Source organism: Streptomyces sp. TRD_SC_5 (genome assembly GCF_056836825.1).
Window position 1 is genome coordinate 6,827,801 of the sequence record NZ_JBWZZS010000001.1, and the last position, 192,274, is coordinate 7,020,074.

General features: G+C 69.6%; 189 protein-coding genes and 8 pseudogenes (1 of these 197 only partly in view). 106 read left to right on the forward strand and 91 right to left on the reverse strand.

What is annotated here, in order from left to right; translation table 11 throughout:
- From AC1P0E_RS31080 to AC1P0E_RS31090, 3 genes are all read right to left on the reverse strand, one after another.
- Positions 1-53: the 5' portion of a tannase/feruloyl esterase family alpha/beta hydrolase gene (locus tag AC1P0E_RS31080; protein WP_482745421.1), read on the reverse strand. It extends 1,318 nt beyond the left edge of the window; the window shows 53 of its 1,371 coding nt (coding positions 1-53); the start codon lies at positions 51-53; its stop codon lies off the left edge, out of view.
- 273 nt (positions 54-326) lie between these two features.
- Entirely contained in the window at positions 327-1,151 is an 825-nt protein-coding gene (locus tag AC1P0E_RS31085) for a hypothetical protein (RefSeq protein WP_482745422.1), read from the reverse strand.
- Between the two features lie 82 nt (positions 1,152-1,233).
- Positions 1,234-1,536, reverse strand: a complete 303-nt coding sequence (locus AC1P0E_RS31090) for a hypothetical protein (protein WP_482745423.1) — start codon at positions 1,534-1,536, stop codon at positions 1,234-1,236.
- A gap of 98 nt (positions 1,537-1,634) precedes the next feature.
- On the opposite strand from AC1P0E_RS31090, the gene AC1P0E_RS31095 reads away from it, so the two are divergent.
- Positions 1,635-2,537 carry an oxygenase MpaB family protein gene (locus AC1P0E_RS31095; protein WP_482745424.1) on the forward strand — a complete coding sequence of 301 codons (903 nt, stop codon included), beginning with the start codon at positions 1,635-1,637 and terminating at the stop codon, positions 2,535-2,537.
- Between the two features lie 27 nt (positions 2,538-2,564).
- On the opposite strand, the gene AC1P0E_RS31100 is transcribed toward AC1P0E_RS31095, so the two are convergent.
- Positions 2,565-3,164: a class I SAM-dependent methyltransferase gene (locus tag AC1P0E_RS31100; protein ID WP_482745425.1), complete on the reverse strand. Its 600-nt coding sequence runs from the start codon at positions 3,162-3,164 to the stop codon at positions 2,565-2,567.
- Between the two features lie 168 nt (positions 3,165-3,332).
- Here AC1P0E_RS31100 and AC1P0E_RS31105 point away from each other — a divergent pair, with 168 nt between their 5' ends.
- The 8 genes from AC1P0E_RS31105 (at position 3,333) to AC1P0E_RS31140 (ending at position 10,476) form a co-directional block, all read left to right on the forward strand.
- Positions 3,333-4,106 carry an MHYT domain-containing protein gene (locus AC1P0E_RS31105; RefSeq protein ID WP_482745426.1) on the forward strand — a complete coding sequence of 258 codons (774 nt, stop codon included), beginning with the start codon at positions 3,333-3,335 and terminating at the stop codon, positions 4,104-4,106.
- 67 nt (positions 4,107-4,173) lie between these two features.
- Positions 4,174-6,717 carry a sensor histidine kinase gene (locus tag AC1P0E_RS31110; protein ID WP_482745427.1) on the forward strand — a complete coding sequence of 848 codons (2,544 nt, stop codon included), beginning with the start codon at positions 4,174-4,176 and terminating at the stop codon, positions 6,715-6,717.
- Positions 6,714-7,154, forward strand: a complete 441-nt coding sequence (locus tag AC1P0E_RS31115) for a roadblock/LC7 domain-containing protein (protein ID WP_482745428.1) — start codon at positions 6,714-6,716, stop codon at positions 7,152-7,154. The genes AC1P0E_RS31110 and AC1P0E_RS31115 overlap by 4 nt, the downstream gene beginning before the upstream one ends.
- Positions 7,155-7,186: 32 nt before the next feature.
- Complete coding sequence (locus AC1P0E_RS31120; RefSeq protein WP_482745429.1) at positions 7,187-7,600, forward strand: DUF742 domain-containing protein; 414 nt, start codon at positions 7,187-7,189, stop codon at positions 7,598-7,600.
- Positions 7,601-7,732: 132 nt separating this feature from the next.
- Positions 7,733-8,338 (forward strand): GTP-binding protein, encoded by a 606-nt coding sequence (locus AC1P0E_RS31125; RefSeq protein ID WP_482745430.1) that lies wholly within the window; start codon positions 7,733-7,735, stop codon positions 8,336-8,338.
- A 137-nt stretch (positions 8,339-8,475) separates the two neighbouring features.
- Positions 8,476-8,889: a roadblock/LC7 domain-containing protein gene (locus tag AC1P0E_RS31130; protein WP_482745431.1), complete on the forward strand. Its 414-nt coding sequence runs from the start codon at positions 8,476-8,478 to the stop codon at positions 8,887-8,889.
- 108 nt (positions 8,890-8,997) lie between these two features.
- Positions 8,998-9,882: a DUF6397 family protein gene (locus AC1P0E_RS31135; RefSeq protein WP_482745432.1), complete on the forward strand. Its 885-nt coding sequence runs from the start codon at positions 8,998-9,000 to the stop codon at positions 9,880-9,882.
- Between the two features lie 102 nt (positions 9,883-9,984).
- Entirely contained in the window at positions 9,985-10,476 is a 492-nt protein-coding gene (locus AC1P0E_RS31140) for a hypothetical protein (RefSeq protein ID WP_482745433.1), read from the forward strand.
- 52 nt (positions 10,477-10,528) lie between these two features.
- Here the strand turns inward: AC1P0E_RS31140 and AC1P0E_RS31145 are convergent, their stop codons facing one another.
- Both AC1P0E_RS31145 and AC1P0E_RS31150 read right to left on the reverse strand, forming a co-directional pair.
- Entirely contained in the window at positions 10,529-11,290 is a 762-nt protein-coding gene (locus AC1P0E_RS31145) for a methyltransferase domain-containing protein (protein ID WP_482745434.1), read from the reverse strand.
- Positions 11,291-11,383: 93 nt separating this feature from the next.
- A complete protein-coding gene (locus AC1P0E_RS31150) occupies positions 11,384-11,971 on the reverse strand; it encodes a GNAT family N-acetyltransferase (protein ID WP_482745435.1) in 588 nt (195 codons plus the stop codon).
- A gap of 534 nt (positions 11,972-12,505) precedes the next feature.
- Here AC1P0E_RS31150 and AC1P0E_RS31155 point away from each other — a divergent pair.
- From AC1P0E_RS31155 to AC1P0E_RS31175, 5 genes are all read left to right on the forward strand, one after another.
- The gene (locus AC1P0E_RS31155) at positions 12,506-13,591 is read left to right on the forward strand and encodes a YihY/virulence factor BrkB family protein (protein ID WP_482745436.1); all 1,086 of its coding nucleotides are present in this window, start codon (positions 12,506-12,508) and stop codon (positions 13,589-13,591) included.
- Between the two features lie 105 nt (positions 13,592-13,696).
- Entirely contained in the window at positions 13,697-14,248 is a 552-nt protein-coding gene (locus AC1P0E_RS31160) for a phosphatase PAP2 family protein (protein ID WP_482745437.1), read from the forward strand.
- A 163-nt stretch (positions 14,249-14,411) separates the two neighbouring features.
- Positions 14,412-14,831 (forward strand): phage holin family protein, encoded by a 420-nt coding sequence (locus tag AC1P0E_RS31165; protein ID WP_482745438.1) that lies wholly within the window; start codon positions 14,412-14,414, stop codon positions 14,829-14,831.
- Positions 14,828-15,265 (forward strand): DUF3618 domain-containing protein, encoded by a 438-nt coding sequence (locus AC1P0E_RS31170; protein ID WP_482745439.1) that lies wholly within the window; start codon positions 14,828-14,830, stop codon positions 15,263-15,265. The genes AC1P0E_RS31165 and AC1P0E_RS31170 overlap by 4 nt, the downstream gene beginning before the upstream one ends.
- Positions 15,265-15,531 carry a DUF4235 domain-containing protein gene (locus AC1P0E_RS31175; RefSeq protein WP_482745440.1) on the forward strand — a complete coding sequence of 89 codons (267 nt, stop codon included), beginning with the start codon at positions 15,265-15,267 and terminating at the stop codon, positions 15,529-15,531. The genes AC1P0E_RS31170 and AC1P0E_RS31175 overlap by 1 nt, the downstream gene beginning before the upstream one ends.
- Positions 15,532-15,585: 54 nt before the next feature.
- Here AC1P0E_RS31175 and AC1P0E_RS31180 read toward each other — a convergent pair whose 3' ends face one another.
- Positions 15,586-16,005: a nuclear transport factor 2 family protein gene (locus tag AC1P0E_RS31180; RefSeq protein ID WP_482745441.1), complete on the reverse strand. Its 420-nt coding sequence runs from the start codon at positions 16,003-16,005 to the stop codon at positions 15,586-15,588.
- Positions 16,006-16,094: 89 nt separating this feature from the next.
- Between AC1P0E_RS31180 and AC1P0E_RS31185 the strand changes: the two genes are divergently transcribed.
- Entirely contained in the window at positions 16,095-16,664 is a 570-nt protein-coding gene (locus tag AC1P0E_RS31185) for a TetR/AcrR family transcriptional regulator (protein WP_482745442.1), read from the forward strand.
- A gap of 4 nt (positions 16,665-16,668) precedes the next feature.
- Here AC1P0E_RS31185 and AC1P0E_RS31190 read toward each other — a convergent pair whose 3' ends face one another.
- From AC1P0E_RS31190 to AC1P0E_RS31210, 5 genes are all read right to left on the reverse strand, one after another.
- The gene (locus AC1P0E_RS31190) at positions 16,669-17,730 is read right to left on the reverse strand and encodes a polyprenyl synthetase family protein (protein ID WP_482745443.1); all 1,062 of its coding nucleotides are present in this window, start codon (positions 17,728-17,730) and stop codon (positions 16,669-16,671) included.
- On the reverse strand, positions 17,727-18,791 hold the full coding sequence (locus AC1P0E_RS31195; RefSeq protein ID WP_482745444.1) for a tetratricopeptide repeat protein: 1,065 nt from the start codon (positions 18,789-18,791) through the stop codon (positions 17,727-17,729). The genes AC1P0E_RS31190 and AC1P0E_RS31195 overlap by 4 nt, the downstream gene beginning before the upstream one ends.
- A gap of 601 nt (positions 18,792-19,392) precedes the next feature.
- Positions 19,393-19,695, reverse strand: a complete 303-nt coding sequence (locus tag AC1P0E_RS31200; RefSeq protein ID WP_482745445.1) for an ANTAR domain-containing protein — start codon at positions 19,693-19,695, stop codon at positions 19,393-19,395.
- A complete protein-coding gene (locus AC1P0E_RS31205) occupies positions 19,692-20,399 on the reverse strand; it encodes a helix-turn-helix domain-containing protein (protein WP_482745446.1) in 708 nt (235 codons plus the stop codon). The genes AC1P0E_RS31200 and AC1P0E_RS31205 overlap by 4 nt, the downstream gene beginning before the upstream one ends.
- Before the next feature lie 17 nt (positions 20,400-20,416).
- A complete protein-coding gene (locus tag AC1P0E_RS31210; protein WP_482745447.1) occupies positions 20,417-20,836 on the reverse strand; it encodes a hypothetical protein in 420 nt (139 codons plus the stop codon).
- A gap of 286 nt (positions 20,837-21,122) precedes the next feature.
- Between AC1P0E_RS31210 and AC1P0E_RS31215 the strand changes: the two genes are divergently transcribed.
- Entirely contained in the window at positions 21,123-22,901 is a 1,779-nt protein-coding gene (locus tag AC1P0E_RS31215) for a PP2C family protein-serine/threonine phosphatase (protein WP_482745448.1), read from the forward strand.
- A gap of 173 nt (positions 22,902-23,074) precedes the next feature.
- Here AC1P0E_RS31215 and AC1P0E_RS31220 read toward each other — a convergent pair whose 3' ends face one another.
- Complete coding sequence (locus AC1P0E_RS31220; protein ID WP_482745449.1) at positions 23,075-23,512, reverse strand: protein-tyrosine phosphatase family protein; 438 nt, start codon at positions 23,510-23,512, stop codon at positions 23,075-23,077.
- Positions 23,513-23,740: 228 nt separating this feature from the next.
- Here AC1P0E_RS31220 and AC1P0E_RS31225 point away from each other — a divergent pair, with 228 nt between their 5' ends.
- The gene (locus tag AC1P0E_RS31225) at positions 23,741-23,980 is read left to right on the forward strand and encodes a chaplin (RefSeq protein WP_482745450.1); all 240 of its coding nucleotides are present in this window, start codon (positions 23,741-23,743) and stop codon (positions 23,978-23,980) included.
- A 232-nt stretch (positions 23,981-24,212) separates the two neighbouring features.
- On the opposite strand, the gene AC1P0E_RS31230 is transcribed toward AC1P0E_RS31225, so the two are convergent.
- Positions 24,213-25,007, reverse strand: a complete 795-nt coding sequence (locus AC1P0E_RS31230) for a VOC family protein (protein ID WP_482745451.1) — start codon at positions 25,005-25,007, stop codon at positions 24,213-24,215.
- Positions 25,008-25,308: 301 nt separating this feature from the next.
- Between AC1P0E_RS31230 and AC1P0E_RS31235 the strand changes: the two genes are divergently transcribed.
- The 6 genes from AC1P0E_RS31235 (at position 25,309) to AC1P0E_RS31260 (ending at position 29,198) form a co-directional block, all read left to right on the forward strand.
- Positions 25,309-25,815: a hypothetical protein gene (locus AC1P0E_RS31235; protein WP_482745452.1), complete on the forward strand. Its 507-nt coding sequence runs from the start codon at positions 25,309-25,311 to the stop codon at positions 25,813-25,815.
- 75 nt (positions 25,816-25,890) lie between these two features.
- The gene (locus AC1P0E_RS31240) at positions 25,891-27,144 is read left to right on the forward strand and encodes an FUSC family protein (protein WP_482745453.1); all 1,254 of its coding nucleotides are present in this window, start codon (positions 25,891-25,893) and stop codon (positions 27,142-27,144) included.
- An 85-nt stretch (positions 27,145-27,229) separates the two neighbouring features.
- Entirely contained in the window at positions 27,230-27,688 is a 459-nt protein-coding gene (locus tag AC1P0E_RS31245; RefSeq protein ID WP_482745454.1) for an SRPBCC family protein, read from the forward strand.
- A 369-nt stretch (positions 27,689-28,057) separates the two neighbouring features.
- Positions 28,058-28,459, forward strand: coding sequence for a DUF2267 domain-containing protein (locus AC1P0E_RS31250; protein WP_482745455.1), 402 nt, complete (start codon positions 28,058-28,060; stop codon positions 28,457-28,459).
- A gap of 74 nt (positions 28,460-28,533) precedes the next feature.
- Complete coding sequence (locus tag AC1P0E_RS31255; protein WP_482745456.1) at positions 28,534-28,806, forward strand: ribbon-helix-helix domain-containing protein; 273 nt, start codon at positions 28,534-28,536, stop codon at positions 28,804-28,806.
- Positions 28,803-29,198 (forward strand): hypothetical protein, encoded by a 396-nt coding sequence (locus AC1P0E_RS31260; protein WP_482745457.1) that lies wholly within the window; start codon positions 28,803-28,805, stop codon positions 29,196-29,198. Before AC1P0E_RS31255 ends, AC1P0E_RS31260 begins: the two co-directional genes overlap by 4 nt.
- A 9-nt stretch (positions 29,199-29,207) precedes the next feature.
- Here AC1P0E_RS31260 and AC1P0E_RS31265 read toward each other — a convergent pair whose 3' ends face one another.
- Positions 29,208-30,095: a hypothetical protein gene (locus AC1P0E_RS31265; protein WP_482745458.1), complete on the reverse strand. Its 888-nt coding sequence runs from the start codon at positions 30,093-30,095 to the stop codon at positions 29,208-29,210.
- Positions 30,096-30,270: 175 nt separating this feature from the next.
- Between AC1P0E_RS31265 and AC1P0E_RS31270 the strand changes: the two genes are divergently transcribed.
- Positions 30,271-30,675 carry a YidB family protein gene (locus AC1P0E_RS31270; RefSeq protein ID WP_482745459.1) on the forward strand — a complete coding sequence of 135 codons (405 nt, stop codon included), beginning with the start codon at positions 30,271-30,273 and terminating at the stop codon, positions 30,673-30,675.
- A 113-nt stretch (positions 30,676-30,788) separates the two neighbouring features.
- Here AC1P0E_RS31270 and AC1P0E_RS31275 read toward each other — a convergent pair whose 3' ends face one another.
- From AC1P0E_RS31275 to AC1P0E_RS31290, 4 genes and pseudogenes are all read right to left on the reverse strand, one after another.
- Positions 30,789-30,938, reverse strand: a complete 150-nt coding sequence (locus AC1P0E_RS31275; RefSeq protein ID WP_482745460.1) for a hypothetical protein — start codon at positions 30,936-30,938, stop codon at positions 30,789-30,791.
- A gap of 150 nt (positions 30,939-31,088) precedes the next feature.
- Positions 31,089-31,433 carry a MerR family transcriptional regulator gene (locus tag AC1P0E_RS31280; protein WP_482745461.1) on the reverse strand — a complete coding sequence of 115 codons (345 nt, stop codon included), beginning with the start codon at positions 31,431-31,433 and terminating at the stop codon, positions 31,089-31,091.
- Positions 31,434-31,603: 170 nt separating this feature from the next.
- The gene (locus AC1P0E_RS31285) at positions 31,604-32,020 is read right to left on the reverse strand and encodes an SRPBCC family protein (RefSeq protein ID WP_482745462.1); all 417 of its coding nucleotides are present in this window, start codon (positions 32,018-32,020) and stop codon (positions 31,604-31,606) included.
- Between the two features lie 114 nt (positions 32,021-32,134).
- Positions 32,135-32,825, reverse strand: a pseudogene (locus tag AC1P0E_RS31290) (NAD(P)-dependent oxidoreductase).
- Positions 32,826-33,112: 287 nt separating this feature from the next.
- On the opposite strand from AC1P0E_RS31290, the gene AC1P0E_RS31295 reads away from it, so the two are divergent.
- The 3 genes from AC1P0E_RS31295 to AC1P0E_RS31305 are packed head-to-tail and all read left to right on the forward strand — an operon-like array spanning position 33,113 to position 36,687.
- Entirely contained in the window at positions 33,113-34,519 is a 1,407-nt protein-coding gene (locus AC1P0E_RS31295) for a uracil-xanthine permease family protein (RefSeq protein WP_482745463.1), read from the forward strand.
- Positions 34,520-34,543: 24 nt separating this feature from the next.
- Positions 34,544-35,980 carry an amidohydrolase family protein gene (locus AC1P0E_RS31300; protein WP_482745464.1) on the forward strand — a complete coding sequence of 479 codons (1,437 nt, stop codon included), beginning with the start codon at positions 34,544-34,546 and terminating at the stop codon, positions 35,978-35,980.
- On the forward strand, positions 35,977-36,687 hold the full coding sequence (locus tag AC1P0E_RS31305; protein WP_482745465.1) for a sulfite exporter TauE/SafE family protein: 711 nt from the start codon (positions 35,977-35,979) through the stop codon (positions 36,685-36,687). The genes AC1P0E_RS31300 and AC1P0E_RS31305 overlap by 4 nt, the downstream gene beginning before the upstream one ends.
- Here AC1P0E_RS31305 and AC1P0E_RS31310 read toward each other — a convergent pair.
- On the reverse strand, positions 36,671-37,729 hold the full coding sequence (locus tag AC1P0E_RS31310; RefSeq protein ID WP_482745466.1) for a LacI family DNA-binding transcriptional regulator: 1,059 nt from the start codon (positions 37,727-37,729) through the stop codon (positions 36,671-36,673). The genes AC1P0E_RS31305 and AC1P0E_RS31310 overlap by 17 nt on opposite strands.
- A 228-nt stretch (positions 37,730-37,957) precedes the next feature.
- On the opposite strand from AC1P0E_RS31310, the gene AC1P0E_RS31315 reads away from it, so the two are divergent.
- Positions 37,958-39,469: a DUF6056 family protein gene (locus AC1P0E_RS31315; RefSeq protein ID WP_482745467.1), complete on the forward strand. Its 1,512-nt coding sequence runs from the start codon at positions 37,958-37,960 to the stop codon at positions 39,467-39,469.
- Here the strand turns inward: AC1P0E_RS31315 and AC1P0E_RS31320 are convergent.
- The 9 genes and pseudogenes from AC1P0E_RS31320 to AC1P0E_RS31360 form a co-directional block, all read right to left on the reverse strand.
- Complete coding sequence (locus AC1P0E_RS31320) at positions 39,444-39,896, reverse strand: GtrA family protein (protein WP_482745468.1); 453 nt, start codon at positions 39,894-39,896, stop codon at positions 39,444-39,446. The genes AC1P0E_RS31315 and AC1P0E_RS31320 overlap by 26 nt on opposite strands.
- Positions 39,893-40,876 (reverse strand): glycosyltransferase family 2 protein, encoded by a 984-nt coding sequence (locus AC1P0E_RS31325; protein WP_482745469.1) that lies wholly within the window; start codon positions 40,874-40,876, stop codon positions 39,893-39,895. The genes AC1P0E_RS31320 and AC1P0E_RS31325 overlap by 4 nt, the downstream gene beginning before the upstream one ends.
- 155 nt (positions 40,877-41,031) lie before the next feature.
- Positions 41,032-41,280, reverse strand: coding sequence for a hypothetical protein (locus AC1P0E_RS31330; RefSeq protein WP_482745470.1), 249 nt, complete (start codon positions 41,278-41,280; stop codon positions 41,032-41,034).
- 20 nt (positions 41,281-41,300) lie between these two features.
- Positions 41,301-41,570: a hypothetical protein gene (locus AC1P0E_RS31335; protein ID WP_482745471.1), complete on the reverse strand. Its 270-nt coding sequence runs from the start codon at positions 41,568-41,570 to the stop codon at positions 41,301-41,303.
- A gap of 106 nt (positions 41,571-41,676) precedes the next feature.
- Positions 41,677-43,299, reverse strand: coding sequence for an alkaline phosphatase D family protein (locus AC1P0E_RS31340; RefSeq protein ID WP_482745472.1), 1,623 nt, complete (start codon positions 43,297-43,299; stop codon positions 41,677-41,679).
- Positions 43,300-43,450: 151 nt separating this feature from the next.
- On the reverse strand, positions 43,451-44,596 hold the full coding sequence (locus AC1P0E_RS31345; protein WP_482745473.1) for a hypothetical protein: 1,146 nt from the start codon (positions 44,594-44,596) through the stop codon (positions 43,451-43,453).
- Between the two features lie 150 nt (positions 44,597-44,746).
- Positions 44,747-45,616, reverse strand: coding sequence for a DMT family transporter (locus AC1P0E_RS31350; RefSeq protein WP_482745474.1), 870 nt, complete (start codon positions 45,614-45,616; stop codon positions 44,747-44,749).
- A gap of 27 nt (positions 45,617-45,643) precedes the next feature.
- Positions 45,644-46,399: a DUF998 domain-containing protein gene (locus tag AC1P0E_RS31355; protein WP_482745475.1), complete on the reverse strand. Its 756-nt coding sequence runs from the start codon at positions 46,397-46,399 to the stop codon at positions 45,644-45,646.
- A gap of 288 nt (positions 46,400-46,687) precedes the next feature.
- A pseudogene (locus tag AC1P0E_RS31360) lies at positions 46,688-47,598 on the reverse strand (phosphatidylinositol-specific phospholipase C).
- Positions 47,599-47,740: 142 nt separating this feature from the next.
- Here AC1P0E_RS31360 and AC1P0E_RS31365 point away from each other — a divergent pair.
- Positions 47,741-48,265, forward strand: a complete 525-nt coding sequence (locus AC1P0E_RS31365; RefSeq protein WP_482745476.1) for a DUF2165 domain-containing protein — start codon at positions 47,741-47,743, stop codon at positions 48,263-48,265.
- A gap of 52 nt (positions 48,266-48,317) precedes the next feature.
- Here AC1P0E_RS31365 and AC1P0E_RS31370 read toward each other — a convergent pair whose 3' ends face one another.
- The 5 genes from AC1P0E_RS31370 to AC1P0E_RS31390 all read right to left on the reverse strand — a co-directional run bounded on the left by AC1P0E_RS31370 (position 48,318) and on the right by AC1P0E_RS31390 (position 53,106).
- A complete protein-coding gene (locus AC1P0E_RS31370; RefSeq protein ID WP_482745477.1) occupies positions 48,318-48,518 on the reverse strand; it encodes an antitoxin in 201 nt (66 codons plus the stop codon).
- Between the two features lie 161 nt (positions 48,519-48,679).
- A complete protein-coding gene (locus tag AC1P0E_RS31375; protein WP_482745478.1) occupies positions 48,680-50,149 on the reverse strand; it encodes an FGGY-family carbohydrate kinase in 1,470 nt (489 codons plus the stop codon).
- Between the two features lie 71 nt (positions 50,150-50,220).
- Positions 50,221-51,579 (reverse strand): MFS transporter, encoded by a 1,359-nt coding sequence (locus AC1P0E_RS31380; RefSeq protein ID WP_482745479.1) that lies wholly within the window; start codon positions 51,577-51,579, stop codon positions 50,221-50,223.
- Positions 51,580-51,691: 112 nt separating this feature from the next.
- A complete protein-coding gene (locus AC1P0E_RS31385; protein ID WP_482745480.1) occupies positions 51,692-52,465 on the reverse strand; it encodes a DeoR/GlpR family DNA-binding transcription regulator in 774 nt (257 codons plus the stop codon).
- Positions 52,462-53,106 (reverse strand): histidine phosphatase family protein, encoded by a 645-nt coding sequence (locus AC1P0E_RS31390; protein ID WP_482745481.1) that lies wholly within the window; start codon positions 53,104-53,106, stop codon positions 52,462-52,464. Before AC1P0E_RS31390 ends, AC1P0E_RS31385 begins: the two co-directional genes overlap by 4 nt.
- 163 nt (positions 53,107-53,269) lie before the next feature.
- Here AC1P0E_RS31390 and AC1P0E_RS31395 point away from each other — a divergent pair, with 163 nt between their 5' ends.
- The 8 genes from AC1P0E_RS31395 to AC1P0E_RS31430 all read left to right on the forward strand — a co-directional run bounded on the left by AC1P0E_RS31395 (position 53,270) and on the right by AC1P0E_RS31430 (position 66,708).
- A complete protein-coding gene (locus AC1P0E_RS31395) occupies positions 53,270-54,313 on the forward strand; it encodes a 2-hydroxyacid dehydrogenase (RefSeq protein WP_482745482.1) in 1,044 nt (347 codons plus the stop codon).
- Entirely contained in the window at positions 54,310-55,776 is a 1,467-nt protein-coding gene (locus AC1P0E_RS31400) for an FGGY family carbohydrate kinase (protein ID WP_482745483.1), read from the forward strand. Before AC1P0E_RS31395 ends, AC1P0E_RS31400 begins: the two co-directional genes overlap by 4 nt.
- A 232-nt stretch (positions 55,777-56,008) precedes the next feature.
- On the forward strand, positions 56,009-60,298 hold the full coding sequence (locus AC1P0E_RS31405) for a discoidin domain-containing protein (RefSeq protein WP_482745484.1): 4,290 nt from the start codon (positions 56,009-56,011) through the stop codon (positions 60,296-60,298).
- Between the two features lie 128 nt (positions 60,299-60,426).
- The gene (locus AC1P0E_RS31410) at positions 60,427-61,434 is read left to right on the forward strand and encodes a LacI family DNA-binding transcriptional regulator (RefSeq protein ID WP_482745485.1); all 1,008 of its coding nucleotides are present in this window, start codon (positions 60,427-60,429) and stop codon (positions 61,432-61,434) included.
- Positions 61,435-61,581: 147 nt separating this feature from the next.
- Positions 61,582-63,006: an extracellular solute-binding protein gene (locus AC1P0E_RS31415; RefSeq protein WP_482745486.1), complete on the forward strand. Its 1,425-nt coding sequence runs from the start codon at positions 61,582-61,584 to the stop codon at positions 63,004-63,006.
- A 91-nt stretch (positions 63,007-63,097) separates the two neighbouring features.
- Positions 63,098-64,072 (forward strand): carbohydrate ABC transporter permease, encoded by a 975-nt coding sequence (locus AC1P0E_RS31420; RefSeq protein WP_482745487.1) that lies wholly within the window; start codon positions 63,098-63,100, stop codon positions 64,070-64,072.
- Positions 64,073-64,083: 11 nt separating this feature from the next.
- Positions 64,084-64,965, forward strand: coding sequence for a carbohydrate ABC transporter permease (locus AC1P0E_RS31425; RefSeq protein ID WP_482745488.1), 882 nt, complete (start codon positions 64,084-64,086; stop codon positions 64,963-64,965).
- Positions 64,966-65,094: 129 nt separating this feature from the next.
- Positions 65,095-66,708, forward strand: a complete 1,614-nt coding sequence (locus tag AC1P0E_RS31430) for a glycoside hydrolase family 13 protein (protein WP_482745489.1) — start codon at positions 65,095-65,097, stop codon at positions 66,706-66,708.
- A 44-nt stretch (positions 66,709-66,752) separates the two neighbouring features.
- Here the strand turns inward: AC1P0E_RS31430 and AC1P0E_RS31435 are convergent, their stop codons facing one another.
- From AC1P0E_RS31435 to AC1P0E_RS31445, 3 genes are all read right to left on the reverse strand, one after another.
- Entirely contained in the window at positions 66,753-67,820 is a 1,068-nt protein-coding gene (locus AC1P0E_RS31435; protein ID WP_482745490.1) for a fatty acid desaturase family protein, read from the reverse strand.
- A 573-nt stretch (positions 67,821-68,393) separates the two neighbouring features.
- On the reverse strand, positions 68,394-69,809 hold the full coding sequence (locus AC1P0E_RS31440; protein WP_482745491.1) for a S41 family peptidase: 1,416 nt from the start codon (positions 69,807-69,809) through the stop codon (positions 68,394-68,396).
- Positions 69,810-69,932: 123 nt separating this feature from the next.
- Positions 69,933-70,409 carry an NUDIX hydrolase gene (locus AC1P0E_RS31445; RefSeq protein WP_482745492.1) on the reverse strand — a complete coding sequence of 159 codons (477 nt, stop codon included), beginning with the start codon at positions 70,407-70,409 and terminating at the stop codon, positions 69,933-69,935.
- A gap of 170 nt (positions 70,410-70,579) precedes the next feature.
- Between AC1P0E_RS31445 and AC1P0E_RS31450 the strand changes: the two genes are divergently transcribed.
- Complete coding sequence (locus AC1P0E_RS31450) at positions 70,580-71,335, forward strand: ZIP family metal transporter (protein ID WP_482745493.1); 756 nt, start codon at positions 70,580-70,582, stop codon at positions 71,333-71,335.
- A 27-nt stretch (positions 71,336-71,362) separates the two neighbouring features.
- Here the strand turns inward: AC1P0E_RS31450 and AC1P0E_RS31455 are convergent, their stop codons facing one another.
- Together AC1P0E_RS31455 and AC1P0E_RS31460 are read right to left on the reverse strand one after the other, a co-directional pair.
- Positions 71,363-72,598 carry a sialidase family protein gene (locus AC1P0E_RS31455; RefSeq protein ID WP_482745494.1) on the reverse strand — a complete coding sequence of 412 codons (1,236 nt, stop codon included), beginning with the start codon at positions 72,596-72,598 and terminating at the stop codon, positions 71,363-71,365.
- Positions 72,599-72,752: 154 nt separating this feature from the next.
- Positions 72,753-73,256, reverse strand: a complete 504-nt coding sequence (locus tag AC1P0E_RS31460) for a metallophosphoesterase family protein (protein ID WP_482745495.1) — start codon at positions 73,254-73,256, stop codon at positions 72,753-72,755.
- A gap of 189 nt (positions 73,257-73,445) precedes the next feature.
- Between AC1P0E_RS31460 and AC1P0E_RS31465 the strand changes: the two genes are divergently transcribed.
- From AC1P0E_RS31465 to AC1P0E_RS31475, 3 genes are all read left to right on the forward strand, one after another.
- Positions 73,446-73,637, forward strand: coding sequence for a DUF6381 family protein (locus tag AC1P0E_RS31465; RefSeq protein ID WP_482745496.1), 192 nt, complete (start codon positions 73,446-73,448; stop codon positions 73,635-73,637).
- A gap of 102 nt (positions 73,638-73,739) precedes the next feature.
- The gene (locus AC1P0E_RS31470; protein ID WP_482745497.1) at positions 73,740-73,883 is read left to right on the forward strand and encodes a hypothetical protein; all 144 of its coding nucleotides are present in this window, start codon (positions 73,740-73,742) and stop codon (positions 73,881-73,883) included.
- On the forward strand, positions 73,880-75,037 hold the full coding sequence (locus AC1P0E_RS31475; protein ID WP_482745498.1) for a carboxylate-amine ligase: 1,158 nt from the start codon (positions 73,880-73,882) through the stop codon (positions 75,035-75,037). Before AC1P0E_RS31470 ends, AC1P0E_RS31475 begins: the two co-directional genes overlap by 4 nt.
- Before the next feature lie 11 nt (positions 75,038-75,048).
- Here AC1P0E_RS31475 and AC1P0E_RS31480 read toward each other — a convergent pair whose 3' ends face one another.
- Complete coding sequence (locus AC1P0E_RS31480; RefSeq protein WP_482745499.1) at positions 75,049-75,813, reverse strand: 2OG-Fe dioxygenase family protein; 765 nt, start codon at positions 75,811-75,813, stop codon at positions 75,049-75,051.
- A gap of 154 nt (positions 75,814-75,967) precedes the next feature.
- Here AC1P0E_RS31480 and AC1P0E_RS31485 point away from each other — a divergent pair, with 154 nt between their 5' ends.
- Both AC1P0E_RS31485 and AC1P0E_RS31490 read left to right on the forward strand, forming a co-directional pair.
- The gene (locus AC1P0E_RS31485) at positions 75,968-76,171 is read left to right on the forward strand and encodes a hypothetical protein (protein WP_482745500.1); all 204 of its coding nucleotides are present in this window, start codon (positions 75,968-75,970) and stop codon (positions 76,169-76,171) included.
- 98 nt (positions 76,172-76,269) lie between these two features.
- Positions 76,270-77,097: a PhzF family phenazine biosynthesis protein gene (locus AC1P0E_RS31490; RefSeq protein ID WP_482745501.1), complete on the forward strand. Its 828-nt coding sequence runs from the start codon at positions 76,270-76,272 to the stop codon at positions 77,095-77,097.
- Here AC1P0E_RS31490 and AC1P0E_RS31495 read toward each other — a convergent pair.
- Entirely contained in the window at positions 77,094-77,684 is a 591-nt protein-coding gene (locus AC1P0E_RS31495) for a CGNR zinc finger domain-containing protein (protein ID WP_482745502.1), read from the reverse strand. The two genes, AC1P0E_RS31490 and AC1P0E_RS31495, sit on opposite strands and share 4 nt — an antisense overlap.
- Positions 77,685-77,768: 84 nt before the next feature.
- Between AC1P0E_RS31495 and AC1P0E_RS31500 the strand changes: the two genes are divergently transcribed.
- The 4 genes from AC1P0E_RS31500 (at position 77,769) to AC1P0E_RS31515 (ending at position 82,029) form a co-directional block, all read left to right on the forward strand.
- Positions 77,769-78,653 carry an alpha/beta fold hydrolase gene (locus AC1P0E_RS31500; protein WP_482745503.1) on the forward strand — a complete coding sequence of 295 codons (885 nt, stop codon included), beginning with the start codon at positions 77,769-77,771 and terminating at the stop codon, positions 78,651-78,653.
- 185 nt (positions 78,654-78,838) lie between these two features.
- Entirely contained in the window at positions 78,839-80,224 is a 1,386-nt protein-coding gene (locus AC1P0E_RS31505) for an FAD-binding oxidoreductase (protein ID WP_482745504.1), read from the forward strand.
- Positions 80,225-80,300: 76 nt separating this feature from the next.
- Positions 80,301-81,197 carry an arginase family protein gene (locus AC1P0E_RS31510; protein WP_482745505.1) on the forward strand — a complete coding sequence of 299 codons (897 nt, stop codon included), beginning with the start codon at positions 80,301-80,303 and terminating at the stop codon, positions 81,195-81,197.
- A gap of 91 nt (positions 81,198-81,288) precedes the next feature.
- The gene (locus tag AC1P0E_RS31515) at positions 81,289-82,029 is read left to right on the forward strand and encodes an SDR family NAD(P)-dependent oxidoreductase (protein ID WP_482745506.1); all 741 of its coding nucleotides are present in this window, start codon (positions 81,289-81,291) and stop codon (positions 82,027-82,029) included.
- A 42-nt stretch (positions 82,030-82,071) separates the two neighbouring features.
- On the opposite strand, the gene AC1P0E_RS31520 is transcribed toward AC1P0E_RS31515, so the two are convergent.
- Complete coding sequence (locus AC1P0E_RS31520) at positions 82,072-82,827, reverse strand: aquaporin (protein WP_482745507.1); 756 nt, start codon at positions 82,825-82,827, stop codon at positions 82,072-82,074.
- A gap of 314 nt (positions 82,828-83,141) precedes the next feature.
- Between AC1P0E_RS31520 and AC1P0E_RS31525 the strand changes: the two genes are divergently transcribed.
- Complete coding sequence (locus tag AC1P0E_RS31525) at positions 83,142-83,303, forward strand: hypothetical protein (protein ID WP_482745508.1); 162 nt, start codon at positions 83,142-83,144, stop codon at positions 83,301-83,303.
- Between the two features lie 37 nt (positions 83,304-83,340).
- Here AC1P0E_RS31525 and AC1P0E_RS31530 read toward each other — a convergent pair whose 3' ends face one another.
- Complete coding sequence (locus tag AC1P0E_RS31530) at positions 83,341-84,084, reverse strand: SIR2 family NAD-dependent protein deacylase (protein WP_482745509.1); 744 nt, start codon at positions 84,082-84,084, stop codon at positions 83,341-83,343.
- A gap of 216 nt (positions 84,085-84,300) precedes the next feature.
- Here AC1P0E_RS31530 and AC1P0E_RS31535 point away from each other — a divergent pair, with 216 nt between their 5' ends.
- The 3 genes from AC1P0E_RS31535 to AC1P0E_RS31545 all read left to right on the forward strand — a co-directional run bounded on the left by AC1P0E_RS31535 (position 84,301) and on the right by AC1P0E_RS31545 (position 85,922).
- Positions 84,301-84,543, forward strand: a complete 243-nt coding sequence (locus tag AC1P0E_RS31535; RefSeq protein WP_482745510.1) for a DUF6296 family protein — start codon at positions 84,301-84,303, stop codon at positions 84,541-84,543.
- Positions 84,544-84,604: 61 nt separating this feature from the next.
- Positions 84,605-85,462, forward strand: a complete 858-nt coding sequence (locus tag AC1P0E_RS31540) for a GNAT family N-acetyltransferase (protein WP_482745511.1) — start codon at positions 84,605-84,607, stop codon at positions 85,460-85,462.
- Positions 85,463-85,592: 130 nt separating this feature from the next.
- Positions 85,593-85,922, forward strand: coding sequence for a hypothetical protein (locus AC1P0E_RS31545; protein WP_482745512.1), 330 nt, complete (start codon positions 85,593-85,595; stop codon positions 85,920-85,922).
- A 31-nt stretch (positions 85,923-85,953) separates the two neighbouring features.
- Here the strand turns inward: AC1P0E_RS31545 and AC1P0E_RS31550 are convergent, their stop codons facing one another.
- Positions 85,954-86,607, reverse strand: coding sequence for a hypothetical protein (locus AC1P0E_RS31550; protein ID WP_482745513.1), 654 nt, complete (start codon positions 86,605-86,607; stop codon positions 85,954-85,956).
- Positions 86,608-86,798: 191 nt separating this feature from the next.
- Between AC1P0E_RS31550 and AC1P0E_RS31555 the strand changes: the two genes are divergently transcribed.
- A complete protein-coding gene (locus AC1P0E_RS31555; RefSeq protein WP_482745514.1) occupies positions 86,799-87,542 on the forward strand; it encodes a sortase domain-containing protein in 744 nt (247 codons plus the stop codon).
- A 90-nt stretch (positions 87,543-87,632) separates the two neighbouring features.
- On the forward strand, positions 87,633-87,920 hold the full coding sequence (locus AC1P0E_RS31560; protein ID WP_482745515.1) for a hypothetical protein: 288 nt from the start codon (positions 87,633-87,635) through the stop codon (positions 87,918-87,920).
- Between the two features lie 101 nt (positions 87,921-88,021).
- On the opposite strand, the gene AC1P0E_RS31565 is transcribed toward AC1P0E_RS31560, so the two are convergent.
- The 4 genes from AC1P0E_RS31565 to AC1P0E_RS31580 form a co-directional block, all read right to left on the reverse strand.
- A complete protein-coding gene (locus AC1P0E_RS31565) occupies positions 88,022-88,537 on the reverse strand; it encodes an ATP-binding protein (protein WP_482745516.1) in 516 nt (171 codons plus the stop codon).
- A gap of 47 nt (positions 88,538-88,584) precedes the next feature.
- Complete coding sequence (locus AC1P0E_RS31570; protein WP_482745969.1) at positions 88,585-90,168, reverse strand: molybdopterin-dependent oxidoreductase; 1,584 nt, start codon at positions 90,166-90,168, stop codon at positions 88,585-88,587.
- 57 nt (positions 90,169-90,225) lie between these two features.
- Positions 90,226-90,666: an Asp23/Gls24 family envelope stress response protein gene (locus AC1P0E_RS31575; protein WP_482745517.1), complete on the reverse strand. Its 441-nt coding sequence runs from the start codon at positions 90,664-90,666 to the stop codon at positions 90,226-90,228.
- A gap of 113 nt (positions 90,667-90,779) precedes the next feature.
- Complete coding sequence (locus AC1P0E_RS31580) at positions 90,780-91,538, reverse strand: DeoR/GlpR family DNA-binding transcription regulator (protein WP_482745518.1); 759 nt, start codon at positions 91,536-91,538, stop codon at positions 90,780-90,782.
- A 73-nt stretch (positions 91,539-91,611) separates the two neighbouring features.
- Here AC1P0E_RS31580 and AC1P0E_RS31585 point away from each other — a divergent pair, with 73 nt between their 5' ends.
- From AC1P0E_RS31585 to AC1P0E_RS31600, 4 genes are all read left to right on the forward strand, one after another.
- The gene (locus tag AC1P0E_RS31585; protein WP_482745519.1) at positions 91,612-92,799 is read left to right on the forward strand and encodes an MFS transporter; all 1,188 of its coding nucleotides are present in this window, start codon (positions 91,612-91,614) and stop codon (positions 92,797-92,799) included.
- Between the two features lie 230 nt (positions 92,800-93,029).
- Positions 93,030-94,916 carry a protein-arginine deiminase domain-containing protein gene (locus AC1P0E_RS31590; RefSeq protein WP_482745520.1) on the forward strand — a complete coding sequence of 629 codons (1,887 nt, stop codon included), beginning with the start codon at positions 93,030-93,032 and terminating at the stop codon, positions 94,914-94,916.
- 134 nt (positions 94,917-95,050) lie between these two features.
- Entirely contained in the window at positions 95,051-95,206 is a 156-nt protein-coding gene (locus AC1P0E_RS31595) for a DUF6131 family protein (RefSeq protein ID WP_482745521.1), read from the forward strand.
- A 193-nt stretch (positions 95,207-95,399) separates the two neighbouring features.
- Entirely contained in the window at positions 95,400-96,266 is an 867-nt protein-coding gene (locus tag AC1P0E_RS31600) for a YhjD/YihY/BrkB family envelope integrity protein (protein ID WP_482745522.1), read from the forward strand.
- Positions 96,267-96,337: 71 nt separating this feature from the next.
- Here the strand turns inward: AC1P0E_RS31600 and AC1P0E_RS31605 are convergent, their stop codons facing one another.
- Positions 96,338-97,183: an isocitrate lyase/PEP mutase family protein gene (locus AC1P0E_RS31605; protein ID WP_482745523.1), complete on the reverse strand. Its 846-nt coding sequence runs from the start codon at positions 97,181-97,183 to the stop codon at positions 96,338-96,340.
- Between the two features lie 179 nt (positions 97,184-97,362).
- Positions 97,363-97,989 (reverse strand): hypothetical protein, encoded by a 627-nt coding sequence (locus AC1P0E_RS31610; protein ID WP_482745524.1) that lies wholly within the window; start codon positions 97,987-97,989, stop codon positions 97,363-97,365.
- Between the two features lie 179 nt (positions 97,990-98,168).
- On the opposite strand from AC1P0E_RS31610, the gene AC1P0E_RS31615 reads away from it, so the two are divergent.
- Positions 98,169-99,554 (forward strand): helix-turn-helix domain-containing protein, encoded by a 1,386-nt coding sequence (locus AC1P0E_RS31615; protein WP_482745525.1) that lies wholly within the window; start codon positions 98,169-98,171, stop codon positions 99,552-99,554.
- A gap of 26 nt (positions 99,555-99,580) precedes the next feature.
- On the opposite strand, the gene AC1P0E_RS31620 is transcribed toward AC1P0E_RS31615, so the two are convergent.
- The gene (locus AC1P0E_RS31620) at positions 99,581-100,483 is read right to left on the reverse strand and encodes a LysR family transcriptional regulator ArgP (RefSeq protein WP_482745526.1); all 903 of its coding nucleotides are present in this window, start codon (positions 100,481-100,483) and stop codon (positions 99,581-99,583) included.
- A gap of 69 nt (positions 100,484-100,552) precedes the next feature.
- On the opposite strand from AC1P0E_RS31620, the gene AC1P0E_RS31625 reads away from it, so the two are divergent.
- On the forward strand, positions 100,553-101,176 hold the full coding sequence (locus AC1P0E_RS31625; RefSeq protein WP_482745527.1) for a LysE/ArgO family amino acid transporter: 624 nt from the start codon (positions 100,553-100,555) through the stop codon (positions 101,174-101,176).
- 100 nt (positions 101,177-101,276) lie between these two features.
- Positions 101,277-103,460 (forward strand): SpoIIE family protein phosphatase, encoded by a 2,184-nt coding sequence (locus AC1P0E_RS31630; protein ID WP_482745528.1) that lies wholly within the window; start codon positions 101,277-101,279, stop codon positions 103,458-103,460.
- Between the two features lie 83 nt (positions 103,461-103,543).
- Here AC1P0E_RS31630 and AC1P0E_RS31635 read toward each other — a convergent pair whose 3' ends face one another.
- The 3 genes from AC1P0E_RS31635 to AC1P0E_RS31645 all read right to left on the reverse strand — a co-directional run bounded on the left by AC1P0E_RS31635 (position 103,544) and on the right by AC1P0E_RS31645 (position 108,005).
- Positions 103,544-105,235 carry a lysyl oxidase family protein gene (locus AC1P0E_RS31635; protein ID WP_482745529.1) on the reverse strand — a complete coding sequence of 564 codons (1,692 nt, stop codon included), beginning with the start codon at positions 105,233-105,235 and terminating at the stop codon, positions 103,544-103,546.
- Positions 105,236-106,300: 1,065 nt separating this feature from the next.
- Positions 106,301-106,567: a hypothetical protein gene (locus AC1P0E_RS31640; RefSeq protein ID WP_482745530.1), complete on the reverse strand. Its 267-nt coding sequence runs from the start codon at positions 106,565-106,567 to the stop codon at positions 106,301-106,303.
- Between the two features lie 445 nt (positions 106,568-107,012).
- Positions 107,013-108,005 (reverse strand): aldo/keto reductase, encoded by a 993-nt coding sequence (locus AC1P0E_RS31645; RefSeq protein ID WP_482745531.1) that lies wholly within the window; start codon positions 108,003-108,005, stop codon positions 107,013-107,015.
- A gap of 135 nt (positions 108,006-108,140) precedes the next feature.
- Between AC1P0E_RS31645 and AC1P0E_RS31650 the strand changes: the two genes are divergently transcribed.
- Positions 108,141-109,019, forward strand: coding sequence for a LysR family transcriptional regulator (locus tag AC1P0E_RS31650; RefSeq protein WP_482745532.1), 879 nt, complete (start codon positions 108,141-108,143; stop codon positions 109,017-109,019).
- A 95-nt stretch (positions 109,020-109,114) separates the two neighbouring features.
- Positions 109,115-110,338 (forward strand): GDSL-type esterase/lipase family protein, encoded by a 1,224-nt coding sequence (locus tag AC1P0E_RS31655; protein WP_482745533.1) that lies wholly within the window; start codon positions 109,115-109,117, stop codon positions 110,336-110,338.
- A gap of 76 nt (positions 110,339-110,414) precedes the next feature.
- Here the strand turns inward: AC1P0E_RS31655 and AC1P0E_RS31660 are convergent, their stop codons facing one another.
- From AC1P0E_RS31660 to AC1P0E_RS31675, 4 genes are all read right to left on the reverse strand, one after another.
- On the reverse strand, positions 110,415-110,780 hold the full coding sequence (locus AC1P0E_RS31660) for a hypothetical protein (RefSeq protein WP_482745534.1): 366 nt from the start codon (positions 110,778-110,780) through the stop codon (positions 110,415-110,417).
- Positions 110,781-110,902: 122 nt separating this feature from the next.
- Positions 110,903-111,397: a cupin domain-containing protein gene (locus AC1P0E_RS31665; protein ID WP_482745535.1), complete on the reverse strand. Its 495-nt coding sequence runs from the start codon at positions 111,395-111,397 to the stop codon at positions 110,903-110,905.
- 184 nt (positions 111,398-111,581) lie between these two features.
- Positions 111,582-112,472, reverse strand: a complete 891-nt coding sequence (locus AC1P0E_RS31670) for a D-alanyl-D-alanine carboxypeptidase family protein (RefSeq protein WP_482745536.1) — start codon at positions 112,470-112,472, stop codon at positions 111,582-111,584.
- Positions 112,473-112,647: 175 nt separating this feature from the next.
- Positions 112,648-114,201, reverse strand: a complete 1,554-nt coding sequence (locus tag AC1P0E_RS31675) for a hypothetical protein (protein ID WP_482745537.1) — start codon at positions 114,199-114,201, stop codon at positions 112,648-112,650.
- A 197-nt stretch (positions 114,202-114,398) separates the two neighbouring features.
- Between AC1P0E_RS31675 and AC1P0E_RS31680 the strand changes: the two genes are divergently transcribed.
- Positions 114,399-115,244, forward strand: a complete 846-nt coding sequence (locus tag AC1P0E_RS31680; protein WP_482745538.1) for a class I SAM-dependent methyltransferase — start codon at positions 114,399-114,401, stop codon at positions 115,242-115,244.
- Between the two features lie 42 nt (positions 115,245-115,286).
- On the opposite strand, the gene AC1P0E_RS31685 is transcribed toward AC1P0E_RS31680, so the two are convergent.
- Together AC1P0E_RS31685 and AC1P0E_RS31690 are read right to left on the reverse strand one after the other, a co-directional pair.
- Positions 115,287-117,119 carry a serine/threonine-protein kinase gene (locus AC1P0E_RS31685; RefSeq protein ID WP_482745539.1) on the reverse strand — a complete coding sequence of 611 codons (1,833 nt, stop codon included), beginning with the start codon at positions 117,117-117,119 and terminating at the stop codon, positions 115,287-115,289.
- A gap of 118 nt (positions 117,120-117,237) precedes the next feature.
- Complete coding sequence (locus AC1P0E_RS31690) at positions 117,238-117,864, reverse strand: TetR/AcrR family transcriptional regulator (protein ID WP_482745540.1); 627 nt, start codon at positions 117,862-117,864, stop codon at positions 117,238-117,240.
- Positions 117,865-117,953: 89 nt separating this feature from the next.
- Between AC1P0E_RS31690 and AC1P0E_RS31695 the strand changes: the two genes are divergently transcribed.
- Positions 117,954-119,102, forward strand: coding sequence for an agmatine deiminase family protein (locus AC1P0E_RS31695; RefSeq protein WP_482745541.1), 1,149 nt, complete (start codon positions 117,954-117,956; stop codon positions 119,100-119,102).
- A 135-nt stretch (positions 119,103-119,237) separates the two neighbouring features.
- Here AC1P0E_RS31695 and AC1P0E_RS31700 read toward each other — a convergent pair whose 3' ends face one another.
- A complete protein-coding gene (locus AC1P0E_RS31700; RefSeq protein WP_482745542.1) occupies positions 119,238-119,984 on the reverse strand; it encodes a hypothetical protein in 747 nt (248 codons plus the stop codon).
- A 393-nt stretch (positions 119,985-120,377) separates the two neighbouring features.
- Here AC1P0E_RS31700 and AC1P0E_RS31705 point away from each other — a divergent pair, with 393 nt between their 5' ends.
- The 4 genes from AC1P0E_RS31705 (at position 120,378) to AC1P0E_RS31720 (ending at position 122,949) form a co-directional block, all read left to right on the forward strand.
- Positions 120,378-120,905: an FBP domain-containing protein gene (locus tag AC1P0E_RS31705; RefSeq protein WP_482745543.1), complete on the forward strand. Its 528-nt coding sequence runs from the start codon at positions 120,378-120,380 to the stop codon at positions 120,903-120,905.
- A 312-nt stretch (positions 120,906-121,217) separates the two neighbouring features.
- A complete protein-coding gene (locus tag AC1P0E_RS31710) occupies positions 121,218-121,811 on the forward strand; it encodes a hypothetical protein (protein WP_482745544.1) in 594 nt (197 codons plus the stop codon).
- A 203-nt stretch (positions 121,812-122,014) separates the two neighbouring features.
- Positions 122,015-122,371: a DoxX family protein gene (locus tag AC1P0E_RS31715; protein ID WP_482745545.1), complete on the forward strand. Its 357-nt coding sequence runs from the start codon at positions 122,015-122,017 to the stop codon at positions 122,369-122,371.
- 266 nt (positions 122,372-122,637) lie between these two features.
- On the forward strand, positions 122,638-122,949 hold the full coding sequence (locus AC1P0E_RS31720) for a hypothetical protein (RefSeq protein WP_482745546.1): 312 nt from the start codon (positions 122,638-122,640) through the stop codon (positions 122,947-122,949).
- Here the strand turns inward: AC1P0E_RS31720 and AC1P0E_RS31725 are convergent.
- Together AC1P0E_RS31725 and AC1P0E_RS31730 are read right to left on the reverse strand one after the other, a co-directional pair.
- On the reverse strand, positions 122,946-123,431 hold the full coding sequence (locus AC1P0E_RS31725; RefSeq protein ID WP_482745547.1) for an anthrone oxygenase family protein: 486 nt from the start codon (positions 123,429-123,431) through the stop codon (positions 122,946-122,948). The two genes, AC1P0E_RS31720 and AC1P0E_RS31725, sit on opposite strands and share 4 nt — an antisense overlap.
- Positions 123,432-123,436: 5 nt before the next feature.
- The gene (locus AC1P0E_RS31730; protein ID WP_482745548.1) at positions 123,437-123,847 is read right to left on the reverse strand and encodes a nuclear transport factor 2 family protein; all 411 of its coding nucleotides are present in this window, start codon (positions 123,845-123,847) and stop codon (positions 123,437-123,439) included.
- Positions 123,848-123,941: 94 nt separating this feature from the next.
- Between AC1P0E_RS31730 and AC1P0E_RS31735 the strand changes: the two genes are divergently transcribed.
- Positions 123,942-124,592 (forward strand): TetR/AcrR family transcriptional regulator, encoded by a 651-nt coding sequence (locus AC1P0E_RS31735; RefSeq protein ID WP_482745549.1) that lies wholly within the window; start codon positions 123,942-123,944, stop codon positions 124,590-124,592.
- Here the strand turns inward: AC1P0E_RS31735 and AC1P0E_RS31740 are convergent.
- Positions 124,570-125,883 (reverse strand): phytase, encoded by a 1,314-nt coding sequence (locus AC1P0E_RS31740; protein WP_482745550.1) that lies wholly within the window; start codon positions 125,881-125,883, stop codon positions 124,570-124,572. The genes AC1P0E_RS31735 and AC1P0E_RS31740 overlap by 23 nt on opposite strands.
- 247 nt (positions 125,884-126,130) lie before the next feature.
- Positions 126,131-126,502 (reverse strand): VOC family protein, encoded by a 372-nt coding sequence (locus AC1P0E_RS31745; protein WP_482745551.1) that lies wholly within the window; start codon positions 126,500-126,502, stop codon positions 126,131-126,133.
- A gap of 184 nt (positions 126,503-126,686) precedes the next feature.
- Here AC1P0E_RS31745 and AC1P0E_RS31750 point away from each other — a divergent pair, with 184 nt between their 5' ends.
- Entirely contained in the window at positions 126,687-127,589 is a 903-nt protein-coding gene (locus tag AC1P0E_RS31750; protein ID WP_482745552.1) for a glycoside hydrolase family 19 protein, read from the forward strand.
- A 112-nt stretch (positions 127,590-127,701) separates the two neighbouring features.
- On the opposite strand, the gene AC1P0E_RS31755 is transcribed toward AC1P0E_RS31750, so the two are convergent.
- A complete protein-coding gene (locus AC1P0E_RS31755; protein ID WP_482745553.1) occupies positions 127,702-128,583 on the reverse strand; it encodes an alpha/beta fold hydrolase in 882 nt (293 codons plus the stop codon).
- A gap of 89 nt (positions 128,584-128,672) precedes the next feature.
- Complete coding sequence (locus AC1P0E_RS31760; protein WP_482745554.1) at positions 128,673-129,764, reverse strand: carboxylate-amine ligase; 1,092 nt, start codon at positions 129,762-129,764, stop codon at positions 128,673-128,675.
- A 213-nt stretch (positions 129,765-129,977) separates the two neighbouring features.
- Between AC1P0E_RS31760 and AC1P0E_RS31765 the strand changes: the two genes are divergently transcribed.
- Together AC1P0E_RS31765 and istB are read left to right on the forward strand one after the other, a co-directional pair.
- Positions 129,978-130,562: an isochorismatase family protein gene (locus AC1P0E_RS31765; RefSeq protein ID WP_482745555.1), complete on the forward strand. Its 585-nt coding sequence runs from the start codon at positions 129,978-129,980 to the stop codon at positions 130,560-130,562.
- Positions 130,563-130,806: 244 nt separating this feature from the next.
- Complete coding sequence (istB, locus tag AC1P0E_RS31770) at positions 130,807-131,988, forward strand: IS21-like element helper ATPase IstB (RefSeq protein WP_482745970.1); 1,182 nt, start codon at positions 130,807-130,809, stop codon at positions 131,986-131,988.
- A gap of 103 nt (positions 131,989-132,091) precedes the next feature.
- Here istB and AC1P0E_RS31775 read toward each other — a convergent pair whose 3' ends face one another.
- Entirely contained in the window at positions 132,092-132,535 is a 444-nt protein-coding gene (locus AC1P0E_RS31775; protein ID WP_482745971.1) for a flavin reductase family protein, read from the reverse strand.
- Between the two features lie 800 nt (positions 132,536-133,335).
- Between AC1P0E_RS31775 and AC1P0E_RS31780 the strand changes: the two genes are divergently transcribed.
- On the forward strand, positions 133,336-134,721 hold the full coding sequence (locus AC1P0E_RS31780) for an enolase C-terminal domain-like protein (RefSeq protein ID WP_482745556.1): 1,386 nt from the start codon (positions 133,336-133,338) through the stop codon (positions 134,719-134,721).
- Here the strand turns inward: AC1P0E_RS31780 and AC1P0E_RS31785 are convergent.
- Entirely contained in the window at positions 134,718-135,080 is a 363-nt protein-coding gene (locus tag AC1P0E_RS31785; RefSeq protein ID WP_482745557.1) for a DUF952 domain-containing protein, read from the reverse strand. The genes AC1P0E_RS31780 and AC1P0E_RS31785 overlap by 4 nt on opposite strands.
- Positions 135,081-135,219: 139 nt before the next feature.
- Here AC1P0E_RS31785 and AC1P0E_RS31790 point away from each other — a divergent pair, with 139 nt between their 5' ends.
- Positions 135,220-136,626: an FAD-binding oxidoreductase gene (locus AC1P0E_RS31790; protein WP_482745558.1), complete on the forward strand. Its 1,407-nt coding sequence runs from the start codon at positions 135,220-135,222 to the stop codon at positions 136,624-136,626.
- A gap of 62 nt (positions 136,627-136,688) precedes the next feature.
- On the opposite strand, the gene AC1P0E_RS31795 is transcribed toward AC1P0E_RS31790, so the two are convergent.
- On the reverse strand, positions 136,689-137,063 hold the full coding sequence (locus AC1P0E_RS31795; protein WP_482745559.1) for an STAS domain-containing protein: 375 nt from the start codon (positions 137,061-137,063) through the stop codon (positions 136,689-136,691).
- Between the two features lie 226 nt (positions 137,064-137,289).
- Between AC1P0E_RS31795 and AC1P0E_RS31800 the strand changes: the two genes are divergently transcribed.
- The 4 genes from AC1P0E_RS31800 to AC1P0E_RS31815 all read left to right on the forward strand — a co-directional run bounded on the left by AC1P0E_RS31800 (position 137,290) and on the right by AC1P0E_RS31815 (position 139,180).
- Entirely contained in the window at positions 137,290-137,721 is a 432-nt protein-coding gene (locus tag AC1P0E_RS31800) for an ATP-binding protein (RefSeq protein WP_482745560.1), read from the forward strand.
- Between the two features lie 96 nt (positions 137,722-137,817).
- On the forward strand, positions 137,818-138,171 hold the full coding sequence (locus tag AC1P0E_RS31805) for a hypothetical protein (RefSeq protein WP_482745561.1): 354 nt from the start codon (positions 137,818-137,820) through the stop codon (positions 138,169-138,171).
- 162 nt (positions 138,172-138,333) lie between these two features.
- Positions 138,334-138,753, forward strand: a complete 420-nt coding sequence (locus AC1P0E_RS31810; protein WP_482745562.1) for a helix-turn-helix transcriptional regulator — start codon at positions 138,334-138,336, stop codon at positions 138,751-138,753.
- A gap of 10 nt (positions 138,754-138,763) precedes the next feature.
- Positions 138,764-139,180 carry a VOC family protein gene (locus AC1P0E_RS31815; protein WP_482745563.1) on the forward strand — a complete coding sequence of 139 codons (417 nt, stop codon included), beginning with the start codon at positions 138,764-138,766 and terminating at the stop codon, positions 139,178-139,180.
- A gap of 500 nt (positions 139,181-139,680) precedes the next feature.
- Here the strand turns inward: AC1P0E_RS31815 and AC1P0E_RS31820 are convergent, their stop codons facing one another.
- Positions 139,681-139,848: a hypothetical protein gene (locus AC1P0E_RS31820; protein ID WP_482745564.1), complete on the reverse strand. Its 168-nt coding sequence runs from the start codon at positions 139,846-139,848 to the stop codon at positions 139,681-139,683.
- Positions 139,849-139,958: 110 nt separating this feature from the next.
- Here AC1P0E_RS31820 and AC1P0E_RS31825 point away from each other — a divergent pair.
- Positions 139,959-140,165 (forward strand): annotated as a pseudogene (locus tag AC1P0E_RS31825) (GNAT family N-acetyltransferase); the annotation flags it as partial.
- A gap of 297 nt (positions 140,166-140,462) precedes the next feature.
- On the opposite strand, the gene AC1P0E_RS31830 reads toward AC1P0E_RS31825, so the two are convergent.
- Both AC1P0E_RS31830 and AC1P0E_RS31835 read right to left on the reverse strand, forming a co-directional pair.
- Positions 140,463-141,044: a TerD family protein gene (locus AC1P0E_RS31830; RefSeq protein ID WP_482745565.1), complete on the reverse strand. Its 582-nt coding sequence runs from the start codon at positions 141,042-141,044 to the stop codon at positions 140,463-140,465.
- A 248-nt stretch (positions 141,045-141,292) separates the two neighbouring features.
- Positions 141,293-141,376: pseudogene (locus AC1P0E_RS31835) on the reverse strand (TerD family protein); the annotation flags it as partial.
- A 256-nt stretch (positions 141,377-141,632) separates the two neighbouring features.
- On the opposite strand from AC1P0E_RS31835, the gene AC1P0E_RS31840 reads away from it, so the two are divergent.
- The 3 genes from AC1P0E_RS31840 to AC1P0E_RS31850 all read left to right on the forward strand — a co-directional run bounded on the left by AC1P0E_RS31840 (position 141,633) and on the right by AC1P0E_RS31850 (position 144,491).
- Positions 141,633-142,034 (forward strand): BlaI/MecI/CopY family transcriptional regulator, encoded by a 402-nt coding sequence (locus AC1P0E_RS31840; protein ID WP_482745566.1) that lies wholly within the window; start codon positions 141,633-141,635, stop codon positions 142,032-142,034.
- Between the two features lie 3 nt (positions 142,035-142,037).
- Entirely contained in the window at positions 142,038-142,970 is a 933-nt protein-coding gene (locus tag AC1P0E_RS31845; protein ID WP_482745567.1) for a M56 family metallopeptidase, read from the forward strand.
- Between the two features lie 174 nt (positions 142,971-143,144).
- On the forward strand, positions 143,145-144,491 hold the full coding sequence (locus AC1P0E_RS31850) for an LCP family protein (protein WP_482745568.1): 1,347 nt from the start codon (positions 143,145-143,147) through the stop codon (positions 144,489-144,491).
- A gap of 109 nt (positions 144,492-144,600) precedes the next feature.
- Here AC1P0E_RS31850 and AC1P0E_RS31855 read toward each other — a convergent pair whose 3' ends face one another.
- Entirely contained in the window at positions 144,601-145,056 is a 456-nt protein-coding gene (locus AC1P0E_RS31855) for a tellurite resistance TerB family protein (protein ID WP_138906035.1), read from the reverse strand.
- A gap of 175 nt (positions 145,057-145,231) precedes the next feature.
- Complete coding sequence (locus tag AC1P0E_RS31860; RefSeq protein ID WP_482745569.1) at positions 145,232-147,310, reverse strand: SpoIIE family protein phosphatase; 2,079 nt, start codon at positions 147,308-147,310, stop codon at positions 145,232-145,234.
- Between the two features lie 967 nt (positions 147,311-148,277).
- Here AC1P0E_RS31860 and AC1P0E_RS31865 point away from each other — a divergent pair.
- From AC1P0E_RS31865 to AC1P0E_RS31885, 5 genes and pseudogenes are all read left to right on the forward strand, one after another.
- Positions 148,278-148,403 (forward strand): annotated as a pseudogene (locus AC1P0E_RS31865) (TetR/AcrR family transcriptional regulator); the annotation flags it as partial.
- Between the two features lie 169 nt (positions 148,404-148,572).
- Entirely contained in the window at positions 148,573-148,842 is a 270-nt protein-coding gene (locus AC1P0E_RS31870) for a hypothetical protein (protein WP_482745985.1), read from the forward strand.
- An 87-nt stretch (positions 148,843-148,929) separates the two neighbouring features.
- Complete coding sequence (gene tap / locus AC1P0E_RS31875; RefSeq protein WP_482745570.1) at positions 148,930-151,014, forward strand: telomere-associated protein Tap; 2,085 nt, start codon at positions 148,930-148,932, stop codon at positions 151,012-151,014.
- A 5-nt stretch (positions 151,015-151,019) separates the two neighbouring features.
- Entirely contained in the window at positions 151,020-151,574 is a 555-nt protein-coding gene (tpg, locus tag AC1P0E_RS31880) for a telomere-protecting terminal protein Tpg (protein WP_482745571.1), read from the forward strand.
- Between the two features lie 201 nt (positions 151,575-151,775).
- Positions 151,776-152,966 (forward strand): MFS transporter, encoded by a 1,191-nt coding sequence (locus AC1P0E_RS31885; RefSeq protein WP_482745572.1) that lies wholly within the window; start codon positions 151,776-151,778, stop codon positions 152,964-152,966.
- Positions 152,967-153,408: 442 nt separating this feature from the next.
- Here the strand turns inward: AC1P0E_RS31885 and AC1P0E_RS31890 are convergent, their stop codons facing one another.
- Positions 153,409-154,002, reverse strand: a complete 594-nt coding sequence (locus tag AC1P0E_RS31890) for a TetR/AcrR family transcriptional regulator (RefSeq protein ID WP_482745573.1) — start codon at positions 154,000-154,002, stop codon at positions 153,409-153,411.
- Between the two features lie 66 nt (positions 154,003-154,068).
- Here AC1P0E_RS31890 and AC1P0E_RS31895 point away from each other — a divergent pair, with 66 nt between their 5' ends.
- Positions 154,069-155,958 (forward strand): serine/threonine-protein kinase, encoded by a 1,890-nt coding sequence (locus AC1P0E_RS31895; protein ID WP_482745574.1) that lies wholly within the window; start codon positions 154,069-154,071, stop codon positions 155,956-155,958.
- A gap of 314 nt (positions 155,959-156,272) precedes the next feature.
- On the opposite strand, the gene AC1P0E_RS31900 is transcribed toward AC1P0E_RS31895, so the two are convergent.
- The gene (locus tag AC1P0E_RS31900; RefSeq protein ID WP_482745575.1) at positions 156,273-156,728 is read right to left on the reverse strand and encodes a pyridoxamine 5'-phosphate oxidase family protein; all 456 of its coding nucleotides are present in this window, start codon (positions 156,726-156,728) and stop codon (positions 156,273-156,275) included.
- A gap of 207 nt (positions 156,729-156,935) precedes the next feature.
- Here AC1P0E_RS31900 and AC1P0E_RS31905 point away from each other — a divergent pair, with 207 nt between their 5' ends.
- From AC1P0E_RS31905 to AC1P0E_RS31925, 5 genes are all read left to right on the forward strand, one after another.
- Complete coding sequence (locus AC1P0E_RS31905; protein ID WP_482745576.1) at positions 156,936-157,397, forward strand: aldo/keto reductase; 462 nt, start codon at positions 156,936-156,938, stop codon at positions 157,395-157,397.
- 47 nt (positions 157,398-157,444) lie between these two features.
- Positions 157,445-157,621: a hypothetical protein gene (locus AC1P0E_RS31910; RefSeq protein WP_482745577.1), complete on the forward strand. Its 177-nt coding sequence runs from the start codon at positions 157,445-157,447 to the stop codon at positions 157,619-157,621.
- A complete protein-coding gene (locus AC1P0E_RS31915) occupies positions 157,618-157,902 on the forward strand; it encodes a hypothetical protein (protein ID WP_482745578.1) in 285 nt (94 codons plus the stop codon). The genes AC1P0E_RS31910 and AC1P0E_RS31915 overlap by 4 nt, the downstream gene beginning before the upstream one ends.
- Positions 157,839-158,651 carry an MFS transporter gene (locus AC1P0E_RS31920; RefSeq protein WP_482745972.1) on the forward strand — a complete coding sequence of 271 codons (813 nt, stop codon included), beginning with the start codon at positions 157,839-157,841 and terminating at the stop codon, positions 158,649-158,651. The genes AC1P0E_RS31915 and AC1P0E_RS31920 overlap by 64 nt, the downstream gene beginning before the upstream one ends.
- Positions 158,652-158,824: 173 nt before the next feature.
- Positions 158,825-158,965 (forward strand): hypothetical protein, encoded by a 141-nt coding sequence (locus AC1P0E_RS31925; RefSeq protein WP_482745579.1) that lies wholly within the window; start codon positions 158,825-158,827, stop codon positions 158,963-158,965.
- Positions 158,966-158,986: 21 nt separating this feature from the next.
- On the opposite strand, the gene AC1P0E_RS31930 is transcribed toward AC1P0E_RS31925, so the two are convergent.
- On the reverse strand, positions 158,987-159,586 hold the full coding sequence (locus AC1P0E_RS31930; RefSeq protein WP_482745580.1) for a YdcF family protein: 600 nt from the start codon (positions 159,584-159,586) through the stop codon (positions 158,987-158,989).
- Positions 159,587-159,656: 70 nt separating this feature from the next.
- Positions 159,657-159,907, reverse strand: a pseudogene (locus AC1P0E_RS31935) (IS5/IS1182 family transposase); the annotation flags it as partial.
- A 50-nt stretch (positions 159,908-159,957) separates the two neighbouring features.
- Here AC1P0E_RS31935 and AC1P0E_RS31940 point away from each other — a divergent pair.
- Entirely contained in the window at positions 159,958-160,455 is a 498-nt protein-coding gene (locus AC1P0E_RS31940) for a GNAT family N-acetyltransferase (protein ID WP_482745581.1), read from the forward strand.
- A gap of 181 nt (positions 160,456-160,636) precedes the next feature.
- On the opposite strand, the pseudogene AC1P0E_RS31945 reads toward AC1P0E_RS31940, so the two are convergent.
- Positions 160,637-161,368: pseudogene (locus AC1P0E_RS31945) on the reverse strand (IS630 family transposase); the annotation flags it as partial.
- Positions 161,369-161,757: 389 nt separating this feature from the next.
- Between AC1P0E_RS31945 and AC1P0E_RS31950 the strand changes: the two are divergent.
- Complete coding sequence (locus tag AC1P0E_RS31950; RefSeq protein WP_482745582.1) at positions 161,758-163,182, forward strand: (2,3-dihydroxybenzoyl)adenylate synthase; 1,425 nt, start codon at positions 161,758-161,760, stop codon at positions 163,180-163,182.
- Positions 163,183-163,834: 652 nt separating this feature from the next.
- On the opposite strand, the gene AC1P0E_RS31955 is transcribed toward AC1P0E_RS31950, so the two are convergent.
- Positions 163,835-164,230, reverse strand: a complete 396-nt coding sequence (locus tag AC1P0E_RS31955; protein ID WP_482745973.1) for a RidA family protein — start codon at positions 164,228-164,230, stop codon at positions 163,835-163,837.
- Between the two features lie 136 nt (positions 164,231-164,366).
- Here AC1P0E_RS31955 and AC1P0E_RS31960 point away from each other — a divergent pair, with 136 nt between their 5' ends.
- From AC1P0E_RS31960 to AC1P0E_RS31970, 3 genes are all read left to right on the forward strand, one after another.
- Positions 164,367-165,341: a helix-turn-helix transcriptional regulator gene (locus AC1P0E_RS31960; RefSeq protein ID WP_482745583.1), complete on the forward strand. Its 975-nt coding sequence runs from the start codon at positions 164,367-164,369 to the stop codon at positions 165,339-165,341.
- A 466-nt stretch (positions 165,342-165,807) separates the two neighbouring features.
- Complete coding sequence (locus tag AC1P0E_RS31965) at positions 165,808-167,322, forward strand: SpoIIE family protein phosphatase (RefSeq protein WP_482745584.1); 1,515 nt, start codon at positions 165,808-165,810, stop codon at positions 167,320-167,322.
- 119 nt (positions 167,323-167,441) lie between these two features.
- The gene (locus AC1P0E_RS31970; RefSeq protein ID WP_482745585.1) at positions 167,442-167,936 is read left to right on the forward strand and encodes a hypothetical protein; all 495 of its coding nucleotides are present in this window, start codon (positions 167,442-167,444) and stop codon (positions 167,934-167,936) included.
- On the opposite strand, the gene AC1P0E_RS31975 is transcribed toward AC1P0E_RS31970, so the two are convergent.
- Both AC1P0E_RS31975 and AC1P0E_RS31980 read right to left on the reverse strand, forming a co-directional pair.
- Positions 167,902-168,684 (reverse strand): IS5 family transposase, encoded by a 783-nt coding sequence (locus AC1P0E_RS31975; RefSeq protein WP_482745586.1) that lies wholly within the window; start codon positions 168,682-168,684, stop codon positions 167,902-167,904. The two genes, AC1P0E_RS31970 and AC1P0E_RS31975, sit on opposite strands and share 35 nt — an antisense overlap.
- 443 nt (positions 168,685-169,127) lie before the next feature.
- A pseudogene (locus tag AC1P0E_RS31980) lies at positions 169,128-169,325 on the reverse strand (ATP/GTP-binding protein); the annotation flags it as partial.
- A gap of 102 nt (positions 169,326-169,427) precedes the next feature.
- Here AC1P0E_RS31980 and AC1P0E_RS31985 point away from each other — a divergent pair.
- The 5 genes from AC1P0E_RS31985 to AC1P0E_RS32005 all read left to right on the forward strand — a co-directional run bounded on the left by AC1P0E_RS31985 (position 169,428) and on the right by AC1P0E_RS32005 (position 177,860).
- The gene (locus AC1P0E_RS31985; protein WP_482745587.1) at positions 169,428-169,898 is read left to right on the forward strand and encodes a hypothetical protein; all 471 of its coding nucleotides are present in this window, start codon (positions 169,428-169,430) and stop codon (positions 169,896-169,898) included.
- A 654-nt stretch (positions 169,899-170,552) separates the two neighbouring features.
- Positions 170,553-170,945 carry an SseB family protein gene (locus AC1P0E_RS31990; protein ID WP_482745588.1) on the forward strand — a complete coding sequence of 131 codons (393 nt, stop codon included), beginning with the start codon at positions 170,553-170,555 and terminating at the stop codon, positions 170,943-170,945.
- Positions 170,942-171,556 (forward strand): hypothetical protein, encoded by a 615-nt coding sequence (locus AC1P0E_RS31995; RefSeq protein ID WP_482745589.1) that lies wholly within the window; start codon positions 170,942-170,944, stop codon positions 171,554-171,556. The genes AC1P0E_RS31990 and AC1P0E_RS31995 overlap by 4 nt, the downstream gene beginning before the upstream one ends.
- Entirely contained in the window at positions 171,556-176,352 is a 4,797-nt protein-coding gene (locus AC1P0E_RS32000) for a putative T7SS-secreted protein (protein WP_482745590.1), read from the forward strand. Before AC1P0E_RS31995 ends, AC1P0E_RS32000 begins: the two co-directional genes overlap by 1 nt.
- A 1,352-nt stretch (positions 176,353-177,704) precedes the next feature.
- On the forward strand, positions 177,705-177,860 hold the full coding sequence (locus AC1P0E_RS32005; RefSeq protein ID WP_482745591.1) for a hypothetical protein: 156 nt from the start codon (positions 177,705-177,707) through the stop codon (positions 177,858-177,860).
- 254 nt (positions 177,861-178,114) lie between these two features.
- On the opposite strand, the gene AC1P0E_RS32010 is transcribed toward AC1P0E_RS32005, so the two are convergent.
- From AC1P0E_RS32010 to AC1P0E_RS32025, 4 genes are all read right to left on the reverse strand, one after another.
- On the reverse strand, positions 178,115-179,080 hold the full coding sequence (locus AC1P0E_RS32010; RefSeq protein ID WP_482745974.1) for a TniB family NTP-binding protein: 966 nt from the start codon (positions 179,078-179,080) through the stop codon (positions 178,115-178,117).
- 83 nt (positions 179,081-179,163) lie between these two features.
- Positions 179,164-181,278, reverse strand: a complete 2,115-nt coding sequence (locus AC1P0E_RS32015) for a Mu transposase C-terminal domain-containing protein (protein ID WP_482745592.1) — start codon at positions 181,276-181,278, stop codon at positions 179,164-179,166.
- On the reverse strand, positions 181,275-182,084 hold the full coding sequence (locus AC1P0E_RS32020) for a TnsA-like heteromeric transposase endonuclease subunit (RefSeq protein WP_482745593.1): 810 nt from the start codon (positions 182,082-182,084) through the stop codon (positions 181,275-181,277). Before AC1P0E_RS32020 ends, AC1P0E_RS32015 begins: the two co-directional genes overlap by 4 nt.
- Before the next feature lie 109 nt (positions 182,085-182,193).
- Complete coding sequence (locus tag AC1P0E_RS32025; protein WP_482745594.1) at positions 182,194-183,591, reverse strand: DNA-binding protein; 1,398 nt, start codon at positions 183,589-183,591, stop codon at positions 182,194-182,196.
- Between the two features lie 414 nt (positions 183,592-184,005).
- Between AC1P0E_RS32025 and AC1P0E_RS32030 the strand changes: the two genes are divergently transcribed.
- Both AC1P0E_RS32030 and AC1P0E_RS32035 read left to right on the forward strand, forming a co-directional pair.
- On the forward strand, positions 184,006-184,839 hold the full coding sequence (locus AC1P0E_RS32030; RefSeq protein WP_482745595.1) for a hypothetical protein: 834 nt from the start codon (positions 184,006-184,008) through the stop codon (positions 184,837-184,839).
- Between the two features lie 290 nt (positions 184,840-185,129).
- Complete coding sequence (locus AC1P0E_RS32035; protein ID WP_482745596.1) at positions 185,130-185,966, forward strand: hypothetical protein; 837 nt, start codon at positions 185,130-185,132, stop codon at positions 185,964-185,966.
- A 51-nt stretch (positions 185,967-186,017) separates the two neighbouring features.
- On the opposite strand, the gene AC1P0E_RS32040 is transcribed toward AC1P0E_RS32035, so the two are convergent.
- Positions 186,018-186,308, reverse strand: coding sequence for a hypothetical protein (locus tag AC1P0E_RS32040; RefSeq protein WP_482745597.1), 291 nt, complete (start codon positions 186,306-186,308; stop codon positions 186,018-186,020).
- Positions 186,309-186,789: 481 nt separating this feature from the next.
- Between AC1P0E_RS32040 and AC1P0E_RS32045 the strand changes: the two genes are divergently transcribed.
- Complete coding sequence (locus AC1P0E_RS32045; protein ID WP_482745598.1) at positions 186,790-187,254, forward strand: hypothetical protein; 465 nt, start codon at positions 186,790-186,792, stop codon at positions 187,252-187,254.
- A 1-nt stretch (position 187,255) separates the two neighbouring features.
- Here the strand turns inward: AC1P0E_RS32045 and AC1P0E_RS32050 are convergent, their stop codons facing one another.
- The 3 genes from AC1P0E_RS32050 to AC1P0E_RS32060 form a co-directional block, all read right to left on the reverse strand.
- Positions 187,256-188,137, reverse strand: coding sequence for a pentapeptide repeat-containing protein (locus tag AC1P0E_RS32050; RefSeq protein ID WP_482745599.1), 882 nt, complete (start codon positions 188,135-188,137; stop codon positions 187,256-187,258).
- Positions 188,138-188,417: 280 nt separating this feature from the next.
- Positions 188,418-188,894 carry a nucleoside triphosphate pyrophosphohydrolase family protein gene (locus tag AC1P0E_RS32055; protein WP_482745600.1) on the reverse strand — a complete coding sequence of 159 codons (477 nt, stop codon included), beginning with the start codon at positions 188,892-188,894 and terminating at the stop codon, positions 188,418-188,420.
- A 669-nt stretch (positions 188,895-189,563) separates the two neighbouring features.
- Positions 189,564-192,131, reverse strand: coding sequence for an NACHT domain-containing protein (locus AC1P0E_RS32060; protein WP_482745601.1), 2,568 nt, complete (start codon positions 192,129-192,131; stop codon positions 189,564-189,566).
- Positions 192,132-192,274: the final 143 nt, after the last annotated feature.

Sequence of the window (192,274 nt, forward strand, 5' to 3'; positions counted from 1 at the left end):
GTCAGCGCCATGAGAAGTGCGGCGGCGAGCGGGACGCCTCTGGACGGGCGCATGGGAAGCCTCCGGGTTCACTGCGGGAAGACGGGCGCAGCGAGCCACATGGTGCTGTCGAATCGACCGGCACGGCCATGGGCACGGCCCACACCGCGCAGGGCGCCGATATGGGTGCCGTCCACGGAGATTGCTTGCCGGTGGATCACTTCGCCGCGACCCACGACCGCATGAAGGCCGGAAAGGCCTTGCCCGGCCCCGCCCGCAGAACCGCTCTCGCCCGGTACGACCGCGCACTCAGGGCGGAAGGCCGCAGAGGACCAGGGCGGCGGCCGTCAGGCGGGCCGTACGGCGATCTTGTCGAGCGCCTCCAGCAGACCGGGCAGTTCGGGTCCCCGCCCGACCGGAAGAACCTCACCCGGCTCGTCGTCGAGCAGTACGAAAGCGATGTCGTCGGTCCTGGCGACCACGGACCAGCCAGGACCGTCGGCCCGCAGCGTGCGGGCCTCGCCGGACGCGAACGTCGAACGCACCCGCCCCGGCGGCGGAGGGGCGTCCACGTAACCTTGCAGCTCCTCAATGACACGCCGCACGCCGGAGTGCGGCTTGTCACCCGGAGCCACGAATGTCTCCTCGTCGTCGATCTGCTCGCGCCAGGCCGCCCACTGGAGCGCGATCTCGTCCGCGCCGAGCCGGCGCTGGGCGGGTCCCCAGGTGTCGGTGTCGGGCGGTGTGAGCGGAGCCGGCACATTGTCGCCGTCCGCTCCGTTCCCGGGAACGGGGTCGTGCGGGGCCGGTATGCCGGGAGCGGCCACCGCGAGCGAGAGCGGCCAGCCCGGCAGACCCGCGACGACCGTTCGTTCGTCCGGTGACAGGTCGTACTCCATGCCGCAGTCCCAGGACGCGATGGCGACCGCCACCAGCGACACGTCGTCGATCACCACGGTCCACCGCGCGCCCGTGCCGTCCTGGCCGAGCACCAGGCCGTACCCGTCGGCGTACGGCTCGAGACCGAGCGCCGCACAGGCCTGCGGATAGTCGTCACCGAGCACGCTCGGGAACTGCGCGGGCGTCAGCAGCACCGCGGTCAGCACGAACAGAGCGTCCTCGGCGTCCTCGGCGTCCTCGGCGGTGTCGGTGGCGGTGTCAGGCCCGGTCACGGCACCCTCCTCATCGGATCGGTCGTCGGCGCACCCTAACCAGTGAGTAACCCCGCCGTCGAGGTCCACGGGGAACCCGGCATCAGGCAGCCGGGAGGCCGAGGAGCGCACGGGCCACGCTCTGGGGTGACTCGTCGCGCTCCCGCGCGAGCGCGATGACCGCCCGGCAGGCCAGTTCGTTGACACCGAAGGAAAGTGCCTCCGGCGAGACCCAGCCGGCCGCCTCCTCGATGCGCGGCTCGTCGTCCTCCGCGCACGCGGAGACGTAGGCCGCGGCGGCCTCGAAGATGTTGTGCTGACGCGTTCCCGGGTGCGCCTGCGGTGTCGCACCGTCCGGACGCGGTCCGAAGAGCTTCCTGAGTCTGTTCCGTACGTTGTCGAACACGCGGACCACCTTCCCCCTGAGTGGTTGGATCACGGACCCTCCATCTGTGCTCTCCCAACGTAGAGTTGGACACCGGGCGACAGAAGGGGGACGGTGCGTTGAAGCGCTACGACCGGCTGAAGGAGATCCAGCGGCTCGACCCGGAAAAGGACTTCCTGACGATCTACCGGCTCACATCGACGTACGAGTTCCCCTGGGACTACACACGCGCACTGGAACTGGCCCTGTACCGCACATACGCGGTCCCGGGCATCGGCCGCCTTCTCGCCGAGACGGCAGAGCTGACCGACCGTTCCCAGAAGCGCTACGACGACACCGCGCTGCTCCTGGACACCGTCTTGGAGCACGGCTTCGACTCCGACGACGGCCGCACCGCCATCCGCCGGATCAACCAGATGCACCGCAGCTACGACATCAGCAACGACGACATGCGCTATGTGCTGTGCACGTTCGTCGTCATGCCGAAGCGCTGGATCGACTCCTACGGCTGGCGACGGCTGTCCGACCACGAACTCCGGGCCTCCGCGGCCTACTACGGCATGCTCGGCAAGCACATGGGCATCAAGGACATTCCGCAGTCCTTCGAGGAGTTCGAGCGCTGCCTCGACACGTACGAGGCGGAGCACTTCGGCTGGGACGAGGGGGCGCGCAACGTCTCGGACGCCACGCTCGCGCTCATGGCGTCCTGGTACCCGCGCCCCCTCGCGCCGCTCGTGCGCGGCGCCAGTCTCGCTCTCCTCGACGACGCGCTCCTGCGAGCCTTTCGCTACGACACGCCGGCGCCCGCCGCGCGAGCGGCGGTCAGGGGCGCTCTGCGGCTGCGTGCTCGCGCCGTGCGCCTGCTGCCACCGCGCAGCGCGCCGCACTACGCCCGGCAGAATCCCGAGATCAAGGGCTATCCCGGCGGCTATACGGTCGCCAAGCTGGGGACGTTCCCGACTCCCGGTACGGGCGGCTGCCCGGTCCCGCACACCGCGCGCCCGGCGGCCGCCGCTGAGTGACGCCCCGGCCCGGGCACGGTTCCTGGCTCAGTCCTGGCGGACAGCCACCGCCAGGAACCGGTCACTCTCGTCGGTGTACGACGTCATCCGCCACCCGGAACCCGCCAGCAGCAGCCGGAGGACGGGCTCGGCCCGCAGGTCGTCCGACGTGATCTGCCGGCCCTGGCGAGCCGCGAGAGCCGCACGTCCGATGGGATGGAACAACGCCAGCAGGCCGCCGGGGCGCACCGCCCTGGCCAGCTCGCGCAGATTCTCCGCGGGCCGGGGGAGATGCGCGATCAGCCCGGCCGCGAAGACAGCGTCCAGGGCTCCCGTCCGTACCGGCAGCCGGGCGACGTCGGCGATCAGCAGCTGCGCGTCGCGATGGCGTCCCGCGTGCACGGCGGACTCCAGCATCGCCGGCGTCACGTCGGCGCCCAGCACCGAACCTCCGGGGCCCACGGCGTCGCGCAGGAACGGCAGCGCGCGCCCCGTGCCGCAACCCGCGTCGAGCACGGCGTCGCCCGCCCGCAGCCCGAGGTCGGCCACCGCGGCGGCGTAGGCCGGTCCGTCGTCGGGGAAACGGGCGTCCCAGTCCGCGGCCCGGGCCGTGAAGAATTCCTGAACGTGCGTGTGGTCATCGGCCATACGCACATCGTCTCCCGGATTCTTCGAAATTCCGGCGGCTCCAACGCATGTGCGGTGCGCATGTTCGAGCGCGGCCCGGTCGTTCGGGAACGTATCTCTGTCATATTCGGGCAGCTTTCGAAATGCGCTCCCAGTGTGCGCCCCCTTCAGGACTAGCGTCCCTGGGTCATGGGACACCTGGACCACGCCACCTTCGGCTGGCTGACACCCGTGCTGTCGTACGCGATGGCAGTCATCGGCGCCGCTCTCGCCCTGCGGTGCACCGTACGAGCACTGGGGGCGAGCGGGCGCTCCCGGCGCAATTGGCTGATCACCGCCGCGTCCGCCATCGGCACCGGCATCTGGACGATGCACTTCGTCGCGATGCTCGGCTTCGGCGTCACCGGTACCGAGATCCACTACAACGTTCCCCTGACCGTGCTCAGCCTGATCGTCGCGATGCTCGTCGTCGGCGCCGGAGTCTTCGCCGTCGGTTACGGCCGCGACCGCGGCAGGATGCTGCTCCTCGGCGGCCTCACCACCGGGCTGGGCGTGGCGAGCATGCACTACCTCGGCATGGCCGCGCTGCGCCTCAACGGCTCCGTGTCCTACGACCCGCTGCTCGTCGGCCTGTCCGTGGTCATCGCGGTCGTCGCCGCGACCGCCGCCCTGTGGGCAGCCCTGAACATCAAGTCGCCGGTCGCGGTCGCCGTCGCCTCTCTCGTGATGGGAGCAGCGGTCAGCAGCATGCACTACACGGGAATGGCCGCCGTCAGCGTGCAGGTCAGCCCGTCGGGCAGGGAACTCCCCGGGGCCACCGCCATGCAGTTCGTCTTCCCCCTCGCCGTGGGCCTCGGGTCGTACCTCTTCCTCACCGCCGCCTTCGTCGCTCTCTCGCCCACAGCACGCGAGCGCGCGGCCTACGCCTCCGCGGAGCGGCTGACCGAAACGACCGTTCCCTAGAACGGCGCCGGCCTTCGCAGCACGGCACCACTCAGGCAGCACGACCCGTATCCGGAACGAGGAGGCCATGCGCAAACCCCGTAGGACCCCGGGCGCCGAAACACCGGGCCGGACTGCGCCCCCCACGCGTGGACGGCGGGCGCACGCAGGTCCCCCTGCCGACGAGAACACCCTCACGAACAGCGGCGGAACCGCCACCCGGGAACGCCCCGCGGCAGCCACCCGAGAGCGGTGGCGGCTGCGCCCGAGAACGGTACGAGCGAAGATCGTCTCGTTGCTGATGGTGCCCGTCGTCTCCCTGCTCGCGCTCTGGGCCTTCGCCACCGTAACGACGGCACAGGACGTGGCCCGACAACAGCAGCTCCAACGCGTCGACGAAGAGGTGCGCATACCCGTCGCGACCACCGTCGCCGAACTGCAGGCCGAACGCCGCGCCGCGGTCCGCTATCTCGCGTCCCCAGACGACAGCGGTGCGGACGCGCTGGAACAGCAGGCCAAACGTACCGACAGCGCGGCGGCCGCTCTCCGGCTCGACGAGGAACACACCGTCGCCGACGGCGCGGACCTGCCCGACACGGTGGCGACCAGACTCGCCACCTTCGTGTCCGGCACGCAGCGACTGAGCGCCCTGCGCGCGGGAGTGCTCGACCGCACCGCCGACTGGGACAAGACGTACGAGCAGTACACCCGGACCATCCAGGACGCGTTCGGCGTCACAGGGGCGCTCACCGGCATCCAGGACGCCCGGCTCGGAGCCGACGCGCGCGTCCTGCTCGAGTTCGCCCGGGCCGGCGAAATGCTCGCTCGCGAGGACGCGCTGCTTTCCTCCGCGCAGCTCACCCGCACTTTCGACGTGCGGCGGCAGCGCCAGTTCGCCGGAGCGGCGGAGACCCGCAGGAACCTTACCGATTCCGCCGTCGCCGACCTGCCGGACGCCGAGCGCGAAGCCTGGCGCGCACTCACAGAGGAGAGCGCGTCCGACGACGTGCTCGCCGCAGAGGACAAGGTGATCGCCGCGCCGCCAGGCCGGAAGGCCGCCCAGGCCGTCCCCGCAGCCACGTGGGAAGCCGCGCACACCACGGTGCGGAACTCCGTGCGCGCCATCGGAACGCAGGCCGACAGGAGTGTGGCCGGCCGCGCCGACCCGCTCGCCCGCGGCGTGCTCACGCCCGCGGGAGCGGCCGTCCTCCTGGGGTTCACAGCTGTGGCGGCCTCCCTCGTCATCTCCGTACGCATCGGTCGCGCACTTGTCGTCGAGCTCATCAGCCTGCGCAACGGCGCCCTGGAGATCGCCCGGCGCAAGCTGCCACACGCCATGGACAGGCTCCGCGCCGGAGAAGAAATCGACATCCACACGGAAGCTCCCCAGGGACCGTCCGCGGACGACGAGATCGGCCAGGTCGGCGAAGCCCTCGCCACCGTGCACCGCGCCGCTGTCAGCGCCGCCGTGGAACGCGCCGAACTCGCCAGCGGCGTATCGGGGATCTTCGTGAACCTCGCCAGGCGCAGCCAGGTCCTCGTCCACCGCCAGCTCAACCTGCTCGACAGCATGGAACGCCGGGCGGACGACCCGGGCGAACTCGGTGACCTCTTCCGCCTGGACCACCTCACCACCCGGATGCGCAGGCACGCGGAGAGCCTGATCATCCTGTCCGGAGCAGCTCCCGGACGCGCCTGGCGCATGCCCGTACCGCTCACCAATGTCGTACGCGCCGCCGTATCCGAAATCGAGGACTACGCGCGCGTGGAGGTACGCCACCTGCCCGAAGCGGCAGTCGCGGGAACGGCCGTGGCCGACCTCACGCATCTCCTCGCCGAACTCATCGAGAACGCCGCTCAGTTCTCTCCGCCGCACACCAAGGTGCGCGTCACCGGAGAACCGGTGGGCAACGGTTACGCCCTGGAGATCGAGGACCGCGGGCTCGGCATGGGGAAGGATTCACTGTCCGAGGCGAACCGGCGGATCGAACAGTCCGAAGCGCTCGACCTCTTCGACAGCGACAGGCTCGGCCTTTTCGTGGTCAGCCGGCTCGCCTCCCGGCATGCCATCAAGGTTCATCTGCGGACCTCGCCGTACGGCGGGACAACGGCCGTCGTCCTCCTGCCGATCGCGCTGCTCCAAAGCGCCGTCACCAAGGGAGAAGGCGCACAGCGGACCGAGGTACGTGCGGAACGTCCGAACGACGTACCGCGGAGCGAACCGCAGAGCGATGAGAGAGCCCCACTCTCCGGTCCGGCTCTCGCCCCGGGCTCACGTCTTTCCCGCACGAACGGCACTGCCTTCGCCGCGCAGGGGCCTCGCGCGGCCCTTGCGGCGCAGCCGCCGCCGCGACCGCTACACCAGCAGCCTGCCGGAGTCACCGCTCTGCGCCTGCACAGCAGCACCACCGAACCGGACGAACACGGGAACGACGAAGGCGGCCTCCCGCGAAGGGTCCGGCAGGCCAGCCTCGTCCCGCAACTGCGCGAAGCACCCGCGCCACCCGACCAGCCCTCGTCGCGCCCCGCCACCGGCGACGCCGCACAGGGGCGAACCCCGGAACAGGCAAGGGACCGAATGACGGCCTACCGCAGCGGATGGACCCGCGGCAGAGAAGGAGATCACAAATGATCCAGCACGAGAGGACTGCGGGCAGCGCGCACGGTTCCGGCGAACTCGACTGGCTGCTCGACGATCTGGTGACCAGGGTGAGCGAAGTGCGGCACGCGGTGGTGCTGTCGAACGACGGCCTGGCCGTCGGCGCGTCGAGCGCGCTGAACCGCGAGGACGCCGAACACCTGGCGGCCGTGGCATCGGGCTTCCACAGCCTCGCCAAGGGAGCGGGGCGCCACTTCCGCGTGGGAGACGTACGCCAGACGCTGGTTGAGATGGACGACAGCTTGCTGTTCGTCGCCGCCGCCGGCGACGGCTCCTGCCTCGCCGTCCTGAGCTCGGCCACGGCGGACATCGGCCTGATCGCCTACGAAATGGCCCGGCTGGTCAAGCGCGTCGGCGAGCACCTGTACACGCCGCCACGCTTCACCGCGCAGCCGCCGGCCGCGGGCTGACCGTACGAGCGCACAGAAGGCGGGCTCCGCACATGACCGAGGACAACGACACCGACCCCATCCAACAGGGCAGCCACTGGTACGACGCCGAAGCAGGCCCCCTGGTACGCCCGTACGCGATGACCGGCGGCAGGACCGAGCCGGGCCCCAGCGGGGCGCGCTTCGACTTCATCGCGCTCGTCGACCTCGCCGATGACGCACCCGGCAGTGCGGAGGAGTCGCTGCTCGGCCCCGAACACCGCGCCCTGGTGACACTGTGCCGCCTGGAGACCCAGTCCGTCGCGGAACTGTCGGCCGGCGCGGACCTGCCGGTCGGCGTGGTCCGCGTACTCCTCGGCGACCTCCTCGAATCCGGCTACGTCAAGGTCAGCCGGCCGGTGCCCCCCGCCCAGCTGCCCGACGAGCGGATCCTGAAAGAGGTGATCGAGGGTCTGAGAGCGCTGTAGCCCCCTCGCTGACGGCCTCGAATGCACCGACTGCACCGAGTGCCCCGACTCCTGCGAACTTCCTTTACAGAGCCCCTGCTTGCCGTGCCGGGGACGTACCGATGCTGACAGTTCTCCTGAGAGAAGTGATCGATGGGCTCCGAGCGCTCTGACGAAAAGGCCGATCAGACGGCCGCCCTCGCGTTGAAAATTCTGGTCGCCGGCGGCTTCGGGGTCGGCAAGACCACCCTCGTCGGCGCCGTCAGCGAGATCCGGCCGCTGCGTACCGAGGAACAGCTCAGCGAGGCCGGTCAGACGGTCGACGACACCGGAGGCGTCGACCGGAAGACCACGACGACCGTCGCCATGGACTTCGGGCGCATCACCATCCGGTCCGGACTCTCGCTGTATCTCTTCGGTACGCCGGGACAGGACCGGTTCTGGTTCCTTTGGGACGAACTGTCCCAGGGCGCTCTGGGCGCCGTCGTCCTGGCGGACACCCGCCGCCTGGAGGACTGTTTCCCGGCTGTGGACTACTTCGAGCACCGCCACATCCCCTTCGTCGTGGCGGTCAACTGCTTCGCAGGGTCACGGGCCTACGGTGCGCACGATGTCTCACGCGCACTCGACCTAGACCGGGGAACACCGGTGGTGCTGTGTGACGCGAGGGACCGCGATTCGGGAAAGGAGGTTCTGGTGCGTCTTGTCGAGTACGCGGGAAGGATGCACACCGCCCGGCTGCTCGACACCGTCAGTTGAAGCGCCCCAGCGCTCCCATCGCCCCCACCGCTCGCTTCAGCACCGGTGGGAACACGTGCTTGCCGCGAGGACCTCATTGGGGAAGGCTTGTCATCGACCAGGGCAACGGGGAACAAATTAACGGGGAGGGCCGCAGCATGGCGCTGGACAAGGGACTCGACTGGCTTCTGGACGATCTGACCAACCGGGTCGAGCACGTGCGGCACGCGCTGGTGCTGTCCAACGACGGCCTGGTGACCGCGGCGAGCACAGGGCTGGCGCGGGAGGACGCCGAACATCTCGCCGCCGTGTCGTCGGGACTGCACAGCCTCGCCAAGGGATCGGGCCGGCACTTCAGGGCCGGAAAGGTCCGCCAGACGATGGTCGAGTTCGACGACGGGGTTCTCTTCGTCACCGCGGCGGGCGACGGCAGTTGCCTGTGCGTGCTCAGCGCCGCCGAGGCCGACATCGGGCAGGTCGCGTACGAGATGACACTGCTCGTCAACCGCGTCGGCGAGCACCTCGGCGTTGCCGTGAGGCAGCCGGGAGTTGCCCCGGGAACCGAGTTCTGACCTGCGCGTACTCGCCCGGCCCTGAAGTTATCCACAGGCCGGGCGGGCGACGCGGCATCCAGGCTACGGTCGTCACCGAGAGTATTCGGATCTCACGGGGAGACGATCATGGACGTACAAGGAGCACACCTCACCGCCGTCGCGACACAGGCCGGCAAGCCGCTGTCCGCGGCCCGGGCCGTCCAGGAACTCGGTCTGAAGCGGAGCGAGTTCGACCTCGCCGTCCTGCTGGGCCACATCCGCACCACGGTTGAGGCCGAGGGCAGCAACCGCCGGGTCGCCCGAGAGGAGATCGACAGGCTGCGGGCGGCGGACCGAAGTCAGGAGACGCTGCGTGAGCGGGTACGGACCGTAGGCACGACCGAGGGCTCGCAACTGATGGGCATCAGCCCCGTCCGCTTCGGCAAGCTCGCGCGCGCCGGATACATCACGCCCGTCAAGTTCTACTTGAACCGCTACCGGGCGGTCGTCTGGCTCTATCTCGCCGAAGAACTCGAGGAGTTCGCCACTCGCCAGCCCGGTCTCCTCACCGGCAGGTCCCCACAGAAGATGCGTGCCGTACTGGATGCGGGGGAGGACCGCCGGGCCCGCAACTGGCGGAGCCGGCGCCTGGCTCTGCTGACACGGCAGACCGAAGACCCGTGGGGGCATGCGGCGATCGCCAGCTCCGTCCTCGACCCCGTGCAGCTCGCGGAGGTCGTCGACGACCCCTATGAGCGTGCGTACCTCAATAAGCTCCGGCCGGCACTGGTGGGGCGCCACGGCGAATCGCCTGCCTCGCGGGAGGCCATGGACCGGCTGCTGCTGGCCGACGACCCGGACGAGATCCTCTGGCAGCGGGTGAGCCTCGCGCTGCTCTTGGACGAGGCGCGCGAGGACCGCACAGCACCGCGCCCGGAAACCAGCATGCCTCGCGCTGCTCCTCCCCCTCTTCCGGAAACGTCCCGGGGGCTGCGCGCATGGCTGCGTCGCAGGAGTGCCTCGGTGCGGTGACGATCCCAATGCCCCAGTACGCGAACCCCCACGGGGAGTTGGTGTGTACCTGCCGCTAGAGTGCGTTGTTTGACCAACGTGTCTTACGGCGGAGGGGGATGCATGAGTGGGCAACTGAGGGACACCGCAAGCGAGTTGGCAGAAGTGCTGTGGCGGGAGCACACCGTGTACCGGGACCGGGCCGGGGGTGTGGTCATCCGGGGCGAGCATGTGCAGCGCTGGATCAGTCTCGCTCCCGCCGGTGGCCGCGGTGAGGTCCTCGTCCGCGCCGGCCGCATCCTCGACGGCGGTACTACGGCCCCGGCCCGTTCGGAGGCGATAGTGCCGCTCGCCGCCGGTACGGGCGAGCTGGCCGCGACTTGCCGACGCCTGCTCGCCGAGGCCGCGGTCGATGCGTCGCCGCGGGTGCCGGGCCCGTCGGGCACCGGCCGTTCCAAGGGCTCCGGAAAGTCCGGCAGGTCCGGCCGGTTCAGACGGTCCGGCGAGCCGCGGAGACGAGGGAGACACACGAGCTTCAGCTCGTGGGTGGTCCTGGCCTGCGTGGCAGGTCTTGTCGCTCTCTATCTCTACAGCGCCGGAGCGTTCGGCAGGTAGCGGGGGGACGCATCCGACCGGCGTCCGTGGCCCGACGAACCGCCGACGAGGTTCAGGAGGACTTGCGGGCCTCGATGAGGAAGCGGGTCGAGTGGGCCACGAACGGCCCCTCGCTCTCGATCTTGTCGTGCAGGTCGCGCAGCCGGTCGCGGTACTGGTCGACGGTGAAGCCGGGCACCATCCAGATCACCTTCCGAAGGAAGTAGATCACCGCGCCGATGTCGAAGAACTCGATCCCCAGCCGCTCGAATCGCAGATCGACCACTTCCAGGCCCGCGGCTTCGGCGTCCCGCCGTGCGTCGTCGGGGTGGCGCCCCCGGCGGACTTCCTCGGGCTGCGGCCCCAGGAAGTACTCGACGACTTCGAAGACGCTGGAGTGGCCGACGTGCTGGGAGAGATACGTGCCGCCGGGCTGGAGTACGCGGGCGATCTCCTCCCACCACACCGTCGCCGGGTGGCGGCTGGTCACCAGATCGAAGGCGCCCTGGGCGAATGGCAAGGGCGGTTCGTCCGAGTCCGCGACCACAACGACGCCGAGCGGGTGCAGCAGCCTGGTCGCCTTGGCGACATTGGGTGGCCAGGACTCCGTGGCCACCATCGTCTGCGGCAGCTTCGGCGCCCCGGCGAGGACTTCCCCGCCGCCGGTCTGGATGTCGAGGGCGGCGGACGCGCGCGCCAAGTGCTCGCTCATTGTGCGCTGATAGCCCCACGAGGGGCGTTGCTCGGTGGCCCGGCCCTCGAGCCAGGAGAAATCCCAGCCGTCCACCGAGACGGCTTCGGCCTCGGCTGCGAGTTCGTCAAAATTGCGTGACATAACCGGATCATCACGTCACAAGTGAATGAAGTCAAAGAAGATTTTTCCGCATTTCCCCTGGCAGCGGGCGCTGTGTCGTCGGTGGCCCCGTCACTATGACGTCAATGGCCTGATGCGTGCGTGGAGGTGCATGTCGTGCCATCCGTCGGCATGCAGATGCGCACTGCGTTTGATGCCTTCTGCCGCGAAACCGGACTTGAGAGCCACGCGGCAGGACGCTTGATTCACGACGGAATGAACGAGTTCGAGCCGGTGGAAACCGATCTCGTCGAATGCCCACCGCGCCAGCGCAGATACGGCGCGGGGAGCGACGCCTGAGCCGCGGGCCGCCGGGACAGTCCAGTACGCGCATTCCGCCTGGCCCGCCGGCAGGAGCATCGACCGCAGAGACGCCCGCCCGAGCAGTTCGTCGCTCTCCGCACGGACAACCGCCCACTGGGCGTCCGTCTCCGCGTGCCAGCTCTCCTGCCATCGTCTGATCCAGTCACGGGCCTCGTCCTCGGAATCGGCCCGCCGCACATGCCAGCGCTGGATTGCGGGGTCCTTGAACGCCGCGGCGATGGCGGCGGCGTCCGTACGACGCCAGGGACGCAGGAGCAATCCTCCCTCAGCCGGCATGGACGGCTGGTCGCGTCCGGACAGGCGGCCCGCAGGCACGAAGGGCGGCACCAGGGAAGGCATGCTCGACATCATTGCCTGCGGAAGCGGTCCGGTGGGTGCCTTTGGGCCGGCCGAGCGTGGTGACACCACGCCCACCGAGTCCCCGCCGCCCGAAGTGCCTTCCTACCGTCAGGACCCGTAGCCCGTACGTGGCTTGTAGGCCCGGTGCAGGGGCAAGTCGGCCGAGGAAGCGTCGGCGCGCATGGCCGCTTCTCACATTCGCCGCCATACGGAGCCGACGAGCGTACCCAGCTTGTCGGCCGGCTCGACATGATCGGGGAGACCGCCCGGCGCGCGCGTCATGCGGTCGGCATTCGCCCGACCGCACCTGAACCGCCGGGCCGGGCGGGCGCGCGGGGGATGTAGTAGGAGGGGCGACGCCCCGCCCATGGGCGTACGGGCGGAAGCGGCCGCCTGCCGCCTCGGCGCCGGGATGACCGACGGGGAAGCGAGGAAGCGAGGAAGTACCCCAATGGCGCAGAGTTCTGACGCAATTGCCGAGGTTCAGCACCGGCTCCATGTGCAGAACCCGAGCTTTGCGGTTACTCGTAGGTCATGGCATCGAAGTGGCAGGAAGAGCATGGAGACGACGAGCGCGGGCACGAGCCCGAGCGCCGGCAGGCGGATGCTGGGGCGGACGCGGAATCCGGCAGCCGTGCGGGGCCTGACCCCCAGGTGGAACGGGACGCACCCGACTCACCCACCCAGATGGGCAAGAAGTCGTGGGGGGCGGTGCTCAAGCGCACGATGGCGGAGTTCAAGGACGACGAGCTGACCGACCGCGCCGCCGCGCTGACGTACTACGGCATCCTCGCGCTGTTCCCCGCACTGCTGGTGCTGGTGTCGATCCTCGGCATCGCGGGCGAGTCGGCGACCAAGAGCGTCCTGGACAACATCACGAAGCTGACACCCGGCTCCGCCCGCGACATCATCACCGGTGCCGTGGAGCAACTGCAGGCCAGTGGCAGCGGTACGGGATCGATCCTGGCGATCGTCGGTCTCGTGGGTGCGCTGTGGTCGGCGTCCGGCTATGTGGCCGCCTTCATCCGTACCTCCAACGCCGTCTACGACATCCCCGAAGGCCGGCCGGTCTGGAAGATCACGCCGCTGCGCCTGGTCCTGACGCTGGTGCTGATGATCCTGGCGTGTGTCAGCGCGCTCATCGTGGTGTTCTCCGGCGGCCTGGCCCGGCAGCTGGGTACGACACTGGGGATCGGCGACACGGCCTTGAACGTCTGGTCGATCGCCAAATGGCCGGTGCTCGTCCTGCTGGTCACCATCATGATCGCGCTCCTGTACTGGGCGTCGCCGAACGCGCGCGGCCGCGGCTTCAAGTGGGTCACCCCCGGCAGCTTCCTGGCCCTGGTCATCTGGTTGATCGCCTCGGCGGGCTTCGCGCTGTACGTGGCCAACTTCGCTTCGTACAACAAGACCTACGGCGCCCTGGCCGGAGTGATCATTTTCCTGGTGTGGCTGTGGATCACCAACCTCGCGATCCTGCTGGGGCTGGAGTTCGACGCCGAGATGACCCGTGAGCGCGCCATCGCCGGCGGCCACCCGAGCGACGAGGAGCCGTACGTCGAACCGCGTGACACGCGCAAGTGGAGTGATCAGGACCGCAAGCAGATGGGCAGGGACTGAGTGCCGGAGCGCCTGAGCCGAGGCATCGACGGGGCCGAAGGGGCCGACGGGGCCGGTGGAACCCACGGGGCCCACGGGATCGGCATCACGCGGCCGAAAGAGGCCGTGAGGCGTCTCCTCCACGACATCCGCAGCCTCGACCGGCAACTCACCCGCCGGGCCGCTTCCTGGGACTCGCCGTGGGCCCGGCAGGTGCTGCCGGCCGTGGAGTCGGCGGCCGAGAGAACCAAACTCTGGTGGGGCGCGGCCCTGGCCATGGCTGCCGTGGGAGGCACCTCGCAACGCAGGGCGGCGGCCGGGGGAGTGGCCGGCATGCTGTCCGCGCAGGTGATCGCGAACGCGGTGTGCAAGCAGCTGTACGAGCGGCGAAGGCCCCCCGCGGACATGATCCCGCACGACGATGTCGAGGACCGGCCGGACACCTCGTCCTTCCCCTCCGGGCACACCGCCGCCGCCGTGGGATTCACCGTCGCGGTGGGCCTCACGTCGCCATGGGCGGGGGCGGCAGCCGCAGTTCCCGCTGTGATGGTGGCTCTGGAGCGCGTCCACACGGGAGCGCACTACCCCAGTGACGTCGCGGCCGGCGCCGCCATTGGTGTGGGCAGCGCCCTGCTGGTGCATCACGCGCCACGGCTGTTGCTGCGCGTGCTGTCGTAAGGCCTGGAGGAGTGGAGTGGATCAGTTCGTCCGCCGCGCGTGGGTTGTCGGCTGGCGGGCACCCGGAGTAGCGGCTACGACTTGAAATGACAGCCACCAGCGGGCAGGTCATCGCCGCGCCTGGCGCAGGCCGAGATCCAGCAAGGAAAGGCAGGTCACCACGATGAGCACGTCAGCGGGCCAACCGCCCCCCAGGGACGCCGAGGAGTCGGTGGGCGACCTGGTCAAGCACGCGTCGGAGCAGATTTCCCAGCTGATGCGGCAGGAGCTGCGCCTGGCGCAGGCCGAGATGCAGCAGAAGGGCAAACGGTTCGGGCTCGGCGGTGGTCTGCTGGGCGGAGCCGGCGTGGTCGGACTCCTCGCCCTGCAGGCCATGGTGGCCACCGCGATCGTGGCCCTGGACCTGGTCTGGCCGCTGTGGCTCGCCGCGCTGGTGGTCACCGGCGCCCTGCTCCTTCTGACGGCGGTACTCGCCCTCGTGGGCAAGAAGCAGGTCAGCCGGGCCACGCCGGCCGCCCCTGAGCAGGCCATCCACAGTGTCAAGGCCGACGTGGCCGAGATCAAGGAGAGGGCACGGCGATGACGGACAAGGCAAAGGGTGACGGTTCGTCGCCCACCCCGGACGAACTGCGGGCCCAGGTGGAGAAGACCCGCGAGGAGCTCGGCCGGACGGTCGAAGCGCTGGCCGCCAAGGCCGACGTAAAGGCCCAGGCACAGCAGAAGGCGGCGAAGGTCAAGGCAGCGGTGCAGGACAAGGCCGCCCACGCCCTCCACACGGCGCACGACAAGACTCCGGAGCCGGTACGGGAAAAGGTCGCCTCGGCAGGTGACCAACTGACGGAGACCGCGCACGGGCTGGGGCGCAAGAGGCACAACAGGGACGCGGCGTCCGGTGTGGTCGTAGGCCGCCCCGGCGCCAGGCGTCCCAACGCCGGCCGCGACCTGATGGTGTTCGCCGGTCTGGCCGCGATCGCCGCCGCGATTGTTGTGGCCGCGCGACGCAGCGGGAGGTGCTGATGAAAGCGTCCAAGGTTGCCTACAAGCCGGTCGGCCTGGTGCTGGGCGCCGTGAGCGGTGTCCTGGCCGGGGCGGTCTTCAAGCAGGTGTGGAAGGTCATCGGCCAAGACGAGGACGCCCCCGACGCCACCGACGAGGAGCGCGGCTGGCGCGAGATCGTGATCGCCGCGGCCGTGCAGGGCGCGATCTTCGCCGCGGTCAAGGCGGCGGTCGACCGCGGGGGCGCCACCGCCGTACACCGCCTGACCGGAACGTGGCCCGGATGACCGTGCGTTCGTACGCTCCGTAGGATCCGTACGCTCCCTCGCCTGCGCGCACGGTCAGAGCGCTACGCGGCGCCCGTCGGCCGGGATGGGGAGGTCGTTGATGCTCGCGTAGCGGCGTCGCATCAGGCCGTTCTCGTCGAACTCCCAGTTCTCATTGCCGTAGCTGCGGAACCACTGGCCTTCTCCGTTGTGCCACTCGTACTCGAAGCGGACGGCTATCCGGTTGTCCGTGAAGGCCCACAGCTCCTTGCGTAGGCGGTAGTCCAGCTCTCGCTGCCACTTGTCGCGCAGGAACTCCACGATCTCCTTGCGTCCGCGCAGGAACGTGTCGCGGTTGCGCCACTCCGAGTCCTCGGTATAGGCGAGGGCCACTCGCTCGGGGTCCCGGCTGTTCCAACCGTCCTCGGCCGCCTGGACCTTCTGCCGGGCGGTCTCGGCGGTGAACGGCGGGAACGGCGGCCTCTTGTCGGTCATGACTTCCCCTCCGCAGGCGGGAGAACGAGTATTCTCCCTTGCTCGCGGTAGCGTAAGAGAACAGTGATTCTCTGGCAAGGGGGAGTGGCATGGAAGCCGCGGCACAAGAGACCCGCATCCTCGACGCCGCCGAGACGCTCTTCTACGGGCGTGGCGTGCAGGCGGTGGGCATGGCCGAGATCCGCGACGCGTCCGGGGTGTCCCTCAAGCGCCTCTACCAGCTCTTCCCTTCCAAGGACCACCTGGTGGAGGCCTACCTGCGCCGGCGCGACGTGCGATGGCGTACGTCGCTGGCGAGCCACGTCGAGGACCGGCCCCCCGGCGACGACCGGATCCTGGCGGTCTTCGACTGGCTGGCGTCCTGGTTTCAGGAACCGGGCTTCCGCGGCTGCGCCTTCGTCAACTCCTTCGGGGAACTGGGCGCCACATCGGACGCGGTCGCGGACGCCGCCCGCGACCACGTCGACGCCCTGAAGGACTATCTGGCGGACCTGGTGAGCACGGCGGGCCACTGTGCCTGGGTGGCGCGGTCGCTCCTGCTGCTCGTGGAGGGTGCGATCACCACAGCGGCCGTCTCCGGAGGCAGCGCCGCGGCGGACGACGCCCGGGAGACGGCGCGCAAGCTGCTGGAACTGGACTCGGGCAGCCGCCTGCCCTGACCCGTCACATGCTGCGGTCGGCCAGGAACGGCAGGAGCGTGAGAATGTCGCCGACCGCCGCCGGAGCCAGCGGAACGCTCTCCAGGCAATCGCGGGCACTGTCCAGGTGGTGACGCGCCTCGGCCAGCGTGGCGGAGCGCCCGCCCGCCTCTTCGATGAACCCGGCGGCCCGGCGGGCGGTCGCGTCGTCGAGCGGACCGGCCGAGGTGAGGAGCGCGACGAGGTGCTGCGCGGCCGGGCCGTCCGTGGCGAGGGCCGCGAGGACGGGGTACGTCTTCTTCAGCCGGCGCAGATCGCTGTGGACCGGCTTCCCGGTGACCTGCGGATCGCCCCAGATCCCCAGCAGGTCGTCCACGGCCTGGAACGCCACCCCGAGATGGCGGCCCGCACGGACGAGGACATCGACCGTGGGGGCGGGCGCCCCGGCCAGTACGGCACCCAGGCCCGCGGCGCAGCCGAGCAGCGCGCCCGTCTTGTGGCCGGCCATGGAGCGGTACTCCTGCGGGGACACCGCCGCGGGCCCCGTCCAGGGCCGGGACTCGAAGAGCAGGTCTTCGGCCTGGCCGCGCACCAGGTCGCTCAGCGTCCCCGCCAAGTGCCGCACCGCTGCCCCGCTGTGTACGTTCCTGGAGTCGGCCAGCGTCTCCACGGCCAGCGCGAAGAGCGCGTCTCCCGCCAGCACCGCCGGCGCCGTTCCGTACGCCTTCCATACGCTCGGGCGCTGCCGGCGGGTCTCGTCGCCGTCCATGATGTCGTCGTGCAGGAGCGAGAACGTGTGGATCAGCTCCACAGCGACGGCGCCGACGACCGCGTCGTCCCCGGACCCGCCCGCGGCCTCGGCGCAGAGCACGGTGAGGGCTTGGCGTACCCCCTTGCCGTGCGAACCGGCGCCGGAACCGGGGACGAGCCTGCCGCCCACCTCGCTCCAGCCCAGCGAGAAGGCGGCCATCTCGGCCGGCCACGGATGGAGGCGCTGCACCGCCTGGACGAGGGCCGGCCGCACGAGGTCGCGGCAGCGCGCGAGGATCTGCTGCGCGGCGGCAGGGGCTGTTACCGGCAGCGTCATCGTCGGTCGTCCTCCTCGCCCGCCGCGGTGGTGAGCGGGAGTACGCCGAGTTCGGCGTGAGCCTTGTCGACCATGTCCCGGGCGTGACGCAGGCCGATCCGGTCGAGCGTACGGTGCAACTCGTGCAGCTCGGCGGCGGTCTCGGCCTGGTCCCGGCCGAGCTGGGCGCGTGCCTTGACCAGGCCGAGCCGCGCGAGGGCCTCGCCCCGCGGCTCGCTCATGGCCCGGAACTCCGCGAGAGCCTGCTCGTACACTTCGCGGGCTTCCTCGTAACGGCGGGCGCGGTAGAGCACGTTGGCGCGCATCTTGTGGTTGTAGGCGAGCGCGCTGGACAACTTCATCTCGCGGCAGGTCAGTTCCGCCTCGGCGAGCAGGGCCAGGGCGCGTTCCGGGTCGTCGTCCCGGAGGGAAACGATGTCAGCCATGCCGCGCAGGGCCCACGCCCGGCCCCGCCGGTCGTCCGCCGTCCCGGCGATCTCGGCCGCTTCCTCGAACATCGCCAATGCCGTGTCGAACGAGCCGGTGTTGCGGTGTATCTGCGCGATGCCTTCCAGCGCCCACACGGTGTGGCGGGCCTCGCCGCGAGCGCGCGCCTCGGCGAGCAGCTGCTCGTGCAGTACGGCGACGGCCTGGTAGTCGCCCTGGATGCGTCCGGTCTCCGCCAGGCCCGCCAGGGAGTAACCGCGGGCGACCACCTCCCCGCCCCGCTTGCCCAGGTCGGCGGCGAGGCCCAGCAGCCGGAACGCGAGCGCCAGCGCGCCCCGTTGCCGGGCGAGCGTCCCACCGCTCCACAACGCCCAGGCCATGGCCCCGAGGTCGCCGGCCGAACGGGCGGCCCGGTAACTGGCCTTCCAGGCCCGGTCGGCTTCCGCGATGTTGCCCAGCCTGCGGTGCGCCTCGGCGACGGCGAGACCGGACCGTGCCACCTCCTGCTGCGAACCGGACGCCTCGGCCGCCCTCAGGTTCTGGGTGCCCTTCTCCAGTACGTCGGTCAGGGAGGAGTTCACCGACAGTGCGGTCAGGGCGCCTTGGTACTCCGGCGCGAATGCCTTGCTGTGCATGGGTGCCTTTCGTGCGCGGCCAGGGCAACGGCGCGACGACTATGCACTGCGTGTATACGTGCAGTGTATAGCCACCTGGTCCGCAAGCCTGGCGATCCGGGCGATCCGGGGCCCGCCGCCATCCGCGGCGGACCGTCTGCTGTGGATCAAGACGACGGCGGCCCGCCCCGGGTTGCTCGCGCCCGATGTGTTTTATCCGGCGCAGCACGGGTGCGGCACGAGCGCGGCACCGGATCGGCGTCGGGGCGATGAGGAGGCGCCGTACACCCAGGGACGCAGCCCTCGGATCGGCCGCGATATCGCAGCGGAGACGACCGCGTCGGCCACGGCGGCGGGCCCCCACGGCGGCGGGCCCCAGGAAGCGGCGGAGCGAAGTGGGCCGAGTCACGGATCCGGCGCCGGCCGCCGGCCGCTTCTCCCATCTGGAACGTCCTCTGTGGCAGTTCCAGCGCTAGCCGGCCGGGCAGCTGACCGGACAGGCGGCGACGGAAGGCCGACGCTCGTGTTCCCGGGTCCAGACGTCTTGGACGGTCCGGTAATCGGTCACTGCGATCCCCTCCTGCTGTCCACCCGAAGCCCGCCCGCGCGGACCCCGCCCGGATCAGTCGACGCGGCGTACTCGCCCGATCGACAGCCACAGTGGCATGCGGACGGACCCGGGCAGTTCGCTGCCCTGAGAGGTGCCGACCAGGGCTGTCGCCACCTCCCGCAGCTTGATGTTCGTGCGCTGGGACACCTCCACCAGTACGTGCCAGGCCTCATCGGCGGAGCAGCCGGCGAGCGCCATCACCATCCCCTGCGCCTGGTCGATGACCGTACGGCTGGCCAACGCCTGCCTCAGCTGGGCTATCTCCGCCTCCAGGCGGTGCGCGTGGGGCGGCGCCTCGTGCAGCTCCGCCGTCATGTCCGGATCCGCCGTCCGCTCAGACGGGTCGGCCTTATGACGATCCACGTACCGCGTGTCGGATCGGGCCAGGGGAGGGAGAAGGCGCGCTCGTCGAGGACCGCCGCCTCGCCCGCGTCCGTGACCAGGCGGGCCGGCCCCACGGCGACCACGTTCCACCCGGCACTCGTGATTTCGTCGATACGGTCGGCCTCGAAGGCCACGTCCCGGCCGGCGACCGACGCGGTCACCGTTCCGGGGCTCGTGCGGTACGCGATCCGGCCGTCCGTCACGGAGTAGTTCACCGGCAGAATCAGCGGGCCCGCGGCCGGTCCGAGAGGCGGCCCGGGTACGGCTATGCGCCCGATTCCGTGCCCCGCCAGCATGGCCCAGCACTCGTCCTGTCCCACCGTTTCCATCCGGGGGAACGGGGCCGCCGCGCTCCGGCCCTCGGGCAGGTGCGTGTGGTGGCCCCGCAGGTCGCCGAGGGATACGCCGAGCACGGATGCGATCCGCGTCAGGAGCGCGGAGCTGGGCGAGAAGGCACCCTGCTCGGCATCACGCAGACAGGCGGGATCGGCGCCCACCGCATGGGCGAGCTGTACGACGCTCAGACCGGCCTCCGCGCGGCAGTGGGCGACGCGGCGGCCCACAGCGCTGTGCCGGCCGGTGTGCTGGTCGGCGGATACCGGCGGGGGAGTGGTGGCAGCGGCAGCAGTGGTCATGGCTGACTTGGTTTCCTTCACGTTGTCGTCGCGGGGAGCCGGACGGTGCCGCTGTGGGTGATGGTCAGCGGCGGGCTGCAGGCGTCGTACGGCAGCTCGGGCGAGGTGATGCGCACGCGGTACGGCCCCTCCGGCAGCTCCGGCACCACGACGGAGGCCCGGAGCGCGCGGGGGTCCACCTCCGAGGCCAGTACCGCGGCCTCGGACCACTGCCCCTGTTCGGTCCTGCGCTCCAGCAGGACGCAGCACGGGTAGCCCAGGCACCCCGTGAGCCGCCAGCTGATCTGCCGTCGTTCGACCCAGTTCCAGCACTCCCCTCCGGTGGGCGCCCGTACGAGCAACGCGTCCGAGGCCGGTTCGGGCGAGGCGGTGCGGGGCGGGGACAACCTGTCGGTTGCCCGCTTCAGTTGGGCTCTGGCCAGCGCGATCCAGCGCATTGTGTTCCTTCCGTGTCGCTCCCGCGGCGGCGGTGGACCACCGGGCGGGGGAGCGGGCCTCGTCTTCCTGATTTGGGTGTTTCCGCCCGGAAAGCGCCCAACACGGGACCAAAGTCCCGTACCGGAGGGTCTTTCGTCACCATCGCCGGCCACACCCGGCCGGGTGGCGGTGCGCGTTCGCGCGCCCGGGGGCCGGAATCTACGATCGACGTGGACGGATCTTGACGTGCGACGCCAGGGAGGTCATCACCGTGCATGTCATGTACGGCAGGGCGGTGACGATCTTGTGAGCTTCTCGCTGCCGGGCCTGCCGGACCTGCCCCAGGACGTCGAGGGCCTGAAGTCGCTCATCGAGCGTGAGGTCGGCGCGCTGCGCGCGGACGTACGCCGCAAGACGGAAGAACGCCTGCCGCTCGCGACCTCCATCAGCCACGCGTCGCCCATGAGCACTCAGTCCCTGGAGACCTTCACCTCCGTAAGGTCCGAACCGAGGGGCGATCTCCCGGCCGGGCGGGGCGGAGATTCCGGTGAAAGCTGCCCGAACGGCGTGACCGGTCACGATCCGTGGGCCTGCCTGTGCTCGAGCCTGTCGGCCATCCCGGTCTCGGCAGCTCTTCTGGACCCCGTCCAGGACGAGAGCGGTGAGATCACGGACTTCGTCATTCGCGCCGGAAACCACGTCCGCTCGGCGGAATGGCTCGAAGCGCCGGACGACCAGGTGGGACAGCGGTTCCTCGAAGCCCGCCCCGGTGCCGCGACGAGCGGCCTGCTGGCGGCGCTGACCTCGGTCTTCAAGTCCGGGCGCGCTCTCAACGGACTGACCGTGGACTACACGGAGGAGCGGCACGGCAGGCTGCGCCGCGCCCCGCTTCTCTATTACGCCGCCTCCTGCGGCAACCAGCTGCTGACCACCTGGCTGCCCGCCCGCAGCCGAGCCGAGATCCTGAGCCTCGACGCCCAGCACATCGCCTCGATGGGGTGGGGCCACTGGGACCTGCTCTCCGGCTCCGTCAACTGGTCGGAGGGGCTGCACCGCATCTTCCGCACCGACACGAGCATGCCGTGGTCCCTGACGGAACTCTGCGACGCGGTCCTGCCCGGCGAGGTGCCGGCGCTCGCCGAGCTGATCACCGCGGTCCTCGCCGGCGAGGAGCCTTCCTGGACGCGCATCCGCTTCCGCGTGTTCGGCGAAGTACGCACCCTGGATCTGCTCGGCAGGCCCGTCGCGGGAATCGACGGGCGCCCGTGGGCCGTACACCTCGTGGCGCGCGACCTGACACCCCAGATGCGCAGCCGCCGTCGCCTGGCGGAGACCCAGCGCGAGTCGGAGGCGCTGCGCCAGCAGGCCGAGGCGGAACGGCGTATCGCCTCGGTCATGCGCGAGGCCCTCCTGCCGACGCACTCCGCGGAGCTCGCCGAGCTGGGACTGACCGTGGCCGCCGCCTATCTTCCGGCCGAGCCCGACGCGGCCGTGGGCGGCGACTGGTACAAGTGCAGGCGCCTGAGGGACGGGCGCGTGCTGGTCGCCATCGGAGACGCCGTGGGCCACGGGCTCGACGCCGTGGCCCGGATGGCCCAGCAGCGCCACGCCCTCGCCGGCCTCGCCCAGACGGGCGCGCCGGCCGGTGAGATGACGACATGGCTGAACGAGCTGGTGTGCAGTGATCCCGCAGCGGAGACCGCGACCGTGATCACCGGGCATATCGACCACGACCGGGTCCTGCGTTGGGCGTGCGCCGGTCATCCGCCTCCACTGCTGCGGCGCGGGAACGACGTGTCCCCTCTCGCCTCGGACCACCTCGGCCCGCTGCTGGGCCTGATGCCCGGGTACGCGTACGAGACCGCGTCGGTTCCGCTGCGCAGCGGCGACCTGCTGCTGCTCTACACGGACGGTGTGGTCGAACGCCGGGGCGAGGACATCACCGTCGGCATCACCAACCTGGGCCGGAGCCTGTCGGGCAGCGCGGGGCTTTCGCCCGAGGCGATGCTCGACCGGATCATCGCCGACTACACGCGCACCGCCCACGACGACGACGCCTGTCTGCTCGCCATCCTGGTCGACTGAGGGACCGGGAGCGACTAACCCCCGAGTGCGGCCCTCGGCCGAGTAGGCAGCGCGGTCGGCGGCGGGAGGCTGGGGGAGCGGCCTTTGCCGTCCCCGGCATGCCGCGCACCGGACGGGCACACCGGCGGGGCTTTGTCCGTATCGCCGAAGAGCCCGCCCGCCTGCCCGCCCGACTACGCGTCGTTCCCGTAGCGCAGCACGAAGCGTTTCTGCCAGGGAGTCTCCACCGCACGCGGGTGGTAGTGCCGACGGGTGTACGCCACGGCCTCGTCCGCCGGCACCCCGTCCAGGACGGCCAGGCACGCCAGCGCCGTCCCCGTACGCCCGCGACCGCCACCGCACGCGATCTCCACACGCTCACCGGCGGCCCGCCGCAGGGCTTCCCGGAGTACGTCGCGGGCCTGCCGGCGGTCGTGCGGAAGCCGGAAGTCGGGCCAGCGCAGCCATCGGGCGTCCCACGCGGTCGGCGGCGGCTCCTGGCCCAGCAGGTAGACGGCGAAGGTCGGCGTCGGTCCGGGCGGAAGCGGACGACGCAGGCCCCGGCCGCGCACGAGCAGGCCGGAGGGCAGCCTCATGACTCCGGCGTCGGACGAGCACCACTTCTCGGTCATGTGCCCACTTTATGGACGGCCGGAGCGCGCATGGGAGCCTCGCGCACGTTGTCGTCTGCGCCTGTGGCGAACTTGTTCCGACAGCGGGACCGCTCCGCCGCCCGCTTGCGCGCATGGGTGTGAACATCCGCGTCTGTCCGGGTGGGGTCGCGGAGCTGATCATGCGTCAGGGGAAGCCTTTCCAGCGGGCGCGCACGAGCGTGCCCGGTCCTTCTCTAGGAGAGCAACATGCGTATCCGCACCGCGATCGCCGCCACTGCCCTCGCCGCCGCCGCCGCCGTACTCGGCGGGGCAGGCTCCGCCATGGCCGACGCCTACGCCGAGGGCAAGGCGAAGCACTCGCCCGGCGTGCTCTCAGGCAACCTTGTCCAGATCCCGATCCACGCCCCGATCAACATCTGCGGCAACACCGTCGACGTCATCGCCGCGCTCAACCCGGCCGGCGGCAACCACTGCTTCAACAAGTAGTCACCGCGCCGCCCGGCCGCGATCGGAGCACGGCCGGGCGGCGGCTCCGGCACCACTGCGAGCCGGTCGGGCCGGGGCGTTTGCGCGTCCCGGGCGAACTCGGTTCGCCACCTACGTCGAACTCGGGCCTCGCCGACGCCGGCTGACGGGCCGTCTCGGACCGGGTCACGCGCGCGGGCCGCAGCAGGCGTCTTCCATGCCCACTGCGGCCCGCCCGCGCGACCGGGAAGCATCAGGCAGCCGACATCTTCGGCATCTCGCCCTCGGTCGTCTTCATGTCGATCACGGCGAACGCCGCGCCCTGGGGGTCGGTCAGCGCCGCGAACCGGCCGAAGGGGCTGTCCATCGGCCCGAAGTGCAGCTCGCCGCCGCGCTCGGTCGCCTTCGACACCGCCGCGTCGCAGTCCTCGACGGTGAAGTACACCTGGATGTACGGCGGGATCTCCGGCGGGAAGTCCTCCGTCATGGTCATCCGCCCCAGGACGGTGTCGTCGCCGACGTTGAAGACCTTGAAGTCCATCGTGTCGTCCTCCATCCGCTGCACGCTGTACGGGAAGACGGCGGGGAAGAAGGCGTCCGACTTCGCGGGCTCCCGCGTGAAGACCTCGGCCCAGGCGTACGCGCCCGGCTCGCCGCGCTTTTCGAAGCCCTCGTGCGTACCGGCCTGCCAGACACCGAACGTGGCACCGCTGGGATCCTTCGCGATCAGCATGGAGCCGAAGTCGGCGACCTGCATCGGCTCCATCAGTACCTCCCCGCCGTTGTCGCTGATCTTGCGGGCGGTGGCGGCGACGTCCGGCGAGGCGAGGTACAGGCACCAGGCCGACTGGCTCTCCTGGCCGGGCATCGGCGGGACGACGGCGGCCACCGCCTTGCCGCCGGAGTACGCCTGTGTGTAGTTGCCGAACTCCGACGAGCTCTCACCGAAGGTCCAGCCCAGCACGTCGCCGTAGAACGCCTTGGCGCCCTCCACATCCGTGAACATCGCGTCGGCCCAGCACGGAACACCCTCTGGTTGTGCGGCCATCGTTTCGCTCTCTCCTGCTCGATGATTGGTCCGGTTTTTTACGGTATCCAGTCATCCGCCGACCCGCGCGCGATGCGGGCGGTGCCCGGACCGGAGCGCGGTCGAGGCGGTTGCGGAGTCCGCCTTGATGTCGCGGCCCCTCGTGAGGCTGAAGAGGTGACAGCGCACAACCAGGCGGGTGATCTCCGCTCGTGGCAATCACCAGACACCGCTTGCGCGCGTTGAAGTGGGCTCGCGCTCTCGTCCGTCGTCTTCACACGCGGCCGGGCGCCCCGACCCCACTCCCTCTCCTGGAGGTTCCATGCCCCGCTTCCGTGCCCGACAGCTGTCCGCCGCTGTGACCACCGCCGCCATGGCGATGACCGTCACGGGCGCCCTGGCCTTCACCACTCCGGCGGCAGCGGCGCCCGCGCCCAAGGCCGACAAGGTCAAGGTGCTCAACTGGCTGGCGCACAAGCACTCGGACACCATGCCGCGTTCGCTGCGCAAGGGCTCCGACTGGACCTCGTACGCGTACCTGTACGAGTTCAAGAAGGGCAAGCCCGGCAAGAAGATCGGTGACGCCACCGCCCACTGCAGCGCCGTAGAAGTGACGCCTTACAGCGTCGTCGCGCAGTGCCAGAGCGTTCTGCGTACCGACGGCGGCAGCATCACCGCGAGCGGCACCATCGACCACCCCCGCTCGGGCACGTACGGCGGCGACGCGGCGATCACCGGCGGCACCGGCAAGTACGAGGACGCCGAGGGACAGGTCGAGGCCGTCTTCCACGGCGACTACGCCAAGTTGCGCGTCACCCTCGACGACTGAGCGCGCCCCGACCGACCGGCCCCGCTCGGGGGCGAGCGCACGGGTGATTGACGGCGGATGGTGCCTGTGTGGGAGATGAGAGGGAACAAGCTAAGGGTGCCTGAAGTTACCGACCCTCTGCTGAACCTCGTCCGGCGGCACAAAGAACCCGTGGTCGTACAGACCGTCAGGTCCACTGTAGCCGCAGTGATTTCCTACGTCGTCGCCCTGATGCTGAGCAGTGAACCGGCGCCGCTGACCGCGCCGCTGACCGCACTGCTCGTCGTCCAGGTCACTCTGTACGCGACTCTCACCACCAGCATGCGCCGAGTCAACGCCGTGGTGGCGGGGGTGGTCATCGCCATCGGCTTCAGTTCCCTGGTGGGACTGACCTGGTGGAGCCTGGGACTGATCATCCTCGCCTCGCTGGTGCTCGGACGTTTCGTGCGGGCCGGTGAGTTCGTGCCCGAGGTCGCGATCAGCGCCATGCTGGTGCTCGGTGTGACGCGGGTGGCCGCGACGGCCTGGGACCGGGTGCTGGAGACACTGATCGGGGCGGTCGTCGGGCTGCTGTTCAACGTGCTGTTCGCACCCCCGGTGTGGGTGCAGCCGGCGAGCGCGGCCATCGAGGGCCTCGCACGCCGCATGCGGGATCTGCTGCTGAATCTCGGCGACGAAGTGTGCGGCCACACGTCCGTGGCGGAGGCTGCCGAGGTGCTTCACGAGGCGCGCCGGCTGGATCACGACATCGTTCAGGTGGACGCGTCCCTGCGACAGGCGGAGGACAGCCTGCGGCTGAACCCCCGGGTCAAGGAGGGGCTGCTCTTCCGGATCGTCCTGCGCACCGGCCTCGACACCCTGGAAATCAGCGCCGTGGTGCTCCGTACGGCGTGCCGGACCCTGACCGACCTCGCCAAGGCGCGTACGGACGAACCGCTCTTCCCCACGGAGATCGCCACGGCCCTGCGGGAGCTGTTCACTCACATGGCCCGCGCGGTCGAGAGCTTCGCCGTACTGATCACCACGCAGGTCAGCGTCAATGCCGAGGAGGCCGAGGAACGGCTTGTCAGGGAGCTCGCCGCCAGTCGCGCCAGCCGCGAGATCGTCGCGCACCTGCTCCTCGACGGCGTGCAGGAACATCCGCGCCAGTGGCAGCTGCACGGAGCGCTGCTGGCCGAGGTCGACCGGATCCTGGACGAGCTGGACGTGGAGAAGCGGTCCATGCGGCTGGTGGAGGAACTGGACCGGCAGTCCCGCGAGCAGCGGGAGAAGTATCCGATGGTGGACAAGCTCCGGGGCAGGCTGCGCGTCGGCCGGTCGCGGGAGCTGCCCGACGAGTCCCTCGACTAGCCACGCGTTCACTGGGTACCCGCTGCAACGTGCCAAGATCCGCACGGCAGGCACGCTGCTGTGCGTCACCCAGGAGGAGGCGCAGATGAGCACGGTCAAGGAGACGGTAGAGGTCGACGTCCCCGTCCGCACCGCCTACAACCAGTGGACGCAGTTCGAGGAGTTCCCGAACTTCATGGAGGGGGTGGAGGAGGTCAGGCAGATCGACGACCGCCACAACCACTGGACCACGAAGATCGGGGGAGTGCAGCGGGAGTTCGACACGGAGATCGTCGACCAGCTGCCCGACGAGCGGATTACGTGGCGTACCACCGGCGGTGACACGCATCAGAAGGGCATGGTCAGGTTCCAGCGCCTCGACGAGACGCACACACGGGTTGAGCTCGTGATGGACGTCGAAGCGAGCGGCGCGGCCGAGAAGGCCGCCGACATGACCGGCATGATCGACCGGCGCGTCAAGGGTGACATGCGGCGGTTCAAGGAGTTCATCGAGCATCGCGGCGGTGAGTCCGGGGCCTGGCGCGGCCGCGTCAAGCCTGGATGACGGCTGCCCGGACCGCTTCTCCGGGCACCCCGCCCCCTGGTCTGTCCTGCCCGCCCCGGCCGCGGTCCCGCGAACGGACGGCCCTGACGCCCGTCGGCGTCAGGGCCGTCGTCGCTGAGCAGTGATCACCACGAGTACGTACGAGCGCCTCGTGGGCTGTGGGGCGTTCGGCGGAGCCGGTGCGGCGGCAGGGCGGGCCTGCGCATAAGGTGCTGCCGCCCTGAAGAGGGGGCATGCTGATTCGGACACCACTCAGTCACGACGCAGTCACCCATCAGATACCGCCCGGACATGCTCCGGACAAAGTCGGACATCACTCGAATTCCGTGGGCACAGGCAAAAACAGCAGAGAGGCAGGTAGCCACAGTGATGCGGTGGAACGAACTCGTACAGCAGGTCCGCGCCTCAGGGCAGTACGCCACCGACGCCGAGGCGGAGCGCGTCCTGCGCACCGTACTGACTGTGCTGGGCACGCATACGACTGGCGAGGAACGCCGCGAACTGGTGCGTCTCCTGCCGGTGGAGGCGGCCGTCATCCTGGCCCGCCAGAAGCCGGCCGTCCGGTCGCTGACCGCCCCGGAGTTCGTCGAGACCGTCGCGGGGAGACTCGGGGGCCTCACGCCCCCTGCCGCACGCTGGGGGGTGAGTTCCGTGCTCGGCGTCGTGGCCGACTGCGCGGGCGACGACCTCACGCGACGCATCACGGCGGGCCTGCCGAGGGGTTACGCCCTTCTCTTCGGCCGCGCGGAACTGGCCCCGGCAGCCGCCTGAGCCCGGGACCGCCCGCCCGAGCCGGGTGAGCGGTCCCCCTGCCGCGTAGACGCATACGGCCGTACGCTGGTCGTATGACGGACAAGGAACGCGTGACCATCACGATCCCGGCGGAGAGTGCGGCCGCGCTGAGAAGGCTCGCCAAGGAGAAGCGCATCGAGTCCGTGTCGGCGTATGTGACCGAGGCGGTCGAAGAGCGCCTCGGTCGCGAAGAGCGCGCCCAGCGCATCATCGAGGGCTGGGCGGCCGAGGTCGAGCGGACCAGCACCGAGGAGTGGGCGAAGGCCGTGGAGTGGGCGCGGGCCTCCGACCGGCGAGGGGACGAGGCAGGGGGCGCGGCCGCGTGATCGGCGGGTACATCCTCGACGCCGGCGCGATACGGCAACTCGTCCTCGGCCGCCCTTTCATGGTGGCGCGGGTAGTCGTCTCGGTCGAGCAGATCCAGGTCCTCTACGTCCCCACCACGGCCCTCGCCGCCGGCCTGGTCGGCCACGACGTCTCGCCCCGTCGGCGGGAGCAGGTGGATCTCGCGCTGGCCGCGCCGGTTTTCGAGTTCCACGGCCTCGACCGCCCGGCCGCCCTGGCAGTCTCCGAACTCGCCACCATGGCGCAGGTCGACCTCGCCACCGCCCACGCCGGTCACCTGGCGCTGCGGCGCCCGGGCTGGCCCGTCATCACCGACCGGCCGGCCGAGCTGCACAAGATGAACCCCGGCATCGAGACGGTCGAACTGCCGTAGCCGGCCCGGTCACAGGCCGTCGGCGCGCGCGGCCGCGTCCTCGGCCCGGCGGCGAGCCTTGCGGGCTGCGTCGTCGGCTTCCGAGGCACGGTCGCGAGCCGTCACGACCGTGCCTCGGGCAGCCTTGTGCCGCTCCTTGGCCTCCTTCAACTGCTCGGCCAGGGCCGCGACCTCGTCCTCGGTCTCCTGCAGCCGGGCCTCGGCCTGTGCGAGTTCCTCCTCACAGGCCAGTGCCTGCTGTTCTGCTGCTGTGGCGTCCTTCTCGGCCCGGTCAAGCCGCGCGCGCTGCTCTTCGCGCGCTTTCTCCCTCCCCTTCTCCTTCTTCTTCTCCTTTGCGTCAGAGGTGTCGGGGGAAGCCTTGTGCGGCACGGTGTCAGGCGTGGTGGCAGCGGTGAATCCGACCGGCGGGTCGATCGGTTTGGTGAGCCGGCCCGCGGCCCACTCCCGCGCGGCCCCGGGGTCGGCCAGGACAGCGTGCAGCGTGCTCTCGACCTCGTGCTGTACGTCCTCGCTCACCGCGTGGCCGGCGTCGGCCGCCAGTTGCTTCGCCTGCCGGGCCAGCGCGCCGACCAGGTCGTGCTGCTGCCGGCCGAGTTCACGCAACTGCTCGCCGTCGAGGTCGCGGTGGGCCCGGCGCATGCCTTCGCCGAGGCTGATCAGTGGCTGGACCTGTTCCGGAAGGCGGCGTACGAGCAGATTGCTGACCCAGGCCGACAGTGTCGGCCGCCGCAGCGCCTGGATCTGCCCTGCCAACTCGCGATCGCCCGCCGTGCGGGCCGCCGCTACGTGCTGATTCCTGGCCGCGGTGAAGTCGGCGGGAGCCAGCGCGTACAGCTCATCGGTGATGCTCTCCAGGTCCACGATTCTCCAGTCCGGCATCTTCTCGGCTGCCTTCATCATCTGTCCCGCCGGGCGGGAGACGGCGCTACGGCGGTCGGCGATCGGCGTAGCGCCCGCCGGTATACGGGTGACTTTTCGGGTAGCCGAAGGCCGGGTCGGGACACGGATGGGACGATCGGCCGGGGGCCGCTGTTACGCGTCCACCGGCTTACCGACGAGGAAAGGGCTGACCGTGGCGGGAGAGGATCTGGGACGTCTGCTGGAAGGGCTGCTGGGAGGAGGCGACGGAAGAGCGATGCTCCTCGGCTCGTTGCTGGACTCGCTGGGCGGCAGCACGGCAGGGAGCGGCAACCCGTTGGACGGCCTGCTGGCGGCGCTCGGCGAGGGAGGCCTCGGCCATCAGGCCCACTCCTGGGTGGGGGCAGGCCCCAACGAGCCGATCGACGGCGCACAGCTCACGGAGGCACTGCCGCCGGACACACTCGAGGAGGTGGCCCAGCAAGCCGGGCTGCCCACGGACGAGGCCGCCGACCAGCTGGCTCAGGTCCTGCCGCAGGTGGTCGACAAACTGACACCGGGAGGCCAGCTCCCGCAGGACACGTCGCTGGAAGACCTGATCAAGTCCCAGACGCGCTGACCACGCTACGAAGTGGCGTCGGCTGATCCCGGCTGCAGCGAGCGGCTCCGGCTCCGGTCCCATGCCGTCGGACATTCCGAGCCCTCCTCGGCCGCGGCGGAAAGGCGAGGTGACTACTCAGGGCCGAGTTCCTGCGACTCCTTCTCGTCGCTGTCGTCCCGCTCCCCCTCTGCCTGGGAAGGAGTCGTCTGCCGTACGTCCTCGTGCTTCTCGCCTTCGCGCTCGCCCTCTGCCTGTGAAGGGGAAGGTGACTGCTCGGTCATCGCGGGATCCTCACTGCTCGGAGTCCTGGCTGGTAGCCGTCGAAGCGCTCGGCACCGTTCACATGCCATTTTCGGCGCTCCGCACCTTTCCTGCGATCCGAACAGGCCCGTTCTCAGTGTTGCAGCGGTGAGCGGCCGACCAGGGCGGCCTCACCCTGTGGGTTTGCGCAGTTCCTCGTTGAGACGCAGGGCTTCTTCGAGCTGGTCTTCCAGGATGACGATGCGGCAGGCGGCTTCGATCGGCGTACCACTGTCGACGAGCTCGCGTGCGCGGGCCGCGATGCGCAACTGGTAGCGGGAGTAGCGGCGGTGGCCCCCTTCGGACCGCAGGGGGGCGATGAGCCGGGCTTCGCCGATGGCCCGCAGGAAACCGGGCGTGGAGCCGATCATCTCGGCGGCACGGCCCATGGTGTACGCCGGGTAGTCGTCATCGTCGAGCCGGTCGGTGGTGGTGTGGGTGGTGGTCGTTGTGTGCGGGTGGGCTTCTTGCGTCATTTGCACCTCTTCTGGGACGCGTCGAAGGGCCCCGGCGCTGTACGGCACCGGGGCCCCGAGGGGGTTTTGGCGTATCGCTGGCTTTGCTGGCTTTGTCAGGAACCCTACTCACGCCGGACTCGGATGTCTATTGTCGCCGCGACAGGTATTCACGAATGCCGTCCAAGGGCTCAGCCGGCGCCGCCGCTGTCGACGCGCAGTCGCACCTGTTCCTCCAAGCGCTCAAGACTGTGATCGAGCGCCGCGTTCACAGACTCCTCGCCGGGGTCGTGGTCCTTGTCGAAGAAGGAGAGATGCACCGTCACCTCGGTCGCTCCGCTGCCGATACCGGCCACCTGGAGCCAGCCGGTGTAGCTGCCCTCGTCCCTGGTGCCCCACTCCAGCCGCATCTGGTCCTTCTGCGCGCGCAGGAGCGCCGAGGTGTCCTCGTCGGTACGGTCCTCGTGGACTGTGACGGCGGGCAGTTCCTCGGCGTGCACATGCAGTGCCTCCGGCAGCCACTGATCCATTTGCTCGACACTGGCCGCCTGGTCGAAGACATGCTCGGGCAGCGCGGGCATTGTGCGTGAACGCTCGTATTCGGTCATCACCACACCATTCCTCGGCTCGAAACCGTTCGACGAACGCTTGCCCGGCCTGCCGGGCATGAAGCCGTGCGGCCGCACAACCACCCGTTCGACGGAGGCCGCGCCGGCTCGGGGTCAGGGCTGGCGCGGCGCCTGTTCCGGCTTCCGAAGCAGTTCGACCAGCGCCGAGATGCTGTGGTCGCGGTGTCCTTCCTCGACGGCGCGCCGCAGCAGGTCGTTCATGGGGGCGGCCCACGAGACGTCGACGTTCGCCTCCTCGCCCATCTCGCGTTCGTCACCGATTCCCTCGTAGAAGACGCCGACGGAGGAGGCGGGGTCGGTGTAGTCGCCACTGTCTATCTCCTCCGCCAGGCTCGGCAGGACGGAGCCGAGCATCGGCCGTGTCGCCGCTGTAGTACAGGAGGGTGTCCGGTTTGCCCACGGCCGCTGGTACGTTCTTCACCGCCCCGTCGAGGAACCGGGCGCCGTACCCGGCCGCCCAGGCGCCCATCGTGCGGGCACCGGCCGGGGTTCCGCTGTTCAGGGTCACCAGAGTGCGTCCGGCCAGCGCGTCGGCTGCCGGTTCCAGGCTCTGGAGTGTGGCGTCGTAGGTGGTCAGGCAGGCGACGGCCAACGGGCTTGCCGCGATCGCCTCCCGGGCCGTCTGCGCGTGGACGACGCCCTTGGCGACGAGCGGTGCCGCCTTCTCGGGGCTGCGGTTCCACACGGTCGTCGGGTGACCGGCGTCGATGAACGCCCCGGCCAGTGCGGTGCCCATCGAGCCGAGCCCGATGACGGTCACCGGTGTGCGGTGCTCCGCGGTCATGAAGTGCTCCAGTTCACAGAGGAGTTGACGGGTGGGGCGCGCGCCGGTTCCATGCTGTGCCTTCATGGGCATTCCCTCAAGTACCTACATTTTTGTCGGGTACTTACCTTTTGGTTCGTGGGCTCGCCGTCCGGACGGTGGATTCCGAAGGGGTTGTGCGGGATCTCTTGACGCGACCTCCGGGTCCTCACATACTGACGGCCAAATCGATTTGGCCGAATCGATGTGGCCCCCGTCCCGGGCCGGATCAACGGTCGAAACCGGAGCGAGCCGAACGGAGCTCGAACGTGTCCAGTCCCCGCACCGCATCCCTCCAGCCCGAGTCGATCCACCCCGTGGACGAATCCCGGCCGATCGGCAGGATCCTGCTCTTCGGCATCCAGCACGTCCTTGTCATGGCCGCGACTCCCATCTCGGCGATCTTCCTGATGAGCGCGACGCTCCGCCTCGATCCCGGTCTGACCGTCGACCTGCTCTCGGCGGCCTTCCTGCTCTCCGGGATCGGCAGCCTGATCCAGTCGCTCGGGCCGTGGAAGTTCGGCCCCCGGCTGCCGTTCGTCATGCTCCCCGGAGGCGCCCCGCTCATCCTCTTCCTGGCGATCGCCGAACAGCACGGTCTCCCCACGGCGAGCGGCGCGGTGATCATCACCGCCGCCTTCTACTTCGTTGTGCTGCCCGTCTTCTCCCGGCTGCTCGCCTTCTTCCCCGCCCTGGTCATCGGCACGATGATCGTCATCGTCGGAATCAACCTGGTGAAGGTCGGCGCGCTGCTCGTCACCGGCCGCCCCGGACAGCCCGGCTTCGCCGACACCACCAACCTCCTGCTCGGCCTGGCGACAATCGGCTTCACCGTCGCCTTCTACTGGCTGTTCACGGGCGTACTGCGGCAACTCGCCGTCATGCTCGGCCTCATCGCGGGTACGGCCCTGGCCTTCGCACTCGGCGCGGTCGACACCGGCTCCGCGGCCGGGGGCGGACTCCTGAGCGTCCCGCAGCTCCTGCCGTTCGGCTCGCCCCAGTTCAACCTGCTCGCCGCGCTGCCGCTGATGCTGTACAGCCTCGCCTCCATGGCGGAGGCCACCGGACAGACCGTCATCAACGCGGAGGCAGTCGGCAAGGACATCGACAAGCGCAAGGACGTCCCCAAGACCATCCGCGGCGACGCGCTCACCTCCCTCTTCGGCGGCTTCTTCGGCCTGCCGCTGATGGTCACCAGCGGCGAGAACATCGGCATCGTCCGCGTCACCGGCGTACGCAGCCGGTACGTCACGGCGGCCGCCGGCGTCGTACTCATCGCCATCGGCTTCCTCGCGCCCATCACCCGCGCGATCAGCGTCGTCCCGTCAGCCGTCGTCGGCGGCACCGCCATGGTCGTCTTCGCCGTCATCACGGTGCTCGGCGTACAGATGCTGGGCCGCGCCGACCTCGACCAGCACACCAACACCTTCATCTGCGCCGTCGCCATCGCTCTGGGACTGCTGCCCATCCTCATCCCCGGTGTGTACGGCGGCTTCGCACCCGGCGTCCGGATCCTGCTCGAAAGCGGCGTCGCCGTCGGGGCGTTCGTCGCCGCTGTACTCAACATCCTGTTCCACCACGTACGGCCGCGGCTCACGCGCAAGCCGCCACCCGCCGCCGCCGACGTCCCGGCCCAGGCGGGGGCCGCTGAACCCGCCCCCGCCCAGCACTCCTGAGCCACCCGTACCGGAAAGAGCCCGATGACCGACCTGCCCGACCTGACCACCCCGGCCCGCCTGACCCCCGACCACCTGCGCGCCGACGGCGGCGCGCTGCTCCTGGCGCCCGATGTCGTACTGACGCCCGAAGGCCCGATGGACCATTACGCGGCCGTCGTCACCGGCGGCACCTTCCTCGCGGTCGGACCGGCCGAACAGCTGGAGCGGACGTACCCGCATCTCACGCCCGTACGGCTGCGCGGACACATCCTGATGCCCGGATTCGTCGACGCCCACCACCACCTCACCCAGACCTTCGGCGCGGCCCTCGCCTTCGGCGAGCCCTCGGAGATCTTCCGGCGGCTGTGGGTGCCGCTGGAAGGAGCTCTCGACGAAGAGGCGGTGTACGTCGCGGCGAAGCTCGCCGCGCTCGAGTCGCTGCGCGGCGGATTCACCACCGTCGCCGAAGCCGGCACCCGGGCCCCGGTGGACGTGGAGCTGGTGGCCGCTGCCGCGCGGGACGCCGGGATCCGGTGCGTACTCGGCCTCGTCTGCAACGACGCCGACGACGACACCGACGCTGCGACGATCCTCGCCAACGCCGAGAAGCACCTGGTCCGTTACTGCACCGAGGAGTTGATCCACCCGTCCCTCGCCGTTTCCGTCCCGGAGGCCGCGACAGCCGGCACCCTGCGTGACACCGCCCGGCTGGCCGCCGCGGCGGGAGCCGTCGTCCAGATCCACGTCAACGAGCATCTCGCCGCGGTGGAACGCTCCCTCGTCCGGCACGGGCTGCGCCCACTGGAGTACCTCCACGAAGTGGGCGCGCTCGGCCCGCAGTTGCTGGCCGCGCACGCCACCCTGCTCACCCCGCGCGAACTGACCCTGCTCGCCGACTCCGGGGCGGCGGTGAGCTACAACCCCGTCGCCAGCGCCTGGAAGGGCAACGCCGTGGCCCCGGCGACCACGATGGCCGAGCGCGGGATCCGGTTCGGGCTGGGTACGGACGGCACCCGAGGCGACGCGTTCCGGCTGACCGAGGCGGCGGAGTTCGCACAGCGCCTCGCCTACGGCCTGGCCACCGGCGACTCCTCCTGCGGCGGCGGCTGGACCTGGCTGGAGCACGCGAGCCGGGGAGGCGCCGACGCCGCCGGACTCGGCGCCCGTACCGGCCGGATAGCCGCCGGAGCCGCCGCCGACTTCCTCCTGGTGGATGTGAGCGGCCCCGAGATGCGGCTGTCCTGGGACCTGCCGTGGGAGCTCGTACGGCGCGGCAACCGCGACCAGATCACCGCGGTCTTCGTCGGCGGCGGGCTCCGTCTGTGGCGCGGATGGCCGGTCGACTGGGACGGTCCGGCGCTGGTACGGCGGGCCGCCGAACTGAGCCGGGACGTGCTGCGGCGCGCCCCCGTGACCCGCGTCCACCCGACGTCCACGGACGCCCGGCGAGCCCACGCGGAGCGGAGCACGGCCAAGTGAGTACGGAGACGATGGCGGTCCTCGCCGTGACGGTGGCCGTCGCGGCGTTCGTCCAGGGCAGCAGCGGTCTGGGCTTCGCCCTGATCGTCGCGCCGGTGGCGGGGCTCCTTGATCCGGGGCTCGTCCCGGTGTTCGTACTCGCGTCGATGATCCCGCTCAACCTGTACGTCGCGTGGCGCGAGCGGGACTCCCTGGACCTGCGGGGAGCGGGCTGGATCACCGCGGCGCGGCTGGCCGCCACACCGGGCGGGCTCATGCTGCTGTGGGTCATCCCGGACCGCAGCCTCGGCCTGTTCGTGGGGGCGGCGACCGTGCTGGCGGCGGTGGTGAGCCTCGCCGCTCCGGCGTTCACACCCGGCCGCGGCGCGTACCTCGCGGCCGGGGCGGTCACCGGACTCACCGAGACCGCGACCGGGGTCGGCGGACCGCCCCTGGCGCTGGTCTACCAGCACCGGCCGCCGGCCGAGCTGCGTTCCACGGTGGCGGTGTGTTTTCTCGTGGGTGAGGTGGCCTCGCTGGCGCTGCTGTTCGCGACCGGGCAGGGGGACCCGGCCGAACTGGGCTGGGCGGTGCTGCTGTTGCCCGCGCTCGCGGTGGGGGCCTGGCTGAGCCGCCTGGTGCACCACCGCTTCGACGCCCGCAGGATGCGCCTGTTCGTACTGGTCTTCGCCCTCGTCTCCGGGGGGGTGCTCATGCTGTCGCCGTGACGCGCACCGACGAGGCCCGGGGGACGACGCGGGGCTCGGGCACCGTCGCGAACGCCCTGGCCGTGGTCGGTTCGGGTTCCGCCGAGCCGCCCAGCCGGCCGAGCAGCAGCTCCACGGCGTCGGCGGCCGCCCGGTCGAGGTGCAGGTCGACGGCGGTCAGCGGCGGTTCGCAGGTCCGGGCCCGCAGGCCGTCGTACCGGGTGACGACCATGACGTCGTCGGGGATCCTTCGGCCGCTGTCCCGGATCGCCCGTACCGCGCCCACCGCGAAGGCGTCGACGAGCGCGCAGACGGCGTCGGTCTCCGGGTGGTCGGCCAGCAGGGCGGCGCAGCGGTCGTACCCCGCCTGCTCGCCGCCCTCCTCCGGGGCCGTTGCGACCACCGGCGGCCAGCCGTGCTCGGCGGCGGCGCGCTCGAACGCGGCGCGGGCGTCGACCGCGGAATGCCGGGCACCGCCGCCGATGATCAGAGCCGGACGGCGCGCCCCCTGTTCCCGCAGGTGCGCCAGCAGCAGTTCGACGACGAGGCCGCCGCGCAGATCGACGTACGGGGCGTCGTCCCCGGGCGCCACGGGCCGGCCGAGCGTCACGTACGGCAGGTGACGCTCCCGCAACTGCGCCACCGCCATGTCGTTCTCGTCGGGTTCGACGACGATGGCGCCGTCGATGTCCAGCGAGTACAGCGCCGAACCCGACTGCACGGGTGGTACGAGAACGAGCGCGTAGTCGTGCACGAGCGCCCGCTCGGCGGCCGCTGCCGCGACCTCCATGTAGAAGCCGAGCCGGGACGGCCCGCCTGCCACCGCGAAGGGCATCGACGAGGCGAGCGCGATGGCCTTCGCCTGCCCGCGCCGCAGCCGCTGCGCCCGCAGATTCGGCCGGTAACCCAGCTCGGCGGCGACCTGCTTGATGCGTTCGCGAGTCTTTGGGTCGACCTTGCCGAGCCCGTTCAGGGCGTGCGAGACAGTCGTCCGCGACACCGAGGCGGCCTTGGCGACATCGGCGATCGTCGGCGGCCGTGCACCGGAACCGGAAGTGGGCATCTGCGCGGACGCTCCTCGCTCGCTCTGACGGATGAGTGACGTGTGACAGCCACATCTTCGCCGACCGGCCCTGCCTCGCACACGCGTACGCCGCAATGCGGGTTGCTCCATTGGACGGCAAACGGGCTCGCGGCGGCGTGGGCTTTCGCCCGGGCGCACCCCCGCCGGACACGATGCCGAGCGGTGGACAGGTTCCGCTTCGGATTCCGGCGGTGAAGAGGAGACCTCGTGACGGCTGCACCGGGTGTCGCCATTCCGCGCGAACCGGTACCGGGCGGAGGCGGCCCGGGGCGGGGGAGCGGGAAGGGCCGAAATCTCTTCCGGTCATGGACGACGCTGTGGACGACGGGGCTCTGCCTGTTGCCGCTGGGGCTGCTCACGGCCGGAGCCTGGCTGGGCCGGCACGTGCGCCCGTCGGCGGACGAGTGGTGCTTCCTGCCCAAGGTGCGTGACGTCGGTGTCTGGGGAATGGTCGAGAAGTTCTACGCCACCGACAACGGCCGGATCGGCAACGGCCTGCTCGTCGGGATGTACGCCCAGTTCCCCGTCGCCGGCCATCAGTGGTTCGCTCTGATCAGCGGTGCTCTCATGCTGGTCGTGCTGTGGGCCCTGACCGTCCAGCTGCTGCGCAGGGCGGGTCGGACAGCGCCCCGGGGAGTCCCGCTGCTGGTCGCGTCCATGATCACGGCGGTCTTCCTCTTCGCCACGCCCAATACGTACAAGACGTTCTACTGGCCCGCCGCCTCCGTCTCGCACACCTTGGCTCCGGTGCTGGCCTGTGCGGCGGCTCTCCCCCTCCTGCTGGCACGCGGCCGCCGGGGAAGGATCGCCGCCCTGGCCGTCGTCCTCGTCGCCGGTGTCTTCATGGGCACGCTCTCCGAGGAAGCGTCGGTGGTCTGCCTGGTGGTGCTCGCGGGTGTCGTACTGCTCGGCCGCTGGATCTTCACCGAGCCGGCCCGGACCGTCGCCCGTTGGTGGGCGCTGGTCGGCATGGCCGGAATCGGCATCGGGACGATCGTCCTGATGACGTCGCCGGGAGGGCGCCGGCGGCGCGAGCGGTTCGGCCTCGAAAGTACGTCCATGCTGGCCCCGGAGTCGCTGATCGCGTCGCTGCGCGGGTACGTACACATCCTGGAGACCGTCTTCACGACCTGGCAGTACGTGGGAGCGGTCGCGGCCGGCGTACTGCTGGGCCTGCTGGCGCGCGGCCGGGAAACGACCTCACCGGTCCTCCTTCCGGTCCGGCCGCTGCTGTGGACCTCTTTCGGCGCGCTCGCCTTCCTCCTCGCGGGCTACCTCTGCACCGTCATCACCTATCCCGTCTTCGGCGCCCGCGTGATGACCGCCCAGCGGACCTGGAACGACTACCTCTTGCTGTACGTCGTGCTCCTCGTCGGCGCCGGTGCCTTCCTCGGACGCGCTCTGCGCATGCGTGAGCGGTGGACAGGTGTGGCGACGGCGGCTGCCGGGGCGGTGTGCGTCGCGGCCGTCCTGGGGCTCGCCGTCCCGCTCTACGAGCTGGGCCACGACATGCGCGTACGGGCGCAGAAGTGGGACCGTCAGGACCAGTACCTGCGCACCGAGGCGGCGAAGGGCGCGAAGGTTCTCCCGTACACACCGCTCTCGGTCGCCGGGACGCTGGAACCGTTCGGCGGCAAGGGGCGCAACGTCTGGCCGGCGGGGTGCGTCGCCGACTACTACCACCTGGACCGCGTCACTTACTCGACTCGGCTTCCGTGACCTTCGGGTCCGGGTCCGGTTGCGCCCGTGTTCCGGAGGCCCGGGTCGCGGCCGCGCCGGAGGTGATGGCCCACCGGGCGAGCAGGAACGACAGCGGTGTGACGAGGACACCGGCGACGAGCGCGGAGAGGTTCTCGGGCAGGCCCAGCCGGCTCACGGCGACGTACAGCAGGATTCCGCTGCCCACGACGTTGGCCACGGCCGACAGGGGATAGCGGACGAAGGCACGCAAGGTCGGCTTCGTACGAAGGGTGACGTACGAGTTGAGCAGGAACGATCCGACGATGCTCACCGCCCAGCCCACACCATGGGCGACCAGGTACGGCAGCCAGATGTTCAGCGAGGCGTACACCGCGTAGTAGACGGCTGTGTTGACGAAGCCGATCGCGGCGAAGAGTGCGAACTGGCGCAGGCCCCGGGCGTTCATACCTCCGGCCGCGCCTGACCGGCGGGCTCCAGCGGGAGGCCGGAGCCCAGCACCGCGGCGGACTCGTTCGTCTCGCGCACCACATAGTGCGGCCGGCGTTTCGACTCGTCGTAGATACGCCCCACGTACTCGCCGATGACGCCGAGCGTGGCGAGCTGGATCCCGCTGAGCGCGACGACTGCGGTGATCAGCGTCGCGTAACCGGGGGTCTGTACGCCGTCCAGCACGACGTTCGCGATGATCCAGAGCGCGTACAGAAGAGCGGACAGGAAGAGCCAGAGGCCGGTGTGGATCGCGAGGCGCAGCGGGCGGCTGTTGAAGGAGATGAGGCCGTCGATGCCGTAGTTCAGGAGATGCCTGCCGCTCCACTTGGACTGCCCGGCGGCCCGTTCGACGTTCTCGTACGTGAAGCTGACCGTGTCGAAGCCGATCCAGGAGAAGAGCCCCTTGGAAAAGCGGTTGTTCTCGGGAAGCGACAGAAGGGAATCGATGGCCCTGCGCGACAAGAGCCTGAAATCGCCCGCCCCGTTCACGATCTCGACGTTCATGCAGCGGCGTACGAGGCGGTAGTACGCGCGGCAGAGCGCGGTCCGCACAGCCCCTTCGTGCGTACGGTCGCGCTGGGCGATGACCTGGTCGTACCCGTGTTGGTGCAGTTCCAGCATGCGGGGGACGAACTCGGGAGGGTGCTGGAGGTCGGCGTCCATGAGGACGACCGCGGCGCCCCGGGACATGCGCATGCCGGCGAGCATCGCGGATTCCTTGCCGAAGTTGCGGCTGAAGGACGTGTAGCGCACCCGCGTATCCGTTCCGGCGAGGCTCTTGAGGATCACTATGGTCTCGTCGCTGCTGCCGTCGTCGACGTAACAGACCTCGAAGGTCGTCCCGATCGGCTCGAGAACGGTGATCAGGGCGTCATGGAAGGCCTCGATCACCTCGCTCTCGTTGAAGCACGGCACGACGATCGAAATCTGGACCATGGTCATTTCACTCCATGCACTGTTCCCCGGTACATGCGCTGCCGCCTCCAGTGGAACGCGGGGGCGGGCCGAGGGCCGTCCCAGGCACTCCACACGGGTGACGGCGGTCCGGGACGACGGTGTACGGAGCGCGAGCGAAAGCGGACCCGGACGGCTCAGCCGCCGAGTTCGGCGACCGTCGCGTCCAGTGTGCTCGCAAGTGCGGTGATGTCCTGGTCGGACGGGGGCCCGGTGCCGATGCGCCGGCCGAGATCCTCGGCCGAGAGCACCTCGACGGCACCGCGATAGTTGTCGGTGTCCAGCTCGGCCGCAGGGATCACCTGGGCGCGGCCCTCGACGACGACCAGCGTCGGCTCGGCCACGCGAGAGCCCAGGAGATCCCGGACGTGTTCCTCAGTGATCATTCCGCCCGCCCTTTCCGGGGTCACCTGTGGCGCTTGCGGCGGGCCGGGGTGTCGGTGGCGTCGCCCTTGCGGGAGCGCTGCGCGCCACGCTCCTCGCCGGAGGATTCCACACCGTCGAGGGTTTCACCGCCCGCCGTTCCGCCCTTCGCCTGATAGCCCTCGCGGGCACTCGCCGTTCCGGGTACGACCCGGTCCTGGGCCTGGCGCTCGGCGCCGGAGTGGGCGCCGGGGCCCTTCTCCGTGCGCGGCCGGGGCTCACGGTCCGGATTTCGCGATTCCTTCTCACTCATCGCGCACACCTCGTTCCTGGGTGTCGACAGCCCTGACGGCCTGCGGGTTGTCGCTGGTCAGTCGCTGGTTGGGTACCCGTGTGGCACGAGTGATAACTGGTCGGCGTCAGGCCGGTGTGAGGCCGGGCTTTCCCGCTTCGGTGACGAATGAGGCGGCCGTGCTGAGCGTCCCGCCGGGTCTCGTGACCCCCGAGACGGTCTTGAAGTCCGCACGTGCCCGGTCCGTTCCCAGGGTGATGACGGTGTATCCGCGCCGGCCGTTGTAGAACTTCAGATGCGGGTTCGCCCGGACGAGGTTGTCCCAGTTGGCGGGCTTGTCCGCGCCGTCCCTGCCGCTGGAGACCGAGGTGGTGGAGATCTCGGTGCCGACGGTGCGCGAGGCCGGGTCGTCGAAGTCCTTCTTCAGGTCGAAGCCGTAACCGACGTGGGCGTCCCCGTCCAGCACCATCAGATTCTCGACGCCCGCCGCTTGCGCTCCGTCGAGGAACCGCTTGCGCGCGGCGGGATAGCCGTCCCAGGCGTCCATGGAGAGCTTGAAGTCGGCGGTCGGTACGTCGCGTCTGCGCGCGAAGGTGACCTGCTGCGGCACGACGTTCCACGTCGCGCCGGAGCCCTTCCATCCGTCGAGCAGCCAGCGCTCCTGCGTCTCGCCGGTCATGGTGCGCGACGGGTCCTCGGATTCCGGACCGGGCTTGCTCCAGCCGCCCCCGTAGGCGCGGGTCGAGCGGTACTGGCGGGTGTCGAGGATGTCGAACTGCGCGAGCTGCCCGAACCGCAGACGCCGGTAGAGCTGCATGTCGGGGCCGCGGGGCTGCTGCGGGGCGCGCAGGGGCTGGTTCTCCCAGTACGCGCGGTAGGCGCCGGCGCGCCGCAGCAGGAACTCCTCGGGCGGGTCGTTGTTCTCGGACGTCTCGCCCGCGTAGTTGTTCTCCGTCTCGTGGTCGTCCCACGTGACGACGAACGGGTGCGCGGCGTGCGCTGCGATGAGGTCCGGGTCGGACTTGTACAGGGCGTACCGCAGCCGGTAGTCCGCGAGCGTCGTGGTCTCGCGGTTGAAGTGGGCGGGCAGCGAGCGGTCGGTGTAGTCGCGGGAGCCGCCGACGCTGTTGACGGCGTACTCGTAGAGATAGTCACCGAGGTGGACGACCAGGTCCAGGTCCTCACCGGCCAGATGCCTGTACGAGGTGTAATACCCGTGGTGGTACGCCTGACAGGCCACGGCGGCCAGCTTCAGCCGCGACTTCGCCGCGCCGGGCGCGGGTGCGGTGCGCGTGCGGCCGGTCGGGCTCGCCCAGCTCCCGGTGCGGAACCGGTAGTAGTACTGGCGGTCCGCGTCCAGGCCGTCGACCTCGATGTGCAGGGTGTGGTCGAACTCGGGATGCGCCGTGGTGGTGCCGCCTCTGACCGGGCGCAGGAACGCTTCGTCGTGGGCGAGTTCCCAGGTGACCACCACCCGCTGCTCGGGCAGGCCGCTGTCGGGTTCGAGCGGGCGGGGAGCGAGCCGCGTCCACAGCAGCACGCTGTCGGGCAGCGGGTCCCCGGAGGCGACGCCCAGCGTGAACGGGTCCTCTGTGATCTTCCTGGCATCCAGCTCGGCGACGCTCGCGGCCCCGGCGGCCGGCAGATCGGTGGCGAAGGCGAGTGCGGCCGCGGCCGCGGTGAACGTGAGGAAATGACGGCGTCCCAGGCGTCGGACGGCGGCGCGGAGCTCAGTCTGATGACTATTCATATGCCGCGTGATATGCCCGTTTTTCGGACGTCTTGATCGCTGCATACGAGTGGTACGGGAGCACCTCCCGAACCGCCACCGCGGTGGAGGGCGGCCCGGGTGCGGCCGCCCTCCACCGTGATCCAGCCGTGGCCCGGCTGGGCCCGCCCTGTCAGGCGCCGTTCGTCGCGTCGGGTTCCTTCTGGCGGCCCAACAGTGCCGAACCGGCGAGGAACGCGCCGACAGCGGCGCAGGACACCGCCGCGGCGTCCGCCCACGCGAAGGACTCACCCAGACTGCTCTCCAGCAGATCGAGCGTGCCGACGCTCGCCAGCGCGTGCAGGGCGACGATGCCGATGGCGGTCGCGGCGCCTGCCGCCCAGACGCGCACGGTGTCGCGTACGGCCAGCCATACGCCGAGCACCAGGCAGAGCACGGTCACGGCGATGGACAGCGCGTCCGCGTACCCACCGGAGCGCAGATGCGCGAAGTCCGTCGGCAGGTGGATGACGCCGCAGGCGAAGAGAAGCACGGCCGCGGGCCATCGCAGTACGGAACGAAGGGCTGGTGAGGCGGCGTCACTGCCGGATCCGGCGGTGATCGCGTCACCGACGGCCGGGATGACGCCCCGGGGGCCGACGGTGGGCCACGCCGGGCGGCCACTCGGCCGCTTGCCGGCGGCAGGCTCGCCGTCGGGGGAGCGGCCGCCGACGAGCGGTGTCGTCCCGCCGTCGAGAGTGGCCCGCTTCTTGTGGGCGGTGGCTGCCTCTGCGGCAGGGGAGCGCTGGTGGTCGCTGTCCTCGTGGCCGAGGATGCTCACCAGTTGTGCCACGTCCTCGATCGGCCTGCCCACGGCCGCTGCGCGCAGCGTCGTGTCGGCCTCGTCGATCTCGTGCGGGTGCTCGTTGAGCATGGCGACCAACTGCCGGACTTCGTCCAGGGGACGGGCCACGGCGGCGGCGCGCAGTGCCTCGTCACCGGGGCTGGGGACTTCCCCGGTCCGCTTGAGCAGGCTCACGAGTGCGGCGACTTCCTCCAGCGGGCGGCAGGTGGCCGCCGTCCAGAGCAGAGTCCGTATGGGCTCCTCGCTCGAGTCCATGGCCGGGTCCTGCGGACCGGCAGTCGCAGCGGCCGCGTTGGCGGCCATCGTCTGTGCGGACGCAGCGCTCTCGGTGGCCTCACTCGTGGATGCCGCTCTCGCGATGATCTCCTCCGTTGCGGCCGAGTAGGCGCCGGTCGCATACCCGGCGGCTGCGTCGTCGGGCGGCCTCGAGCGGTCGTCGTCGGGGGTGGGGGGCATTGTCCGGTCGGTTGTCATGGCGCGGCTCCGTTCGCCGTACTTCCGGTGGCACACACCGTTCGGTTGTCGTGCGACACCTGGACGCACGCTTTGGTCTATCAAAGGGGTATTTACTCTTATTGCGCCATCCGGGCATGGCAGAAGGGGGGCACGGGGGGCATCAGGGAGTCAGGGCGCGGGTGCGTCCTGGTTCTCCGTGTTGACCCTGGGCAGGAGCAGGACGCCCCAGGTGACCATCACCGCCCCGATGCCCTCGGGGATCAGCCACCACCCGGTGCGTACCTCGTCTCCGTACACGAGCATGCCCAGAGCCACGCTGACCAGCGCCTCTCCCAGCGTCAGAGCGGGCTGGGAGGCGACCAGGGGGCCGGATTCCATGGCGTTGGCCAGGAGGAAGAGCGAGCACGCCCCCGCCGCCACGAAGCCGTAGGTCTGCCAGCAGGCCAAGAAGGCGCCGAAACCGTGCTGTTCGAATGTGGTGGTGGAGAACTTCATCAGCGTGGCCGTCAGGGCATAGCCGATCGCGGACGCCGAGCTGAACAGGGCCGCGCGCGCCATCCCCCGTGGCCGCGGCAGGGCGGCCAGCACGCACAGCGTCATGGCGCCGCCCGTCGTCAGCAAAGTCAGTACCCACACGCCCGGCGCGACGTCGGTGTGGTGTTCGTACGGAGATGCCGCGGCCAGCGCCAGACCGAGGCCGGCGGCGATCAGCCCTGCCGCGGCCCAGCCGGCCGCGGGAAGCCGTCGCCGGGAGACCATGCAGGCGATCAGGAGGGTGAAGGGCAGTTCGCTCACGAGGATGGGCTGTACGAGCGACATCGACCCCAGGGTGAGGGCCAGGGCCTGGCATGCCGCGGCGACGAGAATGACGGCGATCCCGCCGAGCCATGCCGCGCTGTGCACCAAATGGGGGATCAGCCGGACACTGAAGGCGTCACCCGGGGGTACGCGCCGCGCGGCGATCCGCTGCAGCACTGTGCCGGTGGCGTTGCCCAGGGCCGCCAGCACGGCGAACAGCACGGGGAGTACGGATGCCACGCGGTGCTTCCTCCGGTTCGCCCGAACTCAAGGGGTACGGCCGGCCGGCCGGTCCTCCGGGCGTTGGCGCGGTCCGCCCGCTGGCAGCGGCCCGGCCGCCGCTCCGGATGCGAGGAGTTCACGGGCGAGGAGGACGAACCACAGCCCTACCAGAAGCACGTGGGCCCGCTGCGGGAGGCCGTGCCAGCCGGGGTGGCCGAGCAGCGGGCCGATGGTGATGACGGCGGACACGAGCGCGCAGGCCAGCAGCCGTGGACCCCAGCGGCGGATCAGCGGTGCGCGGGACGGTTGGGATGCCGCTGCCAGGCAGAACAGAACCATGGAGGCGAAGAGGAAGAAGTGGACCAGCCCGCTCGTCACCGTGTGCCAGGGATGCACGGCTCGGCAGGCAGGTTCCACGGAAGGGGCGCAGCCCATGGGCAGCAGGACGTCGGCCAGGGACGACGCTCCGAACCCGAAGAGCGCCCACCAGCCCGCACGGGCCGCAGCGCCGGGCAACAGATCGCGTGCCAGGACAGCACCCGCCATCAGCAGTACGGCGCAGACGAGTTCCATCCCGCCGAACAGCACCCTGAACGGCTGATCGGCTGCGAAGAGCTCGCTCACGTACGAATGCCGGTAGTCCAGGCCGGTCGGCAACGACAGCTCCAGCAGCCAGCCGTTGTACAGCAGCGCCGCCCCGGTCAGCACGACTGCCGCCGGTCTCCGCCGTCCGCCGCCCGACGGGCCGGGCCCTCCGGCCCGGCGGGGCTGCTGTACGAGCGCATCGCGGGTCAGGTTCATCGTGACGCTCCGAACCGGGCGGACAGGGCGACACGCGCCGGTGGGGCGCTCGGGTCAGTGCACGTGGCCGCGGTGTCGCCACGCGGAAGAGGCATGGTCATCGCCGCTGGTCTAGCGGGCTGAGCGCGGGTAGTCCAGGACCTGACGGCCCGTCTCACCCATGTGGCGGGTGAGTTTCTACCACGAGGCCCTGAGAGCCCCCGTGTACGAGTCGGGCCGGCGGGTCTGTGCGACGAAGGATTCCAGGCCGACGGACCGGGAGGTGCGGCAGTTGGGCGGTGAGGTTTTCTACCTCGTCGACGGACGGCCGATGCCCTGCCCGGCGTTGTGCCGGATCAAGGACTCCACCAGCCCGGGGCGGGTGTTGGGGAAGTCCATCGGGACCACGCCGAGTCCCGTCCGGCCGCCCGTCTCCGCGCCGTCGAGGAAGCTGTGCACCCGGGGGTTGAGCCGGTCGGAGTTCCAGCGGGGTGGCAGCAGCGCCGACGTACTGACGTAGTTGAGGAACAGCTTGCCCGGCTGCTGGGCGGCCTTGCGGAAGTGGGCTTCGATCTTCGGGTACTTGGCGCCCGGCTCGGCCATGTAGTCGTCCTGGATGTCGAAGAACGCCGGATCCCCGACCTGATGCCGGGCAGTCCGCCGTTGTCGGCGAGCAGTACGACTTTGCCTCTCGCCTGCCCCAGCACCGGCAGCCCCGCGTCGATCAGGAAGAGCGGGCGCCAGCCCTTCCCGTCCAGGTAGAGGTCGAAGATCCGGCGGAACTCGGCGTCGGCCGCCTGTGAGTACTCCTGCCTGACGCGCATCAGAACCGTCTCGGAGGGGCGTGCCCGCAGGAAGTCCTGGCAGACGACGAGCACATCACCGAACATCAGGTTCTGGTAGTACGCGCCGTGGTGGATGGCGAAGGAGTCGCCGATGGCCCGGCACCGTACGTCCAGGAAGCGGATGCCACCGTGCAACTGCTCGGCGACGGACGTGTTCTGACACGCCACCCACGGGCCGCCGACGCGTGCGCCCGAGTTGTGGGTGCCAGGGACGGTCAGCCGGTGTACGGGTGCCCAGTCGTCGAGGCCCGCCATCCAGTCCTGTACGGACGGGGTGCGCGGCGCCGCGGCCGCTCTTGGCGATCCGATCGGTGATCCGAGCAGAGCGGTCGCCGAGACCGCCGCCGCTCCGGTGAGAAAGCCGCGCCGGTCCATGCTCATGTGTCCGGTCCCCTCGGTCGGCCCCCAGAGTGTGACGTGGACAGGTCATAATCGGTAGGCCCGGGACGTCGCCACAGCCGTGTTCGTCCGGGACACTCGGACGCACGGCCCCCAACCGCCCCACGCGGAGGTGCACATGTCAGTCAGGAACGCACGCTCAGGCGCCGCACAGCCTCTCGCCGCGGCGGCCACTGTGCTCGTCGGCACGGTCGCGCTCTACATGTCGCTCGTCGCCTTCGGCAACATCACCGACTTTGGCACGAACCAGGAGTTCGTACGGCACGTCCTGGCGATGGACACCACCTTCAAGGACGAGGACCTCATGTGGCGGTCCATCGATTCGACCGCGGTGCAGAACGTCGCGTACATCGCCATCATCGTGTGGGAAATCGTGGCCGCTCTCGTACTGATCGTGGCGACCGCCCAGTGGGCGATCGCGCTTCGAAGCGGTGAATTCGACCGGGCGAGGCGCCTGGCGACCCACGGTCTGCTGATGGTTCTGCTGCTCTTCGGCGCCGGGTTCATCGCTGTCGGAGGCGAGTGGTTCGCGATGTGGCAGTCCGCCGACTGGAACGGCCTGGAGGCCGCCACCAGAAACTTCCTCGTCGCAGGCCTGACCCTCGTGGTCGTCCACCTGCCGGCCGGCGACAGGACGCGGTGAGGGCGGGACACAGATGTCCCGCCCTCACCGCACAGCTGATCGGGTGACCGGGTCAGGGCTGGGGCGGCCGGTCCTGGCCCGGGCCCTGGTCCCTGCCGAACTGGTCCCTCATCCTGTCCTGGCCAGTGTCGACGTGGCCGCTGTACTTGCCCTGGGTCCGGTCGTCGACGGCGTCGCCCGCCTTGTCGATGCCCTTGTCGGTCTGGGCCTCGTGGCCCTTCAGCATGCTCTTGAGCTTGTCCATCATGGACATGGGCTAGCCTCCTAGCTGGTCGCCCCCACCCCTACAGGGTCCCCGCACCCCGCCCCGTCCGCATCTGCGAGCCCTGCCGACCTCGGCGAGGACCGGGCCGATGGCCGAGTTCGCCCGTATCTGGCGGGACATGCCGAAGACCGTGTTCTGAGAGTGGTCCTTCAGCCGGCGACCAGCCAGCCCCGTGCACGCAGTTCCGCGACGAATCGCTCGTACGACTCGTCCAGCGCCGCCCGCTCCCGCTCCACCGGCTCGACCAGGCGCCCCGCCGCCGTCATCGCCGCCGCGCTCGCGGCGAGGTCCGGATGGAGCGTGCCGGCGGCGGCGAGCAGGGCCGCTCCGAACGCCGTCTGGGCCCGTTCGGCGACGCGCAGCGGCCTGCCCAGGACCGTGGCGCGGATGCGGGTCCACAGGTCGCTGCGGCTGCCGCCGCCCGCCGCGTACAGGGGGCCGCTGACCTCGACGCCCAGAGCCTGTACGCGCTCCAGGGCGAGGCGCTCGAGGAACGCCACGCCCTCCAGTGCGGCCCGGTGCCGGTCGGCCTCGTCCTCGGGCGTACCGGCCAGGAAACCGCGCGCCTCGGCGGAGACGAACGGGAACCGCTCGCCCTCGCGGCGCAGCGGATAGTTCAGGCACGAGGCCGGGCCACGGGTGTCCGCCGCCGCGTCCAGTCGGGGGAGGTCGGCCGGGGCCACCGCGGCCAGGGCCTCGCCGCCGGTGTTCGAGGCGCCGCCCGGCAGCCACCAGCCGTCGGGGTGGCGGTGGCTGTAGAGGGCTCCGGCCGGGTCGGTCACCAGCTCCCGGCTGACGCCCTTGAGTACGTACGTCGTCCCCAGGACGCCGACGAACTGGCCCGGCTCCACGGCGCCCGTGGCGATCTGGCCCGCGCATCCGTCCGTCATGCCGAGGCGGACCCGGCAGCCGACGGGCAGACCGGTCTCGGCCGTCGCCCCGGACGAGACCGTACCGACCTCCGTGCCGGGCGCCTGCACGGCGGGGAGGAGGGCGGCGGGCACACCGAAGGCGTCGAAGACCTCGGTGGCCCACTCGCCCGCGCGCGGGTCGTAACCGGTCTTGAGCGCATGGCTCCAGTCGGTCGCGACCGGGTGGCCGGTCAGTTTGCGGCCGAGCAAGTCCGGCGTATGCAGCACGACTTGACCGGCGCGGGCCCGGTTCGCATACCAGACCAGCTTCCCGAGCGCCGCCGTCGGGCCGACGGTCAGGCCCAGCGCCCGCCACCGCCGTGCGCCCAGCTCCTGCGCCTTGGCGTTGAGGTCGGCGGCCCGCCGGTCGTCGTACATCAGGGCCGGACCGGCGGGCTCGCCGTCCGGGCTCGCGAGGACCAGCGTCCCGGAGGTGGCGGAGACGGCGACCGCCACCACCTCACGGCCGCCGCCGGGCAGCGCGGCCGTGGCTTCCCGCAGGGCGGCGGCCGCGGCGGGCCACCAGGCGCGGGCATCCTGCTCGCTGTGGCCGCCCGCGCCGCGCACCGGCTGGGGGAGCGGCGCCCGTCCCTCGGCGAGGACCTGGCCGTGGGCGTCGGCGCACACCACTCTCACCGCGGCGGTGGCCACATCGATGCCGGCCACGACGGGGGCGGGGGAGCGGGGTGCGTCGGCGGTGCTGCTCATGTGCGGAACGGGTCCTTTCGATTACGCGATTAACGCGATTACGCGTGTACGCGCGTACAGAGGTGCACGGATCAGGTGGTGACGCGGGCGGCGACCGGTACGGCGGCCTCCTGGAGGGACTTGCCCTGCTCGATGGCCTCCTCCGACGCCCTCGGCAGCTTCAGGAAGAGCGTGAGCACCGCGGCGACGACGTACAGGCCGGCGAAGATCAGTACGACACCGTCCCGGCCCAGCGGCCCGAGGAAGAGGGAGACGATCGCGGGCCCCACGAAGGCGGCGCCGCCCGCGCCGAGGTTCAGCAGCGCCATCGCGCCGCCCTTGTTCTCGGGCGCCAGCGACGGCATCAGCGCGGAGATCGGGACGAAACCGGCGAGCGTGGCGCCGTAGATCATGCCGACGCCGACCGCGACCCAGTAGTTGTCGGTCATCAGCTTCGGTACGAAGTACAGGGCGAGGACGCTCACCGCGCAGCCCACCGCTCCGAACCAGCCGATGGTGGTGCGCCAGCCGATCCGGTCGCTGACGACCCCGAAGAGCAGGTTGAAGAAGATGTTGGTGGCGAACATGATCGACAGCAGCCGCAGCCAGTCGCCGTCGCTGAAGCCCATCTCGTCGGTGAAGAAGGCCGGGAGGATCACCCAGAGGCCGAACTGCGGGGCGGTGTTGATGATGCGCACCACGCAGCCGACGGCGACCTTGGGGTTGGTCCAGGCGATGGACATGCTGCGGGTCAGCGACTGGACCGGCTTGACCCCGGGTGGCGCGAGCCGCGAGTACCCGGTCCTTTCGCGTACGCCGAGGAGGCAGAAGGCGCCGCCGATCGCGATCAGGGCCAGCGCTACCCAGAGCGTGCCGAACTTCCCGAAGAGCGGGTTGGTGACGGACGCGGTGAGCGAGCCGAGCGTGGGCAGGCCGCCGGTGAAGGCGAAGTAGAACCAGCCGACGGCCGCGCCGAGGCGGGCCACCGGGGCGGTGGCGGTGACCCACACGAGGAAGGAGAAAGCGAAGAGCGGGTAACCGAAGCCGCGCAGACCGTAGAAGAGCAGCATCAGCGTGTAGTTGTCCTGGGCGGCGCCGAGCGTCAGGAAGAGGATGTCGAACACGATCCAGATTGCGAGGCCGAGCTGCATCACCCGCCGTGGGCCCCACAGTTCGGACAGGGCGCCCGAGAGCCACGAGGCGAGCATGACCGTGACGCCGTACGCCGTGATCACATAGCTCGCCCGAACCTCGCTGCCGGCGCCGTTGCCCTCGATGAACGGCGCGATGAAGCCGGATTCGACCCCGTCGCCGATCATGAAGATGAGGACGCCGATGAAGCCGAAGAGGAGCGGCCTGGGGATCCCGATGCGATCCCAGACGGTTCCTCCCGTTCCGCCCGTGCGCGCGGCGGGCGCGTTGCTTCCGGCGGGTGCGGCGGTGCTGCTCATTGCTCGTGCCTCCACATTGAGGTGCCATGGGCCCGCGGACGTAACAGCCGCGACCGGGAATGCATCATGACCTCTGTGAAATTAACACGCAAGAGTTTAAGAAATCTTGTTGTCAGCGCGTGACCGCGACTCGGACATCCGTGCGCTCCCTGAGCGCGGTGAGCAATTCGCCGCCCACCCCGCCGTCCACCACCAGGTGGTCGAAGTCCTCGACGGGAGCCAGTCGGTGCAGCGCGGTCCTGGCCAGCTTCGTGCGGTCCATGAGCAGTACCTTGCGCGTGCCGGAGGCCAGCATCGCCCGCTTGACCAGCACCACGTCCTGCTCCTGGTGGTACGTCATCCGGGCGTCCATCGCCGAGGTGGAGACCAGCACCATGTCCACCGAGAGAGCCTCGATGGCCTCCAGGCAGGGAACGCCCAGGAAGGAGTCGTGGGTGTGCGAGTACTCCCCGCCGAGCGAAATGAGGCGTATGTCCTCATGGCCGACGAACAGGTCGATGACCCGCCGGGCATTGGTCACCACCGTCAGCGGGGCCTGGTCCACCAGCAGCCGGGCCAGCGCGAGCGCGGTCGTCGAGTCGTCCAGCATCACCGACATGCCCGGCTCGACCAGGTCGGCCGCGGTCTTCGCGACAGCTTCCTTCTCGGCCGTGTTGACGCCGAGCCGGTAGTCGAGATTCGACTCGAAAACCGTCGAGGGCAGCGCGGAGACGCCGCCGCGGAACCGGCGCAGTACCCCGCGCCTGGCCAGCTCGTCCAGGTCGCGGTGAACCGTCATCAGGCTCACGCGGGTGAGCTCCGCGAGCTCCGCCCCGCTCGCCGTCCCGTGCCGCAGGACGTGCTCGGTGATGATCTGCCTGCGGGCTTCCGCGCCGGTCGTCGTCATGCGCCCAAGTTTCGCGTACCGCCATGGAGAGGTGTCCAGGTGTGGACGTTGAGCGAGCGCAGAGCGGTGCCTGCGTCCGTCACCTCGATCTCGGTCACGGCCGCGTTGTCGAGCCGGGGGAACACCAGGCGGTAGCGGCCGACCGGGATGGACAGCATCGCGCACAGCGCCATGCGCAGCAGCGTGTTGTGCGCCACCACCAGGACCGTGCCGCCCGGGTGCTTGCGCGCGAGGCCGCGCAGCGCGGTGGAGGCCCGGGCCGCGGCCTCGGACGGCGGCTCCGATCCGGCAAATGCGCCGAGCTCGGCGTCCTCCAGGAAGCGCCGTACGGCCTCGGGGTCCTCGGCCGACATCTCGGCGATGGTGCGGCCCTCCCCCCAGCCGAAGTCCACTTCGCGCAGCCCCTCGACGATCTCCGGTTCGACGCCGAGAGCCTCGGCGGCGGGCTGGGCCGTCAGCCGGGCGCGGCTGACCGGCGAGCAGGCCACGGCGTCGACGCCGCGGTGCTTCGCCCAGTTCCCGAGCTCCTCCGCCTGCCGCAGCCCCTTCGCGGTCAGCGCGACGTCGGAGATGCCGGCGTACCGGTTCTCCGCGTGCCACTCGGTCTCTCCGTGCCGTACGAGCAACAGGCGTGACGCCATCGGTGATCTCTCCCCTGCGAGGCGGCGACGCGGGCCGGGGGCGGCCGCGCCGGTGCATTGATTCTTCAAAACAATGATGTTAAATCTATCAGCGCCAGTGTTAGTGGCGCTGCGGCAACGCTGAGGCGCATCGCCACCGTGACCCCGAGAAGGGCCCCGCTCCATGCGCATCCTCGCCGCCGGCGATCATTTCGTACGCCCCGACCTCCTCCGCACCGCCCTGTGCGAGGAACTCGGCAATGCCCAGGAGATCACCGAACTCACCCTGCCCTGGCCCCACGAGCCCTTCGGCCCGGTCGGCGACGTCCACGAGGCGAGCGGTACGGAGGGTCGGATCATCGAGGCGCTCGACGGCGCCGAGATCTGCGTGACCCAGATGGCGCCCTTCACCGAGAAGGTCTTCACGGCCTGCCCGGACCTGCGCATGGTCGCCGTCTCCCGGGGCGGCCCGGTCAACGTCGACCTCGCAGCCGCCACCCGCCACGGCGTCGCCGTCTCCTTCGCGCCCGGCCGCAACGCCCCCGCCGCCGCCGAGTTCGCCATCGGCCTGATGCTCACCGCCATGCGCCGCATCACCACCGCCGACGCCGAACTCAAGCGCGGCAAGTGGCGCGGCGACTTCTACGCGTACGACGAGGGCGGCATCGAACTCGACGGCGCCACCGTCGGACTGGTCGGATACGGCGCCATCGGCCGCATCGTCGCCCGCGTCCTGCGCGCCTTCGGCTCGCACGTCCTGGTCGCCGACCCCTACACCGACCCGGCGGCCGCCCGCGCCGACGGGGTGGAACCGGTCGGCCTCGACGAACTCCTGCGCCGCAGCAGCGTGGTGAGCCTGCACGCCCGCCTCACACCCGAGACCCACCACCTCATCGACGCCGCCAGACTGGAACTTCTCCCCGAGGGCGCGGTCCTCGTCAACTCCGCCCGTGGCGGCCTCCTCGACTACGCCCCGCTCCCCGGTCTGCTGAAGAGCGGCCGCCTCGGCGCCCTCGCCCTCGACGTCTACGACATCGAACCGCCGCCCGCGGACTGGCCGTTGCACGACGCCCCGAACGTCGTCACCGTCCCCCACCTGGCCGGCGCCACCCAGCAGACCGCACACCGCGCCGCCGCCATCACCGCCGCCGAGGCAGGCCGTTTCGTACGCGGAGAAAAGCTCGCGCACCCGGCCAACCCCGAGGTCCAGGAGGCCGCGCGCCCATGAGCGTCATCATCGGCGTCGACATCGGCACCTCCGTCACCAAAGCCGTCGCCTTCGACAGCGAAGGAACCCCGCAGGCCTCGGCCGCCCGGCGCAGCAGCGTGGTGCGGCTGCCCGGCGGCCGCGTCGAACAGGACCTCGACGACGTCGTCCGTACGGTCGCCGAAGTCGTACGGGAAACCACCGCCGCCCTGGCCGAGCCGCCCGCCGCGCTCGCCCTCACCGGCCAGGGCGACGGCCTGTGGCTGCGCGACGCGGACGGCCGCGCGGTCCGCCCGGCCATCTCCTGGATGGACGGCCGCGCCTCGGACCGTGTCGCGCGCTGGCTGGCGGACGGCACGGTCCAGAAGGTGTACGAACACACCGGATCCGGCATGTTCCCCGGCTGCCACGCCCCGCTCCTCGCCCATCTCCAGGAGCACGAGCCGCAGACCCTGCGACGCGCGGCCACCGCCGGTTACTGTGTCGACGCCGTCGCCCAGCGCCTCACCGGGCAGGTCGGCGTCGACGCCTCCGACGCCACTCTGCCCTTCCTTGATCCGGTCAGCCGCACCTACTCGACCGAGGCGCTCGCCGCCTGCGGAATCGAGAGCCAGGCACATCTGCTGCCCGCTCCGGCCGCGCCCGGAACCGTCCTGGCCCTCGACGGCCACGGCGCCGAACTGCTGGGGCTGCCCGAGGGACTTCCGCTCACGGCGGGGCCGTACGACCTGCCGGCCGGTGCGATTGGCAGCGGCGTACGCGACGTGGGTGACGGACTGCTGATCGTCGGCACCACCCTCGCCTGTCAGGTACTGACCGACAGGGCCCGGACCGGCGGGTCCACCGAACCGGCCGGCATGTGGCTGTGCACCCCGGACCCCGACCGCTGGCTGCGCGCGATGCCCGCGATGGTCGGCACCGCCGCCCTCGAATGGTTCCTGGCCCTCATCGGTGCGACCACGGCCGACCTCGACGGGCTGCTCGCCGACAGCCCGCCCGGAGCGAACGGCGTCACCGCGCTGCCCTTCCTCTCCGACGCGGGGGAGCGCGCCCCCTTCGTGGACCCGGCCGCCCGTGGCCGCCTCGACGGGCTCACGCTCGCCCACACCCGCGCCGACGCGGTACGCGCCATGTGCGAGGCCATCGGTTACGCCGCCCGGCACTGCCTGGAGGCCGCCGGCCTCACCGGCACCCTCGCGGCGTGCGGCGGCGGCACCCGCTCCGGCCCGTGGGCGCAGCTCTTCGCCGACATTCTGGGGCGCCCGGTCCGTATCCCGCGGGAGAACGAGGTGGGCGCGCTCGGTGCGGTGCGGGTCGCGCGGCGCTTCCTCGGCGAAGGCCCGGAGAAGAAGCCGCAGTTGTTCCACGTGGTCGAGCCGGATCAGGGATCACGCGAGGTGTACGAGGACGGCTACGCCGCCTACCGCTCCGCACTCGACGGGGCCCGTGCGCAGTGGGGCCGGCCGGCTTCGTACGCACGCTAGTCCGGGGGACCGGGCGGCAACGCAAGCTGCTTGCGCATTTTGCGACCCGTTTGCATTGCCGCCCGCAAGCCTTGTAGATGGCGCAGCTCCTGGCGCCGCGCTGGACGGAAGCGCCCCTTCCCCGCGCTCCGGCGCACCGCCGAACCTGTAGACGCGTTGGCACATCTCTGCAACTCTCCTACCGCCCAGCGCAAAATACTCCGTTCCGCGATGCAGGAGAGATCGGGGATCCATGAGAACTCAACGCTGGAGAAGCCGCGTACTGGCGGCCCTCCTCACCACAAGCCTCTTACTGATCGGCTGGCCGTCGCTGTCCGCCACGGCGGCCGGCGGCCCCAACCTCGCCGCGGGCAAGCCCGCGGCGGCAAGCAGCGCCAATGCCGGTTACGGTGCCGGCAACATCACCGACGGGAACCAGGGAACGTACTGGGAGAGCTCCGGAAGCGGCTTTCCGCAGTGGGCCCAGGCCGACCTCGGCGCCACCACCCGCGTCGACGAAGTCGTCCTGAAACTGCCGGCCGCGTGGGAGAGCCGCCGCCAGACCCTGTCCGTCCAGGGCAGCGCCGACGGCACCAGCTTCACGACGCTCGTCAGCTCCGCCGCGTACACCTTCAGTCCGGGCGAGGGCAATGCCGTGGCCATCGCGTTCCCGGCGGCCCAGGCCCGCTTCGTCCGCGTGAACATCACGGCCAACACCGGCTGGGCGGCAGCCCAGTTGTCCGAGCTGGAAGTACGCGCGCCGGGAGAGACCTCCGGCAACCTCGCCCAGGGCAAGAAGCTGACGGCCAGCAGTCACACCGACGTCTACGACGCCGCGCGGGCCAACGACGGCAATCCGTCCAGCTACTGGGAGAGCAGGAACAACGCACTGCCCCAGTGGATCCAGGCAGATCTCGGCGCCTCGGTGCGCGTCGACCGCGTGGTGCTCAGACTGCCCGAGGCCTGGAGCACCAGGACACAGACGCTCAAACTCCAGGGGAGCGCCACCGGCTCCGACTTCACGGACCTGACAGCGTCCAAGGGGTACGAGTTCGGCGCGGCCAACAGCCGGGCCGTGACGCTCACCTTCGACCCGGCCACGACCCGCTATGTGCGCGTGCTGATCACGGCCAACACCGGACAGCCCGCCGGCCAGCTCTCCGAACTGGAGATCTACGGCCCGGCGACCGGTGACACCCAGGCCCCCACCGTCCCCCAGGACCTGACCTTCACCGAGCCGGCCTCCGGCCAGATCAAGCTGACCTGGAAAGCGTCGTCCGACAACACCGCCGTGACCGGCTATGACGTGTACGCCAACAACACACTGCGGACGAGTGTGGCGGGTGACGCGACGACGTTCACGGACACCCAGCCCCCGGGCTCCACGGTGTCGTACTTCGTACGGGCCAAGGACGCGGCGGGCAACCAGTCGGGCAACAGCAACACTGTCATCCGCAGGGCGGACACAGGTGACACCCAGGCCCCCACGCCCCCCGGGAACCTGGCCTTCACCGAGCCGGCCTCCGGCCAGATCAAGCTGACCTGGCAGGCGTCGTCCGACGACACGGCCGTAACCGGCTATGACGTGTACGCCAACAACACGCTGCGCAAGAGCGTCGCGGGTGACGCGACGACGTTCACGGACACGCAGCCCGCGGGCAACACGGTGTCGTACTTCGTACGGGCCAAGGACGCGGCGGGCAACCAGTCCGGCAACAGCAACACCGTCACCCGCGACGGGACGGGAGGCGAGGGCTCGAACCTCGCTGTGGGCAAGCCGATCAGTGCGTCGTCCGTCATCCACACGTACGTCGCTGAGAACGCCAACGACAACAAGCTGACCACGTACTGGGAAGGCGCTGCCGGCAGCTACCCGAACACCCTCACCCTCAAGCTCGGCGCCAACGCCGACGTCAACGCTCTGGTGCTGAAAATCAACCCGGACGCAGGCTGGTCCACCAGGACCCAGAACATCCAGGTGCTCGGCCGCGAGCAGAGCGCGTCCGCCTTCACCGGCCTTGCGGCGGCGAAGGACTACACCTTCAACCCGGCGAGCGGGAATTCCGTCACCGTCCCGGTCACCGCGCGGGTCGCCGACGTACAGCTGAAGTTCACCTCCAACTCCGGTGCCACCGCAGGTCAGATAGCCGAGTTCCAGGTCCTGGGTGTCCCCGCGCCCAACCCGGACCTGGAGATCACCGGCCTGACGCCGTCGCCCGCCTCGCCGGTCGAGTCGGACGACATCAAGCTCTCGGCGACCGTACGCAACAGCGGCCCGGCCGCAGCGCCGGCGACCGCCGTCACCTTCAAGCTCGGCGGCTCGAAGGTCGCCACGGCCTCCGTCCCCGCCCTGGCCGCCGGGGCCACGACGACCGTCGCCGCCGACCTCGGGCCGCGCGAATCGGGTACGTACCCGCTCAGCGCGGTCGTCGACGAGGCGAACACCGTCATCGAGCAGAACGACACCAACAACACCTACACGAGCGGCAGCCCGCTGGTCGTGAAGCCTGTCGCCAGTTCCGATCTGGTCGCGTCCGCGGTGAGCTGGTCGCCGAGCGCGCCCGGCGACGGAGACAACGTCAACTTCTCGGTGGCGATCAGGAACCAGGGCACACAGGCGTCCGCGAGCGGCAGCCACGGCATCACGCTCACGCTCGTCGACTCCAAGGGCGCGACCGTACGGACGCTCACCGGCGCCCACAGCGCAACCATCGCGGCCGGCGCCACCACGGCCCCGGTCGGCCTCGGCACCTGGACGGCGGCCAACGGCACGTACACCGTCAAGGTCGTGATCGCGGCCGACGCCAACGAAGCGCCGGTCAAACGGGAGAACAACACCAGCACCCGGCCGCTCTTCATCGGCCGAGGCGCCGGCATGCCGTTCGACATGTACGAGGCCGAGGAGGGCAACGCCGGCGGCGGCGCCCAGGTCGTCGGCCCGAACCGGACCGTGGGCGACATCGCGGGTGAGGCGTCCGGCCGCAAGGCCGTCACCCTCAACGAGACCGGACACTATGTGGAGTTCACCACCAAGGCGAGCACGAACACCCTGGTGACCCGCTTCTCCATCCCGGACGCCCCGGGCGGCGGAGGCATCGACGCCACCCTGAACGTCTACGTCAACGGCACCTTCCGCAAGGCGCTCGACCTCACCTCCAAGTACGCCTGGCTGTACGGCGCCGAGGCGAGCCCCGGCAACTCGCCGGGCGCCGGACCACCGCGCCACATCTACGACGAGGCCAACATCACGCTGGGCGAAACCGTCCCGGCGGGCAGCAGGATCCGGCTGCAGAAGGACACGGCGAACACGTCGAAGTACGCGATCGACTTCGTGAACCTGGAGCAGGTCGCGCAGGTGCCCAACCCGGACCCGGCGACGTACACCGTGCCGGCCGGCTTCACCCACCAGGACGTGCAGAACGCCCTCGACAAGGTGCGGATGGACACCACGGGCAAGCTCGTCGGCGTATATCTGCCGGCCGGCGCCTACCAGACCGCGAGCAAGTTCCAGGTCTACGGCAAGGCCGTGAAGGTCGTGGGCGCCGGGCCCTGGTACACCCGCTTCCAGGCGCCCGCGTCCCAGGACAACACCGATGTCGGTTTCCGGGCCGACAACACGGCGAAGGGTTCCTCGTTCGCGAACTTCGCCTACTTCGGCAACTACACCTCGCGCATCGACGGCCCGGGCAAGGTGTTCGACTTCTCGAATGTCTCCGACATCGTGATCGACAACATCTGGAACGAGCACATGGTGTGCCTCTACTGGGGCGCCAACACCGACAACGTCACCATCAAGAACTCCCGCATCCGCAACATGTTCGCCGACGGCATCAACATGACCAACGGCAGTACGGACAACCTCGTCAGCAACAACGAGGCGCGGGCGACCGGCGACGACAGTTTCGCGCTGTTCTCGGCGATCGACGCCGGCGGCGCGGACATGAAGAACAACGTCTACGAGAACCTCACCTCGATCCTGACCTGGCGCGCGGCCGGTGTCGCCGTCTACGGCGGCTACAACAACACCTTCCGCAACATCCACATCGCCGACACGCTCGTGTACTCCGGGATCACCATCAGCTCGCTGGACTTCGGCTATCCGATGAACGGCTTCGGCACCGACCCGACCAAGTTCGAGAACATCTCGATCGTGCGGGCCGGCGGGCACTTCTGGGGAGCGCAGACGTTCCCCGGTATCTGGGTGTTCTCCGCGTCGAAGGTGTTCCAGGGCATCCGGGTCACCGACGTCGACATCGTCGATCCGACGTACAGCGGCGTCATGTTCCAGACGAACTACGTGGGCGGACAGCCGCAGTTCCCCGTCAAGGACACCGTCTTCACGGACGTCTCGATCTCGGGAGCCCGCAAGAGCGGAGACAGCCATGACGCCAAGTCCGGCTTCGGCGTCTGGGCGAACGAGATGCCGGAGGCGGGCCAGGGGCCCGCGGTCGGGGAGGTGACCTTCAACAACCTGAGACTCAGCGGCAACGCCCAGGACATCAGGAACACCACGTCCACCTTCAAGATCAACATCAATCCGTAGGGAGACCGGAGACCGGAGACCGGCGGCAGGCGGTGTTGTCCGGGGCGCGCGCCCGGGACGGCACCGCCTGCGAGCTGGCTTGCGTCGATCAGTAAGTATCTTGCGTGATTTGCGTTAGCCTTGCGTTCATGACGCGACGACTTGCTCAGGTTGCCAAAAAGGTGGGGGTCAGCGAGGCCACGGTCAGCCGGGTGCTGAACGGCAAGCCCGGAGTCTCGGACGCCACCCGCCAGTCCGTACTGACAGCACTTGACGTGCTCGGTTACGAGCGGCCGACGCAGCTGCGCGGCGAGCGCGCCCGACTGGTCGGCCTGGTCCTGCCGGAGCTCCAGAACCCCATCTTCCCGGCCTTCGCCGAGGTCATCGGCGGCGCACTCGCCCAGCAGGGCCTGACGCCCGTCCTGTGTACGCAGACCAAGGGCGGAGTGTCGGAGGCGGATTACGTCGACCTGCTGCTCCAGCAGCAGGTCTCCGGGGTCGTCTTCGCCGGCGGGCTGTTCGCGCAGGCCGATGCCCCGCACGACCACTACAGGCAGCTGTCCGACCGCAAGGTCCCGGTCGTGCTCATCAACGCGTCCATCGACCACCTCGACTTTCCCTGCGTCTCCTGCGACGACGCCGTCGCCGTCGAGCAGGCCTGGCGCCACCTGAAGTCGCTGGGGCACGAGCGCATCGGCCTGGTCCTCGGCCCGCCCGACCACGTGCCCTCGCGGCGCAAGCTCGCCGCCGCCCACATCGCGGCCGAGGCGGCCGGGGGCGAGCTGCCCGACGCGCACGTCGAGCGCGCACTGTTCTCCCTGGAAGGCGGCCACGCCGCCGCTTCCCGCCTGCTCGGGCGCGGAGTCACCGGCATCATCTGCGCGAGTGATCCGCTGGCGCTCGGCGCGGTACGGGCGGCCCGCCGGCGCGGTCTGAACGTACCGGGCGACGTATCGGTCGTGGGTTACGACGACTCCGCCTTCATGAACTGCACCGAGCCGCCGCTCACCACCGTCCGTCAGCCCATCGAGGCCATGGGGCGGGCCGCCGTCGAGCTGCTGTGCGCCCAGATCCAGGGCGGCGCGGTGCAGCCGGGGGAGCTGCTGTTCGAGCCCGAGCTGGTGGTGCGCGGCTCGACCGCCCAGGCGCCGCGTTAGGCACGCAGGCGTCCGGCAAACGTCTGTCAATCATTTACGAAATCAGCGCGACATATTGCGGTCGCCTGTTCGCGGTGGTTGAGTGTGCGGCGCCCCGCTGTGTGTCAGCCGGGGGCCTTCCACGCTCATGCCCGAAGGGGTCCACCGATGAGAAGCACCTGGTTCCGCCCTGCTCGCCGGACCCGCCGCACGTCCGCGGCGGCCCTCGTCTCCGCGCTGGCGCTGACGGCCCTCGCCGCCTGCGGCACCAGCAGCAGCGACAACGACAACAACGGTGGCGGAGGCGGCGGATCGGCAGATCCGGCCGCGCCGCTCGACCCGAAGGCCAAGGTCACGCTCACCATGGACTGCATGCCGCCCGCGGCGAAGGCGGCGGAGCTGAGGCAGTGGAAGGAGGACATCAAGACGTTCAACGAGAAGTACCCGAACGTCAGGATCGAGGGGAAGTCGACGACCGGTCAGTGCAATGAGCCGGCGCGCTTCACCGCGGCGCTCAAGGGCAAGTCGCAGCCCGATGTCTTCTACGCGTACTTCAGTGACCTCCAGCAGGTGCTCGACAACGACGGCGCCGCCGACATCACGGCGTACGTCACCGAGAAGACGGTCCCGGCGCTCGGCAGCATCGACCCCGACGTGCTGGACGTCCACAAGAAGGACGGCAAGCTCTACGGCCTGCCCACCAGCAACTACACCATGGGCCTGCTGATCAACCGCAAGCTCTTCGAGCAGGCCGGCCTCGACCCGAACTCGCCGCCGAGAACCTGGGAAGAGGTCCGTACGGCGGCGAAGGCCATCGCGAAGCTCGGCAACGGCATCTCGGGCTTCGGCGAGTACAGCGCGGCCAACACCGGCGGCTGGCACTTCACCGCCACCATGTACGGCCTCGGTGGCGACGTCGTCACGGCCGACGGCACAAAGGCGGCGTTCAACAACGACCTGGGCAGGCGGATCGCGCGGAATCTGCACGACATGCGGTGGGAGGACGACAGCATGGGCAAGACCCAGCTGCTCAAGTGGGGAGACCTCCAGAAGCAGATCGCCACCGACAAACTCGGCATGTTCCTCGCCGCCCCCGACGACATCACCTACATGGTCCAGCAACTCGGAGCCACGTACGAGAACTTCGGCATGGGGCCGATACCCGGTGGCAAGGCGACCTTGTTCGGTGGCAACAACTACATGTTCAAGAAGGGCAGTTCGCCGGACCAGCTCAAGGCGGCCGTCGCCTGGGTGAACTTCAAGACACTCACGCCGGGCAAGGGTCAGTTCGACTGGGCCCGCTCCAAGGCGGACGAGCTGCCCGTCGGCCTGCCGCAGCCGAACTTCTGGACCGGCGACATCAAAACCAAGGACGCCGCTGAGCGCGCCGAGCACGCCACCATGCCGGTCGAGAACTTCAAGCCCTTCATGGACAACCCGGTCGCCGGAAAGGCCGAGCCGCCCAAGGCCCAAGAGGTCTACAAGGTCCTGGACAACGTGATGTCCGGCGTCCTCACCAACGAGAACGCCGACATCGACAAGCTGCTCTCCACTGCCGAGACGCAGGTCAACCAAGTGCTGGCGAAGCGGTAGCGGTAGCGGTAGCAGGCATGCGGGGCCGGGCCCAGCCTCCCGGACCCGGCCCCCGCGTTGTCCGTGTCCACGACGGCACCAAGGAGACCCGATGCCGGCCCCCACAGCCCCCACCACCCTGTCCGGGAACAAGGCGGTGAAACAGCGCCCCAAGAACCCCGGCAACACCCGGCCGCCCCGCTCCCGCGAGGACTTCGTGCAAGCTCTGCGGCGCAATCTGTCGGCGCACGGGTTCCTGATCGGGGCGGTCCTGTGCTTCGCGCTCTTCTCCTGGTACCCGATGGTCAGAGAGTTCCTGCTGGCCTTCCAGAAGACCGAGGACGGGCAGACCACCTGGGCCGGCTGGTCGAACCTGACGTACGTCTTCAACGACCCGGCGTTCTGGCAAGCCTGGCGCAACACCCTGCAGTTCACCGGCCTCGCGCTCGTGCTCGGCTTCGCGGTGCCGTTCTTCGTGGCCGTCCTGCTGAACGAATTCCGGCACGCACAAGGGGTATTGCGGCTCCTGGTCTATCTTCCGGTCATGCTGCCGCCGGTGGCGTCCGTCCTGCTTTTCAAGTACTTCTACGATCCGGGGTACGGCCTGTTCAACCGGATCCTGGAACTGCTCCACCTGCCGCCCCAGGACTGGCTCCAGTCCACCGACACCGCCATGATCTCCGTCGTGATCGCCGCGACGTGGATGAACATGGGCGGCGCGACCCTGATCTACCTGGCCGCGCTCCAGGGCATTGCGGGCGAGCTGTACGAGGCGGCCGAGCTCGACGGGGCCGGAATCCTACGCAAGATCTGGCATGTGACGATCCCTCAGACCCGGCTGATCCTCTCGCTGATGTTCCTCATGCAGATCATCGCCACGATGCAGGTCTTCACCGAGCCGTTCCTGCTCACCGGAGGCGCCGGCCCCGAGGGCTCCACGACCACCGTGGTCTACCTGATCTACCAGTACGCCTTCAACTTCAACAACTACGGCAGCGCGGCAGCTCTCGGCCTGGTCCTGCTCGTACTGCTCGCCGCCTTCTCCGCGGCGTACGTACGACTGAGCCGCGACAGCGACGACCAGTAAGGAGCCGGCTCATGACGGAACGCACCCGGACCCTCATCTCCCCGGCGCAGCTCGGCCGGACCCGCGGCAAAGTCCTCTACTGGGCCGTCTTTTCTGTGGTGATGCTGGGTTTCGTGCTGGTCTTCCTCGGTCCGCTGTACTGGATGGTCAGCGGCGGACTGAAGACGGCGCAGGAATTCGCCCAGAGCCCGCCCACCCTCGTCCCCGAGTCCGTGCACCCGGAGAACTACTCCGGCGCCTGGGACGTCATGGACCTTTCCCGGCTGCTGTTCAACACCTTCTACTACGCCTTCGGCGCGCTCGCCTTCCAGCTGGTGTTCGACGTCGCCGCCGCGTACTCCCTCTCCAAGCTCAGGCCGCTCTTCGGCAAGGCGATCCTCGGGATGATGCTGGCGACCCTGATGATCCCGGCGACCGTACTCGTCGTACCCCAGTACCTCACGGTGCTGGACGTACCGGTGATCGAACGCAATCTGCTCAACTCCCCGTGGGTGATCTGGCTTCCGTCGGTCACCAACGCCTTCAACATCTTCCTGCTGAAGAGGTTCTTCGACTCGATACCGCGCGAGCTGCTGGACGCGGCGGCGATCGACGGAGCGTCGCCGCTGCGGACCCTGAGGTCCGTGGTCCTGCCGATCTCGCGGCCGATCCTGGGCGTGGTCTCCATCTTCGCGGTGGTCGGAGTCTGGAAGGACTTCCTCTGGCCGCTGCTCACACTCCCGGACCCGGCCATGCAGACCCTCAACGTCGGGATCTACTCACTCGCCCAGGGCGTGCCCGAGAACTGGCTGATCGCCGCACTCGCCATCGCGTCCGCCCCGACGCTCGTCATCTTCCTGATCTTCCAGCGGAACATCATGAGCGGTCTGACCGCGGGCGGTCTGAAGGGCTGACCCGTCCGAAGGGCTGCCCCGTCCGCAGGACCACCCGCCACCCCTCAAGCACTCCGCCCCCGGCTCTCCTTCCGGCGCCCGCTGTCCGGAGCCGGTGGCGGAGTCCCACCTGCCCGAAAGGACCGTCACGTGGCAGCCATCCTCCCGTCCGAGGCCACCGCCGATGCCGACTGGTGGCGCTCCGCCGTCATCTACCAGGTGTACGTACGCAGCTTCGCCGACGGCGACGGAGACGGAACCGGCGATCTCGCCGGCGTACGGGCCAAACTGCCGTACCTCGCCGAACTGGGTGCCGACGCCCTCTGGTTCAACCCGTGGTACCTCTCGCCGCTCGCCGACGGCGGCTACGACGTCGCCGACTACCGCACCATCGACCCCGCCTTCGGCACGCTCGCCGAGGCCGAGAAACTGATCGCCGAAGCCCTCGATCTCGGCATCCGCACCATCGTGGACATCGTGCCCAACCACGTCTCCGACCAGCACGCCTGGTTCCGGGCCGCGCTGGCCGCCGGGCCCGGCAGCACCGAGCGCGAGTTGTTCCACTTCCGGCCCGGGCGCGGGGAGCACGGCGAACTGCCGCCCAACGACTGGCCGTCCCAGTTCGCCGGCGCCACCTGGACCCGCGTCCCGGACGGCGAGTGGTACCTGCACCTCTTCGCACCCGAGCAGCCCGACCTCAACTGGGCCCATCCGGCCGTACGCCGGGAGCACGAGGACGTCCTGCGCTTCTGGTTCGAGCGGGGCGTCGCGGGCGTACGCATCGACTCGGCCGCGCTGCTCGCCAAGGCCCCCGGGCTGCCCGACTTCGTCGAGGGCCGCGACCCGCACCCGTACATCGACCGCGACGAACTCCACGACATCTACCGTGCCTGGCGCTCGGTCGCCGACACCTACGGCGCCATATTCGTCGGCGAGGTCTGGCTGCCCGATTCCGAGCGCTTCGCCCGCTACCTGCGCCCCGACGAGCTGCACACGGCCTTCAACTTCACCTATCTGTCCTGCCCCTGGGACGCCGGGCTCCTCCGTACGGCCATCGAGGACACTCTCGCCGAGCACGCGCCGGTGGGGGCCCCGGCGACCTGGGTGCTGTGCAACCACGACGTGACGCGGACCGTCACGCGGTACGGGCGGGACGCCACCGGATTCGACTTCGCGGCCAAGGCCTTCGGGACACCCACCGACCTCGGCCTCGGTACCCGGCGGGCGCGGGCAGCCGCCCTGCTCTCGCTGGCGCTGCCGGGGGCCGTCTACCTCTACCAGGGCGAAGAACTCGGTATCCCGGAGGCGGATATTCCACTGGAGCGCATCCAGGACCCGATGTACTTCCGCTCGGGCGGCAGCGACCCGGGACGTGACGGCTGCCGGGTGCCGCTGCCGTGGACGGCGGATGCCCCGCACTACGGGTTCGGTCCGGCAGGCGAGCCGTGGCTGCCGCAGCCGTCGGGCTGGGAGGCGTACGCCGCCGACCGCCAGGCCGCCGATCCGGCCTCGATGCTCGCGCTGTACCGGACGGCGCTGCGGCTGCGGCGTACCGAGCCCGGATTCGGCGACGGCCCGCTGCGCTGGCTGACCGCTCCCGCGGGCGCCCTCGCCTTCGCCCGTACAGACGGCCTGATGTGCGTCGTCAACCTTGCCGCGGAGTCCGCCGAGCTTCCCGGCCACACCGGTGTCCTGCTCGCGAGCGGCCCGCTGGGCGACGAGGGGCGGCTCCCGCAGGACACGGCGGTCTGGCTGCGGGCCTGAGCGCCCGCTCTTCGATCTCCCGGCCCGCAGGCCCGCCGGTCGCGCTATGCCTTGGACAGGGCGGCGGCCGCGCGGGCCTCGCGGATCGGGGCTCCCGCCCGGTGCAGGCTGGTGAGCGCCTGCCGGTAGGAGGTGATCAGGCTGGTCTCCAGGTAGCTGATGCCCAGGTCCCGGCAGTAGTCGCGGACGATGATCTGGGCCCGCCGCAGATGCGGTGTGGGCATGCTGGGGAACAGGTGGTGCTCGATCTGGTAGTTCAGCCCGCCGAGCATCGTGTCGGTGAACCAGCCGCCGCGCACGTTGCGTGAGGTGAGCACCTGGCGGCGCAGGAAGTCGGGGCGGTCGTCACCGGTGAGGATCGGCATGCCCTTGTGGTTCGGGGCGAAAATGGACCCCAGGTAGACGCCGAACAGGCACTGGTGGACAGCCAGGAAGGCGATCGCCATGCCGGGCGGCAGCACCAGGAACAGCGCGGCCAGGTAGACCGCGAAGTGGCCGAAGAGCAGCGTGCCTTCGAGCGTGCGGTTCTTGAGCGAGCGGTTGGCCAGCGCCCGTACGCCCGCCACATGCAGGTTGAAGCCTTCCAGCGTCAGCAGCGGGAAGAACAGGAAGGCCTGCGAGCGGCCGAGCAGCCGGGGAAGGCCCTTGGACACGCGCGCCTGGTCCTGTGACCACACCAGTACGTCGGGCAGTACGTCCGGGTCGAGCTCCGCGTGGTTGGGGTTGGCGTGGTGGCGGGTGTGCTTGTCCTGCCACCATCCGTAACCCATGCCGATGCCGATGTTCCCGGCGATGCGGCCGGAGCGCTCGCTGGCCTTGCGCAGCCGGAACACCTGACGGTGGGCCGTGTCGTGGGTCACCAGCGCGACCTGGCCGAAGACCAGGGCGAGGAACGCGGCGACCGCCAGCGTCCACCAGCTGTCGCCGACGAGTACGAAGGCGACCCAGCCGCCGGCGTAGAGGGCAGCCACGGCGGCGATACGGGCCGTGTAATAGCCGGGACGGCGGCCCATCAGTCCGGCCGCGGTGACCTTCTTGGACAGCTGGGCGAAGTCACTGCCGGGTTTCTGCGAGGGCTGGGGCGGAGGTCGTACCGATGTCTGCACTGTCATGGTGATGAGTCCTTCCGGAGGCGGCAGGGGGGTATGGGGGCGGGGTTTCCCGAGGGTGCGCCGTGGGCGGGCGGCGCTCCAGCGGCATCGCGGGCGGCCGGGCGGGGACGCGGGCACGCGGTGGGGGCTCGCAGCGCCATGTTTTCGCGGATTTCGCGCGGCACCTTGGGTCTGGGGCGCCGATGGCCGGAAAGCAGCTGGGGGGTGGGTCGGCCGGGTCGGCGGTAGTGAGTGAGGGGGCTGATGGGCAGTGCGACCTTGCCTTCGGGTTCCTCTGCCTGGGGCCGTCGTCGGCCTTGTGAGTACGCGCGCCCCCGCTGTCGGCGGCATGGGCGGCGGCTCTTCCTCTGCCAACGGTAAACCACATGCGATCGGCGCCCCGGCCGGACCGGTCTTTTCCGCCCTTACGGGGCCCGCCGCAGGGCAGCCCGGACAAGGGCGGCCCTGCGGCGTGTACGCCGCGGCGCGGACGCCCCTGACCACGCCGGGGCGCGATTCGGGGGCCTGCGGGAGCTGAGGACCCCGGCCCGGAGGAGGGGCGTACTGGCCGCCCCACCGCCTTTTCCTCCTGTGTCACGAATCACTGTCGCGCAGTACCTCCATCGCCCGGTCGAAGGCCGAGTCGCGGTGGTGGGCGAATTCCTCGTCCGTGAAGACCGGTTCGCTCAGATGCGGCGGAATGCCCGGACCGTCGAAGGTGTGCCCGGACCGGGTGAGGAACTCCTCGTTGGGCAGCAGGAGGGTCCAGCCTCCCGGAAGCCGTCGCTCCAGTGCGTCCGAGAAGACGCCCTGCGTGGATTCCCCGACCCGGACGGTCCGGCCGGGACGGTCGATCAGGGCCTGCGTGAAGGTTTCGCCCGCACTGAACGTCGTGCCACCGGTCAGCACCGTGACCGGCCCCGTGTACCTGGGCTCGGCCGCGGGGCGTACGTACACGGGCTGCGGGCGCGTGAAACGGGTCGGATCGGCCGGGTCGTTGCGGGCCCGCTTGGCATAGGCGAAGTGCGGGCGGTCGGTGAGACGCGAGGCGAGTCGCAGCCCCAGGCTGTCGGACCCGCCGCCGTTGATCCGCAGATCGATGACCAGGCCCTTCAGCCGGGCCGTGCGCGCAGGGGTGAGGATCGCGTCGAGTGCCCGGTCCAGCTCCGCGCTGTTGGCGGCGAAGGTGTTGGCCTTCGTGTAGCCGCTGAACGCGGAGAGTCGGAGGTAACCCCGGCCGCCGGGCAGATCGGCGTACCCGATCCGGCCGCGCGCGAACTCCCGCAGCGGACGGCCGTCCAGGTCGCGCTCCTGGATGTACGCCTTGATCCGGTCCTCCAGCGCCTGGTCGGGGATGACGGTGCCGGGCCGGCTGCGGGCGAAAATCCCGGCGTCACCGGCGAGGAGGGCGACATGCGCGTCGTACAGCGGCGTCAGCATCTCCTGGAAGACGGCGAACAGTTCGGCGTCCGTGGTCCCGGCGTGGATCCGGGGCCGGTGGCGGTCCCGGACCGCGCCCCAGTCGATTCCCTTGGCCGCGAAGAAGGGGTAGTTCTCCTCGAAGGTCTGCCACAGGACGTCGAAGGCCGCCACCGGCCCGCCGGGCTGATCGCGCGCACAGGAGGCGGGGAGCGCCGGAACGCGCCGCAGGTTCCGCTCGTTGGGCGAGCCGTCCACCTGCATCGACGCCCGGTCGGGGTGCCGTCCGGATCGTACGGTGAAGACGTCCCCGTCGTCGGTCAGGTAGCGGGGCGACGCGCTGCCGCCGCCCGAGCGCTTGGCGACTTCGCCCTTGCGGCAACTGACCGAAGTGACCTGGTACTCCTGCAGCCGCCCTCGCTCGACGGACAGCACGGCGCCGTAACCGTCCACGCTCCACACCCCTGCCGGTGACCGGGACACGGCGCCGGCAGCGGGGGCGGCGGGAAGCGCCATGCTGCTGGTCACGGCCAGCAGCGCGGCCACGGCGACGACTTTGGCCACCTGATTCGATGAACTCCTGAGCTGCATGATCACGTCTCCCTCGGGCGGCCCGCGGTTCCGGTCCTGGTCGCGGTCCCGTCTCGTACGACCAGAATGGCCACCGCGGTACCGGCTGGGACATCCCGCTGGCCGGTCAGTGGGAGGTGGGGATTACCCCCGGCGGCCGTCGACGTGCCGTGCCAGCCGGTCGAGGAAGACGCGCTGGCCCGTCACGAGCCGCTCGTTGGCTTTCTCGGGCGTGCACCAGGCGACCTGATCGATCTCCGGGAACTCCCGCTGCACACCGGAGCCCCTCGGCCACTCCATGGTGAACGTTCCGAAATCGGCCAGGGCGGGGTCGAGATCCGCCTCGAGCGCCCAGACCGTGACGATCTTGCCGCTCGGCTGGCGCGACTCGCCGAGGGGAACGAGCTCTCCGTCGGGCACCGGCAGGCCGAGCTCCTCCGTGAACTCCCTGCGGGCAGCCGCCTCCGGTGTCTCGTCCGGCTCGTACTCACCTTTGGGGATCGACCAGGCCGCGGCGTCGCGGCCGGCCCACAAAGGACCACCCATATGACCGATGAGCACCTCGGCCCCGTCCTCCGAGGTCCGGAACAGGAGGAGACCCGCGCTTCGCTTTCCCGACATGCCGTCAAGTCTGGCGCCGGGACGGCGTGGTGTCATCGGGAAGGAGCCGTGTCGCGACCGGTTTCGGCCGGGGCGGGGACAGCGCCACTTGACGACGGCTTGTGGGCCCGTTGGTGTGTGCGGCGCCGCAGCCGGGCTGTTCACGGGTGGTTCCGGGGTACATGGGGCCCATGGAAGAAGTGGTGCTGGCGGGGATGTGGGGGCTGGTGGCCGGGTCGGCCCTGCTGCTCGGGGCGGCCCTGGGGTACGGGGTGCGGATCCCGCAGTGGGTGGTGGCGTCAGTGATGGCGTTCGGTGCGGGCGTGCTCCTCTCAGCGGTCTCCTTCGAGCTGGTCGAGGAGGCGTACGACCAGGCAGGGCTGGCTCCGGCAGCGGTCGGGACCGTGGGCGGTGCCGTGGCCTATACGGCGGGCAACGTATGGCTGGCGCGCCGCGGGGCGCGGCACCGCAAGCGTTCCGGGCGCCGGCAGTCCCAGCCGTCGGAGGCTCAACAGGCCGGCTCCGGCCTGGCGTTGGCGCTCGGCGCCCTGCTGGACGGTGTGCCGGAATCGGCGGTGATCGGCGTCAGCCTCGTCGACGGCGGGGCCGTCAGCATGGTGACGGTGGTGGCGGTGTTCATCAGCAACGTCCCCGAGGGCCTTTCGAGCTCCGCCGGCATGCGCCGGGCCGGGCGCAGCAAGAAGTACGTCTTCGGTATCTGGGGCGCGATCGCTGCCGCCAGTACGGTCTCGGCGGTCCTCGGCTACGCCGTCGTCGGCGGGCTGCCGACCGCGGTGGTGGCAGCGGTTACGGCGGTGGCGGCCGGTGCGATTCTCGCCATGATCGCCGACACCATGATCCCGGAGGCGTTCGAGGACGCCCACCTGGCGATCGGCCTGATCACTGTCAGCGGATTCCTGGTCTCCTTCGCACTGTCACACGCATGAGCCGCGCGACGCTTTCAGCATCCCGGATCACCACTCGGATGTCAGCGTGTCCGGGGGCAAGGGTGTGAAGCGGATGATTTCGTGGGTGGCCCGCGGCCCCGTCTCGTAGAGCAGGCCCACCGTGGCCGGGCCCGTCTGCACCAAGTCGGAGTAGCTCGCCGGGTCTTCCGACACGGTCCAGACCGGCCGCCACGTACGTCCGCCGTCGTCGCTGGCACGCACCTGCATTTGGCGGCGTTTGTCCGGGTCCGACGGGCCGGAGTACAGCAGCGGGCTCCTCCACGGCCGGCCCGAGACCTGAAGCACGCTGCCCTGGACCGTCGGGCCCGTCAGGCCGGGCTGGGGCCGGAAGGGGACGGACAGCGTCAGACCGCCGTCGGCCGTGTAGGCGTCGGCGCGGGAGCCTTCGGCGGTCCGGTCGTGGTCCCGGGCGTTGATGTAGACCGAGCCGCCCGGGAGTTCGGCCATCGTGCTCTCGTTGAGCGCGAGGGGGCCGTCGACCGACCCGCTCACATACCCGACGTGCCAGCTGTGCCCGCCGTCGTCGCTGTAGAGGGAGTGGGCACCGCTGCGCCCGGTAGTGCCCGAACTGTGGTTCGCGGGCACCAGCAGCCGGCCCCGGTGGCGCCCGTGCCGCAGGGCGGCCCCATGGCCGGGGCCGACGGCGTACCAACGCCAGTCGGAGGGCTTGACCGACGCGGTGATGTCCCGCTGCGGCGACCACGTCCTGCCGCCGTCGGCACTTCGCTGGACGTACACACGACGGACCGAGGCGGCGACCTCACCCGACGTCACCTGCCGCTTCGTGGCGCCGCCGAGGGTCCGGCACGTCACCAGCACGATGTCTCCGCTGCCCGCATCGATCAACGGCACGGGGTTGCCCACCGTGTCCTTCCCGGCGTCCGCGACCAACTGGAGCGGCTGCCAGGTGCATCCGCCGTCGAGGGAGCGCCGCAGGACCAGGTCGATGTCGCCGTCGTCCGCGGAGGAATCGCGCCGGCCCTCGGCGAAGGCGAGCAGCGCGCCGCCGGGTACCTGGAGTGCGGCGGGGATACGGAAGGTGTTGTAGCCGGACTCACGGGACCGGTAGGGCACGGACGCCGGGCACGGCGCGGCGTGGGCGTGGGTCACTTGGGAGTACGTCGCATTGCCGTACGTCGCCCGGTCGTACGCCGCCGGGGCGGGGGCCCGGGTCACCGCAAGCCCGGCGACCAGTGTCAGCAGAAGGGCCAGTCGCCGGCTGGCAGTGGCACGAAGTCTCATCGCGTCTCTCGTCCGGTGCGGCGTTCGCGGAGGTCCCAGGGCATGCGGGGGCCCGCCTGCGCCTGTCCGCATGGAACATAACGAGAGAAAGCGCGCGCGACTGCGAGCGCCACGCCTGCGGTGCGAAAGACATCGGACCGAGCCGCGTCGGGTGTCAGCGGCGCGGCGGGAGGCGGTGCAGGCGGACTTCGCTCAGCCGCCCGTCCTCAACGACGGCGGTCATGTAGGTGCAGTGGGGCTGTCGCCGCCGGTCGGTCGGCGAACCCGGGTTCAGCAGCCGCAGTCCGCCCGGCGCTGTGGTGTCCCACGGAATGTGACTGTGGCCGAACACCAGCACATCCAATTCCGGGAAGCGCTCCGCGCACCTGCGCTCGCGCCCCGCAGCGGCTCCGGTCTCGTGTACGACGCCGAAGCGCAGCCCACCGAGGCCGGCCCGCGCCACTTCGGGCAGCCGCGCGCGCAGGTCCGGTCCGTCGTTGTTGCCGTACACCCCGATGAGGAGCCGCGAGTGGGCTTCGAACAGGTCCAGTGCGGCCGCGTCCACCCAGTCGCCGGCATGGATCACGGCGTCGGCTTCCCGCACCCGCGCGAGGAGCTCGGGGGGCAGTTGCCGGGCGCGTTTGGGCAAATGGGTGTCGGACGTCAGCAGCAGGCGCACGTACACCACCGTAGGCGCACCCGCCGCCGGACGCCGGTGGCCGGCGGCTCGTGACGGGGCGTCTGTCGGAATCCTTGGGGAACGCTGTGGCCTGTGCGGATAGCGGTGGGTGACCGTTCGGAATGCGCAGGCGCGCCGGCACTGTTTCGCTGGTTCAGCCCGCTCTGTCCTGCGACCCGAGGAGTGATCATGAGCGCTGCAGGTGAGTCCGGCGGCCGTGCCCAGGAACTGCGCCGGAGGGCGCAGGAGATGGAACAGGCCGCGGAACGTGCAACCGACCCGGAGCAGCGCAAGCGGCTGAAGGGGAAGTCCCGCCACCTCAGAGAGCAGAGCGAGCAGGCGAGCAGCATGGGCGGCGGGGACATCTATCCCCCGCAGTAGCCGTTCCTGCGCATGACACCGGCCGGTGGCTGCCCCCGCGCCCCAGGCGCGCGCGAGGCCACCGGCCGGTCACTTGCCGGGGCGCCCGTCCCGAGGGGTGGCGTGACAGAACAGCACCGCCCCATCGCGTACAACACGCTGACGCGCCTGACGCACCGCTGGCGGGGCCGGTCCGCCGGTTTCGCCGGTATGGCGGTGGTGTGGGAAGCGACAGATCCGCCGAACCACGTGATGCTGATGCGGTGAACACTCACGACCAGGGGTCCAGCAGCACGGCGGCCGGCGCTGAGGCGCCCACGGTGGGAGTCGAGGAGGAGTACTTCCTCGTCCACCCCGCGACGCGCCGGATGGAGCCGGCGGGGGCCAGGGTCGTCGCGCGTGCCTCCGAGGTTCTGGGCGACCTCGTCTCGGGCGAATTCACCCAGTACCAGATCGAGGGGAAGACACCCCCCTGCTCCGGCGCCGACGAGCTGCGCAAGGAACTGACCCGGGTACGCGCGGCGGCCGTGGCGGCCGCGCGCGCCGAGGGCCTGCGCCTGTGCGCGTCCGGTACGCCGGTCATGGGAGGCGGAGTGCCGGCCGACATCGGTGACCACCCGCGATACCGCGCGGGGGCGGACCAGTACCGTGCCCTGCTCGACGACTTCGCCATCTCAGCCTTCCACGCGCATGTGCATCTGCCCGACCGGGAGGTGGCCGTGCTGGTCACCAATCACCTCAGGCCGTGGCTGCCGCTGCTGGTCGCGATGAGCGCCAACTCCCCCTTCCACCAGGGGCGCGACACCGGATACGCGAGCTGGCGTGCCGTGATGAGGAGCGGGTTCCCGTGCCTGGGGCCGCCGCCGTACGCCGCCTCGCCGGAGGAGCACCAGCGGCTAGCCGAGGCGATGGCGGCGTCGGAGGCCATGCTGGAAGCGGACATGCCGTTCTGGGACGTCCGGATCAACCCGCGACTGCCGACGCTGGAGATCCGCACCATGGACGTCCTGCCGGACATCGACGACACGGTGGCTCTCACGGCGCTGATCAGGGCGCTCGTGGTGACGGCGGAGGCGAAGGCCGTACGCGGCGACCCAGGCCCTCGTACGTCCAGTGAACTGCTGCGCGCAGCGTACTGGCGCGCGGCACGGGACGGCTGGTCCGGCGCGGGCGTCGACGCGCTGAGTGGGCACATCCTGCCCTCTTCGGTGCAGGCGGAGCGCCTCGTCGAGTACGTGCGTCCCGCTCTGGAGCAGTACGGGGAGATGGGCGAGGCGACGGCGTTCCTGCGGCGGCTGGCGGCACGGGGCTGCGGCGCGCAGCGCCAGCGTGCCGCGGCCGCCACGGGGGCGGGGCCCGGCGGCGCCGTGGACGAGCTGGTCGCGGCGACCGCAGCGGCGCGGTGGGCCTCCGCTCCGTGAGCGTGCCCGGCTCAGCGTGCCGTGAGCGTCGTGACCAGTACGTCGCGGCACGCGAGCCGGCCGGTGTCGAGCGGGCGGATCGGTGAGACCTGGTGCAGGGTGCGGCGGTCGTCACCGAGGAGCAGGGTTCCCGGCTCGCTGAGCGTCGTCGCCAGTACCTGCTTCCCGTCCGGGTCGAACACCGAGCTTTCACCCCCGTCGGCGTTGCGCCGGCCGATCAGCAGCGACGAAACGAGGGTGACGCCGTCCCGGTGCAGTCCTTCGGGGGTGGGCTTTCCCTGTCCGTCGGCCGCGGCGACGACACGGAAGGGATGCACCTTCACGCTCCATTCCGTCGTCCGGTCCAGGCAGGCCGCGAGTTCGCCCAGCAGCCTGATGACGGACAGCAGAACGGGGTCGGCCGCGAAGGTGTCGGTGAGCGGGTCGAAGTGACGGTCCACCTGGACGTAGAGCGGATTGGTGTCCTGCGGCTGTACGAACGGGACGTGCGGCAGGAGGGTCAGGTCTCCCGTGGCTCCCGTGAGTGAGAAGTGCCCGTAGCGCCGCAGCCGGGAGGTGCCGCTCTCGGCCGCGTACCTGTCGGGAGACAGATTCTCCCAGTGGGCGGCGAAACGGTCCCACGCAAGCCCGTCCGTTCCGGTGCACGCTCGCATGGTGTCCGGCGGCATCACATGCACGCCGGCCGAGGTCAGGGCCCCTCGGGCGGCCTTGAGCGAGGCGGTGCGGACCGGGTCGGGGGCGGCACCGGTGGTGGTGCCGTAGTCCGGGTCTTCCATTGACAACGTCCGTCCACTTCAGCGGTGCGGCGCCCTGCGGCGCCCCGGCTCTCCATGGTCGGGCGCCGGGTGACGGGCCGCATCCCGGCCGCGCCTCCGCACGGGCCTCGGTGGTGCGGTGCATCCGTTCGCCTCGGTGTGGGAGCATCCGGCCATGGATCTCTCACCTCTTGAGCTGGCCGTCCACCGTCTGCGCGACGCCGAAGCCGCGGCGGATGCCGCCCGCGCCGATGTGGAGACGGAGGCCGTCGGCGCGGTGCGCGAGGGCGCGCCGGTCGACGCTGTCTGCGAGGCGTCCGGGCTCACCCCGCACGACCTGCTGCGCCTGGAGAAGTCGGCGGGCGAACTCCCCCACTAGATGATCGGAGTGCGGATGGAGGCTCCGGGCGGAAAGTGAGTCCACTCTCCTCGAATTGGACTGCGCTTAGTTGTGATTGGCTTCGATATGGTCGCGGTATGCGTGTCCACGTCGTAGACGCCTTCACCGACCGGCCCTTCGCCGGCAACCCCGCGGGTGTGTGCCTGCTCGATACCGAGGACTGGCCTGAGGAGGTGTGGCTGCAACGTGTCGCCGCGGAGATGAACTACTCGGAGACTGCCTTCGCGAGGCGGCTCCCCGTCGGCGACGGTGCCGACTGGGAGATCCGCTGGTTCGCCCCGCTCGTCGAGACCAATCTGTGCGGCCATGCCACATTGGCCACGGCGCACACACTACGGCGGGAGCGTGGGGTTGACGGCGCGATGCGTTTCCGCAGCCGGTTCAGCGGCATCCTCACCGCTCATGCGCACGAGGACGGCAGCATCACCCTGGACTTCCCGGCCGCGCCCGTCACTGAAAGCCCGGTGCCGGAAGGTCTGTTGGAGGCTCTGGGGGTGAAGCCGGAGGCGGCCTTCCGCACCGGTGCGCTCGGCGATCTGCTGACCGTCCTGCCTGACGAGGGCACCGTCCGGGCTGTGACCCCCGACCTCGACGCGATGGCGGACATGACCCGCCGTGAGGGCCTGCGCGGTGTCATCATCACAGCCCCGGCGCCCGGTCCCGGCCTGGATTACGATTTCGTCTCCCGCTTCTTCTCACCTGCTGAGGGCATCCTCGAGGATCCGGTCACGGGCAGCGCCCACACCGCACTGGCCCCCTACTGGTCGGCGCGGATCGGCCGCGACGAGCTCACCGGCCTGCAGGTATCCGCGCGCACCGGCCTGGTCAGGACCGCCGTGCACGGTGACCGCGTCCATCTCACCGGGCACGCGGTCACCGTCCTCGACGGAACCCTGCACGTCTAACTGCTCGATTCAGCGGGATCGGCAGCACGCATGCGCGAGCGGTGGTAGTAGCGGGCGACGCGGGCCCGGTTGCCGCAGCGGGTGGGGGAGCACCAGCGGCGCCGGGGGTGAGCGGGCAGGAACAGCATGACGCAGTCATCGGCTTCGCACTCGCGCACCCGTTCCATCGCCGGACCGGCGAGCAGGTCGGTGGCGGCTTCCGCGAGGGCTGCGGCCAGCCGTACGGCGAGCGGTCCCGTGCGGCGAGCCGTGGCGGTGAAAGCGCCGCCGTGCCAGGTGAGTTCGCGGACAGCGGGGGCCGCGTGCTGCGCGTCATTGAGCGCGCGAAGCGCGGACGCGGGCGGCGGGTCCCCCCGCAGGTGGTCCCGGACGGCGGCAGCGGTGTGCTCGCGTACGGCGCGTACGGCTCGTACAGCGGCCGCGTCGGCCTCGGTCGCGTCGCCCCGCGCCTCCGCGAGCCGGTCTCCCTGGAGGTCGAGCCAGACCCGCAGCTGGGCGGGCGTCCCGAGCGAGTCGGCTCCGTACGAACGGGTGTTGACGAGGTCGAGGGCGAGGGGCTCGCCGGTCAGAGGCCCGGTATCACTCATGCGTCTAATGCTACATCCAGGTGTTGACACGTTAGTTCGCCACCCGTAGAACTAATGCATCAACTCGCCACGGAGGCATGTGACATGACGATTCCGGCCGTCCCACGCACACTTCACCGTCACGTCGACGTAGACGGGACGCGGGTTTTCTACCGCGAGTCGATCCCGCAACGCGCGGACGCACCGGTCCTGTTGCTCCTGCACGGCTTTCCCTCCGCCTCGCACCAGTTCCGCCGCCTGATGGACGTACTCGGCGCGCAGTACAGGCTGATCGCCCCGGACTACCCGGGCTTCGGACACACCGAGGCTCCGGACGGCTTCACGTACACCTTCGACGGGCTCGCCGACATCACCGAAGGCTTCGTCCAGCGGCTCGGACTGACCCGTTTCGTGGTGTACGTCTTCGACTTCGGCGCCCCCGTCGGCTTCCGTCTGGCGACCCGCCACCCCGAATGGATCGCGGGCCTGGTCGTGCAGAACGGCAACGCCTACTCCGAAGGCCTCTCCGACGCCGCCCGCGGCTTCATCGCGCTGCGTCCGCAGGAACCGGGCGCCGAGAAGACCGTCCGCGACCTGCTGACTCTGCCGGCCACCCGGAGCCAGTACGAGGGCGGCACCGCCGATCCGCACCTCGTCGCCCCCGACGGCTGGACCCTCGACCAGCACTTCCTCGACCTGCCCGGCCGCAAGGAGGCCCAGGTCGCCCTCGCCTTCGACTACCGGAGCAACCTGGCTCAGTACCCTCGGTGGCAGGCCTGGCTGCGCGAACACACCCCGCCGGCGCTGATTGTCTGGGGCGGCAATGACCCCTTCTTCCCCGAGCCCGGGGCCCACGCCTATCTGACCGACCTGCCCGAAGCCGAACTGCACGTCTTCGACACCGGACACTTCGCCCTGGAGGACAAACTCCCCGAGATAGCCCCACTGATCGCCGACTTTCTCGACCGCACCTGGCCCCGAGGCGCCTGACCGCCGGAATTGCGGCGCTTCCCGCCCGGCGGGATGCTGGATGTGTCAGCCCTCCGGCGTCGATCGGCTGTGGCGTGGCTGAACGGGAGTGCCGGGGCGCCGGCGTACAACCGCTCACTGGCGGCCCAACAGGGGAGAAGCCGGGTGGCAAAGCGGTGCCGCGTCGTTTCGGCAAGGAGATGGTCATGGACGGGAGAACTCTGGAAGCGATGCGGACCGCACTGCGCGGCCCGGTCATCGGTCCGCAGGACCCGGAGTACAACCAGAGCCGCAAAATCTACAACGCCATGATCGACCGGCGCCCGGCCGCCGTCGTCCGGTGCGCGGACGCGGCGGACGTCATGGCCGCGGTCGGTTTCATCCGCGACAACGGGCTCGAACTCGCCGTCCGGGGCGGCGGGCACAGCGGCCCCGGCCTGGGCCTGGTGGAAGACGGCGTGACGATCGACCTGTCACCCATGCGCTGGGCACGCGTCGACCCCACCGCGAAGGCCGCGCGGGTCGGTGGCGGCAGCACGCTCGGCGACCTCGACCACGCGGCCCACGGCTTCGGTCTGGCCACCCCCGCCGGGATCATGTCCACGACGGGCGTCGGCGGCCTCACGCTCGGGGGCGGCCACGGCCACCTCACCCGCAAGTACGGGCTTACGGCGGACAACCTGCTGGCGGCGGACGTGGTGCTCGCCGACGGCAGCTTCGTCGCCGCGAGCGCGACCGAGAACCCGGACCTCTTCTGGGCCCTGCGCGGCGGCGGCGGGAACTTCGGCATCGTCACCTCGTTCAGCTTCCGGCTGCACCCGGTGGACACCGTGGGCGTCGGCATCACCGTGTGGCCGGTCGACAGCACCCGCGAGGTGCTGCGGTGGTACCGCGACTTCCTGCCGCAGGCACCCGACGATCTGAACGGATTCTTCGCGACACTCAACATTCCGCCCGGCCCGCCTTTCCCGGAAGAGATCCACGGCCAGAAGATGTGCGGAGTCGTGTGGTGCTGGACAGGAGACCTGGACCGCCTCGACGAGACCTTCGCCGTGGTGAACGAACCGGGCGCGCCCGCCTTCCACTTCGCGGCGCCGATGCCCTACCCCGCGCTGCAGACCATGTTCGACGAACTCATCCCCACCGGACTGCAGTGGTACTGGCGCGGAAACTTCTTCGACCGGATCACGGACGGAGCCATCGACGTACACGCGAAGTACGCCGAGAACCTCCCCACCGACCTGTCGACCACCCACCTCTACCCGGTGGACGGGGCCGCGAGCCGCGTCGGCCAGGACGACACCGCGTGGAGCTACCGGGACGCCGTCTGGTCCGGTGTCATCGCCGGCATCGACCCCGACCCCGCCAACGCCGACGCGCTCAAGCAGTGGTGTGTCGACTACTCGGAGGAACTGCAACCGCATTCCATGGGCGCCGGTTACGTGAACTTCATGGGCACGGGCGAGAGGCAGGACCGGGTCAGGGCCACCTACCGGCACCACTACGACAGGCTGGCAGACATCAAGCGAACGTACGATCCGCACAACTTCTTCCACGCCAACCAGAACATCGAGCCGGCGGAGCAGTACTGAGCCGGTACCGACCCGACTCGAAGCCCCGCGGTAGCGCCGGCGTACGCGGCCGTCCCGCCAAGGGAAGGGTTCGCAGGTGCAGCAGTCAGCCGTCGTCGAGGCGCCGTCCGTACTCGGGCTCCGGCCGTCCGGGGTACAGGACTTGCCGTCCGCCCTGCTCGACACCGGCCTGCTGACGTACCTCGGCGCGGTGTGGGCCGGCCGGGTCGAAGCACCGGTGTACGACCCGAGGCGCGACGCCGACACGGGGGTCCTCAACCCGGTCGGCATCGCGCGGTATTCCGTAGCTCTGGCCGACAGGGTCGGCGGCGTCCTCGGCCGCGGTTACTTCCCTGTGGTCCTCGGCGGTGATTGCAGCATCCTGCTCGGCAACCTCCTCGCCCTGCGACGCCGCGGACGCTACGGACTGCTGTTCCTCGACGGCCACACCGACTTCTACCAGCCGTCGGCGGAGCCGGCCGGCGAGGCCGCCTCGATGGAACTCGCCCTGGCCACGGGGCGCGGACCGCTGCCGCTCACCGACCTCGAAGGCCGGGGGCCACTCGTACGGGACGAGGATGTCGTCGCCTTCGGCTTCCGCGACCGGCACGAGTCCGCCGAGGCGGGGATGCAGCCGCTGCCGCCACGGCTGTACGCGATCGACCTCGACGGCGTGCGCGCGGCCGGCGCCACCGCGGCGGCGCGCCGGGCGGTCGACCGGCTCTCCGCCGGTGGCAGCGCCGGCTACTGGGTTCACCTCGACGTGGACGTCCTGGACGACGCGGTCATGCCGGCTGTCGACTACCGCCTGCCTGGCGGGCTGACCTGGCGGGAACTGGAGACCGTGCTGGGGACGGCGCTCGCCGACGAAGGAGCACGGGGACTCGACGTCACGATTTTCAACCCCCGTCTCGACCCGGACGGGACGATCGCCGTCCGTCTCGCCGAATGCCTGCGCCGAGGGCTGTCCGTGCGGACCGGCCACAGGAGTTGACGCCCGGACGGCCCCTCGCGGTGGCCCGCAGGCGCGTGAGGTATGACTGGGTGCGGTACCAAGGCGCACCAGCGATCGCAGGAGGCAGCACGTGTCACGTCCGGTCACCGTCGTCACAGGCGGCAGTCGAGGCATCGGAGCCGCAACGTGTTTGCGGCTGGCCGAGGACGGACACGACCTCGCTCTGGGTTACGTCAGCAACAGCACGGCGGCCGAGGAGACCGCGGCCGCTGTACGGGCGGCCGGGGCGCGTTGCGTCACGGTGCGGGTGGACACCTCCGACGAGTCGGACGTGGAGCGGTTGTTCGACACCGCCGTGGCCGAACTCGGCCCGGTGACCGGGCTGGTCAACAACGCGGGTGTGACCGGCCCGCTGGGCAGGCTCGCCGACGCCCGCACCGAAGACCTGCGACGAGTACTGGAAGTGAACCTCCTCGGCTACCTGCTGTGCTGTCGCCGAGCCGCCCGGGACATGACGGCGCTCGGGTCCGGGGCAATCGTCAACATCTCCTCCGCGGCCGCCACGCTAGGCAGCCCGAACGACTATGTCCACTACGCCGCGACCAAGGCGGCCACCGACGCCCTGACCGTCGGCCTCGCCAAGGAGCTCGGCCCGGACGGCATCAGGGTCAACGCCGTCGCCCCCGGCATCATCGACACGGACATGCACGCGGCCATGGGGGCGCCTGACCGCCCGGCCAAGGCGGCCGCTCAGATACCCCTCGGACGGCCCGGCGAGCCCTCCGAGATCGCCGGCGCCGTCGCCTGGCTCCTGTCGGCCGACGCGTCGTACACCACCGGGACGGTCCTCAGGGTCTCCGGAGGCCGGTGAAACGCCGGCCGCCCGACGCTGACATCCGGCTGCCAGTACGCATCACGCACGCCGCGAGAGGGACGATCGCCGGGAACGACCGGTCAACGACAGGCTGGTGGGCTGAGTACGCGCTGCGAGTGGCCCATAGAGGACGGTCGCCAGACCGGCGCCGATGAGGCCGCCGAGGAGTTGGGCGGTGATGAAGCCGAGGAGCGACGCGGGGGCGATGCCGGTGAGGGAGTCGGTGAGCGCCCGTCCGACCGTCGCCGCCGGGTTCGCGAAGGACCCCGATGAGGTGAACCAGATCGCCGCGGCGATGTACGAGGCGACCGCGAGCGGGGCGAGCTGTGCGCGGCCGATGCGGTCCAGTCCGTAGACGACCACCACGAGTCCGGCCGTCGCGACCGTTTCGCCGAGCAGCAGATGGCCGGCCGACCGTACCTGGGTGGACCAGACGCCGGGCATCCGGCCGAACATCGCCTCCGCCAGCACGCCTCCCGCGACCGCCCCGGCGAGCTGTGCGCCGATGTAGACGGCGACCTCGCGGCCACTGAAGCGGGCTTCGCCGCGCCGCTGGGACCACCACGCGAAGAGTGTGATCACCGGGTTGAGGTGAGCCCCGGAGACCGGGCCGAACAGCACGATCAGCAGGCCGAGTCCGATGGCCGAGGCCAGTGCGTTGGCGATGAGCTGAACCCCGGCGTCCTGGCTGAGACTGGCTGCCTGGATGCCGGAGCCGACGATGACGGTCACCAGGGCGGCGGTCCCCACCAGCTCGGCGGCCGCCCGGCGTGGCAGTGCCGCGTCGATGCCCATGTTGTGTTCCTCCCCCGGACGCAGTGCGCTCAACGGAAAATATATTCCGTATCTTGGAAAAGCAGTAGAGGGGAGTCCGGAGGCTGGACAGGCCGTCCGAAACGCTCACCGGGCCGGCCCTCGCTTGCTGAAGACGGCCAAGGCCTTCGCGGTACCTGCCATGAGTGGCGCGGCGGGCACGCCGTAGGCTGCGGGGCGCGGAGTCCGGGCGGCGGGGGCGGCCTGCTCCGGCGCTCCATGGACCACCTACACTCGTCCTCCGTTCTGGCTGCCGCCGGACGCCGTACGTACCGACTTGAAGGGCCCTCTTCGACGTGAGTTCCGCAAACCGTGCCGAGGCACCGATCTATGCAGGCCTCGTAGAGGAGCGGGGCGATGTACCTGCCGAGGTACGCCAAGCCGCCGAGGAGACTCTGCGGGAGGTCGAGCAGGCCATGGACTTCAGCTCTGTGCGTGCGACGGCGAGGCGCTGGTAGGCAGTGGCGGGCCGGTCCGCCGACACCGGGCCGGCTCTCAGGCCGCCAGGCGCTTGACCAGGGCGGGCAGCGCCGTACCGATCGGCTCGCGCACGACCTCGTCGGCGACTTCGTCGTAGGGCGTCGGCTCGGCGTTGACGACGATGAGCCGTGCGCCGTACTCCGCCGCGATCCCCGCGAGTGAGGCGGCCGGCTGCACCAGGAGGCTGGTGCCGACGGCCACGAACACGTCGCTCGCCTTGGCGATCGACAGAGCCTCACCGATCACCATGGGGTCGAGCCGCTGCCCGAACATCACCGTGGCCGACTTCAGGATGCTCCCGCACGCCAGGCACGGAGGATCTTCCTCGCCCGCTTCCACCCGCGCCAGAGCCTCCTCCATCGGAGCCCTGGCGTGGCAGCCGGTGCACACGGTCGACCGGGCGCTCCCGTGCAGTTCGAGCACCTTGCGGGCGGGCAGCCCGGCCAGCTGGTGCAGCCCGTCGACGTTCTGGGTGAGGACCCGGACCGGAACCCCGGAGCGTTCCAGCTCGGCGACCGCCCGGTGGGCGTCGTTCGGCTGGGCACGCAGGGCGGGGCTGTCGAGGCGCATGCGCCAGGCCCGGCGCCGGATGCCGGGGTCGGCCATGTAGAAGTCGTACGTCACGAGCTTCTCGGCCTCCGGATCACGCCGCCACAGGCCCTTCGGTCCCCGGTAGTCGGGGATGCCGGAGTCCGTGGAGATCCCTGCTCCGCTGAGGACGGCGACCATCGGCCGCCGTGCCGTGCCGTTGTTGCTCATACGGGCGAGCGTAGGCGGCGGCCACGGCGGCGTCGACGCAATTGCGGCGCGGAACCGAAGGGAAGGGTCCCGGCGTTCGTCGCCTCTATGCGCAAGATCCAGACCGTCCTATTTCACATCTGAACGACGGGAACCGGCGGCTGTGCCCGTAATGCGAGATTATGGGTGTGCGTGTGCGTGTGCGGCGTAACGGCTTCTCATCGAGGAGGCGGCGACATGGGCAGATCTGATCACTACGAACTGGTTTTCGCACATCCTGGCGAACCGCCGGCCGTTCCGGAGGCCGCGGATGTCGTGGAAGTGCACCGCACGGACCGGAACGGGCCCGGTGGCCATCCGGTGTACGCGGACGACACCGGCATTGTCCTGGCCGAGATAAGCGACCGGGACGAGGTGCGGATGCTCGCGAGTGGCGGGCACCAGGACCCCACGGCCGCGGTCCAGGTGCGTCCGGCTTAGTACTCACCCCGACGAGCGGCCTGCGCGTTTGATGGAAAGATCCTTGGGAGGTGGCAGGACCGTGGACCTCGTACTGCGCTCGGGAAAGCCGGACGACGCCGCGGAAGCGGGCAGGATCTGCTTCGAGGCCTTTTCCGGAATCGCGCGAGAGCACGGATTCCCCTCCGACGTGCCGGGAGCGGACGCGTCCGCCGGGATGGTCGAGACGCTGTTGAACCACCCCGGTTTCTATAGTGTCGTCGCCGAGCTCGACGGCCGGATCGTCGGCAGCAACTTCCTCGACGAACGGTCGCCCGTCGCCGGCGTGGGGCCCGTCACCGTGGACCCGGCCGTCCAGAACGGTGGCGTGGGGCGCCGGCTCATGGAGGACGTCATGCAGCGGGCTGCGGAGCGGCGTGCGCCGGGCATCCGACTGCTGCAGAGCGGTTACCACTCCCGGTCGTTCGCTCTCTATGCCGGCCTCGGGTTCGAGTTCCGCGAGACGGTGGCCTGCTTGCAGGGGCTGCCGATCGGAGAGGTCTTGCCGGGGTACGAGGTGCGGCCCGCGACGGAAGCGGACGTGCCGGCCTGCAACGAACTGTGCCGCAAGGTCCACGGGACCGACCGTGGCGGTGAACTCACCGACGCGCTCACCATGGGCACAGCCCGCGTGACGGAACACGGCGGGCGTATCACGGGCTATGCCACGGACCTGTCCTTCTTCGCGTACGCGGTCGGCGAGACCACCGAGGACATCAGGGCTCTCATCGCCGCGGCGCCCGCCTTCGGCGGCCCGGGCATCCTCGTTCCCGCGTCCAACAGCGCGCTGTTGCAGTGGTGTCTGGGCAGTGGCCTCAAAGTGCAACAGCTGATGAGCCTGATGACCATCGGGCTCTACAACGAGCCTGCCGGGGCGTATCTGCCCTCCGTCCTCTACTGACTCTCGGCCTGATTACCTGTGTTGTGACGAGATGCCATTGGGGACGTTCGGGTGGTTGGCGGCTCCGCATGCAACTGGGCATCGCCGTACGGGACTCCTGTTGTTCAGTGACGACACCCTGGAGGTTCCGATGAACAGCACACAGGTTCCCGCACTTTCGCCCAGGACGCCGCAGTGGGCGCTCGACCCGTACCGCTTCCACGGTCTGGAGGACCTCGACCAGCAGAGTGCGGCGGGAGCTGTCGGCGAGAAGGACGACTACGTCCTGCGTGCCCCCCGCCCCGGACAACGGCCGCCCTTCGCCCTGGCGGCCACGGACAAGCGCCGTCTCGACCTGCACGCCGCGCTGACCACCAGCGGCATCGCGCCACTGCCCGGCGACGCGGCAGCCATCGACGTCCTCAGCGGGCTCGACGACACCACGGTCAGGACCGTACTGCGATGGATCACCGGCGCCTGACGCCGGCGACGGAGCATCGGTCACGCATCGGTCAGGCATCGTCCCAGGAGGAATGTCCGAAGCTGCGAACCAGCAGCAGCAGTGCGGCGGCGAGCCGCCAGTCGACCCACTCGACGTGAACGTGCACTTCGTCGTTCGAGGACCGGAACTCCAGCGGAGTCTCCCTGCCGGTGCGCCATATGATCCGGCGGGGCCCGCGCGCGCCGTCGCCGCTGCCCCCGAAAAGGCCGCCCACGGCGATCGCCGCCTGGAGCGGGATGAACAGCCACCACACGTACCACCAGAAGACCCGGCCTTTGAAGCCGACGGCCTCCGGCGCGCCGGTCTGCGCGACAGTCCAGCGAGTGCGCAGGCCGTTGCCCGACAGAGCCCGATCGCGTGTGAGCGTACCGATGGACTCGCCATGCTCACCGAGGACCTGGTAGGTGGATATGCCGCCGGAAGCGGCCGTGGTGACGACGGTGGCGATCCGGCGCCCGCGATGCCGGTCGGCCCACAGGACGAAGGAACGTGTGCCGTTCTTGCGCGCCGCGCGGTACGCGGGAACCCCTCCGGGCGGCAGCTCACGTTCCACATGGGCTGCTACGCGCTGGGCCCCGCCCTCGGTATCCGCGTACTTCACCTCGCGTGCCACGTCGTGCGATTTGGTCTTGGGCTCGGGCCCAAGACACAGCGTCGCGCTCACCGATGTTCTCCTCACGTTCGTACCCCTGCCACCGCGTTGCTCAGCATAAGATCACCGGGCTCCGGTGCCCCCACCCGGCAAGATGAGCGACATGCCGGGCGGGAACACCCGATCGGTTCGGGTTGTTCTGATGGGAAACCGGCCGCCGTTTCCGTGGGCGCCGTCCGACGTCCCCTGTGATCGGGAATGCCATGTTCAGTCCCCGTCCTGTTCCCGTCGCGCTCGTCGGCGGGCTCATAGCCGTGCTGGTGGGCTGTACCACCGGCGACGCCGATGGTGCGGCCGGCCGGACCACAACGGCTCCTGTCGCAGCGCTCTCGCCGGACACCGCCTCGGCGGGATCGGCGACGACCGTTGGGGCGGCGCCCTCCTCGTCCTCCGCCGAACCGGCTGTGCGCAAGAGCGGCACGCGGAACGAGACCGCATCGCTGGCCATCCCGTCGATCGGTCTCGCGAACCTGCGCGTCGTGCCGTACGAGGGGACTACCGACGACTGGGCCGGTACGCGGATCCAGGACCGTGGTGTGGCTGCCAGTCCGTACGGCGACGAAGGCGGTGTCGGGCCCGGAGAGGTCGGGAACTACCTCGTCACGGCACACCGTCTCTCCGCCGGCGCCGCACTGCGCGACCTTCCGTCCGTCGATGAGGGCGACTCCGTGTTCGTCACGTCGGACGGCAAGGTATACGAGTACAAGATCACCGAGACCAGGAAGACGTCGTTCCGCTCGGAGCGGTCACTGGCCGAACAGCGGGCCGCAGTTCCGGGAGAACCGGGCAAGCAGCCCACCAAGGCGATGATCACGGTCTCCACCTGCGCCACGCCGGAGGACGACGCCGCCGGGAACTTCTGGCGCGACGACAAGGGCAACCCCGAGCATCGCATCGACAAGATCGGCATGCTGGCCTCGTCGCGGACGGTGACGACCGACGAGTGAGCGGTCGAACATCGGCGTACGCCATGTGGCTTGTGGGTGACGGGAGACGGACGGCCGTGTCCGTGGAACGCCTCGGCCGTTGCTCAGGACATGATCAAGACAAAGAGTGTCCTCGCCGTCGTAGCCCTCGCCGCCGGCGCCTCGGCTCTCGCCGCCCCGGCCGCGAGCGCCGCCGACTCCTCCCGTCAGTACTTGCTGTCCGTTCCCGATGAGCTCGACAAGCTCGGCGCGAGCGCTGTGCCCGCCGACCGCCAGGCCGAGATGCCGTCCGTCACCAGCCAGCTCAAGGGGCTCCAAGGGCTGCACAAGCTCAACGAACTGCAGCAGTTCACCGGCATGGCGGCGCCGCTCACCGGGCTGATTCCCGCCGTCCAATAGCGGCTCCGCCGACGACCGGGGCCGTACTGCCAGACCGGCCGGCCTCCGCGCTCCGCGCGCGTACCTACGAACTGAGCGGGCGTTCGTCGCCGTGCCGTTCTTCACCGCTGCCGCGACTCGCCCGTAGGACGGCTGCGGCGCGGTTGGCGAGCGGTGGGGGAGTCCGCCGGGAGCGGTTCGGCTTCCAGTTCGGCCCATACCGTGTGTCCGTCGCCGGACCGGTTGTTGCCCCACGAAGAGGCGAGCGTGTCCACGATGAACAAGCCGCGGCCGCCGTTCATCAGGGAGCCCGAGGGATGACGCCATTGGGCGCGTACCCGGTCGATGTCGATGCCCGCCCCGGCGTCGTGCACCTCCAGCCGTACGTATCGCTGTCCGCTCGCCTCGCCCTCCAGCCACATGCGCGCACGCCAGGGCGGTCTGCCGTGACGGACAGCGTTCGTCAGCAGCTCTGTGAGGATCAGTGTGGCGTCGTCGATGAGGTCTTCGAGATGCCACCGCGACAGGTGTCGGTGGATCGCCGCTCTCGCCACGGCGGCGCAGCCGGCGGATGCGGCGCCCTGGCTCCGGCCACCTCGGAAGGGGGTCGCAAGGGATACGACGACTCTCATGCTCATCACTCGTCACCGCATTCTTCGCGAGGGCGTCGTCGGGGGAGGGCCGGTCAGTCGACGGTGACGACCACCGAGTGCCGGCCGCTGGCGCCGTCGGGGACGGTGCCCGTTCGCTTCTCGGTCTGGACTTCGCCGGTGCGGTCGGTGGCGCGGACGGTGAGGGTGTGGCCGCCGGGGGTGGCCTTCCAGGGGAAGGACCATTGGCGCCAGGTGTCGACGGTGTCTTGTGCGGCGAGGTCGGCGGGTCGCCAGGGGCCGTCGTCGATGCGGATTTCGACCTTTTCGATGCCGCGGTGCTGGGCCCATGCGACGCCGGCGATCATGACGGTGCCGGCTTTGGGGCGGGCGAAGGGTTTGGGGGTGTCGATGCGGGACTGGGTCTTGATCGGAGCCTTCTTGGCCCACTTGCGCTTGACCCAGTACGGGTCGTAGTCGTCGAAGGTGGTCAGCTCGATGTCTTCGATCCACTTGCAGGCCGAGACGTATCCGTAGAGGCCGGGGACGAGCATGCGGACGGGGAAGCCGTGGACGAAGGACAGTGGCTCGCCGTTCATCCCGACCGCGAGCATCGCGTCGCGGCCGTCCATGATGTCCTCGACCGGTGTGCCGAGCGTCATGCCGTCGACCGAGCGGGCCACCAGCTGATCGGCGGGCCCGCCGCGTGAGGGGGGCTTCACGCCGGCTTCGCGCAGCAGGTCCGCCAGTCGTACGCCGATCCAGCGCGCGTTGCCCACGTACGGACCGCCGACCTCGTTCGACACACACGTCAGCGTGATGTCCCGCTCGATCAACTCCCGCTCCAGCAGATCCTGGAACGAGACCGTCAACGGGCGCCTGACACCCTTTCCGTGGATGCGAAGTCGCCAGGTTCCCGCGTTGACCTTGGGCACCACCAGGGCCGTGTCGACCCGGTAGAACGTCTTGCTGGGCGTGGTGAAGGAACTGATGCCCGGAAGCCGCAACTGGGCGCCGGACGGGATCGCGGCGGCGGGTGAGGCGGGCTGGGGCAGCAGTACTTCGGCGCGCGAGGCGACCGCGCCTTGGCCGCGCCGGCTGTTCAACGTACGGCCCAGCATGCCCGCGCTACTGGAGGCGACCGCCGCAGCCGATGCGGCGATCAAAAACCTCCGCCGGTCCCAGCCGCTCTCCCGGCCCTGCTCGGCCGGGTGCCGCCGGGCGGTGAGCCTGCCGATGAGCACATAGAGCAGTACGGCGCCCACCACAGCGCCCACCAGGGACGGCAGGCCGTCCGCGACGCCGGTCGAGTCCGGGCGGCTGATCGCCGCCGCAGCGCCCACCACACCGAACAACAGCACGCCGACAGCACCGATACGCCGATAACGGAGCGCCACGAGGCCCAGCGCCAGCGCCAGGGCGGCGAGCGTGGCCAGGATGCCCAGTTGGAGAACGAGCTTGTCGCTCTCCCCGAAGTTCCGGATCGCCCAGTCCTTCACCGGCGCCGGCGTGCGGTCGATCGCCGCACCGCCCACCGCGGTGACGGGTCCGGCTTCGGGCCGGACGGCTGCCGAAACCAGTTCGGCGACGGCGAGTGCGGCGTAGCCGGAGAGCAGGCCGCTTAGCGCGGCGAGTGCGCCACGGGCCAGGTTCGTACGAGAGATCCTCACGCCCGGTATTCGGAGCCGGCCGCAGAGCGGATTGGTCGGTCGGACGGCCGCCGAGCGGCAGGTCGGCTATCGCAGCCGTGGCTGCTCTTCTTCCTCCTCTTCCTCTTCGTCCGGGAGCTTCACGTCGCTGACCGCGATGTTGACCTCGACGACTTCCAGGCCAGTCATCCACTCGACCGCCGAGATCACGTTCTCTCGCACGGAGCCGGCGACATCCGTGATCGAGACGCCGTAGTCGACGACAATTTCCAGATCGACCGCCGTCTGCTTCTCGCCCACTTCGACCTTGACGCCCCTCGCAACGGACTTGGCCGCGCCGGGCACGCGATCTCGCGCCGCTCCGAAGGCGCGCGAGATTCCGCTGCCCATGGCGTGGACGCCGGCCACGTCGCGGGCCGCCATTCCGACGATCTTCTCGACAGCGCTGTCGGAGATGATGGTCCGTCCCCGGCTGGCGGGGTCGCCACCCTGCTTCCCACTGGCGTTCTGCTGTCCGGTATCGGTCATAGCCGGTCGTTCCTTTCCAGGGAGACGAGCTTGCCACCGTTCTTCCACGTTAGGCCTGTCCGGCCGACGATGCTCAGGGACGGGCTGCGGGCACGGTGCCGGTCACGCCGCGTTCACACCCTCCGTACGGTCACACCTGCCGCGGCCAGCGGGCCTGTCTCGTCGTCCGATGCGGCCTCGTCCGTGACGACGACGTGGAAGGCGGACGCGGGCGCGACGAAGGCAAGGGCGGTGCGGGACAGCTTGGTGGACTCCGCGACGGCGATGACCCGGCGCGCCGAAGCGATAGCGGCGCGCTTGACGGCGGCGTCGTCCAGGTCGTACGCCGTCAGGCCGTCCGCAGGGGTGAGTCCGCAGCAGCCGATCACGGCGGTGTCGAATCGCAGGGCGGCCAGCGACGCCGTGGTCAGCGGGCCGGTCAGCGTCAGCTCGCCCGGTCGCGGTCGCCCGCCGGGCACCAGCAGCGTCAACTGGGCCGCCCCCGCCAGGGCGTTCACCGCGTGAAGGGACAGCGGCATCACCGTCAGGCGTCGGTGTTCCAGTGCGCGGGCCACTTCCAGGCAGGTGGTGCCGCTGTCGAGGACGACGGACTCGCCGTCGGCGATCAGCGCGGCGACCTCGGCGGCGATGCGCTGCTTGACCTCCAGCCCCTCTCGCGCACGCAGTGCGAACGGGGGTTCATCGCCGTACAGCAGCAGGCTCCTCGCTCCTCCGCGGTAGCGCTCGAGGACGCCCTGCTCGGCGAGGGCCTCCAGGTCACGGCGGACGGTCATCTCGGAAGCGCCGGTGAGGTCGGCCAGCTCCGTGACACCCATGCGGCCGGCCTCGCGCACGGCATCGGTGATCTGCCTCCATCGGTCTGTGCTCGCCATACCTTAAATGAACACTAAGGACGTTCGAAAAGCAAGCTTTCGAACATCTACATTGTTCGTTATGTTCATACGCATGGACAGATCACTGCGGGCCGGCCGGTCGGCCACTCTTGCCTACTTCGCCTTGAACGGCTTCCTCATGGGGATGTGGATCGTCCACATCCCCGCCATCGAGCACCGTGCCGGCACGAGCCATGCCGTGCTCGGCTGGCTCCTCCTCCTGCTCGGCGCGGGTGCCTTCGCGGGCATGCGGATCGTCGGCCCGCTCACCGACCGCGCAGGCGCCCGTACCGTCGTACCGGTCAGCGCGGCGCTGTGCAGCGCCGCCCTGGTCCTGCCCGGCCTTGCCGCGAACACCTGGACGCTGGGGGTGGCGCTCCTGCTCCTCGGCTTCGGCAACGGCTGCCTGGACGTCAGCATGAACGCCCATGCCGTTCAGGTGGAGCGCGGTTACGAGCGGCCCGTCATGTCCGCCTTCCATGCCACCTTCTCCATAGGCGGTGTCCTGGCCGCTCTCGTCGGCGCTCGTACGCTCAGCTGGGGCGTGAGCCCGGCGGCAACTCTCGGCGCGGTGGCGCTTTTCGGCCTTCTCGTCGCCGCGTCGGCCGCCCCCGCGCTGCTGCGACCCGAGCCCACCCGCACGGCGGAAACCCCCGCCGCCGCGTCGAAGACGGGCCGCGGCGCCCCCCGGCGCATCTGGGTACTGGCCGCTCTGGCGCTGATGCTCATGCTCTGCGAAGGCGTGGCCAACGACTGGAGCGCGCTCCATCTGCGGGACGTCCTGGACGCGCCCGCCGCCACCGCCGCCCTCGCGTACGGAGCCTTCGCCACGGCCATGACCGTCGGCCGTCTGCTGGCCGACCGGGTGGCCGCGCGCTTCGGCCCGGTCGCCATCCTCCGGTACGGCGCCTCCGTGGCCGCACTCGGCCTGACGGCGGCGGCGCTGTCCCCCTGGATTCCTCTGGCACTCATCGGCTGGACGGTGTTCGGAGCCGGGCTCTCCGGCTGTATCCCGCAGCTCTTCAGCGCCGCAGGCCACGCCGACCCGGAAGCCGCCGGAGCCAACGTCTCCCGAGTCGCGGGCCTCGGCTACCTCGGCATGCTCGCCGGGCCCGCCGTCATCGGACCGCTGACCCACGTAGTCCCGCTCAACCTCACGTTCTTCCTGCCGGTGGCGTTCTGTGTCGTCGCCGCCTGCACGGCCGGCATCCTGCGGCCCCGGCACAGCGCACCCACCCCGCTCCAGGCGGAGGGCGCATGACCGGCACAGGCCCCACGTGATGGCCCTGACGCCAATACCCGACGCGCGCCTCACTTTTCGTCATGCCACGGGCCGACACCTCGTCCTCCACCAGTCGCACTCCCGGACGCCTCCGGGATGATCCCGGCGCCGACAGGCAACGGACCGCTCGTCTCCCACCTCTTCGGTTCCGACAGCCGATCTTCTGGAGAGGACGCATCTTGGGTACGAGCCATGTGAGACACGGGGCAGTGGCCCTCACCGTGATAGGTGCCGTACTGGCACCGGTGTCACCGGTGTTCGCCGCCGGTCCGCCCCGGGCCGACCTCCGGGCGGACGTGAACCGGGACGGCCGGGTGGACGTGACCGGCGCGACGGACACCGCCGGTGAGAACAGTTGGTCCGCCCGCAGGGGAGCGGTCTTCCTCCCCAACATCGACGACGACACCAAGCGTTGCCCGGTCAAAGGCCCGGACGGCAGACGGCTTTCGGATGCCAGGCTGGCCGCGTGCAACGACGCCGCCGACACCAAGGTCAATGGATCCGGTGACGCGGCCGACCTGGCCCGGATGCGGTCCGTACCGATGGCGAATCTGCCGGCCACGGCCACAGGCACGCTGAAGGTCGTCGCCGGCGGGAAGAAGACGCGGGTCTTCGTCAAACGCTCCTCCGGCTGGACGCCGGTCACGGCCAGGACCCGCCTGTCCGCCGCCGAACTCCGCTCGGGTGTGCAGTTCGGCGTCGAGGGAACCGATGTCATACGTGACAGCGCGGTCTGGGACGGGCGCGCCGTGATCCGCCTGACGGTGGCTTCCGGCAGGACGAGCACCTCGGACGAGGTCACCTTGCGCATCGCGCCGCTGCTCACGCACCACCACCTCCAGAACGCACAGCAGTTGATGGTCACCAAGGTCCCGGGGAGAGACGCGTACGCGCGCCGGCAGCAGGCCTTCGTCAAGGGGCTGGCGGCCGAGGTCAAGTCGGCCGGGATCAACAAGCCGCTGCTGACCTTCGACAAGTACGGCGACATCTGGGCCCAGGACTTCGTCGAGCCCGGCTATGTGAGCATGGCCGGTCCCGGCGGCAGCCGGCAGGCGATGCGCGTGATGCTGAGGTCGGCGCAGGCGGACCGTGAGGCCGGTCGGGAGCTCTTCGAGAAGCTGCGCGGCAACGGCGTGGGCGTGGTGCAGGTGTCCGGGGTCCGTGACTCGGAGGAATGGACCCTCAACTCGATGGGCAACCTGGAGACCGTCCCTCCGTACACCCACGCCGGGCGGTCATTCCCGGCCGGGCGCATCATCATGGGTGAGCGCAAGGACAGCGGCTCGAAGCCGGCGAAGGCCATGCGGACGCTGCTGAAGTCCCAGGGGTTCCAGGACCCGCTGCTCCTCGACACCTCCTGGCTCCATGTGGGACACGTGGACGAGTTCGTACAGTTCCTCCCAGCGGACACCCCGCGCGGCTGGAAGATCGCAATCGCCGATCCGCAAGCGGGGCTGCGCCTGCTGCGCGAGGCGCGGGAGGCGGGCCACGGCAGAACGCGGATGTTCTCGGTGCCGGGCAGCCAGGACATGCCCGCCCCCAAGGAGACCATCGACCAGGCGCTCGCCTCGAAGTGGCTGGTGGCGGACAACACCATGGCCGCGAAGCGGATCAAGGCGAACCTGGAGGTGCTCCAGCGCGAGACAGGCGCGACCGATGCCGAGGTCGTACGGGTGCCCGCGCTGTACACGCGGGGTACGGAAGAGGGCGAGCGGGGCGAGCGCATGCCCCGGCTGACGCGGATGGGCGCGGGCAAGGTACCGGACGCGGTCAGCGAGTACGGGCAGCAGAAGGAACTCGCGCGCCACGCCGACCGCGCCGGGGCCGCCCCCGAGACCGTCATGACCAGCGCCTATGTCCCGGGGGCGGTCAACGGGATCGTGCTCGGCAGGAATCGCTATCTGGCCCCCCGGCAATGGGGACCGGTCATCGGCGGCAAGGACGTGTTCACTGCCGCTGTGAACGCCGCGTACGCCGGGGCGGGCATGCAGGTGTCGTACCTCGACGACTGGTACACGTACCACCTCGGCCAGGGCGAGGTGCACTGCGGCACGAACACGCTGCGCGACGCATCGGGCGCCTGGTGGAAGCCGTAGGCAAAGACGGCTGACAGTTCCGGCTGAAGCCGCTGCGGCGATGGTGGCGGTACGGGAGGACTCTCAGGTTTGACCTGGTGACGGGTGGGGACACGGTGGGTAGAAACATCGTTCTCACAAGAGCGGAGGACCCCATGATCGTCCTCGGAATCATTCTGCTCATCATCGGTTTCGTGGCCGGCATCTCCATCCTGTGGACCATCGGGATCATCCTGGTCGCCATCGGGGCCGTCCTCTGGATCCTGGGATCGGTGGGGCGCGCGGTGGGTGGTCGAAAGCACTACTGGTGAGGACCGGGGCGCCGTACCGCCGGCGTTCCCGGAGATGACAGAAGGCCGTGACACGAGGCCGTCGCTCAGTCGCCTGCCTCGTGTCACCGGTCTGTGATGCCTCACCACAACGCGCCGGGCGGAGCAACGTTCGGGGCACCCGTTCGGGGGCACGCCAGAGGGCCCGAGAGCGCTTACGGGTACTCGACGGGACATGCCCCTGAAATCCGGTGCGCCGAACGACGGCCCCCCGCAGCGCCCACATCGGTTCGACCGACCGCACCAACGGCTGCGGACCTCGGTCGTCGGCCTGATCTGGCTGCGCGGGCGCGAGGTGGAGCTGATGCACCGGGCCATGGGCTTCGCGGCGCTCAGCTTCCTCACCCTGGTCCCCCTGCTGATCGTCGTCGCCGCCGCCGACATGGCGAGCGGGCAGGGTTTCGCCCGGTGGCTGGTGGCGGGGCTCGGGGTGTCCGAGGTGTCGCAGGAGGAGGTCGAGGAGCTCTTCGGCCGGCCGGGACAGGCGTTGCAGGGAACCACGGCCCTCGGCCTCGCCGCGCTGGCCACGTTCGGCGTGACGTTCGGATCCGCCGTCCAGACCGGGTACGAGCGGGTGTGGGACCTGCCCACAGCGCGCTGGCACACGATGTGGCGCCACGTCGTCTGGCTGGCCCTGCTGGTCTGCGCCCTCCTGCTCTTCGTCAAGACTCCTACCCCCGACGAGTCGCCCGTCGTCGTGACCATGCTGGTCGCCGGGGGCGATGTCGTCGGTCTGTTCTTCTTCTTCTGGTGGTCGCAGCGACTGCTGCTCTGCGGCCGGATCCGCTGGCGTGCGCTGGCGCCCGGGGCCGCCCTGACGGCAGTGGGGCTGCTCGGGCTGCGGATCTTCTCGCAGTTCGTCTTCTCGCCGCTGATCGCGTCGAACGCGGTGACGTACGGCCCCTTCGGGACTGTGCTGGTTCTGCAATCCTGGCTGGTGGGAGTGGGATTCGTGGTGTACGGCGGCTCGCTGGCCGGGCGCCTCGTCCACGAGGGGCAGGTACGGCGAAGGCTGGACGTCGGCCCACGGGAACCGAACTGACAGCCGAAGCCGATCGGTCAGGAATCGACCGGTACTGGAGCACCCGCCGGGCCGGCCTGTGTGACTGGCGGTCAGCGCACGCCGTGGCGGTGGAGGTTCTCGGTGAGCACCGCCGTGACCTCGCCGACACCGATGCCGCCGGCGTCCTCGGCGGCGGGCAGACGTCCGTCCGTGGACTTGAGCCGGGTCATGGCCTCTTCCATCGCGCGGTGCGCGGCAAACAGACACGGCGTGCTGTAGATCGCCACATCGAACCCCAGCTCAGCCAGCTCGGAGAGGGACAACCGAGGCGACTTGCCGCCGGCGATCTGGTTGAACAACAGGGGCTTGGTCCCGGTGACCTCGCGGATCCGGCGGATCGCTTCGACACTGCGCACCCCGTCGACCAGCACCACGTCCGCGTCGGTCGCCGCCAGGGCTTTCGCGCGGACAAGGATGTCCTCGTCGTCGGTGGCATCGGTCCGTGCGACGACCAACAGGTCGGACCGGCTCGCGAGTACCCGGTTCAGCTTGGCGAGGTACTCCTCCAGCGGCAGCACCTGCTTTCCGTCGGTGTGGCCGCAGCGGCGCGGGCGTTTCTGGTCCTCCAGGACCACTCCCGAGATGCCCGCCCGCTCCAGACGCCGCACCACGTGGCACGCCAACTCCGTGTCCACGTAGCCGTCGTCGATGTCCACGAGCAGGTGATGCCGTGGAAAGGCGCCGCGCAGACGTTCCGCGAAGGCCACCATGTCCGGCCAGGCGATGAACCCGATGTCCGGAAGTCCGTAGTGGGACGCGGCGAAGCCGAAACCGGATACGAAGAGACCGTTGTAGTGCCCGGCCGCGAGCGATGCGGAGTACATGTCGTACACGCCGATGAGAGGTGTAGTCCCGGCGGAGGCGATCTCGTCGCGCAAGGCATTTCCGTACAGCATGGGCTGGCTCCTGACAGATGCGGGGAGGTCCGCGGGCGGGCGGAAGTCGATCACGCGGGATGATCAACGCCGGGCGCCCGCGCCGGTTGCGACAGATCACCCAAAGGGTTCCGTCCCGCGAGCGCGCGGGACGGCGCGCCGCGGTCGAACAGCGCGCCGCCCCTCCCCGGAGAGAGCTGTCAGCGGTAGAGCTTGTCGACCGCGGTCCGGGTGGTGGCCTTGAAGCCCTTCAGCGGGGCGTCCCGCAGATCGCCGAGCTGACCCCACTGCACGTAGGTGACGGTGCGTCCGTCGCGGCCCACGGAGAACAAGTGGATGTCGGTGCTGCCGACTTCCGGGTCCTCGGTGTCGAGGCTGTAGACGTACGCGCCCTCCTCGACCGCCAGCTTGCCGTGGTGGACGCTGCTCGCTTCCGTGGTGGGGTACTGCCGCTCGATGCGGTCGGCGCACGCCGCGAACGCCCGGCGCAGGCCGGTGACAAGCTCGGCGGCCCGGGCGGTGGTGGCGGCGACCGTGGTGATCTGCAGGCCCCCGGTGTCCAGCTCGGTACGGAAGGCGCGGTGGCTGGTGCCCTTGCCCGGCAGGGCCCCAGGAGCACAGAACGCGCCTCCTTCCGGCAGGCCCTTGGTGACCTTCCCCGAGGACCACGGGGTGGAGGAAGGAGGCATCTGTCCGGCACTGAGGAACGCCGGTGAGACGGGGGCGACCGTGCTCGGGGCCGCGCCGGCCGGGGCGAGCGGGGAGACGGCCAGAACCAGGCCGACGGCGGTACAGGCGGCGGCGAGTGCGGTGCGGAAAGCAGGCATGGACAAAATATCCCCTGTGTGGTGGTTGACGAAGACGCTGCTCAGCTTCGGCGGGCGACAGCGGCCGGCACAAGGGCAACGCGGGCCTACGGAACGGTGGAACCATTCCACCCCCACTGACGTGGGGGTATGCGGGTGGGGTGGAACGCGGACCGGAACGGGCAGAGGGACGGGGACGGATGAGCGCGTCTGTGGAAGCCGAAGTCGAGCGGTTCGCGGAGCAGGTGCGCACGCTCAAGGAACGCTCCAACCGCAGTTACGGTGCTCTGGCCCGGCGCGTGGGCGTGAGCGCCTCGACACTGCACCGGTACTGCTCGGGCGAGGCCGTACCGGCTCACTTCGCACCGGTCGAACGGCTGGGACGGCTGTGCGGGGCGGCGCCACAGGAACTGCTCCAGTTGCACCGTCTGTGGATCCTGGCGGACGCCGTCCGGAGGCCACAGGTGCCACGCAAGACGGCGGCGCCGGAGTCGGAAGAGGCGATTCCTGAAGAGGCGGCTTCCCCAGAGGCGCCCCGGGCTTCGGCTCCCGCGCCCGAGCCGGCACCCCTGCCCGGGCCCGCCCCCGACGCCACCGCGCCCGCCGTGCCGGTGGCTCGCCCGGTACGTCGCCGCAGGGCGATGGTCGCCGCGGCCGTCGTTGCCGCTGTCGCCACCGGGGTGGCCGCGCTGGCCTTCGCGGGACCCGGGGCGGGGAGTACGGACGGCGGGCGTTCCACCGCGTCCGTCGACAGGACCGACAGGACCGACCTGACCGACGGCTCCAGTGACGGCCGGACGGGTCCGCCACCGTCCGGCAGCCCACGCGCACGCCCGGGCAAGTCCGGCTCCACGGCGTCCAGTGCGCCGCCCCCGCCCCCAGGGCCGGTCAGCGGCACGCCCACCACCGGCGCGCCGGCCCCTGCGCGGAAGCCCGGCGGCGCAGCCGACGCGCAGCCCGTTGTCCTCCCGTTCGCCTGGACCGCCGATTCCGAGGTCTGGCAGAACGGATGCAACCACGACTACCTGATCGACCGCAGCCCGGACCGTGTCCCTCCGCCGCCGTTGGAACAGGACGCCAAGCCGTGGGCACGTTCCCTGGACGCGCTGCACGGCGGGAACACCAACGTGCGCGTCTCCGTCCAGGGCACGTCCGCGAAGTCGGTCGTACTGGAGGCCTTGCGCGTACGCGTCACCGAACGCGACGCGCCCGTGAAGCGGAACGTCTACGGGATGAGCAACGGATGCGGCGGCGCGCTCAGTCCGCGCCACATCGACGTCAACCTCGACGCCCCGCGTCCGGTCGCGCGATCTGTCGCGGGCTTCGACGGTGTGGCCGGAGAGGCGATCCCCGCAGTGTCGTTCCCGTACATCGTCTCTGCGTCAGACCCGGAGGTACTGCTGGTGAACGCCAGGACGGCCGGCTGTGACTGCTCCTGGTACCTGGAACTCGAGTGGAGCAGCGGCGCGCGCTCCGGCACGGTCCGCATCAGCGACAACGGCCGCCCCTTCCGCACCAGCGGCACCAATGGCATGCCGCACTACACGTACGCGACCACCGAACACCGCTGGATCAGCAGCCGGTAGGCCCCTCGGGGCGGAGACGATCCCGCTCACGCCGGCGCGCGCAGCGCCTCGGCGGCAGTGGAGGCGACCGCGTCCGCCACTGCCGCCAGAGCGGGCGAGTCCAGCTTCCACTGCTGCCAGAACAGCGGAACGTCCACGGGCCGGCCGGGCTCGAGCAGGGTGAACACGCCCGCGCGCAGCAGCGGTTCCGCTTGCGGTTCCGGCACCAGCCCCCAGCCGAGTCCGGCGGCCACCGCGTCGCAGAACCCCTCCGACGTGGGCACATGGTGGCGTACCGCGCCCGCGCCCGTCCCGTCGTTCGTGAGCGACCGTACGAAGGCGTCCTGGAGGTCGTCGCGGCGGTCGAAGACGATCACCGGGGCGACGCGCAGGTCTTGCTCCGGCGCCCCGGTCAGGTGGCGCGCGGCGAAGACGTCGGTGGCCACCGGGAGGTACCGGGCCAGGCCCAGGCGGCGTACCGTACAGCCCGCGACCGGGACGGGCGACGACGTGACCGCCGCCATCACCTGCCCCTCACGCAGCAGCGCCGTGGTGTGGGCCTCGTCCTCGCGGTGCAGTTCGAAACAGACCGGCGGATCCTGGGGCACGCGGGTCAGGGCCGGCAGGAACCAGGTGGCGAGGGAATCCGCGTTCACCGCGATGGGCAGCCGCGCCGGACCCTGCTCGTCGGCGATCCCCAGGTCGGCCCGCGCGTCAAGTTCCAGCCGGGCCAGCTGGCGTGCGAACCGCACCACGACCTGCCCGGATTCCGTCGGGCGCACCGGTTTCGTACGCATCAACAGCACCCGTCCGGTGCGCTGCTCCAGCGCCTTGATCCGCTGGCTGACCGCCGACGGGGTCACGTGCAGGGCGGCCGCGGCCGCTTCGAAGGTGCCCTCGTCCACGGTCGCGAGGAGCGTACGTACCTGATCCAGGGGAAGTTCGTCCATCACAATTGCTAAGGGTACGTTAGAATCTTTAGCTGTACTGATGGCCGAGTGATCCATACCGTCGGTCCCATGAACCACGGAATCATCACGGCGGCACTCGTCGGCTTCGGCACCGGACTTTCCCTCATCGTGGCCATCGGCGCGCAGAACGCCTTCGTTCTGCGCCAGGGGGTCCGGCGGCACGCCGTCCTCGCCGTGGTGGCCATCTGCGCCGTGTCCGACGCGGCTCTCATCGCGCTCGGCGTCACGGGAGTGGGCGCCGTGGTGACCGAGTGGCCGGCCGCCCTGACCGTGGTCGGTCTTGCCGGTGGCGGGTTCCTGATCTGCTACGGCGTCCTCGCCGCGCGGCGCGTGCTGTGGCCCGCCCCCGGCGCGGCCCTCAGCGCGCAGGGCGCGACGACCGGATCCGCCCGCAAGGCCGTCCTGACCTGCCTGGCGATGACCTGGCTCAACCCGCACGTCTACCTCGACACGGTCCTGCTGATCGGCTCCGTCGCCGCCGACCACGGCTCTCTGCGCTGGGCCTTCGGGGTCGGCGCCGTGCTCGCCAGCCTGACCTGGTTCACGACCCTCGGTTACGGAGCGCGCCTGCTCAGCGGCCTGTTGGCGCGCCCCGCGGCCTGGCGCGTCCTGGACGGCCTGGTCGCCGCCACCATGGTCACGATGGGCGGGCTGCTGGTGGCCGGCGCCTGACAGGCGGTACATCACCTTGCGGGTGCGCGCTCGGCCGTTTTGGGCGTAGCGTCCAAAGATGATGTGTCTTGGGGTGTGTTGTGCGGGGAGCCGGTAGTCCATGGTTTCGCCGGAGGAGGAGACCGGACAGCCGGAGGTACTGGACCGACTGCTGTCCCGGGTGCTGCGCGAGTCCGGCGCGTACGGCGGTGGGATCTATGCGCTGACGTCGGGCGGCAAGGTGCTGTCCGCCCTCGTGCTTGCGGGTGTGCCGTCCAACCTCGCGATGCCGTGGGCCAGGGTGGGAACGTCCGCGTCGGGTCCTCTGGCGGAGGCGGTGCGGGAGGGCCGTCTGGTGTGGGTCGGGGCCGAGGGGGAGCTCTCCCGCCGCTATCCACGGATCGGCCTCGCGCTGCCGTACTCGTTCGCCCTCGCGGCCGCGCCGGTGGTCAGCGCGCAGCGGACCTGGGGCGGTCTGGTGTTGTTGTGGCCGGGTTCCCACCCGCTGGTGATCGAGGCGGAGCGGCAGAGGGCGATCGAGAAGGCCTCGGGATACGTCGGCGCGGCGCTGCGCCGGGCGGAGGAGAGCGGCCGTCCGCTCCTGCCCGTGCCCGAACCGAGAATCGTTGCGGTGCCGCGGCGCCGTATGGTCACGCAGGCGGAGTCGCTGGCGGCGGTGGATTTCACCGAGCGGCTCCCGGAGGGCTGCTGTGCGCTCGACCTCGACGGCCGGGTCACCTTCATCACCCTCACCGGGGCGGAGCTGGTGGGCAGCACGGTCCCCGCGATGCTGGGAACCCGGCCGTGGGAAGCCCTGCCATGGCTGGACGACCCGGTATTCGAGGACCGCTACCGGTCGGCCGTGATGAGCCGCCACGCCACGTCGTTCACGGTGCGGCGCCCGGACGATCTGTGGCTGTCCTTCGAGCTGTATCCCGACGCCCGGGGGATCAGCGTGCGTATCGCCCGCTCCCGCCTGGCCGGAACGGGAACGGGAACGGGAACGGGAACAGGAACAGGAACGGAGGGCGTAGCCGCAGCGCCGCCCCCGCCACTGCCGGACTCCTCCGTGCCCCCGGGTGCGGCAGTCGCGCCGCCCCGGGTGGGCGTGCTCTACCAACTGGCACATCTGGCGGCAGCGCTCACCGAAGCTCTCAGCGTGCCCGACGTGATCCGGCTGGTGGTCGACCAGATCGCTCCCAGCTTCGGCGCGCAGGAGGTCGCCCTGTTCGCCGTACAGGCCGGAAAGCTGCGCCTTCGAGGCCATCACGGCTACGGGGCCCAGGAGATGGAGCAGCTCGACGGCGTATCCCTGTCGCCCGACCACCCCGGCGGCCGCGCGGTGACCACGGCCGAACCGGCCTTCTTCGCCTCCCGCCGTGAATTCCACGACGCTTTTCCCCACGCCGTGGACGACGACGGCAATCACGCCTGGGCGTTCCTGCCCCTCGTCGCATCGGGCCGTCCCATCGGCTGCTGCGTACTGGCGTACGACCGTCCCCATGTCTTCGGGCACGACGAACGGGCCCTTCTGACCGCGTTCAGCGGTCTCGTCGCGCAGGCGCTGGACCGTGCGCATCTGTACGACACCAAGAGCGGACTCGCCCGCAGTCTTCAGGCCAGCCTGCTGCCCCAGGCACTGCCCGCACTGAACGGTCTGCAGGCGACGGCCCGTTACCTTCCGGCCACCCGAGGCATGGACATCGGAGGCGACTTCTACGACCTGGTGCGCCTCGACGACACCACGGCCGCCGCCGTCATCGGCGACGTCCAGGGCCACAGCGTCACCGCCGCCGCCCTGATGGGACAGGTCCGTACCGCTGTCCGGGCACACGCCATCGCCGGAGCGGCCCCCGACGATGTCCTCGCCCGCACCAACCGCCTGCTCACCGACCTCAATCCGGGACTGTTCACCAGCTGCCTGTACGTCCAGATCGACCTGGCCCGCCGACGGGCATGCCTGGCAACCGCCGGCCACCTCCCGCCTCTCCTGCGGCATCCCGGCGGACACACGGAGAGCGTCGCCATCTCACCCGGCCTCCTGCTCGGTATCGACCCCTCGGCCGCTTACGAGGCGATCGACATCGCCCTGCCGCCCGGTGCCGTCCTGGCGCTGTTCACCGACGGCCTGGTGGAAAGGCCCGGCATCGACATCGAGGACTCGACCTCGGACCTGGCCGTCGCCCTCGGCGAGGGGCCCGGCAACCTTGACGACCTCGCCGACGCACTCGTGCGGCGCGCTCGCCCGACGTCCGACCGTACGGACGACACGGCACTGTTCCTGCTGCGACTGATGCCTGAGTAGCTACCGCAGAGCCCGGCCGGCCCGGGCGCCCCCGAGAACAGGTCTCGGGGGCCGGCATCGCATGCCGTTACTGCGAGCGGATGTCAGTTGGCGTTGACCAGGTCATGGGCCGGGACGGTCACCGTACGAGCGCCCGGACTGCCGCCCAGGACGACCTTGCGCAGAGCACTGTTGTTGGTGAGGCTGGTCTCCTTGAGCCGCTTCTCGGGGTTGGCCAGCACCTGGATGTAGTACGTGCCGTTCGCCAGATTCGTGATGTCGAAGGACTGGCCGGGAAGGTCCTGGGTGTACGTGTCGCCGGAGCCGACGTCGAGCACTTCCCGGACCGAGATCGAGTTCTCCTGTCCGCACGCGGTGGACAGGTCGGTGTTGCCCGGGTGCCAGTTGGCGTTCTTCACCGTGTAGTCGACCGCATCGGTGTTGGCCAGGCAGAAGGCCTCCTTGCCGCTGCGCACCGACTCCTTCTTGTCGGCCTTGAGCAGCCGGTAGCTGGCGAAGTCGGTGAAGTGCCAGTGCTCGTGACCCGCGCGCGGGTCCCACTCCATGGTGCCGGTCGGCGTGTAACCGACCTGCTTCCCGTCGGCGTCGTAGAAGTACTGATAGGCGTCCATCAGCTCCTTGCCGGGGGTGCGGAAGCCGTCGACCACCAGCTGCGCCGGACCCGCGTTCCACACGTTGGCGCTGAAGGCCAGGTAGTCCTTGCGGGCGGTGTTGCCTTGTCCCTTACTGATGGTGATGCCGTAGGCCGGCAGCGAACGGAGGTCCGGCTTGGGGACGTCCGGCACGGTAGGTGTGCCGGTCGGCCGCTTCGTGGCGGGCTTCACCGCCGGAGCCTTCCGGGAGCCGTCCGTCTGCCCGGCCCCGTCACCCACGGGCGCCGCCCTGAGAGCCGTCTTCTTGAGTGCCCACGGGAGGGCGGGCGGTGCGGGAGTGTGGGGCCCGTGACCCACGTTGTACGACGGACCCGCCCCGCTCGTCGCGGCGGCGGGCGCGGGCGCGCGCATCGCGCCGTGACCGCCGTGTCCGGCCGAGTGCGAACTGTGGCTCATGGCGGCCGCCGCCCCCGGACCGTCCTCGTAGCTGCGCTCGCGTACGGTCACCTTGATCGTCTGAGGCTTGTTCTCCATGCCGAACAGGTCGCGGTAGCGCTTCGTCACAGACACCTTGGCGGTGTACTTCCCGGCCGGCAGGGCCACCGGATCGGAGTAGTAGCCCGCGTACGTGTTGGACGCCCAGCCGTTCTCGACGCCCCACACCGAACCGAGAGTGAACGGGTTGCCGGGACAGCTCTCGGGGTACTTCGACTTGGCCGGGGCGTCGGGCCGTACCCGGCCGGAGGCGTTGTTCGGACAGAAGGCCTCCGCCTTGTCCAGCACCTTCCTGCCGGCCGCGTCCGTGACGGTGACCTGGGCAAACCCCGGCAGCCCCGCGAAGTCCTTCACCAGGCCCTGGGGGAGGGTCTTGGTTCGCGTCTTTGTCCCCTCGCGGATGATCTGCGTGGCCACGACAGGGTCCTTGTAGGACTTACGGGTCACCTTGAGTTCAAGGGGGCCGTTCTCGGCTGTGACGTACGTACCGAGGTCCAGGTAGACGCCAGGCTCTTCCTTCCACGAGTTGAGCGTCACCGACGCCGAGGCGGCGATCAGCTTGAGCTTCGGCGTGGACTGTGCCTTTTCGGCGTCGGGCGCGGCGGCGACGACGCCGGCGGTCACAGCGATCGCAGCAGCGGCAGCGGTCACCGCACGCCATGGACGGGCTTGGCGGAATCTGGTCATCGTTCCTCGTTTTCCGAATGGTCTTCCACGTGCCTGCTGGACGGTGGATGAACAGCCGGCGCACGGAAACCGGTCGGGCCGACTGAGGCGCGAAAGGCTCTGATCGCGAAACTGTTTCCGGCCCGTGAGAGTTGGCGGAGGGCAGCACGGGTTGTCTGTGGGCTCGTGAGACGCGGATCGTTGTCCGAAAACGGTTCCTGGCTCCCGGATCAAGCCGTTGTAGCGCTGTTTCCGCGGTACGGGCCCATCGGTTGTGGTAGAGCGCCGTCCTGGTGAGGGCGTGGACGCGTTGTGGTCCGCCGGGTCGCGGTCGGCTGCGAGGCGGGTACGGATCATCCCGATGCTGGGGGCGACGCGGGCGTCGCCGTGCTGCCCGCGATCTGTGGTCGGACGTGCCTGTTCGGCCAAGTACGCTGTGTTTGGCGGGAGTTGGACCCAGGCCTCGCCCCGCGGACGGCGGCGGAGACCGCGTATGGTCAGCGGCGAGTGCTCCGGCGACGGTGAGGGTGCCTGATAACGGCAACATCAACAAGTGCCAGCAGCGCCAGAACGGCGAAGAGCAGCGCCATGGCCCCCAGAGCCCATGAGCTGGGAGCGGAGCCCGCTTGTGATCGCCACGCCCATACGCCGAACAGCACGGCAAGGGCGAGGAACAGCGGCATGTGGACCCTCGCCAGCAGGCGTCTCAGCCTGAGGGCGCGGCGTCGGCTCTCGGGCGGGGGAGGCTCAGGCCCGCGCCGCCGCTGCTCCCGGTCGGGACTGTGGTCGCGCATCGACTGCTCCAAGGGCGAAGGACCCCTGTGCCCAGGATAGTCCTCTCCCGTACAACCCCATCGGCCTGCGGGGGAGCCCATGGCTCGCACCTTGGCCGCCTGGCTGCGTGGCGTCGGCCAGTGCCGCTGAACGAGTCGGCCGCCCCGCCCGGGCGCCGCGCCGGCCGCGCGCTGCGAGGACGCCGCGGTGCGGCTTGCGCACGAGGGCCGGCTGACGGCCGCCGACGTCGGCGCCTCGCCGCAGCCGCGAGCCGCCATGGTCGACCGGCACGGGGTCCGGGCGGCGTGGCGGTTACCGCTGGTGCCCCATGTTCTTTCGGTCCAGGCCAACGGCCGACGTGGTGTCCTTGAACGTGTCCGTGTCGACGACCGGACCAGGGCCGACCACGGTCGTCGTCTGCCGGTCCATCAAGTACGCGAGGTCGAGCGAGGTCTTCGTGAGCGTGTCAGAAGCGCCCAGGACGAACTGCTCCGGGCCCGCGGCCTGCGCCGATGACGCCGCACTGCCGAGTACAAGGAGATTGAGAGCCGCTGCTGCGGCCGCTGAACGAAGTTTCATGAGCCCACCTCTGTTGCGGAATTGTTCCCGACGATCAACGAACGGACCCGGTGAGCGTTACGAAGCCGGGCCACGCCCAGCGGGTGAAGGCAGCGGCTCGCCGTCCTGCCGCACGGCCGCGACCGCGGCCGTCTCGACTCCGTCACAGCCGAAGTGCGCGCCGCCGCTCCTGACGCCACCGTCCGCACCTACCTCGCCGATCTGGACCAGGTGCGCTTGCCGCAGCAAACTCGCGATTATCATGGCGACCTTCGAGCTGGCCGCCGAACTCGAACGTACTGGTGTAAGCGTGAACCCCCTCCACCCGGCCCATCTGATGGACATCGACGAGGGGGTGCGGCCGACCGTGCGCCTGCTCATCGACCCGGACCTCGAGTCCGTCACGGGCCGCTACTTCGACCAGTTCGTCGACACCCGGGCACACGAGCAGGCGTACGGTCCGAGGTCAGTTCTTGGCGAGGATCGCCTCGACGCGCTGGAGTTCGGCCTCGTCGAAATCAAGCCGGGCAATCGTCTCGACGCTGTTGCGGAGCTGGCGTGCGCTGCTCGCACCGACGACCGCGGAGGTCACCGTCTCGTCGCGCAGCACCCAGGCGAGCGCGAGCTGGGCCAGTGACTGGCCTCGCTCACCCGCCAGTTCGTTCAGTGCCCGCAGACGCGACACCAGCGGATCCGTCACCGCGTCCGCCGTCAGGAACGGGCTCGTACCGGCGGCGCGTGAGCCTTCGGGGACGCCGTCCAGATAGCGGTCCGTGAGCAGCCCCTGGGCGAGCGGCGAGTAGGCGATGGCGCCGGCTCCCACCTCCCGCAGGGTGTCCAGCAGTCCGTCCTCCGGAGCGCGGTCCAGCATCGAGTAGCGGGGCTGGTGGATCAGCACGGGTGTGCCGAGCTCGCGCAGGATCGCCGCGGCCCTCCGCGTCGCCTCGACGGGGTAGTTGGAGATGCCCGCGTACAGCGCCTTGCCCTGCCGGACGGCGGTGTGCAGCGCCCCCATGGTCTCTTCGAGCGGGGTGTCCGGGTCGTAGCGGTGCGAGTAGAAGATGTCGACATGGCCGAGCCGCATCCGGCGCAGGCTCTGGTCGAGGGACGCGAGCAGATACTTCCGCGAGCCCCACTCGCCGTACGGACCGGGCCACATCAGATAACCGGCCTTCGTGGAGATGACGACCTCGTCCCGGTACGGCGCGAGGTCCTCCGCGAAGATGCGGCCGAAGACAGTCTCGGCCTCTCCGGGCGGCGGGCCGTAGTTGTTGGCAAGGTCGAAGTGCGTGATCCCCAGGTCGAAGGCGCACCTCAGGATCTCGCGCTGGGTGTCGAGGCCGCGGTCGCTTCCGAAGTTGTGCCACAGGCCGAGCGAAAGCGCCGGCAGCTTCAGGCCGCTGCGGCCGACACGGCGGTACGGCATGGCGTCGTACCGGCCGGAGTGGGCGGAGTACACGTGGGTCTCCTCTGGGGAGTGCGGGTCGACGGGGTGCACGGTGCGAAGAGCGGACCGCTTACCCAGCTTGTCCGGTCGCCGTCATCCCGTCCAACAGAAGAATGCGAATGATTTGAGAAGCTAAGCTTCTGAATCATGGAGCTGAGACACCTGGAGTACTTCGTCACGGTGGCCGAAGAGTGCCACTTCACCCGAGCCGCGGAGAGGCTGATGGTGTCGCAGTCCGGGCTGTCGGCGTCCGTGCGCGAGCTGGAGCGGGAGCTCGGCACGGCGCTGTTCGCCCGCACCACCCGGTCGGTCGGCCTGACCGAGGCGGGGCGCGCGCTGCTGGCCGAGGCGCGGCGTACCCTGGCGGCCGCCCGCGCCGCGAAGGACGCCGTGGCCGCGGTCCAGGGGCTCCTGCGCGGCACACTCACCGTGGGCACCGAGCAGTGCATCGCGGGCGTGCACGTTCCCCGGCTGTTGGCGCGCTTCCATGAGCGGCACCCGCAGGTGGAGATCCGGCTCCGTCAGGCAGGCTCGGCGCAGCTCATGGAGGAGGTCGGCAGCGGGCGGCTCGACCTGGCCTTCGCCATCGACTGCGGGGACACGCCCCGGACCGTACGGATGGTGCCGCTCACGGACGAACCGATGCTGCTGCTGTGCCACCCGGACCACGCGCTGGGCCCGGCCGAGGAGGTCTCCTGGCGCCGGCTGCGCGACGAGCCCTTCATCGACTTCCACTCCGACTGGGGGCCGCGCAGGGTGGGCGACGCGGCGTTCGCCGCCGCCGGTGTCGGCCGCCAGGTCGCACTGGAGGTCAATGACGTCCACAGCCTGCTGGAGCTGGTCCGCGAGTCACTCGGCGTCGCGCTCGTTCCCCAGCACTTCGCGCGCAAACCGGAGGCGAAGGGGCTGCGAGCGGTCCCGCTGGCCGGCGTGGGGCGGCTCACGTACAGCAGTGTGACCGCGCTGCCCCGCGAGGAGGTCACGAGCCCGGCGGCCCGCGCCCTGCTCGGCCTGCTGAACGGCTAGATTCCGCCTACCCGCCGGCCGCTACCCGTCAGCCGCCGGGTGGGTGGGCGGAAAATAATTGGCCAGCCCATGTATCCGACCGGCACCATGCAACCATGAACGACCGGCTCGACGACGTCCCCGGCGCCCCTACGGCAGCCCGGGCGACGGACTGGATCACCACGCCCATCACCACGGACCTCCTGCGCGGCGCCCTGGACCTGGAGCGCACCGAACACGGGCTGCTGCCGCACCGGCTGCCCGCCCGGGCCCGTGCGCAGTGCGCCGACGGGCAACTGGCCATGGCGGAGGCCCAGCCCTCCGGCGTACGGCTGGTGTTCCGCACCAGGGCCACTGCCGTCGAGCTGGACGCACTCCGCACCAAGAACGCCTACCAGGGCGCCCCGCCCCGTCCCGATGGCGTGTACGACCTGCTCGTCGACGGCCGGCCGGCCGGGCAGGCCAGTGTGACCGGTGGCAACGTCCTGATGGTGGACATGACCACCGGGTCGGTGGAAAACCGGCCCGGACCCGCCGGGACCGCCCGGTTCTCCGGCCTCCCCGACCGCGTCAAGGACGTTGAGATCTGGCTGCCGTACAACGAGATCACCGAGCTGGTCGCCCTGCGCACCGACGCCCCCGTCGAGCCGCTGCCGGATGGCGGCCGCAAGAGGTGGCTGCATCACGGCAGTTCGATAAGCCACGGCTCCGACGCCGCGAGCCCCAGCACCACCTGGCCCGCGCTGGCCGGTTCCCTCGGCGGTGTGGAGCTGACCAACCTGGGACTGGGCGGCAGCGCCCTGCTCGACCCCTTCACCGCCCGCGCCCTGCGCGACACCCCGGCTGACCTGATCAGCGTCAAGATCGGCATCAACCTCGTCAACACCGACGTGATGCGCCTGCGCGCCTTCGGACCAGCGGTGCACGGCTTCCTCGACACCATCCGCGAGGGCCACCCCACCACTCCGCTGCTGGTCGTCTCGCCGATCCTGTGCCCCATCCACGAGGACACTCCGGGCCCCAGTGCCCCGGACTTCAGCAACCTCAGCGCGGGGAAGCTCCAGTTCCGGGCCGCGGGCGATCCCGCGGAAACGGCCGGCGGGAAGCTGACCCTCAACGTCATCCGGGGCGAACTGGCCCGCCTCGTGAAGCAGCGCGCAGCCGACGACCCGAACCTGCACTACCTCGACGGCCGTGACCTCTACGGCGAGGCGGACTTCGCCGAGCTGCCGCTGCCCGACCAACTCCACCCGGACGCCGCCACCCACCGCCGCATCGGGGAACGCTTCGCCGCCCTGGCCTTCGGCTCCGGCGGCCCGTTCGCCGCCAAGCGGGCCTGAAGCGCCCGCTTCTCATCCGGCTGTGCCCGCCGCCGCACCAGTCACCACCGCGGTCGCCGCACGGCAGGTACGCGGTTCACAGTCGCCGCAGCAATCTGCGCAGACGCCTCAGGGGACGTGACGTCGGCCTGGCGCGCGCAGGAGGCGGCTCCTCCGGCTCCTGCGGACGCCACAAGGGCACCTGTGGCATGAGGAAGCGCGAGCCGGAGGCCTCCATCGCGCAGAAAAGCTCGCCGCTCATGTTCTCGACAACGATGCGGAAGGGCCGGGGCGGCTCCTCGGGCAGCTCCGCATCGAGGACCGTGAGGCCCTTGACGTGGCCCCGCCGGTAGGCGACGACCTTGCCGTCCACCAGGACCTCGATGCCGTCGGCGGGCCGGCCGACCTGGACGCTGATCGAGTGTCCGTCCTGATCGAGGTGAAAACGGTGACCGCGGGTCATGGCGAACCTCCGCGAGCGGTGCAGGACATCCTGGTCCCAGAGTACGCAGCCGCACGGCACCTGTGCCTGCGCCTGCCCGCGGCGGACAATGTCATCGCTCGCGCGGCCAGGGACCCGGCGGGTCAGTTCGCTGCTTCCAGGGCGGCGCGCCACACCGGGCTGTCCACGTAGTGGTTGTCGAAGTGCTCGGAGGACTCCTTGATTTCCGCCGGGCTCGCCTCGCCCCGCATGACCCGGCCGAGCAGCCGGAGGTAGTCGAAGCGCGGCATGCCCGGCGTGAAGACGAACAGCACGTCGGCTTCGGCGCCGGGAGCCGCCGCGAAGGCGTGCGGAGTGTGCGGCGGTACGAGCAGCAGGTCGCCCTCGTCGAGGGTCTTGACCTCGTCGCCGATGAGCACGCGCAGGCTGCCGCCGATGACGAAGAAGAGCTCCGAGGCACGGGTGTGAAAGTGGGCCGGCGCGCCCACAGCGCCCTTGGCGAACTGCGAGCGGTAGCTGGTCAGCGAGCTGCCGTCGGCCCCGGAGTCGGTGAGCAGGGTCATGACGCTGCTCGGGTCACTGGTGGTCTCGGCGGTGGCGGCGCGGGTCAGAACCGGCGTGAGTGCGGTGGCGTTCATGGTCGTACTCCCTGCGCTGAGCTGTGGTCGCGGGCTCTCCCGTGGCCTTGTGGCTACGACTCTAGGCAGCCAAGAGACCCGTCAGCGGGTGCATTTCCATGCCGGAATCATGGGTCAATTGAGGGCGGGTCCGGCGGGGGCGGGGCCGGGTTCAGGCCCCCGCCCCCGCCGTACTGCCTGGCTGCTACTTCTTGAAGCCGTAGTTCATCAGCTTCTTCGCGTCCGTCGTGCGGTGCGCCTGCGAGGAGGACGCGAGTACCGTGCCGATGACCGTCTTGCCGCCCCGCGTGGCGGCATAGACCAAGCAGTACCTGGCTTCCGGACCCGAGCCGGTCTTGACGCCAATGGTTCCCGAGTAACTGCCCAGCAGGTTGTTGGTGTTGGTCCACGACATGTAGCGGTAGCCGTTGTTTCTCGTCGTGACCTTCTGTTTGGTCGACTTGGTCTTCACGACCTTGCGGAACAACGAGTACTTCATCGCGTTGCTGGCGAGCTTCGTCAGGTCGCGCGGCGTCGAGTAGTTCGAGGTGTGGCCGATGCCGTCGAACGAGTCGAAGTGCGTGTTCTTCAGACCGAGGCTCCTGGCAGTCGAGTTCATCTTGCCGATGAACGACTTCACACGCTTGGCCCGCGTGGACCCGCTGCCGTACTTGTCCGCCAGTGCGTACGCCGCGTCGCAGCCGGACGGGAGCATGAGCCCGTACAGGAGCTGGCGGACGGTGACCTTGTCACCGACGATCAGGCGGGCCGACGACGCGGTTTTCGAGACGATGTAGTCGCTGTACGCCTTCTGGATCGTGACCTTGGAATCCAGGTTGAGGTTCCTTTGCGCGAGCACCACCCGAGCCGTCATGATCTTGGCGGTGGAGCCGGTCGGAAGACGCCTGTCCGCGGCCTTGGCGAAGAGGGTCTTCCCGGTGCCGTTGTTCATCACGAAGCCGCCCTTGGCGACGATCGTGGGTGTCCTCAGAGTGTCGGCCTGCGCCGGGGCGGACAACGGTCCGGCCGTCAGGACGGCTCCTGCGGCGACGGCGACTCCTGTCACGCGAAGGACGGCCTCAATGTCGGTCTTCAAGATGGGTACTCCAAACGCCCCTGGAGGGCGGCCAGGTGGGAATGCCGGTTGCCCCTACAACGCCCAGGACGCGTCAATGGATGTGTGCTCGGCGGCGGCTCCTTGGTGCTCTTGCGGCCATGCCGCGGCCGACACACAGCGAACAGCCGACGCCGGCGCGCCCGCCCCCCGGGTCTCACCTCACCGCTGCGCGCCCGGGCAGCCCGGGTGCCGGCGGGACGGCCGCACCGGACACGTAGGCGCGGAAACCGGTCCGGCGGCCCAGGTCGGGAAGCGGGTGGAGGCGCCACTGGCGGGCGTACGCAGGAGGGCGTCCCCCCGCGGAGACCAGGACCGCGACGGGCCGCCGGAGCGCTGTGGCGGCAAGGGCCTGCGGCGTGGTGCTGCCGTCGTGGCCACTGGGCTGGCGGGAGGCGCAACCCGTCCGGAACGCCACCCGGACCGCTTCGTCGCCGCTGATGACACACGGCGGGCGCACGCCCTGGGCCCGCAGTTCGGCGGCGATCCGGGTGAGGTCGGCGGTGTCGCGCCGTACCCGGTCCGCGATGCCGTCGACCAGTACGTACTGGATCGTCAGGTGGGCGACTACAGCCAGGGCGACGAGCGCTGCCGCGGTACGCCGCCACCGCGGCCGGGGGCCCCACGCCCGGACCAGGCACTGCGCCACGGGCAGCGCCAGCAGGGCGTACGCCGGCAGCAGGAAACGTGGGGCCGCGTACCCGACGGTGAACAGATACGGCGCCGCCAGCACCGCCCCCACCACCGTGGCCAGCACAATCGGCGCGGCGCACCGGGCACGGACGGCGGCCCGCACGCCGCCCGCCACGAGCAGGGGCAGCGCGAAGAACCAGAGGGCGGAGGCAGGGTGCCGCCAGGGCACGTCGCAGGGCCGGCACAGCGCACGGCCGCCCAGGGCCCGCACATGGTCGTCGACAGCGAAGTACCAGCCCAGGTGGCCCTGGATCTCGCTGGCCCGCCGCAGCCGGGCCGGGAGGCCGCCGTAGTGGACGTACGCCTCGACCACCCACTCGGCGCAGCCGACGGCCGCGCCCGCGCCCGCGACGAAGACCAGCAGAGCCCTGCGACGGGTACGCGGCATCACCAGGGCGGCCACGGCGAGTGCCAGTACGAGCCACACCGCGTCGGACGGGCGCATCAGCGCGGCGAACGCCACCCCGGCGCACATGCCGATCAGTGCCCGGTGGTCGCCGGGATCTCTGGCCGCCCGCAGGAAGCATCCCACCGCGGCGAGGGACCCGTAGGCGACCCAGAGGTTGGGCATCGCCTGCGAGGCGTAGAACATCGTGACCCACAGGCTCGCGAACAGGGCCCCGGCGACCGCGAGTACGGGAGTGGGCAACAGCCGTCGCCACACCCACAGCGCGAGGAACAGGCCACAGCCGGCCAGTACGGCCATGTACAGGCGGAGCGCCACGACCGAGGTGGTCACCGCGGTGACCGGGGCGACGAGGTACGTGATGCCCCGGGCCCTGGGCGCGCTGAAGAAGGCGGGTGGCGCCTGCGGGCTCAGCTGGCTGACGTACACGGTCTCGTCCCAGCCGAGTCCGAGGCCGGGTGCGACCAGGGCGAGGTGGATGAGGGCGAAGGCGGCGGCGACGGCAGCCAGCGGCATCGGACGCGCGGTCGGCGCGGCGAGCGAGAAGCGGCGCGGGCGCGCCTCGCGCGGCACACGGTCCAGCGTGCCGGCGAGGAAGTGTGTCTCCTGCATGCATGGCCTCGCTCGGGGGTACGGCGGGTGACGGTTCCCCGGCCCTGTCCTCACCACGCTGCGGGCGGTCGCGCCGCTCCCACCACGCGGGGAAGGCACTCGGCGCAGCGGTTCTCCCGAACGAGTGAGGCGGCGCATCCCGGCGCCCGTGGTTAGCATCCGACAAGGGGCAGACCACCGATGGCACGGAGGCCGTCATGCAGCAGACACCCGCTTCGCGCCTCTCGGCGAACCGTTCCGGACTCGGCCACAAAGTGCGTTACGCGCTGCGGCATCCGAAGCGCGTACTGCCCTACCTGCGCCGGGCGGGCCGGGACAGCTGGCTGCGGCTGCGGCACCGGGGGAGCCATGTCGCGTACTACCGGGCGGTGATGGCGTCCGACACGGCGCGCAGCCCGGAGGCAGCGGTCGGCGGCGGGCCCTCGCGCGACCGCTGGCTGGCCATCGGGCAGATGCAGTACGACTACCTGGTCGGGCACGGGCTGACGCCGCAGGACCGGATGCTGGAGATCGGCTGTGGCAACCTGCGCGCCGGGTGGCGGTTCATCGAGTACCTGGAGCCCGGCCACTACTACGGGATCGACATCTCGCCCGACATCCTCGTCGAGGCCAAGAAGACCCTGGTCCAGTACGGACTGCAGGCCGGAGTCCCGTATCTGACGCCCGTCGAGGACCTCAAGCTGGACTTCCTTCCCGACGCGTGGTTCACGGTGGTGCACGCCCACAGCGTCTTCTCGCACTCACCGCCGGAGGTCATCGACGAATGCCTCGCGCACGTCGGACGGGTGCTGGCGCCAGGCGGGTTCTTCGACTTCACCTTCGACCGCACGGAGGGAGCCGAACACCAGGTGCTGGGCGAAGACTTCTACTACCGTACGCAGACGCTGATCCGGCTGGCCGAAAAGCACGGCCTCGTAGCCCGCTTCATGGACGACTGGGAGCGACTGCCGCACGGCCAGTCCAAGCTCCGGGTCACCCACCCCGAGGCCGGCCGGCCGCCCGGCCCGGCCGTGGCGGCGGAGGTGCCGGCGGTGGAGCCCTGAGGGCTTGGATCTCGCTCAAGGGCCCCAGCGCCGTCTGTCACGTCAGCGGCCGCCGCGTTCGGGCCATGGGAAGCCGAGAGCCTCGGCGTACTCGCGACTGCCGCCCCTGACCTCCGCGTAGACCTTGGGATCCGCTGTGGCCAGGCGCCGCAGCGCGGCGGCGGCCTGTTTCTCGGGAGGTGTGTCGTCTTCCGGGAGGCTCCAGATGAATTGCAGCAAAGGACCGTCCTTGTCCTTCCTCCCGGCGGCGAGACCCGGCCAGTACATGAACGACAGCACGGTCCTGTCGGGGGCCGCGAAGTCGGTGCCGACCCAGCCACGCTCGGCGTCCCACCGGGTGAGGAGGTCCGGCCGGTCCCGCAGGCCCGCGGCGATCAAACGCGCCGTGGTCCGCGCCGGCCACTCCCATGAGTGATCGTTCTCTGCGCGCGTGATCTCGGCATCGTAGTCGGCGGCGTCGAAGCGGTACTCGGGGAGTTCGGGCGGCTGCTGCCGGGAAGGCGGCGTGGCCGGACGGCGCCAGTCGCGCCACACGACCTGTTCCCCGTCGCGGCAGATGGTGACGTGGAGCGCGCCGCAGCATCCCTCGGTGCAGTAGGCCTCGGCCAGCTGCACTTCCCGGGGCTCGGCCGTGGCCCGCAGGCGACCGCTGTTGAGCAGGTACTCGGGGGAGTGGGCAAAGCCCCGGCCGAAGGCCTCCGGCACCAAGGGGCGGCCGTCGATCAGCAACCGGGTCTCGACGGTGGCCGGGTCCGCCGGATCGCGCACGGCGATCTCGACCCGAAGCCGGGCCGACGCGGCCGGGGCGGTGAAGGGCTGCCGCGCTGCGCGCCGGATCCACTGGGCCCGGCCGCGTTCGACAGGATCGGTGAGCTCGCCGTCCGGTACGGCGGCCCAGGCGGGCGTACTCAGTACGGACTCCAGAGCGGCCAGCAGTGCCTCGCGCTGTCCGGGGCGCCAGTCGAGGAGAAAGCTTGGGCCGCTGTGCAGGTCTAGGGCGAGGGAGAGGAGGGTCGCGTAGTGGGCGAGGGTTGGGGGCAGCTCGGACGCTCTCGTGAGTAGTGCGTCGTAGGCCGTGACGGCCTGCCGGTAGGAGAGGATCTCGGCACGGAAGTCGGGCGGACTCGTCATCCGGGACAGCAACCGGCCCGCCTGGGCCAGGACCTCGGTATCGACCGGATCCGCACGGAGGACGTCGGCCAGCCGAACGGCCTCGGCGATACGGCGGGCGGTCGAGGGCCCTACGCAGGGTGGCCCGACGGCAACTGCCTTCAGCGACGTGCGGACGGCTTGACCGTCGTTCGCGGCTATGGCGTCGACCAGGTGGCGCACTTCCCGGTCCTCGACGCGATGGGCCAGCCACACCACGGCCGCAGCCGATGAGTCGAGGGCGGTGAGCGCCCGGACGACCGGGCGGGCGAAGCCGCGCAGCAGACCGAGGACCTTGAGATACGGCACATCCTCCGGCTCACCGAGGCGGGCCAGGAGTCCGAGACCGACCCTCACGGCGGGTGTGCTGGTGCCCGTACGAGCCAGGCGGCGAGCGAGGGCCCGGGCTGTCGCCCGGTCCTCCAGGGGCACATTGGCGACGGCCGTGGGGATGCTGCCGCTTCGTGCGCCGAGTCCGTCGAGGCGGAGGTGGACCTCGTCGGCAGCCCAGGCCGTGTCCGGGGCGTTCAGCAGGGGGACGAGGATTTCCCGTACGGCCGCTTGGGCGTCCGCCCAGCCCAGGTCGTTGTCCCGCTGCGGCGGGTCGGGGAGGGGGTAGCCGCGCATGGGCAGGCGACCGTCGGGCTCCGCGCGATGCAGGCGCAGGGCGTATTCGTACAGAGCAGGCCGAGGGCTGAGCGCGCCGCGCTCCTCCGGGGCGCTCACCGGGCGGGGTGGGACTCGATTCGGTAGATCATGTGGAGAGCCTGTCAGAGCCGCCCGGTCGTGCGCCAGCGGGTTTCTCTCCGACAGCGCGGCCGTCGGGTCGCGAGCCTCCGGTGAGTCAAGCCTGGGAGCCTGTACGGCGTCCTCCGGCCGGTGTTGACCCTGATCCTCCCGGCAGGCGGAGTTCCGAGGCGAGGGCGCCCTGGAGCAGTTCGCGGACGCGATTCAGGGACGTCGAGCCGCTGAGCCAACGCTCGCTCAGGCCTTCCACGAGGGTCGTCAGGCGCTCCGCCGCGTCGGCGGCGATCACGTCCTTACCGACGGTGCCTGCTTCCTGCGCCTGGTGGATGAGTTCGGTGGCGTACTCGACCCATTCGTACGTCGACTGCCGGAGCTGCTCGCGCTGTTCGGGTTCGAAGACGGCGGTGGCCCGCAGCTCGCCCCACGCGATGCTGTTCTCCACCACCGCGGGCGCGTCCTGGAGTTCGAGCAGCAGCATCTGCTCCAGATGCGCTCGCGGATCGGACCGCGGAGAGGCGGAAGGCTCGGTGTAGCGCTCGGCCCGCTCGCTGATGAACTCCAGGGTGCGGCGCATCAGGCCGGCCCGGTCGCCGAAGTGGTAGTAGATGAGCGCGGTGGAGACCTTGGCTTCCGCGGCCAGCTCTTCCACGCGCAGGCCACGCACACCGCGCCGGGCGATGACACGGGTGGCGGCCTGAAGGATCAAGGTTCGGCGGTCTGACACAGTCCCTCACCGTACCGGCAGGGCAGTGTTAGCCTGGCATTCCTGACTGAAATTTCAGTCAGGAAAACTTCTGCTGGTTGGAGACAGTTGTGAAGGAGCGCTCACGGCGGGCACTGCTCAGGTCCGGCACCGCTGCCGCACTCGGGGGAGTCGGCTTCCTCGCCTCGGCCTGCGCGCCCGCCTCCAGCCGTGAATCGGCCGCGGGACGGCCGACGCCCGGTGGCACTTCGGCACGGCATCGGATGCCGGCCGAGTCGCAGCGGCATGAGCGCACGTTCATGGCATGGCCGCCGTCGGATTCGGTGTGGGAGGACGCCGCGCCGGCCGTCCAGCGTGATGTCGCCCGCATCGCACGGGCGATCGCCGAGCATGAGCCGGTCACCCTGCTGGCAGCCTCAGCGGAGGCAGCCGGGGCCCGGCGGGCATGTGGGACCTCGGTCGAGGTCGTGCCGGTCCCCGTCGACGACTTGTGGATGCGCGACAGCGGCCCCACCTTCGTGACCGGACCGGGCGGCGCGATCGCCGGCATCGATTTCCACTTCAACGGCTGGGGCGGCAAGCAGGAGCACCGGCGCGACGGCCGCGTCGCGAAGCGGCTCCTTGCCCGCGACCGATCGGCGCGGATCAGCGCGCCGATCACGGCGGAGGGCGGCTCCCTGGAAACTGACGGCGCGGGCACACTGATGGTCACCGAGAGCTCGCTGGTCAACCCCAACCGCAATCCGGGCCGTTCCCGCGCGGACATCGAGGCCGGGCTGAAGGAGCTGCTCGGCGTATCAAAGGTGATCTGGTTCAAGGGGGTGCGGGGCGAGGACATCACGGACTGCCATGTCGACGCGCTGGCCCGTTTCGCCGAGCCCGGAGTCGTCGTGCTGAGCCGCCCACTGGCCGGAACCAAGCCGGACGTGTGGACGCGCGCCTACGACCAGGCGCGTGGCGTGCTGAAGTCGGCAACAGACGCACGCGGCAAGCAACTGGAGATCGTCGAGTTGCCGGAGCCGGACCCGGCCGGACTCGGCGAACGGGGGCCGGACTTTCTGGGCTCGTACGTCAACTACTACGTGATCAACGGCGCGGTGCTCCTCCCGCGCTTCGGCGACCGAGACGCGGACGACCGTGCGGCGTCGATCGTCCGGGAGCTTCACCCCGGCAGAACCGTCGTACAACTGGACATCCACACGCTCGCGGAAGGCGGCGGCGGCATCCACTGCGCCACGCAGCAGCAGCCGGCGGTCTGACCGCTGGGGTGCACGCTGCGGTGCACGCTGCGGTGCACGCGGTCTGAGCCGCCACCGGCCGGCCTCCGTCGCCGAAGAGGAGGCGTACCGCCGGGCGTCGTGCGGCGGTACGCCCCCTGTGGCGTGGGGCCCGGGTCAGCCCCCGCTCGCCTGCTTCGCGCAGTGCTTGATCACCTTCAGGTGCTGTCGGGCGACGATCGCCGCGCAGGGGATGCACAGCGCTCCGGTCGAGCAGGCGACCAGACATGCCGCTGTGACGGCGGCGATGATCCAGTACGAGACCTTGTTGGCACGAAGGCAGTCGGCGAAGCGCTGGAACCAGGAACTCTTGGCGGCGGCGTCGGCCGGGAACGCGTCGGCGGCCGAAGACGCGGAGACGACCTTGTCGAGGCGCAGCGTGCCGTTCGACCACACGGTGACGCGGCCCTGGTTCTCGCCCTGCTCCCGGTACAGCTGCTCGTTCACTTCCGTGGCCCGGCCCGCGGCGTCGTACACAACGGTGATGGCGCTGGGTGCGACAACGCTGCCGGTGTAGCCGATGCTGACGACGTGGCTTCCGTCCTTCTTGGCCCGCCAGACGAGGGCGTCGTCCTTCGACAGCTCGGCGCCCTCGGGGAGGTGTGCGAGGGTCCGGCCCTCGGCGATGTCACCCCGGAGCTTGTCGACCAGGTCGGCCGCTGGGCGCGAGTCGTCCGGGGCGTACAGGGCTTCGAACGAGTCGACAGAGTCGAGGAGCTTCTTCGCCTCGGGCGTGGGCACGGGCTCCGGGGTTGCGGCGTGGGCGCTCTGGCCGATGACGGAGAACGCGGTGACGGCGGCGATGACGCCCAACCATCTGCCCAGGGCGAGAGCGGGGCGGCCGGCGCGTGAGAGTACGAACATGCGGGGACCTCGGTTCTGACAGCGGGACGACCGGGAGCCGACGCATGCAAGGACTGGCGTGACGATGCGTCTGGCATATGACTGGACCATAACCTTTTGTGTTCACCTCGGCGCGCTGGGTGACTGCCGCCGTCGCTTCGGGGATCGCCTACGGTCCCTACCGGCGGACAGGGCGCGCCGCAACGGGTGGCGCCTGGCCCGGCTGCGCCAAGGCTCGCGCGGAAGCGCCAACTACGGGACGGTCATCGGCGTATCACCGCGTCAGCTGGACAGGCACAGCCGGCCGCGCATCGCCCCCGGGCGAGGATGGAATCGGTCTCGCGTGGTCATGTCCAGGCGTGCGTACGAATAAGCGGATGCGGGCTCGTGCGGCGGCCCGTACCGTCAACGCCCGTGGAAGCGCTCAGAGAGAAACAGATCCGGTCGTCCTTCGTGAACTGCACCAAGGGCGAGGCGACGCGCCTGAAACTCCCCCTCGACTTCGCTGAACTCCCCTGGGAGGACCTGGACTTCCTCGGCTGGGTCGACCCGGGCGCGCCGCTGCGTGCGCACCTCGTCCTCACGGGGCCGGACGGGCCGCTCGGGCTCACCCTGCGGGTGCCCGGTGCGATCCGCACCAGCGCGGTGAAGTCCAGCCTCTGCCAGCTCTGCCTCACTGGGCACGCTTCCTCCGGCGTCACGCTTCTCGCAGCGCCGCTGGCAGGCGCCCGGGGCCGTGCGGGCAACACCGTCGGCATCTACGTCTGCGCCGACCTCGCCTGCTCCCTGTACGTACGGGGCAAGCGGCAGCCCAAGCTGCGCAGCGGCCAGTACGAGGAGAGCCTGAGCCTGGAAGAGCGGATCGCCCGCACGCTCGGCAACCTGCACGCCTTCGTGGCGAGGGTGACGCAGGACGCCAGTGCTCCAGCCCGCACTTCGTGATCGCGAGTTGAGTTGCCGCTGGTAGCGGCTGTGGCGGGCCTGCTGCGGTCCGCCGCACAGACCGCTTCGGCGTTCCAGCGGGCCGATCGCAGCAGCCGCTGCAAGGCATCGGACCGCCGGTGGACCGGCGTGTGCGGCCAAGCCCCAGCAGTTCTTCCGCTCCACACTGGACACCCGCAGCAGCTGACAAGATCGCGGGGCCCTGCTGGTCATAGGGCCCTGTCCCCGGCAGATCGCGCGCTTGAAGATTGCCGGACACCGGCAATGCGGCAAGGCCTGCCGCGCGTGCATGCTGGTGCCTGCCGACAGAAAATGGGGGCAGTGGAAACAGACACAGCCCGCAGCATGGCGCGTGCGCGGATGGGAGCGGGCCTGGGGGTGACGGTCCTTCTGCTGCCCTTCGGCGGCTACGGATTGGCACGGACCGGGGCCGTCCCCGAAGGTGCACCGGTCGTGCTCGGCCTGCTGTCCGGGATCGCCGGCTTCTTCCTCCTCACCGCACTGTGCGAGGAGCGAGCCCCGTTCCGACACTCGTCGTCACGTCTGACTGCGGGCACCCTGACCGGCGACCGGTCCGTCGACCTGAACCGGATCGCCACCGTCCGGCTACTGACGACCTTCTCGTACGGCAGGGCGTACCGCACCCTGTTGGTGCGCGACACCCACCGTGTGCGTCTGGGCATCACGACCGCGAGAAGCCGCAGGAAGCTGCGCCGAGCGATCGAGAAGGCGGACGCGAACGCCGCGCGAGGTGTCCCCGGACCCCGGGTGAGCCGTGCGGCCCGGGTGCATCTGGGCATGGCCCCTGGGCGGGGACTCGTTGTCCACACGGTTCTCGCCTTTGTGCTTCTGACGGTGCCCCTGGGCCTGTACGTGACTGTTGTGCTCCGACTCGGCGGGCAGTGAGTATTTGCTCCGCAATGGCTCATGAGCCCCCCCCACAACCCCTACCGGCGACGACTCAACCTTCCTCGTCGAGGAGTGCTGAGGCCAGGCAACAGGACACGCGGCGCCTGATGCGACACAGGGCATGTCACGTTCTTGGGGCGCTGCCTCGTCCAAGGGGCGAACACCCAGACGTCGTTCTCGCGAAGAAGAAGGAGCCTTCTGTGTTCGCCACCTACCTCGTGGTCACCCTCCTCACCTCGGCCGTCAACGGCTTGGTCGCCATCGCCAACTTCGTCGGCCACGAACACCCCAAGAGCCAGGCGGACAAGTTGCGCGTGCCCCGGTCCTGGATGCGCCCGCTGGGCGCACTGTTGGCGGCGGGCGCGGTGGGGCTCCTGGCCGGGTTCGCCGTGCCGGTACTGGGCACGCTCGCCGCCACCGGTCTCGTGCTGTACTTCCTCGGCGCGCTCGGTGTCCACCTGCGGGAGCGTGACTACCAGTTGGGCCCCTGGGCCGTGTTCTTCTGCCTGCCGGTGGCGGCCCTGGCCGTGAACCTGGCGTACCACAACCCCTGGTGAACCGGTGGCGTGATCAGCCCCGACCTTGAGATGGGCCTGCGAGGAAAGCGTGTCCGCAGGACGCGTTACGGCTCATGCCCGGTCAACGGCCCAGCGTCCCACTATTGGCCGAGTGCCGCCCGTTTCTGCGACCGTGTCCGAAGGAATCGAGCCCGGCCTGGGTACTCGTAACGGGGTTGAAAGATCCATCCGCAGGGCGACGCGACGTGCGGGGTTCACAAAGCCCCGTGAACGACGCCGTCTCACGTCCGGACCGAGGAGTCTGCATGACCACGTACGTCATCTCCATTCCAGGCACGTTCCTGCGCGAAGTGAACGACTCCGCGCGAACCGCTCTCGTGAGGCACCTGCGTCCCGCCGACCCCCAGCACACATCGCTGGGCCGGTCGGAGGACCTGGACATTCTCACCGTGAACGAGAACAACACGTTCAGCATCCGCCTGGAGGTGGACGCGGACGACAGTCACAGCGCGGAAGCGCACGCGAAGCAGGTGGCCGCCACCGCCCTGCGCAAGGCGGGCCTCACCGAGGACGAGGCCCCGCTCGGCCCGACAGCCGTAACCGGCATCGACACTTAGGGGGTGCCGTTTGGATCTTGAGCAGAGTGGCTTCGGCGCAGGGAGAGAAGGATCAGCAGCGCGAAGGCAGCGAACGCGGCGCCCGTGCGTGCGTAGTTGAACGCCTCCCAGCGGGCCAGGATCTCGGCGTGATCGGCGGGTGCCGAGGTGGCTGCCCACTGCTTGATGCGGCCGTTGATGGGGACGTTGCCGAGGCGGGTGATCAGGAAGGACGCAACAGCGAGGAGCCCGGCCCCTCCGGCCAGCCGCCGTGAGGCGCCACGTGTCATGGCGGCAAGCGCGAGCGCGCTGAGTGCCGACATGCCCATGGCGCCTTGCATGGTGATGCCGTTCATCTGCATCAACTGGGCATGGAAGGACAACCGCATGTCGAGCGGTACGGCGTTGAACGTGGGGACGAGGTTGGCCGCCCCGTAACCGAATGCGCCGGCGAGGGCGCCGGTGGACAGCAGGGAGAGGCCCAGGACGAGCCGGATACGCATGCGGATCACTTCCCCGTCTCCGGTGCGGTGGGGATGACGGACCGCGTGAGCTGCTTGGCTCGCCGCAGCAGGCCGTCAGGTGTGAACTCCGCGAACATGTGGACGCGCGTGGACACCGGCCCGCCCTTGCGCATCTGGGCGTGGATCGTGAAGCGGGTCGCGATCCGGCCGCCGTCCGCGAACGCCTCGTGCACCTCGAACCGGAACCCTCGCAGGTTCTTGCGTACCGGGCGGAGGTGAGCGAGGAGGCGGTCCCAGCCGAGTGGTACGCCGTCAGCGACTTGAACGACGTCCCGGGTGTAGTACCTGGACATCAGGTCACAGGCGTCTTCCGAGCCATGGACCACGGCGTCGGTGAAGGTCGTGAAGAAGTCGGCGATGAACTGCTTGGGAGGCTTCGTGTGGAGAGGATTCACCGTGCTCCTGCCATGCGTGGGCTGCACCCCGCAGCGATCTCTTACGTGCCTGTAAGATATAGCGAGATATCTATTTCTGACAAGGGTGTAAGAGTTGACTGCATTCAAGGCCCCGGGTGACTCGTCGCCGGCGCGGCCTCGCCGTCGCGCCGACGCCGAGCGCAGCCGGGTCGCGGTGCTGGACGCCGCGGTCCGGCTGCTGGCCGAGCGGCCCGACGCCGGAATGGCCGCCATCGCCGCCGCTGCCGGTGTGACCCGCCAGACCGTGTACGCACACTTCGGCACCCGTGACGCGCTGCTGGACGCTGTCGCCGACCGGATCACGGACCAGGCCATGGCCGCGATGGACGAGGCGGAAGCCAACGGCGGTCCCGCCCTGGACCAGCTGCTGCAGCTCCAGGAGATCGGCTGGCGGCTGTTCGAACGTAACCCGGTGCTCCTCCAGCTCGGAAGCACCCGCGCCGGCACCGCCGCCGACCATGCTCGGCATGAGCCCGTCGCAGCCCGGCTCACCCGGCTGATCGAGAAGGGCCAGGCGTCAGGTGAGTTCGACCCCGCACCACCAGCCACCTGGCTGGTGGCCGCAGTCACCGCTCTCGGCCACGCGGCAGGCGACGAAGTTGGGGCGCACCGCATGTCGGTGGAAGAGGCGGCAACATGGCTACGGACCGCCACGCTCGCCCTCCTGGGGACCAGAGGTAGATGGCCGCAACGTGGCGTGGTCAGTCGTCGATACGGTCCATGAGCTCGCCGAGGTCCACGAACTTGAAGTTGGTGGACTCCCGGTCGTCTTGTCCGTCGGCCGAGGCGTTGTGGCCGTCCTGTACGACGAGAAGGCCGCGCGGATACTTTTTGCCGAGCGGGGCGTTGAGTACCGCCGCGCCGTCGCACTCCTCCGAGCCGTCGAGGGCCTGCGAGGCCGGGGTGACGCGGAAGCCGCCCTCGTACTCGTTGGCGTCCTCGAGCTCACGGTCGTACAAGGCGAAGGTGTTGTCACCCTGGCTCGACGAGAGGATGTACCCGTCGCCGTCGGACTCGGTCAGCAGCGTCAGGCCCTCGACGTCGGCCGAGATCCGGGAGCCGCCGAAGCCGGGGTCGGCGCCTGCTGTGCACTCCTCGGTCTCCTCGTCGTACGCGCCGGGGACGCCGTACTCGCGGACCTTGTCGACGAGTTGGGGAGCGCTCGTCAGGTCGGCACGCAGGCGCCAGATGCCGACGTCCTCCTGGCCGGCGTACAGCATGCCGTTGGCCGGGTCGACGACCATGCCCTCGACCTGCGGGAGTTCGCCCGGCTCGGCGCACGGGGACCACGTGGCGCCGTTCGGAAGGCGGAAGGCGGACGGCAGATCGAGCGTGCGGACCTTGCGGTAGCCGACCTTGCCGCCCACGGTTGCGGTGAGCTCCAACAGGGCGATGCTGGTGCGCTCGCGGCGGCTGACCAGTGCGTAGGAGCGTCCGGTCGCGCGATCGGTCCAGGTGGCCAGACCGTACGCCGTGCGCTGGTCGTTGATCTCGTCCTGCCCGCCGGAGAAGACCGGTGCGGCGGCCGGGTCGGTGATGTCGGTGAGCGGGCCACCGGGGCGGTCGCGGTCGATGCGGTAGATGCGCAGCCGGTCGTTGCCGCGGTCGCTGGTCACGGCGAGTTCGGCGCGCCCGGAGGGCAGGCGAAGACCGGTCACGAGGTCGACATTGTTGAACCGTCCCGGAGCGTCGTCCGGATCGGCCGTCGAGGGGGCTTCGATCGCCTGCACCTGGCGTGCGTCGAGGTTGTACACGCGTAGGCCGCCCTCCTTGGCGGTGGCGATGACCAGGCTGCGGTCGGGGTCGCTCGCGTTGCGCCAGATGGCCGGATCGTCCGCGTCGGCGTTGCCGCCGGACTCGTCGTCGTGGAGCGCCGGAGTCTCGGCCCGGGGAGTGACGGCGGGCAACGGGTCGGCCACCGGCCCACCCGCTTCGGCGGGTGCGGCGAGAGTGAGCGCCGCCAGGGCGGCGCTGAGCGCGAGAGCGGTCGAGCGGAGAGTTCGGTGTCTGCTCACGAAGAGCCCCTCGGTGTCGGGAACATGGCAAGCGCAGCGTGAGCATGGAATGGTCGTCTTGCCCGCAGCACAAGAGAAGAGGGCGTCCAGGGGTGCGGGACGTGAACAGGCCGCCCCGTCGTTCATGGTCCGGCCGGCCGAACGACTGCCTGTCGCCGGGCATCCGGCACCCCGTGGACCGACTTGCGCGTTTCTGAGCCGTGTCCGAGTCGCAGGCTGCTGCTGGGTACGCCGAGGGAACACTCCGTCAGCCGTGACCGGTGTCGATGACGCAGAAGCGGTTGCCGTCCGGATCGGCGAGTACGACGAAGTCGGCGTCGTCCGGGTACAGGTCCCAGTCGACGCGCTGAGCGCCAAGGGACACCAGTCGATCGACCTCGGCGGCCTGGTCGGCCGAGTCCCCGGCGTACAGGTCCAGATGAATGCGCGGATGCTCCTGGGCCGGCGTCTCGCTGACGCCGAGTGACAGCTGGAACCCGGTCTCTTCCCCCGCTGGTACGAGCACAACCCAGTCGTCTTCCGTCTCCTCGCGCGGGAGGTATCCCAGGGCCTCCGTCCAGAACGCGGCCGCGCGCGGCACATCCGAGACACCCAGTACGACGGATCCAATTCTCAGCATGCGTCGAGTGTGGCGGACGGAGGCGATGGCGACTGTCCGAACGGATTCCCCTGCGACCCATTGGTCTATACCTTGACTCGATCATGACATCGCGCTTGAGTGTGGGGACGCAGCCCCCCACCGGCCGTACTGGAGCCCAACTCGACGCTTCAGTAGGGCCGTTGCGCCCAATAGGAGTGATCGAGTGCTGAGAACCCGCCTCTTGGCCCTGCTGACGGCGATCCTCGTCGCCACAGGCCTCGCCGCGGCGCTGACGCCCTCAGCGTCCGCAGCATCCGCCGCGACCGTTTGCGACACCGCGCCGAACTGGCAGCAGGGCGTCCGGTACACGACTGGCAACGTTGTCAGATACAACGGCGCGTTTTACATGGCCGAGCACGACAACCCCGGCTACGACCCGACCGTCAGTACCTGGTACTGGAACCCGTACACCTGTGGCGGCGGCGGTGGCGGCAACCCGTCCCCGTCCGGCTTCGTGGTCAGCGAGTCGCAGTTCAACCAGATGTTCCCGAACCGGAATTCCTTCTACTCCTACAGCGGCCTCACCGCAGCCCTGAGTGCCTACCCGGGCTTCGCCAACACCGGCAGCGACACGGTGAAGAAACAGGAGGCCGCGGCCTTCCTCGCCAACGTCAGCCACGAGACCGGCGGACTGGTCCACGTCGTCGAGCAGAACCAGGCCAACTACCCCCACTACTGCGACTGGAGCCGGCCGTACGGCTGCCCAGCCGGTCAAGCCGCGTACTACGGGCGCGGACCTATCCAGCTCAGCTGGAACTTCAACTACAAGGCGGCAGGTGACGCTCTCGGCATCGACCTGCTCAACAACCCGTGGCGTGTCCAGAACGAAGCCGCCGTGGCCTGGAAGACCGGCCTTTGGTACTGGAACACCCAGAGCGGCCCCGGCACGATGACCGGGCACAACGCCATGGTCAACCAGGCCGGCTTCGGCCACACCATCCGCTCGATCAACGGCTCGCTCGAGTGCGACGGCAAGAACCCGGCGCAGGTCCAGAGCCGTGTGAGCAAGTACCAGCAGTTCGCCCAGATCCTGGGTGTACCCACCGGCTCGAACCTCTACTGCTGAGACCGGACCGCCCCTGAACGGGCCGCGGACCGGGGAGACATCGTCCTCCGGTCCGCGGCCGCACCATGCGCGCGCCTCCAGGCTGCGGGCACGGCGGGGCGGGGCAGTACTCTCACTCCCGGCCGGGGTTGGTCGTCCAGAAGCCGCGCAGTGCCGTGACAAGTTCTTCGGGAGCTTCTTCGGCGATGTGGTGGCCGGAGTCGATGGGGCCGCCGTCGAGCCGGTTGTCCGCCCAGTCACGCCATACTCCGAGGACATCGCCGTAGAGGTCGGGCATGTCGTCGCGCGTGGCCCAGAGGACCTGGAGCGGGCAGGTGACGCGCCGACCGGTCCGGCGGTCGGCGTCGTCGTGGTCCCGGTCCACGCCCAGGCCGGCACGGTAGTCCTCGCACATGGCGTGCACAGTGGCCGGGTCGTGGATGGCGAGATGGTAGTCCTGGTAGGCCTCGGCGCCCATCTGCTCCGGGGTCGCCCCGTACCAGGCGTCAGGGTCCGCGTTGATGACTCGCTCGGCGGGTTTGTCGCTCTGTCCGAGGAAGAACCAGTGCCACCAGCTCTCGGCGAAGCGGGCGTCGCAGCGGCTCAGAGCCTCGCCGATCGGGACGGCGTCCAGCACCGTCAGGCTGCGAACCGCCTCTGGGTGGTCCAGCGCGAGGCGGGTGGCCACGTAGGCGCCGCGGTCATGGCCGACCACGGCGAAGCGTTCGTGCCCCAGGCCGCGCATCAGTGCAAGGCAGTCGCCGGCCATGGCGCGCTTGGAGTACGGGCGGTGCTCCACGTCGGTGGCCGGCTTGGAGGACCGGCCGTAACCCCGCAGGTCCGGGCAGACCACGGAGTACCCGGCGGCGGCCAGCAGCGGGGCGGCCCTGTGCCAGGTTGCGTGTGTGCGCGGATGGCCGTGCAGGAGCAGAACCGCCGGCCCGACGCCACCGTGACGCACCCGCAGCCGCGCACCGTCTCCTTCGCGCATGGCCAGTGTGAACCCCTCGAACATGACGTCTCCCTAGTGCCCGCCGACATTGCGGAACGTCTGCCCGAGGTCTCAGCAGCCATGCGAACACCGACCGCGCTTGTCCGAAGCGACTACGGCGCGGTGCTCTGTGTGGTGATCAGATCGATCAGGGCGGGCAAGCCCTGGGCCAGCGCGCGGCGCTGCCGGTCCGCGGGGGAGCCCTGCTGCAGGAGGCGATGGACCAGGGACCCCACCTCCCGCATGTCTCCGGCTTCCTCCAGCGCGGGCGTGATGTGCTCCATCAACTGATGGAGTACGTCCCCTGCGCTGCGGCGCTCACCCGCGGGGGAGACGAGCGAACCGCTGATGCCGTACCGCGCGGCATGCCAGTTCGCACCGTGCAGCAGCTCCTGCGGACAGCTGGGCGTCGCCGTCCCCATCTTCTCGTCGCGGATGGCTGTGGCGATCAGGGCGCGGACGATGCCCGCGAACATGACGGCGTCGTCAGCCCGGAGCTGAACGTCCATGCACCGTACCTCGACGGTCGGGTACCGCTCGGAGAGACGGGCCTGCCAGTAGAGCTGACCCGTGTCGGTGATGATGCCGGCGGCGAGCAGATCCTGGACCCGGTGATCGTGGTCGGCCAGGTCGGCGAAATGCGGAGGCGGCCCGCTGACGGGCCAACGTCCGAAGATCATGGTGCGCCAGCTGGCGAAGCCGGTGTCGTGGCCGTCCCACAGCGGTGAATTCGCCGACATGGCCACCAGCGCCGGCAGCCAGACCCTGATCCGGTTGAGAACCGCGACGCCCACCTGCGGATCGGGTACTTCCGCGTGTACGTGCATCCCATTGATCAGCTGCTCCGCCACCAGCTGCGGGGCCTGCGACTGCATGGCGAGGTAGCGCCGGTTGTGGCTGACCGGGACCGGCGCCGCCTCTCTGAACGGAGCTGTGGCGCAGGCGGCGAGCCGGCACCCGAGCTCTTCGGCCGCGGCACCGACCGCGTGGCGCAGCCGCAGCAGATGGCCGCCGACCTCGTCGAGATCCGTGCACACCGGGGTGGCGACCTCCACCTGGGCCTGCAGAAGCTCGGACTGCACCTCCTGGCGTTCCACGACAGGGGTCAGACCGGACGAACCGCGCACCTCGTCGGCCAGTGGCACCGGCATGCCGGTGTCCGGATCGAGCAGCAGGTACTCCTCCTCGACTCCCACAGTGATCATGTCCGGTGACTACCCCCAACCAACCCTGACGAACCAGGAGCAACACCTCAGCAGCACTCGCCGGACCCGAACGCGCCCGTGACCGTCCGCACACGCCCCACCGACCGGCCAGTACCGGGGTGGTGTGCGGGCCAGGCAGAGCGGCGCGAGCCCGCGGTCCCGCACATCCAAAACCACGTGCAGGTGCGCGGCGCCGACGGACATGATGACGGCATGAGCAATCACGCGTTTCCCATAAAGGCCCTGGTCGTTGTGGACGTTCAATCGGCCTTCGTCTCAGGTGACGGGGCAGTACCCGGGGCGGCCAAGCTCCTGGACCGTACGACGGACCTGATCGCACGGGCACGAAGGAGCGGGGCGCTCGTCGTCCACCTTCAGAACGACGGGCCGGCCGGGTCGGACGACGAGCCCCACACGCCCGGCTGGGAACTCCACCACCCCATCGAGGCCGGCCCCATGGAGGTCGTGATCCGTAAGACCGAGGACGACGGCTTCGAAGGGACTTCGCTGGGAAGCCTGTTGACCGCCTCGGCGGTACAGGGCCTCGCCCTCTGCGGCATGATGTCTGAGATGTGCGTCCAGGCGACGGCACGCACGGCCCTGGAGCGGGGGTACCGGGTCGTCCTGCCGCACGACGCCCACGTGACGCACGACATCCCGGCGGCACCCGGAATCAGCGACGGGGTCCCGGCCGCGACGGTCTCACGGGTCGCGGAATGGGCCCTGGGCAAGGAGCTCGAGGTCATCGCTCACGCCACAGACGTCACGTTCACGGCCCTGTCGTCGCGGTCCTACTGAAACAAGCTCACACGCGGCGCCGACCGCTCGGCGTTCGGCGGGCTTGCGAGAATGAACGATTCCTCGGGTGCGAGGCCCGGCAAATCGCCGCTGCGCGGCCCGCGAGAGGCGTTGTCCGACTGGAAATTCTATTTACCCCAAAGAGTGGCTCGAATTCAGATTTTCGGCGGTGGCCCACAAGAATACGAATCTCTTCCCACCGCTGGAGGTGCCGTTGTCTCGCCCCGCCTCGTCCCCGTCGACCATGATGACGCTCGGCTGTGCGTTGTTCGCCACCCGGTGGCTCCAAGCTCCGCTGTATTTCGGCCTGGTGGCTGCGCAGGGCGTCTACGTCTATAAGTTCTTCAACGAGTTGTGGCATCTCGTAGACCACGTCATCAGCGGCCGGGCGGACGAGACCCACGTCATGCTCGCCGTCCTCAAGCTGGTCGATGTGGTGATGATCGCCAATCTGCTGATCATGGTGATCGTCGGGGGGTACGAGACCTTCGTCTCCCGGATCGGGCTCCAGGGCCACCGTGACCAGCCGGAATGGCTCTCGCATGTCAACTCCAACGTGCTGAAGGTGAAGCTGGCCACCGCCATCGTCGGGATCTCGTCGGTGCACCTGCTGCAGATGTTCGTGGATGTGCACCACACGCCCCAGCACGACCTGCTCTGGGGGACGGTGATCCACATGGCGTTCATCGCCTCGGCGGCGATCCTCGCGTACATGTCCGGCCCCATGGCCTCGCACGAGAGCAAGGGCCACTCCGCACACGGGCCGCAGTCGGTGGTCCTGCCGCGGCAGCGGGACAGTGGGGACGAGGAACCGGGCTCCGCGGCGGAGGAGCGGATCGAGGCGGCCGGGTTCCCCGCGCGCAAGGTCCTGGAGATGTTCGACGACAGCCACCTGCGGTCGCCGGACCCGCAGACACTTTCCCGGTTGGGCAAGGCAGACTTTGTCGGCCGCAAGGGCAATGTGGTGTTCCTCGGCGCTCCGGGGACCGGCAAGACGCACCTGGCCGTCGCGTTGGGCGTACGGGCGTGCCAGGCCGGCCACCGGGTGCTGTTCGCCACGGCGGCCGAGTGGGCGGCCCTCCTCGGCGACGCGAAGGCCGAGGGCCGGCTGACCAAGGAGTTGGCGCGGTTGGACGACTTTCCGGTGCTGATCGTGGACGAGCTCGGCTACGTACCCCTGGAGGGGGAGGCGCCCCGCCTCCTCTTCCAACTCATCTCACACCGTTACGAGCGGGCCTCGCTGATCGTCACCAGCGACCGGCCGTTCGGCCGCTGGGAGGAGGCGTTCGGCGACGCCGGGGTCGCGGCGGCGGCGGTCGACCGCCTCGCCCATCACGCCGAGGTCGTCACCCTCGACGCCGACAGCTACCGGACGCGGGGACTCGAGACCGCCGCCGTCGCGGGGCGGGGAGGGCTCACGTTCTGACGCGCGGGAGCGGGGACGTGACAGCGGGTGTGCCGGCGGGTGCGTTGCCCTCGGCGTCTCGTGCCAAATGGCGTGCCCAGTGGCAAGCGTGCTGCCGCCCCGGTCAGGCGGGGTGACCGGGCGTCAGATCGGCGACGTCGGTGAAGCCGAGCAGCCGAGGACGGCCGGGCACGGGCGGGGATTCGGCCACCGGCGCCAGGAGGAAACCCACGTGGTCTCCCCCTTCGAAGCACTCCAGTACACGTCCGACGAACCAGGCGCAGGCTCCGTCCAGCACAGGGGTCCCGCCATCCTGTGGCTGCCAGGCAATGCCCTTGAACTTGTCGACGCTGTCGCCGGTCGCGCTGCCGAACAACTCGGCCAGCGCCTTGTCGTCACGGCGCAGCAGGTGCACACCCAGATGGGACGCATGTCGCGCCACGCGGTACGTGTGATTGGCCGTGGACAGCCACACCACGAACCGGGGCGGGTTGATCGAGCACTGGGAGGCGAAACCCACGAGGCATCCCGCCCGCTCGTCTGCCGCCGCGGTCGTCACCAGGTACATCGGATAGTCGAGCAGGTCGGTGAACGTGTCGAGCTCCACGAGGAGACCGTACCGCGCGCTGTGTCCGAGTCGGGCGAACGATGCGCACACGGCGTTGCAGACCGGCAGCGGGGGCCGGCCACCGGGCCCGCAGGACGAAGTCGTTCAGGCGCTGGTAGACCTCGCCGCTGTCGCGTGTGCGCACGGCGTTGTAGAAGTCGAGGGCGAACCGCGGCAGGAAGTTGAAGACGGCGGCGTGTCCCGTGAGGCCCTCCTGCGAAGCCCCGGTCAGGCATGGGGGCAGGAGGAGGATGCCGTCGGCCGCCTCGTCGAATGAGAAGTCGTCGCGGAAGTGAGTGACGACTCCTCACGCAGGGATGCTCGGCACCATGTCGATGGCGTGCTCCCTGAAGCTAGGATCGCGAAACGATTCCCGTCCAACACGAAAAGCGCATCTACCGATAAGGAAAGGGCATCGTTGTTGACGCCGGTGCAGCCGCTGCTCATCGCAGCACTGCTCGTCGCGGCCGCCGGCACCGGCCATCGCGCACGTCAACTCGCTGGGCAGCCTCGGCGGATTCGTCGCTCCGTACGGCTTCGGGGCCGTCAAGGAGTCCACCGGGCAGGTCACTTACGGCCTGCACGCCCTGGCCCTGTCTTCAGTGGCCGGCGCAGCACCGGTCCTCCTGATCCGCCGTTACCGCGCCCTGGCGGTCCCGGAACCCGGTGCCGCCGACGTATCCGGGGCAGCGCCCGCCCCTCGTCCGGTGACCTGACGGCCCTTCGCCTCCCTCCCCACCGACTCGACCCGAGGACTTCCCATGAGCGCCGCACTCCTCAGCATCTCCCAGCCGGTCGTCACGTCCATACGCGTCATACCCGTCGCCGGCCAGGACAGCATGCTGCTGAACCTCAGCGGCGCCCACGCCCCCTACTTCACCCGCAATCTCGTCGTCCTGACCGACTCCGAAGGGCGCACCGGAGTCGGTGAAGTCCCAGGAGGCGAGCACATCCGGTCCACGCTGCAGGAGGCTCAGGACCTGGTGGTGGGGCAACCGGTCGGCGATTACCACGCGGTTCTCCGAGCGGTACGCGCGCGCTTCGGAGACCGGGACACCGGCGGGCGCGGCCCGCAGACCTTCGATCTGCGGGTGACGGTGCATGCCGTCACGGCGCTGGAGGCCGCTCTGCTGGACCTCCTCGGCCAGCATCTCGGCGTACCCCTGAGCGCCCTGCTGGGCGAAGGGCAGCAACGCGAACGTGTCCCCGTGCTCGGATACCTCTTCTACATCGGTGACCGCGCGCACACCGACCTGCCCTACCGGGGCGAGCCGGACGCCCAGGACGACTGGCTGAGGCTGCGGAACGAAGAGGCGCTCACCCCGGAGGCCATCGTGAAACTCGCCGAGGCCGCGCAGCGGCGCTACGGCTTCCAGGACTTCAAGCTCAAGGGCGGCGTCCTGCCGGGCAGGCAGGAAGCCGAGACCGTACGAGCCCTTGCCGAGCGATTCCCCCGGGCCCGTATCACTTTGGACCCCAACGGCGCCTGGCCGGTGAAGGAAGCCATCGCCCTCGGCCGCGAGCTGACCGATGTCCTCGCGTACGCCGAAGACCCGTGCGGTCCCGAAGGCGGCTATTCCGGCCGGGAAACCATGGCCGAGTTCCGCCGTGCGACCGGTCTGCGGACGGCCACCAACATGATCGCCACCGACTGGCGACAGCTCGGCCATGCCATTCGCAGCGACGCGGTCGACATTCCGCTGGCCGACCCGCACTTCTGGACTCTGCACGGCTCGGTGCGGGTCGCCCAGATCTGCGAATCGTGGGGGCTGACCTGGGGTTCGCACTCCAACAGCCACTTCGATGTATCTCTGGCCATGTTCACTCACGTCGCCGCGGCAGCGCCCGGTGACATCACCGCTATAGACACCCACTGGATCTGGCAGGACGGCCGGCGCCTGACCACCGAGCCATTCGAGATCAAAGACGGCATGCTCGACGTGCCCACCCGGCCAGGCCTGGGGGTCGACCTCGACATGGAGCAGGTGGACGCGGCCCACGAGCTCTGTCGCAGCCTCGGGCTGGGGGCCCGGGACGATGCGACAGCCATGCGCTACCTGGTGCCCGGCTGGGAGTTCGACAGCAAACGGCCTGCGCTGGCGCGTGACGGTTCGGCCGCCTCCGGCCGGGCGGACTTCCGGGGTTAGTTCCGAGGCACCAGCTCCAGGGCCAGGCCCTCGTCGTCTCGTACGATCTCCATCACCGCGACCACCGCGCTGCGGTTGACCGGCCCCAGGACACGCGGAAACAGAGTGCCCGGCACCTGGGCCATGGGCGAGCCCGGCCCTGGAGCCACCCATTTCACCTGGGCATCGAGTTTGCTCTCGTCAATGATCAGGGCGACGAGCGGACCGGCGACCCGGTGGTGGAAGCGGGTGGTGGCTGCCAAGATCGTTTCCTCGGTGGGGGAGCAGTGCACGGACCCGTCCTTCACCAAAGAAGCAGGCGCATAGGGCCGGTCAGGGTCGGCAAGCCAGTCATCGAGAGCGACTACGTGATAGAGCATGGGCCAGTTATAGCGGGCTGATGCCTCATAGCGAGTCCGCCGTCAGGGGCGCGTCGCCGGACTGAGCAGCAGAGCTGGCAGCGGCTCCTCCACGGTGGGAGGCTGGCAGGAGAGGCCGATTGGGTGAGGAGCAGGGCCCGTGGGCGCAACCACTGCAGCCGCACATCTGGACGGCACAGCCTTCCAGGAGCTGGAGCGTTCCTTCTCCGGCAGGCTGGTCCGGCCCGGTGACCCTGCCTACGACGCGGCCCGGACGATCTGGAACGGGTCGATCAGCAAGTTTCCCGCACTCATCGCGTACTGCACCGGTGTCGCCGACGTCGTGGCGGCGCTCCGATGCGCCACGAACAGTGGTCTGCCGGTCGCTGTGCGCAGCGGCGGCCACAGTTTCCCGGGACAGTCGCTGTGCGAGGACGGACTTGTCATCGACCTGTCGGTGATGAAGGGCATACGCGTCGATCCGGAGAACCGCACGGTCAGGGCCCAGGCCGGGGTGCTGCTCGGGGCACTGGACCGCGAGACGCAGCACTTCGCAATGGCTGTGCCCTCGGGGATCGTGACGCACACCGGCGTCGCCGGGCTGACGCTCGGAGGCGGTATCGGCTGGCTGATGCGGAAGTACGGGCTCACGGTCGACCAACTGCTGTCGGTCGACATGGTCACCGCGGACGGCACGTTCCTCACGGTGAGTGAGACCCGCGAACCGGAACTGTTCTGGGCCGTGCGCGGCGCGGGAAGCAATTTCGGCGTGGTCACGGAGTTCGAGTTCCGGCTCAACCCGGTGGGTCCCACGGTGGTGGCCGGGCCGATCCTGTGGCCCATGGAGGAGGCGCCGAACGTCCTGCGCTTCTACCGGGACTGGATCGCCGACGTGCCCGACGAGCTGACGACCATCGTCGTCCACCGCAAGGCTCCGCCGCTTCCGGCTGTCCCCGCGGCGCTGCACGGCAGGCCCGTAGTGGCAGTGATCAGCTGTTACGCCGGCGACGTCGAGGCCGGTCAGGAGGTACTGCGGCCGCTGCGGGCGTTCGGGACGCCGCTGCTGGACCTGTGCGCGCCCAAGCCCTTCGTACAGCATCAGGCCATGTTCGACCCGTCGTTCCGTCCCGGGTGGTGGTACTACTTCCGGGCCTGCGACGTCGACCGGCTCGGCGACGAGGTCATCGACATCACCGCCGAGCACGCTTCGTGGATCGCCTCTCCGCTCTCGACCTGCGGGATCTTCCACCTCGGCGGTGCTGTCGCACGCGTCGGCGAGGACGAGACAGCCTTCAGCGGCCGAGGCACCGGCCACACGTTCAACATCAACGGCAACTGCGAAAACGCCAACGGCTTCGCCGAGGAGCGCCAGTGGGCACGCGACTCCTGGTCCGCGCTGGAGCCCTACCACGCAGGCGTCTACGTGAACTTCCTCATGGACGAGGGCGCGGAGCGCGTACGGCAGGCGTACGGGGAGAGCAAGCTCCGCCGACTGCGCAGGCTCAAGCAGCACTACGACGCGGCCAATGTCTTCCGCTCCAACCAGAACATTGCTCCGGACGGCTGACGGACGCCGAAGTGCCGTCGTTGCCGCCGGCCTTCGCCGCCCTGCGGACCGTCTCCCAACAACTAACAATCCGTCGGCGTATGCCCGGCGGCTGTACATCCGCCGCCGGCACTCACCGATTCGGCAAGGGTGCTGCGGACACGCAGAGCCCGGTCCAGGCCGGAGATCCGCAACACCGTCCACGTCAGAGGATGCCGCGCGACCACAGACACGGCCACGCCGTACGCCAGCGCGGTTCGCTGCACGCGCAGCAGTACATCAAGGGCGGCGGAAGTGACACCGGCCGTACGGATGTCGATGACCACGGTCCGTTCGCGCCCCGTGCGTACTGTCCGGCTCAGCTCGCGTGCGACAACGGAGGCATTGTCGATATCGATGAAGTCGGTCAGGGCGATCACCAAACACCGATCGGTGAGACGGTAGGGCGCGAAGAGCATGAGATTCCTTGCGAGCAGACCAACTGAACGGCCGCTTCCTGACCACGAACCGCCGGGTACCCCGAAGGCAGGCAGTAAACACGTGTAGCGTCGCCGTCCGGCCGCGTGATCCGCCGACGCATTCGCTGAGCGCGGACGCGTGGTGTGAGTACCCGGCGTGTGACGGGGAAGGCGCGATCTACTGTGAAAAGGCAGCGTGGGGGAGGAGAGGAAGGAGGAGGGTGCGATGGGCTTCGGTCCGCTCAGTGAAGACAGCATTTCCCCGCGCCTCAGAAATCTGACCGCCCACTTCCCCGGTGACGTCAGCGACGTAACGGGCGCACGCCTGACGACAGAGCATTTCCTGGACGACCTCACCCTCCATGTCCCGCCTGAGGCCTTTGAAAGCCGGGACGACATTTTGTTGACGGTCACGGAACTGGCGGCCAACGCGGTCCAGTACGCCCCCGGCCCCTTCGTGCTGTGCGTACGCCAAACGTACGACGGTATGCATGTAAGCGTCCGCGACACCAACCCCACCCCGCCTGCGCCCCGGCCTTTTGATCCGGCCCGAAGCACCGGGGGGATCGGCTGGCACCTCATCCAGGCACTCTCCCGGCAGGTCAGCGTCGTGCATGATCCCGGCGGAAAGGAAATCCACGTGTTTCTTCCTTGGTGAAACCGGGGCATTCCGGTTCTCGTGGCGCAGTGTACGTCGGCAAATGACCCGGCCGGAATGGACGTCAGTAAGGGCCGGAAAAGAAAGGTGAACGACATGACCACCCCTTCGAGCACACCGCACGACAAGGCCTCCCTCATCGGAGTACGGACGCACGCCGACATCGACCTCGCGCTCAAAGAGCACGCAGACAGGGACGGGTCTACGCAGTTTTCCTCGGGCGCGGCCGCCGCCTACGAATGGGCCATGGGCCGTACGGTCCGCTCACCGGTCACCGGCACGGACGACGCGCACGACGTTCCTGAGCTGTCGCTGCTGACCGCCGAAGTCGACGCGTCAGTGATCCAGTTGGAAGACCCGACCCTGCCGGACGAAGCCCGCGACTACATCCGCGGAGTACACGACGCTCTGGCCTGGATCTGCGGATACAGCGACCAGTACGCCCAGTAAGAAACCCCGGACGGTGCCAGGCGGAGCGAGGGCGCGGCAGTACTCGGACGGTGCGGCCCGCAGCAGTCGACGGGGCCTGTCCTCGGCGCACTGTGCTTTCGAGCGGCCAGGCTCCCACTGCGCCGACACCGGCGGCGGCCGGCGCTGTGGGATGGTGGTCGCGTGACTTTGGAGGACCTCGTCCGGCTGCGCCGGGCCCGTGACCTGATGGACCGCGAATACGCGAAGCCGCTCGACGTTCCGGCGCTGGCACGCGTCGCCCTCATGTCGGCGGGCCATTTCTCCCGTAGCTTTCGCGCCGCCTTCGGGGAGACGCCGTACAGCTACCTGATGACGCGCCGGATCGAGCGGGCCAAGGCGCTGCTGCGGCGGGGTGACCTGACGGTGACGGAGGTCTGCTTCGCAGTCGGCTGCACGTCGCTGGGGTCGTTCAGCTCGCGGTTCACCGAGTTGGTCGGCGAGAGCCCGAGCTCATACCGGGCCCGCAGCCATGACGAGGGCGCGGCCATCCCGGCCTGCATCGCCAAGATCCACACGCGACCGGTCAGGAATGGAGAAGCGAACCCGGCCCCCGGCCCGTAGCGTGAAACGCATGGACATCAAGCTTTCACAGTGTTTCATCGCCGTCGACGACCACGACAAGGCGCTCGCCTTCTACCAGGACGTTCTCGGCCTGGAGGTGCGCAACGACGTCGGGTTCGAGGGGATGCGCTGGGTGACCGTCGGGTCGCCCTCGCAGCCGGACGTGAACATCGTCCTGGAACCGCCGCTGGCGGACCCGAACGCCTCGCCGGCCGACAAGCAGGTCATGGCGGAGCTCATGGCGAAGGGCCTGCTGCGCGGCGTCATCTTTTCGACCGACGACTGCGACGCGACCTTCGAGCGCATCAGCACGGCGGGCGGCGAGGTGCTGCAGGAGCCGACCGACCAGCCCTACGGCGTCCGCGACTGCGCGTTCCGCGACCCCTCCGGCAACATGCTGCGCTTCAACCAGCCTCGAAGGCAGTGAGCTGCGGTCCCGCGAACCAGCGGCCCGGGCGGTCGGCCGGGCCGTGGAGGTCGACCGCGGCCCAGGCGTAGAAGTGCTCGCCCTGGGAGCCTGGGCCGCTCGTACGCGGCGTCGGCTGTGATGTCCACAGTGGGGCGCCGAACGGCGTGCTTTCGAGTGACTGCCTGCGGCCATCATGGGCACTCAAATAAGTTTGGCCACCGTGACTACTGGTGATCGGGCGGGGCAGACGCCCAAGCATGAACGGGGACCAAGAGCTTGTCAGCGAGGATTCGGGAGCCGAGCGGACCGCCGGTGACCAGGCCGTTGAAGGCGTAACGGACGCTGTGTCCGCCGCCGTTGCTTCGGTGCGTCGGCAGCTGGCCCGGGTCCATGCGGGGTTGCCGCCCCTCGAAGAGGATCCAACTGCGACTTGGGAAACTCCCTGACCGACCTCGGCTCCGAAGCCTCGGACTGGCGGACAGGCGTTCTTCCTGGCCTCAGGCGAGCGGTTCGCGCGGCTACCTGGTCTCCACCGCTGCGGCGGAGAACTCGACGGCGACGTCGTACAGACCGGGACTTGACGTGACCGGCGTCTGTGGGTTGTCACGCGCGGCTTGGGTGCGCTGTCGGAACTCGGTGTCCGCAGTGGCGGCCTCCCACGCCTCCTGGCTTTCCCAGTGGGCCACGTTGACGAGCCAGCACTTGGAGGAGCTCGCCGCGCAGTTGAGCTCAACACAAGCCGTGGCGGTCTTCGCAGAACTCCGCGTCGACGGGACGGGCGGACGGACACGTGGTGGCCGGGCGTGGCTCGGGGCGGGTTTTTGTCAGCTGCCATGCCGCTGAGGAGACCCGGCGGGCCGGCGTGCATCTGCTGCGGGTCGACCGCTGGGCGGGCGGCGGGGGCGAACTGGTCGCGTTCTACGAGCGCAACGGGTTTACCCCCACCGACCGTTTCCTGTCCGATGCCTGGCCGGGACAGGTGCTGGCGCGGCGGATCGGCTGACGGCGCGGGCAGTGCGGCCGACGACGGGCTCGTGGTGCTGGTGGCCTTCGAGGGGGCGTCGAGACCACGGCTGATCTCGTCGTACGCATCCTGGTAGCTCGTCGACGTTCGGTGGCACGAAGCGCTTCTTCCCCAGCGACGGCGTTGACGTAGCGCGTACTGCGGTGCGCGGCCCGCCCGGGCGACGTGCGTAGAACTCCCGGGCGGGGCGCAGGGCGTCCGCGGCGCCGTGCAGCACATCGCGCCCGCCGCCGCGTCGCAGGCGGACAGCTTCACAGGGCCCCGCACGTGGTGTCCTTACAGGTGAGTGACGATGGCCGGCATGAGGTCCTGGAAGGTCCGTCCGTCCGCGGGGCTGCCGATGGCAGCCATCTGCCAGCCGGTGCCGCTCCGCTGCACCTTGGCCATGACCTGCGCGGTGTGGCGGCCGCCTCCCGTGAGCGTGTAGCGGGCGAGTTCCTGGCCGGTGATTTCGTCGAGGAGGCGGCAGAAGGCGTTGTCGACTTCCTCGAAGGTCTGGCCGGTGAAAGAGTTCACCGTGAAGACGATCTGGTCGACGTGTACGGGCACGCGCTGCAGGTCCACGATGACCGACTCGTCGTCGCCGCCCTGGCCGGCGCCGCCGACGCGGTTGTCACCGGTATGACGGACGGAGCCGTCGTCGCTGACGAGGTGCTGGAAGAAGACGACGTCCACCGGCTTCTTGTCGGCGAAGAGCACCGCCGAGGCGTCCAGGTCGATCTCCCGGGCGGTGAGCTTGGCGAGGAATCCCTTGCGTTGGGCGGCTTTCCAGCCCAGTCCCATCCGTACGACGGTGAGCGCGCCGCCGTCGGACTTGCTCAGGCTGATCTGCTGGCCCTTGGAAAGGTTCACGGACATGTGTGCCTCTTCGTGTGGTTGCGGTGCCGGTTGTGCGGGTTGGAGGACGCGCTGAGTGACTGGCTGAGTTCAGGCGCCTTGTTGTTTCTCGGAAGTACCTTGCGCCTTCATCACCTTGCCCTCGCTCTTGAGGATGCATGCCGCCTTGCCCGCGTTGCGGGCCAGTTCGGGGGCTCAGGTCGTAGCGGGCGCGCTCGGTGCCGCCGTCCTGGTTGACCACGCGGATGAAGGCGTTGCGGACCTGGCCGCCCCAAGCCCACCAGTACGGCGGACAGACCCGGCGGCTCCTTGCTCAGCGAGACATTGCCGCCCTTGGCGAGGCTCACACCCATGTCGCTTCCCTTCCCCAGACCTCAAGACCCCAAGACCTGGGCCCGAGAACGGGAACACCGCTTCGGACCCTCGTATGACAGCACAGAACCTGAAATCTACAGCAATGTAGAAACGGGTAGGGAATGTGAACCGGTCATGTCGGCGGGCGCGTTCCGGTCGGCCGGCTCGTCGCCGGGGCGGGCATTGGCTGACCAGTACGATGCCTCCTCGACGCTCGTACGGTTCGCAGCGGCAGAACGCAAAGGAGGCCGCGCCATGGTTGACGGTACGGAGGAGGCGAGCCCACGTGGGCGCGGTCGCAGACGCCAGGGCGAACTCGAGAGGCAGGTGCTGTCGGTGCTCGGCTCCGCGCCCGGGCCGGTGACCGCCGCGTGGGTACAGGAACAACTCGAAGGCGACCTGGCCTACACCACCGTCATCACGATCCTGACCAGGCTGTACGCGAAGAGGGCAGTCACCCGCACCAGGGCGGGCCGGTCCTTCGAGTGGACGCCGGTCGCGGACGCGGCCGGCCTCGTGGCCATGCGCATGCGCAAGCTGCTCGACAACCAGGACGACCGCGACGCGGTGCTGTCCAGTTTCGTGTCGTCCCTGTCCGCGCACGACGAACAGTTCCTGCGCTCCCTCCTCAACGAAGCCGACGATCCGGAGCATTGACCGATGGGCGTCTTCGTCTTCCTGCCCCTGATCCTGCCGCTGACGGCACTGCCGATCGCGCGGCTGGCCGAACAGCACCTGCACCCGCGCAACGCGGCGCTCCTGCTGACCTGGGTGGGGGCGATCCTCGCCGCGTGCAGCACGCTGTGCCTCGGGCTCCTGGTCGTCGTCGGTACGGCGCAGCTGCCTGGCAACCCGCTGCCGGACAGCTGGTCCGATCCCGAGGTGCGGGAGGCCGTTCCGTACGACGAGGTGGCCGGCAAGGCGTCCATCGGCGTCCTCGCCCTCGTGGTCGCGGCGTGCGCGGTCACGGTCCGGCGGCACTACGGATTCCGCGTCCGTGCCCACCGCACGCTGGCCGCGCTTCCCGACGCCTCGGAGGTCGCCGTACTCACGGATGACGTGCCGTACGCGTACGCGCTGCCGGGCTCTCCCGGCCGGATCCTGGTCTCCACCGGCATGCTGTCCGGCCTGCACGAGGCGGAGCGCCGCGCGTTGCTCGCCCATGAGCGCGCCCACCTCGCCGGACGGCACCACCGCCTTCTGCTCACGGTGCAGCTCGCCGGCTGCGCGAACCCGCTGCTGCGCCCGCTCCGTTCAGCGGTGGGCTACAGCACGGAGCGCTGGGCCGACGAGGAAGCGGCCCAGGTCACCGGCGACCGCCGGACGACGGCCCGCGCCGTGGGCAAGGCAGCGCTGATCTCCCAACGCGCGGCAGTGCCCGGCTTGGCCGCCTTCGCCGAGGCGGGCCCGGTGCCGCGCCGAGTCGCCGCGCTGCTGGCGCCGGTTCCGCCGGCCGGCGGCTGGCCACCCGCACTGACCACGGCCGGTGTCGCCGCCATCTTCGCCGCAGCCGGAACCGCCGCTTCGACCTTGTCCGCGCTCAACGCGGCGATCGCCCTGTTCTTCGTTCTGGAATCTGCCACCTACGGCTAACCCGGTGCATCCTGCGCCGGAGTTGCTTGTCTCTACGCGACAGTAGAGTTTCACTCACCGCACGGAGCGGCAGTTGAGGACGTACGAGCGCGAAGGCCCGGAGGATGCCAGGTGGGTACGCAGGACAGGAGGCGGCGCGGTCGCCAGGCACAGCCGACGCGGCGACGCCGCAGGGTGGAAGACAGGTCCGCCCGGCTGACGCGACGCGGGCGAATAGCACTGTGGACCGGCGGGGCGCTTGCCGTCGTCGTGCTGGTGACGGCCGGGGCGGGGGCCTGGGTCTATCAGGGCCTGGACGGGAACATCAATTCCGCGGACGTCGACAACAAGCTGGGCGGTGACAGGCCGGTCAACCTGAGTCCGGGCTCGAAGAACATCCTGGTGGTGGGATCCGACTCGCGGGACGGTGCCAACGCGAAGTACGGCAAGGACCTGGACACCATGCAGTCGGACACGCTGATGGTCATGCATCTGTCCGCGGACAGGGAATGGGCCGCAGTGGTGTCTCTGCCGCGCGACTCCTGGGTGAGCCTCCCGGCCTGCGATCGCGGCAACGGCACGAAGTCGAACCCCCATCACGCCAAAATCAATGCCGCCTTCGCCATCGGTGGTACGAGCGGTGATGTCTCGGGAGCCGCTGCCTGCACGATCAAGACGGTGGAGCAGAGCACCGGTCTGCGTATCGACCATTTCATGTCCCTCGACTTCCAGGGATTCAAAGGCATGGTCAACGCCCTTGACGGTATTGAGGTCTGCCCCAAGACGGCGATCCGCGACGACGACGCTCACCTCGACATGGATGCCGGGTGCCAGACGGTCAAGGGCGAGGACGCCCTCGGTTACGTTCGTACGCGCTACAGCGTCGGTGACGGTTCGGACCTCGGGCGCATCGGCCGCCAGCAGGAGTTCATGGACGCCCTCGCCGGCAAGGCCCGGCAGAAGCTCACCAGCCCGACTTCCCTGTACGACTTCCTGGACGCCGCCACCAAGTCCCTGACCACCGACAAGAGACTGGCGGGGATCAAGCCGCTGTCCGGTCTCGCATCCGAGATGAAGGACATCCCGAGTGACCGGCTGGCCTTCCTGACCGTGCCCAATTACGGACGGGTGGCGGACGTACCCTCCGACAAGGCCAACGTGGTGTGGCAGTACCCGCAGGCCGCCGATCTCTTCACCTCGTTGGCCAAGGACCGTGAGGTCGAGAAGGCAAAGCTCGAGGCCGACTCCAAGGGGCCGGTGTACGCCGCTTCCGTGCGCGTACAAGTCCTCAACGGCAGCGGGATTCCCGGCCAGGCGGCCAAGGTCGCCGAAACGCTGAGGACCGCGGGCTACAACGTCACTGGCACCGGCAACGCGCCTGCCTCCGCGGAAAAGACCGCGGTCACATACCCGCAGGACCTCGAAGCACAGGCCGGTGTGCTCGCTTCCCGGCTGCCCGGTGTCGCGGCAAAGCCGGATGCGGACGCCACGGCGGGCGCCGTCACTCTCGTGGTGGGTGCGGACTTCACGGGAATTCGTTGACGCGAGCCTTGGCGCGGCGGTCATCGCCGACGAGTCTCGTGAATGAGGCCGGAACGCCGGTGGGCCTTCGGCTCGTTGCCGAAGGCCCACCGGTTTTTGATCCAGGGTGCTACAGGTCGAACTCGTGGGGCGGCAGGTCCAGCGTGTAGCAGGCTTCGCGCACGATGGCCTGCTCGTCCTTGTCGAAGTCGCCGTCGGCGCCGCCGATGACGATGCCGATCTGAATGACGGCGCGGGCCTCGGCCGGCTTCTTCTTCGCCTTGGCGATCTCCTGAAGGACGCTGACCTTGCCGAAGGCGAAGTCGGCGGTCAGCTTGTTCAGGTTCTCGTCGAAGCGGCGCTGAAGGTCGTCCGCGGCGAAGTTCTTCAGTACGTCGTTGGTGGCGATGAGCTGGGCCACCCGCTGCCGCTCGGCCGGGTCGACGGTGCCGTCGGCGGCAGCGACCAAGGCGCACATCGCCATGCTCGCGTCGCGGAAGGAGCCGCTCTTGAGGTCGTTCTTCTTCGCCATGAGCTGGGTCTGCATCGTGGACGCGGACTCCTTGAAGCGATCCCACAGGGCCATAAGAACTCCATATGCGTCAGGGGGCTTCCGGCCGGGCCGGGAAGAAGGCCGACTCGGACACCCGCATTCTTCTACAGTCAAGTAGAAGTTATCAGGAGGAACTGACGGGCCCCAGCCCGCCGGGTCCGGAGGGGTGGCGACTGCCACGCGGTGATGTGGGCACGGCGGACTGCCCCTACGGCTGGGGGGCGTTGCCGATGCGGGCCGTGAGCAGGGCGATGTCGTCGTCGGCGGATGCCGGGACCAGGCGAGTGATCAGCGAGTCGCACAAGTGGTCGAGCGGGCGCTGGGGTTCGGTGAGCAGGCGGGTGAGGTCGGTGAGGCGTTCGTCGATGTCGCGGCCGCGGGCTTCGACCAGGCCGTCGGTGTAAAGCACGAGGACGCTGCCGGGAAGCAGGGTGATTTCGGAGGTGGTGAAGTCGATGCCGCCTACGCCGAGGGGGGCGCCGGGCGGGGTGTTGATCAGACGGACGGTGCCGTCGGGGTCTGCCGCTGCGGGCGGCGGGTGTCCGGCGCGGGTGACGGTGCAGTGACCAGTGGCGGGGTCGCAGACGACGTACAGGAAGGTGGCGAGCATCGGCTCGGCCAAGTCGGCGAGGGCTGCTTCCAAGTGGTGGAGCAGTTCGGTCGGGGACATGTCGAGGCGGCCCAGGGCCCGGACGCTGGCGGAGAGCCGTCCCATGACCGCCGCCGCGGCGATGCCGTGGCCCATGACGTCCCCGATGAGGAGAGCCGCTTTGCCGCCGGGGAGGCGCAGGACGTCGTACCAGTCACCGCCGACTTCGTTGATGTCGCTGGCGGGCAGGTAGCGGTGGGCTATGTCGATGCCGGGTGGCGGTGTGATGTGCTGCGGCAGCATGCTGCGCTGGAGGATGAGCGCGGTCTCGTGTTCGCGTTGGTAGAGGCGCGCGTTGTCGATGCTGGCCGAGGCCCGGGCGGCGAGTTCGCCGGCAAGGGTCACGTCGTCGGATCCGTAGGGGCCGACAGGCCGGGCGCGATAGAAGGTGGCGACGCCGAGCACCAGGTCACGAGCGACGAGCGGGACCATCATGACCGAGTGCACGCCCGCCTTGAGGAGTCGGGCCGGTGCGGTGGAGTGGCGGGCTGCCGGGGCGATGGACCGCTCGTCGACGTGGGCGATCAGGAAGGGCTGACGGGCGGCGAGGGCCTGGATGTACGGAGCGCTCGCGGGGAAGGTGAGGGTTCGGCCGAGCGGGGCGAGGATGGCGGTGATGTCGGAGCCGGTCAACGGGGCCTTGCCCAGGCGCCGTAGCGCGACGCCCCCGCCCAGCCCCATGCCGGGCTCGTCGCCACGGGCAAGGGTGTCCAGGATGTCGACGGTGGCGGCGTCCGCGAGGTGCGGGACGGCGAGGTCGGCCAGCTCCTGAGCGGTGCGCTCGAGCTCCAGGCTGGCGCCCATGCGGGCGCTGGCCTCGCTGAGCAGGGCGAGCCTGCGGCGGCCCGCCTCGGCCTCGGTGTGGGCGCGCTGCTGCTCGGTGATGTCGAGCAGGGAGGCGATCACGCCGATCGGCCGGCCTCCCGGGTCCTCCACCCGCACATACGAGCACGACCACACCCGGTCGTGGTCCGGATCGGCAGGCGTACGTCCGGTACGTCGCCGGTCGAGGACCGGCTCGCCGGTGTCCAGTACCTGCCGCATCGCCTCCTCCATCTCGCCTGCGTTCACCTCGGGCAGCAACTCGGCCAGGCGGCGGCCCACGTGTGCGGACTCCGCGAGGCCGTTCATCGCCTCGAGAGCCGGATTGACCTGCAGGAACCGCAGATGCGTATCGAGGACGGCGATACCGACCGGTGAGCGGGAGAACATCCCGTCCCACACCGCCGACGACCCTCGGATGCGGCGCGCCGCGTGGGCGGCGGCGGCGAAGACCAGTACCGCCGAGACTCCGTGCCGCCCACCGTGGACCGGACAGGCCCAGATCTCCAGCTCCAGCGGGTGCCCGTCGTGGTGCCACACGGTCACCGTGCCCATCACCCCGCGCCCCGTGGCGGCGGTCTCCCACAGCGACCGGCCGAGGCTGCGGTCGGCGCCGGGGTGCAGCAGGTCGGCGATGTGCCGGCCCACCACCTGCGGTGGGGCGTAACCGAGCAGTTCCTGCGCGGCGTGGTTCCAGCGCACGATCGTCCCGTCGGCGCTGGTGGCGAGCTGCGCCACTGGCAGGGCGCCGAGCCACCCTCCGGCGTCCTGGGCGGCACCGCTGATCAGCTCCCCGATCGGTGTCTGCTCGTCCATCCGCAACCCGCCCCCTCTCGAGCGGCTGGAAGCGTGCGTCGCGGCGCGGGGCCCGCATCCGCTGCCTGCTGCGAGGAGGAATGTCACCGCGGTTGTACTCGAACAGGAGGGGCGCCGCGGTCAGCTCCTGCGGTCACCCGGAAAAGCGGCCTTCCCTCGCGCTTCCTCCACATACCCCATCTTGGCCCTGCCGGTCGCGGACCGCCCGCCGACGCCGAGCAGCGGCGGGCCGGATTTACGCACGTGAACAAATCGACCACCGAGGTGGTTCCGGCTCGGCTGAAGCTGCTCACCAGCGTTCGGAAGTCCGGTATCAAAGGAGTCCGTGCCAGTGCGTGGACCGTCGTTGCCGCGGCATGCGCTCAGATCGTCACGGCCGGCTTCGGTCTGTTCGCGCTGGAGACACTGCAGATCGGTGACGCCTCGAGCCTGGATCCGCACCGGATGCTGGGTTACGCCGCCGAGATCGTCGGGGTCGTCCTCGTCATCCTGCTCATCGTCGGGCGTCCGGGCGTCCGGGCGGCCGCGCGGTCGGCGCAGGCCTGGGGCTGTTCTCGGCCATGCTCGTCTTCACCACAGCTCAGCTGCGCGAGGCGGCGTCCGTGGAAGCCTCTTCAGCGCTGTACGTGCGAACGAGCCGGTGAGCCGCGCCTCAACACTGTCGCGCCAGGTGCTGCTCACCACCGTGCAGCAGCACACCTCGGTGCTGGTCGCCGAGGAGACGCAGCGCCTGGCCCGCCGCACGGAGCTGACCACGACGCAACGGGAGGAGGTGGCGGCCGGGTTGCGCCGGCTGTCGTCCCGGCTGGTCCTTGGGCCGTTGTCGGCGTGGCAGGGTGATCCGGGTGTGATGGCCGATCTGTTCGGTCTGCCCCGAGCGCGAACGCGTACGAGTGAGGGAGATGTCATGCCGAAGCTGACCGGGGGCGCCACGCTGGCCGAGCACAAGGCCGCGACCCGCGAGGCCATGATCGACGCCTTCGCGGATCTTCTGCGTGAGGCCGGCTGGCAGGACCTCAAGGTGCAGGACGTCGCCAGGACCGTCGGTGTGGCGCGGACCGCGGTCTACAACTACTTCCCCGACAAGACCGCACTGCTGCTGGCCTGGTCCGAGCGAGAGATGAGCCGGTTCATGGCGCTCGCCGAGCGCGAGCTGGCCGAACGCACCGATCCGGTCGACCGGCTGCAGGCCCTGGTGAAGCTCGTCCTGGCCGAGTTCTCCCTGCTGCGCGGAGCGGGCGCCTCGGTGGCGGCGAGCGGCGATGCTGCCGCCGGAAGACCGCGTGAAGTTCTTCGAGCATGTCGCCGCCCTCGCCGCGCTGGTCGGCGAAATCCTCGAGGACGGCATGGGGCAGGGGCAGTTCGTCCGAGCGGACCTGGCCGTGACGGGACAGCTGATCATGGCCTGCCTCGAAACGCAGCGCGCCGCTCTTCTGGCCGGCGAGAAGGTCCACACGGCGGTGACCCGGACGCTGCCGTTCCTCATGCGCGCACTTGGTGTGCCCGCCCACTGCTGGGCGGCAGGCTCGTAGGGTTGACGCACGATGAGCCCGCCTGTCCGCCGTGCAGGGCTAAATTGGGGGCTAAATCTATGCTATACTCCGTACCGGAGGTGAGGTATGCCCACCGAGGAAGAGCTGTTCAGTGCGGTAGACGCGCTGCTGGAGGGCGAGCCGCAGTTGCCGTCGCCGGAGGAGCGGGCGCGGCTGCGTGAGGCGGCCGGCGTCACCCAGGCCCGTCTGGCGCAGGCGCTCAAGTCGACGACGCAGACAGTGAAGAACTGGGAGAACGGCCGCAGTGAGCCGCGGCCGCCCCGCCTCCAGGCGTACCAGCGGCTGCTGGAGGGCTGGGCAGCGAAGTACCCGGCTACGCCCGAGCCCGCGCCGCTACCAGAGGTGTTCACCGGCTCCGCGGAGCAGCTGGCCGAGCCGGTCGCACCCGTACTTGCCGCGGCGTCCGCGCCCTTGCCGGAAGCGGCTCCCGCGACCAGGCCGTCGACGTCGCGCCGCCCGGTCGCGAGGAAGGCCGCGGCGACGCCGGTCGCCGACCCGCGGTTCCCGCACGGTCCGCTCGCGGTGCTGGACGGTGACGGCCAGGCGTACGGCGTGGGCGGGCTCGTGCTGGAGTGCCCGGCGACGACCATTCCGCAGCTGGTCGACTGGACACTGGCGGAGTCCGGGATCGGCGCGCCCCGCCTGCACCGCAACGGCAAGGACTCCGACCCGCTGATCGTCCTGACCGCATCGGCGGCCGTACGGTTCGGCCTGCCGGAGCGTCTGGAGGGCTTGGAGGCCCGCCGCTCGCTCCGCCTCCCCGACGACCACCCGGTCGTCAAGCAGATCACCAGGGCGAAGTGGAAGCTGACCCAGCGCGGCTTCGGCCCCTGGGCGCGCATCTACCGACCGGCGAAGGCAGGCAGGCGCCAGTGCGTTCAGCTGGCGATCCTGCCTTGGAACGCTCTGGACGAGCGGGCCTGGCCCGGGGCCTGGGACCTCCCGCCGGCCGAGGTCGCCCGCGTCCTGGGTGTGTACGCGACCCGAGTCATCACCCCGCGCGGCTCCACCGCCGTCAACGGTTTGGAACTGATGACCGCGCTGCGCCCGCCGACCCGCGCCGTGAAGGACGACGCGACCGGCGAGTGGGTGGCCGGCCACAACCCCGGCTCCCTCGGTACGCAGCCGGCCGACCCGGCGCCGCCGGAGGCCCCGCCCGAGCACCCGGTCGCGCAGGGCTGGAACGGCGGCTTCCTCGACGAGGAGGCGCACCAGTGGGTGCGTGACCCCAAGCTGCTCTCCGACGAGGAGTGCCTGCTGCCGTGGGCGGTCGGTCTGGACATCAACACAGCCTTCCTTGCCGCGGCCGCCCGCCTGGTCGTCGGCCTGAGCGGTCCCGAGTACGTCCGGCGCCCGGTGTTCGACAAGAAGATCCCCGGCAGCTGGCTGGTGGACCTTTCGTACATCGAGCTGGACCCCCGGCTGCCGTCGCCGTTCACACCGTCCGGGGCACGACCCGACGGCCCGGCCTGGTACCAGACCCCCACCGTCGCCTACGCCGTCGAGCTCGGCTTCGAAGTCCGGCCGGACGAGGCGTACTTGCGGCGCGAGAGTGGTGCTTACCTGGACCCGTGGCACGACCGGCTCAAGGACGCGTACGTCGAGACCATGGCCGACCTCGGCGTCACCAAGGACCTGACCGAGACCGGGTTCCTCGCCGCGATGGAGCAGCACAAGACCTTCGACCCAGGCATGGCGGCCGTACTGGCGGCGATCAAGTCCACTGTCAAGGGCGGCGTCGGCAAGCTGCGCGAGCGCCCGCAGGGCCGCCACTACACCGAGGGGGAGCGGTGGGGAGCCCTGGAGCGCCCGACCTGGCGTCCCGACATCCGGGCGGCGGTCATCTCCAAGGCCCGCGTCAACATGCACCGCAAGATGGCCAACGTCGCCAAGGCGACCGGCCAGTACCCGCTCGCAGTGCTCTCCGACTGCGTCGTCTACGCCTCGGCCGGCCCCAGTCCGCTGGCGTTTCTGCCGCGTGCCGAGGGCGGCAAGCCGATGCCCGGCACTTTCCGACTTGGCCTCACGCCCGGTCTGGCCAAGGTCGAAGGGGTGCAGGAGATGGCGTGGGCCGTGGACCTGATGGAGAAGGGCATGAACCCCGCACGTCACATCAAGGGCGGCGACGCGGTCATGGACGAAGGAGAGTGAACTGAGTGAGCGACATTCATGACGCGCTGGATCGCGCGGACCGTGAGGTCTTCACCCGTGAGCCGCCGAAGTCCGTCCAGGCCCGCGTGAACTTCCTGCTGGGCAAGCTGAAGACGACGAAGGCCGTGGCCCAGGCGCTCGGGGTCACCCAGCGGTCGGTGGAGCGCTACCGCAAGGGTGAGCGGAGGAAGCCGCCGCAGGGCATCGCCGACCGGATCGACGCCGAAGTCCGCAGCCGTTGGCAGCCAGTGGTCCGTAGGAGGCGCCGTCGGCAGGCGGCAACCAGTACGGGGATCACGGTGGAGACCCGCGCCAGATTCGGCTACACCGCTCCGATCGGCACGACCGACGACGGGCGGATGCGACGGCTGACCGTGCACCTCACACCGGAGTACGCGAACCGCCTCTTCGAGGCCCAGCAGCAAGGGGCCAGCGACCAGCAGATGCGGAACATCGTGGCTGAAGGGCTCCAGGAGATCTATTTCAAGGACAACGGACGCCGCGCCGACAACCTCGAAGTCGCCTTCACCGACGTCGACTATTTCGACGTCTCCTTCTGAAAGCTGCGCGCCGTCAACAGCTGGACCCGGTCCGAGGGGCCCGCGGCTCGGGCCCGCTCGCCCCGGAAAGGGGAGGCACGTACGGTTCCGCCCCCTCACGGTCGACCTCATCGCCGACGTCTCCTTCGGCTCTCCCGTACCGGCGGCGCGTCGGGCACGCCGCGCCGGTGCGGGGCGGCTCGCGGGGTTACCGTCGGCGGCATGGACGTTGATCGCCGAGGGTGGCGCCAGTGTTTGCTCGGCGGGGCGGTGTTCGCCGTGTGCATGGCCGGTACCACGCTCCCGACCCCGCTCTACGGCCTCTACCAGGAGAAGTTCGGGTTCTCCGAGCTGACGGTGACTGTCGTGTACGCCGTGTACGCCTTCGGGGTCATCGGCGTACTGCTGCTGGCGGGCAACGCCTCGGACGCCGTGGGCAGACGGCCGGTGCTGCTGGCGGGCCTGGGGTTCGCGGCCGCGAGCGCCGTCTGTTTCCTGTGTGCGACCGGGCTGGAGTGGCTGTATGCGGGGCGCCTGTTGTCGGGGCTGTCCGCCGGCCTGTTCACCGGGGCCGCCACGGTGTACGTGATGGAGTCGGCACCGTACGGCGGCGGCTCCCGGGCCACGTTCGTGGCGACGGCCGCCAACATGGGCGGGCTGGGCTGCGGTCCACTGCTCGCCGGCGTGCTCGCGCAGTACGCCGCCTGGCCGCTGTACCTGCCGTTCGCCGTGCACCTCACACTGGTGGCCTGCTCGGCCGCCGTCCTGCTGTGGCTGGCGGAGACCGTACGCGAGCGGCGGCCGCTGAGCACTGTACGGCCGCAGCGGCCCGGCCTGCCCCCGCAGGTGCGGGCGGTGTTCGGGCCCGCGGCGATCGCCTCGTTCGTGGGGTTCGCATTGTTCGGCGTGTTCACGTCGGTCAGCCCGGCGTTCCTCGCGCAGTCCCTGGACGTGAACAACCACGCGGTGAGCGGGCTGGTCGTCGCGCTTGCCTTCTTCGCCTCGACAGCAGGCCAGCTGGCAGTCGGACGGGTCGGGGTGGAGCGATCGCTGCCGCTGGGCTGCGCCGGGCTCTTCGCCGGGCTGGCGCTGCTCGCGGGCGCGCTGCGGTGGGACCTGCTGCCGCTGGTGGTCCTGAGCGCGCTCGTCGGCGGGGGCGGGCAGGGGCTGGCATTTCGTGGGGCGCTGTCCGCGGTGGCCGAGGCGTCTCCCCCCGACCGTCGCGCGTCAGTGGTCTCGACGCTTTTCGTGGTGGCGTACGCGGGCATCTCGGTGCCGGTGATCGGCGTGGGGGTGCTGGTGGATCCGATCGGTCTGGAGGGTGCGGGGCTGGTGTTCATCGCGTGTATGGCCGTCCTGGTCTCGACCGCGGCCGTCTACCTGCACCTGCGGCCGGTACGGCCGAGGACGTGAGCACATACGGATACGGACGCGGTGCCCGTCCTGCGCCCGCGAAGGTGAGGCGGGGGAGCGCCGCCCGGATGCCGGCGAGGGCCCGATTCTTCCTGCGCCGGCCAACAGGCAGGTTGCGACCGCCTCGCTATCGCTGCCAAACGCGGCACTGGCATCGGCCGCACCCTGCAGATGCACGGCGCCACAGTGACAGAGGTCTTTCCGTAGCAATCGAGGCCGGTACGAAGTATCGCCCTGGTCCGCCGGTAATCCGCCACGAACCGGCGCTGGGCCGGGGCACGTTGGTGGCGATGTGGCCACCACGGCCGACGAGGTCCCGTGCCCGTTGCTGCGCGCGCGCCAGCGCGGCCACCGGCAAGCCCAGCCAGGGCCGGGACCTGACACCGCAGGCTTTTCGTCCACCCCACCGCAACGGCGCCCGTACGAAGGCCGCGTTCGCGCGTCACCGGGCCAGCGACCGCCAGATCCGGTCCGGCAGGATCCGGGCGGCCTCGTCGAGGTCGACGTCGTCGATGCCCGAGAGCCAGCGGCGGGCGACGCCGATGACCGGCCCGAGGGCCAGGGACTCGATCAACGGCAGGGGGATCGGGGCGAGTTCGCCGGACTCGACGTGAGGCTGGATCCATTGGGCGAAGCCCGAGAGCCGGGCCTCCTGGGCGTCGCGGAGCTCCTTGCCCTGGGCCATGGCGTACCGGTCGGCCGTGGAGGAGTGCAGGAGCAGAGCGGCGTCCCGGTGTTCCTGGATGAACGACAGGTACGTCCCGACCAGGGCGCGGATACCCGTACGGGCGGTGCGGGCGCCCTGCAAAGCCGTGGCCAGCTCGCTCAGTAGCCGACTCAGCCAGCGGTGTGTCAGCGCGGCGACGAGCCCGTCGACGCTGCCGAAGTGGTGGTAGAGGCTGCCCTGACTGACCCCGCTGGCCCGGGTGACCGCGCCAACCGTGATGCCCCGCTCGCCCTCGGCGGCGTACACGCCCAGCGCGGCGTCGAGGAGCAAGTCGGCGGTCGCCTCACCGCGTTGCTGTTTGGGGCTCATCGCGTTCCTTCTCTGGTTCTAGAGTACATTTCTAGAAACTGATTCCAATTCTAGCGGGGCTGACGCGTGTTAGAGCTGAGGGGGAGCGGGGCCGAGCCACTTGAGGCGGAGGACCCGCGGCGTATCGGAGCGATCCCGCTGGCGGGCCGGCTCGGAGCCGGCGGTATGGGGCGCGTGTACCTCGGGGTGCACGAGGGCCGGTACGTCGCCGTCAAGCAGTTGCTGTCCTCCGTCGTCGGCGAGGACGCGGACTTCGTGCGCCGTTTCGGACACGAACTGGACAACCTCTCCCGGCTGCCCGCGGAGGCCACCGCACCGCTGCTCGCCGGCGACCGCACCGCACGGCCCCCGTGGTTCGCCACCGCGTACGTTCCTGGGCTCACCCTGAGGCAAGCCGTCGAGCTGCACGGCAGTCCCCTGCCCGATCCCGCGCTGTGGCTGCTGCTGCGGGAGGCTGCGGCGGGCCTTGCGTCGGTGCACGCACTGGACATGGTGCACCGGGACCTCAAGCCGTCCAACGTCATGCTGACCCTCGACGGTCTCACCCTCATCGACTTCGGAGTCGCCCGGGCCGCCGAACAGAGCCAGTTGACCAGGACCGGAATGGTCGTGGGCACGCCCGCCTTCATGGCACCCGAACAGGCGTCGGCCTCACGGCAGTTGAGCGGCGCCACCGACGTGTTCGCGCTGGGCTCGGTACTCGCGTACGCGGCGTGCGGCCGGCCGCCCTTCGGCGACGAGTCGGGGCACGGCGTGCTGTACCGCATCGTCCACGAAGAGCCCGACCTGGAGCCGTTGCGGCGACTGGAGCCGGACCTCGCCGATGTCGTCGCGGCATGCCTCGCGAAGGACCCCGAAGGCCGCCCGACCGCCGCCGAACTCCTCGAACGCGCCTCACAGCACGGCCCGTTCACCGCTCCGCTGTGGCCGGCGGCCATCACCGCGTGCCTGTCGGAGCGGGCCGCCTTCGCAGCGGACGTGCAGGAGATCGACGTACCGACGGTCCCGCTCACCGGCGGAAAGCCGGAACTGGAGACGGAGCCGGAGAAGGACCCCGAGCCGAGGCCGGAGCCAAAGCCCGAGGCCGAGGCCGAGTCGCGGCCGGAACGACCCGACCCGCCTGAGCGCCGCCGCCGGACCCGTGCCTTCCTCGCCGTCGTCCCCGTCGTCGTGGTGGTGGGCGGTACGACCCTCGCGCTCCAGAATCTGCCGTACACGTCCTCGCCGCACGCCGAGGCCCGGGCCACCCCGTCTGTCTCGGTGTCGGCGCCGGCCGACCCGACGCCGCCGACGGCGGGCGGGAGCCCTTCGTTCACGGCGTCGCCGACGAAGTCGCCGGCCAAGGACAAGGCTGAGGAGGACGGCGAGGACAAGGGTCAGGGAGGGACGGGCGGATCCGAGGGTGCGCTGAAAGGGGGAGCCGTCACTGGCGCACAGGACGGCAAGGGCGGAAGCGACTCCGGCCGTTCGGACACATCCGGCGGCTCTGGCGGCTCCGACAGCTCGGGTGGCTCCGGCACCTCGGCCGGCTCCGACGGCGCGGGCGGCTCCAGCACCTCCAGCGGCGGGACGTCCACGACCACCAAGCCCCCCGCCTCCGGGACCCACCGCTACCGCAACGGCGACAACGGCGCCTGCATAACTCAGGTCTACGGCGCCGCGGACCACCAGGACTGCTCGGACCCGACCGCCCGGTGGACCGTGCAGAGCACGTCGGACGGCAGCTTCAAGCTCGTCAACCAGCAGACCGGCCAGTGTCTGTACTCCAACGGGCTCGGCCAAGCGGTCTTCGTGGGCGACTGTGCCCAGGACACCGGCCGGCTGTGGCGTACGGGTTCAGGCGGCAGCCTCAAGAGCGACTACGGGGGCGGCTGCCTCGACTTGGGCATGAGCAGCGGCCTTCTGACGAAGACGTGCGCGGGGGAGGCGTCACAGCGGTGGACGAGGCAGGCCTAGGCAGCGCCCGACGAGTCACGGAGTACGGGTAACGGCCGTTACTTCGGCTCCGCCGCGCTCGTCAGAGGTGCGCGGTGCGGTCCTGCCAAGGAGCGGACCGTACCGCCCCTTGATCGCACTCCTCACACGACGCGAGTGTCCCCGTTGATGTGAGGGTGCGTCACCGGCGGCGGTGGCGTGACCCCGCTTCACGGAAATCTTGGAAGAGCCGTTGGAATTCCCTGACCGGCGGTCGATCGGAGTGAGGAGTCCCCGCTGGAAGTCCACGTCCTCGGCCGCACCGATCGCCGGGTCAGTGTGCTCCCGTGGGGCGGTCAGCCGAGCCAGCGACCGTCGCGCATGAGGTCGCGCCCCCGTAGCTCGTTCGCCTCACGCCAGGCCTGGATGCGCCGCGGCCGGATCAGGAAGTACTGGTAGGGCTCGTCGAGTTCGCGCGGGTCGAAACCGGTCTTGGTCGCGAACGCGTCGCCCTTCTTGGGGGCAAGGCCGGCGATGTCCACCGGCTCGGCGGTGCCGTCGACGACGACGACGTCGCGGGTCGGCCCGAGGCTGAGTCGCACCTGGCCGTCCGCCAGCAGATTGCGGCCGGTGACCGAGGCGCGCGGCGTGGAGATGAGGAACGCGGTCCCGTCCCAAAGGTAGGAAAGCGGGATGAGGTGAACTCCGCCCGGGGAGCCCGCCGTCGCGACCCAGAGATCGACGTCGCTCTCCAGTTTCGCGCGAGTGTCCCGCAGCCTTTCCTCAAGTCCACGCGGCGGTGCGCCCGTCATGCTTCCTCCAGTCACTTCGTGGAGAGCCCTTCCTTCAGGGGAGGGGCTCCGTCGGTCATCGGTAGGTTCACCGGGGCTGCGGGCTTCGCGGAGACCACGGCCTCCAGCGCCCTCATGGCCACGCACACACCGCCCTCGCGTGGGCCCTGCGAACCAGGAGGCGTACGTACATACGTATCCGCTCGGCGGCGCCGGTAGCCGAACCCCATGGCCAGCAAGGCGCGCCGTGCACTCGGTTGCTCGCTGCTTCGGCGCGGTATGGAGCAGGACACCCTCCCCGCCGCCGTCGCCGGAATGGGGTTGCTGGCCTGGTCACCGCTGGCCGGGGGAGCCCTGACGGGCAAGTACGGCGAGGCTGCCCCCATCGGCACCCGCGCGGACAGCCCGTACTACGAGGGGTTCCACGAACGCTACCTGGGCCTGCCGGACGACCGGCGCGTGGTCGAAGCCGTCCGGCTCGTCGCCCGGGCCATGGACGTGCCGGCCGATGCGGTCGCCCTGGCCTGGCTACGTGACCGCCCGGGGGTGGTTTCCACCCTCGTAGGCGCCCGGAACGCCGACCAGTTGCGCGCCTCGCTGACCGTCTGCGCGGTACACCTGCCCGACGAGCTGACCCGGGCCCTCGACACGGTCTCCGCGACCGCGCCGGAACCGGCGGGCCGGCCATGAGGCCGGAGCGCGCACCCCCAAGCTGTACGACGCATCCCGTACCACTCATGAAGAGGCTCAGCATGGCCGGCGACGGGGTCTACGCCGTCACCGTCTCCCTGTACCTGCTGCCCAGGGCCGACGCGGCGCAGGCGCTGGGCACCCTGCTTGCCGCGACCGCCCTCGCATCGTCACCCTGGTCTTCGGCGGAGCCGTCGCCGACCGGGTCCGCAGATCCCTGGTGATCTGCGCGGCCGACCTGCTGCGGATCCTCGGGGTCGGCGTCCTGCTGCTCGCGGGTCCGGACGCCCCGATCGGGCTCCTGGCGGTACTGGGGGCCGTCTTCGGCTGCGGGGCGGGCATCCACCGCCCCGCGTACACGGCGCTCATCGCCCAACTCGCCGGACGGGACAAGCGCCGTGAGGCATCGGCACTGCGCTCGGCACCAGCCGCTTCACCGGGATCGTCGGGCCCGTCGTCGGCGGGTCCGTCGCCGCTGCCTCGTCCCCTCGCTGGGGCCTGCTGATCAACATGCTCACCTTCGTGTTCAGCCTCGCTGCCCTCGTAAAACTGGGCGAACCGAAAGTGAGCTCCGGCAAGGACGACGCGGACAAGGCCGGGTTGGTGCGCGAGGCCCTGGACGGCATCAGTTATGTCCGCGGCCACAAGTGGATGCTCGGCCTCATGCTCCAGGGCACGGCGCAGGCGGCCCTGGTCATCGCCCCGATGGCCGTGGTCGTACCGCTCGTGATGGGCGGCCGCGGACCGGCCGCGCTCAGCCTCGTCACGAGCGCCACCGCGTGCGGCGCGCTCGCGGCGACCCTCACCGCCTACCGCATACGTTCCATGCGGCCCGGCACCGTTGCCATGCTCGGCCTGCTGTGCGAGCTTCCACAGATCCTCGCCGTGGCGCTGGCCGCGCCGACCGCGTGGGTAGACGCCTTCAGCGCACTGGCCGGTGCGGGAACGTCGGTGTTCGCGGTCCTGTGGGGCGCGGCGCTGCAGGAACGGACCCCGGACCACATGCTCGGCCGGGTCTACGCCCTGGACGCGCTGCTCACCCAGGCCCTCATGCCGCTCTGCGTGGCCGCCGCGGGCTTCCTGCTGGGCGTGCTCTCCACGTCGACGATCACGGCCTTCGCCGCCTGCGCCCTGCTCCTGACTGTGGCCGCCGCCCTGCCCGTACCAGGTGTCTTGACGCTCGGCGCCACTACCACCCCGGACGACCAGCCGGACCGGACACCGCACAACCAGGAGTCCGCGAGGAGCGCGTGACGCGGCCTCAGAGAAACCTCCAGTCGCGCGGGACGAACGGTCCTCGGGGTGAAAGACCAGCTGGGCGAAGCGTTGGCCGATGCGGCAATGGTGTCCGGTACCTCGGGATAAAGCCACTGATCGCCCGCCGCGGCACCGAGCACGGCTCCGGTCTGGGCATTCAACGCTGTGTGGTGGAACGCAAGTTGGCCGATCTGCACTGGTCCCGCTGTCTGCGGATCCGCTGGGAGATCCGCGACGACATGCACAAAACCTTCCGCACCCTGCGCCGCGCACTCATCTGCTGGAGGAGGCTCAAGAACCACCGTTCGTGATGCCGACGCGACATCGGCTGTCTACAGCGAGGGCTTCCGCTCGTCGGCCTTGAGACCGCGGAGTGTCCAAAGGCCGTACAGAGCCAGCAGCGGTTTGACGACCATCCATTCACCAGGGCGACAGTCATCCGCGCGCACGAGCCTCTTGGCAAGATCGGGGCGCTGCCGCCGCAAGTACGCGCGGGCCTTGAGCGCATGAGCTGGTTGGGAGGCGATCTTGATGCGGTCGACGTCCTCAAGCAGTGGGATCACGTTCGCGATGTTCTCCCATGTCGTCACGCTTTGGTCTTCGAGGAGCACTGTTCCGTCGAACTTGAGCACCAACTTGGCGTAGTCAGCCATCAATTGGGCCTCCGCAGTGTCACTGCCGGTCGCACCGCCACTGAAGATCAGGCGAGTGTCACGTGCACTGTCAGCGGTGATGGATCGAATTCCAGCACGGACTCGCCAACGGTTGATGAAGTTCGCCGTTTCTTGAGTGTTTTGGTAACCCAATACGACCACGGCCTCGGCGGGGCCCCCGCTGTTCCCCACGAGGGTTCGAGACCAGCGCCAGTTCAACCACTCGCCCCAGGCCAAGGCGGCAGCCCCAGTTATAGCCAGTACTGCCCTTCGCCGCATGCGGCGACTCTAGGGCATCTCGGTATCGGACAGCGAAGGCGCCAGCCCGCGCTGCAAACGACGCATTTCGTCAGGAGTTCTTAATCCAGAGGAAGATTGCTGCGATGCGCAGGGCGGTTGGGTAGATGCGGGCGGCCTTGTCGTATCGGGTGGCGATGCCGCGCCACTGCTGGAGCCGACTGATGCAGCGCTCGACGGTGTTGCGCTGCTTGTAGGCGGTCTTGCCCGAAGCCCGGTGGTTGTCCGCCGCGGCGGCGGAGCAGGTGAGCGGCGCAGGTGAGCGCGGATGGTTTTGGACGAATACGCCTTGTCCGCGAGCACCTGCGCCGCCTGGATCATCCCGCGCCGACCGGCTGTTAGCCTCGGCCCTTATGAGTTGGCTGCCTGACGACTTCGTCCACCCCGTCTACGTACCCGTGCCCAACACCGCGCTTCACCTGCGGCCGATCCGGGAGGCGGACACCGCGCTCGACTACCCCGCCGTGATGGGCTCCCGAGAGCGCTTGTGGGAGATCTTCGGCCCGGCCTGGGCTTGGCCGAAGGAGACGATGACCTATGAAGAGGACCGCATCGACTTGCTGCGGCACGAGAAGGAGATAGCCGCGCATCAATCGTTCAACTACGCGCTGCTGAACGAGGAGGAGACGGCGATCCTCGGCTGCGTCTACATCGACCCGCCTGAGCGCACCGGCTCCGACGGCGAGGTCTCCTGGTGGGTGGTGGACGACCTCGTCGGCAGCGAGGAGGAGCGGGCGCTCGACGCGCTTGTGCCGCAGTGGATCGCCGCCGACTGGCCCTTCCATCAGCCCCGTTATCTGGGCCGCGACATCACGTGGCAGGACTGGCTCGCGCTGCCGCGCGCCTCGTGACACGTCCACGGCGGTGCCTGGACATCTCTTTAGACATCGTCTGATCGTTGTGCGGATGCGCCGTTGACAAGATGCCCAGTGGGCGTGACTCCACCATCGTTCGCGCTCACCAGGATGCCGCAGGGGCCGTAAAAAATGGGGCGGGAGTGGACGGCGAGTCGACCGCCCACGCCCTCGGTCAGGAGGCACTGGTTGGTGTGAAATGCAGGTGGAAGCGCGGGTGCGCCAGGAGCCACTGCTTGACCATGGGTGTCTTGTGCGTCGCGTAGTTGTCGAGGATGAGATGCACATCCAGGTCAGCCGGAACTTCCTTGTCGAGCTTGGTCAGGAACTTCTTGTACTCGAGGGCCCGGTGCCGGCGCGGACGTAGTCGTGGCTTCGTCGTTCGGGAATGCCAGGCACCATCGGAAGGACCGGCTGCGATCGGTCCAGGGCCTGGCCTTGCGACTTCTCGTCATGCATAACACCAGGGGAGCCCGCCCACGTCACGGACCTTGTCGATGAACAGCGGGTTTGTGGACAGTTTGAAGGTCTCTGCGACCGGTGCGGGGCCAGGGCGAACGCCCCGCCAGATCCGCGAGACCTTCGGCTTCGACATCCCCGCGGCCGCAGCCATGGACCTGGTCGACCAGTGGGTGGCGTTCTTCGGTTTCTCCTAGAGCGTCTAGACGATGACGCGCTCGACATCAGCGTCGGTGATTTTCCGCGGGGCACCGGGCCTCGGATCGTCACACAGACCGTCCAGACCACGCTCGAGGAAGCGGTGCCGCCAGGTGCGGACCGTGTCCGGCGTGATCCGCAGACGACGGGACACCTCCATGATTGAGTGACCCTCGGCGCACTCCTGTACGATCCGCGATCGCTGGGCCAAGGCCTGAGCGGTCGTACGACGACGCACCCAGCCCTCCAGCACAGCCTGCTGGGCGGGGACTCAGGTCACCAGAGCCTGTCCGGCAGATCAGTGACTGCGCTGCCTACGGGCCGTTGTGCTCGGCATGGGGCCGAGTTGGATTGAGCGCCGACCATTCCTCCTGGTCAGCGGCGCTCATTGGTCGTTCTGCCGATGGAATTCGGCGCCCATGGTTTGGAAAGCACATTGCGTATAGGGGTGTTGACAGATTGGATTGTCAAGGTCAAGACGGCGCGGTTGCTCCCCGGCGCTGAGAGGGGGCGATATGGGGTCGCCTTACGACATTGGCCTCGACGAACACCCACTGGCCCGACTGTCGGCGGGAGCCCGGCTCCTCCTGGAAGTCGCCGTCGTGTGCTGGACCGGTCCTTAACTGGTACAGAAGGAAGCGAATGACATCCATGCTCGACGGCTGCACGCCCTGGCCCGAGGAGTTCGTCGACCGCTACTGGGCGGCCGGGCACTGGCGTGGCTATACGCTGGACAACCTGCTGCGCGGCTGGGCCTTGCAGTACGGACCGCGAACCGCGCTCGTGCACGGCACCACCCGCATCACGTACGCGAACCTGAACCGGCGCGTGAACCGCATGGCCGCCGGATTCCGGCTGCGCGGCCTCCGGGCCGGGCAACGGGTCGTCGTTCAGCTACCGAACGTTCCCGAGTTCGCCATCACCGTGTTCGCGCTGATGCGCGTCGGCGCGGTCCCCGTGTTCTGCCAGGTCTCGCACCGCGCGTCCGAGGTGTCCCACCTCGTGCGGGTCACCCGGGCCGTCGGCTACGTCGGTCCCTCGACGTACCAGGGCTTCGACCACACGGCGATGGCCGCGGACATCGCGGCCCGTGGGCCCTTCCTGCGGCGGGTGTTCTCCTATGAGGCGCCGGGTGCCTCATCTCCGTACGGCGGCCTTTCGACCGACCCGTCGGGCTGCCACTACTGGCCGCTGGGCTCCATCGACGCCCCGCCCGAGCCGGCGCTTGCGCAGAGCGCCGACCAGGTGGCGTTCTTCCTGCTCTCCGGCGGTACCACCGCAACGCCCAAGCTCATCCCGCGCACCCACAACGACTACGCCTACCAGGCGCGGGCCGCCGCCGAGCTGGTGTCGCTGACCGAGAACGACGTGTATCTCGCCGCGATGCCTGCCGCGTTGAACTTCACCTTCGGCTGCCCCGGCATCGTCGGCACCCTCTCCGTCGGCGGCACCGTCGTCCTGGTCGAGAACCCGGAACCTGCCGAATGCCTCTCGGTCATCGAACGAGAGCGGGTCACCATCCCGTCGGTGGTGCCCGCCGTCGCCCAACTCTGGCTCGACGTACTTCCCACGGTTCAGGCCGACTTGAGCAGTCTGCGTCTTGTCCAGATCGGCGGCGCGCCCTTGCACCGGTCGACCGCCCAACGGATAGGCCCCGCATTGGACTGTCACCTGCAACAGGTCTTCGGCATGGCTGAGGGGCTGGTCACTCTCACCCGGCTCGCCGATCCGGACGAGACCGTGTTCACCACGCAGGGCCGCCCGCTCTCGCCCGACGATGAGATCCGCATTGTCGACGTCGACGGCAAGGCCGTGCCCGACGGGGAGCCCGGCGAACTCCTCGCCCGCGGTCCGTACACCCTGCGAGGCTACTACCGGGCGCCCGACCACAACGCACGCGCCTTCACCACCGACGGCTACTTCCGCACCGGCGACCTCGCGCGACGTACCCCGGACGGCAACCTGGTGGTGACCGGCCGCCTCAAGGACGACCCGCGGTGGGCTGACCACGAAGATCCATCCGGCCCGGCCGGGGCCCGGAAGAAGCCGCGCTCGGGCGCCTCGTGAAGGTTGAAGAGCGGTCGCAGACTTCCCGGCCTGCACGTGTGTGCCGTAAATGTGCACGGCCCACTCGCCGAGCACCAGTCGGCGCGCCTCATCAAGAGTGCTGATATGGACGAGGAGTGACGAGTCGTCCTCGGGACGTCCGACCTGGCTGGGAGCCCACGGCACACGCCAATCGGCGGCCCGGGCTCGCAGTTCGACAATCTCCTCGAAGAGTGTCGATGCCCGCAAATGAGGGTCGTCGCTGAGCCGTTGGCGGCAGTACTCCAAGTACGAACATGAACGCATCCGGCGACTCGGTAGCGAGGTCGCGGCGCGATCGCTTGCCGACCCCTTGGCGATCGTCCTCGGCGTACTGGAGCTGGCGTAGCTCGGTGGTTGGGGCGAGCTCTGGATGGTGCTCGTAGGCGATCCGGACATGGGCGAGGGCCGCCTGCCGCAGTGAGTTCGCCAGGCGTGCTCGGTCCACGGACGCCGCGGCGCTGGCGTACGTCGAGCAGCAGGCGGACGTCTGCGTGCCGCAGTTGTTGCAGGAAGGACTCGCCGTCGAGGCCGTAGACGCCGATCGTCACCATTCTGAGTACCGGAAATCACCCATCCGCCTGCTACGCGTGCCGGTTCAACCGGCACGCGTAGCAGGTGCGGCGAGGTCGCATCACGCGACGGCGGTCCCCTCAAGCTCGACCATCTGGCCGGGGATCGCCAGTCGCGTCACCCCGAGCATCGTGGAGGCCGGCGCCACCCCGGCGGCGCCCAACCGCGCCGCCAGCACGCCGTAGTGCTGGAAAAGGAGATCGACGTCGGTCGTGTAGACGTTGAGCCGGACGAGGTTCGCGAGGGACATGCCGGCCTCGCCGAGTACGGCCTCCAGGTTGTCGATGCTCAGCGTCAACTGCGCCGCCATGTCGCCGTCATGCTGGGGCTTGCCGTCGCCGCTCATCGCGGTCTGGCCCGAGATGTACAGGGTCCGGGTGTGCCCGGAGACGACCTCACCCTGGTTGAATCCCATTTCCACCGACCACGTCACCGGGTTGACCGCCGTTCGTTCCATTGCCACGTCAGCTCCATTCGATTCATCGGGAGTACGTACGTCCATCGGCTCCGTAGCCGCCGGCTTCGACGTCGCGTCAACGAGCCTCCCAACAAATCACGACACCCTCGGTCATGTATTCCCTTAAAGTTCTCGCATGCGTGCCGACCGGTTGGTCTCGCTGGTGCTGCTGCTGCGTCAGCGCGGTCGGCTGACTGCGGACACGCTGGCCCGGGAGCTGGAGGTATCCACCCGCACCGTGCTGCGCGACATCGAGGCGCTGTCCTCGGCCGGCGTCCCGGTCTACGCCGAACGCGGCCGCCACGGCGGGTTCGCGTTGTCGCCCGGTTTCCGGACCGAGCTCACCGGCCTGAACCACGACGAGGCCCTCGCCTTGCTGACCGCCGGATCGGGGCGCGGCGAGCAGGTATTCGGCCTCGCCTCGGCGCTCGCTTCGGCCATGCGGAAGGTGGTCGACGCGCTGCCCGAAAGCCACCGGGCCACCGCGAGCGACGCGGTCCAGCGATTTCTCGTCGACCCGGAGACCGACCTGCTCTCACGTCGGCTGCTCACTGAGGAGGTACCCGACACCACCATGATCGAGGTCCGGCGCGCGGTGCTCGCCGGACACAAGCTGCGCATCCACTACGCGGCCACAGGCCAGACACCACAGTGGCGCACGGTGGACCCGATCGGCCTGGTCACCGTACGTGACCGGGGCTACTTGCTGGCCACAAGATCCGGCGCGGACCGCACCTACCGGCTGTCGCGGGTGTTGGCCGCCGAGGAACTCCCCGAAACGGCACAGCGACCAAACCGGGTCGATCTGGACCGGATCTGGCGTGAACGCTCCGCGCAGTTTCTCTCCGGCGGCGACCACATCGCCGCGCTGGTACGGGTGAACCCGGCGCGGCGGGAGGAGCTGCTGGACACCGCGCTGGCCGTCCGCGCAGAAGAACCCGACGCGGACGGCTGGTTGCGGCTGGAGGTGACCTTCCAGGATTCACGACACGCCGAATGGGCGCTGTGGCAGCTCAGTACGGACGCGGAAGCCCTGGCCCCGCAGTCGTTGCGCACCGCCCTACGCAACCGCGCCATCGCGATTGCCACCCGCTACGGAGACTCATCCTGAGACCGGTGCTCCCCAATGACCGGTGTCTACGCGGACCCGCGTCAAAACCCGGCTCAACAGCCTCAGTGCCCGTCTGCACGTGCCACGGCGAGGAGGGAGCAACGCAGGTCACAGCCCTCCGAGATGCCAACGGGCATGAGGTCCCACACGCGGGAATCGCGGGCAGCGTCAGTCCGCGATCGGAACACAGCGGCTTGCTGCCACGTCCAAGCGGCGTCGCTCGACCGGTTTCACCCCGTGCGCCCGGCCTCATGGCATGCCGGGACGGGACGCCGCGGATCAGTCCGGTTGAGGCCCGCGTCGTGCCCTCCAAGCAGGGTTCCACTCTCAGCGGGCCTTTCGCGCAGCTGTGGGCGTGCACGTGCGGGTGGGGGAGGGGGACGATGGGGTGGCCGGGGCACGGACGCCAGCCCATGGTCAGGTCCGGCAGGCGGTAGTCCGATCGGCGGCCGGAAGGAGCCTGAGTATGGGTGTGACCGAACCCTTTCGGGGCGATCCTGGTACGGCGGGTGTGGTTGCGTCCGGGCCGGGTGGCCTTCTGGATGTGCTGAACGTGGCCGCTGTCCTCCTCGATGCCGAGGGCAGGATCGATCTCTGGAGCCCGCAGGCCGAGATCCTTTTCGGCTACAGCGCCGAGGAGGCCCTGGGCCAGTACGCCGGCCAGCTGCTGATCGACGAGGAGCACCTGGACACGGTGCTGGCTTTGTTCGCCCGGGTCATGGAGGACGGCGAGAGCTGGGCGGGGGCCTTTCCCGTCCGGCACAAGAACGGCAGCTCGCGCCTGGTGGAGTTCCGCAACATGCGGTTGCAGGACGACCAGCGCGACTACTGGGCGCTGGGTCTGGCCACGGACCAGGCGACGCTTCGGCAGGTGGAGCGGAACCTGGCGCTGTCAGCCCAGCTGGTGTCCCAGTCGCCGATCGGGCTGGGCATGCTGGACACCGATCTCCGGTACATCTCCGTCAATCCGGCGGAGGAGCGGATGAACGGTGTGCCTGCCGCCGAGCATGTCGGCCGGCACGTCCACGAAGTGCTTCCCTCCCTGGACCCGTCCTTCGAAGCAGCCATGCGCGAAGTCCTGACCACCGGGGCTCCAATCCTGGACCAGTACACCGTCGGCCGGACGGCAGCCGACCCGGACAAAGAACACGCCTGGTCGATCTCGTTCTACCGGCTCGAAACCCCCAACGGGGAAGTGCTGGGCGTGGCCACCTCCAGCGTTGATGTCACCGACCGGCATCGCGCCATGGAAGAACAACGCCACACCGCCCTCACCCTCCAGCGCAGCCTCCTGCCCCATCCCCCTCCACAGCGACCCGGTCTCGACATCGCCTTCCGCTACCGCCCCGCACAGGCCACCATGGAGATCGGCGGGGACTGGTTCGACGTCATCCCCCTGAACGGCGACAAGACCGCCCTCGTCGTCGGCGACGTCATGGGCAGCGGCGTCGGGGCCGCAGCCACCATGGGACAGCTGCGCACCGCCACCAGAACCCTGGCCGATCTCGACCTGGCTCCCGCCCAGGTCCTGTACCACCTCGACCACATCACCGACGGTCTCGAGACCATCGCCACGTGTGTCTACGCTGTCTTCGACCCCCGCACCGCGCAGTGCCACGTCTCCCTTGCCGGGCACCTGCCGCCGGTCCTCCTCCGCCCGGACGGCACGCGCCAGCTACTCGACCTGCCGACCGGCGCACCCCTGGGCGGCTGCGGCATCTCTTTCGACACCACCTCCATCGACATTGGGCCGGGCGACCAGCTCGTCCTGTACACCGACGGCTTGGTCGAGACACGCGACCAGCCGATCGACGCACGCCTGGACGCTCTCCTCGACGTCCTCGACGACCCTGACCGCTCGCTGGACGCCACCTGCGACCTGCTTCTGCACACCCTGCGTGCCGAGGGTGATCACGACGACGTAGCCCTGCTCATCGCCCGGGCGGGCACCAGCCCTGGGCGAGGCGATCAGCAGGCATGAGGATTCAGAACCCGTTGTCTTTCCGAAGGTGATCGCTGCGTTTCCGCTGGTCAGGAATGAGATCGGCGCCTCGGCGGCAGGGATGACGTGTCGTGTCGTCTCTGTGGTGGAGGTTCCGGATGCCATCGGTGATGGGGCTGCTGGAAGAGCGAGAGCGTGCTGCCCGGCAGCGGGTGGAGGTCCTCCAGGCCGAACTGCGGGAGGCGGAGGCCGCGTGGCAGCGGTTCGTGATCGCCCGTGAGACGGTCGGTCAGATTCTGGCGGAGCCGCGCGAACGTGAGGAAGCATCGGGTGCCGCCGTATCCGACGAGCGTCCTGTGCCGATCGCGGGTGCCGTGCCAGGTTCGGTGGTGCCGGTGTGGCGCGAGGGGCTCGACCCGGCCGTGCTTGCGCCGGACTACCGGCGGATCATGGGCATCGTGGCCGGCCGGGACGGATCGGGTGGCGGCGCGATGGACTGCCGACAGCTCGCCGCGGCGCTCGACCTGGAGCCGGTTCCCGTGAAGGTCGAGGGCGTGCGGTCGAAGGCGAAGCGCCTAGCCGCGCGGGGATGGCTGACCGAGGAGAGCCCGGGGATGTTCAGTGCCTTCGCCGGGCGAGGCGGCGGCTCATGACCATGCTCATCGACCACCGGATCACCGCCTCGGCGCTGTCGGTGCGTGTCTCGTAGTCACGGGCCAGGCGGCGTGAGCGCATAAGCCACGCGAACGTGCGCTCCACCAGCCACCTCTTGGGCAGCACGGCGAACCCGGACACGTCGTCACTGCGTTTGACCACCGTCAGCGCGATCCGCAGCACGCTGCGGGCGAAGTCGACCAAGTGGCCGGTGTAGCCGCCGTCGGCCCATACCAGCGTCAGGCGCCAGTGCCGCTTGCGCAGCCGGGCCAGCAGCGTCTGCCCGGCCTCCCGGTCGGTGACGGAAGCTGCCGTGACCACGACGGTCAGCAGCAGCCCGAGGGTGTCCACCACGATGTGGCGCTTGCGTCCGTTGACCTTCTTGCCGCCGTCGAAGCCCCTGGTCGCGGCCGGCACTGACGCGGCGGCCTTCACCGACTGGGCGTCGATGATGCCCGCTGTCGGCTCGGTATCGCGGCCGGCCGCCTCGCGGACCCTGTCGCGCAGCCGGTCGTGCAGTTCGCCGATCCAGCCCTTGTCGCGCCAGCGTCGGAAGAAGGCGTAGACGCGGTCCCATGCGGGGAAGTCGGCCGGCATCGCCCGCCACGTGATGCCGCCCGCGACCAGGTAGCGGACCGCGTCGACCATCTGCCGGTGGCAATAACCCTCCGGCTGGCCGCCCCGACCCTGCAGCCAGCCCGGCACTGGCAACGCGGCACGAACCTCGGCCCACTCGGCGTCCGTCATGTCCGAGGGATACAAGCGCTGCCGCTCAGGGCGGTCACCCGCGTTCCCGTACACGTGCGCGAGACAATCACACGACCGGGCAAGCGAGTTGGACGCAGCGGACACCGACACGAAAGACTGCACCACGCAGGGCCTCCTGTTGCTCTGGACTCGACACCCACGAGCTGTGCGGGAGGCCCTGCTTTCATGCCCGGCTCACCAGAACATCACCCGACCGAGCCGCCACACCCGAACCGGCGTTCGTCATGATCGATAGAGCAACGGCTTCTAAGGCCCTGTTGTCACTTTTTGGGTGTTGTTTGGTGTGTGGGCTGGGGTGTTGTGGGTTGGTTGAGAACGGGTGTGGTGTGCGTAGGGGTGGGCTGGCCTGGAGTTGGGGCTGAGTGAGGGCCTTTTTGTGGGCGGGTTTCGGGGTGTAAAGGATCGGGGTGTGTTTTGCCTGGTCAGCGAGGGCGGGGCCGGGTAGGGGTGTGGGGGCGGTGGTGGTTTTCGGCGAGGTGGTCGAGGCGGATGTGTTCGAGCAGGGGCTTGGTGACCTTTTCGGTGCCGTCGTGGATGGCGGTGATAGCGGCTTGGCGGATGAGCCTTGTGAGGCTTCCGATGCGTCCGGCGGTGCGTTGGTGGAGGTAGGTGGCGTGGCGGCACCTCACCGGCCCCATTCCCGCCCCCCACCGAAGAACACCTGCTGGCCCTGCGCGAGCCGGACGCACCGCACTCCAGAACACCTCCCGTGGGGAAGTCTGATGCCGCCCCGCAACCGGCGACCCGCCGCCCGCCAACTCAACGAAACCGCCCGCCTCGCCGACCAATTCCAGGCCGCCGGCTTCACCAAACGCGACATCGCCCGCATCATCAACCGCGATCCCTCACTCGTCTCGCAGTTCTACACACGAGGCAAAGGCGCCGCCTTCGTCCCCGCCCTCAGCGCCGTCCACACCGCAGGCATCACTGACACCAGCGAACTCGCCGCCCTCGCCGCCCCCCCACATCACCCGCCGCACCACCGCTACCGGCACCCGCGCCCGAGTCCGCACCAAAGCCGTTCTCATCACCCCCACCGGCACCGGAACCGGCTGAGCCGGCGTCCAAGCCAAGCCTCCGCGCGCCTACGCCCCCTGATCGCCGAAGCCGCCCGCCGAGGCCAGCGCCCGGCCTTCACCGTCCGCATGCCCAAGAGCGGCTACACCCTTGCCTCCGGCAGCCGAACCGACTGACCCGGCATCCGCCGCGACGTCATCCAACGCGCCGACCATACCGAGGAGCGCTCGTACGGATCCGCGACTACCGGAGGCTTCGACGCCATCGACTTTGCCCAGCGCGTCGATGCAGCGGGCGGTGACGTCACGGCCGCCATCCACCGGTTGCTCCTCGAGACCGGCCGCATTCACGAAGACGCCCACATCACGCACCTTGCGATCCGAACCTGGCGCCCTCGCTGACGGCCTATCCCTTGGGTTGTCCCGAACGGCTCCTGGCCCACGTTGCGGTGTACCCAGCCCGGGGGCGTTTCGGCAGGCCATGAGGGCGCCGATGAGGCATGGGTTATTCGGAGCCGTTTGATCGCACAGCTTCCTCGCACGACGGATTAGTTTCAAACGCAACTACCGAGGGTGGTCTGCGTGGTTGCGTCCATCTCGTGATGTCACGGGCACGTCTTTGTGGCCCAACCGTGGCCTCAGGCAAGGCGTGGAGTGCGCCATTGCCGAGGTGAAGGGGCTCCGTGCTGGTGGAGCAAGGCGCAGGCATGTACGTTTCTTGGCTTCTTTGCGCCATCTTGGGTGTCCGGTGTCTGGCGCTGTTGGAGGGTTGTCGGACCGGTCGGTTACCGTGCAGGTTCGCGTACGCAATGAGTAACGGGGGTGCCGGGTATGCGTGCTGAGGCGTTGGCGCTGCGGCTGACGGAGTTGGCCCGGACCGGATCAGGGGATCTGAGGACGTTGGTGGGGGAGTTCCGGCGCAGTGAGGTGATGGTGCCGGTGGTCGACGGGGCATTGCTGTCGGTGGCGACCGGGTCGGTCCGCTGGTTGTTCGCTTTCACGAGCATGGAGACGCTGGAGTCCTTCGCCGGGCAGCGGGGCGAGGTCATCGAAGAATGGGTGCCGGTGTTCGGGGCCCGGCTTCTGGATCAGGTGATTCCGGATATCGGTGAGCCTGTGGGCGTCGCGGTCGATGTGGCGGGCGCGGCTCCGATGATGCTGCCGCCGGTGGCCGGGATTGTGCCGGACGCGGTGGCGCTGGATGGGGCGGGGGCTGCGGTATGAGCGACGGGGGCGGGTACCGGGCGGATACCGAGTCGCTGGGTGAGATCACCAAGGGCATCAACCTGGCGATGGACGAGCTGAAGGAGCTCGGGCTCGATGTCGATGCGAATCTGGGGCGGGGCTTCGACGACCTGGAGCTGGCCGGGTTGGAGTTGGGTGACAGGGCGCTGCAGGAGATTTTCGCGGAGTTCTGCGACCGGTGGGGCTGGGGAGTACGCACGCTGATGCAGGACGCGAGCGATTTCGCGTTCGGGCTCGGCTTGAACGCAGGGCTGTACCACGAGCAGGAACGGTATGCCGCGAACACGTTGAAGACGGTGTGGAATCAGGTCGGCGGCAACCCGTACGCCACTCAGGAGGAGATTGAGAAGACGTCCGTGAAGGACACGATGCTCCAGGGCAACGTGATCGGCCATGTGATGGACGCGGACTACAGCGTGGAGTCCTTCGTGGAGGCCGAGAAGGAGAAGAGCGCGGCCAGCGAGCAGTTGGTGGAGGACGTCGAAACCTCGCCGTGGACTCCGTGGCAGGAGGACACCGAATGGCAGTGGGACGGCCCGCCCGAAGCCGAGCAGAGCCCTGCCGAGGGTTCTGCGGGGGGTGAGCGCTGATGGGGCTGGACCTGCCCGATATAGGCGGCGCGATCAAGAGCGGTGTCGACACCATCGGCGCCAGGGCCGAGGGTGCCCTTGATTCCGTGAAGGAGAGCGTCGGCGAGGCCACCCACCGGGTCGCGGACAAGGTGGCCGACGGGCTGTCCTCGGTGGGCGCCGACCGGATCGCCGAGGGCGTACGGGACTACGGCGAAGGTGTGAGCAACCGCCTGGGGGGCGACGTCCCCGAGCGGCAGCTGGGCGAGAGTGACGACCCCAAGGAACTCATCCACGGCAGCGCCCCGGCGATTCAGGCGCGGGCGTCCCACTTGGCTGACTTCGGCAGGGCGTTCGAGTCGGTCGGTCAGGGTTTGCGTGGCCTGGACAGCGGTGCCTGGCAGGGCAAGGCGGGTGACGCGTTCCGGGAGAAGTTCGGGATGCAGCCGCCGGCGTGGTTGAAGGCGGCCGACTCGTGTGAGGAGGCCGGCAAGGCTCTGAAGGCGTACGGGGAAGCGGTGAGCTGGGCGCAGGGGCAGGCTTGTGCCGCGATCGAGGCGTACGAGAGTGCTCAGCGGGCGAGTCAGAGTGCGGCCAAGGTGTATGACGCGCAGGTCGCCCAGTACAACCAGGCTGCCACCCAGTACAACGAGGTTGCCGCGACGGGCGGTGATCCGGGCCCCAAACCGACCCAGCCGGGCAGCTTCCAGGACCCGGGCGAGGCGGCCCGCCGCGAGGCGCAGTCGATCCTGACCGAAGCCCGGCGCCAGCGCAGCGAGGCGGCACGCGACGCGTATGTGCGCGTCAAGCAGGCTTTGGAGCAGGCGCCGCGAAAGCCGGCGTTCAGCGACCGGCTCGGTGCCGAGGCCAAGGACCATGTGCTGAGCTCGGGCATGGAACTTGCGCACCTGGCCGGCGGTTTCGCCAAGGGCGCGGGCGAAGCGGTGGTGATGGCGCGCACGCTCAACCCGTTGGATCCCTACAACCTGACCCACCCCGCTGAGTGGAGCAGGCAGCACCATGCGCTGGCGATGAACCTGCTCGGCACGGTGGCTCATCCCGAGCGGATCCCGAAGGGCATCATCGGCTCCGGGTGGTCCAGCGACCGAGGAGACGCCGCCGGCGGATTCCTGTCCAACCTGATCGGAACCAAGGGCGCGGGCGCGCTGGCCAAGGGCGCCGCCCGGGGAGCGGCCCGTGGAGCGGGCACGGGTGCCGCACGCCGAGGTGTCGGCGGGGCGCTCAAGGACTTTTCCAGGGAACTGAAATGCAAGTGGTTCGGCGACCCCATCGACATGGCCACCGGCCGGATGGCACTGCCGCAGACCGACCTGTCACTGCCCGCCAAGCTGCCGCTGGTCTTCTCGCGTCAGTTCGAGTCGTCCTACCAGGCAGGCCGCTGGTTCGGCCCCCACTGGACCTCCACCGCCGACCAGCGCCTGGAGATCGACGCCGAAGGCGTCATCTTCATCCGTGACAACGGGGCCATGCTGGCCTACCCCCATCCCGTCCCCGGCGTGCCGACCCTGCCCCTGGAAGGTGGCCGCTATCCGCTGACCATCGACGCCCACGGCGACTACACCGTCACCGACGAGCTGAGCGGCCGAATATGGGACTTCGCCGCCCCGGGCGGCGACGGCAACGGCATCGCCCTCCTGGCCCAGGTCATCGACCGCTCGGGCCAGTGGCTCACCTTCGAGTACGACACCCAAGGTGCCCCGACAGCAATCGTGCACTCGGCCGGTTATCACCTCAAGATCACAACCGCTGAGGACCGAATAACCGCCCTGCACCTCGCCCACGCGTCAGAGAACGGCGGCGACCAAGAGCTGGTCCGCTTCGGCTACGACGAATACGGCCACTTGGCGACGGTGACCAAATCCTCTGGCATCCCGACCCGTTTCACCAACGACTCACTCGGCCGGATAACCGCCTGGACTGACACCAACAACTCGTCATACCACTACGTCTACGACGACCAGGCGCGTTGTATCTCTCAGTCAGGCGAGGCTGGCCACCTGCGCAACACATTCACCTACGACGACACCGACCCCGAGACCGGCAACCGTGTCATCACCGCGACCAACTCTCTGGGCCACAGCACGCGCTACCACGTCAACCGTGATCTCCAGGTCACCAAAGAGATTGCCCCAGACGAGGCCACTACTCACACCACGTACGACCGATACGACCGCCCCCTGAACATCACCGACCCACTTGGCCGTACGGTCAGCTACGGCTATGACAAGGCCGGCCGCACGGTCATGGTCGTCCGCCCCGACGGCCGCTACAGCAGCGTCGGCTACAACGACCAAGGCATGCCCGTCTCCATAGCCGGCGCCGACGGCACGCACCTCGCCCAGTCTTTCGACGAGTTCGGCAACCGCACGGAGCAGACGGACTCCTCCGGGGCCACAACCCGCTTCACGTACGACGACCTGGGCCACTTGTCCGGGGTGACGGACGCGATGGGTGCAAGGACCACGGTCCGCTGCAACGCGGCCGGCCTTCCGCTGGAAGCCACCAATCCCCTGGGCGCTGCGACGCGCTATGAGCGGGATGGATTCGGTCGCCCAGTCGCAGTCACTGACCCGCTGGGCGCGACGACCCGGATGTACTGGACGGTCGAGGGCAAGCTGGCCCGGCGCACCGCTCCGGACGGCACCACGGAGTCATGGACGTACGACGGCGAGGGCAACTGCACGTCGCACACGGACGCGACGGGCGCGGTCTCGACCTTCGAGTACACGCACTTCGACCTGATGTCGGCTCGCACGGGCCCGGACGGGGTTCGCTATGAGTTCGAGCACGACACGGAACTCCAGCTCCGGAAGGTTACCAACCCCCGCGGGCTGACCTGGAGTTACGAGTATGACCCGGCTGGCCGCCTGATAGCCGAGACGAACTTCGACGACCGCGCTCTAACATACGCCCATGACGCAGCAGGCCAGTTGACGATGCGGACAACGGCCTCCGGTTCCGTGATCCGCTTCGAGCGGGATGTGCTGGGCCGCACGGTGACGAAGGACGCGGCGGGCGCGGTGACGACGTACAGGTACGACCTGACGGGCGGCCTGGCCCAGGCGACCGGACAGGATGCGGCCCTAACCCTGGAACGGGACGATGCAGGCCGCCTGCTGGCGGAGACGGTCAACGGCCGCTCGGTGACGTACACCTACGACGTGCTGGGCCGCCGGACCGGCCGTACCACCCCGACGAGCGCGGTCAGCTCCTGGACCTATGACGCGGCAGGCAACCGCACCGAACTGGCCACCTCGGGTCGGACTTTGACCTTCGAGTACGACAACGCCGGCCGCGAACTCTCCCGTCACCTCGCCGGATCTCTGACCGTCACCAGCGCCTTCGACGGCCTCGGCCGCCTGACTAAACAGGAGCTTGTCGGCTCGGCCGACCAGCGCATCCAGCAGCGCGCCTACGCGTACCGCCCGGACGGCAACCTGGTCGGAATCGATGACCAGCTCAACGGATCCAGCCGTTTCGATCTGGACGCGGCAGGCCGGGTCACCGCGGTCCACGCGGCGGGCTGGACGGAGACATACGCATACGACGAGGCGGGCAACCAGACCTCGGCATCGTGGCCGGTCGCCATGCCGGGCCAGGAAGCGGTGGGCCCACGCACCTACACTGGGACACGCATCCGCACGGCGGGCGGAGTCCGCTACGAACACGACACTGCGGGCCGCATCACACTCCGCCAGAAGCCGCGCCTGTCCCGCAAGCCGGACACCTGGCGCTACACGTGGGACGCGGAGGACCGACTGGTCTCGGTCCTCACACCGGACGGCACGACCTGGCGCTACCAGTACGACCCACTGGGCCGCCGCATCACGAAACAGCGCCTCGCGGCAGACGGCTCCGAAACGATCACGGAACAGGTCGACTTCACCTGGGACGGCACGACGCTGTGTGAACAGACGACACACACACCGGGCACCAGATCGGTCGGGCTTACCCTCACTTGGGACCACCAGGGCCTACGCCCCCAGACTCAAACGGAACGCAAGACCGCGTCGGCCGGTACCTCCCAGGAGGAAATCGACTCCCGCTTCTACGCAATCGTCACAGACCTCGTTGGCACTCCGACAGAACTCGTCGACGAACAGGGTGACATCGCGTGGCGGACACGCAGCACGCTATGGGGTACGACGGCCTGGAACAGGGGCGCGACCGCGTACACCCCACTGCGTTTCCCAGGTCAATACTTTGATCCAGAGACGGGCCTTCACTACAATTACTTCCGCCACTACGACCCTGAAACGGCGCGATACCTCACGCCCGACCCGCTCGGCCTCGCGCCAGCTCCAAACCCCTCAACCTATGTCCAGAATCCATACGCTCAAATCGATCCACTGGGCCTTTCTGCCTGCGAAGAACATCTATTTCGAGGGACCACACGGGGGTTTGACGGCAGTTCAGGGGCCCAGGCATCAGATTTTACACCCACTTCAACGGACCCTGGTGTTGCGACCGCGTTCGCAAGACACTCGGAGCAATATGGGGATGCGGTGGTACAGCTTATACCTCGTAGCGCGCTCGACGGAGTGGAAACCATGAGAGGAATCATTAGGGCTGAGGCTGAAGTCGCAGTGGGTTTGCCTGCTTCGGAGCTCTCTAGGAGAGCCCTCGAGATCCCATCGGGCACAGCACACGAGATCCTTGCCGAGATGGGCGTCCATGTTCCCAGAATCAAGTCGTACGAGGGAATATCGGATGCCCTAGAGTGGGATATACCGAAGCTCTCACCAGAGCAAATTTCCCAGTTCGTGGCGGAGGGTTACAGTCGTGGCAAGTCCTGACAGGATCCAGATCTATGCCGTCGAGGAAACGACCAGTCGAAACGCTGTCTGCGTGGTGCGCTGCGTGGGCGGAATAATTCGCTCTGGACAGCTGTTTTCATTCGAGTCTGCTCGCACCGACCTTGCAGGAACGCTGCAAGTATCCCTCGATTTTATCGAGAGATATGGCAAGCGCGTGGAATTCCTGGATCCACCACATTCGGCAAGAGTTCAGTTCCATGGCGAGGGAGTCTCAGAGCTACGAAGAGGGGTCATAATCCACTCGGTTGAGCAGTAGAAACTCACCAAGTCCCTGCCGGTGACGGGCGACGACCCGCACAGCACAGCACTGGGTGATCAAGGCTGTTGGGACGAAGTTTGTGGGCCCCGGCGGGGCGCCGGTCATCGACTGACAGCCAGCCGATGTGGAGGCGGGCAAAGCGGATCTTGAAACTCACGCTGCGGGTTCTGCATTCTCCCGCGACCTCCGTGCCGGGTTTCGCCGCGGGGGCTGTTGGGGGTGGGTGATGACGGGCCGGTGAGTACCGCCGCTTCCGACGTCTCCGAGCCCCATGTGCCTGTGCGGCCTCTGCTCCCCGATCAAGTGCGGGGGCGGTATGCGGCGGTGCGTCACCTGCGCCGGCGCGGCACCCGGGCGCAGACCTCCACCGTCGGCGGGCCGAAGCAGCTGTGGAAGGAGCGGGGGCCGCGAGTACACGAGCCCAATCACTCAAGCCGCATGGAGATCCCGTGGGATCCAGAGACGCCGACATCGACTTCACCTTCACGCGACCGACCACCGTACGCGTCGTTCTCGGCGCCCTCACCTCGATGGGTTGGTCCGCCGTGGCCCCGGCCCGGCCATGTCGCGTACATGGTCAACGATGAGGACGACGCGTACGAGTGGCACGACAGCACACCCGAGCACATCGACGAAGCACTGGCAGTGCTGGACGCGACGGCGAACCTGCCGTACGCCGTAGCCCTCAACGTCTACCACGCGCAGGTGAAGACAGGCGGCATGTGGGCAAGGCGGGTGCCGCGCCCCGGGCCGCGCCGATCCCGCCCGCGGATGAAGCGGTGCCCGGTTCGCAAACGACCTGGGCTAGTTGGACAGTCACACACCGAGCCGGGGCCGTCTTCCAGACGCTCGGGCTCTGGGAGCTTCCTACGGTCAGCAGGGGGCGTGCCGGACGGGCGCATTCAGCCCCCCCGAGCCGCTGGAGCCCAACGCGTACGGCAGCCGTGAAAACTTCTCCGCAGCTGTGCCGATGCTGCGATCAACGGATCGTGGCTGTGCGGTCTCATGGACGACTGGCAGCAGCAGTCCGGCTGGAGTGGCCGCCGACCCGGCTCACCAGGACTGCGAGACTGTGCTCGCACAGGCAGCGCAGGCGGTGACCGAGCACCTCGGCACAGGCCCTGAGCGGACGATTCTGTCATCCGAAGCCGTGGTCACCGGGCCCGCGCTGACGCACCGCATCTGGCGCACCCCCACCCACGCCCTGGTACTCGGACCTGCGGGCTGACAACGGCCCCTACGGCTACCTCACCTGACGCTGGAAGGGGGGCTTGTTGGTGTGCGGGGCGCTGGCTGGCCTGGTGTGTTGCTGGTTTGCTGAGAGACAGAATTGACGGTTCGATCGGGGTGGTCGGGGTGTGTGAGCTGGAGCTGTGTGTTGTGTGCTGAGTGGGGTTGGGTGTGTTGTAGGTAGTTCTAGCGTGTAAAGGCCCGGACGGTGTTTGTGCTGGTCAGGGCTGTTCTGCTGCTTGGCGGGCGGGGTTAGCGGGTGCGGGGGCGGTGGTGGGTTTCGGCGAGGTGGTCGAGTCGTACTGCGTCGAGGGCGGCTTTGGTGATGCGTTCGGTGCCGTCGCTGATGGCGGTGATCGCGGCTTGGCGGATGAGCCGGGTGAGGGATCCGATGCGGCCGGCGGTGCGCTGGTGGAGGTAGGTGTGATGGCGGGGGAGGGTGCCGGGTTTGTGGTGTTGGAGGTCGAGGTTGTTTTCGATGTCGGTGATGACGTCGCGGAAGGGGTGGCGGGTGCCGTGGCGGGCGGGGAGGGGGCCGCAGTCGACGAGCGTGGCGCGTCCGGCGAGTTGGGCGCCGCGGGTGCCGGTGAACAGGGGGGTGTCGGTGACGTTGATGCCGGCGTAGACGAATGTCGCGGGGAGGCGTTCGGTGAGGTCTTTGATCAGGTCGGCGGTTTGGGCGCCGGTGGTGGTGCGGGGGTTGAGGCGGTGGATTTCGTCGATGAGGACGAGTTGGACGCCGGCTTGGGTGTAGGTGTGGCAGACGGCGTCGGTGATCTGGGTCTGGGTCATGCGGGTGGTGAGTGGGATGCCGAGGTAGCGGGCGAACTCGGTGATGAGGGTTTTCGCGGTGGCGCCGGGCGGGACGAGAACGTAGGCGACGGGGACCGCGGCACGGGCTGACCTGGGCGGTGAAGGGTTTTTGCGGGTGTGGGCGAGGTGGCAGGCCCGGCCGACATGAAGGAGGGCGGTGGTTTTTCCGGCCGCGGCGGGTCCGGTGACGATCAGGGAGGGGCGTGCGGTGGTCTGCTGGTGACGGCCGAGGATCATCAGGGTGCGGACCTGGGTGGCGAGGGTGCTGATGGCGGGGGTGCGGATCGTGACGAACGCGGAGTGGTAGGCGAGGCGTTCTTCAACGCTGCGGGGCGGGTCGTCCGGCTGGGGCGGGGCGGGTGGGTCGGTGGTGGCGAACTGGTGCCAGCCCTGCCAGGTGGTCAGCGGCCAGGACGGTTCGGCTGTGTCGCTGTCGCCCGTGCCGACTGGTGCGCTGCTCGGGTTCGGCGTTGTGGGGTGCGAGGTGTTCACCACTTGTCGGCTTCCTCGTGTGCGTCATAGAGCCCGAATCCGGTGGCCGTGGCGCGGGGGGTGTCGTCATCGGGCAGGTCGTCGAGGTCATCGATGCTGTCGTCTTCGCCTTCGGCACCCTGCTGCGCCGGGATGTCGGCGGGCCGTGCGGTGGCGTGTCCTGGTTGGCGGGCTGTGGGGAGGGGGACTGCGGTGGTGCGGGCCAGGAGGGCCTGCTCGGCCTTGGTGGCGTGGCCGCTGTGGACGCGGCGCATGAGCTGGTCGAGGGCGTCGGCCAGGCCGGCTTCGTACTGCTCGGCATCGCCGTGGTTGCCGTGGAGGGCGAGGGTTTTGATGTGCTGCCAGGTGCGTTCGTCGAACGGCCGGTGGACGTGGTCGCGGTGGATCCATGGGATTTCGGTCAGTTCGCCGTCGGGCAGGCGGACCCAGATCTGGCGGACGTCGTGGGGGTTGCAGTGGATCTCCCATTTCCCGCCTCGCCCGGCGACGGGGGAGGGCTGGCCGCGGTGGGGCGCGAGGAGATCGTGGTCGTAGGTGCGGTGGTGGATGCGGATGCCCGAGGCGGTGATCGTCTGCCAGCGCACCGGCAGCAGCTCGAGGTAGTCGTGTCCGGTCAGCGGGACGGCGACGTAGCCGGCGACGGCGACGAGGGCGGCCCACATCTGGTTCGGGGTGAGCGCTTTGCGGGGCATCATCGGGTGGCGCAGGCCTTCGTGGGGCCGGTGGTGGTAGTGCACCAGCCATTCGTCCAGCAGGTCCTGCAGCTGGGCGACGCTGTAGCAGGCGTCTTTTTCGGTGTCGGGGCCGCGGCGGGTGACGTCGGAGCCGGTGTAGCCGGGCAGGTGCTGGCAGAACAGGTGGTTGATGGTGCCGAAGGCGCGCTCGACGATGCCTTTGGCGGTGGGGGCGTGGGGCGGGGCGGGCTGGACGCTGATGCCGAGGCTCTCGCAGGCGGCGGTGAACGCCCGGGAGACGAAAATTTTGCCCCGGTCGACGACGATCGTCTCGGGCAGGACGACCGGCCGGGCCGCCGCCCCTGCCAGGCGCTCGTCCAGCGCGGCCAGCCGGTGATGGGGCAGGGTGGCGGCGCGGTCCATGCGCAGGATGTTCGGCCAGGTGGGGCGGGCGGGGTGCGGGACGGCCATCTCCGCGAGCAGCAGGGCCGCGTCGACGGCTTTGGTCGCGCTGGGGCACAGCACGGCGGCGAGGATGGAGCGGGTGGCGACGTCGATGGCGATGGTCAGTTCGGGCCGGGCGAGACGGCCGTCGTCGAAGAGGGCCAGGACGTCCAGGCGGGTGGTGTCGATCTGGACCTGCTCGCCGGGCCGCAGCGCCGTGGCAGGTGTGAAGGCCCGCCCCTCGAAGCTGGCGGGCATCTGGCGGACGGGTCCGGAGGGCAGTTCGCCGGGGCGGGCGAGTGTGGTGACGAGGCGGTACAGCGTGGCCTGGGACGGCGCGGGCACCGTCCCCGGACCGTGCCGGTCCTCCAGAATCTGGCCGATCAGTGGGAACAGGCCGTTGATGGTGCCCGTGGAGCGGCCGCGCTGGCGGCGCAGTGCCTCGCGGACGGCTGCGACGACCCGTTCGTCGGATCGCCCGGTGGGGCTGTAGGCCCGGGTGGTGCGGTGGTCGAGGAGCCCCCACAGGCCCTGCTTGCGGTAGGCCAGGCGCATGCGCTGCACTGTGGTGCGCGAGACGCGGCCGAAGCCGAGCGCGGTCAGCTCCTCGGCCTTGGCCTGCTCCCGCTCGGCCAGCGTGTGCCGTGCGGGGTCGTACTGCGGCCGCACCACCCCACCGCTGCCGGGCCCGTCGGCCAGACCGCATTCGACTTCTCTCACGTGCCGCTGCCAGGCCAGGGCCTTCTCGCGCGCCGCGGCGGGCGCGGTCTCGAACAGCCCCCACTGCGGGGCGGCCTGGGGTACGTCGGCCCCGATGACGGTGAAGCCGGGGTCGGCGAACAGGTACCCGGCGAGCACGGCCTCACCGCCACCGTCCGGGCCGACGAGATGGATCACCTGCCCGGACAGGGCGACCACCTGCCACTTCTCACCGCGGAAACGGACATGCGCGCCGACCTTCACCGCCGGCCGCGCATTGCGTCGCGCGGTCACTCGGCACTTCCCGTCTTGCCCGGACCACTCCAGCCCGGAGGGCCGACGAGGACGCGTTCGTGCAGCGGCGTATCCAGATCTGCCTTCACCCGTCCGTGCCAGAGGGCGTGGAAGACAGCGGGGAGGGCCTCGATCGGGTCGCCGACCGCTTCGGCGCCTTCGATCAACGGCCGCGGCCGCGCGAACGCCTCCACAACCGCGGGCGTCAGGCCGGGGCGGCCAGTGTTGCGGGGATGGCGGTAGCCGGCCAGCCATTTCAGATTGGCCGCCAGCACGTCACCCAGCGGAGGGAGGCGCCGGTAGGCCCAGCCGATCTCCTCACACGCCTCGCTTACCGCTTCGGCTGCCTTCACAGCGCGTTCGCCGCCGGCATCGGGGTGACTGGGGCAGTCGGCCAGCAGACCCGTGCCGTCGCGGTATCGGGCGAACAGCTGCGGCACCCAAGAACGCACCCGGCCCCGTTTCTCACGCCACAGCAGCCGCACCGGCCGCCCCGCCAGCCCTGTCACGTGCGGGTCGCGGTCCAGGCCCATCAGCTGAGCACGCATCGCGTTCGACCCCGCGGCCACATGCCGCCCGGTGGTCGCCGACCACCACACACCCGGCCCCCAGCGCCGCCCCGGGATCACCGGGAACGCCGACACCGGTGCCAACTCCTCGAACGCCACGGTCATGACGGCATCCGCCCACCGCTGCTGGACCGCCTGCCCCACCGGGTCGAGAAAGACCGCCTCGAACCCGCTCCCACGCCCCACGGCCACTCGCCCTGCCCGGCCCGCGGGCCGGGCCTCTCCTGCGCTGATCACCTGCGTCAGCCAAGCCGCTCCCGCCGGCAGGTGCCGCCGTTTTCAGGATTTCTGCCACAAACGAGTGCCGTATCAGCTAACAGCCAACGCACCCGTCAACGCACCGTTCTCAGCTGCCGTCTTCCTGCTTGCCCACCGTCAGCACGCTCCTGAGCGTCTCGGCGGACATGTCCACCCACCCGGCCACCTCCTGAAGCGGCACCCCGCCGTTCACCGCCGCCACCGCGGTCCGCTTCCAGGCCGCCTCGATCAGACCGGCACTGCGACCGAGACCACGCAGCAGATGCCGGGCGACCTCGGCGGTCGGCCCGCGCTGTACCCCGCGCAGCTGAAGCAGCTGCTCCTCGGCACTGTCGATGCAACTGCCGATCCGCGCCCGCTGCTCGGGCGGCACCACCGCCCGCCACATCGTCCCCGACCCCGGCGCCCGCTGCTCCTTGCCCAGCACCCGCAACTGCCCGGCCATCGTCACTGGCTGATGCTCCCGGCGCACCCACCATGGATCGTCCGCATACCCGGCCGGGCCGCTGGCTCCACGGCGCTGACGGATGACGCTGCCCATCCACGCGATCAGCGGACCGCCGTGATCCGTCGCCGCCAACGGCCCCAGCCACGCGCGCCCCACCCGCTCCCCGAGCCGGCGGCAGAACATCCCGTCGGCGGGCAACGCCCGCGGCCGCCCCGCACCACTGTCCACCCACACCAGCTCACCCATGCCTGGATCCAGCAGCGCATCGGCGACCGCCACCACCTCAGGGAAGACCACAGCGTCCCGCCCCACGATCCGCCACCACCCCAGATCACCTCCGGCATCCCCGCCCGCAACCTGATGCAGCCGCCGAGGCCAGATACTCTCCCGCTCCCAGCCAAAAGCCTGCTCCCACCACCGCGCCACCACCGCATACGCCAAAGCGAACACCCGCTCCGGCTCGGCCCCTGCCCGCACGGCCCGCCGCGCCACCCCGGCCCACCGCCGCTGCGCCGCGGCCACCTCCGGCAGGTGCCGCACGTCCAGATACTCGAGAGGCTGGTCGGCGTCCGCGTCCAGGAGCCACCGCCCGTGCCGCACACACACCCGATCCCACCGCGGCGCATACCGCACCACCCGCACGATGGTTCCCGTACGCCGTGCTGTGCACAGGCGGCAGCCGAATGCCACCGGCCCGGCGACCGCGCCGCCGATCCGCCACGCCGCCGCCGGCACTCCGTCCTCTGTGGCGGGCAGCTTGGAGTCCTCCTGTCCCCAGGACAGCAACGCCCGCGCCAGCACGTCTCCCTCAACGCCGCACAGGCCTTCCAGAAGCTGCCGTCCGGCCGCATTCAGCAACACCTCGGCGTCGCCCCGCGCGCCTCCGCCTACGTGCGCAGGCTGGTGGTTGCGCCACTTCCAGCAGGACCGCAACGCCCTGGCCTCCAGCCCGTAGCGGCTCGCGATACGGCAGATCAGCGACGAGATTGTCTCCCCCTGCAGGGGAGCTGTCCTCAGGAGGCCGGGATGAAGGGTCACTCCAGCACGATCTCGTGTTCGTTGATCCGGGCGGGCGCCTTTTCCCCATGTCCCTCTGCCCGGAGGGAAGGAGGAAGGGACGGGTGGGATGGGCGGCGCGGCCGTAGACCTCGGCGCGCTCAGCCAGTTGCGCGTCTGCCGGGCCGTCGCGCCGCACGCTGAGACGACGGACCACTCGCCGTGCCGCTGGGGGACGGTGCCGTCTGTCGCCCGGCGCGTTGCGTGGTCTGCCGCGCCTGGTCCGCTACTGTCGACCTGACAGGCCAGGGACGGTCTGGAGGCGAGCGATCCGCCCGGGTGGAGTCGCAGATGTCTCAAGGGTGGCATGCCCGGTCCCGCATCATGTGTTTCTCGGTGTCCGTGCATGCCCTTCCTCCACGGCTGCCGCCCGGGGGCAGCCGGAGCAGGAACCCCATGCCGCACACGACCAACAAGCGGATCAGCAAGGAACTCGCGCGCCTTCTGTACTTGGGACGTCTTCAGGCGAAGGGCGGCCGTCCCGCCCTGGATCCCACCGACCGCGGGCAACTCGCCTTCCAAGCCCTCCTCTTCGAGTGCCTGATGAGTACCCGTGAGCACCCGCACCCCCTGGAACAGCCGCGAAAAAGCGCGATGGCCAGCATCAGCGGCTACCTGAACGTCATCTGCCACCAGCCCGGCCATCTGGAGGTTCACACCAACACGGCCTACCGCGTCGCCAGCCGCATCCTGCCCTTCCTCCACGAAGACCACGGTGTGTGCGGGATCCCCGGCCTCCGGCTGATCGACTTCACCTGCCGACGGGTACGCCTGTTCCACCTCCCCACAGGAGCGCGCCTCGACCTCGTGGACTCGCAGCGCTGGCACGGCATGGACATCGCGCGCATGGTCTTCAGGCAGGAGACCGACTGGCATCACAAGGACGGGCGCTCGCCGCTGTGGCGTCACAACGGTCTCACCGACGAGGAAGCCGCGCACCAGGCGTGCTGGGCGTACACCGCCAGCACGCCGCTGCGCAGCGCACTGCTGATGCGTGCCATGCCACTGTGGTACCGCTTCGACCTCAGCCCGGCCTGGGTCACCGGCCACCCCACCCGCCCGGACCGGCTCATCTGGGATGCTCACACCGACACGGACCACGACCGCGTAATCGAGCTGTTGACTCGCTCCCAGGCCCGCATCCCAGGAGCCCGCTACCGCGAGAAGACACCCTGCTCCGGGACTCTTGAACTCGGCTCCGGCAGCGCTCAGCTGATCAGCGATCTCTAGGCGTTTCCGGCCGCTGGTCCTTGCCAGGTGCGTTGAACATCCCCTCTCCTGTACCAACACAACGAGACCGATGGGCCGTCGTCGTCCGTGTCCCCGGAAACCGGACCTCTCCGTACGACATGACTACGCCAGCCATGCCCTAGAGGAGATCGGCCGCGTCCTGGGCGCCACGAAGCCGTCCGCCCAGGAGGGCTTGTAGTTGGCTACGCCGTGATCCTTTGCGAAAAAGCGCTGCCGGTACGGCGGTTGGCCTGCGACCATCGGGCAAGAGTTCAACCAGGCGAGGAACGATGGCCAACTTCCAATTCGGTATGAACGACTACAGCGTCGACGTCCAGGCGCAGCACAACGTGACCTTCAGCCAGGGCTGGGACGTACACCGTCTCGCCCTGACCTTCGAGGTGACCGCCCGCGGCACCTACACCGTGGACGCGCCCTTCCTCGCCTCCGGCGACCTCTGGGTACACGAGATGCCCAACCCCGCCAGCTTCATCGGCAGCCTCCACGCCCCGACGGGCCCCGTCGGGCTGAAGCCGTTCAAGATGCAGCTCATGCTGCAGACGACCGTGACGGACCGGCAGCTGCGAGGCCTGGAGAAGCTGCGCGCGGGTGCCGACCTGGTCCTGCGCGCCCAACTCGCCCTCACTGCCCTGGCAGAGACCAAGCACTGGCCCGTCGCCCAGGACCAGGAGATCATCCGTATCCCGCACGCGACGTGGAGCAACGCCCTCACCCAGCTCAATGCCGGCGCTTTCATCGACGTCCTCATCCCGGTCACCACCGTGGAGGCCCGGGCCACCGGCGCACGACGGATCCGCGAAGCAAAGACAGCGATCCGCGACGGCCGGTACGAGCACGCCGTCGCCCTCGCCCGAGCGGCCCTCGATCCCGTACGCGAGGCCTGCAACACCAAGCAGCTCCACGACCAAGCGCTGCATAAGAAGGCCGGGGAACGGAACCAGGAGGAGCGCTGGGCGATGCTCACCCAGAGCGCCTACGCCCTCTTCAGCGGTGCCCCGCACGACGACGTGGGCACCACGGAGAATTTCACCTGGACCCGCGCCGACGCCATCGCGGCAGTCGCCACCGCCGGCGGCCTTCTCGCCCGGCTGGAAGAACTGCCCTAGCGGCGGTCAGCTCGCCGAAGTGCCCTGCCCTACGCACCGTTAGTTAGGTACTCAGACATGAGCACTACCGCTGCTGACTACGCCTGGTTGCCGGACCACCAGCTGCATGTTGCGGCGACCCTGGCTCATGTCGATCAGACGATCGACCGAGTCATTCGAATGGTTCACGACTACACCGCTCAAGAGCCGCTCTCTTTCAAAAGCGTCGTCGACGGCGATCAAGTGCAGGTAGTCGTGACTGCGATAGCGCCACTTCCTGAGGCGATTCCTCGTCTTGTCGCTGACGCTCTCACCCAACTGCGTGCTGCGCTTGAACACACCGTGTACGCCGAAGTGCAGCACCTATTGCAACGGTCTCTCACGGCAGAGGAAGCCCGCAGCATCGAGATGCCGGCCAGCACAAGCCTCGCTGACTTCGAGGCTTGGCTCAACCACCGCCGCAGGCGTGGGCTTCCACCGTTGCAGCCCAGTGCTCCTCTTGCTCAGCGCATCCGAGCTCTGCAGCCCTTCCAACGCCGGGATTCGGACGAACACCCGCTCAAGATCCTCGTTGAGTACACCAACATGGCCAAACATCGTCGGCCGACTGTTGCAGCAGCCCGCCTGGGAGCCGTCCACCCCGACGCACCGAACCCCGGCCTTGCGGTCTCCCAGCCCCTCGAGCGGCGGCCACAGCCAGGTAGTGGGCAGCCGATCCATGTCAACGACATCATCGCGACGGCGCCGCGCGGCGCGTACATTCCCTTCTCGATCTGGACGACGGTGTCGCTGCAGCGTCCGCACACAGGGCATCTGGAACATCACTGCCAAGGAACTGGAGTACTTGGAGGACTGGGTCCGCACCACAGCCATCCCGATCATCGTCACTGGCGGCCGCGAGGTCACACCACTGCCGCCGGAGCTGGACATCTCCACCGGATACGACGATCTGCGCAGCGAACTGCCGGGGGCTGGAGCCGCCTCTGCCGCAGAACGAGGCGGACAGCGGATCCAGGCCGCGGTCGCACGCACCGGCCTGACGGAAGTACTCGTCCCGCTGATGGGAAGTGACATGAGCGAGACGATCAGCGAGTGGGCGGCCACGCTTACCGACGAAGCGGTGCTTGAGCGAGTGGACGGTCTGGCCCAGGCTCGTCATAGCCATCAAGAGGCACTCAAAGCCACCGGGCAGCTGGCTGCCGAAGTCCGTGGGTACATGGGCCGCCACCACGCGGAATACGAAGCCAAGTACGGGCTGACCGCAGAGCTGCCCTTCCAGGTTTCTGGCGCCGCCGAGGGTGAGGGCTGAACTACCGTTTAAAATCAACGCCTTTTGGTAGCTTTGCCTCGCTGAGTTTGGCGCCTCTGAGGTCTGCGCCGTCCAGCAGCGCTGCTGTTAGGTCGACCCGTGTGAGATCCGCCTTCCTGAGATTGGCGTCTCGCAGATCGGTATGGGTAAGCCGGCAGTCATAGAGAGAAGCGCGGGTCAGATCGGCACCTCTGAGGTCGGCGCTGGTCAGATCGACTTGGTGGAGTTCTGCACCTTCGAGCAGGGAATTCTTTAGGTTTGCGTGACTGAGATCGGCGCTGTTGAACGCAGCATCCGCGAGTTGTGCACCTGCAAGGTTGGCATTCTGTAGTTGAGCGTTAGTCAACTGGGCGAACTGCAAGTTAGCGCCGGCAAGGTTGGCCTTGGTGAACCTCGCGTTGTCGAGGGAAGCGGCGGTGAGGTCCACATGGCGGAGGTTGGCTCCCGTGAGGTTGACATAGTTCAACTGTGCCGAATCGGGAAAGTCAACGGCGTTGAGGCGGGCGCCGGTCCAGGTGAGCAGGTCCAGGTTGTCCACCGCTTCAGGTGCATCGTGGGAAGGGTCGCGCTCAGCCACCACGACGGCGGCGGCGGCCACGTCGGGCAGTGCCTGATCCTTGGCGCGGTCTCCGGCGAAAGTCGCCTTCCGGGTCGTTGTCCCGTGGATGCGTATGTAGGCCCCGAGAATTTTGACGATGGCGGCTTGATCGCGGGGTGAATCAGTCATGACGCGTTGCAGAGAAAATACTCCGCCGAGGCGCACGTCGATTGAGTCGTCGCCGAGTTGGGCGACCGCAGCGGTGAATCGCTCGGTGACTTGGCTTCCCTGTGCCAACTCGAGCTCTCGGCTGCGATTGCCGAGTTCCGTAGTGTTCTGCCGCACGGACACTCCCGTGAACACGAGTGCCGCGACCGCGGCGACGGCTGTCAGGACAGTCGACAGATGCGTGACTGTGGCGCCCCACCCTCCTCCGGCGGGCAAAGCACCGGCGGAGGGATCGGGGCCAAGCCGCTGGGTGCGGGGTGAAACGTGAGGGATAGGTCGGCGCCTCGCGATTCGGCGCAGGTGCTGAAGTCGGCGGGCGGACGGCGGCTGGGAGGGCATACCTTATTGGACCGCACAGCACGGCTGACGTGCCGGGCTTCAGTCGAACTGCCCGGGCTCAGCTGATCTCGGCGTTCGGGGCGGAGGGCCAGAGAGCTGCTGTACCGGGCAGGACCTGGGCGGACAGGCGGGTGGGCGAGGAACCGAGGCTGAAGGTGCCTCCGGTCAAGAGACATGTGTCCGCAATGAGGGGGTCGTCGATCTTGACGAGCTGGCCGGGTTCTAGCCAGTCGTTCGTCGGAAGGGTGAAGTGGGCGCGTTGGGGCGTGCCGGATGCGAAGTCGATGTCTGTAACCGGGCCGAGGAAGGTTGGCGGACCGTAGATGGCGAGTTGGCCGAAGACGTCGCTGGCAGCAGTTTCGACGAGTTGGTCGGCTGAGTCGAAGGCGTCGGCGAATTCGCGTGCTCGTCCGGTGAGGCTTCCGATCTCTTCGGAGACGACGGTGCAGCGGTAGCCGTGCCGGGGGACGGCCAGGTCAGGTTCGTGGGCGTCGATCTCGGGCGGACTGAGCCGCTGCCGAAGGCGGGCGCGCACATGTCGAAGCGCTGTGCGATCGGCGTCATGGAGGCTCTTCCGGGCTTCTGCGAGCTGCTGCCATTCTGCGCTGGCCTGGAGCGCTGAAGCTACGGCGCGGGCGCTTGCGGCGAGGTTGCGTGATTCAGCGGGCGTGGCTTGGAGGCGCCGGGCTGCATCGGAGGGTACGTCATGACTTTGCAGGCCAGCTGCCCGTTCGCCGGCTTGCCAGGTGAGGCGGTATGTGTACTCGGCCGTGGTCAGAGCGGTGCCGGGCGCTAGCTGAGGTGCGGGCAGTTGAGGGTAGCCCGGCATACGTGAGCGCAGCCATGCGATGGTCGTACGATGTGCAGCTTCGACAGTCGCTGCCAGGTTCCGCCAAGTTTGCCATTCGCCCTCGTCGCATGGCGTATTGAACGCTGGCGGCAGCTGGTCATGAGCCTGCACTGATTGGGACAGCCGGAGTGGGGTAGCGGCGATATCGGCCCCGGATGCCTGCAGCCCTTGCAACCGCCCGGGTACGCCGCTGTTACGGGTGGGGGCGTTCCGCGGCAGCTGGCATGCGAATGTCTGGATGAGCGGTAGGGCTGCCCAGGCCTCAGCTTGCTGGGTCACCGCTCGCCACATCTGGGGTTCATTCATGGGCCGTCTTACCTGCCTTCGCTGTGTAGATAGCTCGCGGATATGAGCTCAGGGGGTGAGCCATCCCGGGACTGTGAGTTTCTCGATGGCTTTGCGGACGCGTTGTGCCGCCGTGGACGCGGGCGAAGTGGCCAGAAGGTGCTCGAGCGTGGTGGAGCTTGCCCAGTCACTGCTCAGGGGGGCCGTTTCTGCCTGCAGTCCCTCGGTGACGGTGATGTTGTCGCTGTGCCAGTAGTCCACGGGGGTGTGACGGCCGAAGGGGCCCTCCTCCTGAGGGCCGATGACCGCGTGCAGTCCCAATGGACCGACCTGAGCTGTTAGCGCTCCCGCATCGCCAGCAGGCGTGACGCGTTGGATCAGACTGTTGGTGAGGCGTGCGGTCTGTTCGGTGTGTGCTGCCAGTGCTTCTCGTGGCGACTGGCCCAGCGCTGGCCGGCGTGCAGGGAGCATGTTGGGCTGCTGAAGCTTTTTTTGCAGGTCACGACGCCACAGCCGCACCGCGATCGTGAGAGGACCGGCATCCTCCTCGAGGACGACAGCACCATATTGGTGGGTCAGATCGCGTGCCTGCGTCTCTTCCACCCACGCGGCTCCTTGCCCTGCATGCCGTACCGCAATGATCCGGCGGTCGTCCAGCCTGCACAGGGCCGTACCCTCTTCTGTGCAGGACAAGCTGCGCAGAAGGGCTGCGACGGTCTCCGGGGCGTTCTCTTCGAGCGTAGTGCGGTCGAATTCAGATACGGCGACAGCCGTAAAGGGCAAATCCTTGACGATCAGAGCGGCTGCCACAGCGTCGACACCTGCGATCTCGGCGTAGAAACGCATCCGCTGGTCGTCGCCTGAGCCCAGCCGACTGGGCAGGGGCATGGCACGGGCTGCGTGTGCGGCTGCTGCGAGGTAATCCGCAAACGAGTCGTGCATGGGTACCACCGTCTGGTCCCAGCCGAGCGATGTGATGAGACCGCAGCGCCGCGCGGTGTTGTTCAAGGCCAACGGTTCCGCGGGGAGCCCAGCTGCTCTGAGGGAGTCGGTGGCCTCGGAAAGCATGCGATGCCATTCGTACAGGTCCGCATGACGACGGCCTTCAGCCAGCAGGTGTGCGTAGACAATTCCTAGGGCCAGCCGCACAGCAGCCAGATTTACGGCGCCACTGCGCGCCGCAATCTGTTCGATGAATGCGCGGTACAGCCCCGCCCGTCCCCCCACCGGCGTGCCGTTGCTGCGTAGCGCCAAAGCCATGGAGAACAGAAGCGGGTTGCCCGCAGCGTCCCCCAGCGCGCCGTCGATGGCTGCCACAACCTCGGCAACACGACCTGGCGCGGGTGTCATGTCAAGGTTGGCCTTTTCAACGAGATCCATCTGTTGTTCGTGTCGCAGAGACGCCATCTCGTACATCACGGCAGAGACATTGCTGGGCAACGCCTCTCTCAAAGCCGCTATATCCCGTCCTACCAGTACAACACGTGCTCCATGACCCGTGGATACGGGGGCCATTAGCTCTTCGTGCAACGCACGCCGGGTAGGTTCTGACACCTCCGAGACGCCGTCGATGACCAAGGTCACTCGATCGTCCGACAGCGCCTGCACACCTGTTGCTGTGGGACATGAATCTCGTAGCACAGCAGCCAGTCCGTCGGCCGCGAGCGCGGCGAGACGGCCGGGAAGGAAGGACTCGGCGTGGGTCAGGATGACGGTCGTGCCCTCCTGCGCTGACTTGCGGCGCAGAATTCTGGCCGCAGTGGTTTTTCCTGTTCCGGTGCGACCGGCCAGAATGACAGGACCACTCCCGCTCAACAGGTCGAGGACATCCAGATCTTTCCTGTCCGTTCCCCCCAAGCGCCGCACCGTCAGAGGCGTCTGTAGCTCGATGCCGGTGACTGCTGGCTCGACCACACCGGGCTCAGCGCAGGAGCCGGCCATCTCGAGGTAGCGCTCCCGCACGTTACTCCACCGCAGAGCGGGTGGCTGTTCCGCAGGGACTCCGAGCAAGGCCGCGATCTCGCGCCGGTCCATGATCCGTAGTCGCGGCGCAGCGTTGCTTGTTTTGTCGAACAGGGCACGAAACAAGCGGTCGACTGCATGGGTGGCTTGCTCTCGTGCGTCCTCTGTCGTTCGTGCGAAGGGAAGCATGGAAGCCACCTGTCGCTCCGCACGCACGAGTAGAGCGCTGGTGTTGTAGGGGTCCTGGCGGATGGTCGCCCTTCCGAGGGCCGCATATACCGAGTCCTCGACGCTCGTGCCGAGCAGCTCAGTGAGCGGGCCTGATCGCCCTGCGGCTGCTTCTCCAAGGGCATCGTGCACACGCTGCCCACTCGGCCCTAGGCGACCATCGGTGAGGAACTCGAACGATGCGTGCGCCGCATCAGGGAGGATTGCCCAGCGCTTCAAGACGGTGAGCAATGCAGTCTCGCCCCAGGTGTATTCCGGGGCGCGCACCTTGACCTGAATGGCATGACGAAGCATGCCATCTCGGGCCAACAGCTCGATGTCCACAGCATCGTCTGTTCCCTCAACACGCACGCTGCCCAGGGCGGGATCTTGCAGCACCTCTACCGCTGCAAGCACGCCCTGCGCCTGCTGGTAGGCGATGCCGCGAACTGTATCTACGCCACTCACTCCCACATGATTCCATGCGGCTATGACAACTAGTGCGGGTTGAGGTGGGCACTAGCGGGAGGGCGGGCCTGGTGTTTCGTGATTGCGCGGAGTCTCTCCGCTGCTCTGGTGTCGGCTCCCCTAGACGTTAGCCACGGTTACGC

What these genes read in the sequence shown, in the direction of transcription:
- AC1P0E_RS31100 (WP_482745425.1), bottom strand. Translation starts at nt 3,164, where the DNA reads ATGGCCGATGACCACACGCACGTTCAGGAATTCTTCACGGCCCGGGCC.
- AC1P0E_RS31105 (WP_482745426.1), top strand. Translation starts at nt 3,333, where the DNA reads ATGGGACACCTGGACCACGCCACCTTCGGCTGGCTGACACCCGTGCTG.
- AC1P0E_RS31110 (WP_482745427.1), top strand. Translation starts at nt 4,174, where the DNA reads ATGCGCAAACCCCGTAGGACCCCGGGCGCCGAAACACCGGGCCGGACT.
- AC1P0E_RS31115 (WP_482745428.1), top strand. Translation starts at nt 6,714, where the DNA reads ATGATCCAGCACGAGAGGACTGCGGGCAGCGCGCACGGTTCCGGCGAA.
- AC1P0E_RS31120 (WP_482745429.1), top strand. Translation starts at nt 7,187, where the DNA reads ATGACCGAGGACAACGACACCGACCCCATCCAACAGGGCAGCCACTGG.
- AC1P0E_RS31125 (WP_482745430.1), top strand. Translation starts at nt 7,733, where the DNA reads ATGGGCTCCGAGCGCTCTGACGAAAAGGCCGATCAGACGGCCGCCCTC.
- AC1P0E_RS31130 (WP_482745431.1), top strand. Translation starts at nt 8,476, where the DNA reads ATGGCGCTGGACAAGGGACTCGACTGGCTTCTGGACGATCTGACCAAC.
- AC1P0E_RS31135 (WP_482745432.1), top strand. Translation starts at nt 8,998, where the DNA reads ATGGACGTACAAGGAGCACACCTCACCGCCGTCGCGACACAGGCCGGC.
- AC1P0E_RS31140 (WP_482745433.1), top strand. Translation starts at nt 9,985, where the DNA reads ATGAGTGGGCAACTGAGGGACACCGCAAGCGAGTTGGCAGAAGTGCTG.
- AC1P0E_RS31145 (WP_482745434.1), bottom strand. Translation starts at nt 11,290, where the DNA reads ATGTCACGCAATTTTGACGAACTCGCAGCCGAGGCCGAAGCCGTCTCG.
- AC1P0E_RS31150 (WP_482745435.1), bottom strand. Translation starts at nt 11,971, where the DNA reads ATGCCTTCCCTGGTGCCGCCCTTCGTGCCTGCGGGCCGCCTGTCCGGA.
- AC1P0E_RS31155 (WP_482745436.1), top strand. Translation starts at nt 12,506, where the DNA reads ATGGCATCGAAGTGGCAGGAAGAGCATGGAGACGACGAGCGCGGGCAC.
- AC1P0E_RS31165 (WP_482745438.1), top strand. Translation starts at nt 14,412, where the DNA reads ATGAGCACGTCAGCGGGCCAACCGCCCCCCAGGGACGCCGAGGAGTCG.
- AC1P0E_RS31170 (WP_482745439.1), top strand. Translation starts at nt 14,828, where the DNA reads ATGACGGACAAGGCAAAGGGTGACGGTTCGTCGCCCACCCCGGACGAA.
- AC1P0E_RS31175 (WP_482745440.1), top strand. Translation starts at nt 15,265, where the DNA reads ATGAAAGCGTCCAAGGTTGCCTACAAGCCGGTCGGCCTGGTGCTGGGC.
- AC1P0E_RS31180 (WP_482745441.1), bottom strand. Translation starts at nt 16,005, where the DNA reads ATGACCGACAAGAGGCCGCCGTTCCCGCCGTTCACCGCCGAGACCGCC.
- AC1P0E_RS31185 (WP_482745442.1), top strand. Translation starts at nt 16,095, where the DNA reads ATGGAAGCCGCGGCACAAGAGACCCGCATCCTCGACGCCGCCGAGACG.
- AC1P0E_RS31190 (WP_482745443.1), bottom strand. Translation starts at nt 17,730, where the DNA reads ATGACGCTGCCGGTAACAGCCCCTGCCGCCGCGCAGCAGATCCTCGCG.
- AC1P0E_RS31195 (WP_482745444.1), bottom strand. Translation starts at nt 18,791, where the DNA reads ATGCACAGCAAGGCATTCGCGCCGGAGTACCAAGGCGCCCTGACCGCA.
- AC1P0E_RS31200 (WP_482745445.1), bottom strand. Translation starts at nt 19,695, where the DNA reads ATGACGGCGGAGCTGCACGAGGCGCCGCCCCACGCGCACCGCCTGGAG.
- AC1P0E_RS31205 (WP_482745446.1), bottom strand. Translation starts at nt 20,399, where the DNA reads ATGACCACTGCTGCCGCTGCCACCACTCCCCCGCCGGTATCCGCCGAC.
- AC1P0E_RS31210 (WP_482745447.1), bottom strand. Translation starts at nt 20,836, where the DNA reads ATGCGCTGGATCGCGCTGGCCAGAGCCCAACTGAAGCGGGCAACCGAC.
- AC1P0E_RS31220 (WP_482745449.1), bottom strand. Translation starts at nt 23,512, where the DNA reads ATGACCGAGAAGTGGTGCTCGTCCGACGCCGGAGTCATGAGGCTGCCC.
- AC1P0E_RS31225 (WP_482745450.1), top strand. Translation starts at nt 23,741, where the DNA reads ATGCGTATCCGCACCGCGATCGCCGCCACTGCCCTCGCCGCCGCCGCC.
- AC1P0E_RS31230 (WP_482745451.1), bottom strand. Translation starts at nt 25,007, where the DNA reads ATGGCCGCACAACCAGAGGGTGTTCCGTGCTGGGCCGACGCGATGTTC.
- AC1P0E_RS31235 (WP_482745452.1), top strand. Translation starts at nt 25,309, where the DNA reads ATGCCCCGCTTCCGTGCCCGACAGCTGTCCGCCGCTGTGACCACCGCC.
- AC1P0E_RS31240 (WP_482745453.1), top strand. Translation starts at nt 25,891, where the DNA reads ATGAGAGGGAACAAGCTAAGGGTGCCTGAAGTTACCGACCCTCTGCTG.
- AC1P0E_RS31245 (WP_482745454.1), top strand. Translation starts at nt 27,230, where the DNA reads ATGAGCACGGTCAAGGAGACGGTAGAGGTCGACGTCCCCGTCCGCACC.
- AC1P0E_RS31250 (WP_482745455.1), top strand. Translation starts at nt 28,058, where the DNA reads ATGCGGTGGAACGAACTCGTACAGCAGGTCCGCGCCTCAGGGCAGTAC.
- AC1P0E_RS31255 (WP_482745456.1), top strand. Translation starts at nt 28,534, where the DNA reads ATGACGGACAAGGAACGCGTGACCATCACGATCCCGGCGGAGAGTGCG.
- AC1P0E_RS31265 (WP_482745458.1), bottom strand. Translation starts at nt 30,095, where the DNA reads ATGAAGGCAGCCGAGAAGATGCCGGACTGGAGAATCGTGGACCTGGAG.
- AC1P0E_RS31275 (WP_482745460.1), bottom strand. Translation starts at nt 30,938, where the DNA reads ATGACCGAGCAGTCACCTTCCCCTTCACAGGCAGAGGGCGAGCGCGAA.
- AC1P0E_RS31280 (WP_482745461.1), bottom strand. Translation starts at nt 31,433, where the DNA reads ATGACGCAAGAAGCCCACCCGCACACAACGACCACCACCCACACCACC.
- AC1P0E_RS31285 (WP_482745462.1), bottom strand. Translation starts at nt 32,020, where the DNA reads ATGACCGAATACGAGCGTTCACGCACAATGCCCGCGCTGCCCGAGCAT.
- AC1P0E_RS31300 (WP_482745464.1), top strand. Translation starts at nt 34,544, where the DNA reads ATGACCGACCTGCCCGACCTGACCACCCCGGCCCGCCTGACCCCCGAC.
- AC1P0E_RS31310 (WP_482745466.1), bottom strand. Translation starts at nt 37,729, where the DNA reads ATGCCCACTTCCGGTTCCGGTGCACGGCCGCCGACGATCGCCGATGTC.
- AC1P0E_RS31320 (WP_482745468.1), bottom strand. Translation starts at nt 39,896, where the DNA reads ATGAACGCCCGGGGCCTGCGCCAGTTCGCACTCTTCGCCGCGATCGGC.
- AC1P0E_RS31325 (WP_482745469.1), bottom strand. Translation starts at nt 40,876, where the DNA reads ATGGTCCAGATTTCGATCGTCGTGCCGTGCTTCAACGAGAGCGAGGTG.
- AC1P0E_RS31330 (WP_482745470.1), bottom strand. Translation starts at nt 41,280, where the DNA reads ATGATCACTGAGGAACACGTCCGGGATCTCCTGGGCTCTCGCGTGGCC.
- AC1P0E_RS31335 (WP_482745471.1), bottom strand. Translation starts at nt 41,570, where the DNA reads ATGAGTGAGAAGGAATCGCGAAATCCGGACCGTGAGCCCCGGCCGCGC.
- AC1P0E_RS31340 (WP_482745472.1), bottom strand. Translation starts at nt 43,299, where the DNA reads ATGAATAGTCATCAGACTGAGCTCCGCGCCGCCGTCCGACGCCTGGGA.
- AC1P0E_RS31345 (WP_482745473.1), bottom strand. Translation starts at nt 44,596, where the DNA reads ATGACAACCGACCGGACAATGCCCCCCACCCCCGACGACGACCGCTCG.
- AC1P0E_RS31355 (WP_482745475.1), bottom strand. Translation starts at nt 46,399, where the DNA reads ATGAACCTGACCCGCGATGCGCTCGTACAGCAGCCCCGCCGGGCCGGA.
- AC1P0E_RS31365 (WP_482745476.1), top strand. Translation starts at nt 47,741, where the DNA reads ATGTCAGTCAGGAACGCACGCTCAGGCGCCGCACAGCCTCTCGCCGCG.
- AC1P0E_RS31370 (WP_482745477.1), bottom strand. Translation starts at nt 48,518, where the DNA reads ATGTCCATGATGGACAAGCTCAAGAGCATGCTGAAGGGCCACGAGGCC.
- AC1P0E_RS31375 (WP_482745478.1), bottom strand. Translation starts at nt 50,149, where the DNA reads ATGAGCAGCACCGCCGACGCACCCCGCTCCCCCGCCCCCGTCGTGGCC.
- AC1P0E_RS31380 (WP_482745479.1), bottom strand. Translation starts at nt 51,579, where the DNA reads ATGAGCAGCACCGCCGCACCCGCCGGAAGCAACGCGCCCGCCGCGCGC.
- AC1P0E_RS31385 (WP_482745480.1), bottom strand. Translation starts at nt 52,465, where the DNA reads ATGACGACGACCGGCGCGGAAGCCCGCAGGCAGATCATCACCGAGCAC.
- AC1P0E_RS31390 (WP_482745481.1), bottom strand. Translation starts at nt 53,106, where the DNA reads ATGGCGTCACGCCTGTTGCTCGTACGGCACGGAGAGACCGAGTGGCAC.
- AC1P0E_RS31395 (WP_482745482.1), top strand. Translation starts at nt 53,270, where the DNA reads ATGCGCATCCTCGCCGCCGGCGATCATTTCGTACGCCCCGACCTCCTC.
- AC1P0E_RS31400 (WP_482745483.1), top strand. Translation starts at nt 54,310, where the DNA reads ATGAGCGTCATCATCGGCGTCGACATCGGCACCTCCGTCACCAAAGCC.
- AC1P0E_RS31405 (WP_482745484.1), top strand. Translation starts at nt 56,009, where the DNA reads ATGAGAACTCAACGCTGGAGAAGCCGCGTACTGGCGGCCCTCCTCACC.
- AC1P0E_RS31410 (WP_482745485.1), top strand. Translation starts at nt 60,427, where the DNA reads ATGACGCGACGACTTGCTCAGGTTGCCAAAAAGGTGGGGGTCAGCGAG.
- AC1P0E_RS31415 (WP_482745486.1), top strand. Translation starts at nt 61,582, where the DNA reads ATGAGAAGCACCTGGTTCCGCCCTGCTCGCCGGACCCGCCGCACGTCC.
- AC1P0E_RS31420 (WP_482745487.1), top strand. Translation starts at nt 63,098, where the DNA reads ATGCCGGCCCCCACAGCCCCCACCACCCTGTCCGGGAACAAGGCGGTG.
- AC1P0E_RS31425 (WP_482745488.1), top strand. Translation starts at nt 64,084, where the DNA reads ATGACGGAACGCACCCGGACCCTCATCTCCCCGGCGCAGCTCGGCCGG.
- AC1P0E_RS31435 (WP_482745490.1), bottom strand. Translation starts at nt 67,820, where the DNA reads ATGACAGTGCAGACATCGGTACGACCTCCGCCCCAGCCCTCGCAGAAA.
- AC1P0E_RS31440 (WP_482745491.1), bottom strand. Translation starts at nt 69,809, where the DNA reads ATGCAGCTCAGGAGTTCATCGAATCAGGTGGCCAAAGTCGTCGCCGTG.
- AC1P0E_RS31445 (WP_482745492.1), bottom strand. Translation starts at nt 70,409, where the DNA reads ATGTCGGGAAAGCGAAGCGCGGGTCTCCTCCTGTTCCGGACCTCGGAG.
- AC1P0E_RS31450 (WP_482745493.1), top strand. Translation starts at nt 70,580, where the DNA reads ATGGAAGAAGTGGTGCTGGCGGGGATGTGGGGGCTGGTGGCCGGGTCG.
- AC1P0E_RS31455 (WP_482745494.1), bottom strand. Translation starts at nt 72,598, where the DNA reads ATGAGACTTCGTGCCACTGCCAGCCGGCGACTGGCCCTTCTGCTGACA.
- AC1P0E_RS31465 (WP_482745496.1), top strand. Translation starts at nt 73,446, where the DNA reads ATGAGCGCTGCAGGTGAGTCCGGCGGCCGTGCCCAGGAACTGCGCCGG.
- AC1P0E_RS31480 (WP_482745499.1), bottom strand. Translation starts at nt 75,813, where the DNA reads ATGGAAGACCCGGACTACGGCACCACCACCGGTGCCGCCCCCGACCCG.
- AC1P0E_RS31485 (WP_482745500.1), top strand. Translation starts at nt 75,968, where the DNA reads ATGGATCTCTCACCTCTTGAGCTGGCCGTCCACCGTCTGCGCGACGCC.
- AC1P0E_RS31490 (WP_482745501.1), top strand. Translation starts at nt 76,270, where the DNA reads ATGCGTGTCCACGTCGTAGACGCCTTCACCGACCGGCCCTTCGCCGGC.
- AC1P0E_RS31495 (WP_482745502.1), bottom strand. Translation starts at nt 77,684, where the DNA reads ATGAGTGATACCGGGCCTCTGACCGGCGAGCCCCTCGCCCTCGACCTC.
- AC1P0E_RS31500 (WP_482745503.1), top strand. Translation starts at nt 77,769, where the DNA reads ATGACGATTCCGGCCGTCCCACGCACACTTCACCGTCACGTCGACGTA.
- AC1P0E_RS31505 (WP_482745504.1), top strand. Translation starts at nt 78,839, where the DNA reads ATGGACGGGAGAACTCTGGAAGCGATGCGGACCGCACTGCGCGGCCCG.
- AC1P0E_RS31520 (WP_482745507.1), bottom strand. Translation starts at nt 82,827, where the DNA reads ATGGGCATCGACGCGGCACTGCCACGCCGGGCGGCCGCCGAGCTGGTG.
- AC1P0E_RS31530 (WP_482745509.1), bottom strand. Translation starts at nt 84,084, where the DNA reads ATGAGCAACAACGGCACGGCACGGCGGCCGATGGTCGCCGTCCTCAGC.
- AC1P0E_RS31535 (WP_482745510.1), top strand. Translation starts at nt 84,301, where the DNA reads ATGGGCAGATCTGATCACTACGAACTGGTTTTCGCACATCCTGGCGAA.
- AC1P0E_RS31545 (WP_482745512.1), top strand. Translation starts at nt 85,593, where the DNA reads ATGAACAGCACACAGGTTCCCGCACTTTCGCCCAGGACGCCGCAGTGG.
- AC1P0E_RS31555 (WP_482745514.1), top strand. Translation starts at nt 86,799, where the DNA reads ATGTTCAGTCCCCGTCCTGTTCCCGTCGCGCTCGTCGGCGGGCTCATA.
- AC1P0E_RS31560 (WP_482745515.1), top strand. Translation starts at nt 87,633, where the DNA reads ATGATCAAGACAAAGAGTGTCCTCGCCGTCGTAGCCCTCGCCGCCGGC.
- AC1P0E_RS31565 (WP_482745516.1), bottom strand. Translation starts at nt 88,537, where the DNA reads ATGAGCATGAGAGTCGTCGTATCCCTTGCGACCCCCTTCCGAGGTGGC.
- AC1P0E_RS31575 (WP_482745517.1), bottom strand. Translation starts at nt 90,666, where the DNA reads ATGACCGATACCGGACAGCAGAACGCCAGTGGGAAGCAGGGTGGCGAC.
- AC1P0E_RS31580 (WP_482745518.1), bottom strand. Translation starts at nt 91,538, where the DNA reads ATGGCGAGCACAGACCGATGGAGGCAGATCACCGATGCCGTGCGCGAG.
- AC1P0E_RS31585 (WP_482745519.1), top strand. Translation starts at nt 91,612, where the DNA reads ATGGACAGATCACTGCGGGCCGGCCGGTCGGCCACTCTTGCCTACTTC.
- AC1P0E_RS31595 (WP_482745521.1), top strand. Translation starts at nt 95,051, where the DNA reads ATGATCGTCCTCGGAATCATTCTGCTCATCATCGGTTTCGTGGCCGGC.
- AC1P0E_RS31600 (WP_482745522.1), top strand. Translation starts at nt 95,400, where the DNA reads ATGCCCCTGAAATCCGGTGCGCCGAACGACGGCCCCCCGCAGCGCCCA.
- AC1P0E_RS31605 (WP_482745523.1), bottom strand. Translation starts at nt 97,183, where the DNA reads ATGCTGTACGGAAATGCCTTGCGCGACGAGATCGCCTCCGCCGGGACT.
- AC1P0E_RS31610 (WP_482745524.1), bottom strand. Translation starts at nt 97,989, where the DNA reads ATGCCTGCTTTCCGCACCGCACTCGCCGCCGCCTGTACCGCCGTCGGC.
- AC1P0E_RS31615 (WP_482745525.1), top strand. Translation starts at nt 98,169, where the DNA reads ATGAGCGCGTCTGTGGAAGCCGAAGTCGAGCGGTTCGCGGAGCAGGTG.
- AC1P0E_RS31620 (WP_482745526.1), bottom strand. Translation starts at nt 100,483, where the DNA reads ATGGACGAACTTCCCCTGGATCAGGTACGTACGCTCCTCGCGACCGTG.
- AC1P0E_RS31625 (WP_482745527.1), top strand. Translation starts at nt 100,553, where the DNA reads ATGAACCACGGAATCATCACGGCGGCACTCGTCGGCTTCGGCACCGGA.
- AC1P0E_RS31630 (WP_482745528.1), top strand. Translation starts at nt 101,277, where the DNA reads ATGGTTTCGCCGGAGGAGGAGACCGGACAGCCGGAGGTACTGGACCGA.
- AC1P0E_RS31635 (WP_482745529.1), bottom strand. Translation starts at nt 105,235, where the DNA reads ATGACCAGATTCCGCCAAGCCCGTCCATGGCGTGCGGTGACCGCTGCC.
- AC1P0E_RS31640 (WP_482745530.1), bottom strand. Translation starts at nt 106,567, where the DNA reads ATGAAACTTCGTTCAGCGGCCGCAGCAGCGGCTCTCAATCTCCTTGTA.
- AC1P0E_RS31650 (WP_482745532.1), top strand. Translation starts at nt 108,141, where the DNA reads ATGGAGCTGAGACACCTGGAGTACTTCGTCACGGTGGCCGAAGAGTGC.
- AC1P0E_RS31655 (WP_482745533.1), top strand. Translation starts at nt 109,115, where the DNA reads ATGAACGACCGGCTCGACGACGTCCCCGGCGCCCCTACGGCAGCCCGG.
- AC1P0E_RS31660 (WP_482745534.1), bottom strand. Translation starts at nt 110,780, where the DNA reads ATGACCCGCGGTCACCGTTTTCACCTCGATCAGGACGGACACTCGATC.
- AC1P0E_RS31665 (WP_482745535.1), bottom strand. Translation starts at nt 111,397, where the DNA reads ATGAACGCCACCGCACTCACGCCGGTTCTGACCCGCGCCGCCACCGCC.
- AC1P0E_RS31675 (WP_482745537.1), bottom strand. Translation starts at nt 114,201, where the DNA reads ATGCAGGAGACACACTTCCTCGCCGGCACGCTGGACCGTGTGCCGCGC.
- AC1P0E_RS31680 (WP_482745538.1), top strand. Translation starts at nt 114,399, where the DNA reads ATGCAGCAGACACCCGCTTCGCGCCTCTCGGCGAACCGTTCCGGACTC.
- AC1P0E_RS31700 (WP_482745542.1), bottom strand. Translation starts at nt 119,984, where the DNA reads ATGTTCGTACTCTCACGCGCCGGCCGCCCCGCTCTCGCCCTGGGCAGA.
- AC1P0E_RS31710 (WP_482745544.1), top strand. Translation starts at nt 121,218, where the DNA reads ATGGGGGCAGTGGAAACAGACACAGCCCGCAGCATGGCGCGTGCGCGG.
- AC1P0E_RS31720 (WP_482745546.1), top strand. Translation starts at nt 122,638, where the DNA reads ATGACCACGTACGTCATCTCCATTCCAGGCACGTTCCTGCGCGAAGTG.
- AC1P0E_RS31725 (WP_482745547.1), bottom strand. Translation starts at nt 123,431, where the DNA reads ATGCGTATCCGGCTCGTCCTGGGCCTCTCCCTGCTGTCCACCGGCGCC.
- AC1P0E_RS31745 (WP_482745551.1), bottom strand. Translation starts at nt 126,502, where the DNA reads ATGCTGAGAATTGGATCCGTCGTACTGGGTGTCTCGGATGTGCCGCGC.
- AC1P0E_RS31755 (WP_482745553.1), bottom strand. Translation starts at nt 128,583, where the DNA reads ATGTTCGAGGGGTTCACACTGGCCATGCGCGAAGGAGACGGTGCGCGG.
- AC1P0E_RS31760 (WP_482745554.1), bottom strand. Translation starts at nt 129,764, where the DNA reads ATGATCACTGTGGGAGTCGAGGAGGAGTACCTGCTGCTCGATCCGGAC.
- AC1P0E_RS31765 (WP_482745555.1), top strand. Translation starts at nt 129,978, where the DNA reads ATGAGCAATCACGCGTTTCCCATAAAGGCCCTGGTCGTTGTGGACGTT.
- istB (WP_482745970.1), top strand. Translation starts at nt 130,807, where the DNA reads ATGATGACGCTCGGCTGTGCGTTGTTCGCCACCCGGTGGCTCCAAGCT.
- AC1P0E_RS31775 (WP_482745971.1), bottom strand. Translation starts at nt 132,535, where the DNA reads ATGTACCTGGTGACGACCGCGGCGGCAGACGAGCGGGCGGGATGCCTC.
- AC1P0E_RS31780 (WP_482745556.1), top strand. Translation starts at nt 133,336, where the DNA reads ATGAGCGCCGCACTCCTCAGCATCTCCCAGCCGGTCGTCACGTCCATA.
- AC1P0E_RS31785 (WP_482745557.1), bottom strand. Translation starts at nt 135,080, where the DNA reads ATGCTCTATCACGTAGTCGCTCTCGATGACTGGCTTGCCGACCCTGAC.
- AC1P0E_RS31795 (WP_482745559.1), bottom strand. Translation starts at nt 137,063, where the DNA reads ATGCTCTTCGCGCCCTACCGTCTCACCGATCGGTGTTTGGTGATCGCC.
- AC1P0E_RS31800 (WP_482745560.1), top strand. Translation starts at nt 137,290, where the DNA reads ATGGGCTTCGGTCCGCTCAGTGAAGACAGCATTTCCCCGCGCCTCAGA.
- AC1P0E_RS31805 (WP_482745561.1), top strand. Translation starts at nt 137,818, where the DNA reads ATGACCACCCCTTCGAGCACACCGCACGACAAGGCCTCCCTCATCGGA.
- AC1P0E_RS31815 (WP_482745563.1), top strand. Translation starts at nt 138,764, where the DNA reads ATGGACATCAAGCTTTCACAGTGTTTCATCGCCGTCGACGACCACGAC.
- AC1P0E_RS31830 (WP_482745565.1), bottom strand. Translation starts at nt 141,044, where the DNA reads ATGTCCGTGAACCTTTCCAAGGGCCAGCAGATCAGCCTGAGCAAGTCC.
- AC1P0E_RS31840 (WP_482745566.1), top strand. Translation starts at nt 141,633, where the DNA reads ATGGTTGACGGTACGGAGGAGGCGAGCCCACGTGGGCGCGGTCGCAGA.
- AC1P0E_RS31845 (WP_482745567.1), top strand. Translation starts at nt 142,038, where the DNA reads ATGGGCGTCTTCGTCTTCCTGCCCCTGATCCTGCCGCTGACGGCACTG.
- AC1P0E_RS31855 (WP_138906035.1), bottom strand. Translation starts at nt 145,056, where the DNA reads ATGGCCCTGTGGGATCGCTTCAAGGAGTCCGCGTCCACGATGCAGACC.
- AC1P0E_RS31860 (WP_482745569.1), bottom strand. Translation starts at nt 147,310, where the DNA reads ATGGACGAGCAGACACCGATCGGGGAGCTGATCAGCGGTGCCGCCCAG.
- AC1P0E_RS31870 (WP_482745985.1), top strand. Translation starts at nt 148,573, where the DNA reads ATGCTGCCGCCGGAAGACCGCGTGAAGTTCTTCGAGCATGTCGCCGCC.
- tap (WP_482745570.1), top strand. Translation starts at nt 148,930, where the DNA reads ATGCCCACCGAGGAAGAGCTGTTCAGTGCGGTAGACGCGCTGCTGGAG.
- AC1P0E_RS31885 (WP_482745572.1), top strand. Translation starts at nt 151,776, where the DNA reads ATGGACGTTGATCGCCGAGGGTGGCGCCAGTGTTTGCTCGGCGGGGCG.
- AC1P0E_RS31890 (WP_482745573.1), bottom strand. Translation starts at nt 154,002, where the DNA reads ATGAGCCCCAAACAGCAACGCGGTGAGGCGACCGCCGACTTGCTCCTC.
- AC1P0E_RS31900 (WP_482745575.1), bottom strand. Translation starts at nt 156,728, where the DNA reads ATGACGGGCGCACCGCCGCGTGGACTTGAGGAAAGGCTGCGGGACACT.
- AC1P0E_RS31905 (WP_482745576.1), top strand. Translation starts at nt 156,936, where the DNA reads ATGGCCAGCAAGGCGCGCCGTGCACTCGGTTGCTCGCTGCTTCGGCGC.
- AC1P0E_RS31910 (WP_482745577.1), top strand. Translation starts at nt 157,445, where the DNA reads ATGAAGAGGCTCAGCATGGCCGGCGACGGGGTCTACGCCGTCACCGTC.
- AC1P0E_RS31930 (WP_482745580.1), bottom strand. Translation starts at nt 159,586, where the DNA reads ATGCGGCGAAGGGCAGTACTGGCTATAACTGGGGCTGCCGCCTTGGCC.
- AC1P0E_RS31940 (WP_482745581.1), top strand. Translation starts at nt 159,958, where the DNA reads ATGAGTTGGCTGCCTGACGACTTCGTCCACCCCGTCTACGTACCCGTG.
- AC1P0E_RS31950 (WP_482745582.1), top strand. Translation starts at nt 161,758, where the DNA reads ATGACATCCATGCTCGACGGCTGCACGCCCTGGCCCGAGGAGTTCGTC.
- AC1P0E_RS31955 (WP_482745973.1), bottom strand. Translation starts at nt 164,230, where the DNA reads ATGGAACGAACGGCGGTCAACCCGGTGACGTGGTCGGTGGAAATGGGA.
- AC1P0E_RS31960 (WP_482745583.1), top strand. Translation starts at nt 164,367, where the DNA reads ATGCGTGCCGACCGGTTGGTCTCGCTGGTGCTGCTGCTGCGTCAGCGC.
- AC1P0E_RS31965 (WP_482745584.1), top strand. Translation starts at nt 165,808, where the DNA reads ATGGGTGTGACCGAACCCTTTCGGGGCGATCCTGGTACGGCGGGTGTG.
- AC1P0E_RS31970 (WP_482745585.1), top strand. Translation starts at nt 167,442, where the DNA reads ATGCCATCGGTGATGGGGCTGCTGGAAGAGCGAGAGCGTGCTGCCCGG.
- AC1P0E_RS31975 (WP_482745586.1), bottom strand. Translation starts at nt 168,684, where the DNA reads ATGACGGACGCCGAGTGGGCCGAGGTTCGTGCCGCGTTGCCAGTGCCG.
- AC1P0E_RS31985 (WP_482745587.1), top strand. Translation starts at nt 169,428, where the DNA reads ATGCCGCCCCGCAACCGGCGACCCGCCGCCCGCCAACTCAACGAAACC.
- AC1P0E_RS31990 (WP_482745588.1), top strand. Translation starts at nt 170,553, where the DNA reads ATGCGTGCTGAGGCGTTGGCGCTGCGGCTGACGGAGTTGGCCCGGACC.
- AC1P0E_RS31995 (WP_482745589.1), top strand. Translation starts at nt 170,942, where the DNA reads ATGAGCGACGGGGGCGGGTACCGGGCGGATACCGAGTCGCTGGGTGAG.
- AC1P0E_RS32000 (WP_482745590.1), top strand. Translation starts at nt 171,556, where the DNA reads ATGGGGCTGGACCTGCCCGATATAGGCGGCGCGATCAAGAGCGGTGTC.
- AC1P0E_RS32030 (WP_482745595.1), top strand. Translation starts at nt 184,006, where the DNA reads ATGCCGCACACGACCAACAAGCGGATCAGCAAGGAACTCGCGCGCCTT.
- AC1P0E_RS32035 (WP_482745596.1), top strand. Translation starts at nt 185,130, where the DNA reads ATGGCCAACTTCCAATTCGGTATGAACGACTACAGCGTCGACGTCCAG.